General features: G+C 61.9%; 200 protein-coding genes, 4 tRNA genes, 1 other RNA gene and 1 pseudogene (1 of these 206 running past the window's edge). 107 read left to right on the plus strand and 99 right to left on the minus strand.

The features are described from left to right. Window positions 1–234: 234 nt before the first annotated feature. The gene (locus FHS81_RS01425; RefSeq protein ID WP_183750252.1) at window positions 235–1,605 is read left to right on the plus strand and encodes a glutamate--cysteine ligase; all 1,371 of its coding nucleotides are present in this window, start codon (window positions 235–237) and stop codon (window positions 1,603–1,605) included. Between the two features lie 7 nt (window positions 1,606–1,612). Here the strand turns inward: FHS81_RS01425 and radC are convergent, their stop codons facing one another. Both radC and map read right to left on the minus strand, forming a co-directional pair. Then, window positions 1,613–2,311 carry a RadC family protein gene (radC, locus tag FHS81_RS01430; protein ID WP_183750253.1) on the minus strand — a complete coding sequence of 233 codons (699 nt, stop codon included), beginning with the start codon at window positions 2,309–2,311 and terminating at the stop codon, window positions 1,613–1,615. A gap of 171 nt (window positions 2,312–2,482) precedes the next feature. Further along, on the minus strand, window positions 2,483–3,310 hold the full coding sequence (map, locus tag FHS81_RS01435; RefSeq protein WP_183750254.1) for a type I methionyl aminopeptidase: 828 nt from the start codon (window positions 3,308–3,310) through the stop codon (window positions 2,483–2,485). A gap of 165 nt (window positions 3,311–3,475) precedes the next feature. On the opposite strand from map, the gene FHS81_RS01440 reads away from it, so the two are divergent. Then, window positions 3,476–4,318: an FkbM family methyltransferase gene (locus FHS81_RS01440; protein WP_343052394.1), complete on the plus strand. Its 843-nt coding sequence runs from the start codon at window positions 3,476–3,478 to the stop codon at window positions 4,316–4,318. Here the strand turns inward: FHS81_RS01440 and sfsA are convergent. The 5 genes and pseudogenes from sfsA to FHS81_RS01465 all read right to left on the minus strand — a co-directional run bounded on the left by sfsA (window position 4,303) and on the right by FHS81_RS01465 (window position 10,157). Continuing rightward, window positions 4,303–5,055 (minus strand): DNA/RNA nuclease SfsA, encoded by a 753-nt coding sequence (gene sfsA, locus FHS81_RS01445; protein ID WP_183750256.1) that lies wholly within the window; start codon window positions 5,053–5,055, stop codon window positions 4,303–4,305. The two genes, FHS81_RS01440 and sfsA, sit on opposite strands and share 16 nt — an antisense overlap. Window positions 5,056–5,959: 904 nt before the next feature. After that, window positions 5,960–7,435 (minus strand): annotated as a pseudogene (locus FHS81_RS18850) (DEAD/DEAH box helicase); the annotation flags it as partial. A 216-nt stretch (window positions 7,436–7,651) separates the two neighbouring features. Continuing rightward, on the minus strand, window positions 7,652–8,479 hold the full coding sequence (gene trpC, locus FHS81_RS01455) for an indole-3-glycerol phosphate synthase TrpC (protein ID WP_183750258.1): 828 nt from the start codon (window positions 8,477–8,479) through the stop codon (window positions 7,652–7,654). Then, the gene (gene trpD, locus FHS81_RS01460) at window positions 8,476–9,501 is read right to left on the minus strand and encodes an anthranilate phosphoribosyltransferase (protein WP_183750259.1); all 1,026 of its coding nucleotides are present in this window, start codon (window positions 9,499–9,501) and stop codon (window positions 8,476–8,478) included. Before trpD ends, trpC begins: the two co-directional genes overlap by 4 nt. A 47-nt stretch (window positions 9,502–9,548) precedes the next feature. Beyond that, on the minus strand, window positions 9,549–10,157 hold the full coding sequence (locus tag FHS81_RS01465) for an anthranilate synthase component II (protein WP_183750735.1): 609 nt from the start codon (window positions 10,155–10,157) through the stop codon (window positions 9,549–9,551). 252 nt (window positions 10,158–10,409) lie between these two features. Here FHS81_RS01465 and FHS81_RS01470 point away from each other — a divergent pair, with 252 nt between their 5' ends. Beyond that, the gene (locus FHS81_RS01470) at window positions 10,410–10,631 is read left to right on the plus strand and encodes a hypothetical protein (protein ID WP_183750260.1); all 222 of its coding nucleotides are present in this window, start codon (window positions 10,410–10,412) and stop codon (window positions 10,629–10,631) included. A 72-nt stretch (window positions 10,632–10,703) separates the two neighbouring features. On the opposite strand, the gene FHS81_RS01475 is transcribed toward FHS81_RS01470, so the two are convergent. After that, window positions 10,704–11,225 (minus strand): DedA family protein, encoded by a 522-nt coding sequence (locus FHS81_RS01475; protein ID WP_183750261.1) that lies wholly within the window; start codon window positions 11,223–11,225, stop codon window positions 10,704–10,706. A gap of 141 nt (window positions 11,226–11,366) precedes the next feature. Here FHS81_RS01475 and pdxY point away from each other — a divergent pair, with 141 nt between their 5' ends. Next, window positions 11,367–12,215 (plus strand): pyridoxal kinase PdxY, encoded by an 849-nt coding sequence (gene pdxY, locus FHS81_RS01480; protein WP_183750736.1) that lies wholly within the window; start codon window positions 11,367–11,369, stop codon window positions 12,213–12,215. A gap of 101 nt (window positions 12,216–12,316) precedes the next feature. After that, on the plus strand, window positions 12,317–13,018 hold the full coding sequence (locus FHS81_RS18855; protein WP_183750262.1) for an NUDIX domain-containing protein: 702 nt from the start codon (window positions 12,317–12,319) through the stop codon (window positions 13,016–13,018). A gap of 6 nt (window positions 13,019–13,024) precedes the next feature. Here FHS81_RS18855 and FHS81_RS01490 read toward each other — a convergent pair whose 3' ends face one another. Both FHS81_RS01490 and FHS81_RS01495 read right to left on the minus strand, forming a co-directional pair. Continuing rightward, window positions 13,025–13,420, minus strand: a complete 396-nt coding sequence (locus FHS81_RS01490) for a hypothetical protein (protein WP_183750263.1) — start codon at window positions 13,418–13,420, stop codon at window positions 13,025–13,027. A 237-nt stretch (window positions 13,421–13,657) separates the two neighbouring features. After that, on the minus strand, window positions 13,658–13,945 hold the full coding sequence (locus tag FHS81_RS01495) for a hypothetical protein (RefSeq protein WP_183750264.1): 288 nt from the start codon (window positions 13,943–13,945) through the stop codon (window positions 13,658–13,660). Window positions 13,946–14,243: 298 nt separating this feature from the next. Between FHS81_RS01495 and cysS the strand changes: the two genes are divergently transcribed. Then, window positions 14,244–15,722: a cysteine--tRNA ligase gene (gene cysS / locus FHS81_RS01500; protein ID WP_183750265.1), complete on the plus strand. Its 1,479-nt coding sequence runs from the start codon at window positions 14,244–14,246 to the stop codon at window positions 15,720–15,722. Window positions 15,723–15,739: 17 nt separating this feature from the next. Here cysS and FHS81_RS01505 read toward each other — a convergent pair whose 3' ends face one another. Continuing rightward, window positions 15,740–16,348, minus strand: coding sequence for an LOG family protein (locus tag FHS81_RS01505; protein ID WP_183750737.1), 609 nt, complete (start codon window positions 16,346–16,348; stop codon window positions 15,740–15,742). A 238-nt stretch (window positions 16,349–16,586) separates the two neighbouring features. Here FHS81_RS01505 and FHS81_RS01510 point away from each other — a divergent pair, with 238 nt between their 5' ends. Both FHS81_RS01510 and FHS81_RS01515 read left to right on the plus strand, forming a co-directional pair. Further along, a complete protein-coding gene (locus FHS81_RS01510; protein WP_183750266.1) occupies window positions 16,587–17,792 on the plus strand; it encodes a LysM peptidoglycan-binding domain-containing protein in 1,206 nt (401 codons plus the stop codon). Between the two features lie 145 nt (window positions 17,793–17,937). Further along, window positions 17,938–19,422 (plus strand): AMP nucleosidase, encoded by a 1,485-nt coding sequence (locus tag FHS81_RS01515; protein ID WP_183750267.1) that lies wholly within the window; start codon window positions 17,938–17,940, stop codon window positions 19,420–19,422. A 6-nt stretch (window positions 19,423–19,428) separates the two neighbouring features. On the opposite strand, the gene FHS81_RS01520 is transcribed toward FHS81_RS01515, so the two are convergent. After that, the gene (locus tag FHS81_RS01520) at window positions 19,429–20,235 is read right to left on the minus strand and encodes an N-acetylmuramoyl-L-alanine amidase (RefSeq protein WP_183750268.1); all 807 of its coding nucleotides are present in this window, start codon (window positions 20,233–20,235) and stop codon (window positions 19,429–19,431) included. 136 nt (window positions 20,236–20,371) lie between these two features. After that, the gene (locus FHS81_RS01525; protein WP_183750269.1) at window positions 20,372–20,611 is read right to left on the minus strand and encodes a YMGG-like glycine zipper-containing protein; all 240 of its coding nucleotides are present in this window, start codon (window positions 20,609–20,611) and stop codon (window positions 20,372–20,374) included. 632 nt (window positions 20,612–21,243) lie between these two features. Here FHS81_RS01525 and FHS81_RS01530 point away from each other — a divergent pair. From FHS81_RS01530 to FHS81_RS01620, 19 genes are all read left to right on the plus strand, one after another. Next, window positions 21,244–22,083 carry a lytic transglycosylase domain-containing protein gene (locus tag FHS81_RS01530; RefSeq protein ID WP_246374369.1) on the plus strand — a complete coding sequence of 280 codons (840 nt, stop codon included), beginning with the start codon at window positions 21,244–21,246 and terminating at the stop codon, window positions 22,081–22,083. A 110-nt stretch (window positions 22,084–22,193) separates the two neighbouring features. Further along, window positions 22,194–22,598, plus strand: an RNA gene (rnpB, locus tag FHS81_RS01535) — RNase P RNA component class A. A gap of 294 nt (window positions 22,599–22,892) precedes the next feature. After that, window positions 22,893–23,366: a division/cell wall cluster transcriptional repressor MraZ gene (locus FHS81_RS01540; RefSeq protein WP_183750270.1), complete on the plus strand. Its 474-nt coding sequence runs from the start codon at window positions 22,893–22,895 to the stop codon at window positions 23,364–23,366. Further along, on the plus strand, window positions 23,363–24,403 hold the full coding sequence (rsmH, locus tag FHS81_RS01545) for a 16S rRNA (cytosine(1402)-N(4))-methyltransferase RsmH (RefSeq protein WP_183750271.1): 1,041 nt from the start codon (window positions 23,363–23,365) through the stop codon (window positions 24,401–24,403). The genes FHS81_RS01540 and rsmH overlap by 4 nt, the downstream gene beginning before the upstream one ends. Further along, window positions 24,403–24,786, plus strand: a complete 384-nt coding sequence (ftsL, locus tag FHS81_RS01550; RefSeq protein ID WP_246374370.1) for a cell division protein FtsL — start codon at window positions 24,403–24,405, stop codon at window positions 24,784–24,786. The genes rsmH and ftsL overlap by 1 nt, the downstream gene beginning before the upstream one ends. A gap of 70 nt (window positions 24,787–24,856) precedes the next feature. Beyond that, a complete protein-coding gene (locus FHS81_RS01555; protein WP_428982425.1) occupies window positions 24,857–26,668 on the plus strand; it encodes a peptidoglycan D,D-transpeptidase FtsI family protein in 1,812 nt (603 codons plus the stop codon). A gap of 51 nt (window positions 26,669–26,719) precedes the next feature. Beyond that, a complete protein-coding gene (locus FHS81_RS01560; protein ID WP_183750272.1) occupies window positions 26,720–28,198 on the plus strand; it encodes a UDP-N-acetylmuramoyl-L-alanyl-D-glutamate--2,6-diaminopimelate ligase in 1,479 nt (492 codons plus the stop codon). Beyond that, a complete protein-coding gene (locus FHS81_RS01565) occupies window positions 28,195–29,676 on the plus strand; it encodes a UDP-N-acetylmuramoylalanyl-D-glutamyl-2,6-diaminopimelate--D-alanyl-D-alanine ligase (RefSeq protein ID WP_183750273.1) in 1,482 nt (493 codons plus the stop codon). The genes FHS81_RS01560 and FHS81_RS01565 overlap by 4 nt, the downstream gene beginning before the upstream one ends. A gap of 44 nt (window positions 29,677–29,720) precedes the next feature. Then, entirely contained in the window at window positions 29,721–30,824 is a 1,104-nt protein-coding gene (mraY, locus tag FHS81_RS01570; protein WP_183750274.1) for a phospho-N-acetylmuramoyl-pentapeptide-transferase, read from the plus strand. A 1-nt stretch (window position 30,825) separates the two neighbouring features. Then, window positions 30,826–32,208 carry a UDP-N-acetylmuramoyl-L-alanine--D-glutamate ligase gene (murD, locus tag FHS81_RS01575; RefSeq protein WP_183750275.1) on the plus strand — a complete coding sequence of 461 codons (1,383 nt, stop codon included), beginning with the start codon at window positions 30,826–30,828 and terminating at the stop codon, window positions 32,206–32,208. Window positions 32,209–32,229: 21 nt separating this feature from the next. Then, window positions 32,230–33,378: an FtsW/RodA/SpoVE family cell cycle protein gene (locus tag FHS81_RS01580; RefSeq protein WP_183750276.1), complete on the plus strand. Its 1,149-nt coding sequence runs from the start codon at window positions 32,230–32,232 to the stop codon at window positions 33,376–33,378. Beyond that, window positions 33,371–34,504, plus strand: coding sequence for an undecaprenyldiphospho-muramoylpentapeptide beta-N-acetylglucosaminyltransferase (gene murG, locus FHS81_RS01585; RefSeq protein WP_210281491.1), 1,134 nt, complete (start codon window positions 33,371–33,373; stop codon window positions 34,502–34,504). The genes FHS81_RS01580 and murG overlap by 8 nt, the downstream gene beginning before the upstream one ends. Window positions 34,505–34,614: 110 nt before the next feature. Then, the gene (gene murC, locus FHS81_RS01590) at window positions 34,615–36,027 is read left to right on the plus strand and encodes a UDP-N-acetylmuramate--L-alanine ligase (protein WP_183750277.1); all 1,413 of its coding nucleotides are present in this window, start codon (window positions 34,615–34,617) and stop codon (window positions 36,025–36,027) included. Continuing rightward, window positions 36,024–36,953 (plus strand): UDP-N-acetylmuramate dehydrogenase, encoded by a 930-nt coding sequence (gene murB, locus FHS81_RS01595; RefSeq protein WP_183750278.1) that lies wholly within the window; start codon window positions 36,024–36,026, stop codon window positions 36,951–36,953. The genes murC and murB overlap by 4 nt, the downstream gene beginning before the upstream one ends. 340 nt (window positions 36,954–37,293) lie before the next feature. Beyond that, a complete protein-coding gene (locus FHS81_RS01600) occupies window positions 37,294–38,199 on the plus strand; it encodes a cell division protein FtsQ/DivIB (protein ID WP_246374375.1) in 906 nt (301 codons plus the stop codon). Further along, window positions 38,196–39,548 carry a cell division protein FtsA gene (gene ftsA / locus FHS81_RS01605; protein ID WP_183750279.1) on the plus strand — a complete coding sequence of 451 codons (1,353 nt, stop codon included), beginning with the start codon at window positions 38,196–38,198 and terminating at the stop codon, window positions 39,546–39,548. Before FHS81_RS01600 ends, ftsA begins: the two co-directional genes overlap by 4 nt. Before the next feature lie 89 nt (window positions 39,549–39,637). Next, a complete protein-coding gene (gene ftsZ, locus FHS81_RS01610; RefSeq protein ID WP_183750280.1) occupies window positions 39,638–41,371 on the plus strand; it encodes a cell division protein FtsZ in 1,734 nt (577 codons plus the stop codon). A 429-nt stretch (window positions 41,372–41,800) separates the two neighbouring features. Beyond that, entirely contained in the window at window positions 41,801–42,751 is a 951-nt protein-coding gene (gene lpxC / locus FHS81_RS01615; RefSeq protein ID WP_183750281.1) for a UDP-3-O-acyl-N-acetylglucosamine deacetylase, read from the plus strand. Between the two features lie 214 nt (window positions 42,752–42,965). Continuing rightward, window positions 42,966–43,904 carry an outer membrane protein assembly factor BamD gene (locus tag FHS81_RS01620; protein ID WP_246374376.1) on the plus strand — a complete coding sequence of 313 codons (939 nt, stop codon included), beginning with the start codon at window positions 42,966–42,968 and terminating at the stop codon, window positions 43,902–43,904. 153 nt (window positions 43,905–44,057) lie between these two features. Here the strand turns inward: FHS81_RS01620 and FHS81_RS01625 are convergent, their stop codons facing one another. The 4 genes from FHS81_RS01625 to FHS81_RS01640 form a co-directional block, all read right to left on the minus strand. After that, window positions 44,058–45,398 (minus strand): class I SAM-dependent RNA methyltransferase, encoded by a 1,341-nt coding sequence (locus FHS81_RS01625; RefSeq protein ID WP_183750282.1) that lies wholly within the window; start codon window positions 45,396–45,398, stop codon window positions 44,058–44,060. Then, complete coding sequence (locus FHS81_RS01630) at window positions 45,395–46,123, minus strand: TlyA family RNA methyltransferase (RefSeq protein ID WP_183750283.1); 729 nt, start codon at window positions 46,121–46,123, stop codon at window positions 45,395–45,397. Before FHS81_RS01630 ends, FHS81_RS01625 begins: the two co-directional genes overlap by 4 nt. Beyond that, window positions 46,124–48,067 (minus strand): 1-deoxy-D-xylulose-5-phosphate synthase, encoded by a 1,944-nt coding sequence (gene dxs / locus FHS81_RS01635; protein WP_183750744.1) that lies wholly within the window; start codon window positions 48,065–48,067, stop codon window positions 46,124–46,126. It abuts the gene before it with no gap. 202 nt (window positions 48,068–48,269) lie between these two features. Further along, a complete protein-coding gene (locus FHS81_RS01640) occupies window positions 48,270–48,533 on the minus strand; it encodes an exodeoxyribonuclease VII small subunit (RefSeq protein ID WP_183750284.1) in 264 nt (87 codons plus the stop codon). A 207-nt stretch (window positions 48,534–48,740) separates the two neighbouring features. On the opposite strand from FHS81_RS01640, the gene FHS81_RS01645 reads away from it, so the two are divergent. From FHS81_RS01645 to FHS81_RS01660, 4 genes are all read left to right on the plus strand, one after another. After that, window positions 48,741–49,463, plus strand: a complete 723-nt coding sequence (locus FHS81_RS01645; RefSeq protein WP_183750745.1) for an SDR family NAD(P)-dependent oxidoreductase — start codon at window positions 48,741–48,743, stop codon at window positions 49,461–49,463. Continuing rightward, window positions 49,460–49,924 carry a TIGR02301 family protein gene (locus tag FHS81_RS01650; RefSeq protein WP_246374377.1) on the plus strand — a complete coding sequence of 155 codons (465 nt, stop codon included), beginning with the start codon at window positions 49,460–49,462 and terminating at the stop codon, window positions 49,922–49,924. Before FHS81_RS01645 ends, FHS81_RS01650 begins: the two co-directional genes overlap by 4 nt. Window positions 49,925–50,044: 120 nt before the next feature. Continuing rightward, a complete protein-coding gene (mscL, locus tag FHS81_RS01655; protein WP_183750285.1) occupies window positions 50,045–50,485 on the plus strand; it encodes a large conductance mechanosensitive channel protein MscL in 441 nt (146 codons plus the stop codon). 304 nt (window positions 50,486–50,789) lie between these two features. After that, complete coding sequence (locus FHS81_RS01660; protein WP_183750286.1) at window positions 50,790–51,254, plus strand: hypothetical protein; 465 nt, start codon at window positions 50,790–50,792, stop codon at window positions 51,252–51,254. 25 nt (window positions 51,255–51,279) lie between these two features. Here FHS81_RS01660 and FHS81_RS01665 read toward each other — a convergent pair whose 3' ends face one another. The 10 genes from FHS81_RS01665 to FHS81_RS01710 form a co-directional block, all read right to left on the minus strand. Beyond that, a complete protein-coding gene (locus FHS81_RS01665; protein ID WP_183750287.1) occupies window positions 51,280–53,628 on the minus strand; it encodes a PAS domain-containing sensor histidine kinase in 2,349 nt (782 codons plus the stop codon). Between the two features lie 345 nt (window positions 53,629–53,973). Next, window positions 53,974–55,473 (minus strand): phosphomannomutase/phosphoglucomutase, encoded by a 1,500-nt coding sequence (locus FHS81_RS01670; RefSeq protein WP_183750288.1) that lies wholly within the window; start codon window positions 55,471–55,473, stop codon window positions 53,974–53,976. A 195-nt stretch (window positions 55,474–55,668) separates the two neighbouring features. Further along, a complete protein-coding gene (upp, locus tag FHS81_RS01675) occupies window positions 55,669–56,298 on the minus strand; it encodes a uracil phosphoribosyltransferase (RefSeq protein ID WP_183750289.1) in 630 nt (209 codons plus the stop codon). 57 nt (window positions 56,299–56,355) lie between these two features. Continuing rightward, a complete protein-coding gene (locus FHS81_RS01680; RefSeq protein ID WP_183750290.1) occupies window positions 56,356–57,993 on the minus strand; it encodes an ABC transporter ATP-binding protein in 1,638 nt (545 codons plus the stop codon). 12 nt (window positions 57,994–58,005) lie between these two features. Further along, window positions 58,006–59,121 (minus strand): ABC transporter permease, encoded by a 1,116-nt coding sequence (locus tag FHS81_RS01685; protein ID WP_183750747.1) that lies wholly within the window; start codon window positions 59,119–59,121, stop codon window positions 58,006–58,008. 43 nt (window positions 59,122–59,164) lie between these two features. Then, entirely contained in the window at window positions 59,165–60,259 is a 1,095-nt protein-coding gene (locus tag FHS81_RS01690; protein WP_183750291.1) for a microcin C ABC transporter permease YejB, read from the minus strand. Window positions 60,260–60,262: 3 nt separating this feature from the next. Then, window positions 60,263–62,161 (minus strand): extracellular solute-binding protein, encoded by a 1,899-nt coding sequence (locus tag FHS81_RS01695; protein WP_428982426.1) that lies wholly within the window; start codon window positions 62,159–62,161, stop codon window positions 60,263–60,265. A gap of 215 nt (window positions 62,162–62,376) precedes the next feature. Beyond that, window positions 62,377–63,168 (minus strand): ABC transporter permease, encoded by a 792-nt coding sequence (locus tag FHS81_RS01700; protein WP_183750292.1) that lies wholly within the window; start codon window positions 63,166–63,168, stop codon window positions 62,377–62,379. Then, window positions 63,165–64,142 (minus strand): ABC transporter permease subunit, encoded by a 978-nt coding sequence (locus tag FHS81_RS01705; protein WP_183750293.1) that lies wholly within the window; start codon window positions 64,140–64,142, stop codon window positions 63,165–63,167. Before FHS81_RS01705 ends, FHS81_RS01700 begins: the two co-directional genes overlap by 4 nt. A gap of 16 nt (window positions 64,143–64,158) precedes the next feature. Continuing rightward, on the minus strand, window positions 64,159–65,340 hold the full coding sequence (locus FHS81_RS01710; protein ID WP_183750294.1) for an ABC transporter ATP-binding protein: 1,182 nt from the start codon (window positions 65,338–65,340) through the stop codon (window positions 64,159–64,161). Between the two features lie 226 nt (window positions 65,341–65,566). Between FHS81_RS01710 and FHS81_RS01715 the strand changes: the two genes are divergently transcribed. Both FHS81_RS01715 and FHS81_RS01720 read left to right on the plus strand, forming a co-directional pair. Further along, complete coding sequence (locus tag FHS81_RS01715; protein WP_183750295.1) at window positions 65,567–66,961, plus strand: glutamine synthetase family protein; 1,395 nt, start codon at window positions 65,567–65,569, stop codon at window positions 66,959–66,961. An 83-nt stretch (window positions 66,962–67,044) separates the two neighbouring features. Further along, window positions 67,045–68,325, plus strand: coding sequence for an NAD(P)/FAD-dependent oxidoreductase (locus tag FHS81_RS01720; RefSeq protein ID WP_183750296.1), 1,281 nt, complete (start codon window positions 67,045–67,047; stop codon window positions 68,323–68,325). 5 nt (window positions 68,326–68,330) lie between these two features. Here the strand turns inward: FHS81_RS01720 and FHS81_RS01725 are convergent, their stop codons facing one another. Beyond that, window positions 68,331–68,945: a c-type cytochrome gene (locus FHS81_RS01725; RefSeq protein ID WP_183750297.1), complete on the minus strand. Its 615-nt coding sequence runs from the start codon at window positions 68,943–68,945 to the stop codon at window positions 68,331–68,333. Between the two features lie 237 nt (window positions 68,946–69,182). Here FHS81_RS01725 and FHS81_RS01730 point away from each other — a divergent pair, with 237 nt between their 5' ends. The 4 genes from FHS81_RS01730 (at window position 69,183) to ispH (ending at window position 73,316) form a co-directional block, all read left to right on the plus strand. After that, window positions 69,183–69,926, plus strand: a complete 744-nt coding sequence (locus tag FHS81_RS01730; RefSeq protein ID WP_183750298.1) for a 3-deoxy-manno-octulosonate cytidylyltransferase — start codon at window positions 69,183–69,185, stop codon at window positions 69,924–69,926. Further along, complete coding sequence (locus FHS81_RS01735) at window positions 69,923–70,828, plus strand: prephenate dehydratase (protein ID WP_183750299.1); 906 nt, start codon at window positions 69,923–69,925, stop codon at window positions 70,826–70,828. Before FHS81_RS01730 ends, FHS81_RS01735 begins: the two co-directional genes overlap by 4 nt. Window positions 70,829–70,995: 167 nt before the next feature. After that, entirely contained in the window at window positions 70,996–72,234 is a 1,239-nt protein-coding gene (locus FHS81_RS01740) for a GGDEF domain-containing protein (protein ID WP_183750300.1), read from the plus strand. An 83-nt stretch (window positions 72,235–72,317) separates the two neighbouring features. Next, window positions 72,318–73,316, plus strand: a complete 999-nt coding sequence (ispH, locus tag FHS81_RS01745; protein ID WP_183750301.1) for a 4-hydroxy-3-methylbut-2-enyl diphosphate reductase — start codon at window positions 72,318–72,320, stop codon at window positions 73,314–73,316. 108 nt (window positions 73,317–73,424) lie between these two features. Here ispH and metE read toward each other — a convergent pair whose 3' ends face one another. From metE to FHS81_RS01770, 5 genes are all read right to left on the minus strand, one after another. After that, window positions 73,425–75,779: a 5-methyltetrahydropteroyltriglutamate--homocysteine S-methyltransferase gene (metE, locus tag FHS81_RS01750; protein ID WP_183750302.1), complete on the minus strand. Its 2,355-nt coding sequence runs from the start codon at window positions 75,777–75,779 to the stop codon at window positions 73,425–73,427. 380 nt (window positions 75,780–76,159) lie between these two features. Beyond that, window positions 76,160–76,555, minus strand: coding sequence for an arsenate reductase ArsC (locus tag FHS81_RS01755; protein ID WP_281374400.1), 396 nt, complete (start codon window positions 76,553–76,555; stop codon window positions 76,160–76,162). A gap of 115 nt (window positions 76,556–76,670) precedes the next feature. Continuing rightward, on the minus strand, window positions 76,671–77,159 hold the full coding sequence (locus tag FHS81_RS01760) for a UPF0262 family protein (RefSeq protein ID WP_183750304.1): 489 nt from the start codon (window positions 77,157–77,159) through the stop codon (window positions 76,671–76,673). A gap of 35 nt (window positions 77,160–77,194) precedes the next feature. Further along, entirely contained in the window at window positions 77,195–78,487 is a 1,293-nt protein-coding gene (gene hisD / locus FHS81_RS01765; protein ID WP_183750305.1) for a histidinol dehydrogenase, read from the minus strand. Further along, on the minus strand, window positions 78,471–79,019 hold the full coding sequence (locus FHS81_RS01770; protein ID WP_183750306.1) for a DUF2948 family protein: 549 nt from the start codon (window positions 79,017–79,019) through the stop codon (window positions 78,471–78,473). Before FHS81_RS01770 ends, hisD begins: the two co-directional genes overlap by 17 nt. Before the next feature lie 361 nt (window positions 79,020–79,380). Between FHS81_RS01770 and FHS81_RS01775 the strand changes: the two genes are divergently transcribed. Next, window positions 79,381–79,806, plus strand: a complete 426-nt coding sequence (locus FHS81_RS01775) for a hypothetical protein (RefSeq protein ID WP_183750307.1) — start codon at window positions 79,381–79,383, stop codon at window positions 79,804–79,806. Window positions 79,807–79,838: 32 nt separating this feature from the next. Here FHS81_RS01775 and FHS81_RS01780 read toward each other — a convergent pair whose 3' ends face one another. After that, entirely contained in the window at window positions 79,839–80,372 is a 534-nt protein-coding gene (locus tag FHS81_RS01780) for a DUF721 domain-containing protein (RefSeq protein WP_183750308.1), read from the minus strand. A 120-nt stretch (window positions 80,373–80,492) separates the two neighbouring features. Here FHS81_RS01780 and mutY point away from each other — a divergent pair, with 120 nt between their 5' ends. Further along, complete coding sequence (gene mutY / locus FHS81_RS01785; RefSeq protein ID WP_183750309.1) at window positions 80,493–81,557, plus strand: A/G-specific adenine glycosylase; 1,065 nt, start codon at window positions 80,493–80,495, stop codon at window positions 81,555–81,557. A gap of 41 nt (window positions 81,558–81,598) precedes the next feature. On the opposite strand, the gene FHS81_RS01790 is transcribed toward mutY, so the two are convergent. The 7 genes from FHS81_RS01790 to FHS81_RS01820 all read right to left on the minus strand — a co-directional run bounded on the left by FHS81_RS01790 (window position 81,599) and on the right by FHS81_RS01820 (window position 90,963). After that, complete coding sequence (locus FHS81_RS01790; RefSeq protein ID WP_183750310.1) at window positions 81,599–82,771, minus strand: site-specific DNA-methyltransferase; 1,173 nt, start codon at window positions 82,769–82,771, stop codon at window positions 81,599–81,601. 250 nt (window positions 82,772–83,021) lie between these two features. Continuing rightward, window positions 83,022–83,462, minus strand: a complete 441-nt coding sequence (gene rnhA / locus FHS81_RS01795) for a ribonuclease HI (RefSeq protein ID WP_183750311.1) — start codon at window positions 83,460–83,462, stop codon at window positions 83,022–83,024. Window positions 83,463–83,478: 16 nt separating this feature from the next. Further along, a complete protein-coding gene (locus FHS81_RS01800; RefSeq protein ID WP_183750312.1) occupies window positions 83,479–84,441 on the minus strand; it encodes a homoserine kinase in 963 nt (320 codons plus the stop codon). 89 nt (window positions 84,442–84,530) lie between these two features. After that, a complete protein-coding gene (locus FHS81_RS01805; RefSeq protein WP_183750313.1) occupies window positions 84,531–85,370 on the minus strand; it encodes an aminotransferase class IV in 840 nt (279 codons plus the stop codon). Next, window positions 85,367–86,782, minus strand: a complete 1,416-nt coding sequence (pabB, locus tag FHS81_RS01810; RefSeq protein ID WP_183750314.1) for an aminodeoxychorismate synthase component I — start codon at window positions 86,780–86,782, stop codon at window positions 85,367–85,369. Before pabB ends, FHS81_RS01805 begins: the two co-directional genes overlap by 4 nt. Before the next feature lie 4 nt (window positions 86,783–86,786). Further along, entirely contained in the window at window positions 86,787–87,938 is a 1,152-nt protein-coding gene (locus tag FHS81_RS01815) for a ribonucleotide-diphosphate reductase subunit beta (protein ID WP_183750315.1), read from the minus strand. A gap of 25 nt (window positions 87,939–87,963) precedes the next feature. Next, a complete protein-coding gene (locus FHS81_RS01820) occupies window positions 87,964–90,963 on the minus strand; it encodes a ribonucleoside-diphosphate reductase subunit alpha (RefSeq protein ID WP_183750316.1) in 3,000 nt (999 codons plus the stop codon). Window positions 90,964–91,852: 889 nt separating this feature from the next. On the opposite strand from FHS81_RS01820, the gene FHS81_RS01825 reads away from it, so the two are divergent. Together FHS81_RS01825 and FHS81_RS01830 are read left to right on the plus strand one after the other, a co-directional pair. After that, window positions 91,853–92,632: a phosphodiester glycosidase family protein gene (locus FHS81_RS01825; protein WP_183750749.1), complete on the plus strand. Its 780-nt coding sequence runs from the start codon at window positions 91,853–91,855 to the stop codon at window positions 92,630–92,632. Between the two features lie 567 nt (window positions 92,633–93,199). After that, on the plus strand, window positions 93,200–93,874 hold the full coding sequence (locus FHS81_RS01830) for a response regulator transcription factor (RefSeq protein WP_183750317.1): 675 nt from the start codon (window positions 93,200–93,202) through the stop codon (window positions 93,872–93,874). Between the two features lie 293 nt (window positions 93,875–94,167). Here the strand turns inward: FHS81_RS01830 and FHS81_RS01835 are convergent. Further along, window positions 94,168–94,243 (minus strand) — tRNA-Thr (locus tag FHS81_RS01835). Window positions 94,244–94,829: 586 nt separating this feature from the next. Between FHS81_RS01835 and FHS81_RS01840 the strand changes: the two genes are divergently transcribed. The 3 genes from FHS81_RS01840 (at window position 94,830) to FHS81_RS01850 (ending at window position 96,753) form a co-directional block, all read left to right on the plus strand. Further along, the gene (locus tag FHS81_RS01840) at window positions 94,830–95,039 is read left to right on the plus strand and encodes a cold-shock protein (protein ID WP_183750318.1); all 210 of its coding nucleotides are present in this window, start codon (window positions 94,830–94,832) and stop codon (window positions 95,037–95,039) included. A gap of 245 nt (window positions 95,040–95,284) precedes the next feature. Further along, entirely contained in the window at window positions 95,285–95,563 is a 279-nt protein-coding gene (gene infA / locus FHS81_RS01845; protein ID WP_183750319.1) for a translation initiation factor IF-1, read from the plus strand. 245 nt (window positions 95,564–95,808) lie between these two features. After that, a complete protein-coding gene (locus FHS81_RS01850) occupies window positions 95,809–96,753 on the plus strand; it encodes a 2-hydroxyacid dehydrogenase (protein ID WP_183750320.1) in 945 nt (314 codons plus the stop codon). A 46-nt stretch (window positions 96,754–96,799) separates the two neighbouring features. Here the strand turns inward: FHS81_RS01850 and FHS81_RS01855 are convergent, their stop codons facing one another. From FHS81_RS01855 to FHS81_RS01865, 3 genes are all read right to left on the minus strand, one after another. Beyond that, window positions 96,800–97,453 (minus strand): trimeric intracellular cation channel family protein, encoded by a 654-nt coding sequence (locus FHS81_RS01855; protein ID WP_183750321.1) that lies wholly within the window; start codon window positions 97,451–97,453, stop codon window positions 96,800–96,802. A gap of 154 nt (window positions 97,454–97,607) precedes the next feature. Then, window positions 97,608–98,588, minus strand: a complete 981-nt coding sequence (locus FHS81_RS01860; RefSeq protein ID WP_183750322.1) for a glutathione S-transferase family protein — start codon at window positions 98,586–98,588, stop codon at window positions 97,608–97,610. A 122-nt stretch (window positions 98,589–98,710) separates the two neighbouring features. Beyond that, complete coding sequence (locus FHS81_RS01865) at window positions 98,711–99,220, minus strand: winged helix-turn-helix transcriptional regulator (RefSeq protein WP_183750323.1); 510 nt, start codon at window positions 99,218–99,220, stop codon at window positions 98,711–98,713. Between the two features lie 103 nt (window positions 99,221–99,323). On the opposite strand from FHS81_RS01865, the gene FHS81_RS01870 reads away from it, so the two are divergent. Further along, window positions 99,324–100,172: an SDR family oxidoreductase gene (locus tag FHS81_RS01870; protein ID WP_183750324.1), complete on the plus strand. Its 849-nt coding sequence runs from the start codon at window positions 99,324–99,326 to the stop codon at window positions 100,170–100,172. A gap of 136 nt (window positions 100,173–100,308) precedes the next feature. After that, complete coding sequence (locus FHS81_RS01875) at window positions 100,309–101,289, plus strand: VOC family protein (protein ID WP_183750325.1); 981 nt, start codon at window positions 100,309–100,311, stop codon at window positions 101,287–101,289. Between the two features lie 12 nt (window positions 101,290–101,301). On the opposite strand, the gene FHS81_RS01880 is transcribed toward FHS81_RS01875, so the two are convergent. Next, on the minus strand, window positions 101,302–102,228 hold the full coding sequence (locus tag FHS81_RS01880; RefSeq protein WP_183750326.1) for a cation diffusion facilitator family transporter: 927 nt from the start codon (window positions 102,226–102,228) through the stop codon (window positions 101,302–101,304). Window positions 102,229–102,652: 424 nt separating this feature from the next. Here FHS81_RS01880 and FHS81_RS01885 point away from each other — a divergent pair, with 424 nt between their 5' ends. Together FHS81_RS01885 and FHS81_RS01890 are read left to right on the plus strand one after the other, a co-directional pair. After that, a complete protein-coding gene (locus FHS81_RS01885; RefSeq protein ID WP_210281492.1) occupies window positions 102,653–104,023 on the plus strand; it encodes an NAD(P)/FAD-dependent oxidoreductase in 1,371 nt (456 codons plus the stop codon). 120 nt (window positions 104,024–104,143) lie between these two features. Next, window positions 104,144–106,315 (plus strand): malate synthase G, encoded by a 2,172-nt coding sequence (locus tag FHS81_RS01890; RefSeq protein ID WP_183750327.1) that lies wholly within the window; start codon window positions 104,144–104,146, stop codon window positions 106,313–106,315. Window positions 106,316–106,456: 141 nt separating this feature from the next. On the opposite strand, the gene FHS81_RS01895 is transcribed toward FHS81_RS01890, so the two are convergent. After that, window positions 106,457–108,112: an acyl-CoA synthetase gene (locus FHS81_RS01895; RefSeq protein WP_183750328.1), complete on the minus strand. Its 1,656-nt coding sequence runs from the start codon at window positions 108,110–108,112 to the stop codon at window positions 106,457–106,459. Window positions 108,113–108,449: 337 nt separating this feature from the next. Continuing rightward, window positions 108,450–108,854, minus strand: coding sequence for an acyl-CoA thioesterase (locus FHS81_RS01900; RefSeq protein ID WP_246374380.1), 405 nt, complete (start codon window positions 108,852–108,854; stop codon window positions 108,450–108,452). A 372-nt stretch (window positions 108,855–109,226) separates the two neighbouring features. Between FHS81_RS01900 and FHS81_RS01905 the strand changes: the two genes are divergently transcribed. The 5 genes from FHS81_RS01905 to FHS81_RS01925 all read left to right on the plus strand — a co-directional run bounded on the left by FHS81_RS01905 (window position 109,227) and on the right by FHS81_RS01925 (window position 113,826). After that, a complete protein-coding gene (locus FHS81_RS01905; RefSeq protein ID WP_183750329.1) occupies window positions 109,227–110,117 on the plus strand; it encodes a LysR substrate-binding domain-containing protein in 891 nt (296 codons plus the stop codon). Between the two features lie 122 nt (window positions 110,118–110,239). Then, window positions 110,240–110,956 (plus strand): acyloxyacyl hydrolase, encoded by a 717-nt coding sequence (locus FHS81_RS01910; RefSeq protein WP_183750330.1) that lies wholly within the window; start codon window positions 110,240–110,242, stop codon window positions 110,954–110,956. 243 nt (window positions 110,957–111,199) lie between these two features. After that, entirely contained in the window at window positions 111,200–111,625 is a 426-nt protein-coding gene (locus FHS81_RS01915; protein WP_183750331.1) for a PAS domain-containing protein, read from the plus strand. 19 nt (window positions 111,626–111,644) lie between these two features. Continuing rightward, window positions 111,645–113,219 (plus strand): flavodoxin domain-containing protein, encoded by a 1,575-nt coding sequence (locus FHS81_RS01920; protein WP_183750332.1) that lies wholly within the window; start codon window positions 111,645–111,647, stop codon window positions 113,217–113,219. Between the two features lie 166 nt (window positions 113,220–113,385). Beyond that, window positions 113,386–113,826 (plus strand): Rrf2 family transcriptional regulator, encoded by a 441-nt coding sequence (locus FHS81_RS01925; RefSeq protein WP_183750333.1) that lies wholly within the window; start codon window positions 113,386–113,388, stop codon window positions 113,824–113,826. 79 nt (window positions 113,827–113,905) lie between these two features. On the opposite strand, the gene aztD is transcribed toward FHS81_RS01925, so the two are convergent. After that, a complete protein-coding gene (aztD, locus tag FHS81_RS01930; RefSeq protein ID WP_428982418.1) occupies window positions 113,906–115,144 on the minus strand; it encodes a zinc metallochaperone AztD in 1,239 nt (412 codons plus the stop codon). 139 nt (window positions 115,145–115,283) lie between these two features. Then, the gene (locus tag FHS81_RS01935; RefSeq protein WP_210281493.1) at window positions 115,284–116,024 is read right to left on the minus strand and encodes a hypothetical protein; all 741 of its coding nucleotides are present in this window, start codon (window positions 116,022–116,024) and stop codon (window positions 115,284–115,286) included. A 155-nt stretch (window positions 116,025–116,179) separates the two neighbouring features. Here FHS81_RS01935 and FHS81_RS01940 point away from each other — a divergent pair, with 155 nt between their 5' ends. Beyond that, the gene (locus tag FHS81_RS01940) at window positions 116,180–116,509 is read left to right on the plus strand and encodes a helix-turn-helix domain-containing protein (RefSeq protein ID WP_183750335.1); all 330 of its coding nucleotides are present in this window, start codon (window positions 116,180–116,182) and stop codon (window positions 116,507–116,509) included. A 101-nt stretch (window positions 116,510–116,610) separates the two neighbouring features. On the opposite strand, the gene FHS81_RS01945 is transcribed toward FHS81_RS01940, so the two are convergent. After that, a tRNA-Gly gene (locus tag FHS81_RS01945) sits at window positions 116,611–116,685 on the minus strand. Between the two features lie 565 nt (window positions 116,686–117,250). Here FHS81_RS01945 and mgtE point away from each other — a divergent pair. Further along, window positions 117,251–118,627 (plus strand): magnesium transporter, encoded by a 1,377-nt coding sequence (gene mgtE, locus FHS81_RS01950; protein WP_183750336.1) that lies wholly within the window; start codon window positions 117,251–117,253, stop codon window positions 118,625–118,627. A gap of 264 nt (window positions 118,628–118,891) precedes the next feature. Here mgtE and FHS81_RS01955 read toward each other — a convergent pair whose 3' ends face one another. Then, the gene (locus tag FHS81_RS01955; protein ID WP_183750753.1) at window positions 118,892–120,226 is read right to left on the minus strand and encodes a sigma-54-dependent transcriptional regulator; all 1,335 of its coding nucleotides are present in this window, start codon (window positions 120,224–120,226) and stop codon (window positions 118,892–118,894) included. Between the two features lie 71 nt (window positions 120,227–120,297). Next, complete coding sequence (locus FHS81_RS01960; RefSeq protein ID WP_183750337.1) at window positions 120,298–122,265, minus strand: sensor histidine kinase; 1,968 nt, start codon at window positions 122,263–122,265, stop codon at window positions 120,298–120,300. Between the two features lie 256 nt (window positions 122,266–122,521). On the opposite strand from FHS81_RS01960, the gene FHS81_RS01965 reads away from it, so the two are divergent. Both FHS81_RS01965 and FHS81_RS01970 read left to right on the plus strand, forming a co-directional pair. After that, entirely contained in the window at window positions 122,522–123,877 is a 1,356-nt protein-coding gene (locus FHS81_RS01965; protein ID WP_343052397.1) for a dicarboxylate/amino acid:cation symporter, read from the plus strand. Window positions 123,878–124,135: 258 nt separating this feature from the next. After that, window positions 124,136–125,329, plus strand: a complete 1,194-nt coding sequence (locus FHS81_RS01970) for a M20 aminoacylase family protein (RefSeq protein ID WP_183750339.1) — start codon at window positions 124,136–124,138, stop codon at window positions 125,327–125,329. A gap of 127 nt (window positions 125,330–125,456) precedes the next feature. Here the strand turns inward: FHS81_RS01970 and FHS81_RS01975 are convergent, their stop codons facing one another. Further along, complete coding sequence (locus FHS81_RS01975; protein ID WP_183750340.1) at window positions 125,457–125,969, minus strand: DUF3060 domain-containing protein; 513 nt, start codon at window positions 125,967–125,969, stop codon at window positions 125,457–125,459. 81 nt (window positions 125,970–126,050) lie between these two features. Between FHS81_RS01975 and FHS81_RS01980 the strand changes: the two genes are divergently transcribed. From FHS81_RS01980 to FHS81_RS01995, 4 genes are all read left to right on the plus strand, one after another. Further along, a complete protein-coding gene (locus tag FHS81_RS01980) occupies window positions 126,051–126,257 on the plus strand; it encodes a hypothetical protein (RefSeq protein WP_183750341.1) in 207 nt (68 codons plus the stop codon). Window positions 126,258–126,417: 160 nt separating this feature from the next. Beyond that, complete coding sequence (locus tag FHS81_RS01985) at window positions 126,418–127,305, plus strand: MurR/RpiR family transcriptional regulator (RefSeq protein WP_183750342.1); 888 nt, start codon at window positions 126,418–126,420, stop codon at window positions 127,303–127,305. Window positions 127,306–127,563: 258 nt separating this feature from the next. After that, window positions 127,564–129,192: a benzoylformate decarboxylase gene (mdlC, locus tag FHS81_RS01990; protein ID WP_183750343.1), complete on the plus strand. Its 1,629-nt coding sequence runs from the start codon at window positions 127,564–127,566 to the stop codon at window positions 129,190–129,192. Between the two features lie 241 nt (window positions 129,193–129,433). Then, complete coding sequence (locus tag FHS81_RS01995; protein WP_183750344.1) at window positions 129,434–130,408, plus strand: AEC family transporter; 975 nt, start codon at window positions 129,434–129,436, stop codon at window positions 130,406–130,408. A gap of 57 nt (window positions 130,409–130,465) precedes the next feature. On the opposite strand, the gene FHS81_RS02000 is transcribed toward FHS81_RS01995, so the two are convergent. The 13 genes from FHS81_RS02000 to FHS81_RS02060 form a co-directional block, all read right to left on the minus strand. After that, entirely contained in the window at window positions 130,466–131,320 is an 855-nt protein-coding gene (locus FHS81_RS02000) for a hypothetical protein (RefSeq protein ID WP_183750345.1), read from the minus strand. Between the two features lie 141 nt (window positions 131,321–131,461). Further along, entirely contained in the window at window positions 131,462–132,565 is a 1,104-nt protein-coding gene (locus FHS81_RS02005) for a linear amide C-N hydrolase (RefSeq protein WP_183750754.1), read from the minus strand. Window positions 132,566–132,915: 350 nt separating this feature from the next. Further along, entirely contained in the window at window positions 132,916–134,478 is a 1,563-nt protein-coding gene (locus FHS81_RS02010) for a TolC family protein (protein ID WP_246374385.1), read from the minus strand. Then, window positions 134,475–136,409, minus strand: coding sequence for an FUSC family protein (locus FHS81_RS02015; RefSeq protein WP_183750346.1), 1,935 nt, complete (start codon window positions 136,407–136,409; stop codon window positions 134,475–134,477). The genes FHS81_RS02010 and FHS81_RS02015 overlap by 4 nt, the downstream gene beginning before the upstream one ends. Further along, window positions 136,393–137,445, minus strand: a complete 1,053-nt coding sequence (gene mdtN, locus FHS81_RS02020; RefSeq protein WP_343052398.1) for a multidrug transporter subunit MdtN — start codon at window positions 137,443–137,445, stop codon at window positions 136,393–136,395. Before mdtN ends, FHS81_RS02015 begins: the two co-directional genes overlap by 17 nt. A gap of 3 nt (window positions 137,446–137,448) precedes the next feature. Then, window positions 137,449–137,754, minus strand: a complete 306-nt coding sequence (locus FHS81_RS02025) for a YtcA family lipoprotein (RefSeq protein WP_246374387.1) — start codon at window positions 137,752–137,754, stop codon at window positions 137,449–137,451. Window positions 137,755–137,837: 83 nt separating this feature from the next. Then, a complete protein-coding gene (locus tag FHS81_RS02030; protein WP_246374389.1) occupies window positions 137,838–138,632 on the minus strand; it encodes a DUF481 domain-containing protein in 795 nt (264 codons plus the stop codon). Window positions 138,633–138,720: 88 nt separating this feature from the next. Then, window positions 138,721–140,166: a metal-dependent hydrolase family protein gene (locus tag FHS81_RS02035; protein ID WP_183750347.1), complete on the minus strand. Its 1,446-nt coding sequence runs from the start codon at window positions 140,164–140,166 to the stop codon at window positions 138,721–138,723. A 197-nt stretch (window positions 140,167–140,363) separates the two neighbouring features. Then, window positions 140,364–141,752, minus strand: a complete 1,389-nt coding sequence (gene clcA, locus FHS81_RS02040) for a H(+)/Cl(-) exchange transporter ClcA (RefSeq protein ID WP_183750348.1) — start codon at window positions 141,750–141,752, stop codon at window positions 140,364–140,366. A gap of 79 nt (window positions 141,753–141,831) precedes the next feature. Beyond that, window positions 141,832–143,505 (minus strand): aspartate-alanine antiporter, encoded by a 1,674-nt coding sequence (gene aspT, locus FHS81_RS02045; RefSeq protein WP_246374397.1) that lies wholly within the window; start codon window positions 143,503–143,505, stop codon window positions 141,832–141,834. A gap of 345 nt (window positions 143,506–143,850) precedes the next feature. Beyond that, complete coding sequence (locus FHS81_RS02050) at window positions 143,851–144,051, minus strand: hypothetical protein (RefSeq protein ID WP_183750350.1); 201 nt, start codon at window positions 144,049–144,051, stop codon at window positions 143,851–143,853. 80 nt (window positions 144,052–144,131) lie between these two features. Then, a complete protein-coding gene (locus tag FHS81_RS02055) occupies window positions 144,132–144,590 on the minus strand; it encodes a hypothetical protein (RefSeq protein WP_183750351.1) in 459 nt (152 codons plus the stop codon). 65 nt (window positions 144,591–144,655) lie between these two features. Beyond that, a complete protein-coding gene (locus FHS81_RS02060; RefSeq protein ID WP_183750352.1) occupies window positions 144,656–146,125 on the minus strand; it encodes an alkaline phosphatase in 1,470 nt (489 codons plus the stop codon). A 201-nt stretch (window positions 146,126–146,326) separates the two neighbouring features. On the opposite strand from FHS81_RS02060, the gene zigA reads away from it, so the two are divergent. Then, window positions 146,327–147,547 carry a zinc metallochaperone GTPase ZigA gene (gene zigA / locus FHS81_RS02065; RefSeq protein WP_183750353.1) on the plus strand — a complete coding sequence of 407 codons (1,221 nt, stop codon included), beginning with the start codon at window positions 146,327–146,329 and terminating at the stop codon, window positions 147,545–147,547. Between the two features lie 74 nt (window positions 147,548–147,621). Here zigA and FHS81_RS02070 read toward each other — a convergent pair whose 3' ends face one another. The 3 genes from FHS81_RS02070 to FHS81_RS02080 form a co-directional block, all read right to left on the minus strand. Continuing rightward, window positions 147,622–148,122, minus strand: a complete 501-nt coding sequence (locus FHS81_RS02070; RefSeq protein ID WP_183750354.1) for a GNAT family N-acetyltransferase — start codon at window positions 148,120–148,122, stop codon at window positions 147,622–147,624. Between the two features lie 312 nt (window positions 148,123–148,434). After that, a tRNA-Ser gene (locus FHS81_RS02075) sits at window positions 148,435–148,524 on the minus strand. A gap of 325 nt (window positions 148,525–148,849) precedes the next feature. Continuing rightward, window positions 148,850–149,914: a cell wall hydrolase gene (locus tag FHS81_RS02080; protein WP_183750355.1), complete on the minus strand. Its 1,065-nt coding sequence runs from the start codon at window positions 149,912–149,914 to the stop codon at window positions 148,850–148,852. A 217-nt stretch (window positions 149,915–150,131) separates the two neighbouring features. Here FHS81_RS02080 and FHS81_RS02085 point away from each other — a divergent pair, with 217 nt between their 5' ends. Together FHS81_RS02085 and FHS81_RS02090 are read left to right on the plus strand one after the other, a co-directional pair. Beyond that, a complete protein-coding gene (locus FHS81_RS02085; RefSeq protein ID WP_183750356.1) occupies window positions 150,132–152,498 on the plus strand; it encodes a Tex family protein in 2,367 nt (788 codons plus the stop codon). A gap of 122 nt (window positions 152,499–152,620) precedes the next feature. Then, complete coding sequence (locus FHS81_RS02090) at window positions 152,621–154,117, plus strand: alpha/beta hydrolase (RefSeq protein ID WP_183750357.1); 1,497 nt, start codon at window positions 152,621–152,623, stop codon at window positions 154,115–154,117. A gap of 10 nt (window positions 154,118–154,127) precedes the next feature. On the opposite strand, the gene FHS81_RS02095 is transcribed toward FHS81_RS02090, so the two are convergent. From FHS81_RS02095 to fliF, 6 genes are read right to left on the minus strand one after another with little or no spacing between them, the layout of a single operon-like run. Next, entirely contained in the window at window positions 154,128–154,805 is a 678-nt protein-coding gene (locus FHS81_RS02095) for a transglycosylase SLT domain-containing protein (RefSeq protein WP_183750358.1), read from the minus strand. Further along, a complete protein-coding gene (gene fliK, locus FHS81_RS02100) occupies window positions 154,780–156,525 on the minus strand; it encodes a flagellar hook-length control protein FliK (RefSeq protein WP_183750359.1) in 1,746 nt (581 codons plus the stop codon). The genes FHS81_RS02095 and fliK overlap by 26 nt, the downstream gene beginning before the upstream one ends. Continuing rightward, window positions 156,522–157,844: a chemotaxis protein MotC gene (locus tag FHS81_RS02105; RefSeq protein WP_183750360.1), complete on the minus strand. Its 1,323-nt coding sequence runs from the start codon at window positions 157,842–157,844 to the stop codon at window positions 156,522–156,524. The genes fliK and FHS81_RS02105 overlap by 4 nt, the downstream gene beginning before the upstream one ends. Beyond that, entirely contained in the window at window positions 157,841–159,034 is a 1,194-nt protein-coding gene (locus tag FHS81_RS02110) for a flagellar motor protein MotB (RefSeq protein ID WP_183750361.1), read from the minus strand. Before FHS81_RS02110 ends, FHS81_RS02105 begins: the two co-directional genes overlap by 4 nt. A 36-nt stretch (window positions 159,035–159,070) precedes the next feature. Then, window positions 159,071–159,862: a hypothetical protein gene (locus FHS81_RS02115; protein WP_183750362.1), complete on the minus strand. Its 792-nt coding sequence runs from the start codon at window positions 159,860–159,862 to the stop codon at window positions 159,071–159,073. Next, on the minus strand, window positions 159,859–161,535 hold the full coding sequence (fliF, locus tag FHS81_RS02120; RefSeq protein ID WP_183750363.1) for a flagellar basal-body MS-ring/collar protein FliF: 1,677 nt from the start codon (window positions 161,533–161,535) through the stop codon (window positions 159,859–159,861). The genes FHS81_RS02115 and fliF overlap by 4 nt, the downstream gene beginning before the upstream one ends. A 289-nt stretch (window positions 161,536–161,824) precedes the next feature. Here fliF and FHS81_RS02125 point away from each other — a divergent pair, with 289 nt between their 5' ends. Next, complete coding sequence (locus FHS81_RS02125) at window positions 161,825–162,439, plus strand: tetratricopeptide repeat protein (protein WP_183750364.1); 615 nt, start codon at window positions 161,825–161,827, stop codon at window positions 162,437–162,439. A 61-nt stretch (window positions 162,440–162,500) separates the two neighbouring features. On the opposite strand, the gene FHS81_RS02130 is transcribed toward FHS81_RS02125, so the two are convergent. Both FHS81_RS02130 and FHS81_RS02135 read right to left on the minus strand, forming a co-directional pair. Next, a complete protein-coding gene (locus tag FHS81_RS02130) occupies window positions 162,501–164,456 on the minus strand; it encodes a propionyl-CoA synthetase (protein WP_183750365.1) in 1,956 nt (651 codons plus the stop codon). 287 nt (window positions 164,457–164,743) lie between these two features. Beyond that, complete coding sequence (locus FHS81_RS02135) at window positions 164,744–164,932, minus strand: YdcH family protein (RefSeq protein WP_183750366.1); 189 nt, start codon at window positions 164,930–164,932, stop codon at window positions 164,744–164,746. A gap of 454 nt (window positions 164,933–165,386) precedes the next feature. Here FHS81_RS02135 and FHS81_RS02140 point away from each other — a divergent pair, with 454 nt between their 5' ends. Together FHS81_RS02140 and FHS81_RS02145 are read left to right on the plus strand one after the other, a co-directional pair. Next, the gene (locus tag FHS81_RS02140; protein ID WP_428982419.1) at window positions 165,387–165,575 is read left to right on the plus strand and encodes a YdcH family protein; all 189 of its coding nucleotides are present in this window, start codon (window positions 165,387–165,389) and stop codon (window positions 165,573–165,575) included. Window positions 165,576–165,666: 91 nt separating this feature from the next. After that, the gene (locus FHS81_RS02145) at window positions 165,667–166,350 is read left to right on the plus strand and encodes an alpha/beta hydrolase (RefSeq protein WP_183750368.1); all 684 of its coding nucleotides are present in this window, start codon (window positions 165,667–165,669) and stop codon (window positions 166,348–166,350) included. 55 nt (window positions 166,351–166,405) lie between these two features. Here the strand turns inward: FHS81_RS02145 and FHS81_RS02150 are convergent, their stop codons facing one another. Further along, window positions 166,406–166,729, minus strand: a complete 324-nt coding sequence (locus tag FHS81_RS02150; protein WP_183750369.1) for a DUF1476 domain-containing protein — start codon at window positions 166,727–166,729, stop codon at window positions 166,406–166,408. 472 nt (window positions 166,730–167,201) lie between these two features. Between FHS81_RS02150 and purC the strand changes: the two genes are divergently transcribed. The 6 genes from purC (at window position 167,202) to grxD (ending at window position 172,167) form a co-directional block, all read left to right on the plus strand. Next, on the plus strand, window positions 167,202–167,999 hold the full coding sequence (gene purC, locus FHS81_RS02155; RefSeq protein ID WP_183750370.1) for a phosphoribosylaminoimidazolesuccinocarboxamide synthase: 798 nt from the start codon (window positions 167,202–167,204) through the stop codon (window positions 167,997–167,999). Window positions 168,000–168,187: 188 nt separating this feature from the next. Beyond that, on the plus strand, window positions 168,188–168,433 hold the full coding sequence (purS, locus tag FHS81_RS02160; RefSeq protein WP_183750759.1) for a phosphoribosylformylglycinamidine synthase subunit PurS: 246 nt from the start codon (window positions 168,188–168,190) through the stop codon (window positions 168,431–168,433). 2 nt (window positions 168,434–168,435) lie between these two features. After that, the gene (purQ, locus tag FHS81_RS02165; protein ID WP_183750371.1) at window positions 168,436–169,119 is read left to right on the plus strand and encodes a phosphoribosylformylglycinamidine synthase subunit PurQ; all 684 of its coding nucleotides are present in this window, start codon (window positions 168,436–168,438) and stop codon (window positions 169,117–169,119) included. A 78-nt stretch (window positions 169,120–169,197) separates the two neighbouring features. Continuing rightward, window positions 169,198–171,411, plus strand: coding sequence for a phosphoribosylformylglycinamidine synthase subunit PurL (purL, locus tag FHS81_RS02170; RefSeq protein ID WP_183750372.1), 2,214 nt, complete (start codon window positions 169,198–169,200; stop codon window positions 171,409–171,411). Between the two features lie 33 nt (window positions 171,412–171,444). Next, window positions 171,445–171,681, plus strand: coding sequence for a BolA/IbaG family iron-sulfur metabolism protein (locus FHS81_RS02175; RefSeq protein ID WP_183750373.1), 237 nt, complete (start codon window positions 171,445–171,447; stop codon window positions 171,679–171,681). Window positions 171,682–171,831: 150 nt separating this feature from the next. Next, the gene (grxD, locus tag FHS81_RS02180; protein ID WP_183750374.1) at window positions 171,832–172,167 is read left to right on the plus strand and encodes a Grx4 family monothiol glutaredoxin; all 336 of its coding nucleotides are present in this window, start codon (window positions 171,832–171,834) and stop codon (window positions 172,165–172,167) included. A 21-nt stretch (window positions 172,168–172,188) separates the two neighbouring features. Here the strand turns inward: grxD and tlpA are convergent, their stop codons facing one another. Continuing rightward, complete coding sequence (gene tlpA, locus FHS81_RS02185) at window positions 172,189–172,821, minus strand: thiol:disulfide interchange protein TlpA (protein ID WP_183750375.1); 633 nt, start codon at window positions 172,819–172,821, stop codon at window positions 172,189–172,191. Between the two features lie 424 nt (window positions 172,822–173,245). Between tlpA and FHS81_RS02190 the strand changes: the two genes are divergently transcribed. Both FHS81_RS02190 and lysA read left to right on the plus strand, forming a co-directional pair. Beyond that, window positions 173,246–173,497 carry a hypothetical protein gene (locus FHS81_RS02190; RefSeq protein WP_183750376.1) on the plus strand — a complete coding sequence of 84 codons (252 nt, stop codon included), beginning with the start codon at window positions 173,246–173,248 and terminating at the stop codon, window positions 173,495–173,497. 22 nt (window positions 173,498–173,519) lie between these two features. Beyond that, complete coding sequence (gene lysA, locus FHS81_RS02195; RefSeq protein ID WP_183750377.1) at window positions 173,520–174,791, plus strand: diaminopimelate decarboxylase; 1,272 nt, start codon at window positions 173,520–173,522, stop codon at window positions 174,789–174,791. Between the two features lie 21 nt (window positions 174,792–174,812). On the opposite strand, the gene hemF is transcribed toward lysA, so the two are convergent. Further along, entirely contained in the window at window positions 174,813–175,712 is a 900-nt protein-coding gene (hemF, locus tag FHS81_RS02200; protein ID WP_428982420.1) for an oxygen-dependent coproporphyrinogen oxidase, read from the minus strand. Window positions 175,713–175,958: 246 nt separating this feature from the next. Here hemF and FHS81_RS02205 point away from each other — a divergent pair, with 246 nt between their 5' ends. From FHS81_RS02205 to FHS81_RS02235, 7 genes are all read left to right on the plus strand, one after another. Next, window positions 175,959–177,815 (plus strand): ABC transporter ATP-binding protein, encoded by a 1,857-nt coding sequence (locus tag FHS81_RS02205; RefSeq protein ID WP_183750378.1) that lies wholly within the window; start codon window positions 175,959–175,961, stop codon window positions 177,813–177,815. After that, on the plus strand, window positions 177,812–178,321 hold the full coding sequence (locus FHS81_RS02210; RefSeq protein WP_246374400.1) for a tRNA (cytidine(34)-2'-O)-methyltransferase: 510 nt from the start codon (window positions 177,812–177,814) through the stop codon (window positions 178,319–178,321). Before FHS81_RS02205 ends, FHS81_RS02210 begins: the two co-directional genes overlap by 4 nt. An 84-nt stretch (window positions 178,322–178,405) precedes the next feature. After that, entirely contained in the window at window positions 178,406–180,880 is a 2,475-nt protein-coding gene (locus FHS81_RS02215) for a TIGR02302 family protein (RefSeq protein WP_183750379.1), read from the plus strand. A gap of 75 nt (window positions 180,881–180,955) precedes the next feature. After that, a complete protein-coding gene (locus FHS81_RS02220) occupies window positions 180,956–181,147 on the plus strand; it encodes a twin transmembrane helix small protein (protein ID WP_183750380.1) in 192 nt (63 codons plus the stop codon). Between the two features lie 444 nt (window positions 181,148–181,591). Further along, window positions 181,592–182,338, plus strand: coding sequence for an electron transfer flavoprotein subunit beta/FixA family protein (locus tag FHS81_RS02225; RefSeq protein ID WP_183750381.1), 747 nt, complete (start codon window positions 181,592–181,594; stop codon window positions 182,336–182,338). A 2-nt stretch (window positions 182,339–182,340) separates the two neighbouring features. Continuing rightward, window positions 182,341–183,273 carry an electron transfer flavoprotein subunit alpha/FixB family protein gene (locus FHS81_RS02230; protein WP_183750382.1) on the plus strand — a complete coding sequence of 311 codons (933 nt, stop codon included), beginning with the start codon at window positions 182,341–182,343 and terminating at the stop codon, window positions 183,271–183,273. A 168-nt stretch (window positions 183,274–183,441) separates the two neighbouring features. Beyond that, complete coding sequence (locus FHS81_RS02235; protein WP_183750383.1) at window positions 183,442–184,323, plus strand: 3-hydroxybutyryl-CoA dehydrogenase; 882 nt, start codon at window positions 183,442–183,444, stop codon at window positions 184,321–184,323. A 79-nt stretch (window positions 184,324–184,402) separates the two neighbouring features. Here FHS81_RS02235 and FHS81_RS02240 read toward each other — a convergent pair whose 3' ends face one another. The 3 genes from FHS81_RS02240 to FHS81_RS02250 all read right to left on the minus strand — a co-directional run bounded on the left by FHS81_RS02240 (window position 184,403) and on the right by FHS81_RS02250 (window position 187,380). Next, window positions 184,403–185,305, minus strand: a complete 903-nt coding sequence (locus FHS81_RS02240) for a DUF6456 domain-containing protein (RefSeq protein ID WP_183750384.1) — start codon at window positions 185,303–185,305, stop codon at window positions 184,403–184,405. Further along, window positions 185,302–185,547: a hypothetical protein gene (locus FHS81_RS18860; protein ID WP_246374402.1), complete on the minus strand. Its 246-nt coding sequence runs from the start codon at window positions 185,545–185,547 to the stop codon at window positions 185,302–185,304. The genes FHS81_RS02240 and FHS81_RS18860 overlap by 4 nt, the downstream gene beginning before the upstream one ends. A 444-nt stretch (window positions 185,548–185,991) precedes the next feature. Then, window positions 185,992–187,380, minus strand: coding sequence for a hypothetical protein (locus tag FHS81_RS02250; RefSeq protein ID WP_183750386.1), 1,389 nt, complete (start codon window positions 187,378–187,380; stop codon window positions 185,992–185,994). 814 nt (window positions 187,381–188,194) lie between these two features. Between FHS81_RS02250 and FHS81_RS02255 the strand changes: the two genes are divergently transcribed. Then, complete coding sequence (locus FHS81_RS02255; protein WP_183750387.1) at window positions 188,195–188,791, plus strand: Fe-Mn family superoxide dismutase; 597 nt, start codon at window positions 188,195–188,197, stop codon at window positions 188,789–188,791. Window positions 188,792–188,900: 109 nt separating this feature from the next. On the opposite strand, the gene FHS81_RS02260 is transcribed toward FHS81_RS02255, so the two are convergent. Then, window positions 188,901–190,778, minus strand: a complete 1,878-nt coding sequence (locus tag FHS81_RS02260) for an ABC-F family ATP-binding cassette domain-containing protein (RefSeq protein ID WP_183750388.1) — start codon at window positions 190,776–190,778, stop codon at window positions 188,901–188,903. Window positions 190,779–191,558: 780 nt separating this feature from the next. Between FHS81_RS02260 and FHS81_RS02265 the strand changes: the two genes are divergently transcribed. The 3 genes from FHS81_RS02265 (at window position 191,559) to pssA (ending at window position 194,432) form a co-directional block, all read left to right on the plus strand. Continuing rightward, on the plus strand, window positions 191,559–192,245 hold the full coding sequence (locus tag FHS81_RS02265) for a Crp/Fnr family transcriptional regulator (protein ID WP_183750389.1): 687 nt from the start codon (window positions 191,559–191,561) through the stop codon (window positions 192,243–192,245). A gap of 572 nt (window positions 192,246–192,817) precedes the next feature. Then, on the plus strand, window positions 192,818–193,516 hold the full coding sequence (locus FHS81_RS02270) for a phosphatidylserine decarboxylase (protein ID WP_183750390.1): 699 nt from the start codon (window positions 192,818–192,820) through the stop codon (window positions 193,514–193,516). A 52-nt stretch (window positions 193,517–193,568) separates the two neighbouring features. Then, window positions 193,569–194,432 (plus strand): CDP-diacylglycerol--serine O-phosphatidyltransferase, encoded by an 864-nt coding sequence (pssA, locus tag FHS81_RS02275; RefSeq protein WP_183750391.1) that lies wholly within the window; start codon window positions 193,569–193,571, stop codon window positions 194,430–194,432. Between the two features lie 60 nt (window positions 194,433–194,492). On the opposite strand, the gene FHS81_RS02280 is transcribed toward pssA, so the two are convergent. Then, window positions 194,493–194,882: a hypothetical protein gene (locus FHS81_RS02280; RefSeq protein ID WP_183750392.1), complete on the minus strand. Its 390-nt coding sequence runs from the start codon at window positions 194,880–194,882 to the stop codon at window positions 194,493–194,495. 361 nt (window positions 194,883–195,243) lie between these two features. On the opposite strand from FHS81_RS02280, the gene FHS81_RS02285 reads away from it, so the two are divergent. From FHS81_RS02285 to FHS81_RS02305, 5 genes are all read left to right on the plus strand, one after another. Further along, on the plus strand, window positions 195,244–195,924 hold the full coding sequence (locus FHS81_RS02285) for a Maf-like protein (protein ID WP_183750762.1): 681 nt from the start codon (window positions 195,244–195,246) through the stop codon (window positions 195,922–195,924). Between the two features lie 11 nt (window positions 195,925–195,935). Continuing rightward, window positions 195,936–196,157 carry a DNA gyrase inhibitor YacG gene (locus tag FHS81_RS02290; protein WP_183750393.1) on the plus strand — a complete coding sequence of 74 codons (222 nt, stop codon included), beginning with the start codon at window positions 195,936–195,938 and terminating at the stop codon, window positions 196,155–196,157. 150 nt (window positions 196,158–196,307) lie between these two features. Then, window positions 196,308–196,383: transfer RNA gene (locus tag FHS81_RS02295), tRNA-Phe, on the plus strand. Window positions 196,384–196,703: 320 nt separating this feature from the next. Next, complete coding sequence (locus FHS81_RS02300) at window positions 196,704–197,027, plus strand: hypothetical protein (RefSeq protein WP_183750394.1); 324 nt, start codon at window positions 196,704–196,706, stop codon at window positions 197,025–197,027. A gap of 10 nt (window positions 197,028–197,037) precedes the next feature. Continuing rightward, window positions 197,038–197,493 carry a hypothetical protein gene (locus FHS81_RS02305; RefSeq protein WP_183750395.1) on the plus strand — a complete coding sequence of 152 codons (456 nt, stop codon included), beginning with the start codon at window positions 197,038–197,040 and terminating at the stop codon, window positions 197,491–197,493. 128 nt (window positions 197,494–197,621) lie between these two features. Here the strand turns inward: FHS81_RS02305 and FHS81_RS02310 are convergent, their stop codons facing one another. Continuing rightward, entirely contained in the window at window positions 197,622–198,299 is a 678-nt protein-coding gene (locus FHS81_RS02310) for a hypothetical protein (protein ID WP_183750396.1), read from the minus strand. Window positions 198,300–198,587: 288 nt separating this feature from the next. Here FHS81_RS02310 and tpiA point away from each other — a divergent pair, with 288 nt between their 5' ends. The 5 genes from tpiA to kdsA all read left to right on the plus strand — a co-directional run bounded on the left by tpiA (window position 198,588) and on the right by kdsA (window position 203,477). Continuing rightward, the gene (gene tpiA, locus FHS81_RS02315; RefSeq protein ID WP_183750397.1) at window positions 198,588–199,349 is read left to right on the plus strand and encodes a triose-phosphate isomerase; all 762 of its coding nucleotides are present in this window, start codon (window positions 198,588–198,590) and stop codon (window positions 199,347–199,349) included. Between the two features lie 381 nt (window positions 199,350–199,730). Beyond that, a complete protein-coding gene (gene secG, locus FHS81_RS02320; RefSeq protein ID WP_183750398.1) occupies window positions 199,731–200,141 on the plus strand; it encodes a preprotein translocase subunit SecG in 411 nt (136 codons plus the stop codon). Between the two features lie 187 nt (window positions 200,142–200,328). Beyond that, complete coding sequence (gene pyrG, locus FHS81_RS02325) at window positions 200,329–201,957, plus strand: CTP synthase (RefSeq protein ID WP_183750399.1); 1,629 nt, start codon at window positions 200,329–200,331, stop codon at window positions 201,955–201,957. Window positions 201,958–202,186: 229 nt separating this feature from the next. Beyond that, window positions 202,187–202,588, plus strand: a complete 402-nt coding sequence (locus FHS81_RS02330; protein WP_183750400.1) for a DUF350 domain-containing protein — start codon at window positions 202,187–202,189, stop codon at window positions 202,586–202,588. A 31-nt stretch (window positions 202,589–202,619) separates the two neighbouring features. Further along, entirely contained in the window at window positions 202,620–203,477 is an 858-nt protein-coding gene (kdsA, locus tag FHS81_RS02335; protein WP_183750401.1) for a 3-deoxy-8-phosphooctulonate synthase, read from the plus strand. 107 nt (window positions 203,478–203,584) lie between these two features. On the opposite strand, the gene FHS81_RS02340 is transcribed toward kdsA, so the two are convergent. From FHS81_RS02340 to FHS81_RS02355, 4 genes are all read right to left on the minus strand, one after another. Further along, window positions 203,585–204,517 (minus strand): 50S ribosomal protein L11 methyltransferase, encoded by a 933-nt coding sequence (locus tag FHS81_RS02340; protein WP_183750763.1) that lies wholly within the window; start codon window positions 204,515–204,517, stop codon window positions 203,585–203,587. Between the two features lie 59 nt (window positions 204,518–204,576). After that, window positions 204,577–206,952, minus strand: a complete 2,376-nt coding sequence (locus tag FHS81_RS02345; protein WP_183750402.1) for a UvrD-helicase domain-containing protein — start codon at window positions 206,950–206,952, stop codon at window positions 204,577–204,579. 75 nt (window positions 206,953–207,027) lie between these two features. Next, the gene (locus tag FHS81_RS18645; protein WP_210281496.1) at window positions 207,028–207,420 is read right to left on the minus strand and encodes a hypothetical protein; all 393 of its coding nucleotides are present in this window, start codon (window positions 207,418–207,420) and stop codon (window positions 207,028–207,030) included. An 87-nt stretch (window positions 207,421–207,507) separates the two neighbouring features. Further along, a complete protein-coding gene (locus FHS81_RS02355; RefSeq protein WP_183750404.1) occupies window positions 207,508–208,311 on the minus strand; it encodes a hypothetical protein in 804 nt (267 codons plus the stop codon). Window positions 208,312–208,784: 473 nt separating this feature from the next. On the opposite strand from FHS81_RS02355, the gene dnaK reads away from it, so the two are divergent. From dnaK to FHS81_RS02395, 8 genes are all read left to right on the plus strand, one after another. Next, window positions 208,785–210,704, plus strand: coding sequence for a molecular chaperone DnaK (dnaK, locus tag FHS81_RS02360; protein WP_183750405.1), 1,920 nt, complete (start codon window positions 208,785–208,787; stop codon window positions 210,702–210,704). A 123-nt stretch (window positions 210,705–210,827) separates the two neighbouring features. After that, window positions 210,828–211,967, plus strand: coding sequence for a molecular chaperone DnaJ (gene dnaJ / locus FHS81_RS02365; RefSeq protein ID WP_183750406.1), 1,140 nt, complete (start codon window positions 210,828–210,830; stop codon window positions 211,965–211,967). Between the two features lie 327 nt (window positions 211,968–212,294). Continuing rightward, entirely contained in the window at window positions 212,295–212,855 is a 561-nt protein-coding gene (locus tag FHS81_RS02370; RefSeq protein WP_183750407.1) for a class I SAM-dependent methyltransferase, read from the plus strand. Next, a complete protein-coding gene (pyrF, locus tag FHS81_RS02375) occupies window positions 212,851–213,564 on the plus strand; it encodes an orotidine-5'-phosphate decarboxylase (protein WP_343052408.1) in 714 nt (237 codons plus the stop codon). The genes FHS81_RS02370 and pyrF overlap by 5 nt, the downstream gene beginning before the upstream one ends. A 47-nt stretch (window positions 213,565–213,611) precedes the next feature. Then, entirely contained in the window at window positions 213,612–213,902 is a 291-nt protein-coding gene (locus tag FHS81_RS02380; RefSeq protein ID WP_183750409.1) for a DUF1330 domain-containing protein, read from the plus strand. A 35-nt stretch (window positions 213,903–213,937) separates the two neighbouring features. After that, window positions 213,938–214,753 (plus strand): 4-hydroxy-tetrahydrodipicolinate reductase, encoded by an 816-nt coding sequence (gene dapB, locus FHS81_RS02385; protein WP_183750410.1) that lies wholly within the window; start codon window positions 213,938–213,940, stop codon window positions 214,751–214,753. A gap of 47 nt (window positions 214,754–214,800) precedes the next feature. Next, window positions 214,801–215,421 (plus strand): 2,3-bisphosphoglycerate-dependent phosphoglycerate mutase, encoded by a 621-nt coding sequence (locus FHS81_RS02390; RefSeq protein ID WP_183750411.1) that lies wholly within the window; start codon window positions 214,801–214,803, stop codon window positions 215,419–215,421. A 20-nt stretch (window positions 215,422–215,441) separates the two neighbouring features. Then, on the plus strand, window positions 215,442–216,539 hold the full coding sequence (locus tag FHS81_RS02395) for a hypothetical protein (RefSeq protein WP_183750412.1): 1,098 nt from the start codon (window positions 215,442–215,444) through the stop codon (window positions 216,537–216,539). A gap of 228 nt (window positions 216,540–216,767) precedes the next feature. Here the strand turns inward: FHS81_RS02395 and grpE are convergent, their stop codons facing one another. From grpE to erpA, 8 genes are all read right to left on the minus strand, one after another. Continuing rightward, window positions 216,768–217,367: a nucleotide exchange factor GrpE gene (gene grpE / locus FHS81_RS02400; RefSeq protein WP_183750413.1), complete on the minus strand. Its 600-nt coding sequence runs from the start codon at window positions 217,365–217,367 to the stop codon at window positions 216,768–216,770. A gap of 181 nt (window positions 217,368–217,548) precedes the next feature. Then, window positions 217,549–220,341 (minus strand): [protein-PII] uridylyltransferase, encoded by a 2,793-nt coding sequence (locus tag FHS81_RS02405; RefSeq protein ID WP_183750414.1) that lies wholly within the window; start codon window positions 220,339–220,341, stop codon window positions 217,549–217,551. Window positions 220,342–220,403: 62 nt separating this feature from the next. After that, window positions 220,404–222,827, minus strand: a complete 2,424-nt coding sequence (pheT, locus tag FHS81_RS02410) for a phenylalanine--tRNA ligase subunit beta (protein WP_183750415.1) — start codon at window positions 222,825–222,827, stop codon at window positions 220,404–220,406. Window positions 222,828–222,857: 30 nt separating this feature from the next. Further along, window positions 222,858–223,940, minus strand: a complete 1,083-nt coding sequence (gene pheS / locus FHS81_RS02415; RefSeq protein WP_183750416.1) for a phenylalanine--tRNA ligase subunit alpha — start codon at window positions 223,938–223,940, stop codon at window positions 222,858–222,860. Between the two features lie 173 nt (window positions 223,941–224,113). After that, window positions 224,114–224,479, minus strand: coding sequence for a 50S ribosomal protein L20 (gene rplT, locus FHS81_RS02420; RefSeq protein ID WP_183750417.1), 366 nt, complete (start codon window positions 224,477–224,479; stop codon window positions 224,114–224,116). A gap of 45 nt (window positions 224,480–224,524) precedes the next feature. Further along, entirely contained in the window at window positions 224,525–224,725 is a 201-nt protein-coding gene (gene rpmI, locus FHS81_RS02425) for a 50S ribosomal protein L35 (protein WP_183750418.1), read from the minus strand. 238 nt (window positions 224,726–224,963) lie between these two features. After that, window positions 224,964–225,674 carry a glyoxalase superfamily protein gene (locus FHS81_RS02430; RefSeq protein WP_183750419.1) on the minus strand — a complete coding sequence of 237 codons (711 nt, stop codon included), beginning with the start codon at window positions 225,672–225,674 and terminating at the stop codon, window positions 224,964–224,966. A gap of 222 nt (window positions 225,675–225,896) precedes the next feature. Beyond that, a complete protein-coding gene (gene erpA, locus FHS81_RS02435; RefSeq protein WP_183750420.1) occupies window positions 225,897–226,250 on the minus strand; it encodes an iron-sulfur cluster insertion protein ErpA in 354 nt (117 codons plus the stop codon). A 123-nt stretch (window positions 226,251–226,373) separates the two neighbouring features. On the opposite strand from erpA, the gene FHS81_RS02440 reads away from it, so the two are divergent. The 3 genes from FHS81_RS02440 to FHS81_RS02450 form a co-directional block, all read left to right on the plus strand. Next, window positions 226,374–227,636 (plus strand): deoxyguanosinetriphosphate triphosphohydrolase, encoded by a 1,263-nt coding sequence (locus tag FHS81_RS02440; protein WP_183750421.1) that lies wholly within the window; start codon window positions 226,374–226,376, stop codon window positions 227,634–227,636. Window positions 227,637–227,863: 227 nt separating this feature from the next. Beyond that, the gene (gene argS / locus FHS81_RS02445) at window positions 227,864–229,627 is read left to right on the plus strand and encodes an arginine--tRNA ligase (RefSeq protein WP_183750422.1); all 1,764 of its coding nucleotides are present in this window, start codon (window positions 227,864–227,866) and stop codon (window positions 229,625–229,627) included. Between the two features lie 129 nt (window positions 229,628–229,756). Continuing rightward, a protein-coding gene (locus tag FHS81_RS02450) for an SPOR domain-containing protein (RefSeq protein ID WP_183750423.1) crosses the window boundary here: on the plus strand, window positions 229,757–230,686 show its 5' portion. 789 nt of this gene lie beyond the right edge of the window; the window shows 930 of its 1,719 coding nt (coding positions 1–930); its start codon is at window positions 229,757–229,759; its stop codon lies off the right edge, out of view.

Below are 230,686 nucleotides of genomic sequence, written 5' to 3' on the forward strand. Positions count from 1 at the left end.
TTGACACCGCTGCCGCTGTTTATTCCTGTGCATGTCCGGATCTAGCGCACCCAGATGCCGCATCTTGCGCGGAAAGTCTTGAGGCGGTTCGTTCTCAGGCAGATGCACACACTGTGTGCGTTGACACGTGCGCGTTCTTGCGCGCATGTTGCGCAATACTGCCGATGAGATTATGCAGTGTATTCGTTTTTCTGGCCGCACGCTAGTGCCGCCGTGCTGTCGAGGTGATGCCGCATGGCGCGCGATTCATCCGATCCGACGCCGATCGGATCGCATCGGGAACTGGTGGATCATCTCGCGCGCGGCTGCCGTCCCGCGCATGAATGGCGCCTCGGCACGGAACACGAGAAAATCCCTTTCTACCGCAGCAACCACGCACCTGTGCCTTATGCAGGCGACAGCGGTATTCGCGCCCTTCTCGAAGGGCTTGCCGCGCGCACCGGCTGGCAGACCATTACTGAAGAGGGCCTGCCCATTGGTCTCTTCGACGATGTCGGCGGGGGAGCTGTGTCGCTGGAACCCGGCGGCCAGTTCGAGTTGTCCGGGGCGCCGCTGCGCTCAGTTCATGAAACGCGCGACGAACTTTTCCGCCATTTGACGGATGTAAAGGCCGTTGCCGAGTCGCTGGGCATCGGCTTTCTCACGCTGGGTGAGAGCCCGCTGTGGACGCGGGCGCAGACGCCTGTCATGCCCAAGGGGCGCTACCGCATCATGATGGACTACATGCCGCGCGTCGGGCAGCTGGGTCTGGACATGATGTTCCGCACCACGACCGTTCAGGTCAATCTGGATTTCTCCAGCGAGGCGGACATGGTGAAGAAGCTGCGCGTCAGCCTTGCCCTGCAGCCGCTGGCAACTGCATTGTTTGCCAACTCGCCTTTCACCGATGGGCGTCCGAACGGCTTGCTTTCCGCGCGCTCGGAAATATGGCGCGACACCGATGCCGACCGCACGGGCATGCTGGCCTTCGCTTTCGAGGACGGCATGGGCTTCGAGCGCTATGTCGACTGGGTGCTTGATGTACCGACCTACTTCGTCAAGCGCGGCGATAGATATCACGATGTCGCGGGCCGCTCGTTCCGCGACCTGCTGGATGGTCGTATGCCGGGGCTTGAGGGCGAACGCGCCACGCTTTCGGACTGGTCGAATCACCTGTCCACCGTCTTCCCGGAAGTCCGGCTGAAGCAGTTTCTGGAAATGCGCGGCGCAGATGCCGGACCTGCGCCCATGCTGCTGGCGCTGCCGGCATTCTGGGTTGGGCTGCTGTACGACAGCAATGCACTTGATGCTGCGTGGGATCTCGTCCGCGACTGGACCGAAGCCGATCGCCAGTCGCTGCGTGATGCCGTGCCGCGCGAGGGCCTGGCGGCAACGATTCGCGGGCGGCCATTGCGCGAGCTGGGGCGGGAGGTGCTGGCGCTGGCAAGAGCGGGGCTTTCCGCCCGTGCGCTTATTGATAACGCCGGTGACAACGAGAGCCGCTATCTCGACCCGCTCGATATCATCGTTGCAAGCGGGCGCACTCAGGCCGAGGACTTGCTGGCCCTGTGGAACGGGCGCTGGGACCATTCGGTCGAGCCGGCTTTCGAGGAATGCGTATTCTGACGCAGCGCTATATGACGCCGAGGCCGCGCAGGCTGGCGTGTCCCTTGCGACCGACGATGACGTGATCGTGCACCTCGATGCCGAACGGCGTCGCGATGTCGACGATCTCCCGCGTCATGCGAATATCCGCCGATGACGGCGCCGGGTCGCCGGACGGATGATTGTGGACCAATATCATCGCGCTGGCAGATAGCTCCAGAGCCCGCTTCACCACCTCGCGCGGGTAGACGGGCGTGTGGTCGATCGTGCCGGTTTGCTGTACTTCGTCGGCAATGAGTTGGTTGCGCTTGTCCAGAAACAGTACGCGGAAGTGTTCCTTGTCGGCGAAGGCCATGCTCGCACGGCAGTAGTCGAGCACGGACGTCCATGAGTCCAGCACCGACCGCCCCGCGATGGCTCCGCGCGTCATACGGACGGCGGCAGCTTCGATCAGCTTGATATCGGCTATCACGCCCGCGCCAATGCCATCCACTTCTGCCAGCAAGGTTTCCGGCGCGGCGATCACTTCCGCGAAACTGCCGAAGCGACGGATCAAGTCCTTTGCCAGCGGCTTGACATCGCGCCGGGGAATGGCGCGGAAGAGCACCAGCTCCAGCAGTTCGTAATCGGCCAGGGCTTCCGCGCCGGCTTCGCGAAAGCGTGCGCGCAGCCTTTCGCGGTGACCGTGATAATGCGGGGCGTCGTCGGATTTGTCTTGTCCGGTCATGGGATCATGCTCCGATCCACCATCCGCACCGCCCACTGCATCCGCACCATCGATGTCATTGTCCCATCAGGTCGTATCCCCGCTCCAACGGAGCCGGGATGTTCGCCGCATTCTTGATTGAAAGTGGATTCCGGAAGCCGTGCTCCAGCCGTCCATGAGGGCGGCCGGAGGTCAGCCTTCCGTGGAAAACGGCGGATGGTACAGGCCGGCGGGGGAGAACGTGAAGACCTCGCAGCCGTCTTCGGTCACGCCGAGGGTGTGCTCGAACTGGGCGGTGAGGGAGCGATCTCGCGTCACGGCGGTCCAACCGTCCGCCAGCACTTTCACATGCGGGCGACCGAGGTTGATCATGGGCTCGATGGTGAAAATCATGCCGGGTTGCAGCGGCGTGCCTTCCCCGCGACGCCCGTAATGCAACACGCTCGGGGCCTCGTGGAACGAGCGGCCAACGCCATGGCCGCAGAAATCGCGCACCACGGAGCAGCGTTCCCCCTCGGCATATTCCTGAATGGCTGCGCCGATGTCGCCCAACGTCGCGCCAGGTTTCACCGCGGCGATGCCACGCATCAGGCACTCGTACGTGACCTCGACGAGCCGTTGGGCCTTGCGTGATACTTCGCCGACGAAATACATGCGATTCGAGTCGCCGTACCAACCGTCCACGACGAATGTGACGTCAACGTTGACGATATCGCCTTCCTTCAACGGCTTGTCGTTGGGCTGGCCGTGGCAGACCACATGATTGATGGAGGTGCAGCAAGAATAACGGTAGCCGCGATAAAGCAGCGTCGCCGCCAGATAGCCGCGCTCTTCCCCATAATTGAACACGAACGCGTCGATTTCCGCCGTTGTCACGCCCGGCCGAATGATATCGTTGAGCTTGTCGAGACAATCCGCAGCTGCCTGGCCGGCCTTGCGCATGGCATCGAAGGCGTCCGGCCCGTAGATGATGATGTCGTGAGACCGGCGCGAAACCGTGGCAGCATCGAATTCGTTCATGAGAAAACCGTCAAGACTCCCTAAAAGCAGGACTACCAATTTAAGCCAGACTGCTCAGCATGCAAGCTTTATGACGATACGACTATCGACGATTCACTTATGCATGCAGGACAGGACTGGCGTCCGCGCGCCGGGGCGTGTAATGATTCTGATATGGTGACAGACGTGATTGCCCAAGCCCTGCCTGCGGAAGTGGCGCCCTTCGGCGCACACGCACCCTCGCGCTTTGTGCGTGCGGCGCTGTCGCTGACTGGCAAGTTACCTGATACATGGTCAGGCCGGCGTGTGGCTTTCTTCTTGCGCAACCTTGTGCTGCGCAGTCTCGCCGGAAAGCCGCTGGACATCGAGGCGCTTGGCGCGAAAATGCGTATCAAGCCGTACAATAATATTTCCGAAAAGAAGGTGCTGTTCACGCCGCAATATTTCGATGCGGAGGAACTCGCCATCCTGCGCCGTTACATCACCGATGATTTTGTCTTTATCGATGTTGGCGCAAACGCAGGGTTCTATGCGCTGCACGCGGCGGCGCATGCACGTGGCCGGGCGCGTATCGTTGCTGTCGAACCGCAGCCCGAGATCTTCGACCGGCTGGTATGGAACATCGGCGTCAACCGTTTCGGCACCGTCAAAGCCATTGCATGTGCTCTTGCAGACCGTGCCGGCGAGGTGACACTGTTTCTTGATCCCGCGAACATCGGGCAGGCCAGCATCAGGATCGTCGGCTCCGCCAACGCGCCCACCTTGCGCGTGCCGGCCAAGACCATGCTGGATATCATCCGCGAAGAACGCTTCAACCACGTTGATGCCGTCAAGCTCGACGTGCAGGGGGCGGAGGATCTCATTCTTGAGCCGTTCCTCGCCACGGCTCCGACAGCGTTGCTGCCGCGTCTTGTCATTCTGGAAAACAGCGAAAGCCGCTGGCAGACGGATCTGCACGCACTGCTGAGAAGCCACGGTTACAGCGAGATTACGCGCACACGCCTCAATGCGGTTTACGCGCTGGCGTGACCGACAACGGGCACCGCGCCTGCAATCGTAATGCTGGCAGCGTCCGAGTCATTACCTGGGTTCACCCGGCACGTGTAGGCAATACTCTCGACACCGCGCGCTGCGGCGCGTGCATGGGCGGCGGCATAGGCGGGATCGATGTCGGCAGCGAGACCGAACGTTTCCGCCGGCATCTGGATGACGAACAGCATGACTGCCCGTCCTCCGCCTTCGACGACATCCCCGAGTTCCTCAAGATGCCGCGCACCACGTGCCGTAACCGAATCGGGAAACTCCGCCAGCCCCGGGCGGCGCATGAGATGAACGTTCTTCACCTCTACGTAGCAGGGCGGGCGATCCGACGCTTCGAGTAGAAGATCGACCCGGCTCGCCGTGCCATAGCGGCCATCGCCATAACGCACCTCTCTCCGCAGCGAGGTGTAGCCTGCCAGTTCCGGAATAGCGCCAAGATCGATGGCTTCTGCGGCGATCGTGTTGGGATGGGCGGTGTTGATGCCGACAATGTGCGAAACGCCGCCAAAATCAGCCTCGACCATCTCCCACGATAGCGGCAGTTTGCGCTTCTTGTTGGCCGAACGAGACAGCCAGACGCGATTGCCGGGAGCGGTCAATCCGAGCATCGCACCCGGATTGGCACAATGGGCGGTAACGATCTCACCGCCCAGTTCGATATCCGCCAGAAACCGTTTGTAGCGGCGAACAAGCCATCCTTCGATCAGCGGTTCGGCAAATCGCATGCTGCGGAACCGCTAATCAAGTGTCGGACGATTGCACGTCGGCCAACGACAAATTCTCATCAGTCGCTGGTTCGGTTTCAGCTGGCGTCGCCTTCTTGCGCGTTGTCCTGCGCGGTGCGGGCTTCTCAGCCGTTTCCGTTTCAGCCGTCTCGGCTTTCTTGCGAGGAGCGCGTTTGCGAACAGGCTTTGCGGGCTCCTCACTGGAAACCGTAGTCTCTGCGGGCACTACCTCGGCAGCCGAAGTATCCACAGCATCCGCCGTAGCCTTGGCTGTTTTGGTGGTTGCCCGTGTCGACCGCTTTCTGGCAGGCTTCGGCGTTTCCGCTGCGGCGGGGGCGTCAGTTGTTGCGGAAGCGGTATCAGCCTCCGCCGCGACTTCCGTTTTCTTGCTCCGACGCCGAACCGGCTTGGCTGGGGCAGCCTCCGGCTCCACGGCAGGCTGCGCAGCTTCATTCGAAGCGGGCTGTTCAGACGTTGCTTCCTCAGAAACGACTTCCTTGGGCGCAGCTTTCTTGCGAGAGCGGCGAGCCGGCTTCTTGGGCGCTTCCTCTGCGATCACGGAAGCGCCCTGTACCTCCGCAGGTGCCGACACTTCGGCTTCTACATGCGGCGCAGGCTCTGATGTGGCGGCGACATCGTCAACCGCAGCGGCCACGGCTTCCGGCGCGTGAGAAGTCGTTACCGCAGCAGCCTCATCCGCAGGTGCGGCAGCGTCAGCGGGGGTTGCGATTTCGACGGTCCGCTTCTTGCGCTTGCGCCTGCGGTTCTGGTCGCGCTTGCTGGACTGATCGGCTTCCGGTTGGTCATCCGCCGCACGCTTGCTGGCGGCGTCTTTCGTCGGCACGGCCTCGTTTACAACCTCGATGTCGTGATCCTCGTCCTCCTCGATATTGTCGGAGAACGGCTTAATCACGACCTTCTTCAGCAGAAACGCCGGGATGTGATCGCCAAATCCAATAACGGCTGAATCGTCATCGTATCGCGGACGGCTGTGGACCGGGTTGTCACCGGCGCGGACGGGCTGATAGCGCGCCGGCTCCTGCCGGACAGGCTCCTGCCGCACGGGCTGGGCGCGAGGCGTCTTGCTCGTGTTGCTACGCGCTTCTTCCGCGCGCGGCTCCCGCTTTTCGGGGCGGGGGGCCTCACGGCGGCTGCGGTCGCGCCTGTCACGGCTCTCGCCGCGCGCTCCGCCACGACCGCGTTCGCGGCGCGACTCAGACGTGCCGGCTTCGGGCTGCTCGGCCAAAAGCTCTTCCAGCGTCTTGCCTTCCCATTGAATGCTCTTGCCGGTCAGGGCTTCTATGGCCGCCAGCGCCTTCGTATCGTCGGTCGTGACGATCGACGCGGCATATCCCGAGCGCCCCGCCCGTCCCGTGCGGCCGATGCGGTGGACGTAATCCTCGGCGTGGAAGGGCACGTCGAAGTTGAAAACGTGGCTGACTTCCGGAATGTCGAGACCGCGCGCGGCCACGTCACTGGCGACGAGCAGGGACGCGCCGCCGTTGCGGAAGTTATCGAGCGCCTGCATGCGCGAGCGCTGGTCCATGTCACCATGCAGCGCCACGGCGTTGAAGCCGTGCTTCTCCAGCGAGCGATGCAGCAGGGCGACGTCCCGCTTGCGGTTGCAGAAGATGATAGCGTTCTGCAAATCCTCGGCACCGCGAATGAGCCGGCGCAGAACCTCGCGCTTGGCGTAGGCTTCGGCACCTGACGCAACCAGACGCTGCGTGATGGTGCTGGCGGTCGAGGACGGGCGCGCGACTTCCACCTTGACCGGATTGCTCAGGAACGCTTCCGTGAGCTGCTGGATCTCGGGCGGCATCGTCGCGGAAAAGAACAGGGTCTGGCGCGTGAACGGCACCATCTTGCAGATACGCTCGATGTCCGGAATGAAGCCCATGTCGAGCATGCGGTCGGCCTCGTCGATGACGAGGATCTCGATGCCGGTGAGCAGCAGCTTGCCGCGTTCGAAATGGTCCAGAAGACGGCCGGGCGTGGCGATGAGCACGTCGGCGCCGCGTGTGATCTTCGCGTCCTGATCAGCGAAGGAAACGCCGCCGATCAGCAGCGCGACCGAAAGCTTCTGGTTGACGCCGAGCCGGGTGAAGTTTTCCTCGACCTGCGCGGCGAGTTCTCGCGTCGGTTCCAGAATGAGCGTGCGCGGCATGCGCGCGCGGGCGCGGCCGGTTTCCAGCCGGTTGAGCATCGGCAGCGTGAACGCGGCCGTCTTGCCGGTGCCGGTCTGGGCGATGCCCAGAATGTCACGGCCCGCCAGCGCGGGCGGAATGGCTTGCGCCTGAATGGGTGTGGGTGAAGTGTATCCCGCGGCGGAGACCGCTTCCAACACCTTTTCGCTCAGACCGAGTTCCGAAAACGACATTGTATTCCGTTAAACAGGCGCCGGGGACGGAAGCATCATCCCGCACAGCGGCGCAGGGCGTGTCAGCCCGACCGAAGATGGGGAACACCCCGCATCCTTCCGCGGACCATAAAAGTTTCCGCTTTATTGTCAACGAATACGCCGGCCTGCGTCCACGTTCCGCGGGCCCCGGATCGATTTTCCTGATAGCTGATGAATTTCGATCACGCTTTGCCGTCACGCCCGGGTGGTTGCGGCCTCGCCGAACAGCAGGGCGCGGGTTGCGGCCTCCACGTCGTCGTGTCGCATCAGGCTCTCACCCACGAGGAACGTATCGATGCCGGATGCTTGCAGCCGCACGATGTCCGCGTGGGCGAAGATGCCGCTTTCGCCGACGACGATTCTATCATCCGGCACCTGCTGCGCCAGCGTCTCGCTGACTTCCAGCGAGGTTTCGAAAGTCCGCAGATTGCGGTTGTTGATGCCCACGAGCGGGGTGTCGAGCGCAAGGGCGCGTTCAAGCTCTTGCGCATCGTGCACCTCGACCAGCACGTCGATGCCAAGGTCGCGGGCCGTCGCTGCAAGCAGTGCGGCTGTTGCGTCGTCGACAGCGGCGAGAATGATCAGGATGCAGTCCGCGCCCCAGGCGCGTGCTTCGAAGACCTGATAGGGCTCGTAGAGAAAGTCCTTGCGCAGGACCGGCAGGCTGCAAGCCTCGCGCGCTGCTGTCAGATAGGCCGGCTCCCCCTGAAACGAGGGCGCGTCAGTGAGGACAGAGAGGCACGTCGCACCGCCAGCCGCGTAGGCGCGGGCGAGGGCAGGCGGGTCGAAATCCGCCCGGATCAGCCCCTTGGAGGGACTGGCTTTCTTGATTTCAGCGATCAGCGCCGGCCGCCCGTCTTCCAGGTGGCGCGCGATGGCGGCGGTGAAGCCGCGTGGCGCGGGGGCTGCGGCGGCACGGCGCTCGATCTCCGCCTGCGGCACGGCTTCCCGGGCGGCGGCGATTTCGGCGCGTTTATAATGCTCGATCCGGGCGAGGATGTCGCTCTTGTTGCTGTCGCTCATGCCGACGCTCCGTCATTGGTGATGGCGACGAGTTTCTCCAGCGTGGCGCGGGCTTTGCCCGAATCGATGACGTTTTCAGCGATTCGCGCACCTTCGGCGATGGTGGTGGCCTGCTCGGCCACAACCAGCGCGGCTGCCGCGTTGAGAACGGCGATGTCGCGATAAGGCGTCTTTTCGCCGGCCAGCACGTCGCGCAACGCCTGCGCGTTGTGGGCCGGATCGCCGCCGCGCAGATCCTCCTGCGTTGCCGGTGCAAGACCGGCCTCTTCGGCATTGAGGGTAAAACTGCGGATCTCGCCATTCTCCAGCGCCACGACATCCGACGGGGCGGCGGTGGAGAGTTCATCCAGACCGTCACGGCCATGAACGAGCCAGACGCGGTCCGCGCCCAGCTTGCGCAGCACCTCCGCCAGGGGGTGCAGCAGGGACGAGGAATAGACGCCAAGCACCTGCCGGCGTGCGCCAGCCGGGTTCGACAGCGGGCCGATGATATTGAACAGCGTGCGCGTGCCAAGCTCCACCCGCACCGGGGCCACATGGCGCATGGACGCGTGATGGTTGGGCGCGAACATGAAGCCCACTCCGGCCTCGCGAATGGCGCGGGCGATGTTGGCGGGGTCGGCGCTGAGGTTGACGCCGAGCGCCGTCAGCACATCCGCCGCGCCGGATTTCGATGACGCTGCCCGGCCGCCGTGCTTCGCGACGGGAACGCCGGCGGCGGCGGTGAGAATGGCTGCCAATGTTGATACGTTGTAGCTACCCGAGTTGTCGCCACCGGTGCCGACGATATCGACTGCATCGACGGGTGCTTCTACCGGCAGCATGCGTGCGCGCAGCGCCTCGACCGCGCCGGTGATTTCCTCGATGCTCTCGCCGCGCACCCTCAAAGCCATCAGGAAAGCGCCGCTCTGGGCCGGCGTCACTTCGCCCGACAGCAGCGTGTCGAACGCCGCGCGCGCCTCTTCCCGGCTCAGGGAGGCGCCGGTGGCGACCTTGGCGATGAAGGGCTTGAAAGCATCCATGTCACAAATTCCCGATGGGTGGCCGCTCCGATGCGGCGGAGCGGCGGTCAGGCCGGTTGCGGTTGGCGATGGGTGGCGTTCCAGCGCGCAGCGAGTTCCAGAAAGTTGCGCACGATCGTCGCACCATGCTCCGACAGGATGCTCTCCGGGTGGAACTGCACGCCGTGGACGGGCAGTTCACGGTGAGAAAGCGCCATGATGAGCCCGTCCGCCTCGGCGGTGACGGACAACGTGTCGGGCAGAGAGTCGCGCTCGACGATCAGCGAGTGATAGCGCGTGGCCTGGAACGGCCCGTTGATGCCACGGAAAAGCCCGTCGCCGCTGTGGCGCACCTCAGACAGCTTGCCGTGCATGGGCTTGGGAGCGCGGGCGACATGGCCGCCGTAAACCTGCCCCATGGCCTGCATGCCAAGGCAAACGCCGAACAGCGGAATGTCCTTGCCGAGCTTTTCGATGACATCGAGGCAGATGCCGGCTTCGTTCGGCGTGCACGGGCCGGGCGACAGCACGATGGCGTCTGGCGCGGCGGCGCGCAATTCGTCGGCGGTGATTGCGTCGTTACGGTGCACGGAAACGTCCGCGCCGGCAGAGCCGATGAGATGAACCAGATTCCAGGTGAAAGAATCGTAGTTATCGATGAGCACGATGCGCGGCATGAGCGATTTTTCCCGTTTCGCCCGCAGGTCACGCTGGGATCGACCGATGATCGGCCCACGCGGGCGGAGAAAGTCTGTTACCGCCGTGCGCGCGGCCGGGTCAAGCAATACCTGCATCACTCACGGGCAGCGACTCGCGACGCGCAAAATACGCAGGCACTCGCTTTGAGGAAAAAATGCTGTAAATTCCGTGCCGGACATCATGTCTCGGGATTCGCGGCGCGATCCGTCGCCGGCAGTCGGGGAGTTACCATGAAGAAAAATGCAACGGCGCTGGTTATCGCCATCCTGAGTGCCGCCGCGCTTGCGGGCTGTGCCAAGAAGTTGCCGCCCGGTGTGCTCGATGGCGGTCGTCACGTGCCGCCGCCGCCATCCGAGGAACACCGCGTCACGTCGCGCGTCACGGCGGAACCTGCGGCCCCCGTCGCGCCCGCCCCGACTGCGGCACGGCTCAGCGCACCCGCCGCGCGCTGAACGCAACGCGAGTTGCGATATCATATGACGTTGACGGCAGCCGTTCCGGATTTCACCGGAGCGGCTGACTGATTATATGACGAAGTGCCGCAGAACGGTTGCGACCGGCGCAAGCAGAATGAACGCCCACAACAATGCGGAGCCGATGTTGGCGAGCTGGAAGGGCGCTTGACGCATGCCGAAAATGCCGGCAATGAGCGGCACCACGGCACGCAGGGGGCCGAAGAAACGGCCGATCACGACACTCCAGACGCCGAATCGCAGAAAAAACGCATGGCCGCGCTCCACCATTCGCGGGTGTCGCGATAGCGGCCAGACGCGGGTGGCGCCTTCCTTGAAATAGCGCCCGACCCAATAGGACACGGCATCGCCCGCTGCCGCGCCTGCCGCCGCAGCCGCCCATACGGGCAGGAACTCGATGCCGGAAACGCCGATCAGCGCGCCGATGCCGATCAGGATTGCCCAGCCCGGCACCAGCAGCGACAGGAACGCGAAGGACTCGGCGAAAGCCACAACGAACACCACCGGCGCAGCCCATGCGGCGTTGTCACGCGCGAACGCGATCGTCGCGTCGATGAAATCGGCTACCGTCATGGGTGCGCCGTGTCGGTCATCGGGCGCATGGCTGTTGAAAGCGGGGATTGCGAAGCGCTGTCCATGGGCTTAAAAACGTCCTCCTGTTCTTCCGGCGTTGTCGCCATCATCGCGCGTCTCCACAAGGGGATTCCACTCACAATGAACGTGCTCTCCATTCAGTCCCATGTCGCTTATGGCCATGTCGGAAATGCGGCGGCGGTTTTTCCAATGCAGCGGCTCGGTGTGGAGGCCTGGCCGATTCATACGGTGCAGTTCTCCAACCACACGGGCTACGGCTCGTGGAAGGGGCGTGTTTTCGACGGTCACTCCATTGAAGACCTGGTGGACGGCATCGCGGAGCGGGGCGTGCTGCCGCGATGCGACGGTGTGCTGTCCGGCTATATGGGGTCGGCGGATATTGGCGCGGCCATCCTCTCCACCGTGCAGCGGGTGCGGGCGGCCAATCCGGACGCGATCTATTGCTGCGATCCGGTCATCGGCGATGTCGATCGCGGCGTCTTCGTGCGGCCGGGCATTCCGGAGTTCATGCGCGACCATGCCGTGCCGGCGGCGGATGTCATCACCCCCAACCATTACGAGCTGGAAAACCTCACCGGACGCGCCATCCATTCGCTTGATGCGGCGCGGGACGCCATTGCAGCGATTCATGACCGGGGGCCGCGCGTCGTGTTGGTGACGTCGTTCCTCTCCACGGAGACGCCGGAGGGCAGCATCGACCTGATCGCCTCCGAGAACGGGCAACTCTACAGGGTACGCACGCCGCGCCTGCCCATCACCATCAACGGCGGCGGCGATGCTACTGCCGCGCTGTTCTTCGTGCATTATCTCAAGAGCCGCTCTGCTGCGGTCGCGCTGGAAGAAGCTGCCGCATCCATCCACGGGCTGCTGCGCCGCACGGTCGAACGGGGTGAGACGGAAATCGCGCTGATCGCTGCGCAGGACGAGATTGTCTCACCGTCGCAGCGTTTTCCGGTGGTGGCCGTCTGAAAAGGCGATGCGCCGAAACAGGCCCGCGTCAGCGCGGCGGTGTAACGTGAGAGGGAAAGGCGGCCCGGCTTCGCGGGCCGATTGTCCGGGCGGAGGCCAGAGTGCAGATCGTTCCCGTGCGGCGCGTCGACGCCACATTCCATCCCGGCCCGTGGCCTTGGGCCGAGCAGAACCGCGGCCTGATCGACGAGAACTGGCGGCGAAGAAGGGCTGAGAAGCCCGCGCTTTTCAACGGCATCGTTTTGGTGAACACACATCTGGCGTTCACGGGCGATCTGCTTGAAGTACGGCTGCGCCAGACTGATTATGCCAGCTTCCTGACGATGATCGATCTCGGATTTCCCGATGCAGGCGTCGGCAACTGTTTCGGTGGCGCGGTGCTGCGCGCAGGTGACGGAACGATCCTGCTGGGAGAAATGGGCGCGCATACGGCCAACGCGGGACGGGCCTACTTTCCCGGTGGCACCCTCGACATGACCGATGTGCGTCCGGACGGGCAGGTCGATGTCGATGCCTCCATCCGGCGCGAGTTGCTGGAGGAAACGGGCCTCGGGGAGGCGGATGTCGTTTTCGCGGAGGATTTTATCGCCGTGCTCGACGGCGGGCGAACGGCGCTGTTGAAAGAGGCACGCTCACCCTTGTCGGCGGAGGCTCTGCGCGATCGTATAAACGCCTTCATTGCCGCCGAGGCGGAGCCGGAACTGGCCGGTGTCCGCCTCGTGCGGTCGCTGGATGATGTCGATCCGGCTGTCATGCCCGCTTATGTCACGGGCTATCTGCGTCAGGTCGCATATGCGGCCTGATGGCGATCAGGTCGGGTAGCCGAACTGGCGCTTGGTGGCATTGAGCGAGGCGATGGCCGCACCCGAGTTACCGGCGGTGCACGTGGCGGCAGAGCTGGCGATCTGCGGTGCGATCCGGTCGTAAACCGACTGGCTCAGGAAGCCCGTGCGCACGTCGCGGTCGATCAGGTTGCGGTACGCGATGATCGGTGCGCCGCAGGCATGCTTAGACAGCGCAGCCTTGTCGAGCGGAGCGGCATAGACGGTGCCGTCTGCAGCCTGAATCGGGGCGTTCTGCGAGGTGTTGCACGCGGCAAGGCCAAGTGCGGCACCGGCGGCCATGGCCATCGCAGCTGCTTGCCGGCTGTGGAAAACGTTGAGCGTGCTGGGCAGAATGGCGCGGATGGTCGAGGATAGCTTCACGAAAATCTCCCGGACGACGATGGACGTTGGCGCCAGTCTGTAACACCAGCGAGCCAACATGATGGCGAACCAACTGCAAGGCCTGCTATGCGGCCAGGCCTTGCATGGTGTCAGGTCATGCGCGCTTTGCAGCGTCATGCGTATGACAGACATGACATACTTCAGCCGCCGCGAGATCGCCAGACCGAAAGCTGCCAGCCTTTGAACGAGTGATCACTTGTCCGTTGGCCGGGCGGGTCAGTTATCGCAGGTGACTGCGATTTCCTCGTTCATTGTGCGTCCGCCTTCCGCGACCATGACGCGCAGGTCCGAGGCGTGGTGATAGCCCTGAGCCGCGCACCAGGCGTTGGCCATCTGCAACGAGCATTCGTCACCGCGCGTCAGGCATTCCGCCACGCCATAGCCGTCACGAGCCGAGATCAGGAATGTGGGTTTATCGTTCGTGGTTGCATCGGTGGCACGCGCGCCGGAAGCGGCGAGAACGAGCAGCGAGGCAAACCCGAGGACGGGTAGCGAGCGAATCATGGGCATCTGTCGCATTGGAGAATGAGGGGCCGGGGCGCTGCGGGAGCGCCGCTTTCGCAGCGCCTTCCATGCCGGCATACTGACGGGCGAGGATGAAGAAAGTTTGAATGCTGCGCGCGGAATACGGCGGAAACACGGCGTCGCTGCTGTCGTTCCGCCGCCGCTCTTGACGTGCTCGTGCATGGAAGGCAAATAACCTTGTGCAATGAATGCCGGGACATATGTTCCGTTGCCGGAATACATCAGGCTGTGCGCGATCTGTGGCCGGGAACGCCCGGCGCAAACTGGGGAACGATGGATGACGCGCCAACCGGCCAGGCCATTCGGGTTGAAACTCTACAACACGCTCAATCGCGTCAGGGAAGATTTCGTTCCCGTCGATCCCGCCGCCGTGCGGATGTATGTGTGCGGGCCGACGGTGTACGACTATGCGCACATCGGCAACGCGCGACCCGTGATCATTTTTGATCTGCTGTTTCGCCTGCTGCGCCACATCTACGGCGATAACGCCGTCACATATGTCCGCAATTTCACCGACGTCGATGACAAGATTAATGCCCGTGCTGCGCGGGACTACCCCGATCTGCCGCTGAACGAGGCGATTCGGCGTGTCACCGGCGCGACGGAGGCACAGTACCGGCAGGATACGGCGGCGCTGGGCGTGCTGTCGCCAACCGTCGAGCCGCGCGCCACCGAGCATATCGCCGAAATGCGCGACCTCATCGAACGGCTGATCGCACGCGGCTTTGCTTATGTTGCGCAGGATCACGTGCTGTTTTCCGTGCCGGCCATGGAAGCGGCATCGCGGGAGCCGGGGCGCGGCCTGCCCCGCTATGGCGCGCTGGCGCGCCGCTCGCTCGATGACATGCTGGCCGGAGCGCGTGTCGATGTCGCGCCCTATAAACGCGACGCGATGGATTTCGTGCTGTGGAAACCATCCGCGGAGCATGAACCTGCATGGGAAAGCCCGGGCGGCATCGCCCAACCTGGGCGGCCGGGATGGCACATCGAATGCTCGGCCATGAGCTGGCGGCACCTTATCGAGAATTTCGCCGGCCGGGTGCGCTGCGAAGATCCTGCCGACACTGGTGTTTTCGACATCCATGCCGGCGGCATCGATCTGGTGTTCCCCCACCACGAAAATGAGATCGCCCAGACCTGCTGCGCCCTCGACACGCAGCGCATGGCCAATTACTGGATGCATAACGGTCTGTTGCAGGTGGAAGGCGAGAAGATGTCGAAATCGCTCGGCAACTTCATCACCATCTACGACCTGCTGGAGAAGGATGTGTTCGGCGGTCGCGCCTGGCCGGGAGCGGTGCTGCGTTTCGCCATGTTGCGCACGCACTATCGCCAGCCGATCGACTGGACGGTCAAGGGGCTGGAGGAAAGCGCCGCCGTGCTTGGTGGCTGGGCCTCGGTACTGGCGGATGTCGAGGCGGCGGATGAGCCGCCGTTGGAACTGCTGGAGGCGCTGGCGGACGATCTCAACACGCCCAAAGCCATCAGCGTACTGCACGGCCTCAAATCCTCCGGCAGGCTTGCTGACCTCAAGGCCGGTGTGGCGCTGATGGGGATCGACCTTGCGCAGCTTTCGAAGCCCGTGCGGCAGGATACGCCCGAAGCCGGGGTGATTGAGCAAGCCATCGCTGCCCGCAAGGAGGCGCGCGCCCGCAAGGATTGGGCCGAGGCGGACCGCATCCGCAACTCGTTGGCCGATCAGGGAATTACCCTGATCGATAATAAAGACGGTACGACAGGCTGGGTGGCTTCGTAAGCCGGATCGATCGGCGCTCAGAAGCGTTCGGCGATGACCGCTGCTTCCGGCTCTTCTTCGAGGCCGGCAGCGCGGCGCGCGGCAGTGTCGAGCATCGGGATGATGTCATCGGCCTTCTCCGCCACCAGATAGGTGACGTTGAGGCCGGGGCGGATGAACCCGGACAGATTCATGTGCGCGAACAGCGACAGCAGTGGACGCCAGAAGCCGTTTGTATCCAGAATCAGGATCGGCTTCTTGTGCCGGCCAAGCTGGGACCACGTGAGCTGTTCAACCAGCTCTTCCAGCGTGCCGATGCCGCCCGGCAGGGCGACGAACGCATCGGCGCGCTCGAACATCAGCCGTTTGCGGGTGTGCATATCAGGCACGATCACCGTTTCCTGAACGTCCTTCAGCAGGCTCTCGCGCTGCTTCAGAAAGTCCGGAATGATGCCCGTGACCTCGCCGCCCGCTTCAAGTACGGCACGGGCCGTCGCGCCCATGAGGCCGATGCTGCCGCCGCCGTAAATCAACCGGATACCGGATTTCGCCATGGCCGTACCGAGTGCAACGGCTTCCTCGGTGAAAACCGGGTCGCTGCCATTGGCCGAGCCGCAATAGACACATATGGATCGAATCATCGTCATGCGCAGAGATTTGAACCGCCACTGTGACCAGGTCAAGACGTCATGGAGCGCTGCGCGCAATTCCATCACTGAATTGAATGCGCCATGAACGATGTCAGCGCCCAGCCGCCGAGAGTGTTATTAACGGCACAATAAAGGTTTTTCCGACAATGCTTGCGCCCCGGCGCGACAAATATCGGGCCGGAGTATATAATCTGGAACATTATATATGGATGTCATGCGTGAGAGGCGACCGGAAATGACTGCGTCGAAGGGGGCACAACTGGCGGTTATTGCCGCCGGCGCCGTTTTGCTGGTAGGCGCAGTCCTCGTCTTCGGTATTCCGTCAACCAGGGTTGGGACAGATCTGGACGGGCAGGATACGTCCACGTCCACGTCAACGCCTGCGGCTGTTGATCAACCAGCCATGCCTGAGCGCTCTGCCGCGATGTCTTCTTCCCGACTGCCTGTGGAGCAACCGTCCGCTCCGGCCAGTCCCGAGCAAGTTGAGGCTGCCCCGCCCGCGTTCGATGTCGTCCGCGTCGGTCCTTCCGGCGATTCGGTCATTGCCGGACGTGCAGCGCCGGGTAAGACGCTGGAACTGCTTGTTAACGGGCAGGTGCACGACAAGGTCGAGGTAGCAAATTCCGGCGCGTTCGCCCTGACGCCGCCGACCTTGCAGGCCGGCGATCATCAACTGACTTTGCGCGAAGTCGACAAGGATGGCGGGAGCACGCTGTCGCGCCAGTCCGTCACTGTTGTCCTCTCCCCTGATCGCGCGTCTCCGCCAGTCGTCGCGCTGACCGAGCCGGACAAGCCGACCGCGCTGTTGTCGAGCGGCGGCGTGGTCGCCCGCCAACTGAACGGAGAACGGGAAGCCGATGTCCTCGCCGCAACTCCCGCTGACGGGCCGGATGCCGCAACTCTGGCTGCCGGCAAGGCGGTGCAAAAGGTTGCCATTGAGAGCGTCGAGGCCGAAGCCGGGCGCATTTACACATCCGGCCACGCTCCTGCTGGGTCTGCCGTGCGGCTTTATCTCAACGATTCCTTCATGGCCGAGGGCAAGGCGTCCGATAGCGGCGCGTTGTCGTTCAGGATCGATTCGGGCGTGCCGCCCGGCGATTACCGCGTAAGGCTTGATGAGGTCGCGCCGGAGGATGGCAAGGTGCGTTCGAGGGCCGAGGTGGCGTTCTCGATGCCTGCGACACCGGCGGACGGCACGCAGCCTGAAACCGCACGCCGCGATGGTGTCAGTGATGATGCGCAGATTGTCGTGCCTGAAATCCATACGGTGCGCGTTGAGCACGGTGACAGCCTCTGGGCCATCAGCCGGCGGATTTATGGAGAAGGGCTGCGTTATACAGTCATCTATGACGCGAATCAGACGCAGATCCGCAATCCTGACCGCATTTATCCGGGGCAGGTGTTCGTACTGCCACTGCAGGATGCGAGCGCCGCGCGCTAACGCGAGGCATGTTCAAGCCGATTCATGACATTGGCGGAGCGGCTGCCGGCAGGCGCGAGATGAGACTCATTTAAACCACGACGTCATGCTCTGGTTTGCATGGCAAGATCGTTGGCGGAAGACGGTTGAACAGGGAGAGTGGCGAATGGCCACCATCGGCGGCGAAACGGATGCGGGTTTCGCGATTTGCACAACTGCTGACGAGGCTGTCGACAGGCTGGCCGCGCTGCATGACGCGGCGCTGACTGCCGAGCGGCAGGCTCTCGATCTGTTCATGCGTGAAGGCGTTGCTCCCGATGCCCGGGCGCGTGCGGAATTCTGCTATCCGGAGTTGCGCGTGATCTATGAGCCGGACGGTTCGATCCCGATCAGCGCGCGCGCCTATGCCCGGTTTCAGCGTCCCGGCGTTTATGCCACGACCATCACCCAACCCGAGGCCTTCAGGAGCTATCTGACCGACCAGCTTCATCACCTGATGCACGATTTCGGCGCCCGCGTTCTGGTTGGCCGGGGGCAGCAGGAGATTCCTTATCCCTATGTGGTGGAGCGGGGCGACGAGCTGGCGGCGGCTGGTGGTACGGCAGCCGGAATCGCCACGCATTTTCCCGCTCCCAACCTGACCGAAATCGGTGACGAAGTTGCGGACGGTTTGTGGGAGCAGGATGCGGCGCGGCCCTTGCCACTGTCGCTTTTCGATGCCGCGCGGGTGGATTTTTCATTGCGCCGGCTCGTGCACTACACCGGCACCGACTGGCGGCATGTGCAGCCGTGGATATTGCTGACCAACTATCATCGTTATGTCGATCAGTTCATCCGCATCGGGCTGGAGCTTCTGCGGGAGAGCGACCGCTATATCCGCCTCGTGTTGCCGGGCAACACCATCATCGCGCGCGGCACGCCCGAGGATGAGGCGATTGCCCTGGCTGCCGGTGTGGCGTGGCATCGTTTCCAGATGCCCGCCTACCATCTGGTGGCCGAGGACGGACATGGCACGACGCTGATCAACATCGGCGTCGGGCCTTCGAACGCCAAGAATATCACCGACCATCTCGCGGTGCTGAGGCCGCACTGCTGGTTGATGATCGGGCATTGCGGCGGCTTGCGCCAGTCGCAGATGATCGGCGATTACGTGTTGGCGCACGCCTATCTGCGGCAGGACAACATCCTTGACCGCGCGGTTCCGCCGGAGATTCCGCTGCCGGCGCTGGCAGAGGTGCAGGTGGCGATGCAGGAAGCCGCCGCAACCATCACCGGCGACAAGGGTGACGCGCTGAAGAAGCGGCTGCGCACCGGCACGGTCGTAACCTATGACGACCGCAATTGGGAACTGCGCTGGTCGCAGGAGAGGCGGCTGATCAACCTGTCGCGCGCCATCGCGGCAGATATGGAGAGCGGCACCATCGCGGCGCAGGGCTATCGGCTGCGGGTTCCCTATGGCACGCTGCTGTGTGTGTCGGATAAGCCGCTGCACGGCGAGATCAAGCTTCCCGGCGCGGCGAACGCTTTCTACGAGCGTGCGGTGGGGCAGCACCTGCGCATCGGGCTGGCGACGCTCGATCTGCTGCGTAGCCAGCAGGATGCCTTGCACTCGCGCAAGTTACGCAGCTTCGACGAACCGCCGTTCCGCTGAGATGCGCTACGGGCGCGCTGCGATCAGATCGCGCAGCGTGATGATGGTGGAGGCGTCGGCAATGCCGTCGACGCGCTCCGGCCGAAAATGGCGCTGGAAGGCGCGCACCACCGCTTCGGTTTCCGGATTGTAGACGCCGTCGACGTCGAGATCATAGCCGTAAAGTGCCAGCATGGCCTGAAGCGCCTCAATGGGCTGGCCCCGTTCTCCGGGAGACAGGAAGCGGCCGCCGCGCAGCGGTGCGGGCTCCACCCAGTGCCCCACGCCGGCCCGCGCCAGATCCGCCCACGGAAACGCTTCTCCCGGATCGCGCTTGCGCAATGGCGCCACGTCGGAATGAGCAAGCACCCGGTCGGCACGGATGTTCCAGCGGGTAGCGATGTCCCGCGCCAGAGCGGTGACTGCCTCGATCTGTTCCTGCGGGAATGGCTGCATGGCCGGAGATGCGCCGGGTTCGCGCGCATGGCCGGGGTGGGCAATCTCGATGCCGATGGAGGCGGAGTTGATGTCGCGCTCGCCATTCCATGCCGATTCGCCAGCATGCCACGCACGGCGCGATTCGGGCACGAGTTGAAGCACCCGGCCATTCTCGAACACGAAATAATGCGCCGATACCTGCGAGGTGGCATCGCAAAGCCGTTGCAGCGCCTCAGTGTCGCTGGCCATATCCGTGTAATGCAACAGCAGGATATCGGGACGGCGACTCACCGGATTGTCGGTGTCGGCATCCGGGCCGCCCCGTCGTTCGCCGTGGTTGGGCGATGGAAAAACCTTGCTGGCGACGGGGCTGTCAGGCGTGAGGCGAGTCGTCATGTCGGCGGACCGTCATCTGATGCGGGAATGTTCGTATACCCGCCCGGTTCCGCGTCCGCAAATGCCCACTCATCTCCTGATGCTTGCGGGCGTCAGAGGTCGTCAACTCCACGCTAGCAACTCAACGCCCGCCAGCTCAACGTCGTGGAGCCGTGGTGTGACCGATGATGGCGCCACTTGCCGCGCCAATTGCGCCGCCGGCCAGCGCGCCACCCGCCCGGCCGGTGGCCACGCCGCCGACGACAGCGCCTGTTGCGCCGCCAATGGCAGCGCCGCCGATGGCGCGATCACGCGGGTTGGTGGTGTTGCATGCAGCCAATGAAAGCGCCAGCGCGGCGGTTGCGACAGCCAGACTCGCGATCCGGATTCCGTTCATGATAGCCACCTCAATTCTTGACAACATCCTTTCCGCAGTATCGCAGGGCGCGAGAAAAGCGGAAAATGTTCCCGATTGAAGCCTAATTCGACATGGCTGGCTGACGATATGCGAATGGTCAATTTTTCGCCTTATAGGTAATTCTTATCTTGCGCAAAAAATCCAAGAATAAAAAGCTTAATGAATTATTAGGGTGATGTTTTTGCGATGTCGTATACCTATAAAGATATATTCGAATACGCATAAATATATTTCGTCAGAAGTTTGCCCCATTTGCCCTGTGAAACTGCGATCACCAGAGGCCGGGGGGCCTGTGAAGACTGAGGTGAAACCCGCAAAATCCGGTTTCACCTTACGCCATTTTCAGACATCTCGTCGCAGATATTTGATGCGGTGGGGGAGTCTTTTGTCGTCGTGACAAAGCTGCTGACAAACCTTGTGCATGTCCTCGGCGCAGTCTTCGTGGTGGTTGAAATATAGTCGTGCCGGTAAAGCCTGAACAGCTTCCGGTGGGGCCCCAATGCCGGCATTGCCGTCGATGGTTCTGAAACGGGCGCGTTTGTGCGCGCACCGGGTGAAGAACTGTTGTCAAGGTCTTGCCGCCGAGGAGCAACAGGTTGAAAAGTTCAAGGATGATCGCGCTGGCCGCTGCCATGGCCGGCTCACTGGTTTCCGTATCTGCTCATGCGTCCGACAGCGACGATGCTTATCGGTTCTTCGCCCGCGAGCGGGAGAGGGCCGTCGCCCAGACGGAGGCGTCCCCGGACAAACCCGCCAATGTCGCCGTAAAAGACACGAAGGATGGCAAGCGCGCCAAGGCCGCCAACGCCAAGGCCGCCAACGCTGCTGCTAAAGCAAAAGATGTGGCGTCAGCGCCTGCCCAGCAGAAGGAAACCCGGTCATCGAAGCGGACCGTTCTGGCTAAACCGGCTGAGGTTCAACCGGAAGCGGCGTCAACAGGGAAGGTTGCGGTCCAGTCCGGGCGCACGGTTGTCGCCCGCGAACAGGCCGGCGGCAAGCCTCTCGGCTACCACAGCAATTCTCGCGAACGCGTCCGTGAGTTGATCGCAAAGCACGCGACCGCCAACGGCATTCCGTTCGCTCTGGGCGACGCCGTGGTGCGCGTCGAAAGTCGTTACCAGCCGCATGTCACCAATCGCGGCGCGCTCGGTCTGATGCAGATCAAGCATGCCACAGCCCGTGGTGTCGGTTATGGCGGTTCGGCCCGGGGTCTGATGGACCCGGAAACCAATATCAAATACGGCATGAAGTATCTGGCCCAGGCTTACAGGCTTGCCAACGGCGACACCTGCGGCACGGTGATGCGCTATCAGAGCGGCCACTACGCCAAGCGGATCAACCGCGCCAATCTGGCCTATTGCTCCAAGGTCCGCACCATCATGGCGAGCCTGGACACGAAGCTTGCCATGGCCGAGCCCGCCGACCGCAAGCGCAAGACGCAGGTTCAGTAACGCAGGTTCAGTGACGCAGCTTCAGGAATCCGGCTGCTGATGCAATTAGGCTGGGGTGAATTTGACGGCGCACTTGACCCGGACGCCCCGCGACCTTATCCCACAAACGGTCAGTTGGCCGGACGGCCGCTGCTCGCAAGGCTCGCGCCTTCGGGTGGAGGAAAGTCCGGGCTCCACGGAAACACGGTGCCGGATAACGTCCGGCGGGGGCGACCTCAGGGAAAGTGCCACAGAAAGCAAACCGCCCCGGATGCGTTCGGGGTAAGGGTGAAAGGGTGCGGTAAGAGCGCACCGCGCGGCCGGCAACGGTCGCGGCAGGGTAAACCCCACCGGGAGCAAAACCGAATAGGGACGACAGACCCCGGGCTTCGGCTGCGGGGTCAGGCGCGTTTCCGCGCCGGTCGTCCGGGTTGGTTGCTAGAGGCGGTTGGCAACAGCCGTCCCAGATGAATGGCCGTCACGTGGCCCCGCGAGGGGCCGCCATACAGAACCCGGCTTACAGGCTGGCTGACATCGAAAGCTGCGGCGGGCGCAAACCCGCCGCAGCTTTATTTTTTGCGGATCACGCCAAAATGAACGCGTTCTGAACGATTCATTAACGCTAACGCGCTTTTGATGGAACCGGAAGCAGCGGCCATGGTGGCTGCGATTCCGTTGACGGCCATATTGTCCCATGATATCCCAAATTATCCCATCTCTGGCGGGTCTCGCCCGGTCTGCGTGCCGGAGGGACGGGCGCAGCGCAGCGGTCCCACATCGCTGCGGCAGGGAAGGGAAAACCGGTCGAAATATCGGCGTCTCGGGGTGCGATGGATCGCTTCGTTTCCAACTTCACGAACCGGCTGGACGCCAAGGGGCGGGTGTCGATACCCGCGCCGTTCCGGGCGGTTCTGGCACGGGACGGGTTCGACGGTCTTTACGTGCATCCGGCGCTGGACTCGGCGGCGCTGGACGCGGGTGGCAACGCCCTGCTGCGGGAAATCGACGCGCTGCTGTCGCGGCTGACGCCGTATTCGGACGAGCGGGACTTTCTGTCGACGGCGCTGCTCGGCACGAGCGAGATTTTGAAGGTGGACGGCGAGGGCCGGGTGCTGCTGACGGAGGGACTGAAGGTCCATGCCGGGCTGGCGGATGCGGTGACCTTCGTTGGTCTTGGGCACAAGTTTCAGCTCTGGGAGCCTTCGGCCTTCCGGGAGCATCTGGCGCAGGCGCGCGAGCGCGTGCGGGTTTTGAAGCGCTCACTAGGAGAGGCGGGCATGGTTTCGGAGGCACGGGAACGATGACGGGTCGCGACGACGGCCCGGCCGGCGTCGCAGGCGGACCGGCCCGTCATGTTCCCGTGCTTCTGGATGAGGTCATCGCCTCGCTCCAGCCGCATGCGGACGGCGTTTATCTCGATGGCACCTTTGGCGCCGGCGGCTATACGGCGGCCATTCTGGCCCACGCCGGCACACGGGTAATCGGCCTTGACCGCGATCCTTCCGCGATTGCGGGCGGTGCGCCGCTCGTAGCCGCCTCGCAGGGCCGTCTCACGCTGGTCGAAACGGTGTTCGGCGAGATGGAAGACGCGATCCGCGCGCAGGGACTTGATGCTGTCGATGGCGTTGTTCTCGACATCGGCGTGTCCTCCATGCAGATCGATGAAGCGGATCGTGGTTTCTCGCTGCGTTTCGACGGGCCGCTCGACATGCGCATGGAGCAGGCCGGCGAAAGTGCGGCCGATGTGGTGAACACGGCTGACGAGAGCCTGCTGGCGGACATCATTTACAATTTCGGCGAGGAACGCCGCTCGCGGTTCGTGGCACGGGCCATCGTGGAGCGGCGTGCGCAGGCGCCGATCACCACAACGGCGGAACTGGCCGATATCGTGGCTGGCGTCGTGTGGGCAGAGCCGCACGGGCCGCATCCGGCCACACGGACGTTTCAGGCGCTGCGCATTTACGTCAACGACGAGCTGGGCGAATTGAGCCGCGCGCTGCACGCGGCCGAACGCATCCTCCGCCCCGGCGGGCGGCTGGTGGTGGTGACGTTCCACTCGCTGGAAGATCGCATCGTCAAGCAGTTTCTGGCCCGGCGCTCGGCGCGTTCGGGCGGGGGCTCGCGCCATATGCCTGAAGAGTTGATGGAAGCGCCGACCTTCCGGCTGGTGTCGCGCGGGGTTGTCGCGCCGACCGAAGCCGAATGTGCCCGCAACTCGCGGGCGCGCTCGGCCAAGTTGCGGGCGGCGGAGCGCACGGACGCCCCGGTGCGCGAGGTGGATGAATCGGTGATGTCGCTGGCTGCCCTGCCGGAGCGGCGCACGCGCAGGAGGGGTCGCTGATGCTGGTGCGTCTGTTGCATGTGCTGGCGGTGGTCGCGTTGCTCGGCTCGGCCGGCTACGCTTATTCCATCAAGTACGAATCCATTTTCTACGCCGAAAAGCTGTCGAAGCTGAAGGCGCAGATCCAGCGCGAGAAGGACGCCATCGCCGCATCGCGCGCCGACTGGCAGTTCCACGTCCGCCCGGACCGCATCGCCGTGTTGGCTGACCAGTATCTGGATCTTCAGTCGCTCAAGATCGAGCAGATCGTGCGGGTCAAGGATCTGCCCGAGCGGCAGGCCAAGGTCGATGCCATCGGCGCGAAGCTGGAAGCGCTGGGCCTTTCCGCGCCGACGAATACGCCGGCTGCCGGCACGGGCCGCTCGGCGACGGCGACACCTTGAGAACGAAGCGTCATACAGGCGAGGGCCTGCCGGTGGGGGCAATCCGGAACGGGAGTGGCAGATGGGCGAGATGAACAGCGATAACGCAAACATGCCGGACAATGCGACCGGGACGGTGCTGCCGGATTATGCGCCGATGCCGGAGCAGGATGCCGCGCAGCGGTTGTCGCGCCGCACCCGTTTGTGGATGTTCGCGCGCGATCTGTTTCGCTTGCGGGCGGATCGTTCCGGCCAGCGCGTGGTGTTGGTCGGGCTGTTCTTCGTCGTGCTGTTCGGCACGCTCATCGGGCGCCTGTCGTGGATGGCGATGCATCCCAAGCTGCCGGGCGAGCTGCGCGGCGGCAACACCGTGGCCGCGGCGCGGCCGGATATCATCGACCGCAACGGCATCGTGCTGGCGACCGACATCAAAACGGTGTCGGTGTTCGCGGAACCCCGTAACATCATCGATGCCGACGAGGCAACCGAGCTGCTCACAGCCGTACTGCCGGATCTGGATGCCCGCGATCTGCGCGAGAAGCTGAGCACGAACAGAGGGTTCGTCTGGGTCAAGCGCCAGATCACGCCGCGCCAGCAGGAAGAGGTGCATCGGCTGGGCATTCCCGGTGTCGGGTTCGTGCCCGAGAACAAGCGCGTTTACCCCAACGGCCCCGTGGGCGCGCACATATTGGGCTTTTCCAACGTCGACAACGAAGGCATCGCCGGCATCGAGAAGTATATGGACAACCAGGGCCTGAAGGCGCTGGCGGGCTATGGCTTCGCGCGTTCCGCCGACGATCTGGAGCCGGTCCAGCTCTCGCTCGACCTGCGCGCCACGGCAGCCGCCCGTGACGAGTTGGTCAAGGGCATGGCGCACTTCAAGGCCAAGGCTGCGGCCTCGCTCATTCTCGATGTGAATACCGGCGAGGTCGTGTCGCTGGTGTCGCTGCCGGACTACGATCCAAACAATCCGGTCGACGCCCTCAAGGAAGACCGCATCAACCGCATGATCGTGGGCGTCTTCGAAATGGGCTCCACCTTCAAAGCGCTGACACTGGCGATGGGGCTGGATTCGGGCAAGGCGAACATCAACTCCATTTATGACGCACGCGGCGGCCTGCGCTATGGCCGTTTCACGATCAAGGACTACAAGGGCAAGAACCGCCCGCTGAATGTGCCGGAGATCTTCGTTTACTCGTCGAACATTGGCACAGCGCGCATCGCACTTCAGCAGGGCGTGCCGGCGCACAGGGCCTTCCTCAAGAAGATGGGCCAGCTCGATCGTATGCGCACAGAGATGCCGGAAAGCTCTGCGCCGTTGTTGCCGCCAAACTGGGGTGAGTTGAACACCATCACCATTTCCTACGGTCACGGTCTCGCGGTTGCGCCGATGCAGGCGGCATCGGCTGTGGGCGCGCTGGTGAATGGCGGGCAGCTCATCAATCCGACATTCCTCAAGCGCTCCGAGGAAGAAGCCAGAGCGGTCGCGCCGCAGGTGATCAAGCCTGAAACCAGCGAGGCCATGCGCTTCGTGATGCGCCTCAATGCCGAGCGCGGCTCCGCAGGCAAGGCAAACGCCTACGTGCCAGGCTACTTCATCGGCGGCAAGACGGGAACCGCCGACAAGGTCATCAATGGCCGCTATGCCAAGAACAAGAACTTCACCACCTTCATGACCATCATGCCGGCGGATAACCCGAAGTATCTGTTCCTGACCGTTTACGATGAGCCGCAGGGTCTGCCGGAAACCTACGGCTTCGCCACCGCTGGCTGGAACGCCGGCGTGACCACGGGCAAGATCATGGCGCGCACCGCGCCCCTGCTCGGCCTGCCGCCGAACTTCGATCCTCCGGCCAATCCGTTCCCCACCATGGCGCGCCTGGGCGCATGGGGAACCAGATAAGGTGGGGAACACGGTGATGCACCCTGCAAGAGCGAACGGAATATGGCCGTCATGACGACTTCCTCGCCGGAATCGCAGCCCGTTGCCTTGTCCAGCCTGCTGCCGGAAGCCGGCGCGAGCGATGTCGCCGTTACGGGTTTACAGCTCGACTCGCGGCGCGTCGAAGCGGGCGACGTGTTCTTCGCCGTTCCGGGGAACAAGCTCGACGGCCGCGCCTTCGCGCTGGATGCCGCGCGGCGCGGTGCTGCCGCCATTGTCGGTGAGGGTGAGCGCCCGGTCGATCTGCCAGAAGCAACTGCATGGGTGACGGTAGCGAATGTCCGCGCGGCCGTTGCGCACGCGGCGGCACGGTTTTATCCCCGCCAGCCCGCAAAAGTGCTGGCGGTGACGGGCACGAGCGGCAAGAGTTCAGTCGCGGATTTCACCCGGCAGATTTTCCTTGTCCTCGGCCAGTCTGCCGCGAGTCTGGGCACCATCGGCGTCGTTGCGCCGTCTGGTGCGGTTTATGGTTCGCTCACCACGCCGGATAGCATCAGCCTGCACCGCACGCTGGATGAACTGGCGGGCGAGGGCGTCACGCATCTGGTGCTGGAAGCTTCCTCGCATGGTCTCGACCAGCATCGCCTTGATGGCGTGCGTTTTGCCGCTGGCGCATTCACCAATCTGGGGCGGGATCATCTGGACTATCACCCGGACGTCGAAGCTTACCTCGCGGCTAAGCTGCGTCTGTTCTCCGCGCTGCTGCCGCAGGGTGCGCCGGTTGTTATCAACGCCGATTCACCGGAGGCTGCCCGCGTTGCCACGGTCGCACAGGCGCGTGGCCTGCCTTTGATCGGCGTCGGGGTTTCAGGCGCGGATGTCAGGCTGGAAAGCGTGGTGCGCGAGGGCTTCGGTCAGCGGCTGCGCATCGGGCATGAGGGGCGAACATACGATGTCACCCTGCCGCTTGCGGGTGATTTTCAGGCATCGAATGCCTTGGTTGCCGCTGGACTGGCACTTGCAGCCGGCGAGGTGCCCGAGCGCGTCTTCAAAGCGCTTGAAGGGCTAACTGGCGTCAAGGGTCGGCTTGAGCGGGTGGCGGAAGTCAACGGCGGGCTGATCGTGGTGGATTACGCTCACAAGCCGGATGCGCTGGCTTCGGTTCTCGATACGCTACGTGGTTACGCCACGGGCCGGCTGGTTGTTGTTTTCGGCGCCGGTGGCGACCGTGATCGCGGCAAGCGTCCGCTGATGGGTGCAATCGCGGCGGAAAAAGCCGATATCGCCATCGTCACCGACGACAACCCGCGTTCGGAAGAGCCTGCGGCCATCCGTGCGGAGGTGCTGGCTGGCGCGCGCGGCGCGGCACAGATCGTGGAGATCGGCGACCGTTCGGCGGCCATTCATCACGCCGTCCGGTTGCTGGGGGCGGGGGACGTGCTCGTGGTGGCGGGCAAGGGCCATGAAACAGGCCAGATCGTCGGCCAGACCACGCTTCCCTTTTCCGATCATGACACGGTGCTCGCCGCCGTCGCGGAGCTGACATCATGACGACACCGGCCTCGGACACCGTTTCTCCGCACGCCCCGCAACCCGTGGGCCGCCCGGCGGAGGCTTTGTGGTCCCCGCTCGATCTTCTTCCCGCGCTGAATGCCCGCGTCGTCAACGCGTTGCCGGAGCGCGTGACAGGCATTTCCATCGATACGCGCACGCTGATGCCCGGAGACCTGTTCTTTGCGATCCGGGGAGATAACAGCGACGGCCACGCCTATGTGTCACAGGCGCTGGCCAAGGGCGCAGCCGCGGCGGTGATCGACGAAGCGCACGCCGCCTCGCGGGTCAACGACGGGCCGCTTTACATCGTCCGGGATGTGCTTGAATCGCTGGAAAGCCTGGGCAAAGCGGCCCGGGCGCGTACACGGGGCAAGATCGTCGCGGTCACGGGCTCCGTTGGCAAGACCAGCACCAAGGAGGCCCTGCGGCTGGCGTTGGAAGGGCAGGGGCTGACGCATGCCTCCGTTGCTTCCTACAACAATCACTGGGGCGTGCCGCTGTCGCTGGCACGCATGCCGCGACGGGCGCGCTTCGGCATTTTCGAGGTTGGCATGAATGCGCCGGACGAAATCCGGCCCCTGACGCGCCTCGTGCGTCCGCATGTTGCCATCGTGACCACGGTGGGGCAGTCGCATCTCGAACGCTTCCCATCCGTGGATGCCATCGCGGACGCCAAGGGCGAGGTATTCGCGGGGCTGGAGCCCGGCGGCGTCGCCGTGCTCAACCGGGACAACGAGCACTTCGAACGGCTGAAAGCCCATGCGCAGGCATCCCATGCGGGGCGAATCATCACCTTCGGTCTGCATCCGGAAGCCGATATCCACGCGGTCAAGATTGTGGCCATGCCGGAATTGTCGGTTGTCGAGGCGCAGGTGTTCGGCACGCCGGTCGTGTATCGCCTGGGCTCTCCGGGCCGGCACGTGGCGCTCAACAGCTTGGCCGTTCTGGCGGCCGTACATGCAGTCGGGGCCGATCTGGCATTGGCGGCGTTGGCGCTCGGCAACCTGACGCCGCCTGTCGGGCGGGGTGAGCGCGTGCGGCTGAGCGCGCCCGGCGGCGAGTTTTTGCTGATCGACGAGAGTTACAACGCCAACCCGACATCGATGAAGGCGGCGCTCGACACGTTGGGCCAGGCGGCGGCGGGGCTGCGCGGGCGGCGCATCGCTGTGCTGGCGGACATGCTGGAACTTGGCCCTGACAGCGATGCCATGCATGCCCGGCTGAATGAGCCGATTGTGGAAAACGACATCGATCTCGTCTTCGCCGCCGGCCCCGGCATGCATCATCTGTGGCGTGCGCTTGCGCCGGAGGTGCGCGGGGCGTATGCCGAAACCGCGCAAGGGCTTGAGGAGCAGGTGCTGCGCGCTGTCCGGGCTGGCGATGCGGTGATGGTGAAGGGATCGAACGGCACAAGGGTCTCGCGCATTGTCGCCGCGATCCGGAGCCGTTTCCCGGCTGTTGGCGTGGAAGCGTGATTCTGCCCCGATAATTCCTTTGGCTATCCGGAGACGAGAAGAGCATGTTCATCTGGCTTGCGGAACTGAGCGCTTCGTTGCCCGCGCTCAACGTGTTCCGCTACATCACGTTCCGCACGGGCGCGGCCACGGCGACCGCCATGTTCTTCGTGTTCCTGTTCGGGCCGTCCATCATCGCATCGCTGCGGATGCGGCAGGGCAAGGGCCAGCCTATCCGCACGGACGGGCCGCAGTCCCATCTCGCCAAAAAGGGCACGCCGACCATGGGCGGGCTGATGATCCTGTCCGGCGTGCTGGTGTCCGCGCTGCTATGGGCCAACCTGTCGAACGCGTATGTGTGGATCGTGCTGTTCGTGACGCTGGGCTTTGGCGCCATCGGCTTTTATGACGATTACCTCAAGGTCACGAAGCAGTCCCACAAGGGATTTTCCGGCCGCATGCGCCTCTCGATAGAGGGCTTGATCGGCCTTGCCGCGACCGTTGCCATCATTCTCGTCAGCCGTGAAGAGCTGCCGCCCGCGCGCGAGTTGCTGTCGACTTCGGTCGCCATTCCCTTCTTCAAGGATCTCTTGATCGATCTCGGCTGGTTCTTTGCGGTGTTCGGAGCCTTCGTCATCGTGGGCGCGGGCAATGCCGTGAACCTCACGGACGGGTTGGACGGCCTTGCCATCGTGCCGGTGATGATCGCCGCGGCAACCTTCGGCTTCATCGCCTATCTGGTCGGCAACGCTATTTTCGCCAACTATCTGCAGATCAACTTCATACCCGGCGTCGGCGAACTGGCGGTGCTGTGCGGCGCACTCATCGGCGCGGGTATCGGGTTTCTGTGGTTCAACGCGCCGCCGGCGCAGATCTTCATGGGCGACACCGGCTCACTGGCGCTTGGCGGCATGCTGGGAGCCATCGCGGTCGCGGTGAAGCATGAGATCGTGCTCGCCATCGTCGGCGGTCTGTTCGTGCTGGAGGCGCTGTCGGTGATCGTGCAGGTGGCGTCGTTCAAGCTCACCGGCAAGCGGGTGTTCAAGATGGCGCCCATCCATCACCATTTCGAGCAATTGGGCTGGACGGAGCCGCAGGTCGTGATCCGCTTCTGGATCATTGCCGTGGTGCTGGCGCTCGTCGGCCTGTCCACGCTGAAGCTGAGATAAAATGACACCTGTCACATCCTTTTCGGGTCAACGCGTTTTCGTTTTCGGCCTCGGCGGCTCCGGCCTCGCCACGGCGCTGGCGCTCATCGCCGGCGGGGCGCACGTCACCGCCTGGGACGATGGCGAGAAAGGGCGCGAGGCTGCCCATGCAGCGGGGGTGCCGGTCGCGGATCTGCGGGAGCAGGACTGGCACGGCGTGGATGCATTGGTGCTGTCACCCGGTGTTCCGCTGACGCATCCCGAACCGCATTGGTCGGTGTATCTGGCGCGTGCCGCCGGTGTCGAGATCATCGGCGACATCGAGCTTTTCGTCCGCGAGCGGCGATCCATCGCGCCGGACGCGCCGTTCATCGCCATCACCGGCACAAACGGCAAATCCACGACCACGGTGCTCATCGCCCACATCCTGCGCGAAGCGGGATATGACGTGCAGCTGGGCGGCAATATCGGCACCGCGATTCTGTCGCTGGAGCCGCCGTCGCCTGCGCGTGTGCACGTTGTGGAATGCTCGTCGTTCCAGATCGATCTCACGCCCACGCTCGACCCGACGGTGGGCATTCACCTGAACCTGACACCCGATCACATCGACCGCCACGGTTCGATGGAGCTGTACGCAGCCATCAAGGAGCGGCTCGTTGCGGCCTCCGGCACGGCCATCATCGGGGTCGATGATGGCTGGTCGGCGGCAATCGCGGAGCGCGTTGCGGCAGCTGGAAGGCATGTCGTGCCGGTCAGCGTGCGGCAAACTCTGGCAACGGGATTTTCCGTCCTCGGTGACAAGATCCTGCGCGATGGCGTGGCCGTTGCCGATCTGGCCGGCATCGGTTCGCTGCGCGGCCGTCATAATGCGCAGAACGCCGCGGCGGCTTTCGCGGCGGTCACGGCGATCGGTGTCAGCGATGCGGATGCCGCGCGCGGGCTGGCGACGTTTCCCGGCCTCGCGCACCGCATGGAGGCCGTGGGGCGCGCGGGTAACGTGTTGTTCGTCAACGACTCAAAGGCCACCAACGCCGATGCCGCGGCGAAGGCGCTGGGGTCGTTCGACCGTATTTTCTGGATTGTCGGCGGCCGGCCCAAGGAAGGCGGCATCGCGTCGTTAACGGAATATTTTCCAAAAATCATTCATGCTTATCTCATCGGTGAATCGAGTCCGGATTTCGCCCGCACCCTTGACGGGGTCGTGCCCTACACCCTGAGCGGCACGCTCGATCAGGCGGTTGTCGAGGCGGCGCGGGCGGCCGGTGGCGATGGCGCGGGCGAGGCGGTGGTGCTGCTCTCTCCGGCTTGCGCCTCCTACGACCAGTTCCCGAATTTCGAGGTGCGCGGCAATCGCTTTCGCGAGGCCGTTCAGGCATTGCCACAGGTTCAGACGGACTTGCGGTAAGGCCCTTTTGAGGGATTGACGATGGCATCGCGCGCGGAACGCACTTATGCGGGTGAATGGCTGTGGACGGTCGACCGCGTTACGCTGGTCGCCATCGGCGTGCTGATGGTCGCGGGTCTCGTGTTCCTGATGGGCGGCGGCCCGCCGGTCGCCGAGCGGCTTGGCCTGCCGGATTTTCACTTCGTCAACCGGCAGATCTTCTACCTCATTCCGAGCATTTTCATTCTGATCGGCGTTTCCATGCTGCCGCCGCGCTACGTGCGCCGGCTGGCGTTGCTGACTTATGCCGGCGGCATGGTGCTGATCCTGCTGGCGCTGTATATGGGGCCTGAGGTGAAGGGCTCGCGGCGCTGGTTCATGTTGGGCGGGCTCACGCTCCAGCCGTCGGAGTTCGTGAAACCTGCCTTCGTGGTGTTGACGGCATGGCTTTTTGCCGAGGGCAATCGCCGCAAGGACATGCCCGGCACCTGGCTTGCGGTGCTGATGCTGCCGCTCACCATCATCCCGCTGATCCTTCAGCCGGATATCGGTCAGACGATGCTGGTGACGATCGTGTGGGCGTGCCTGTTCTTCACGGCGGGGCTGCATCTGTTCTGGGTGCTGGGCCTTGGCGGTTTTGCTCTTCTGGGCCTTGTAGCGGCATATGAGTTCATCGGTCACGTTCGGGCGCGTATCGAGCGCTTCCTCGATCCGTCATCCGGCGACAGTTTCCAGGTCAGCACGGCGCTGGATGCGTTCGCGCAGGGAAGCTGGATCGGCAAGGGCCCGGGCGAGGGCACCGTGAAGCGCATTCTGCCGGACGCCCATACCGACTTCATCTTTGCCGCCACGGCGGAGGAGTTCGGCATCGGCGTCTGCATCGCGCTGGTGCTGCTGTTTGCCCTCATCGTGCTGCGCACCCTGTCTCTGGCGCGCCGCAACGACGATCCGTTCTGCAGGTTGGCCGCCACCGGGCTGGTGACGCTGTTCGGCGTGCAGGCGTGCATCAACATGATGGTGAACGTGCATCTCCTGCCCGCCAAGGGCATGACGCTGCCCTTTGTTTCCTACGGTGGTTCATCGCTATGGTCGCTGGCGCTCGCCATGGGCTTCCTGATCGCGCTCACCCGCAAGCGTCCGCGCGCGGCAATCCTTGACCGTGGCATTCCGGCGGATGGTTATAATGGTTGAAGTGTCGGGTAAAGCTCCGCTCGTGATTATCGCCGCCGGCGGCACAGGTGGTCACCTGTTTCCGGCGGAGGCGCTGGCGGGGGCGCTGCGCGCGCGTGGTGTGCGCGTCGTGCTGGCCACCGATACCCGTGCGGCGCGCTTTGCCGAGCGTTTTCCGGCTGACGACATCATTGAGTTTCCGGCAGCGACGCCGTCGAACCGTTCGCCGCTGGCAGCGGTCAAGGCGATGATGACTTTGGGGCGCGGATTTTTCTCCGCCTTCGGCGCTATCAAGGAGCGTGGGCCGGCTGTGGTTGTGGGATTTGGCGGTTATCCAACCGTGCCGCCGTTGCTTGCTGCGGCTTTCCAGCGTCTGCCGGTTGTCATTCATGAGCAGAATGCTGTTCTGGGGCGCGCGAACCTGCTGCTGAGTCACTGGACCACGTTGATCGCCACCGGCTTTCCGCAAGTCGGCAAGCTGCCCAAGGGTGCGCAGCAGCGGGTCGTGCATGTCGGCAACCCGGTGCGGCCCGCCGTGATCGAGGCGGCGCGGGTGCCGTTCCAGCCGCTGTATGAAAATGGTGTTTTGCATCTGGTCGTCACTGGCGGCAGTCAGGGCGCACGGGTTATGAGCGACATCGTGCCGGCAGCCGTCGAATTGCTGCCGGATCATCTGCGTCAGCGTCTGGCTATCGTGCAGCAGGCGCGGCAGGAAGATTTGCAGCGGGTGCGGGAAATCTATGCCCGCCTTGGTGTCGCGGCGGAGGTCGATGCGTTCTTCGCCGATCTCCCGGCGCGGATGGCTGCGGCCCAGCTCGTCATTGGCCGCGCGGGGGCTTCCACAGTGGCGGAACTGGCGGTGATTGGCCGGCCGTCCATTCTGGTGCCGCTGCCTGGTTCGCTGGATCAGGATCAGGCGGCCAATGCCGCCGTGCTGGCGCGTGCCAGCGCCACGACCGCCGTGGCACAGACGGAATTCACGTCGCAGTGGCTGGCGGACACGCTGAAGGAAGTTTTCGGCGATCCGGCATCGTTGACCCGCGCCGCCGCAGCGGCGCACACTGTCGGCTATCCAGATGCCGCAGAGCGGCTGGCGGATCAGATAATCGGCATCGTGAGCGGCGCAAAACCTGCCGCGATTTCTTGAATGCGACGTCCGAAGCGGGCAAAAGCCTGGCAGGACGTCGTTGCCCAAGACTTTGTTACCAAAGACCTTGTTATATTGTGTGATGACATCGAAAGTGAAGGAAGCGGTTCATGAAGCTGCCGCGCGAGCTTGGCCCCATTCATTTCATCGGCATCGGGGGCATCGGCATGTCGGGCATTGCCGAGGTGCTGCTCAATCTCGGCTATACGGTGCAGGGGTCTGACGCCAGCGACAATGCCAACGTCAAACGCCTGCGCGAGAAGGGCGCGAGCGTGTTTGTCGGGCACGATCCCGCCAACCTCGGCGAGGCCGGGGTCGTGGTGGTGTCGACGGCGATCAAGCGCGACAACCCCGAGCTTGCTGAAGCACGCCTGCGCCGCCTGCCGGTGGTGCGCCGCGCCGAGATGCTGGCGGAGCTGATGCGCCTCAAGACATGCGTCGCCATCGCCGGCACCCACGGCAAGACGACGACGACCTCGCTGGTTGCGACCCTGCTCGATGGCGGCGGCTTCGATCCCACCGTGATTAACGGTGGCATCATCAACGCCTATGGCACCAATGCCCGCCTCGGGGGCGGCGACTGGATGGTGGTGGAGGCTGACGAATCGGACGGCACCTTCCTCAAGTTGCCGGCAGACGTGGCCGTGGTTACAAACATCGACCCCGAGCATCTCGACCATTTCGGCACGTATGACGCGGTGAAAAAAGCCTTCCGGGATTTCATCGAGAACCTGCCGTTCTACGGCTTTGCGGTGATGTGCATCGATCATCCGGTGGTGCAGGATCTCGTCGGCACCATCGAGGACCGGCGCGTCGTCACCTATGGCCAGAACCCGCAGGCGGATGTGCGCCTGCTGGATCTCGACCTTTCCGGCGGGCGCAGCCGCTTCACGGTGCTGATCCGCGACCGGCAATCCAATACGGCCACCGTCATCGACGATCTGGTGCTGCCCATGCCCGGTCTGCACAATGCGCTGAACGCCACGGCGGCCATCGCGGTGGCGTTCGAGCTTGGTATGAAGCCCGATGCCATTGTCAGTGCGCTGGGCGGTTTCGGCGGCGTCAAGCGACGCTTCACCCGCACGGGCGACTGGAACGACGTCGCGATCTTCGACGATTACGGCCACCATCCGGTGGAAATTGCCGCCGTGCTGCGGGCGGCGCGCGCTTCCACGACGGGCCGCGTTGTGGCCGTGGTGCAGCCGCACCGCTATACCCGCGTGCAGTCGCTGTTCAACGATTTCTGCACCTGCTTCAACGATGCGGACACCGTGTTTGTCGCGCCGGTCTACGCGGCAGGCGAAACGCCTATCGAGGGGGCATCGCGGGATGATCTGGTCGCCGGCATCCGTGCGCGCGGCCACCGCGATGTCTTTGCCATCGACGGCCAGGAGGGGCTCGCGGCGCGCGTGCGCGAAGCCGTGTCGCCGGGCGATTACGTGATATTGCTGGGGGCCGGCAACATCACCGGCTGGGCTTATGCGCTGCCGGACGAATTGGCCGCGCTGGACGAGGCGTCATGAGCTTCGATGACATCACCGCGCCGCTGGAGGATATCGGGCTGCGCGGCGCGCTGGTGGAAGATGCGCCGCTTGCACCGTTGACGTGGTTTCGGACCGGCGGGCCGGCGCAATTGCTGTTCACGCCAGCCGATGCCGATGATCTGGCGCTGTTCCTGCGCCATCTTCCGGTGGAAGTTCCCGTGCTGGTCATCGGTCTTGGGTCCAACATGCTGGTGCGCGACGGCGGCGTGCCGGGCGCAGTCATCAGGCTGGGCAAGGGTTTTGGCGGCATTGCGATTGAGGACGGGCACCGGGTGCGCGCCGGGGCGGCCGCTGCGGATGTAAAGGTGGCGCGTGCGGCGGCGGAAGCCGGCATCGACGGGCTGGCCTTCCTGCGCGGTATTCCCGGCACCGTCGGCGGCGCGCTGCGGATGAACGGCGGCGCCTATGGCGGCGATGTCGCGCAAGTGCTGGTCGAGGCGCAAGCCGTGGACCGCGCCGGTAACCGCGTGACGCTGACGCACGCCGATATGGGCTTCACCTATCGCCACACGGCGGTACCCGACGATCTCATTTTCGTGGAAGCGCTGTTTGCCGGCACGCCCGGCGAACCGGCCGAGATTCTCGCGCGCATGAACGCCATCACCGAAGCCCGGTCCACGACACAGCCGGTCAACACCCGCACGGGCGGCTCCACCTTCACCAACCCTCCCGGTGGCAAGGCGTGGGAACTGGTGGACGCTGCCGGTTGCCGGGGGCTGCAAATCGGCGCGGCGCAGGTGTCGGAGCTGCATTGCAACTTCCTTCTCAACCTCGGCGGCGCAACGGCGGCGGATATCGAGGCGCTGGGCGAAGAAGTGCGGCGGCGTGTGCGCGAACACTTCGGCATCGAGCTTCAATGGGAAATCCGCCGCGTCGGCATTCCGCTGTCGGCGGATGAATCTTAACGACCCCGGCCGTAAACGTTAATCGGGCCGCCGGAACGACTGTTGAAGACGGATGTGGGCAACTTTATGCCCAATGAAGGCGGGTAATCAGATAAGAGCCTGATTTATAAGCATTTTCATGCGAAGGTGCGTTTTATCCTCTGTCGGCCGCCCGCATTAAAAATGCGTTCGCAGGCAGGTGCGGCGCTCCGTTTAAACCAAATATTTACCAAAAATACGGAAGAGTCGTTGTTAACGGTGAGTGCTGCTTCGCGGCCCCGATTGGGGCGTGGCGCGGCATGATGTCACCGGAGCTTAACCCTGTGCCGAAATGGCGGGGTTTCATTCTCGGGCTTTATCGATGGCTGGTCGCAAGTTTTTTTCGCGGAGACGGACGGAGGCGCCACGCGTCACCGCCGGAGATCGCCGCGCGCTGCGCCTGACGCCGTTCGACCGGGCGGCGCGCTATATGCCGCGCGGCACGGGGTCCGGCCTGATGCTGGCGCTTTTCGCCACGGTGGCGACCTATGGCGCGCTGCGCGGGGGACATCTGGACGAGTTCCGCGCCACCTATGGGGAACCCTATGACGCCGTTGCCCGCCTCTTCGGGCTCGGCATCGACGAGGTGCACATTTCCGGCATCGTGGAGCTGCGCGAGAGCGAGGTTCTGGCGGCTGCGGGCGTCGGCCCGTTGCGTTCGCTGGCCTTCCTCGATGCCAGCGAAGTGCGCAAGCGGCTGGAATCCGTTCCGATGATCCGTCAGGCTTCGGTGAGCAAGCTTTATCCCGATGCGCTGTCGATCGGCATTGTCGAGCGCGAGCCGCAGGCGTTGTGGCAGCGCAACGGCGAGGTTTTCGTGATCGCCGGAGACGGCACCGTTATCGACCTGATGACCGATCCGCGTTTTGCCCGCCTGCCGTTCGTGGCGGGTGAGGGCGCGAACATGCGGGCCGAAGAATACATCGACATCGTCAAAGCCGCGGGACCGCTGGCGCAGCGCATTCGCGCCGGCATTCTCGTCTCCGGCAGACGCTGGGACATCAAATTCGACAACGACCTCATCGTCCGCCTGCCCGAGATCGAGCCGGTGGCGGCCATGACGCGTCTTGTCGATCTGGAGCGCCGCGAGACGCTGCTGAACAAGGACCTCATCGCCATCGACATGCGTCAGAACGATCGCATGTCCCTGCGGCTGAGCGAGGAAGGCGCGGCGGCCATGATCGAGGCCCGCAAGAAAACCGGCAAGCGGAAGGCACCAGAAACATGAGCTCCTCCGGCAATCGCGTTACACCGGGCCTGACGCCCCGGATGCGCCCGCTGTCGGCGCGCAAGAGCGCTACGCTGTCGGTGCTCGACGTCGGTACGAACAAGATCGTCTGCCTCATCGCCCAGCTCAACCCGGTCAGCGAGACCGAAGTGCTGCGCGGGCGCACCCATCTGGCGCGGGTTCTGGGTATCGGCCACCAGCGTTCCATGGGTGTGAAGGGCGGCATCGTCGTCGATCTCGAAGCGGCTGAGCGCGCCATCCGGCAGGCGGTGGACGCCGCCGAGCGCATGGCCAAGGTTGAGCTGCAATCGGTCATCGTCAACCTTACTGGCGGGCGGCTGGCATCGCAGCGCTTTGCGGCGCATGTCGCGGTGCGCGGCGGTGCGGTCACCACCGGCGATGTCGGACGTGTGCTCGATGCTGCGTCCGCTCACGCAACCCGCCCGGGGCGGGCGGTGCTGCATGCGCTGCCGACCGGCTTCTCGCTGGATGGCCAACGTGGCCTGCTAGACCCGGCCGGGATGATCGGCGAGAAGCTCGGCGTCGACATGCATGTGGTCAACTCCGACGCGGGCGCTGTGCGCAACCTGATGCTGGCGGTGGAGCGTTGCCACCTCGATATCGAGGCGGTGGTTTCGACGCCCTACGCATCCGGCCTTTCGGCACTCGTCGATGACGAGGCGGAAATGGGCGCGGTGCTGATCGACCTTGGCGGTGGCACCACCAGCATGGGCGTTTTCGCCGGCGGCCATCTGGTGCACGCGGACGCGTTCGCGGTCGGCGGCCACCATGTCACCATGGATATCGCGCGCGGCCTGTCCACGCGCGTTTCGGCGGCCGAAAGGCTGAAGACGCTCTACGGGGCTGCGATTTCCTCGCCCTCCGACGAGCGGGAGATCATTTCGGTGCCGCAGGTCGATGACAGCGAGCAGGATGTGCCCAACAACGTGCCCAAATCGCATCTGGTGCACATCATCAAGCCGCGTGTTGAGGAAATTCTTGAACTGGCGCGCGGGCGTCTGCGTGAAGCGGGCTTCGCGGCCGAGGCTGGCCGGCGGGTGATCCTGACCGGCGGTGCAAGCCAGTTGACGGGAATTCCCGAACTTGCCCGGCGTATTCTCGTCGGTGAAAAGGGAACGGGACAAGTGCGTATAGGCAGGCCGCTTGGAATCAAGGGACTGCCGGAGAAGGCGAAGGGGCCTGCGTTTTCGGCTTCCGTCGGCCTGCTGGTCTATCCGCAGATGGCGCATGTGGAGCACTTCGAACCGCGCTCCTCGGGCTACGGCCTGCGGACGGGCACGGACGGATACTTCACCCGCGTCGGGCGCTGGATTCGCGACAGTTTTTGAGAGTGGGCGGCGGTGCGGCGGCCGCCTCGTCTTGAATTTTTAGAGGGGCGCGCAGCCGGGCGCCGATTGATGAGAAGAGGCCAAGGAACATGGCGATCAACCTGCAAGCTCCGGATATCCGGGAACTGAAGCCCCACATCACGGTTTTCGGCGTCGGCGGAGCCGGCGGCAACGCTGTGAACAACATGATCGAATCCGGCCTGCAAGGGGTCGAGTTCGTCTGCGCCAACACTGACGCACAGGCTCTCGCCAGCTCGCGGTCCGAGCGTGTGATCCAGATGGGCACCCAGGTCACAGAGGGTCTGGGCGCTGGCTCGCAGCCGGATATCGGCCGCGCCGCGGCGGAAGAGGTGATCGAAGAGATCCGCGATAACCTGTCCGGCGCGCACATGGTGTTCATCACCGCCGGCATGGGTGGCGGCACCGGCACGGGCGCCGCGCCTGTCATCGCGCAGGCCGCGCGCGAGATGGGCATTCTCACCGTTGGCGTCGTCACCAAGCCCTTCCAGTTTGAAGGCGTGCGCCGCATGCGCATGGCCGAATCCGGCATTCTGGAGCTTCAGAAGGCGGTCGACACGCTGATCGTTATTCCGAACCAGAACCTGTTCCGCGTCGCCAACGAAAAGACCACGTTCGCCGACGCCTTCTCGCTGGCCGACCAGGTGCTGTACTCCGGCGTTGCCTGCATCACCGATCTGATGGTGAAGGAAGGTCTCATCAACCTCGACTTCGCCGACGTGCGCTCGATCATGCGCGGCATGGGCAAGGCCATGATGGGCACGGGCGAGGCCTCTGGCGAGAAGCGCGCGCTGACCGCCGCCGAGGCCGCCATCGCCAACCCGCTGCTGGACGACGTGTCGATGAAGGGCGCGCGCGGCCTGCTGATTTCGATCACGGGCGGCAACGACCTCACGCTCTACGAAGTCGACGAAGCCGCGACCCGTATCCGCGAGGAAGTCGACGCAGACGCGAACATCATTCTTGGCGCGACGTTCGATCCGGCGCTTGAAGGCATCATTCGCGTTTCGGTCGTCGCAACCGGCATCGAACCGCTTGTGGCCGGCAGCACGCAGGATGTGACCGCGACCGAGCAGCGCATCGCAGAAGTTGCCGAGCGCCTGCGTTCGGAAGCACGCCTGAGGGCAACCCAGGGCGGTGTTGCACCCGCACAGGCTGCAGCGACGATTGCAGCGCCGGTGCACACACAGGCTCCCGCCGCCGCTGCCACGGCAGCATCCTACACGGCCATGCCGCAGCATGCTCCGGTCGCGCAGCACGCTCCCGTGGCACAGGCTGCTCCGGCTGTCGGGCGGCATGACGTTGTGTTCGAGCAGGCCGCGCCGCGCGCGCCGGTTGCACCCGCGCCAGCGGTGGAAGCCGCACGTGCGCCGGTGCAGCATGAGCCGGTGCCCGAGCACTTTCTGCCGCCGCGTGCCGAGCAGACCGTGCGTCCGGCTCGCATGCCGCGCATCGACGAACTGCCCCTGCCGGCGCAGAACCAGATCCGCGCCAGCCGCGGAGAGGCTCCCCAGCAGGAAAGCACGCACGACCCGCGTCACCGTCCGTCGCTGCTTCAGCGTCTCGCTTCGGTAGGCCTTGGTCGCCGCGAAGATGCACCCCAGCCCGCGCCGCAACAGCGCGCTCCGGAGCCTCGTCCGCAGCAGCAGGCACCCGCCGCGCAGCATCAGCATCCGTCGCAGGCTCCGGCTTTCCGGCAGCCCGCACCGGAGCAACAGGCACAGCGCCCAGTGGCACACCGCAATGCAACAATTGATGACGAACAGCTTGAGATTCCTGCATTTCTCCGTCGTCAGGCGAATTGAACACAGCAGCGCGTTCACACTTTTCAGAGTTATGCACAACGGGGCCGAAAGGCCCCGTTGTCATATCTGGCTCAAAACCGCATGCATGCTGTCATTGAGATGGCGCATCAGCTCAAAAAATGCCGAATCGTGCGCAGATATCATCAATGCGTCATATCCGACAGTAATCCTGACGGGCGTGCCGTATATGGTTAACGGCGTCTAATTAATTGATTTAAAAAGTGTTTATGCATTTTTGTGCATTGTAACACACGGTAAAAAAGAGTGATTGGCAAGGATGTGGCGAGCCAACTAGGTTGGCATCAACAAATGAATCGGCAACTTGGCCTTTGGCGCTTTCGGGAGCCTTGCCGCCCGCCGATTTCAGGGCGCATCGATCAGGATCGGATCGATGCCGCCGCGTGGTACGCGATCCGGGAATGAATATCGATGAAACCCAGCAGGCAAACGACGTTACGCAAGGCCGTTACGCTCACTGGCGTAGGCGTGCACTCCGGTCAGCCTGCAAGGCTCGTTCTTCATCCCGCCGCCGCCAACCATGGCATCGTTTTTCTTCGTACCGGCCTTTCCAACGGCCGTGAGCGCCTGATTGACGCCCGCTACATCCATGTCAGCACAACTGAGCTTTGCACCGTCCTCGGCGATAAGGACAGTGGTTCGGTCTCAACGGTAGAGCATCTGATGGCCGCTCTCGTGGGCCTTGGTGTCGACAACGTTCTGGCCGAGATCGACAGCCCCGAAATGCCGATCCTCGACGGCAGCTCTGCCTGCTTCGTCGATGCCATCATGAGCGTCGGCCTCGCGGTGCAGGAGGCTTCTCGTCGCTACATCAAGGTGCTGCGTCCCGTGCGAATCGAGCATGGCCGCGGTTTCTCGGAATTGCGCCCGCTGGAGCGTGGCTACAGGCTGGATGTGGAAATCGACTTCGATTCGCAGGTCATCGGCCGTCAGCGCAAGGTTATGGACCTCGATCCGGAAACCTTCCGTACCGAGATCAGCCGCGCCCGCACTTTCGGTTTTCTCCGCGACCTCGAAAAGCTGCGCAAGATGGGGCTGGCTGGCGGCTCGTCGCTCGACAATTCGGTCGCCATTGCAGATGACGGCATCGTCAATCCGGGCGGTCTGCGTTATGCGGACGAATTTGTCCGCCACAAGATGCTCGATGCTGTCGGCGATCTGGCTCTTGCCGGCTATGCCTTGCAGGGCGAATATCGCTCCTACTGCGCTGGCCATCGCATGAACGTGGCGGTATTGCAGTCGCTGTTCAGCGACAGGGCGAATTATGCCATTGTCGATGCCATGGCTCCGCGTCGTGAATTTGCTTATGCCGAAATCGGCGCCGGCGTTGCGGTTCCCGCCTACGCTCCTGATCTGAGCTGATAATCGGTCCCGGCGCGCGGGGCATGCCGGAAGGTGGTTGCCGCTGTTCGGAAAATGTTTTAGACAATGCCACAAGGTGACCGATCCACTTCGATATTGTGATCTGTCTCTTCCGGTGCAACAACCCGCTTTGCCTGTTGGGCGTGTTTGGGTTAAACAGCTTGTGGTTGGGGGTAATGTCGTCCCTCGCGCCATCTGAGAGGACTGACGAGGGATGCGTTTTCCTTCCATGCTGTATTCCACCAGAGTTTTTGCGCAACCGCTTTCCGCAAACACCAGGGCAGGCTTCAAGCGAATTGCTACGGCGCGCTGGCCGCGCGTTGCGCTTGTTGCCCTGAGCCTCGGCGGTGTGGCCGGTTGCGACACGCTCAAGTCTGTGAACCCTTTCTCCAAGGGTGACACCTACAAGCCCGAGATCGTGCCGGTGACACCGGCCGAGCAGCTTTATAACGATGGCCTGTCGCGTCTTGCCTCGAATGATTTCGAAGGCGCTCACAAGACATTCGACACCATCAACAGGCAGAATCCCGGTTCGCAGTGGGCGCAGAAGTCGCTCATCATGCAGACCTACGCCGCATATGAGGGCGGGCGGTATGATGATTCGGCCAATAGCGCCACGCGTTATGTGTCGCTGTATCCCAATTCTCAGGATGCCGCCTACGCCCAGTACCTGCTCGCAATGTCGTATTACAAGCAAGTGCCGGACGTGACCCGCGATCAGGCGTCCACGCAGCGTGCAATCGTTGCATTCGATACGCTCATTCAGCGCTATCCCAAGTCCGAATACGCGACCGACGCCAAGTTCAAGTTGCAGGTCGTGCGTGATCAGCTTGCCGGCCACGAAATGGAAGTTGGGCGCTTCTATCTGAAGCGGCGGAATTACACTGCGGCAATCAACCGTTTCCGCACCGTCGTCTCGCAATACCAGAATACCCGCGCCACGGAAGAGGCGCTCATGCGCCTGACCGAAGCTTATGCCGCGCTTGGTGTGTTTAACGAGGCGCAGACGGCAGCGGCTGTGCTGGGGCACAACTTCCCGGATAGCCAGTGGTACAAGGACGCCTACACGCTCCTCGCCAGCCGGGGGCTTGAGCCGCGTGAAGATACAGGCTCCTGGATCAGCAAGCTGTTCAGCGGCGGCCAGTTCAGGTAAGCAGCAAAAAACAAACAAACGGCTCCCGTTCCTATCCGGACGGGAGCCGTTTTATTTTGCGTGACGCACTGTGATTCAAGCCTAGCGATTGTAATGGCTGATATTGAGTCTGGCCGGCCTTTTTGAATACGGCCTGACGCCATCAATAATATTTCATACTCTGGATGAACGCTTGATGCCGGGGCGGAAAAACACGCCGACGGTTTCGACGTGCGCCGAATACCGGAACTGATCCACCGGCGTTATACGGATTGGTGTATAGCCGCCGTCGATGAGGATTTTCGTATCGCGCGCAAATGTCCCGGCATCGCACGAGACGGCAATGACGAGCGGCACAGTCGAGCGTGCCAGCTCGTGAGCCTGCGCCTCCGCCCCCGCACGCGGCGGGTCGAACACAACGGCGTCGTAGGTTTTCAGTTCTGATGGCAACAGCGGGCGGCGGAAGAGATCACGTGTTTCGGTCGTGATTCGGCGCAGGCCCGGCGTCGCCCGAAAGGCGCGGTCGAGCGCGGCCAAAGCCGGAGCCGCGCTTTCAACGGCGTGCACTTCGGCAATCTCCGTCAGACGCAGCGCAAAAGGGCCACACCCGGCAAACAGGTCGGCCACCCGCCGGATGCGGCGCGGGGCTTCGACACAAGCCTCCAGCACGAGCCGCGCCAGCGTGTCCTCGCCCAGCGTGGTCGCCTGCAAAAAGCCGCCCGCCGGCAGAACAACATGCCCCTTGCCCATAGGGACACTCGGTGCACGCCGCTCCACAATACGATCACCGTGAATGGACAGCCGAGCGAGATCAAGGCGCTCCGCAGCCTGTGTCAAGGTGCGGCGAATGCCTTCGCCCGCCTGTCCGTAACCGCGAACGTCGACATCGAGACCACCGGAGGTGGCGGTGATCTGAACATCCAGTGGCTTGCCTTTGGGTAGCAGCAGGCGGGCAACATCCAGTGCAACCTGGGGTGCGCGGTCGAGAGCGGGATCGAGAACAGGGCAATGATCGATGGAAATCAGGTTATGGCTTCGCGCGGCCATGAAGCCGACGGCATCGACGCCATCCTTGCGGCGTGCGTGGAAGGTAACCCGTCTGCGCCCGCTGCCGTGCGCATCCACGAGGGGACCAATGTCGATATCGAGCCGTGCCCGCGATAACGCGGTGACAACGCTGTCCCGTTTCCAGTCACGATAGGTTGGCTCGGCCATATGCTGCGCGGAGCAGCCGCCACAACGGGTGAAAAGTGCGCAATCGGGTGCACGCCTGTCCGGTGAGGGGGTATCGATCGCGATGAGGTTGGCGCGCGCTTCCACCCGGCCATGGGAGGAGCGCGCAGCGCGGCCTTCCACCGGATCAGGAGCGGGCAAGCCAACGCTCACGGTTTCTCCGGGCAATGCATAAGGCACGTAAACCGGGCCATCCGGCGTATCGGCAATACCGTCGCCGCGCGCGCCGAGCCGGTCGATGGTGAGGCGCATGTCCGTCACGGCAGAGGAAAGTCCGTTCATACGCGCCGCGCTCCCAACAGAAACTCGCGATTGCCGTCGCCACCAGTAATCGGGGAGGGGACAAGGCCTGCTATGGCAAAGCCCAGATCCTCGACATGCGCGCGGATATCGCTGCACACCATCGTATGCACCGCTTCATCACGCACGATCCCCTTATGCAGATGCTGTCGGCCTGCCTCAAATTGCGGTTTGATGAGCGCAACGAGCGTCGCGCCAGGGGCCAATAAAGGCGTGACGGGCGGCAGAACGAGTTTGAGCGAAATAAAGCTGACGTCGATCACGAGGATATCGAAGGGGCCTATGCCGAGTTCGGGCAGCCGCCGTGCGTCCGTGCCTTCCAGCATGGTGACGCGCGCATCGCCGGCAATCAGCGGATGCAACTGGCCATGGCCGACGTCCACCGCGTGAACGTGCGCTGCGCCATGCGTGAGCAGGACATGGGCGAAGCCGCCAGTCGATGCGCCGATATCGAGCGCACGGGCGCCGGCTGGATCAATTGCGAAGGCATCAAGCGCTGCGGCCAGCTTCACCCCGCCGCGTGACACCCATGGATGCGGCGCTTGCGCGGTAATCGCGGCATCGGCGAAAATCGTCTGGGAGGCTTTGCGCAATTGCACGCCGTCCACGATCACGCCGCCCGCTTCGATCGCGGCCTGCGCCTGCGCGCGGCTGGTGAAGAACCCACGTTCCACCAGCACGATGTCGGCTCTGCGTTTGTCAGACATTCAGGCTCTGAGCGCTGCCGTCGCCGCAGTCCCGAGCGCCGCAAAGACGGTATCGACGATGCCCGCTGCATCCAGTCCCGCCATGGCATACATCCTGTCGGGCTTGTCATGCTCGATGAATGCATCGGGAAGCGTCATAGTGCGCACCTTCAGACCATGATCGAGCAATCCTTCATGCGCCAAGGCATGCAGTACGAAAGCGCCGAAGCCGCCTTGCGAACCTTCCTCGATGGTGATGAGGCATTCGTGCTGCCGCGCCAACTGGCGAATCAAATCGAGATCAAGCGGTTTGGCAAAACGTGCGTCCGCAACAGTCGTTGACAGGCCGCGTGCTTCGAGATGGTCGGCGGCCTTGAGCGCTTCCGCCAGCCGCGTGCCGAGCGAAAGAAGCGCAACGCGGGAACCTTCACGCACGATACGGCCCTTGCCGATGGGCAGAACCTCCCCCCGCGGGGGCAATTCGACGCCTACACCCTCGCCGCGAGGGTAGCGCAGCGCGATCGGGCCATCATTGTGTGCCCTCGCGGTTGCGATCATATGCACGAGTTCCGCCTCGTCGCTGGCGGCCATCAGCACCATGTTCGGCAGGCAGCCGAGATAGGCGATGTCGAACGATCCGGCGTGCGTCGGTCCGTCGGCTCCCACAAGCCCGGCGCGGTCAATCGCGAACCGCACAGGCAGGTTCTGGATCGCCACGTCGTGCACGACCTGATCGTAAGCGCGCTGGAGGAACGTGGAATAAATAGCGCAAAAAGGCTTGTAGCCCTCCGACGCCAAACCGGCAGCGAATGTCACCGCGTGTTGCTCGGCGATGCCGACATCGAATGTGCGCTTGGGAAAGGCTTCTCCAAACAGGTCGAGCCCCGTGCCGGACGGCATGGCGGCGGTGACCGCAACTATCTTGTCGTCGTCCTGCGCCTCGCGGATGAGCGTGTCTGCAAACACGCGCGTATAGGAGGGCGCGTTGGCCTTCGGCTTTGCCTGCGTACCGGTGACGACATCGAAGGTGCTGACGCCGTGATATTTATCGGCAGCAGCCTCAGCGGGGGCGTAGCCTTTGCCCTTTTGCGTCACGACATGCAGCAGGATGGGGCCGTTCTGGGCGGTGCGGGCGTTGCGCAGCACCGGCAAAAGGTGGTCGAGGTTGTGGCCGTCCACAGGGCCGACGTAATAGAAGCCGAGTTCTTCGAACAGCGTGCCGCCGGCCCAGAAGCCACGCGCATATTCCTCCGCGCGCTGTGCCTTTTCATAGAAAAAGCGCGGCAGGCGGCTGGCGATCTGCTTGCCGGTTTCGCGCAGCGAGCGGTACGTGCCGCTGGATACGATCCGTGCCAGATGCGCCGACAGCGCCCCGGTGGGCGGGGCAATGGACATGTCGTTGTCGTTGAGAATCACAATCAGCCGCGAACCGAGCGCACCGGCGTTGTTCATGGCTTCATAGGCCATCCCGGCCGACATCGCGCCATCGCCGATGATGCAGACGACGTGATTATCCCCCTCCGCCAGATCGCGCGCCGCGGCCATGCCAAGGCCGGCCGAAATCGAGGTCGAGGAATGGCCCGCGCCGAACGGATCGTGTTCGCTTTCCTCACGCTTGGTGAAGCCGGACAAGCCGCCGCCCTTGCGTAAAGTGCGGATACGGTCGCGCCGCCCGGTCAGAATCTTGTGCGGATAAGCCTGATGCCCGACATCCCAGATCAGCCGGTCGCGGGGAGTGTCGAAAACATAGTGCAGCGCCGCTGTCAGTTCGACCACGCCGAGACCGGCGCCGAGGTGCCCGCCGGTTACGGAGACGGCATCGATCATTTCCGCGCGCAACTCATCCACAAGTTGTGGCAGTGCCGTTTCAGGCAGGGCGCGGAGATCTTCCGGCGTCGGAACAGTGTCGAGCAGCGGCGTGGAAACGGGCAATGAAAACACCTCGGGAGAACGCGGAGACACCATATATGGAAGCGCGCCGCCTTCAGTTTGCACAAATTCAACGCATAAGCCTTTGGCCTGCGTTCGTCAAAGGTTAGAGCATCATCGATCCTGAGGAAATCAGGCTCCAGGAGCCAATCTCATATCAAGATGCCGATCTCATATTATTATGGCCATTTGCGTTCGATCCAGCAGGAAGATCTGAACGCAAGAAGCTTGTCAGCGGCTATTCCTCGATGTCGAGCGGGGTTGCGGAGGCCTCTCCCGATGCCGATACGGCGATTCTTTCGATGCGTGCTTCAGCCTTTTTCAGCAAGGCGTCACAATGCTTCTTGAGTTGTTCGCCACGCTCGAAGATCGCAATCGATTCCTCAAGCGGCACGTCCCCGCGCTCAAGGCGGGAAACGATCTGTTCAAGCTCCGCCAGTGCCTGCTCAAAGGGCAGGCCATCGAGGGAGCCGGTTGCGGGAGTTTCGAGCGCTTTCGTCATGAGTGCCGTTATCGCGCCGCGCGGCCATAATTACAAGGGTGGAATGCTCGTCTCCATGCGCCCTCGGGAGTGGACCGGACGCCAATCCCGGCGTAGGGTGACTTTTGCTGTGCATGCACAGCAGCGCGAGCAAGCTGCCATGCGCAAATGCACTGAACATGCCGAGAGTTAACCGTGAGCCACAAGACAAACACCCGCCGTCGTATCATGTTGCTCACCGGGGCCAGCCGGGGCATCGGCCACGCCACCGTCAAACGCTTTTCAGCGGCCGGATGGCGCGTCATCACCAGTTCGCGCCATGCTTTTCCGGAAGTCTGCCCGTGGGAAATGGGGCCAGAGGACCATATTCAGGTCGACCTCGGAGACGTCGATTCGACGCGCGCCGCCATTGCCGAAATGAAGCGGCGTCTCGCTGACGAAGGCGGTGTGCTTGACGCACTGGTCAACAATGCCGGTATTTCGCCCAAAGGCGAGGGCGGCCAGCGCCTCAACACGCTCGACACGCCCATTGAAGACTGGCTGCGGGTTTTTCAGGTGAATTTCTTTTCTTCCGCCTTGCTCGCGCGCGGGCTCGTCGAAGAATTGACCCGCGCGGGCGGTTCGGTCGTGAATGTCACCTCCATCGCGGGGTCGCGTGTGCATCCTTATGCGGGGTCCGCCTACGCCACATCCAAAGCCGCGTTGGCCGCGCTGACGCGCGAAATGGCAGCGGATTTTGGCCCGCTGGGGGTGCGCGTCAATGCCATTTCGCCGGGTGAAATCGATACGTCCATTCTGTCGCCGGGCACGGAGCGCATGGCCGAGGCCTTCCCGCTGCGCCGCCTCGGCACCCCGGATGAAGTCGCCAAGGCCATCTATTTTCTGTGCACGGAAGCGTCGTCTTATGTGACGGGCGCGGAGTTGCACATCAACGGCGGGCAGCACGTTTGAGTGCGCTGTTGTTTTCGGCCTTGAGCCGTTTACGCCGCCTCGCGTCGTTGCTGCGCGTGGGCGCGCTGTCGTGCGCGATGCTGGCGCTGTCCATCCCTGTTGCGGGGATCGCGCCTGCCATCGCGCAGGAGGAAGCTGCGCCTGTACTTCGGCAGCCCCCTCCAGGGTATGAGAAAGAGTTGCTGCGGTTGTCGGAGGTGCTGGGTTCCCTGGCTTTCCTGCGCACGCTTTGCAACGCTGGTGACGCTCAACAGTGGCGCGAGCGCATGGCTGCACTGATGGAGAGCGAAGCGCGCGATGCCGAGGGGCGGGCGCGCATTGCCGGAGCGTTCAATCAGGGATATCGCGCTTTTTCAGTGACTTACCGCACCTGCACGCCAGCGGCGCGCGAAGCCATCACGCGCTATCTGGCCGAGGGCGAACGCCTGACGCGGGCCATTGCGCAACGCTTTGGCGGGTAAAGCGTTGTGGAGCGTCCCGCCCGCCGTGCATGACCACGCGGCGTTATCAATTGTTGATATTTCAGCGCTATCGCTACGGTATTCAGTTCTTTGTCGGACAGCAAGTAAAGGAGAACGCCAATGTTGAAGGAATTCCGGGAGTTCGCTCTCAAGGGCAATGTTGTGGACCTCGCCATCGGCGTGATCATCGGTGCGGCCTTCAGCAGAATTGTCGAGTCGATTGTCGGTGACGTGTTCATGCCGCTTATCGCCGCCATCACCCGTGGCGGCGTGGATTTCTCCAACTACTTCCTGCCGCTTTCCGGCGATGTGACGGCCACATCCCTCGATGCAGCTCGTTCGCAGGGCGCAGTGCTCGCCTACGGCAGCTTCATCACGCAGGCCATTAACTTCCTCATCGTCGCGTGGGTGCTGTTTCTCGTGGTCAAGGCCATCAACGAACTGAAGCGTCAGGCCGAGCGCAATGCCCCGCCGCCGCCCGCGCCGCAGGACCCGGCAGATGTAAAGTTGCTTCAGGAAATTCGCGACCTTCTTGCCCAACAGCGTGGTCCGTCTGCCTGAGTGCTCATCGCTACCGCTGCCTTGGTATTTGCATCTCGCACGCTCTGCCTTCAATTCAATTGATCGGCCTGAACGCAGGGCGTGCTATTCAACAAAGTGTTTTCAAGCAAAGAGCATATCGCTTTGCGCGGTGAAAGCGCGTATGGTCAAGGCTTGACGGCGCTTCAGTGATTATTTTCGGGGCCGTGGCCTTCATAGCGCGGCTTGATCAGGTGCATCGCGCGTGGTCTGCCACGCGCATAGCTGTCGAGATCTTATCAAGCGACATGTAACGGGGGCGACTGTGAGACGAATTGCTGTATTGATGGCGGCATTGCTGCCAACCATGGCTTTCGCCGCCGAGGATAATGCTCCGGCTGCCGGTGCGACAGCAGCCCAGTCTCAGTCTGAAAGTTCGTCTTCCGACAACGTGCGGATGTTTTCTCCCGAATGGCGCGAGCAGAAAATCCTTGATCGAGAGGAAAATCTGCGCGCGCTCGATGAAGAGCAGCGGCGTTTCGACAGGTGGGAGAAAAATGCGCGGAAGGCAGTCGGAGGCATTTGCGCCGATTGTCTTGGCGGGGGTAGCGGCGGCACGATGACCATTCCGGCCGATGCTATACCGAACATCCCGTCCAATACCGGCTTTGACGAAACCAGCGCTTATTATGCAGCGCCGCCCGCACCACAGGTTGTTGGCGCGCCTTCGGCTGTCGTGACCGCGCCTGCACGTGCGCCTGTCGGCAGTGCGGGTGCTCCGCTGGATATCCGTTCACCCGCTGCGCGCTGAAGGTCGCCGCTTTTACCTGAAAACTCTATGCTGCCTGGCGGCGTTCGGCATCCGCTGCGGGCAGCCCGATCATCACCACGGTACCGTTGCCGACGCTGGAGCGGATGCGCAGTGCGCCGCCATGCAACTCGGCCAGTGAGCGGGCGATGGCGAGGCCCAGCCCCGATCCCTTGTAGCTGCGCGCAAATTCGGTCTCGACCTGCTCGAATGGCCGGCCGAGTTTTTTGAGTGCCTCGGCGGGGATGCCGATGCCGGTGTCTTCCACGTAAAGATGAATGTTCGCTCCCGATACCCGCGCGCGCAAGGTGACGCGGCCATCTTCGGGCGTGAACTTGACGGCGTTGCGCAGGACGTGGCCCAGAATTTGACTGAGAGCTTTCGGGTCGGCGTTGATGGCGGCATCGGGCAGGGTCTCGACGCTCAGCGTCAGCCGCTTCAGTTCGGCATCGCGGGCGATGGCGCGCGCTGCCTCGCGCATCACGCTGTCGACCTCCAGCGCTTCCGGTTGCAGATTGATACGCCCGGCTTCGATGCGCGACATGTCCAGAATATCGCTGATCACGCCAAGCAGGTATCTGCCACTCTGTTTGATGTCGCGGCAATATTCGTTGTACTTGTCGTTGCCCAGGTCGCCGAAAATGCCGCTTTCCATCAGCTCCGAGAAGCCGATGATCGCGTTCAGCGGTGTGCGCAGTTCGTGGCTCATGTTGGCGAGGAACTCGGCCTTGGCGCGGTTGGCGGTCTCGGCTTCGGCTTTTTGTTCCAGATATCGCTCTGCCAGATCCGCAAGCTGGCGGGCCTGCGTTTCGAGCTTCTGGCGCGAGCGTTTGAGATCCGCGACGGTGGCGATCAGCCGCCGTTCGGATTCCATCAGCTTTTCCTCGTGGTTCTTGAGGGCGGTGATATCCGTACCGACCGAGACATAACCGCCGTCGCGGGTGCGGCGCTCGTTGATCTGCAACCATCGCCCGTCGGTCAACTGGGCCTCGAAGGTGCGCGCGCCGCTGCCCCGCCCGTTTGCAAGGCGGGTCTGATCCATCAGCTCGGTCTTGACGGGCGGCAGCGTACCAAGCCGCATCAGGTCTTCATAGAGCGTGCCCGGTGCTGCCGCATCGGCGGAGAGACCATGCAGGCGCTGGAATTTCGAATTGCAGGTCACGAGGCGGTTGTTGGCATCCCAGAGCACGAATGCTTCGGAGATGGTTTCCACGGCTTCGCGCAAGCGCATATCGGCTGTGGCGGTCAGTTCGGCGAGGCGGCGCTGCTCCGTGATGTCGACGGCGATGCCGACGAGATGCGGGCCATCGCCCCTGTCCTCGACGACCTGCGCGCGGGCCTTGATCCACACCCACTTGCCGGCGGCGTTCATGATGCGGAAATCGTGGTCGATGCTGGTGGCGCGGTTGCTGGCGATCATATCCGCCATGGTATAAAGGTCCGCGTCGTCGGGGTGGACGAGCTTGTTCATCTCGCCGAAGGACATGAACTCGTCCCGTCGCTCATAGCCCAGAATGTCGTACATTGAGTCGGACCAGTAGAGCCGCCCGCGCGCAATGTCCCAATCCCACAATCCGCAGCGCCCGCGATCAAGAGCGGCGTCAACGCGTTCGCGTACCTTGTCGCATACTTCCTCGGCGGTACGCGCACGGCGCGTTTGCATGAAATAGGCCGCCGTCATCGCCAGCAGCACGAAGGCCGCGGCGGCAAGCATCGTCGATTGGCTGATGATGTCCGCGCGCCAGTCGGCCAGTGCATCCACCTCGGTCTGGAAAACGGCTACCTGGCCGCCGCCCGGCAGATTGCGTACCGTGGCGAGCGCCTGTTGGCCGTCTGGTAACTGGATATGCAAGACGCCGGCGCGGTCGGCGAAAGTGGTCAGTGGCTGGCGCGCGCCCAGGATCTTGCCAAGCTTGAGACCCTCGAAATCACTGATACTGGCGGCGGCGATGCTGCCGGACTGGTCGGTCACGGCCAGCAGCCGGCCATTGATGAGCGAACCGGCTGTTACTAAACGTTCGATGATGTCGCGTGCCGTTTTGGCCACGATGTACGCCTGGGCATTGCCTGCGTGTGCGGCTTCTCCGCCGGGGGAGCGCACTGCGAGCTGAAGGGCGATGTCGGCGGCCGCCAGCGAAGCGACAAGGTCGACCTCTTTCGTGGCGCTGGACATGGCCTGGTTGCGGCTGTTGATGCCGTGCACGATCGCACCGGCAAGCAAGGCGACAAGGAAGAACACGAGCAGAACCGGCACCGCCAGCCGCAGCCATGGCTCCATCGCCGCAAAATCATAATGGCTGAGGCGACCGCTGGATCGTGTCACCCCTAGCACCGTGCCCGCGCGCACGGGCACGCTCGCCGCTTCCGCGCGCGCCATGCAAGCCCCCTTCGGAGTCCCAAACGTCTGATACTAACGCGCCGGCGAGACCGCCGACCACCGGCAGCGTCCGGCGGCAAAGCCGCTGTTTCCGCTGTCCGGACAGTTCCGGAATCCGAAAAGGCCGCTCCGATGACGGGCCGGCCTCATGAAACCGTTACGATACGCATGATCCGCAAGACGTGCCGCATCTTTCCGAATCACAGCTATGAGAATCCGAAATCACATTTTTGTCCAGATGGTTTATGAAAGGTTTACGCAGAAAGATGTGGCATATTATTCGCCACATATGAAAAAAGGGCGCGGAAGCTTTTCCGCGCCCTTGAATATCCCAATGGAATTGAATCAGAAAGTCTGATTGTAAGCGCCCACTTCCGGATTCTCGCGCAGGATATCATCCACAGCCTTGAACATTTCGCGGGTGCGAGCCTCGGATACCGGGCTTTCAATCACGACCACCAGTTCCGGTTTGTTGGAGGATGCACGCACGAGGCCCCAGGTGCCGTCTTCGGCCACCACGCGCACACCGTTCACCGTCACGAGATCGCGGATGGCCTGCCCGGCAACCTGTCCGCCCTGCGCCTGCAAATCCTTGAAGCGCTGAGTGACACGTTCGACCACGTCATACTTGATCTCGTCCGCGCAGTGCGGCGACATCGTCGGCGTGCCCCATGTCTGCGGCAGGTCGCTGTAAAGGTCGGCCATGGACTTGGCGGGGTTGCGGTCCAGCATGTCGAGCACGGCGATGGCGGTGACGAGACCGTCATCATAGCCGCGTCCGACAGGCGCGTTGAAGAAGAAGTGGCCGGACTTCTCGAAACCGGCGAGGGCGTTCAGCTCCTTCACGCGGCGCTTGATGTAGCTGTGGCCGGTCTTCCAGTAATCGGCTTTCACGCCATTGGCGCGCAGCACCGGATCGGTGTCGAACAGCCCGGTGGACTTGACGTCGACAACGAAGGTCGCGCCGGGGTGCAGCGCCGACAGATCGCGCGCCAGCATCACGCCGATCTTGTCGGCGAAAATCTCGTTGCCGTTGTTGTCGACCACGCCGCAGCGGTCGCCGTCGCCATCAAAGCCAAGACCGACATCCGCACCGGATTCGCGCACGGCGTCAGCGATGGCGTGCAGCATCTTGAGGTCTTCAGGATTGGGGTTGTAGCGCGGGAAGGTGTGGTCGAGGTTGGTATCCAGCGGCACCACCTCCACACCGATGCCTTCCAGCACCTGCGGCGCGAACGCCGCTGCCGTGCCGTTGCCGCATGCGGCTACGACCTTCAGCTTGCGGGTCAGTTTCGGGCGGTTGGTGAGATCGTTGATGTAGCGCTGGCCGAAACCCTCGATGAACTCATAGCTGCCGCCGGACCGTGTCTCGAACTTCGCGTTCAGCACGATGTCCTTCAGGCGGCTCATCTCGTCCGGGCCGAAGGTGAGGGGGCGGGCCGCGCCCATTTTCACGCCGGTCCAGCCGTTGTCGTTATGCGAGGCGGTGACCATCGCGACGGCGGGCACGTCGAGATCGAACTGGGCGAAATACGCCATCGGCGACAGGGCCAGGCCGATATCCTTCACCTTGACGCCCGCGGCCATCAGGCCGGCGATCAGGGCATATTTGATGGATGACGAATAGCCGCGGAAATCATGTCCAGTGACGATTTCCGGCTTCGTGCCGAGTTCGTGCAGCAGTTGCCCAAGGCCCAGGCCAAGCGCCTGCACGCCCATCAGGTTGATTTCTTTCTCGAACAACCAGCGTGCATCATACTCGCGGAAGCCTGTCGGCTTCACCAGCGGCAGAGTCTCATACTCGTAGGTGTTCGGGGTGAGCTGGGGCAGGGGCTTGGGAAACATGGTGATCCTTGACGGCTCGTGAAAGCTGGGCTCAGGTTGCATGATCGGCATACAATGGCAAGCCCGGCCAGAATGGGCGTACAGTCAGACACGTTTTTCATGACGTATGTTTGGCTGGCGCCCTGAATTTTGTATTTTTACCGCAGCTTGTATCCAATTCGACAGCTCGGCTTGAATGTAAACTGCTCTATTCTGTTAACGCGTTCCGTACATCCGGTCTCCCGCGTCGCCCAGACCGGGAACGATATAGCTGTGATCGTTAAGGCCCTCGTCGATGGCAGCCGTCCAGATCCGCACTTCGGGATGCGCCTTCCGCAGCCGGTCGATGCCTTCCGGCGCGGCCAGCAGGCAAAGGAAACGCAGATCGCGCGCGCCGCGCTGTTTCAGCAGATCGATAGCCGCGATGGCCGAATTGGCCGTGGCCAGCATCGGGTCAATGACGACGACGAGCCTGTCCGCCACATCCGTCGGAGCTTTGAAATAATACTCGACGGCTTCCAGCGTATCCGGATCGCGGTAGAGGCCGATGTGCGCCACCCGTGCCGAGGGTACGAGGTCGAGCATCGCGTCGAGAAAGCCCACGCCCGCCCGCAAAATTGGTGCGAACACGAGCTTTTTGCCGGCCAGCATCGGGGAGCGCATGGTCGCCAGCGGCGTTTCAATATCCACAAGTTCCGTGGGCAGGTCGCGCGTCACCTCGTAGCACAGCAGGATGCCGATTTCGTGCAGAAGCTGCCGGAACCCCTTGGTGGAGCGCGTCTTGTCGCGCATCAGGGTGAGTTTGTGCTGCACCAGCGGATGATCGACAAGCGTGACGCCGTCCATGAAGCCCCCTCGGTCCCTCTGTTGCCTGACGCTGAATATACCTTTTTGCGTCACCTGTCAGGGGGAATGAGGTGCCTGTTCGGCATTGCCGCGTGCGGATGTGGAAAATGCGGCCTTGAACAGCGTCCGCGTATACTCGGTCTGCGGATTGGCGAACAGGTTCGCAGCCGGCCCTTGCTCCACCACTTTGCCGTGCTGCATCACGATCACGGTGTTGGACAGCGCCCGCACCACGCGCAGGTCATGGCTGATGAAGAGATAGGCCAGTTTGCGGGTGCGCTGCAATTCGCGCAGCAGATCGACGATCTGGGCCTGCACCGACATGTCGAGCGCCGAAGTCGGCTCGTCCAGCACGATGAAGCGCGGCTCCAGCACCATGGCCCGCGCGATGGCGATGCGCTGGCGCTGACCGCCGGAAAATTCATGCGGGTAGCGATCCATGCTGGCCGGGTCCAGTCCGACATCGGCGAGTGCCTGCGCCACACGCTGCCGTTTTTCGTCTTGCGACAGGCGTTTCTGTTGCACGCCAAGCCCTTCGGCGACGATCTCCGCCACTGAAAGGCGGGGCGACAGCGAGCCGTAGGGGTCCTGGAACACAACCTGCATGGACCGGCGCAGCGGCTTCATCGCGTTGCGTTTCAGGCCGTCGATGTGCTGGCCGAGAAACACGATCGGGCCTTCCGATCGGATGAGGCGCAGCAGAGCGAGGCCAAGGGTGGTCTTGCCGGAACCGGACTCGCCCACGATGCCAACCGTCTCGCCCTCGCGCACGCTCAGGGACACGCCGTCAACCGCCTTGACGTGGCCCGTGACCTTGCGAAACAGCCCCTGCCGGATGGGAAACCACACCCGCATCGGCCCGGCTTCCAGCACCACTGGCGCATCTGCGGCCACTGGTTGCGGCTGGCCTTTGGGCTCCGCCGCGAGCAGCTTTTGCGTGTAGGCGTGCTGCGGGTGATCGAACACCTGCGCCACCGGCCCGGTCTCGACGATCTCGCCGCCGGTCATCACACACACGCGGTCGGCGATCTTGCGCACGATGCCCAGATCGTGGGTGATGAACAGCATCGACATGTTGAGCCGGGCTTTCAGCTCGGCCAACAGTTCGAGAATCTGTGCCTGCACGGTGACATCGAGCGCGGTTGTCGGTTCGTCCGCGATCAGCAGGTCGGGCTCGTTGGCGAGCGCCATGGCGATCATCACGCGTTGGCGCTGGCCGCCGGAAAGCTGGTGGGGATATGCGTCAAGGCGCTTTGCGGCATCGCGGATGCCGACAAGCTCCAGCAGCTCCAGCGTTCGCTGCCGCGCCGCCTGCCCGGTGATGCCCTTGTGCAGGGCGAGGATCTCGCCAATCTGGCGGGAAATGACCTGCAATGGGTTCAGCGAGGTCATCGGCTCCTGAAAGACCATGGTGATGTCGTTGCCGCGCACCTTGCGGAGCTCTTCAGGCGTGGCGCGCAGCAGATCGCGGCCCTTGAACAGCACTTCGCCGGAGGGATGCGACGCGGCCGGATAGTTCAGCAGCCGGAGGACAGACAGTGCCGTGACCGATTTGCCGGAGCCGGATTCGCCTACCAGCGCCAGCGTCTCGCCGGGCGCCAGATCGAAGGACACGCCCTTGACGGCCCTGACGTCGCGCCCGTCCTGCCGGAAATCGACCGCGAGGTTCTTCACGGAGAGAAGCGGTGTGTTCATGCCGTTCTCACCTCAGTTGAACGTCTTGCGCGGATCGAAGGCATCGCGCACGGCCTCGCCGATGAAGATCAGCAGCGACAGCATCAGCGCGATGACGATGAAGCCCGTCAACCCCAGCCACGGCGCTTGCAGGTTGGCCTTGCCCTGCGCCAGCAACTCTCCGAGGGACGGGGAGCCGGGCGGCAGGCCGAAGCCGAGGAAGTCCAGCGAGGTGAGCGTCGTGATCGAGCCGTTGAGCACGAACGGCAGGAAGGTGAGCGTCGCCACCATCGCGTTGGGCAACAGATGGCGGAACATGATGGTGGCGTCCGACAGGCCAAGGGCGCGGGCCGCATTGACGTATTCGAAGTTGCGCGCACGCAGGAATTCCGCCCGCACCACGCCCACCAGCGCCACCCATGAGAACAGCAGCAAGATGCCCAGCAGCACGAAGAAACCCGGCGTGATGAGCGATGAGACGATGATGAGCAGGTAGAGCGAGGGAATCGAGTTCCAGATTTCGATCACCCGTTGCAGCACGAGGTCTGTCCAGCCGCCGAAATAACCCTGAATTGCTCCGGTGAAGATGCCGATCACGGACGAGATGCCCGCCAGCGTCAGCCCGAACAACACGGAGAGGCGGAAGCCGTAGATGAGCCGTGCCAGCACGTCGCGGCCCTGATCGTCGGTGCCGAGCCAGTTCCACTCGATGTTGGCGCAGGAGCCGCCGCATTGTTCGTTGGTCAGCATCCATGTCGGCGGTGCGGGCGCGGGTACCGGCATGGCGAGGTTGTGCGTGTTGTAGGAAAAGCGGATCGGCGGCCAGATGGCCCAGCCGTTGGCGTTAATCTCGTCGGCGATGAACGGGTCGCGATAATCCGTGCGGGCGAGGAAGCCGCCGAACTTCTCTTCCGGGTAGTCCTTGAAGATCGGAAACAGCAACTCGCCCTTGTAGGAGGCGATGATCGGCCGGTCATTGGCGATGAACTCGGCGTTCAGCGTGACGAAGAACAGCGCCAGAAAAATCCACAGCGACCAGTAGCCGCGCTTGTGGGCGCGGAAATTGCGCCACCGACGCTGGTTCAGCGGCGACAGGCGCAAAAACCCCTTCGCGGGCAGCAGCGGCGCGGCCGGCGTCAGGTTGAGCATCGGGCCGGTGAGGTCTTCTCTCGTCTCGGACGTCGGCTGCATCTCAGACCTCCCGCGTCTCGAAGTCGATGCGCGGATCGATCCACGTGTACATCAGGTCGGACAGCAGGTTCACCACCAGCCCCATAAGGGAGAAGATGAACAGCGTCGCGAACACCACCGGATAATCGCGGTTGACGATGGACTCGAACGACAGCAGGCCCAGCCCGTCGAGTGAGAAGATGGTTTCGATCAGCAGCGAGCCGGCGAAAAACGCGCCGATGAAGGCGCCCGGAAAACCGGCGATGACGATGAGCATGGCGTTGCGGAAAACATGGCCGTAAAGCACCTGCCGCTCCGTCAGGCCCTTCATGCGGGCGGTGAGGACGTATTGCTTGCGGATTTCATCGAGGAAGGAGTTTTTCGTCAGCAGCGTCGATGTCGCGAATGCGCCGATGGCCATCGACAAAACAGGCAGGGTGATGTGCCACAGGTAATCAAGGATCTTGCCCGGCAGCGACAGGTCTGAGAAGTTCTCCGACGTGAGGCCACGCAACGGGAATATCTGCCAGAACGAGCCGCCAGCGAAAAACACGATGAGCAGGATGGCGAACAGGAAAGAGGGAATGGCGTAGCCGATGATGACGATGCCGGATGTCCACACGTCGAAGCGCGAGCCGTCGCGCACGGCCTTGGCGATGCCCAGCGGAATGGATATCGCGTAGGAAATCAGCGTCATCCATAGCCCGAGAGAAATGGAGACCGGCAGCTTCTCGCCGATGAGCTGCAAAACCGGAATATCGCGAAAATAGCTCTTGCCGAAATCGAACGTCGCGTAGTCGGTAATCATCTTGATGAAGCGTTCGTGAGCCGGTTTGTCGAAGCCGAACTGCTTTTCGAGATCCGCGATGAAGGCGGGGTCGAGTCCCTGCGCGCCGCGATAGCGCGAACCGCCGCCGTCACCGCCCCCCAGACTGCCGGGGTCGCCGCCTCCGCCGCCGATGCGTGATGCCACGCCGCCGTCCGCGCCCTGTAGCTGCGCGATGATCCGCTCCACCGGGCCACCCGGTGCGAACTGGATGATGACGAACGAGATCAGCATGATCCCCAAGATCGTCGGCACCATCAGCGCCAGACGGCGGACGATATAGGCAAACACCCTTTAGCCCCTCCAGCCGATGCGTTTCGCCTTGTCAGCGTCGAACCACCATGTTCCCGGCGCGCCGGAGCTGTAGCGCGGGCTGGTGTCCGGGCGGGAGAAGACATCCCAGAAGGCATACCATTCATCGGCGCGGAACCACATCGGCACCCAGTAGCGCCCCGCGCGCAATACGCGATCCAGTGCCTTTGCCGCGACGGTGATTTCCTCGCGCGTTCTGGTGTTGGCCACACGTTCGATGAGAGCGTCGACGGCCGGGTTTGTGATGCCGGCGAGGTTCATGCCACCGGGCGTGCGGCCCGCTTCCGAACCGTAGAACACGCGCAGTTCCGGCCCCGGCGTGAGGCTGCCGCGCCGCGCGACGCTCACGACGTCGAAGTCGTAATTCTTCAGCCGCTCCTGATACTGCGACGGATCGACAATCCGCGACGTTGCCTTGATGCCGAGCCGCCCAAGCGCTGCCTGGAACGGCTGGATATGCGGCTGAAGCCTTGCGCTGGCGTCGAGGAACTCGATCTCGAACGGCTTGCCGTCCGGCCCGCGCAGCACGTTGCCTTCACGCTTGTAGCCAGCCTCGGTCAGCAACTGGAAAGCCCGGCGAAGCTGGTTGCGATCATTGCCTGAACCATCCGACACCGGCGGCACGAATGGTTCGCCAAAAACCTCGTCGGGCACCTGTCCGCGGAAAGGCTCCAGCAGGGCCAGTTCCTCCGGTGAGGGCAGACCTTCGGCCTTCAGGGGTGTGTGCTCGAAGAACGATGTCGTGCGCTCGTAGGCGTCGTGCATGATCTTGGCGTTCGTCCACTCGAAATCGAACGCCAGCCCGATGGCTTCACGCACGCGCGGATCGGCGAACTTGTCGCGGCGCGTGTTGAAGTACCAGCCCTGAATGTTGGGCGCGGCGGCGGTCTCGATTTTCTCGCGCTTCACGCGGCCGTCGCGGAAGGCGGCGAAGTCATAGCCGTTGGCCCACAGGCTGGCAGTGTATTCTTCGTGAAAGTTGATGAGGCCGGATTTGAACGCCTCGAACATCACCTGCTCATCGCGAAAATATTCGTAGCGGATCTTGTCGAAATTGTTCTGGCCCACGTTGACGTTGAGATCGCGCGCCCAATAATCGCCCACACGGTCGAACTCGATGAAGCGGCCCACCTCGAAGCGGCCCACCTTGTAGGCGCCCGAACCCAGCGGCGCGTCCAGCGTGGACGCGGCAAAGTCACGTCCGTCCCACCAGGCCTTGGAGAAGATCGGCAGCGAGGCGATCAGCAGATGCAGGTCGCGGCCGCGGCTCTCCGACAGGGTGAATGTGACGACATCGTCGCCTTCGGCAACTGCCTTTTCCGCCTCCGCGAGCAGCGCGCGATAGGAGGGGTGGCCCTTTTCCTTGAGGATATTGAAGGAGAAGACGACATCGTCGGCGGTGATTGGCGTGCCGTCATGAAAGCGCGCTTCGGGGCGCAGGCGGAAGCTGTAGGTCCGGCGGTCGGGGCTGACCGACACCGATTCCGCCACGAGGCCGTAAAGTGCGTCCGGCTCGTCACCGGAGCCGGCCATCAGGCTATCGAAGGTCATGCTCATGCCGGCCGCCGCATCGCCTTGCAGCACATAAGCATTGAGGGTGTTGAACGTGTCGAAGCTGCCTTGCGTCACCCGCATCGTGACCTTGCCGCCCTTCGGCGCATCCGGGTTGACGTAGGGAAAGTGCGGGAAATTCTTCGGCAATTGCAGATCGTCGAAGGCCGAAAGGCCGTGGGACTCGAACGCCTCGCCGGGCGGGGGCGGCTCTTCCTGCGCCAGCGCTACACCCGGCAGCAGGTGGGCGGCGAGCGTCACGCCGATGAGTCCGCCGGCAAGGCCGAACAGATCGCGGCGGGTGGCCAGAAGAGATGAACGGCGCAGCACCTCCGGCGAAACGGAGGGCGGCGACGGCGTGCGAGAACGGCGGACCAAAGGCGGGCTCCCGGTTGGCGCTACTGAACGAATCAAACCCCGTCAGTGTAGCAACCAGAAAAGCCCATGCCTCGTTAACATTTCGTCAGCCAAATGCAGCCAACTGCCGATACGCACACCGTTTCACCGGAATGTTACCAGCGCGATAACGTTATCGCCCAAGAACGTTATCGCGCAGGTATCAGTGCGCGCTTGCTGAGCAGCGAAGATGTCACCACCGCCACCGTGACCACCAGCAGGATCAGCGACGACAGCGCGTTGATCTCCGGTGACAGCCCGCGCCGCGCCTTGTTGAAGATCTCGATGGGCAGCGTGGATGTGCCGGGGCCGGTGACGAAGCTGGCGATCACCACGTCATCGAGCGACAGGGTGAAGGCCAGCAGAAAACCGGCCAGCACGGAAGGCGCGATCAGCGGCAGGGTGATGGTGAAAAAGGTGCGCAGCGGCGGGCAGCCGAGATCCTGCGCCGCTTCTTCCAGCGTCCTGTCGAAGGCCACCAGCCGCGACTGCACCACCACGGCGACGTAGCACATGGTGAAGCTGGTGTGCGCCAGCGTCACGGTCCAGAAGCCGCGCTCCGCGTTGATCGACACGAAGAACAGCAGCAGCGACAGGCCGGTGACGACTTCCGGCATCACCATGGGGGCATAGACCATGCCGGTGAACAGCGGCCGCCCCCAGAAGCGGGTGTAGCGCACCAGCGCCAGCGCGGCCAGGGTGCCGAAGAAGGTGGCGATGGCCGCCGAGAACAGCGCGATGCCCAGCGAGTTGCGCAGCGCGGTCAGCAGCACCTTGTCGTTCCACAGCTCGACATACCAGCGGGTCGAGAACCCGCCCCATACGTTGAGCAGCCGCGAATCGTTGAACGAGTAAACCACCAGCACCAGCAGCGGCAGGTAGAGGAAGGCGAACCCGAAGGTCAGCGCCGTGGTGTCGAATAAAGTCCAGCGGCGCGTCATCGGGACTTCTCCAGCCGGCGGGTTTCGAGTTCGCGGAAGATCATGACAGGTCCGATAACGATGATGAGCAGCACCACCGCCACGGCGGAAGCCAGCGGCCAGTCGCGGTTCCTGAAGAACTCGTCGGACAGCGTCTTGCCGATCATCAGCGAGTCCGGCCCGCCGAGCAACTCGGGAATGACGTATTCACCAACGATGGGGATGAAGCACAGCAACGCCCCTGCGGCGATGCCCGGCAATGCCAGTGGCACCGTGACCTGCCAGAACGCCCGCCACGGCGGACAGCCCAGATCCTGCGCCGCTTCGAGCAGCGTCCAGTCCAGCTTGTCGAGCGTGGCATAGAGCGGCAGCACCATGAAGGGCAGGTACGAATAGACCACGCCGATGAAGATAGCGGTATCGGTATTGAGGATCTGCAACGGCTGATCGATCACCCCGATGCCCTGCAGCACCATGTTGAGCAGACCCTCGGGCTTGAGAATGCCGATCCATGCGTAGACGCGGATGAGGAAGCTGGTCCAGAACGGCAGGATGACCATCATCAACAGCAGCGGCTTGTGCTTTTCAGGCGCTTTGGCCATGGCATAGGCCATGGGGAAGCCGACGAGCAGCAGCAGGATGGTGGAGATCGCCGCGATGCGCAGCGAGGACAATGCCGACGCGGCATAAAGCCAGTCATCGGTCAGCAGCGTGAAGTTTTCAAAGTTGAACTGGCTGAGCGCGTCCAGCAGGCCGTTCAGCCCCTCGGACCAGTCGATCACCGGCACGTAGGGCGGCTGCGCCGTCGCCGGTTCGGACAGCGACATCTTGAAGACGATGATGAACGGCGTCAGGAAGAAGATCAGCAGCCAGATGAATGGCAGCGCCGGAACGAGCGCGCGCACGAGGCGCGTGCCCGGTCCCGCCTTTGCGGAGGCAACGATTTGCGTCGATGGGGAATCGGGCGGGCTGTCGCTCGCGGGGATATGGCTCATTGTCGTATCCCCGTTGTCAGTGGGTCAGCAACACGCCAGCCTCGGACGCGAAGGTGATGTGCACCTTGTCGTCCCAGGTCAGCGGCTGCTCCACGAAGCGGCGGGAATTGGCGCGCGACACGCGCACGATCTGGCCGCTGGCGAGTTGCACGAGATAGATGGTCCAGTCGCCGAGATAGCCGATGTCCCAGATATCGCCGGACAGAACGTTCGGTGTGTCGGTGGGCAGGTCGCGGTGCAGCACCAGCTTTTCCGGACGCAGGGCAACCGCCACCTCCTGCCCGACGCTGACCGGCTCGTTCTGCAGGTCGATCAACAGCGTGCCGGCCCCGTCGCTGCGCGTGACGCGCACCTGATGCTCGCCGACCTCGGCGATCTTGCCCTCGATGATGTTCACATCGCCGATGAACTCCGCCACGTAGCGGCTCGCCGGCTGTTCGTAGACCTGGCCGGGAGGGGCGATCTGCTTGATGGTGCCCTTGTCCATCACGGCGACGCGGTCGGCCATCACCATGGCTTCTTCCTGATCGTGAGTGACGACGAGGAAGGTCATGCCGAGATTGACCTGTAGATCCATCAGCTCGAACTGGGTTTCCGAGCGCAGTTTTTTGTCGAGCGCGCCCAGCGGCTCGTCGAGCAGCAGCACCTTGGGTCGCTTGATGAGCGCGCGCGCCAGCGCCACGCGCTGACGCTGGCCGCCGGAGAGCTGGTCCGGCTTGCGGCGGGCGAAGGGCGTGAGCTGCACGAGGCGCAGCGTCTCCGCCACGCGGTCGGCGATTTCGTTTTTCGGCACGCCGTCCTGCACCAGACCGAACGCGATGTTCTTTTCCACATTCATATGCGGGAAAAGGGCGTAGGACTGGAACATCATGTTCACTGGCCGGCGATAGGGCGGGATGCCGCTCACCACCTGATCGCCGAGCAGAATGCGCCCCGCGGTCGGCTCCTCGAAGCCCGCGAGCATGCGCATGAGGGTGGTCTTGCCGCAACCGGATGGACCGAGGAGGCAAAAGAACTCGCGCTCATAAATGTTGAGCGTCAGATTATTGACGGCTACAAAATCGCTGTACTGTTTCGTGACAGCTTCATAGCGGATCAACGGCTTTGCCGCGGGGTCGAGCCACGGGGCGAAATCCCGGCGTACCGCACCGATCGCGAGCGAATCACGTTTGCGCGCATCCGTTCGAACATTCGTCATCGGTGTGCCAGCCCTTGCATGTTGCGGGCGATGGCCGACAAGAGCCGGTCGCCTCCGTGGACAATTTGCGGCAAGGTAGCCGTAGAGGCTTTCCGCCACAAGCGACTTGCGATTGCATCTTCTATTCACACGATTATGCGATTTGATGTCAGATGATTGACAGATTCGTTGCCAGGGCGATTACTGCTGCGCGGCGGATGTAGCGTACAAGCAGATCGGGTGAGGTATGACGAGGAAGAAAACAGCGCAGAAGCCCAGCCGGAGGCTGCGCGGCGCGGCGAATCTCGAAGAGGCCCGCGATTTTGTTGCACAGCGGGGCATCGAGGAACTGGAGTGCTTCGTCGCCAATCAGGCCGGGGTGGCGCGCGGCAAGGTGATGCCGGCGGAGAAGTTTCTCGGCAACCCCACCATGAGCCTGCCGGGCGCGATCTTCTACCAGACCATCGCCGGCGATTATCCCGAGGATGTGCTGTTGCAGGAAATGCCGGCAGACGGCGATCTCGTTCTGCGGCCCGATTTCTCCACGCTCGCCGCCGTGCCATGGGCGCCCGACCCGACGGCGCAGATCATTCTCGATGCCTTCCACCGCGACGGCCGCCCGCTGGAAAACGCCCCCCGGCAGGTTTTGAAGCGCGTGCTGGAGTTCTACCGCCGCAGCGGTTGGGAACCCATCGTTGCGCCGGAGATCGAGTTCTACCTCGTCAAGCGCAACACCGATCCCGACTATCCGCTGGAGCCGCCGATCGGCCGTTCCGGGCGGGCGGAAATCGGCCGGCAGGCTTATTCCATCTCGGCGGTGAACGAGTTCGACGATCTGTTCGAGGATATCTACGACTATTCCGAGGCGCAGGGCCTCGCCATCGACGCGCTCATCCACGAGGAAGGCGCGGGGCAGATGGAGATCAACCTGCGCCACGGCCATCCGCTGGATCTGGCCGATCAGGTTTTTCTGTTCAAGCGCACCATCCGCGAGGCTGCGCTTCAGCACGATATGTACGCCACGTTCATGGCCAAGCCCATTGCCCGCCAGCCGGGCTCGGCCATGCATATCCACACGTCCGTCGTCAACATGCAGACGGGGCGAAACCTGTTCTCCAACGAGGACGGCTCGCCGTCTCCGGAGTTTTTCTCGTTCATTGCCGGCTTGCAGACCTATCTGCCGGCGGCGATGTCCATGCTTGCGCCTTACGTCAATTCCTACCGCCGGCTGACGCGCAATTCCACCGCGCCGATCAACCTGCGCTGGGGCTATGACAATCGCACCACGGGCTTGCGCATTCCGCCATCCGATCCGGCTGCGCGGCGGGTGGAGAACCGGGTGCCGTCTTCCGATGCCAATCCCTATCTCGCCATCGCCGCGACATTGGCCTGCGGTTATCTCGGCATCGAGGGCGGATTACAGCCGGGCGAGCCGGTGACCGGGTCGGCCTACAACCTCGATTACGATCTGCCGCGCGGCATTCTGGAGGCGGTGATCGAACTGGGTGAATGCGAACCGTTGATCGAGGTGCTCGGCGAACATTTCGTCAAGACCTACTCGGCGGTGAAGCGCACCGAGTTCGAGACGTTCATGCAGGTCATCAGCCCGTGGGAGCGGGAATATCTGTTGCTGAACGTCTAAAATAACGTCTGACATTCTTCGGCCGAATCCATTATTGACACTCTCCTTCGCTCTGTCCCTCTCGCATTTCGGATCGACGGCCGATGGCGCCTTCCTTGCTTACGAATCTCTATGGCGCTGTTCCGGACACGGCAGCGCCACGGCCTGCGGTTGCGGGTGACGATACCGCCGATGTCTGCATCGTCGGGGCCGGGTTTACCGGCCTTGGCGCGGCGCTGACACTCGCCCGCGCGGGCGTCGGCGTGCGCGTCGTCGAAGCGCTGGCCGTCGGCGGCGGGGCCTCCGGCGTCAACGGCGGCCAGGTGCATCCGGGCCAGCGGCGCGATCAGGCGTGGCTCGAATCGCACGTCGGGACAGAGCGCGCCCGCGCGTTGTGGGACATTGCGGAAGAAGCGCGTATCTGGCTTCAAACCGTGATCGCCGATGACGCCATTGCCTGCGATTTCCGGCCGGGTCTGTTGTCCATCGCCCATCGCCCGCGTCATTTCCGCATGCTGGCGGAAGATGCCGAGCATCTGGCCCGCATCTACGGCGTTGACGGGCTTGAGGTGCTGGAGGGCGCCGCCATCGAGAAGTACACCCACATGCGGGGGGCGCATGGCGGCGTGTTCAATCCTCACGGCGGGCAGCTTGACCCGTTGGCGCTGACGCGCGGGCTGGCGCGCGCCGCGGAGGCCCATGGCGCGCGCATTCACGAACGCTCACGCGTGCGGCAGGTGGTTGCCGATGGCGATGACTGGCGTGTGGTGACGAACGGCGGCACAGTGCGGGCGCGGTCGGTGCTGCTCACCGGCGATGGATCGCTGGGGGATCTGTCGCCCCTGACGGCCTCGCATGTCATGCCGCTGGTGAACTTCATGATCGCGACCGCGCCGCTCGAAACAGGGCTGGCCGATTCGGTCCTTTCCGAGCCGATTGCTGCGTCGGATACGCGGTTCGTGGTCAATTATTTTCGCCGCACCGATGACAACCGCATCATCTTCGGCGGCGGCGAGAGCTATGGCGATAATCTGCCGGACGATTTCGAGCGCAGGGTGCGCGAGCGCATGTTGGGCCTCTATCCCCAGCTCCGCGATGCCCCCATCACCCACGGCTGGGGCGGCAGGCTTGGCATCACGATGACGCGGCTGCCTTTTGTGCGCCGGCCCGACAACGGTTTTTACATCGCTTCCGGGTTTTCAGGGCAAGGCGTGATGCTGGGGCCGTACACCGGGCGCATCGTCGCAGAAGCTATGCTGGGCGATGACAGCCGTTTCAGACAACTGGCTTCGCTGCCTGTGCCCCCGCTGCCGGGCGGGCGCTGGCTGCGTCGGCCGTTGCTGACGGCGGCGATGATCGGCTTTGGCCTGCTGGATCGCCTGTAAGATGCTCAGGGCGCGGGCGTATCGTCTGACGCCGGCAGCGGCACGGGCGACGGCGAGAGCGTGCGCAGATAGGCGATGATGTCGGCGCGTTCAGTTGGCTTCGCCAGCCCGGCGAACGACATTGTCGTGCCGGGGATGTACTTTTTCGGGTTGGTGATGAACCTGTCGAGTTCCTCATAGGTCCATGTGGCCCCGGTCCCGGCATGCGCTCTCATCGCGGTGGAATAGCCGAACTTCTCGCTGGCTCCGACCGGGCGATCGATGATGTCGTAGAGGCCCGGGCCGGCGCGCGAGCTTCCGCCGGGGACGAAGTTGTGGCACGCCCGGCATTTGATGGCCGCGCGCGCCCCGCGCGCCGGATCGGCCCGCGCCAGCAGGGTTGCAAGCGTCAGTTCTTCATCCTGCAAGGGTGCGGGCGGTGCATTGACCGCAGGCTGCGCAACCGTTGTTGCAGGTGCGGCAGGGGCGACGGGTGCGGCCACGGTGTTCGATAGCGTGCTGTCGTCATCGCCGGAAGACGGCCCGTCCAGAACGGCGTTCGAGATGATGCCGGCGCCTGTCACGACGAGGAGGGTGCTCAGCACGACCGCCGCAATTCTGTTCAGGTCGAATCGATTCATCCCGATATGGCCTCACCCCATCAAAACAGGCGTTCCGATTTCGCGCCTGTCGCCCGCCATCAAAGTTGCGGCTGAACTAACTATTTTACCGGGATGGTTGCAACTTTTGCGAACGGCAAATTATTCATGCCCTCTGGCCCCGTCTCGCTGATCATGCCGCTTGATTATGAAGCACTATTGGGTGTTTGTGAGCATCAGAAGGCAGCGAAATTCCTTCCGCTGCGACAAAGGTGCTCGATGCGTTCCCCTGTCGTTGTCATTCCCGCCCGTCTCGCCGCCACCCGCCTGCCACGCAAACCGTTGGCCGATATAGGCGGCGTGCCGATGATCGTTCATGTCCTGCGGCGGGCGCAGCAGGCAGATGTGGGGCCGGTCATCGTCGCGACCGATTCGGACGAGATCGCTGACGCGGTTACCTCCGCCGGTGGACGGGCGGTGCGCACGCGTGCCGATCATCCCTCCGGTTCCGACCGAATCGCCGAAGCGGTGGCTGCCATTGACCCGCAAGGCGTTCACGATGTCGTGGTCAACGTGCAGGGCGATCTGCCGACCATCGATCCGCGCGTGATCGCTTCCGCGCTCGATCCGCTGGCGGATGAAGCCGTCGATATCGCGACCCTTGCCGCCATCATCACGCGGGAGGAGGAGCGCACCGCGCCCAGCGTCGTCAAGGTGGTGGGCAGCCCGCTGGCCGAACGGCGATTGCGGGCGCTCTACTTCACCCGCGCCACCGCCCCCTGGGGGGAGGGGCCATTGTTTCATCATATCGGGCTTTATGCCTATCGCCGCTCGGCGCTGGAGCGTTTCATCTCCCTGCCGCCGTCGACGCTTGAGCAGCGGGAGAAACTGGAACAGCTTCGCGCACTCGAAAACGGCATGCGCATCGATGTTGCCATCGTCGACGACATGCCGCTGGGTGTCGACACGCCCGACGACCTCGCCCGTGCCCGCGCCACTCTTGAAGGGAAGACATCCGCATGATCAGTTCGTTCGACCGCAACCCGGAAGCTCTTCCCACGCCGAAAGTGATTTCTTATCAGGGCGAGCCGGGCGCGAACTCGCATATCGCCGCTCACGAGGTGTTTCCGGATTGGGAGCCGCTTCCGTGTGCCACGTTCGAGGATGCGCTGGCGGCGATTACATCCGGACAGGCGGGACTTGGCATGATCCCGATCGAAAATTCGATCGCCGGTCGCGTCGCCGACATTCATCATCTGCTGCCCGCTTCCGGCCTGCACATCGTTGGCGAGCACTTCCTCCCCATCCGCTTCCAGCTTCTGGCGCCGCAAGGCGCGACCCGTGATACCCTGACGACAGTGCATAGCCATGTTCATGCGCTGGGGCAGTGCCGCCGGATCATCCGGGAGCTGGGTCTGAAAGCGGTGGTGGCGCAGGACACGGCCGGCGCAGCCCGGCAGGTGGCCGAATGGAACGATCCGACCCAGGCCGCGCTCGCGCCACAACTGGCCGCGGACATTTATGGCCTGGTCAATCTGGGGCGCGATGTCGAAGACGAAAGCAACAACACGACCCGCTTTGTGCTGCTGTCGCGGGAAGCGCAGTGGGTGCCCGCCGGAAGCGAGCCGGTCGTGACCAGTTTCATGTTCCGCGTGCGCAACGTGCCGGCGGCTCTTTACAAGGCTCTCGGCGGTTTTGCGACAAATGGCATCAACCTTACCAAGCTTGAAAGCTATATGTTGGGCGGGCGGTTCCTCGCGACGCAATTCTATGCCGAGGTGGATGGCCATCCCGATGACCGCTCGCTGAAACTGGCGCTGGAGGAACTGGCGTTTTTTTCCCGGGAGGTCAGGATTCTCGGTGTTTATCCCGCGCATCCATTTCGAGGAACCCAGACAAAGGACACAGTGGACTACGACATCTGAACCACGGTTTGTCTGAGCGTTTGGTGTGGAAAAAAGATGTGCTCGTGACGGTACTGTCACTCCTTTGCGACAAATAATGCAGGTGTGTGTCATGCTCCGGCAATGCACGTCCTTTTCAACTGGTTCAGGCAGGATATACTCGCTCCTGCGGTCAGGGTTCCAGTGCAATGCAGTTGGATGAAGCCACATTGCGGATCGTCGCGATCCTTTTCAGTCTGCTCATCGGCGGGCTCCTGCTGTTTTCGTGGAACAGCAATCGCGTCAACCGCGAGCTTCTCGTCCTTGGTTCCAGTTTCGGCTCGGCGGCGGTTGGCATCGTTCTCATCGGCATTGCCAGCCTCGGGCAATCCGTCATCTATCTCTATACGGGCGTAACGTTGCTTTTCTTTGCCTATGGCGGGGGATGGCAAACGATGCGCATTTTCGAGCGGCGGCCGGTGAAGCCATGGCTGGCCGGGCTCGGGGGGATTTTCTGGCTTGCTCTCAGCCTCATCGATCCCGAACACGGCCCCTTGATCACAGCTCTGGCAGTGGCGGTCGTTCCTGCATCCTATACGGCGCTGATGGGGTTTGAGCTGTGGCGCGGTCGCGGCGAGTATCTGCCGTCGCGCTTCGCCTTGTGCATGGTCGTGGGTCTCGATTCCGTGCTTCTCGTCATGCGCGGCGTGTTCATCATGATTGCCGCCAGCGAGGCGCACAGGTGGACGGAAACGCAACTGACGATGACGCTGTCGCTGCTGATCGTGCTCGTCAACGTGGCAGTCGGTTATCTCATGCTGTCGCTGATCAAGGAGCGGCTTGAGACGGAGCAGCGGGCGCAGACGTTGATCGACCCGCTCACGGGCCTTGGCAACCGCCGGGCGCTGCATTTGCACGCCGAGCGAATCCTGCGCCGGCAGGCGACGTCCGGGCAATCGGTGTGCGTCGCGATCATCGATCTCGATCATTTCAAGAAGATCAACGATACCTTCGGTCACTTCATGGGCGACAGCGTGTTGCGCACCTTCGCGGAACGGGCGACGTTGAAGCTGCGCCCGGTGGATTACCTTTTCCGGGTCGGCGGCGAGGAGTTTCTGTGCATTCTTCAGGCTGCCGAGGAGCGCGATGCCGTTGGCGTCATGGAGCGTATTCGCCGGTCCATGAAAAGCTACCGGATAGGCGAGGGCACAGAGGCGCGCGGCGTGACGCTGAGCGCCGGCATCGCGTCGTCGCGGCGGGTGGGATACGATCTTGAAGACCTGACGCGCGCCGCAGACGCCGCTCTTTACAAGGCGAAACGCGATGGCCGCAACCGTGTCTGCGTCTATACCGGCGATGATACCCGGCTGGCGGCTGACGTGGAAGGCCGTGCCTGGGCCGAGCCTCGGCCACAGGCAGGGCCATTGTCGGGACCGCAGCTGACTTGACAGACGCGCCCAATAATCCCACACATCGCCTTCCGCCCGGTTTTCACCGGGCCAGCGTGCCGTATCAGTGGGAAGTGTGATCGATGCCCGTCGCCAGCCTCTCGTCGATCGAGACCTCCAGCGCCAACAAGCCGCCGCTGGAGGTGCTGATTTGCGCTCCGCGCGGTTTCTGCGCCGGTGTGGTCCGCGCGATCGATGCCGTCGAAAAGGCGTTGCGGATTTACGGCCCGCCCGTCTACGTCCGGCATGAGATCGTTCACAACAAATACGTGGTCGAAAGCCTTCGCCGCAAGGGCGCGATCTTTGTCGACGAACTCGATGAAATTCCCGATACGCAGGCACCGGTGATCTTTTCCGCGCATGGCGTACCCAAATCCGTGCCGTCCGAGGCCGTGCAGCGGCGCTTTTTCGCTATCGACGCGACGTGCCCGCTGGTTACGAAGGTGCACCGCGAGGCCGAGATTCATCACAAGCGAGGCCGCCATGTCGTGCTGATCGGTCATGCCGGTCATCCCGAGGTGGTGGGCACCATGGGGCAGTTGCCCGCTGGTGCGATCACGCTGATCGAGACCGTCGCGGATGTCGAGACGCTCGCCCCGCCTGCCGATGTCGAACTGGCCTATGTCACGCAGACGACCTTGTCCGTTGACGATACCGCTGGCGTCGTCGCTGCCCTGCAGCAGCGGTTTCCGCAAATCGTATCGCCACACAAGCAGGATATCTGTTACGCCACCACCAACAGGCAGGAGGCGGTGAAGCGCGTCGCGCCGCAGGTGGATGCGATGATCGTGGTGGGGTCGCCGAACTCATCCAACTCCCAGCGCCTGCGTGAGGTCGCCGAACGGGCCGGATGTCCGATATCGCGCCTCGTGCTGCGCGCCGAGGATATCGACTGGTCGTTGTTCGGCAACATCCGCTCGCTCGGGCTGACTGCTGGAGCTTCCGCGCCTGAAGTTCTCGTGGAAGAGATCATCGATGCCTTCGCGGAGCGCTACAACGTGACCGTGGAATCGGTCTCCACGGCGGACGAGAGCGTATTCTTCCCGCTGCCCCGCGAATTGCGGGATCAGGCAGCTGAATAGCAGAGGCTGAAACGCCCATCCTCATTCAACTTGCAACTTTTTAGATTTTGGCCGCCGGGTTCGACCGGCGGCCTTGTCATGTCTGGCGGTCTTACTTGGTAGGCGATTTTACTTGGCAGGCGCGTGTTCGCGCAGCAGCTTTGCGGCCTTGACGAGGTTGACCAGCGCCGGGCGCACCTCTTCCCACTTACGGGTTTTGAGGCCGCAATCAGGGTTGACCCAGATCTGCGCTGGCGTCAGGCGCTCCCTGGCCTTGACCAGCAGTTCTTCCATCTCGTCCGTTGACGGCACGCGCGGCGAGTGGATGTCATAAACGCCCGGTCCGATTTCGTTCGGGTAATGATAGTCGACGAAGGCGTCGAGCAATTCCATCTTCGAGCGCGACGTCTCGATGGAGATCACGTCTGCATCCAGCGCACCGATGGCGTCGATGATGTCGTTGAACTCCGAGTAACACATGTGCGTGTGGATCTGCGTCTCGTCGCGCACGCCGGAAGCGGACAGACGGAAGCTGTCGACAGCCCATTCCAGATAGGCCGGCCAGTCGGCCTTGCGCAGCGGCAGGCCTTCGCGAATGGCCGGTTCGTCGATCTGGATCACGCGGATACCGGCGGCCTCAAGGTCGGTCACCTCGTCGCGCAGCGCCAGCGCGATCTGGCGGGTCACGGTTGCGCGCGGCAGATCATCACGCACGAACGACCATTGCAGCATCGTCACCGGGCCAGTCAGCATGCCCTTCATCGGGCGGGAGGTCAGCGACTGGGCATAGGCCGCCCACTCCACGGACATCGGCCTTGGGCGGGATACGTCGCCGAAGATGATCGGCGGACGCACGCAGCGCGACCCGTAGCTCTGCACCCAGCCGTTGCGGGTAAAGGCATAGCCGTCCAGCAGTTCGCCGAAATATTGCACCATGTCGTTGCGCTCGAACTCGCCGTGCACCAGCACATCGAGGCCGATTTCCTCCTGCCAATGCACGGCATTCTCGGTTTCCTTGCGCAGGAAAGCCTCATAGCCGGCATCGTCCAGCTCGCCGCGCGTATGGGCGGCGCGGGCCTTGCGGACTTCGCTGGTCTGCGGAAACGAACCGATGGTTGTGGTGGGAAACAGCGGCAGGTTCAGCGCTTCGTGCTGGGCCTTGCTGCGTTCGCTGAACGGGTGCTGGCGGTTGCTATCCTCGGGCTTCACTGCGGCGAGGCGCGCGGCGACCTGCGGATTGTGAATCCGCGCGGAAGCCTTGCGCGAGGCGGCGGCAGCGGCCGAGGCGGCCAGCTCATCCTTCACGGAATCACGGCCCTGCGACAGCGCGCGGCCGAGAATGACCAGTTCCTCGAGCTTCTGCGTCGCGAATGCCAGCCAGCTCTTCAGCTCGTCGTCAAGGCCCGTCTCGTGGGCAAGGTCATAGGGCACGTGCAGCAGCGAGGACGAGGTTGAGATGATCAGGTGATCGGTGCCGCGCTTGGCCGCGACCGGCTCGATGCGGTCGAGGATCACAGGCAGGTTTGCGCGCCACACGTTGCGGCCGTCAATGACGCCCAGCGACAGCACGAGGCCGGCCGGAGCCTTCGCCAGCACGGTGTCCAGCTCTTCCGGAGCGCGGGCGAGGTCAAGATGAAGGCCAGCGACCGGCAGTTCCAGCGCCGTGGCAAGGTTGTCGCCATAGGCGTTGAAATAGCTGGTGAGCTGAATTTTGATGCCAGGCACTGCCCGCGCGAAGAACTCGAACGCCGAAGTCAGGGCGGTGCGGGTGGCGTCGTCGATATCCAGCGCGAGCACGGGCTCGTCGATCTGCACCCAGTCGGCGCCAAGCGCTGCAAGGCGGCGCAGGATTTCGGCATAGACCGGCAGCAGGCCGGGCAACAGGCTGACGGGATCGAAGCCTTCATCGCGGCTCTTGCCAAGCTTCAGGAAGGTCACGGGACCGACGAGCACGGGGCGGGTGTGATAGCCGAGCGCCTTGGCTTCGCTGAACTCGTCGACGACCTTCGTGGAGGCCAACTCGAACTTCTGGTCGCGCGTGAATTCCGGCACGAGGTAGTGATAGTTCGTGTCGAACCACTTGGTCATTTCCAGCGCGGGCAGACCCTCACCGGCTGCCGGATCGGTATGGACATGGCCGGCGGCGCAGGTCGTCTGCTGCCCCTGCGTACCGCGTGCGAGGGCGAAATAGGTGTCGAGAGAAACCGGCCCGCCCGTCCAGCCATAGGCGGCGGGGATGGCGCCAACCGTGACGGCGGTGTCCAGCACCTGATCGTAGAACGAAAAGTCGTTCGACGGGATGATCGAGACGCCCGCCGCCCGCTGACGCTCCCAGCCCGCGGCGCGCAGGTCCGCCGCGATCTTGAGCAGTTCATCCTGACTGATTTTGCCGGACCAGTAGTTTTCCAGCGCCACCTTCAGTTCGCGGCGAGGACCAATGCGAGGAGCGCCAAGCGCGCCAACGGAAACAGGAGAAGATGACATCGGCTGAACCCATCGTTTGGGAGGCAAAAGGCCTGGCAGACGCATGCGGGCCGTTCAGGGGGCGAGCCCCTGCGAATCACCACGCTCAGCGGCCACCGGGAACTCCGCCCGAGGACTTTGCTATGTCGTTGCTGGGGCTCCCGGCTTACGGGTCAACGCACGCCCCCGCCCGCGCGATGGATCATCGGCGACAGAATCTGGGCGGGTGTCCGCTGCTCACAAAGTCCGGGTGCAACCCGGGATTCCCTTCCGGCTTCGGGCCAGGAAGGTATGCCTTCACAGGCCGCGAATAACCACGACCGCGCCACTATGGCAGATAAAGCTGAATGGTCAAGTCTGCATATAAAGATATGTTTATGTCATTGTATCTTTGTGCAGGTCTATGGGCTGAAGCGTTCCTTGATCCGCTCGGCGAGGTCATCACGCACGCTTCTGTAGGCATCCATGCGCTGATCGCGTGAGCCCTGAACGGCGGTGGGATCGAAGGTGGGCCAATATTCCACATCGACGGCAAGGGCGCGGGTCAGCTCCATGGCCCGATGATGGGCCTCCGGGGAAAGCGTGACGATGAGGTCGAAGCCGGCGTCCTCCAGCTCCTGCACCGTCCTCGGCTTGTGATTGCTGACGTCGATACCGATTTCGTCCATCACGGCTGTAGTGAAGGGATCAAGCTCCTCCGGGCGCACCCCTGCCGAGGCGACATAGAGCGAGCGGCCGAAGTAATGACGTGTCAGCGCCTCGGCCATGGGCGAGCGCACGGCATTGAGCGCGCACATGAACAGCACGGACTGCGTGCGCCGCGATGAGGATGGCTTGGTGCGCGAAGCGTCCGGCGCCGCGTCTGGCGCTATCGCCCCCGCATCGTGCCGCGGCCCCGGCTCAACCTGCATCTCAGCCCTTCCATTGCAGGGCGAAGAGCAGGGTGAACATACGTCTGGCCGTGTCGAAATCGACGTCTATTTTCCCCGCGAGCCGTTCGCGCAGCAACTCGGAAGCCTCATCGTGCAGGCCGCGCCGGCCCATATCGATGGCCTCGATCTGGGAGGGCGTCGCCGTGCGGATGGCGGCATAATAGCTTTCGCAGATCAGGTCGTAATCCTTGATCACGCGGCGGAAGGGGCTCAGCGACAGGAAGTGCGCCACCACCGGCGTTTCATCGGCCAGCCGGATGTCGAGCAGCAGCTTCCTCTCGACCAGCGACAGGTGCAGCACATAAGGACCGCCTTCATGGTTGGACACCGTGAAGGAGTTTTCCTCCAGGATATCCCAGATGGCGACGGCCCGCTCGTGTTCCTGATCCGGATTGCCGCGTCCCAGCGACGCTTCGTCAAGCGTCACACTCACGAGACGTTTGCGGTTGTCATCGTCAGTGCTGGTCACGACCCTGCCTTTCGGTTCATGGGCTTGCCAATAAACTAGATGTTCAGACGAATGCTGACCGAACGGGCGTGCGCCTGCAACCCCTCCGTTTCGCCAAGAGTAACCGCCGCCGGCCCGATGGCCCGCAACGCCTCGACGGAGCAGCGCAAAATCGATGTGCGCTTGAGAAAGTCGAGAACGCCCAATCCCGATGCAAAGCGCGCCGAACGCGCCGTCGGCAGCACGTGATTAGGCCCGCCGACGTAATCGCCGATAGCCTCCGGCGTATATTGGCCAAGGAAAATCGCGCCGGCATTCCGAACCTGAGCGGCCAGGGCATCGGCCTGCGGCGATTCGATTTCAAGATGTTCCGGCGCGATGCGGTCAACGAGCGGGATAGCTGCTTCGAGCGACGGCGTCAGGATGATCGCGCCAAAATCATCCCAGCTCTTGCGCGCGATGTCCTGCCTGGGCAGCGTCAGCAGCTGGCCCTCCACAGCCGTTGCGACGGCATCCGCCAGTGCTTCGCTGTTGGTGATGAGGATCGACTGGGCAGCGGTGTCGTGCTCTGCCTGCGCCAGAAGATCGGCAGCGACCCATTCCGGATTGGCCTCGCCATCGGCCAGAATCAATACCTCTGATGGACCGGCGATCATGTCGATTCCGACAAGCCCGAACACACGCCGTTTTGCCGCCGCCACGTAGGCGTTGCCTGGCCCGACGATCTTGGCGACGGGCGCGATGGTCGCCGTGCCATGCGCGAGTGCCGCCACAGCCTGCGCGCCGCCGACACGGTAGATTTCATCCACGCCTGCAATATGCGCGGCTGCCAGCACCAGCGGATTGATCACGCCGCCCGGCGTTGGCACCACCATCACGATGCGCGGCACACCGGCGACACGCGCCGGAACGGCGTTCATCAGCACGGATGACGGATAGCTGGCCGTGCCGCCCGGCACATAAAGGCCAACTGATTCGATCGCCGTCCAGCGCCAGCCTGCCGTCACGCCGGCCTCATCGGTGAAGCTTTCATCCTGCGGCTTCTGCCGCACGTGATAAGCCTCGATGCGCGCCTTCGCCAGTTTCAGCGCCTCAAGCGCCTCTTGCGGCGCGGCTGCGACGGCCGCCTCGATTTCCGCTGGCGATATTCGCAGGGTTTCCGGCGTCAGGGTCTGGTTGTCGAAGCGGGCAGTGTAATCGATCAGGGCTTCGTCGCCGCGCGCAGCCACGTCGGCGATGATGTCGCGCACGATGGCGTCGACATCTTCCGACACCTCGCGCTTGGCCGAGAGCAAGGCCCTGAATGCCGTTTCGAAATCATCCGCCCGCGCGTCAAGCCTTACCGGCATCGTCACCCTCCACCTGCCCGTGGGACGGTCGTGCTTCCACGTTCCACACCGGGCCAAGGTCTTTCAGTTGCGCCTCCACGCACTCGACGTCAAGCAGGATTGCCGCGCCGCCTGCGAATTCAAGCAGGATTGCGCCGGAGGGTTTTTCATTTTCCACGAAATAGATAGCGAGCAGGGTGTGCAGCGCATCCGGCGCCTGTCCCAGATGGCGGTGGCGCACCGCACGCACCTGCTCGAAATGCAGAGCGGTCAGCCGCCGTTGCGGAGCGGCCTTGGCGTCGCGCTCCCAGTCAAAGCGCTGGGCTGCCAGCACGAAGCGCCGCTCGGCCGGGAAATAATGCAGATCGGCTCGCCGCACGAACGCATCCTGAAGATGGGCGGAGATGACATCGAGATCGTGCTCATCGAGTGCGAGCAGACGCAGAAGCTGGTTGCCCTGCTGCTGCCGCTCCGCCTCCGTCTTTGCGGGGGCGTGTTCCGTGTGGCCGGTTCCGGCAGGGGAGGTCTGGCGGGGAACGGTTTTCTCGGGCATCGCTCTGTTTCCATTTCTCAACGCTTACGATGTATCGGGCGCGCAAGCTACAGGCAAGCTTGCATCGCCTTTGATAACGGATGCCGCTGCTTGCTGCCCCCGGCCCCGTGGCGGTTCGCGCTGAAGGGAATTCGTGGAATTGAATGCAAGTGGCAGTAAAACACAGAATAAAGAGCGCCATAAGCCGGCTCCGCCCCGGAAACGTCATAATACAGGCGGAACGTGCCATCGGAACCGGCTGACGGGCAGAAACGTTGCAAGCTCATGCACGGCGGGTATAAACGGCCCGGCAGGGCTTTTCGCCAATCGGTAACCTGAGTCTGTCATCGTAGGCGCATCGGGGTTGCCAGAGGGGGATCCATTGAAACATCGTTCCGTGTTCTTCACACTTGCGGCAGCTTTTGCCGTTCTATTTTTCGCCGGGGCCGCGGAGGCCCAGTATTACGACGGCGGGCGGGGCGATCCCCGGTGGGATGACAGGCCGCCCCCGGGCTGGCGTCAGGGGCCGCCGCCGCCGCGTGATGACGGCTGGGGTCCCCCGCCGGATCGCCGTGGCCCGCCTCCGCCTCGTGGTGGATGGGGTCCGCCGCCTCCTCCGCCCCAGCAGGGTTGGGGTGGTCCGCCGCCTCAGCAGGGTTGGGGACCGGGTCCGCAGCGCGGCCCACAGCGTGGCGGTGGAATATGCGTCACCTCGCGCGGGCCTTGCCCGGCCGGCCCGCTGCGTAGCGGCATGCCTTGCCAGTGCGACATTCCCGGCTTCGGCACCAAGCGCGGCGTGGTGCAGTAATATGAGCGGCCGCCCTCCGGCGGCCGTTTTTCTTATGATGCACGTGTGCTCATGATGGATGCGCCGAGACGGAGCAACGCCTCGCGCAGCGGATCGTGGGCAATGTCACCCACGGCATCCGCGACGCGCCGCTCCTGCTCCGGGTCGAGTTTTCTCTCGGGCAGGGGCTGTCTTGTCTGGCGACGGATCGGCCCCTGACGCAGCCCCAGCTGACCAACACAGCGCCAGCCGAAATGCGTGTTGACGCGTTCAATCACCACGGGCGCCATGTGCTGCAATTCGATGGCGAAGGCGCTCGACACGCGCACCACGAGCGTCGACATCTGTTGCTGTGCCGCGTTCTGGGCAACGCTCTTTGCCGCGCCGTTGGCTCGTTTCGGCCAGATGATGCGCATCGGCTCGGTATGGCGAGCCAGTCGCTCACCGACAATTTCCGGCCACGCCATAATCACATCCGACGCGGCGAAGCCCTGCGCGGCCAGCGCCGGTTCGATGCATCGGTCGATAAATTCCGCCAACGGCCTTGGCCGGACGGAGCGACGGACGGTGAAGGAGCGTTGATTCATGACATCGTCATTCGTTTCGACAAGCAGACGTCGGGTTTTCGCATTTCAACGAAACATGGAAATGGTCTAGAACCGTGCCATGGTAGCTTCCTCCGACATTTTTTCCAGCGATTCGGCACGATGACGGTGACCGATACGACAGCGTCAGCCGACACCCTGCTGGAGTGGTATGATCGTCATCGCCGATCGCTGCCGTGGCGGGCGCCTCCCGGCAAGCGAACGGACCCTTACCGGGTGTGGTTGTCTGAAATTATGCTCCAGCAAACCACCGTTCAGGCGGTGAAGGGCTATTTCGAGCGTTTTCTTCTTCGTTTTCCGGATGTCGAAACCCTTGCCGCCGCGCCGGTCGAGGCGGTGATGCAGGCATGGGCGGGGCTTGGTTACTATTCGCGCGCGCGCAATCTGCATGCCTGCGCACAGGTGGTGACCTCACAGCACGGCGGGCATTTCCCGGCCGATGAGACTGCGTTGCTCGCTTTGCCGGGAATCGGCGCCTACACGGCTGGCGCGGTGGGCGCTATCGCGTTCGACCTGCCGGCAGTCGCCGTCGATGGCAACGTCGAGCGCGTGTTGTCACGGCTGGTTGCGCTCGAAGAGCCGCTTCCACGTGCCAAATCCACGATTCGCAAGATTGCGCTGTCGCTCTTGCCGCCAAAGCGGTCGGGCGATTTCGCGCAGGCCCTGATGGATCTCGGTGCGACCATCTGCACGCCCCGCAAGCCTGCCTGTGCCTTATGCCCGTGGTCGCCGCCGTGCCGGTCGCGGCGCGAGGGAACCGCGGAGACATTTCCGCGCAAGGAGGCGAAGAAGCAGGGCGCGTTGCGCAGGGGCGCGGCATTCGTCGTGTTGCGCGGCGATGATCATGTGCTGCTGCGGGATCGCCCGCCGCGCGGTCTGCTCGGCGGCATGGCCGAACCGCCGGGAACGGAATGGTCGGCGGGCTTCGATCCCGATGCCGCCACGGCGGCGGCGCCCCTCGATGCCTCGTGGCGGCGGCTGGGCGGCAACGTGCGCCACGTCTTCACGCATTTCCCGCTTGAACTGACGGTCTATCGCGCCGAGGTGCCTGCGGGCACGCCCGCACCTGCCGGGAGCCGTTGGCAGGCCCGTGCTCTTTTAGGGCAAGAGGCGCTGCCGACCGTCATGCGCAAGGTGTTGGCGCACGCTGATATCGAAGGCATCTGACGTGCGAGACGAGTAGGGCAAGTTGCCGTCGAATATAGAATTCAGGGCGCTGCATGCCTTGCTCTGTAATCGTCGCGCAGCGAATCGATGGCGATGAGGCCATTGTTGCGGCGCGCGTGCCAGAAGCTCCAGCCGTTGCATGAGGGGTGCCCCTGCACCAGTGCGCCTACCTTGTGAATTGAACCCACAACAGGCCCCACGGTGAGGGTGCCATCGGCGCGGACGATGGCACGGTGTTTTTCGCGCGCATCGACGAGTTCCTCACCGGCGGCAATCATGCCGGCTTCCAGCAGCGACAGGAACGGAATACGCGGTTCCGTGCGGCGCGCCGGGGCGGCGGCCACGGCATCGGCATCCAGCGGAACGACGTTGTCGATTCGCTCCTGCGCGGCCTGCGCATAGACCGGGTCGCGCTCCAGCCCGATGAACCGCCGACCCAGCCGCTTGGCGACCGCGCCGGTGGTGCCGCTGCCGAAAAACGGATCGAGGATGATATCGCCGGGATTGGAGGCGGCCAGCAATGCGCGTGCGACCAGCGCCTCGGGCTTTTGCGTGGGGTGAACCTTGCGGCCCTGTGCGTCCTTCAGCCGTTCCTCGCCGGTGCACAGCGGGAAGTACCAGTCGGACCGCATCTGCGTGTCTTCGTTACCGGCCTTCAGCGCTTCATAATGGAAGGTATAGCCGCGTGCATCTGCCGAGCGGGAGGCCCAGATCAGCGTTTCATGCGCGTTGGTGAAGCGCCGCCCGCGGAAGTTCGGCATCGGGTTGGCCTTGCGCCAGACGATGTCGTTAAGAATCCAGAAACCCAGATCCTGCACGGCGCTGCCCACGCGGAAGATGTTGTGATACGACCCAATGACGAACAAGGTGGCCGTTTTCTTCATCACCCGGCGGCATTCGGCGAGCCACGCGCGGGTGAAGGCGTCGTACTCGGCGAAGCTGTCGAAACGGTCCCACTCGTCGTTGACCGCGTCGACGTGGCTGTTATCCGGCCGCGTGAGCGCGTTCTCCAACTGGAGGTTATAAGGAGGATCGGCGAATATCATATCGACGCTTTGCGACGGAAGCCGCCGCAGCGATTCGATGCAATCGCCGAGAACAATCTGATCGATGGGGAGCAGATGCTCCACCCGCACTGCGGGGGTCTGCCGACCGGTACGCGATACCTTGATCCGGGGCAGAACACCTGCAGCTGCGGTACGCGGGATACTCATGACGCCTACCCGTTACGCGACTGACAGGGTGACTATGAGCGTCAGGAGTAAAGAGGAAGTTGAAGCGCGACACGCTCTAAGCGTTTGCGGAGTCTGGGATTCCTTCCGGACTCGTCATTTCGGGCACCCTGCCGGGCCGTGCGGGCGCATAACCCTTGCGCAGCAACGGTTTTGTGCGCGTTATCAATTTGTTAGCCATAAATTATGGTTACCGGCCAGCGGGCTGTGAATAACCCGCCAATAGCGCTTTTCAGGGCTTGTAGGGGGCCATTCCCGCGCGCGCCAATGCGTCGACACGCTCGTTTTCCGGGTGGCCGGCGTGGCCTTTCACCCAATGCCAGTTAACATCGTGCCGGCTGGCCGCTTCATCGAGGCGGCGCCACAGATCATCGTTCTTCACCGGCTTGCGGTCGGCGGTCTTCCAGCCGCGCTGTTTCCAGTTGGCGAGCCACGACGTGATGCCGGAACGCACGTATTGCGAATCCGTATAAAGATCCACGGTGCATGGGCGCTTGAGCGCATCCAGCGCTGAAATCGCCGCCAGCAGCTCCATGCGGTTGTTGGTGGTCTGCTCCTCGCCGCCGGACAATTCCTTTTCAACGCCGCGGAACATCAGCAGCGCACCCCAGCCGCCGGGGCCGGGATTGCCCGAGCAGGCCCCGTCTGTGTAGATCGTTACCTTCTCACTCATCAGACCAGTCCGCTCATCAGGCGCGCCCGTAGTCGGCGGCGGTGGCGGCGTGGCGGTGGAAGCCCAGCTTGCGATCGTATTCCAGCGGATCAAGCGGCTTCACCAGCGCGCCGGGGGGCACGTTGAGCCAGTCCACCAGCCGGGTCAGCAGGAAGCGTAGCCCCGCGCCACGCGCCAGCACCGGCAGTGCCTCGACCTCCGCGGGGGTGAGGGGACGCACGGCTTCGTAAGCGCCGATCATCGCCCGGCCCTTGGTGATGTTGAAGGAGCCGTCGGTTTCAAAGCACCACGCGTTGAGGCAGATGGCGAGATCGTAAGCCAGCGCGTCGTTGCAGGCGAAATAGAAATCGATCAGCCCGGACAGCCTGTCCCCAAGGAAGAACACGTTGTTTGGGAACAGATCCGCATGAATGACGCCGGAGGGCAGATCGTGCGGCCATGCCTGTTCCAGCCTGGCGAAGTCATCGGCGATTCGCGAGGCGAGGCCGGGGCTGACGCTGTCTGCCCGCTCGCGCGATTGCTCGATGAGCGGCCGCCAGCCATCGAGAGACAGCGCATTGGCGCGGCGCAGTTCAAAATCGGCCCCCGCGGCATGGAATTGTGCCAGCGCCTTGCCCAACTCCGCGCAGTGGCCAACGCCGGGCCGGTTGACGGACATGCCGGAGAGGAACGTGACCATTGCGGCAGGGCGCCCTGCCAGCCGCTGCAATGTGTTGCCCTCCCGGTCATGCACGGGCTGCGGGCAGGTGATTCCGCGCGCTGACAGGTGTTCCATCAGACCGATGAAGAAGGGCAGATCAGCCTCGTTGACCCGCTTTTCGTACAGCGTGAGGATGAAGAAGGCGCGGTCCGTTTGCAGCAGGAAGTTGGAATTCTCGACACCCTCGGCGATGCCCTTGGCCGATTGCAGCCGCCCGATGTCATAGCGATCGACGAAAGCGGACAATTCCGCATCGGAAACATCGGTATAAACGGCCATGGTCCAATCTCACAGTTTCGGTGCGGCGGCGTGTAACGCCGGATATGTCTGCCGGATGCAGCGTCTCCGGCAGCTTCCAATGTCATGATTCAGATGAAATGCAAACCGCCATCGTCACCGCGCGGTTCTGCGAGGGGGTATTGGCCGAACAGCGCTTCGGCCAGTCTGTCACTTACTGGGTGTGCGGCGGGAAGCGGCGTGCCATCCAGCGCCGCCACGGGGCGGATGCCGAGGCTCGATGTCAGGAATATTTCGCTCGCCTGCCTGATGTCGTCGGCAGTCAGCGTCGCTTCGCGGCCTTCGATTTCCAGAACGCGGGCGCGGGTGATGCCGGGCAGCGCGCCATCGCCGGGGAGCGGGGTCAGCAATTCGCCATTGATCACGGCAAAAACGTTTCCTGCGGTGGCTTCGCTGATGCGCTCGCGCGTATCCAGCAGCAGCGCATCGTCCGCCCCCGTGCGCGCCGCCTCCTGCCGGGCGATGATGTTGTCAAGACAATTGATGCTCTTGATGCCGGCGACGGGCGAAAAAGCGTTCCGGCGCGTGCGGCTGGCAATGATGATTCGTGCCGGCGGCAATGGGCCGGCGGCGGGAAACGCGGTGATCAGCGTGGTGGCTTCGGATTTTTGTGGCGGCGCGATACCACGCGGGCCGCTGCCGCGCGTGATGGTGATTCGCAATGAACCGGCATCCAGGGCGTTGGCCGCGATGGTTTCCGCGATTGCCGCTGGCAGGTTCGCATCGTGGCGCAGGGCGATGACGCGCAGTCCATAGGTGAGGCGTGCCAGATGGCGCTCCAGCCATTGCGCTTCACCATTATATACGCGAATCGTCTCATAGATGCCGTCGCCGAGCAGGAAGCCGCGGTCGCAAACGGGAACCGCAGCCCCGGAAACGGGAATCAATTGGCCATTCAGCCAGCAGATCATGGTGATTCTCCCGCCACAGCCTGCAAGAGTGGCCGCATCTTCAACAGCGCCTCATCATATTCGGATGCCGGCACGGAATCGGCGACGATGCCGCCGCCGGCCTGCGCGATCAGTGTATCGTGGCGGCGCACGAGTGTACGAATGGCGATCGAGCTATCCATCGCTCCGTCAAACCCGATCCACACCACGGAGCCGAAACACACACCGCGCTGGTGTGTCTCCAGTTCGGCGATGATCTCCATCGCGCGGATTTTCGGCGCGCCGGTGATGGAGCCGCCTGGGAAACAGGCGCGCAGCACATCGACCGCATCGCGGCCCTGTTCAAGCTGTCCGGTGACGGCAGAAACCAGGTGGTGCACGGAAGCAAACGTCTCCACCTGCATCAGCGCCGGCGCGCGCACGCTGCCCAACTTGCAGATGCGGCCAAGATCGTTGCGCATCAGATCCACAATCATCAGATTTTCGGCGCGATCCTTGATGCTGGCGGCAAGCGTCGCTGCCAGATCCGTGTCGCGTACCGGATCGGGGTCTCGCCGGATGGTGCCTTTAATCGGGCGTGTATCGACGTTGCCGGAGGCATCGAGCGCCAGAAACCGCTCGGGCGAGGCGGATATCACGCTCATATCCGATCCGCAGGCAAGATAGGCGGCGAAGGGCGCGGGGCTGATGGACCGCAGCCGCCGGTAGAGCATGAAATCGTCGATGTCCGGCTGGCGGGCGGCAAGGCGGCGCTGGGTGATGTTGGCCTGAAAGATGTCGCCAGCGTGAATGTAGTCGATGACGCGCTGCACTGAAGCTTCTTCCTGCGCCCGTGTCCGCTCCGCGCGCCATTGGCCACGCGGTTGCCAGTCTATGGCGGGGAGGGGCGCGGCGGCGCGCAGCCGTTGCAGGATATGGGCCTCGCGCTCGCGGGCACAGCTCTCACGGATAGCCTCGTTGGCTTCGGGCTGGCCGGTGCTGATGAGGAAACTCGCTTGCCGGGCGTGGTCGAAAGCGATCACACAGTCGTAAAGGCCAATCACCATTTCCGGCACGCCATGGAGATCGTCGGCAAGCACAGGGAATCTATCCGCGTGGCGGCCCATTTCATAGGCCAGGTAACCGACCGCTCCACCGGCAAAAGGCACTGGCGCGTGCCCGGTGTCGATGCGGCTGGCGGTGAGTTGGTTTTGCAGCACAGCGAACGGATCGCCCGGCACCGGTTGGCCATCGATGCGCACGCCGTCCGCGTCCGCGGCGATCACACGATAGGGCTCGACTGCAATGTAGGAAAAGCGGCTACGCGAATCGCTGCCGCTTGCATGCGTCGACATGCCTGTGGCCGCGCTGTCGAGCAGCGCGGCCACAGGATCATTTGCGAAGGGGCGAAAAGCCTCCAGCGGGTCACGCCAGGGCAGGGGCGTTATCCGCAACGGATCAGTCCCAGCTCAGGGCGCCGCCGTTCTGGTACTCGATGACACGGGTCTCGAAGAAGTTCTTCTCCTTCTTGAGGTCCATGGCTTCGGACATCCACGGGAACGGGTTTTCGGCCGGACCGAACACCGGAGCCAGCCCAAGCTGGGCGCAGCGGCGGTTGGCGATGAAGTGCATGTACTGCTCGCACAACGCGGCATTGAGCCCCAGGAACCCGCGCGGCATGGTATCGCGCCCATAAGCGGCTTCCAGCTCAGCGGCTTCCGCCAGCATGATGCGCACTTCCTTCTGGAAGGCGTCGGTCCAGATATGCGGATTTTCCGCCCTGATCTGGTTGATGACGTCGATGCCGAAGTTGAGGTGGATCGATTCGTCGCGCAGGATGTACTGATACTGCTCGGCAATGCCGACCATCTTGTTGCGACGGCCCAGCGACAGGATCTGCGCGAAGCCGGTGTAGAACCACATGCCCTCGAACACGACATAGAATGCGATAAGATCGCGCACGAACGCCTGATCCTTCTCCGGCGTGCCGGTGGTGAAGGACGGATCGTCGAGGTGCTGGGTGTACTTCAGCGCCCACGCCGCCTTGTCGGTGATGGACGGCACCTCGCGGTACATGTTGAACAGCTCGCCCTCATCGAGGCCAAGGCTTTCCACGATGTACTGGAAGGTATGCGTATGCACCGCCTCCTCGAATGCCTGACGCAGCAGATACTGCCGGCATTCCGGGTTGGTCAGGTGGCGATAGATCGCCAGCACGATGTTGTTGGCCACAAGGCTCTCGGACGCCGCGAAGAAGCCCAGATTGCGCTTGATCGCGTGACGCTCGTCAGCCGTGAGGCCGTTTGGCGCCTTCCACAGCGCGATGTCGGCCTGCATCGAGACTTCGGTCGGCATCCAGTGGTTGTTACAACCGGCGAGGTACTTCTCCCACGCCCAGTGATACTTGAGCGGCAGGAGCTGGTTGACGTCCGCACGGCAGTTGATCATCGCCTTGTCGTCAACCGTAACGCGCCCGGCGTTGCGGTCGATTTCACCCAGGCCAGTCGCCTCAACAGCCAGATTCTCAGCGCCGGCAGCGTCCAGTCCGGCGGCAACGGCAGCTTCCGCCTTTTTCTTGGCAACGACTTCGGGGTCGGACCAGTCGAGCATGTTCTTGTTCCTTCTTGATCGGCGGTTACTGGCAGGCTTCGCACTCGGGATCGTCAATCGAGCAAGCCTTGCCGGCCGTGATGCTGTCCAGACGGATGTCGTCGGCGCGGGCTGGCGCCACAACCTGAGCCACGGGTATCGGCGCTGCCTGAGACTGCACTACTTGAGACTGCGCCACCGGAGACTGCGCCACCGGAGACGGCGCGGCCGCAGCAGCTGACTGCGTCACCGACACGGCATTGAGCTTACCATCGGTACCCTTGAGCGTCGACTTTTCCACGTGGGTCGCGGAGGTGGATCGCAGGTAGTAGGTGGTCTTCAGCCCCTTTCGCCATGCCAGCCGGTAAAGCTCGTCCAGCTTCTTGCCCGACGGATTGGCGATGTAGAGGTTGAGCGACTGCGCCTGATCGATCCACTTCTGGCGCCGCGAGGCGGCCTCGATCAACCACGACGAGTCGATCTCGAACGCAGTGGCGTAAAGCGCCTTCAGATCCTCCGGCACGCGGTCGATCTGGCCGAGCGAGCCGTCGAAGTACTTCAGATCCGACACCATCACCTCGTCCCACAGGCCGCGCGCCTTCAGATCGCGCACGAGCTGGGCGTTCACCACGGTAAAATCGCCCGACATGTTCGATTTCACGTACAGGTTCTGGTAAGCGGGCTCGATGGACTGGGCCACGCCGCAGATGTTGGAAATCGTGGCGGTGGGCGCAATCGCCATGGTGTTGGAGTTGCGCAGGCCGACCGTCTTCACCTGCTCGCGCAGGCCATCCCAGTCCAGCGTCGAGGAGCGGTCCATGTCGAGCGTGCCGCCACGGGCATCATCGAGGATCTGGATCGAGTCGAGCGGCAGGATGCCCTTCGACCACAGCGACCCTTCGAACGATGCATAGCGACCGCGCTCGGCGGCAAGATCCGAGGAAGCCTTGATCGCGTGGAAGCTGATCGCCTCCATGCTCTCGTCCGCAAAACGAACCGCCTCATCGCTCTCATAAGGAATGCGCAACGCCTGCAGCGCATCCTGGAAGCCCATCAGGCCAAGGCCGACCGGGCGATGGCGCAGGTTGGAATAGCGTGCCTCCGGGATGGTGTAGAAGTTGATGTCGATCACGTTGTCGAGCATGCGCATGGCGGTCTTGATGGTGCGCGCCAGATGCTCATGGTCGAGGCCGTTGTCCCCGATGTGGTTCAGCAGGTTGACCGAGCCGAGGTTACACACGGCCACTTCCTTGTCGGAGGTGTTGAGCGTGATCTCCGTGCACAGGTTCGACGAATGCACCACGCCCGCGTGCTGCTGCGGCGAGCGCAGGTTGCACGGGTCCTTGAACGTTACCCACGGGTGCCCAGTCTCGAACAGCATGGTCAGCATCTTGCGCCACAGGTCCAGCGCCCGAACGCTGCGGAACACCGCGATCTCGCCGGCAGCTGCCTTGGCCTCATACTTCTCGTAAGCTGCTTTGAAAGCAGGGCCGAAGAGATCGTGCAGATCCGGCGTCTCGTTGGGTGAGAACAGCGTCCACTGGCCGTCTTCCGCCACGCGCTCCATGAACAGGTCGGGAATCCAGTTCGACGTGTTCATGTCGTGGGTGCGGCGGCGATCATCGCCGGTGTTCTTGCGCAGGTCGAGGAATTCCTCGATGTCGACGTGCCACGTTTCCAGATAGGCGCAGACTGCGCCCTTGCGCTTGCCGCCCTGGTTGACGGCGATGGCGGTGTCATTCGCCACCTTCAGGAACGGCACGACACCCTGCGACTGGCCATTGGTGCCCTTGATGTGCGCACCGAGGCCACGCACCTGCGTCCAGTCATTGCCGAGGCCGCCGGAGTACTTGGCCAGCAGGGCGTTATCCTTGATGGCCTTGAAAATGCCGTCGAGGTCGTCCGACACCGTGGTCAGGAAGCACGACGAGAGCTGCGGCCGCAGGGTGCCGGAGTTGAACAGCGTCGGCGTCGAGGCCATGAAGTCGAACGAGGACAGCAGGTTGTAGAACTCGATGGCCTTGTCTTCACGGTCGATCTCACGCAGGGCCAGCCCCATGGCGACGCGCATGAAGAACGCCTGCGGCAGCTCGAAACGCGTGCCGTGATCGTGCAGGAAGTAACGGTCATAAAGCGTCTGCAGGCCCAGGAACTGGAACTGGCGGTCGCGCTCCGACTTCAGCGCCGCGCCAAGCCGATCAAGGTCAAAGCGGCCAAGCTCAGGGTCAATCAGCTCCGCCGCGATGCCCTTGGCGATGAAGCCGGGGAAGTAGGCTGCATAATGATCCCGCGTCGCGGCTTCGGAAGCCTCGCGCGCGTTGCCCAATACGTAGGTCAGCGCTTCCCGGCGCAGCTTGTCGAGCAGCAGGCGGGCGCTGACATAGGCATAGTTCGGCTCGGTCTCCACCAGCGTGCGCGCGGCCATGATCTGGGCCAGCGACAGCTCGTCCGAGGAAATGCCGTCATAAAGGTTGCGCCGCGTCTCGCTGAGGATGGCTTCCGCCGAGGTGCCGTCGAGGCCGCTGCATGCATCGGCGATGACACGGGCCAGACGCGCCTCGTCGAGCGGTGACAGGCTGCCGTCGCTGCCGCGCACGTTAAGCGTCACGACCGGCGTGCCGGCCAGCTTCGCCTTTTCGGCGCGCTCGCGGGCGCGTTCCTCGCGGTAAAGCACGTAGGCGCGCGCCACCTTATGATGGCCGCCACGCATCAGCGCCAGTTCCACCTGGTCCTGAACGTCTTCAATATGAAGAGCGCGTTCGCCATCAACCCGGCGCGTCAGCGCGCCGACCACCTGCTCGGTCAGCTCCTGCACGATCTCGTGCACGCGGCGCGAGGCCGCTGCCTGCGTCCCCTCGACGGCGAGGAACGCCTTGGTCACGGCAACCGAAATCTTGGACGAATCGAACGGAGACAGCGATCCGTTGCGGCGGATAACGGAAAACGCCAGCGCACCGGCAGCCGCAGGCTGGGCCGCGCGTGCCGCGCCGGAGGAAGCCGCGCCAGCGAGCGGTGAAGTGGCGGGGTGATCGGGAGACAGAGACATCGGCCAGTTCCTGCTAGGTAATTTCAAATCAGGGTTTCAATCGGACAGATGGATTCGCAGCAGGCGGACGCGTTCAGCCATCACCCAACGCGGAGGCCCACGCTGCGCGCGGTCCATTCATCGCCCCGGTTTCAAGCCCCACACGCGCCACGGTCAGACGCCGCTACGCAAAACCCATGCATAAGTTTGAGCACGCACATAAAACCGGCCTGCATGAATTCCCCGGGAGAGACGCAATGTTCCGGGAAAAGACGGGCAGGCAAAAACAAAAATCCGATACCCATGCGGAACGGGGATCGGTTCGCCGTGGCCGAACGACCCGGCCTCAAAAATGCGCGCTACCAATCATCCGGCGCGCGCCGAATCACAGACAGATGACCCCGGAACCGAAACGTGAGGCTTTTCAGCGACGTTTCCTGCATTGCCCCGTGTCCCGCTCTGCGACCCTATCGACACTAGATATAGTGGATAAAGCCTCACGGTACGTCAAGTTGTAGTATGATGCGGGTCGCCGTTATCCCCTGCCGAGCGGGGCCCTGTGGAAGACGGCCAATGCAAAAAGGCGCGAAGTGACAGCCTCTGGAACCTGTTGCCCCTATTGGCTGTTCAGCCTGAAGCGAACGTTTTCGCGGCTGCATCCGCGGGGCGAATTGCGGCTCCTCTGGATTCCGGATATTGGCAGCGTTTCCAGATTCCACGGTATCTGTTGGATATCACGATAGCGGGTTGGGAGTCAGCGACGATGCGGAGAAAGGGGCATGAGCCTGTGAATAGCGGGAGTCCTGAGGGAAACAACCTGATGATACAGGCAGGTGTGGGTCGGCAAGTGGGTCCACAAGCGCGTGGGCATGGCATGGGACGGCCGATTTGGCGGTACGCCATCCCGGCGATGGCAGCCATCTGCGCTCTCGCGTTCCAGTTCTATCCAGGGGCCGGTTCAGCTGCTTCCGCAGCGAAGGGAGACGGGATCTGCCGCGATGTCGTGTTTGCCGGCGTGCAGCATGTCGTGTGTGAGATATCGCCCTTGCAGCAGCAGCACGGTCTACGGATCGACCTGCACTGGAAGGATGGCGAAACTGCTTTCGGCTCGCTCGGTGCGGTGGAGCGTCATCTGACGCAGCAGGGAAGGACGCCGCTGCTCACGATGAATGCGGGCATGTACGAAGCCGATCTCTCCCCGGTCGGACTGTTCATTGCCGGCGGGCGGACGCTGCATCCGCTCAATACCCGCTCTGGAAGCGGCAACTTCTATATGAAACCCAATGGCGTTTTCTTCATCAGCGGCCGCAAGGCGGGCATCATGGAAACGCGCGCCTTCGCCCGGTCCGGCCGCAAGACCGATCTCGCCACCCAATCCGGGCCGCTGCTGGTGATGGGAGGCAAAATTCATCCCCGTTTTCAGGCTGACGGTGATTCCCGGAAAATCCGCAACGGTGTCGGTGTCCGCAAAGATGGAACGGTCGTGTTCGCCATCTCCCGCCAAGGCATCAGCTTCGGTCAGTTCGCGCGTTTGTTCCTCTATACGTTGCACTGCCCGGATGCGCTTTATCTGGATGGATCCGTGTCACAGCTATCGCAGAATGGCGCAGCCGCGCGCGAGGGTTTGGGGCAGGCCGAAACGATCCTGCGAAAACCGCTCGGGCCAATCCTCAGCGTATCCATCAAGTAAAAATCCCGCCTGTCACCCCGATAACGGACTGTCTCATAGATGACGGAGCTGTGCTCCGAATATGAATTTTCTGTCGTAATCGGCCCACTGCCATTTAGTTTCGTTTGGGCCTTTTTGCCGAAACAGCTTCCTGAGCAGGCATTGAACGGGATATGCACACCTTTTTCTGCAAGAGTCGCAATGAGAACGATTAGCTTGTGCACCGTTTTCTAACATTGTAGCCAGCAAAAATAAGAAATATTCGCCAAAGATTTGCGTCTATAAGCTGACAAAATGAAAGCGCCGTTTGCCAGGAAAATATAATTATCCGTTAAAACCGGCAGGGACATGAACAGATTGACTAAAGAAATAATCATGTGGAAAACAAAAAAATTCATTAAAAAATATATTTTCCTAGTAAAAATAAATTTTTTCTCTTAAAATCATCTGTTAATTGGTTATAAAATACAAATTTATTACTAATCATAAATATATTGATTAAAAAATTATTATCAGTTATGTGTTTATGCATAATAATACTTCATTGTTATTTCGCCAACAATATTTTATCGTGGTTTGGGTGCTGGTATGTACGTTGTTGTTGACGAGCGGGAAATGGTGACGGACGGCTATGTTGCCGGCTTTGGCCGGGAAGGTCTTCCTTCTCTTGGCTTTAACGGCATCGACTTTAGAGAGTGGCTGACGACAACTTCCGATACTGATCTTGGGTGTATTCAAGGCTTTCTTCTCGGGGACTTCGATGAGCGTACGTCCTGCGCCGATATGATCAAGATTCATTGCCGCGCACCAATTATTGCTTTGAACGAAACACGTTCTCTGGAACAAACATTGCAGCTTTTTACGAGTGGTATTGATGACGTTGTTCGCAAGCCAGTGCATGTTCGGGAAATTCTGGCCCGTGTCGATGCAATCTGGCGACGCATCAACGTTCGAATTGAGGCTGAAGCTGTTCCTCAGAGGGGTATTCAGGTCTTTTTTGATGGCCGGGACCCGGAAATAGACGGCGAGAAATTTGTTTTACCTCGCCGGGAGCGTCATATTCTTGAATATCTCGTTCGCAATAAAGGGCGGCGGGTCAGCAAGGCTCAGATATTTAACGCGATTTATGGAATTTTTAATGAGAATGTTGAAGAGAATGTTGTCGAAGGTCATATGAGTAAATTACGTAAAAAATTACGTGCCCATCTTGGCAGAGATCCTATAGAAGCCAAGAGGTACCTCGGATATACTTACGTTGGTTAATGTCTATAAAATTGGATAGTATCGGAAGCTGCTAAGCTGGTATGGCCGCAGAATGGAAATTTTCTTCCATTCTGCGGCCGCATCGCGTTGTGTTTTCAAAACAGCATCGCACAATATACCTGCGGCCCGATTATCACTGAATGCGCGAGCCCTGCTCTGCAAGAGCATTGCTCATGTGCAGCATATGCATTCTTGGCTATATCCAGATAGCATTCAGAATAAGCAGCCGCAAAGAAGTAGTATTATCAGAAAATCGAAGGATTTTTTCTGGCGTCTTCTCGCATCAATAGAAGTGGTGCCGCTTAGGTGACTCGAACACCTGACCCCATCATTACGAATGATGTGCTCTACCAACTGAGCTAAAGCGGCTAAGCTGACCAGAAAACGAACAGCAAGCTGAATCGCACCGCGACCGACCGTTTCCTTCGCTGCATGTGCTTTTACCGTTCTTGCCGGAGAGGTCAAGCGGGAAATGAGATTTTCACAGCTATAACACGTCATCGGCTATGACAGTCAGCGAGGGTGCACAATTTCTCGTGGTCGATGGGGCGATACGGGGTGCTGGGGGTGCCGCTGCAAATCCCGGTTGGCGATTCAATTTAGTCGAGGTGAGACGCTCGACGAGAATCAGCGCGGATGGTGTTTGTTGCGATGGAGAGGGGCGGTGCGATCCGTGCGATGTGCATATTTCCGGTGCATCGCTGCCTTTCGAGAGGGTTATTCTGGCGTCATTTCTGGCTTATGCCTTCAAAGCGCTGGACATTTGCGTCATTTACGCGTGAAAGGCTTGCCAAGTGCGCTGCGTAAAATTACGCTGGCACATCGACTTTGGCTAGATGCCTGGGCCGTAGCCTGAGTTATGCCGGGCAGCTGTTCAGCAAAGCTCCAAGATTCGACTAACCGGGTGGGCGCGAGCGCTTCACCCAACGTATATGTTTTTGTAAGGATTGATAACATGGTTACCGGCACCGTGAAGTGGTACAATGAACAGAAGGGCTATGGCTTCATTCAGCCCGACGCCGGCGGCAAGGACGTTTTCGTTCACGTGACGGCCGTTCAGCGCGCCGGCCTGAACTCCCTGGCTGATGGCCAGAAGATCAGCTACGAATTGGAAACCGATCGTCGCACCGGACGCGAATCGGCAGTCAACCTGCAAGTGCAGTGACACGCATCAAACGCACCTGAGTTCATTTGACGTGCTTTTTCAGGCGGGGCGTTGTTGCTTCGCCTGAAATACATTATATCAGATGCCGATGGCGTGTTTCCGGTCAGGTCCGGACAGGCCGGTGGAGTCCGCGCCGCTGCGCGGCCATGGTAAACAATGTCCACGCGTGACGATCCGGAGGCAGCCGCCAATGTGGCCTGCTCTTTACGATCGCACAGAGCGCTCGGCCAACAGAAGGTATGTTGATGGCTAAAGAAGAAGTAATGGAATTCGAAGGTCTCGTGACCGAAATTCTGCCTGATGCCCGTTACAGGGTGCAGCTCGACACGGGGCATTCCATTGTCGCCTATACGGCTGGCAAGATGAAGAAGCACCGTATCAAGACGCTCGCTGGCGATCGCGTGACCGTCGAGATGTCGCCGTATGACCTTGAAAAGGGACGGCTGATTTTCCGGCATCGCGAACAGCACGCTGGCCCGCGCCCGGCCGGATCCTCCGCTCGTCCCCAGTTCCGCCGTCGTTGATCCGGCATTGGGCTGCGGCAGCCGCCGCTGGCCCAGCCTGTCGCTGGTTGTCACGGATAAGCCCTGATGAGTCTCATCGGGGCTTTTGGCGTTTGGCCTGACTGATTTTTGTTGAAGCGTTATCAATCGGTGGCATCTTGGCCAAATGCGCTTTTGTCTTTGGTTAAGTGCGTGGCCGCAATCCCGCTTGCAGTTGGTGGCTGTTCTTGTCAGCATGCATCCTGCGACAGTTGCGGGAGATAACGATGAGTGTGTTGCTGGCCTTGCACGATTGGCCTATCGAGATATGGCGCGAGCGGTTTGCCGCGCTGCTGCCGGATATGGACATTGTCGCGCTTGGCGAGCCTTTTGATCGGCGCAGCGTTCATTATGCCGTCGCCTGGGGGCATCCGCCGCGCAGCCTCAGCGGGTTGCCCAATCTGGCCGCTATCCTTTCGCCGGGGGCGGGGGTGGACCACCTGTTTCGCGATCCTGATCTGCCTGCCGTGCCGGTATTCCGCATCATCGACACTGACCTGACGACACGGATGAGCGAATACGTCGTCCTTCACTGCCTGCTGCATCTGCGCGGCTTGCTGCGCGATCAGGCCAATCAGCGTCTGCACCGTTGGGAGACGGATTATCTTCAGCCCGCGGCGGGAGATGTGCGGGTCGGGCTTTTGGGCTTTGGTGTGCTCGGTCAGGATGCTGCTAGGAAACTGGCGGCTGTCGGTTTCGATGTTGCGGGCTGGTCGTATGGCGGCAAAGAGGTTGAGGGCTTCCGGGTGTATGCCGGTGCGGCGCAATTGCCGGCCTTTCTGGCGCGGACAGACATTCTCGTCTCCCTGCTGCCGCTGACCGATGAAACCCGGGGTATCCTGAACCGCAAACTTCTAAGCGGACTGGCGCGCGACGGCAGACTGGGTCGGCCTGCGCTGATCAATGCCGGCAGGGGTGGCTTGCAGAACGAGGCGGATATTCTTGAGCTTTTGGGCGACGGGACGCTCGGCGCGGCGTCGCTCGATGTTTTCGAAACCGAACCGCTGCCTGTGGACTCGCCATTGTGGGATCATCCGTCTGTCGTCATCACCCCTCATAACGCTGCAGTGAGCAATCCGGATGCGATCGCCCGGCGCATCGCCGACCAGATCATTGCCATTGAGGCGGGAGAAGTGCCCGAAGGTCTGGTCGACCGATCACGCGGGTATTAAGGCCGTCCGATCAGACGGGTTTATCTGCAGCCATTAAAACCACGGTTCAATGCAAGTCATGGGTGTAGATGAATTTCGGCATGCTCCAGCCGAAACGGAGCGCCAGCAGGCGCAGGGCGAGACCTGCGCTCATTGAGGTCGCCAGCACGAGGTTATACGGCAGGCCGGCCATTTCGCCGCCGACGTAGAGTAAGCCTGTCAGGATCGATACTGTCGCATACAGTTCGGCGCGGAACAGCAGCGGCACGTCGTTGCATAAGACGTCGCGGAGCACACCGCCCATGCAGCCTGTGAGCATGCCGGACACGATCACCACGATGAATGGCAGGTCGAGGCCGATGGCGACTTTGCAGCCGATGACGGTGAACACGACGAGACCGACTGCATCGAGGAACAGAAACATATGCCGCAGATGATGCACGTAGCGGGCAATCGCAATCGTGGCCAGCGCGGCTCCGCCGGTGATCAGCAGGTAGTTGGGGTGTGCGACCCATGAAAGAGGATAGTGGCCGAGGACGACATCCCGAACCGACCCGCCGCCAAGCGCCGTGACGCAACCCAGCATGTAGACGCCGACCCAATCCATCTGGCGTCTTCCCGCAGCCAGAGCAGCGGTCATCGCCTCGGCCGTAATTGCGGTGAGGTAAAGAATATGCAGAACGTCATCCGGTTCCGGGCTGGTAATCAAGTCAAGGTCCATTCAGTTCTCTCCGCACCGGACGGCTTCGTTTATTTGATTTTTACATGTGTATTGCATTAAGTATTAGTATTATAACAAATAATGTCGCGGCATAGTGGTCTGAGTTGTGAAGCGGCGCCCGGTAAACATAGTGTTTTCAGTCCGGATGTTATTGCTACGCCTTAAGATGGTCGGCTACCGGGTCCAATCCGGGTAAATTCGGTCCCACGGGCACGATGCCGTTGGGGTTGAGCGCGCGAATGGAATAATATCCGTGCTTGATGTGATTGATATTGACGGTCTCCCGGACGCCCGGAACGTCGAGCACGCGCAGAAGATAGGCGGTGAGGGCCGGATAATCCGCCAGACGGCGCAGATTGCATTTGAACAGCCCGTAATAGGCGGCGTCGAAACGCACGAGCGTCACGAATGCGCGGATATCCGTCTCGGTGAAATGTTCGCCGAAAAGAAATGGTCCGCCAGCCGCAAGCCGTTTTTCCAGATCATCGAGGGCGTTGAAAACGTCAAGGAAAGCCTCCTCATAAGCGCCCTGCCTGGTGGCAAAACCTGCGCGATATACGCCGTTGTTGAGGCGCGGGTAGATGCTGTCGTTGAGCGCGTCGATCTCTGCGCGCAACGCCTGCGGATAGAGATCGAAGGCAGAGCTTGCGAGATCGCCGAAGCCTGTATTGAACATCCGCACGATGTCGGCGGACTCGTTGTTGACGATGGTCTTCCGTTCCTTGTCCCAGAGCACCGGCACGGTGGCGCGGCCGGTATAGGTGGGGTCGGCCAGCGTGTAGATCTCGTGGATATACGTCGCGTCGTTCAGCGTGTCGCGATTGGCTCCGGGGTAGTCACCGAAGCGCCAGCCTTGCTCGGTCAGTTCCGGCTCGACGACACTGACTGAGATGATGTCCGAAAGGCCTTTCAGCGTCCGGGCGATCAGCGTGCGCGAGGCCCAGGGGCACGTCAGCGCGACATAGAGGTGATAGCGCCCCGCTTCGGCGCGGAAACCGGCTTCACCCGTGGGGCCGGCACTGCCATCCGGCGTGATCCAGTTGCGGAAGCCGGAAACCTGCCGAACGAAACCGCCTTTTTCATCGGACTTCTGGACCGGCTGCCAGTCTTGCGTCCATTTTCCGTTTACCAGCATTGGTTTGCCCTCGCTATCGGCGGTTCGTCGGTCATCGGCGGCAGGATACAGCAGTTTGTGTCCAGGTCGATGCGCCGGGTTGAACGCGCGCTGTGGAGAAATAGCATGCCGCTATGCCGGTTTTATGAGGCCTCTGCATCCGTGGATGGCGGAGTTGTTCCATCCGGCCAGCTTTGGGAGATGCGCGGCAGGTTCATTTCAATCCAGTCGGCCAATACGCGCACCTTGTCCGCCACCTCCGCGCCAAGGGGCGTCAGGCTGTATTCGACATGCGGTGGCACAACGGGATAAGCGCGGCGCGCGACGAAGCCGTCGGCCTCAAGCCCTTGCAGGGTCTGGGCCAGCATGCGCTCGCTGACGCCGCCGATGCTGCGGCGCAATTCGCTGAAACGATAGGTGCCCGACTGAAGCGCAATCAGAACCAGCACGCCCCAACGGCTGGTCACACGCCGCAGCACGGCGCGTGACGGGCAGGCCGTTGCCAGCACATCTCCGCGTCTGAGCTTGTCGGATAACCCCAGCAGCGGTTCGCCTTCGTGACCCGGCTCCAGGTTGTTCGGCTCCAGGTTGTTCGGTTCAAAGTTATGCGGCTCCAAGTTGTCCCGCTGCGCGGTTGCCCGAGGAGGAATCATCCATGCTTACCTTTTTGTGTGTACTTACGAAGCGTTCGCATGATGGGTATATTGCATTTGCCACATATGGAAACAACCCGTCAGAGAACCAAAGGAAAGCAGCATGACTATTGCCGTCACCGGAGCCACCGGCCAGCTTGGCCGCCTCGTTATCGCGGGCCTGAGGGACAGGCTTCCATCGGCGTCCATCGTCGCGCTGGTTCGTAACCCGGCCAAGGGAGCCGATTTGGGCGTCGACGTGCGTCTGGCCGATTACGAGCGGCCGGAGACGCTTGAGAAGGCACTTGTGGGAGTGGACAAGCTGCTGATCATCTCGTCCAACGAGATCGGCAAGCGCGCTGCCCAGCATCGGAATGTCATCGATGCCGCCCGGAAGGCGGGGGTGAAGGAAATCGTCTACACCAGCCTGCTGCATGCCGATACGTCGCCGCTGAGCCTGGCGTCCGAACATGTTGCGACCGAAGAGGCGCTGGCGGAATCCGGCGTTCCTCACGTTATCCTGCGCAATGGGTGGTATACCGAGAACTACACCGGCTCCGTGCCGGTTGCGGTCAAGGTGGGCGCGCTCTCCGGCAGTGCGGGCGAAGGCCGGATCGCGTCGGCGACACGGGCGGATCTCGCGGAGGCGGCGGTTGCCGTTCTGACGGGCGAGGGGCACGCCGGCAAGGTCTATGAGCTGGCAGGCGACGAAGCTTATACGCTGGCCGATCTTGCTGCCGAAATCTCGCGCCAGACCGGCAAGGACATCCCCTGCAACAATCTTTCGGAAGCAGACTATGCGGCTGTTCTGAAAAGCGCCGGGCTTCCAGAGCCGTTGGCCCTTGCGATTGCATCGTGGGATGCCGGGGCCGCAGAGGGCGCGCTGTTCGATGACGGTCGACAGCTTTCGGCCTTGATCGGTCGCCCGACCACGTCGCTGAAGGATGCTGTCGCGTCGGCATTGCGGACCTGATACGGCCCTTGCCGTCACGCTGATGTGAGGTGTCTGCGCGTCCAATTGGTGGTCTTTCCGTTTTTCAGCGGAAAGACCATGCGGGCCGCAGCGCCAGCGTGATGCTGGGATGTGATGTTGGAAAGGTTATCGGTTTATGGGTTCGATCGTCACTCGCAGAGCGCTTTTAAGGCTGGCTGGTGCGGCTTCGGTAACGGCGGCGATGGCCGGGGCCGTGCGCGCGGAAGGCGGCGGCAGCGTCTTTACGCCGGGGCCGGGTTTCGCCAACAGCACGCCCATCAGCGTGGCCGCAGCGGCGCTGCGCGTGCGTCGGCGCGATACGGTTGCCGCATTCTACCGCGAGGCTATCGGCCTTGCGTTATTAGAGGAAGGGCCGGGGTATTCGGTGCTCGGCGTTCCGGGGGTGCCGTTGTTGACGCTTGTCGATGCGGGCGATGCGTTTTTCGAGCCGCCGACACAGGCCGGGCTGTTTCACATCGCGTTCCTGATGCCGGATCGCCGGAGCCTTGCGGAATGGCTGGTGCATGCCGCGCATACACGCGTGCCGCTATCCGGTTTCGCCGATCACAATGTGAGCGAGGCGGTGTATCTGAACGATCCCGAGGGCAATGGCATCGAGGTGTATGCCGACCGCCCGGCCAGCGAATGGCAGTGGAATGGCGATGTCGTCACCATGGGCACGCACCCGCTGGATATCGACGGCATTCTCGATCTCACGACGCCCGAGCGGGATATCTACACCGGCGCACCTGCGGGGCTGCGCATCGGACACATTCATCTGCGCGTCGGCGCCATTGCGGAGGGCCGGCGGTTCTATGAGCAGGGGCTGGGCCTTGCTTCCACACGGGGGCAGCGGGCCGATGCGGCGTTCCTGTCGTCGGGCGGCTATCATCATCATGTGGCGCTGAACATCTGGAACAGCGCCGGCGCGGGGCTGCGCGATCCACGCAGCACGGGGCTCGACTGGTTCTCGCTCCGGGTTGGCGGACGCGCTATCGCCGAGGCGCAGTCCGAAAGGTTATCCGCCAGCGGGGCCGTGGTGACGGTGAGGGACGATGGTATCGAGGCCATTGACCCATGGGGCATACGGGTGCGCCTGCTGGCGGCTTCGGCATGACAATGCGGCGGTTTATTCCGCCCATTCGAGGTCAGTGGTGAAGACGATGGTCAGCCAGCGATCGGGGCTCTCCTCGCCAAGCGCCTCGCCGATCTCGTCGCGCATGGCGTCCCATTCCTCCAGCCGCCGCGCCGGGCCGTTGGGCGGAACGATGAAGAAAAGTTCGATCTGTTTGCCGCGTCCAACGCGTGCGACATAAGCCCGATAGGACGAGAAGCCGAAGCGCTTCACCATCTCCCGCGCCACGGTGTCGACTTCCAGCTTCAGGTCGCGCGGTGTCACCAGCAGGATATCGGCCAGTGCCTGCCGCACCGTGGCGATGGGAACGGGGATGATGATGAGGCACATCAGCGCCAGCACGGCCGGGTCGATGTAGGGCGATATCCACTCGTGGCGCGTGCCCTGAATGATATAACCCGCGCCGAAAGCGAACAGCAGCGCGCACGTCAGCCCGGCGGGCATCACCCACGCGCGCCCGTCCAGCGCCACCAGATCCGATCCCACAGACCTGTTGGCCCGGCGCACGTAAATCGCCATGCTCACCTCGCACACCAGCGAAATCGTCGCATAGATAATGGCGTAATCGAAGGATAGCGGCCTGCCGCCGTTGAGGAAGCTGTCGATGGACGTGATGAGCGCATAGGTGGCCGCCGCCATCAGCAGCACGCCGTTGAGGCCCAGCACCATCGGCTCCAGGTGCCAGAAACCCATGGTGAAGCGCTCGTCGAGCTTGCGCGATGTCGGGCCGCTGGCTTGGGACAACGCGATGAGACGCGCCACCAGCAGCGCGAGAATGGTCATCACCGCATCGGTCAGCGTGTAGATGCCGTCGAAGATGATGGATGTCGAACCCGCCAGCAGACCGAACGCCACGCCGATGCCTGCGAGAATGACGGTGACGACGATGGAAACGCGCAGGATATATTGTTCGCGGTTCATGAAGGCCGGCCAGAGGGGATGAGGCCATGTCCACGTTTCGTTGAAACGCGAAAACAGTCCAGGGTTCTGATTGTTGGGCGCATTCCTGTTGAATTGCACCGGCAGACTGCTGATGCGCCCCGTTGATGTCAAGCCGTGGCTTGTAAGCCCCGATGTTGCCGGTTCTTCAAAACTCGGTTCTCCATCGTTGTTTTGTAAAAAATTTGCGATATGCAATGACTGTCATCATCGCAACATAAAAGCATATAGATTTGAAATAGTTTAATGTTTGAGGAATTTGTTACGAAGGCGCGAAGATTGTGCTCTTATAGCCGCGATTCTAGTGCAGGGTGGTGCCTGCTTCGTAATAATTACTTTAAATCGCTGCTATAAATTTCCATGCCAGTCAGGCAGTCTTCATTGGCTCAAAACAAGGAGTTCGCCGATGCCCGCATCGGAAGTGATTTCTGATCGTCACCATGTCGTTGTCGTTGGTGCGGGTTTCGGTGGTCTGGAGGTGGTGCATCGCCTGCGCCATGCGCCCGTGCGCATCACGATGCTGGATCGCCGCAACCACCATCTGTTCCAGCCGCTGCTCTATCAGGTGGCGACCGCCTCGCTGACGACGTCCGAAATCGCATGGCCGATCCGTGGTCTGCTGCGGGCGCGTCCCGAGGTCACGACGCTGCTCGCATCCGTTGCCGGGGTGGATAAGGACGCACGGCAAGTGGTGCTCGATGACGGATCGACAGTGCCATATGACACGCTGGTGCTCGCCACCGGCGCGCGTCACGCCTATTTCGGCCATGACGACTGGGAACCCTTCGCACCCGGCCTCAAGGGGCTTGAAGATGCCACGACCCTGCGGCGGCGCATTCTGCTGGCCTTCGAGAAGGCGGAGCGCGAGACCGATCCGGCCCGCCGCGCCGCTCTGCTGAACTTCGTCATCATCGGCGCGGGGCCGACCGGCGTTGAACTGGCCGGCGCCATCGCCGAACTGGCGCGCGTCACGATGGTCAAGGATTTCCGCAACATCGACACCCGTCAGGCGCGGGTTGTGCTGATCGAGGCCGGTCCGCGCGTGCTGCCTGCATTCACCGAAGACCTGTCCGAATATGCCAAAAAGGCGCTCGAAAATCTGGGCGTGGAGGTTTCCGTCGGCCACCCGGTGACGGACTGCAATGCCGAGGGCGTGACCTACGGTGGCAATACGCTGGAGGCGAGCACCATCATCTGGGCAGCCGGGGTGCAGGCATCTCCGGCGGCGCAGTGGGTTGGCGCGTCAGCCGACCGTGCCGGGCGCGCGCAGGTGGAACCGGACCTCACGGTGCCCGGCCACCCGGAAATATTCGTGATCGGCGACACGGCGTCCGTGGTCGGCGCGGATGGCAAGCCGGTTCCCGGCATCGCGCCCGCGGCCAAGCAGCAGGGCCAATACGTGGCGGAAACCATCAGCCGCCGGCTGGAAGGCAAGGCGAGCGCGGGACCATTCCGCTACCATCATCAGGGCAACCTCGCCACCATCGGCAAGCGACTCGCGGTCATCGACTTTGGAAAGATCAAGCTGCGAGGCGCGCTGGCGTGGTGGATCTGGGGCATCGCCCACATCTACTTCCTCATCGGCGTGCGGAACCGGCTGAACGTGGCCATAAGCTGGCTGTGGATCTATCTGCGCGCGCAAAGCGGTTCGCGGCTGATCACGCAGGGAAGCGCTGCGATCGCGCCGCAGCGCCCGTCTGCGCCACCAGCGCCTGCGCCAGCATCACCAGCGCCTGAGCCGCTGCCACCGCCGCCGCTGCCGCCATCCGCGCAATAGCGCGGGGCATTGTTTCGTCTGCTGCACAAGTCATTTGACGTTTGTCCCGCTTGATCTTCTCCGCGTCTGGGGAACATATCATGGCAGGCAGGCATCATATGCGATAACGGGGAGGATCTGATGGCCAGGATTGATCGGCACGGTTTGGCAGTGGACGAGAAGCTGCACGATTTCATCGTCAATGAAGCGCTACCCGGCACGGGGATCGACGAGGAACAGTTTTTCTCGTCGCTGTCGGCCATCGTGCATGACCTCACGCCCCGCAACCAGGAATTGCTGGCAAAGCGCGACGCGTTTCAGGCCCAGCTCGACGAGTGGTACCGCGCGAATGGCGCGCCTTCCGACCAGGCAGCCTATGAGGCTTTCCTGCGCGAAATCGGCTATCTGCTGCCCGAGGGGCCGGACTTCACGGTTTCCACGGAGAATGTCGACGCTGAAATCGCGCATATCGCAGGTCCGCAGCTTGTCGTGCCGGTGTCGAACGCGCGTTACGCGCTGAACGCCGCCAATGCCCGCTGGGGTTCGCTGTATGACGCGCTTTATGGCACCGATGCGATTCCCGAGACCAATGGCGCGGAAAAGGGGCAGGGCTACAACCCCACGCGCGGCGCGAAGGTGATTGCATGGGTGCGTGAGTTCCTCGACGAATCCGTGCCGCTGGCTGGCGCAAGCTGGAAAGACGCGACCTCGTTTACGGTCGCGTCGGGCGTGCTGGCTGTCACGCTGCGCGATGATGCCGCGACGGCGCTTGCCGATCCGGAGCAGTTCGCTGGTTATCTCGGCGAGCCCGTGTCGCCGACCCGCCTTCTGCTGCGCAAGAACGGCCTGCACATCGAGATCCTGATCGACGCGACTACGGCTATCGGCAAGGACGATCCGGCGCATATCTCGGATGTGTGGCTGGAATCGGCGATCACCACGATCATGGACTGCGAGGACTCTGTCGCCGCCGTCGATGCCGAGGATAAGGTCGGCGTGTATCGCAATCTGCTTGGCCTGCTGAAGGGCGACCTGACGGAAGAGGTCAGCAAGGGCGGCAAGACGTTCACGCGCAAGCTGAACGCGGACACCGATTATACCGCACCCGACGGCTCGCACTTCCTGCTGAACCGCCGCTCGCTGATTCTGGTGCGCAACGTCGGCCACCTGATGACCAACCCTGCCATTCTGGATCAGGATGGCCGCGAGATTCAGGAAGGCATCCTCGATGCCTTCGTGACGGCGCTGATCGCCCTGCATGATATCGGTGAAGAGGGACGGCGGCAGAATTCCCGCGCCGGGTCGTTCTACGTGGTAAAGCCCAAGATGCACGGGCCGGAGGAAGTCGCGTTCGCGACGCAGCTCTTCACGCGCGTCGAGCAGGCGTTGGGGCTGCCGGCCAACACCATCAAGGTCGGCATCATGGACGAAGAACGCCGCACCACTATCAACCTCAAGGAAGCGATCCGCCAGGCGCGTGAGCGCGTCGTGTTCATCAACACCGGCTTCCTCGACCGCACCGGCGACGAGATTCACACCTCGATGGAAGCCGGCCCGATGATCCGCAAGGGCGACATGAAGCAGGCCGCCTGGATCGGCGCTTACGAAAACTGGAACGTGGACATCGGCCTCGAATGCGGCCTCTCCGGCCACGCGCAGATCGGCAAGGGCATGTGGGCCATGCCGGACCTGATGGCCGCTATGCTGGAACAGAAGATCGCTCACCCGAAGGCTGGCGCGAACACCGCGTGGGTTCCGTCGCCTACAGCGGCAACCCTGCACGCCACGCATTATCACAAGGTCAATGTCGCGGAGGTGCAGGAAACGCTCCGTCACCGCCCGCGCGCCAAGCTCTCCGACATCCTGTCGGTGCCGGTCGCCACGCGTCCTAACTGGACGCCGGAGGAAATCCAGCACGAACTCGACAATAACGCACAGGGCATCCTCGGCTACGTGGTGCGCTGGGTCGATCAGGGCGTCGGCTGCTCCAAGGTGCCGGACATCAACAACGTCGGCCTCATGGAAGACCGCGCCACCCTGCGCATTTCGGCGCAGCACATCGCCAACTGGCTGCATCACGGCGTGATCACGCGGGATCAGGTGCTGGAGACCTTCCGGCGCATGGCGGCGGTTGTGGACGGGCAAAATGCCGGCGATCCGCTCTATCGCCCCATGGCCAAGGACTTCGACGGCTCCGTCGCATTCCAGGCTGCGCTCGATCTGGTCCTGAAAGGTCGCGAACAGCCGAACGGCTACACCGAGCCGGTGCTGCATGCGCGTCGCCTGGAATTGAAGGCGAAGCTTGCCGGATAAGCCGTTATCGCGGCTGTTCTATCGGGGAAACGCCATAAACCCATAAGGGCAAAACGAAAGGCCGGTGAGGATGCTCACCGGCCTTTCCATTGATGGTAGCCGCAACAAACCCGCTGGCTCGCTGCCAGCGGGTATCGTTTATCAGAGCGTCTTCGCGATTTCGCGCAGGCGGAATTTCTGGATCTTGCCGGTCGAGGTTTGCGGCAATTCCGTAAAGATGACGGTGCGCGGGCACTTGAAGTGCGCCAGATGCTGGCGGGCGTGCGCGATCAGTTCTTCTTCCGTCACCGTGCTGCCGGGCTTGAGGTCGACATAGGCCACCGGCGTTTCGCCCCATTTTTCATCGGGCTTGGCCACAACGGCGCAGGCCGCCACGGCGGGATGGCGATAGAAGGCTTCTTCAACCTCGATAGAGGAAATGTTCTCGCCGCCGGAGATGATGATATCTTTCGAGCGGTCACGAAGCTGGATGTAGCCGTCCGGATACAACACGCCAAGATCGCCGGAATGGAACCATCCGCCGGCAAAGGCCTCCTGTGTCGCTTCCGGATTCTTGAGATAGCCCTTCATGACGATGTTGCCGCGGAACACGACCTCGCCGATGGTGTCGCCGTCCGCAGGCACTTTTTCCAGCGTGATCGGATCGACGACGGCGATCTCATCCAGTGCGGAGTTGCGCACGCCCTGACGTGCCTTCTTCGCGGCGCGGGCGTCGCTGTCCAGATCATCCCACTCGGGTTGCCATTCGTTCACGACGGAAGGACCATAGGTTTCGGTGAGGCCATAGAGATGGGTCACCGCGAAACCTGCCTCCGCCATGCCGGCCAGCACGGATTCCGGCGGCGGGGCAGCGGCGGTGTTGAACGTCACCGTCTGGGGGAAGGTGCGCTTGTCGACGGCGGGCGCATTCAACAGCGCCGACATCACGATGGGCGCGCCGCACAGATGCGTGACGCCGTGATCGGCGATGGCGGCATAAATGCCCTTCGGCCGCACCCAGCGCAGGCAAACGTGGGTGCCGGCGGTCAGCGCCAGCGTCCAGGTGAAGCACCAGCCGTTGCAATGGAACATCGGCAGCGTCCACAGATACACCGGCTTGCGGCCAAGATTCGCCTGCACCGTGTTGGCATAAGCCATCAGTGCCGCCCCGCGATGGTGGTAGACCGCGCCTTTGGGGTTGCCGGTGGTGCCGGAAGTGTAGTTGAGGGCGATGGCGTTCCACTCGTCATCCGGGCGCGACCAGGCGAAGGTCTCGTCGCCCGACGTGACCAACTCCTCGTAATCCAGCGTGCCGATGCGTTCGCGCTTGGGGGAGGGCGCATCGTCGCCATATTCAGGATCGTCGAAGTCGATAACCAGCGGCTTCACCGTGGCGAGTTCGAGCGCTTCCTTGATGACATGGGAGAACTCGCGGTCGACGATCAGAACTTTCGTTTCCGCGTGGTCGAGCTGAAAAGCGATGACGGCAGCATCGAGGCGGGTATTGATGGTGTGCAAGACGGCCTTGACCATGGGCACGCCGAAATGCGCCTCCAGCATCGGCGGCGTGTTGGAGAGCATCACCGATACGGTGTCGCCCTTGCCAACTCCCTGCTGCGCCAGCGCCGAGGCCAGCTTCAGGGAGCGGTGCCAAAACTCCCGATAGGTCCAGCGGGACGCGCCATGAATGATCGCGACCTGCGACGGAAACACCGTCGCGGCCCTTTCCAGATAGGTGAGCGGCGTTAGCGGCTGATAGTTAGCCGGGTTCTTGTCAAGGCCGGTCTCATACGGATTGGTCGTTTGCGAGTTGGGCATTTGTTTCCTCCAGAATTATATGCGGCGATTATGCACAGTCGCGGGCATGCGTCATCACACCGAAAGTTGAATTCCGGTTGTTTTTGCTTGCCCGATTCAGGAGTTGCACACAGGTTGAATGCCGGATTGGGTATTCCGGTTTTTTTGATTTTCCGCAAATTCCAAATGCCAGCGGCTTTATATAAGGTATCGGTGCCTTTATATTATGCAGCAACTTGCGCTCAATTCGATGGAGCCGATCGAGCGCAAACTGCTTGAGGCTTTTGCTTTGTTATTGCCGGGCATCCGAAGCAATCAGATTGTATTCCGATCAGTGAATGCGTCACCTGCAACGGTATCAGGTTGCGGGTTTTTCCGGCAGAATCGGGCAGGGCCTGTCGTTTGCGTCGACGGCGACCATAACAAACTCGGCGTCGGCCACCACTTCGAAAAGCTTGCTGAAACCGCGGTGAATCCACGCCTCAAGCTTGAGCGTCACCGAGGTATGCCCCACTTTCTCGATTGACGTATAGATGCTTAACGTGTCGCCGATCTTCACCGGCTTTCTGAACCGCACGTTGTTGACCGCAACCGTCACTGTCCGAATGTCGGTCAACTCATTGGTGCGTGCCGCCGCGGCAAGATCCATGCGGGCCATGATCCACCCGCCGAATATATCGCCTGCGGCATTGGAATCGGCCGGCATGGCGATCGTGCGCAGCATCAGCTTCATATCGTCGGAAGGTGCGGAGGTATCTGTCATGATGGAGTCCTTTCGTTTTCATCGTCCTGCGCGCATCAGCATTCTGATTTCATGGGCCGAATGCAAAGATCGTTGCGGATCGTATTCAAGACGAGGTATGCCTGGCATCAATGCAATTCTTCAGCAAAGAGTCGAATGCTGTCTTGCGCCTATCATAAAATATAATTGCTTAATATTATGTCGTTTGTATAAATATAAATCATTCAAAAATAAATATATTTCAATTTATTCATTTTTGCGATTAATAGGTTTCAGGTGTTTGTTGATACTGGTCGTGGTATGTCCAAGGCGCATTGAATTTCGTATTCATCCTGTTATCGTCCGCGCTTACATACGGGCGTCGATCGTTGGCGCAATAACAGGGCTGTCGATATGCTGGTCGATACGGATGAACTTCGAGCGTTTGAAACTGTTGCCGCCCGGCGCAGTTTCAGTATGGCATCCGCGGATCTCGGGTGCTCCCAGTCGACGATCAGCCAGCGCATCGCGAGGCTTGAGAAGCGGGTGAACCGCAAGCTTATCCGGCGCACGACACGCAGGGTCAGCCTCACGGCGGATGGGGAGGCGATGCTCATCTATGCGCGCGCCATCCTGTCCATCAACGAGGATGCCCGGCAGTCCCTGGTTCGCCCATCCATGCAGGGCACCTTGAAGCTCGGCGTCGAGGATGAGTTCGCGACGACCCGGTTGCCGCGTGTGCTTGGGCTGTTTCGCGAACAGTTTCCGGAATTCGGCTTGCGGCTGATTACCGGCCGCAATGAGCATCTTTATGACACTTTGCGCGCCCACGAGGTTGACGTCGTGCTGGGCAAAAGTCACGGTAGCCATTCCAACGGCGAGGTGCTCTGGCAGGAGGAACTGGTCTGGATGGCTGGTCCCGTGACGATATCTCCCTCGGAGCCGCTGCCGCTCATCTCTTATCTCAATCCAAGCATTACGCGAGGCGTGGCAGAAGCGGCACTGATGTCGGCGCACAGGGACTGGGTCACCATTGCTGAAAGCAGCAATCTGCTCGGTCTTATTGCTGGCGCACAGGCCGGTTTCGGCATCATTGCAACAGGCCGCAGTTTTCTTGTTCCGGGGCTGCGGGAAATCGCGGACGAAGCGGGGTTGCCGGCACTCGGGTCGCTCCACTATGTCATCGAAGGGCGTTCCAGCGGGGACAACCCTTCCGTCAACGCTTTTATCGCTGCCCTGAAGGGGATGGCAAGGCAAGTGTCTGCTGGCGCGGCATATTCGTTACCCTTCGACATCGCGGAATAATTGTAACATTTGCATGCAAGCGCTTCTTGCGATCATGGCATGGCATTTGGCCGTGCCATTTTATGATTCCAGCTTATGATCCTGGCCACAGTCATTTTATTGTCAATAGTTGACATCAGGTGATGTCCTTTGTTAACGATAAAAAACTGTGCTCGCTCGGGATATTTGCAATGAAATTCGGCCGTTTACTTTTGGCGAATATGCCTACTGTTGTATTCGCGGCCGCTGGGTTTTTGTCGGCGACAGGTGGGGCGGCGGCTTTCGATCTGTCTTCCACGCGCGCGGCGCCGGAGGGCAATGAGCAGAGTCAGTTTTCTGACTCTTCCAGCCTACAGGCTGCGCCGCAGCGAACAGGGTTTTTCGTTGATTTTGTCCCCGTCAACGAAGCTCGCATCGGGCTGAACGCGCACAATCCCACAGGCGTTGAAAGCGGTGTCGATTTGAAGGGTGAGGCGCTGTCCTCGCCTATTTTCAAGACTAATGAAACCAGCCGCTATCGCTGGTTCATTCCCCGGCTCAATCTCGGCGGCTCCCTCAATACCGAGGACGGAACGTCTTACGTCTATTCAGGTCTGGTCTGGACAATCCCGCTGACCGAACGCTTTTTTGTCGAAGGCCAGTTCGGCTTCGCCGCACATAACGGCAAGTTCGGGAACCGCAACTACGATAATCTCGGTGACTGTAACTGGAGCTTTCGCGAGGGCGCATCCGTTGGTGTGAAGCTCGATGAGCATTGGTCCGTGCTGGCGGGAATCGAACATCTGTCGCAAGCCGGTCTGTGCAGCGGCGGCAATGCTGGTCTCACCAACTATGGTGTAAAGTTGAGCTACGCCTTCTGATCTTCTCCTGTGGCGAACATGCTCTTGAGCGTGCCGCCATGTCGCTTTGCCCCATGCGTCAAATAACCACGGGCTGTGACGGTGAATTGCGCCGGGCGGCGCTTGCGCTGGCAGTCTGGTGCCGAATAAGATGCATCAGGAATGAATATTAGAGCCAGACCTTTGATTCATCCCTGTTTTCTGGGCTGTCCGCGTCAGGGCGGCGGCTTTTGGCATCTGCCATAACTTCTGGGAAGAAACACCATGAGCACATCCCTCGACACCACCCGGCTGCTGGCTGCTCTCGAAAACGTCGCTGTGATCTCCACGACTGACCTGCAGGGCAACATCACCTATGCGAACGACCTGTTCTGCAAGCTGACGGGTTATGCGCGCGAGGAGCTGATCGGCCAGCCCCACAGCATCGTCCGCCATCCGGCGGTGCCGAAGGCTGTCTACAAGGACATGTGGGACACCATCAAGGCTGGCGATATCTGGACCGGCATCATTCCCAATGTCGGCAAGGGCGGCGGCGTGTATGTCGTCGATACCACCGTACAGCCGCTGCGCGATGCCGCAGGCAATATCGACAGCTACATCAGTATCCGCCGTGTCATCAATGACCTGATGCAGAATTTCGAGGCCGTTGAGTTCTCGAAGGAAACCTTTGACGAATACTACGCCAATTAAAATATATAAAGTACACATCATGACATCCATCGCCGATCGTGTGATCATCGGTTACGGGTCCGAGTCCGGCAATGCCAGGGGGCTGGCGCAACGGTTGGGTGCGGCCCCCGCGTTGCAAGCCTTCGCGCCAGTCGTGCTGCCGCTGAATGACGTGCGGCACGATGAGCTTGGCAACCGTGACCTGCTGGTGATCATTTCAAGCTCGTTTGGCGATGGTGAGCCGCCAGCCAACGCCGAAGATTTCATGGTCCGGATACAGCAGACAAACGATCTGTCCGGTCTGCGCCATGCGATCTTCGGTCTTGGCGATACCGCTTATCCGAGCTTCTGCGGCTTTACAAAAAGCCTTTGCGCGGCACTGGCAGAGCGCCATGCGACCGCAGTCATCAACCGTGTCGATGCGGATGTGACTTTTGAAGCGTTCTTCGACCGCTGGGTGCCTGTGCTGCATCGTGTGTTGCAGGGCGATGAGCAGGCGGGGCGCGATCTGCATCTTCAGGTTGTCGCCTACGACGAAAACTCAGCCTTCGCCGCGCCGGTCGTCGAGCGCCGCCAGCTTAATCTCGACAAGCCTGGGGCGTGGCACATCCGCTTCGACATAACCGGCAGCGGCATGGCGTATCGCGCGGGTGACAATCTGTATGTCGTGCCCGAAAACGACACGGAGCTGCTGGCGGCGATTGCCGGCTGGTATAACGATCCGGATGTCGTGGATCTGCTTCGGCGCAGGGAATTGCGTCAGATCGGCAAATCGGTGTTGCGGGAGTTGGCGCGTCTTTCGGGTAATGATCGCCTCAAGGACATGCTCAAGATCAGCCGAAAGAAGGAGCTGGACGGCTACCTCCGTGGCGCTGATGTGCTGGATCTGCTGCGGGATTTCTGTACGCCGCAATCCGTGGAATCTGCCGCGCTGGCAAATCTGCTGCCTGCCTGCCTCCCGCGCGCTTACTCTATTGCGTCTGTGGGGGGCGATTTCGTCGATCTGTGCGTGCGCGAGGTTATCCATGAGCGCGGAGGCCGCATGCGGCGCGGCACCGCTACCGGCTGGTTGCTTGGCGACAGCGACAGCATCCGGGTGTTTTGCCGGTCTAACCCCGGTTTCCACCTGCCTGCGGATTCATCCGCTCCGCTGGTTTTGGTCGGTACCGGCACAGGCATCGCCCCCTTGATGGGGCTGTTGCGCGAAGTGCAGGCCGATGGAAAGCGCCGTGAGACCTGCCTCATTTTTGGCGAGAAGAGCAGCGAGCGAGATTTTCTGTATCGCGATGAACTCGCCGCTCTCCGCGCGGATGGCGTGCTGACGCATCTGTTGCCGGCATTTTCCCGCGATGGTCCTGAGAAATATTACGTACAACACGCCATTGCGCAGCATGGCGGCCAACTGCATGCGATGTTGGAGCAGGGCGCACATGTTTATCTCTGCGGCAACAAGCAGCACCTCGAACAAGCGGTAACGCAAGCGCTGGATGCAATCGCTATGCGCAATGGCGTGCAAGGGGAGGGCGTCGAGCCGGGAGGCGAGCCTCTCGCTGATGTCGTTCCGCTCAGTCAGGTGCTCATGCGTTCGGGACGTTTCCATCGCGAGCTTTACTGACGTTTTCGCGGGGGAGCGCTGAAACCGTTGCCGCACTTGAGGTAAATCCGGGCTGGCATCACCCCGACGCCGTGATTATCATGAGTCTCGATTCCAGAAGGCGGCTCAAGGTCGACGGCTGATGCTGTCGCGTGACCTGGCACAGCATGGACAGTGAGACGCGCCGATGCGGTTGACGAACTTTTCAGATTATTCCTTGCGCATGCTGCTGTATGCCGCGACGTGTCGCGATCGACTGATCACGATTGAGGAGACCGCTGATCTGTACGGCATATCGCGCCACCACCTGATGAAAGTCGCCAATCAGCTGACCCAGGCGGGTTTTCTCAAGGCCATTCGCGGCCGACACGGCGGGTTGGAGCTGGCACGTGACGCGGCGGAGATCCGCTTGGGCGATGTATTGCGGGCGACCGAACCGGATTTCGCGTTGGTGGAGTGCTTTGCGCCGGTCAAGCCAAATGGCTCTGTGTGCCGGATTTCCGCCAGTTGCCGTCTGCGCGGCGTTCTCGCCGAGGCGCTACAGGCTTTTATGGAAACGATGGATCGTTACACGCTGGCGGATGTTCTATTGTCGCCAGACGATTTTGGCTTGCAGCCCGCAGCTTGATGCCACAATGTCGCTTTTCGGTCGTCCGGGCAAAACGCTGTGCATTTTGCCCGGAAAGCTTTTCAGACCATTGCCCGGTTTAATGCGAGACGCCGGAGCCGCCGACAGCCACGATGGAGAAGGGCTGGCCTTCCACGGCAATCGTGCGTGTTTCCTTCAATGTCGCGGGGTCGAGAACGCGCACTACTGAATGACGCGGGTCCGTGATGGCGATCTGGCCATCAACCGTTGTCAGCCTTGGGCGAGGATCGCGCCAGTGACCGTCCTTGCTATAGGGCTCGGTGACCTTCGCTTTACGCGCAATCTTCCCGTCGATCACGTCAAGCACGTGCAGGTCGCCGTCCTCGGTCAGAATATAAGCGTTGCGCAGGTTCACGGGATCGAGAATAAAATCTACCCGCCGTGTCGGAAGCTCGACCAGACGGTACGGCTCATCGCTGTCGGGATCGATTAGTACAACCTTGTCGTCACCGTAGTTGCCGAGGAAGAACTTCAGCGATTTACCGCCCAGAATCGTTCCCACCTTGCCCTTCGGCAGGTTCTCTGGATAGGCCAGCAACTTCAGCTCCGGACCGTTTTTATCTCCCGGACCGGCGACCAGCACGCCTTCCTTGCAGCCGAATGCGACAAGACGCGCCGAAGTGGCCTCTCCGTGCAGATCCGTGCAAGTCGCGATGTCGCCAACCTGATTGCCGTCCTTGTCGAGCACCCGCACGCCCAGGCGAGGCGGCAAGGCATCCGGCTTGACCTCGGCCTTGGTATCCGGAACGGACACCAGCACGAACTGGCCTAGCGTTGCCGCGACACCATGATGGGGTGCTGTCGTATCGATGGAGCGGACTTGAACCTTGCCATCCAGCAACGCGTCTTCATCGATAATTTCGGCCTTACCGCCGCGGTCATAGAAAAGCACGAGGTGCCCGGATTGCGGCACGACATGGAAAGGCCGCTTCCCCTCGAAAGTTACGGGCAGCAGGGATGGGTCGGTGATCTCGATATCACGGTGATCGCCATGATCCGCAAGGTGAATGCCACTTCCAATGACATGCACGATGTCGGCATCCGGCTGTGCTGCGAACACCGTGCGGCCGGAAGCGCTTGCCGTAAGAGCAGCATGGCCCTTGACGTCGTAACGACCCAACTCCTTGCCGCTTTCGAAATCGATCACGCGAACCACAGGTTGTGTATGATCCGCGACAACCAGTCGCCATGCTTCCTTGTTGTCATGGTCCTCATGGGCCGATACCGCCGGTGAAACCAGCAGGACACCGGCCGCAACGGCAGCGCTTAGATGTCTGCGAACGTTTTTCATATGCATTTGCTCTGGTCCCTCAATCGCCCGACAGGCAGCCGGGAGCACGGCATTATTGCCAAGAAACTGGATCGTCAAGAAAATAGAAACGTTATTACATATCATTTTGTAGTGACAAGTCATATCATCGGGTGGGCAGGGGTTGTCAATCCCCGAATGGTGAAGCAGTATTGATCCGCTCCCCGCGTATGAAAGAATGGTGCCATCGGCTACAGGCTTCGGTCGCGGCCAACGCAAGGTTCCCTGGGCTATCCGGGTGAATAACAAGAAGAAACGCGACTTGAGCGGTAGTAAAGACCCACATATCCGTGCCCGGAGCGATAGAACGAAGGTGCGCGACGCGTGCGGCAACGAATGGCCTGGGATGCTGGCGAATAGGGAAATGCTGGCAGATCAGCGCTGATTTGCCGCCTGCATAAAAAGCGGCGATCTCATCAAGAAAGATATAGCGTCGTGTGGATTTCGGGCTCATGGACCCGGATCGGATCTTGATGCCGTTATCCGGGTCGAAAAATACAATGTCGGTGGCAGCAAACTGCGTTTGGCATTGACTCATGTAATGGGCACGTTCGTCGGGTGTCTGAGGCAGCGGGTCGGAATGGAACAAAGCGTCCGGCAACACACAACTGGTCTTGATGGAGTTTACATTGCGTCGTTTCGGCTTTTCCGCAATGTGGGCCAACGTATCAAAAAGATCCGGATCATAATGTCTGTAACGCTCGCGCTGCTCCAGATAGTCGAACTGGTTATCGTGAGAGCCATCATCTGATTCGGTGAGCATCCAGCAAATGCCGAGCTGGTTTGCGCCGCCCGCCGATAACGCGCGCAACAGGGCATATTTCCGATAATCGTTAATGTTGCCGACGTGTTGATCTTTCAAGTTCATTCCCCATGACGGTGAGCGAGCGCGAAAAGAAATTCGCAATGTGAAGCCGACTCTCATACATTATAGGATATATATTACGATTTTTTGGAAAATCGCAACATAAGGTCCTTCGCATAAAGGTCGCCACCGCCGACTGTCTTAGGCGGAGGTGCGGCGTGTCACTTACGGTCGTTTTCGGGTCAAATCTTCGCCACCATCGGAAAGCGAGGCATCTGACTCAGGATGCTCTTGCCGAGATGGTCGGGCTTTCGTCGGAGATGATCAGCAAGATAGAGCGCGGCATCGCTGCGCCGTCATTCTCCACGGTGGAGAAACTGTCTGATGTGCTTCAGGTGCCGGAGGTTGCGTTCTTCGGCATCGGCATGGTCGTGACGAGCGATGGCGCTCGTACGCGACAACTTGCGAAAATCCAGACACAGCTATCGCGGATGAATGAGGATCAACTGGTGCGCGCCAGCAAGATGCTGAGTGCGCTGATAGATTGAATATACTGACAACTGCGCCCTGCGACTTCAGCCAAGCCATTCAGCCAAGCCCAAAACGACGAAAGCCGCGGTTTCCCGCGGCTTTCGTCGTTAAAACAATTTGGAGCGGGCGAAGGGATTCGAACCCTCGACCCCAACCTTGGCAAGGTTGTGCTCTACCCCTGAGCTACACCCGCATCCACTGTCCGCGAGACGCTAACGCCGCCGCCGATGGGTGGGTTATTGCTTGAAACTTTGCCGAGTGCAAGTCCCAAATTTGCGGCTGTGGAAAAGTGCCTCGGCTAAACGTTTTGTGGTCAGATAACAATATGATTTAAAATGGTTTTTTATGCATCTGGTTTCGTTTGAGCCGGCCCGTTGTCATTCTACGGTCGGCGAATCGCGTAGTAAGCGGTGTTTTTTCCATGTTCCGGGTTGCAGGGAATCGCTGTCGCTTTCTTTTTCGTGCCCTTCGTCGGTTCATGATGGCGTCAATCAGCCTGGCGGGGGAGGGGGATGGCGGAATGGAAATCGCCAAGCTTCCTATGTGATGTTTCTTCCAGTTTCCGCCCTGTCGCAATGTCCGTTATTTACCGCCGCCAGATATCGCTCGAAAAGCGATACCAACAGAAATGTAGCCACTTCAGGTATGCAAGCAGGCGAAGGTGTTTTCACTTTCAATGAGCTGAAACAATAACGTGTAATAGTGGCTGTCACCATCTTAACACGCTGGAGAAAGACAGTCATATGCCCCCCGAGAAAATGCCAGATCTGGCAGAGGCCGAACTTTTTGGTCAATCCGGTTCCCAAATTCCGCACGAGCTGAAGAATCAGCATGTCGCGGATATCGTCGACTACCTGAACAAGCAGTCTCTCGCTGTTCTCGTCGATACCATTTCGCGCATGCCGGAGCCTTGGGCGGTGGAGCTGCTCGATTTTCCGGCGTTCGAGGAGGCTTCCGAGGTTATTGCGGCGCTGCCTACCGCGCGGGCGGCCGGGCTTCTGGAAGGCATGTCCGCTGATAGGGCGGCAGACGTGCTGCGCTGGATTCCCGAGCCTCAACATTCCACGATTCAGGGGGCGCTGTCCGAGGAGACGCGCAAGTCGCTCGAAACATTGCTGTCGTATCCCGAGGGAACGGCCGCCAGCTTGATGACGACTGAATACCTGTCCGCGCCGGCGGACTGGACCGTGCGGCAGACGCTCGACCATATCCGCGAGGTCGAGGACAGCCGCGAGACCGTTTATGCGGTTTTCGTTCTCGATCCAACGAGCCACCGGCTCTTGCAGACGGTGCGTCTGCGCAAGCTGATCTCTGCCGATCTTGATGCCACGATCCTCTCGCTCACCGAGGGCAAGCCCGCGCCTATCGTGGCCTCGCCCTTGTCCACCCGCGAGGAGGTGGCCCGGTTGATTTCCCGCTACGATTTGCTCGCGGTGCCGGTCGTGGATAGCACCGGGCATATGCTGGGCATCGTCACGGTGGATGACGCGATCGACGCGATCCTGGAAGAATCCACCGAGGACACCCAGAGAATGGGCGGCATGGAGGCTCTTGACGAGCCTTATATGAAGGCCAGCTTCTTCGATATGTTCAAGAAGCGTGCTGGCTGGCTTGGCGTGCTGTTCCTCAGTGAAATGTTCACGGCCAGCGCCATGCAGCATTACTCCGACGAACTGGAGCAAGCCATTGTGCTGGCGCTCTTCATCCCGCTTGTCATGAGTTCGGGCGGTAACTCCGGATCGCAGGCCACGTCGCTGATCATTCGTGCTCTGGCGCTTCAGGAAGTGAGGCTACGTGACTGGTTCCGCGTGGCGCTGCGGGAGTTCCCCGCTGGTCTGGCGCTGGGCGCGTTTCTCGGTCTCATCGGCATCATCCGTATCGCGACATGGCAGCTTGCCGGCATCTACGACTATGGTGAACACTGGAAGCTGATCGCCATGGCTATCGGCGCGTCCCTTGTGGGCATCGTGACATTCGGGTCGATGGTCGGTTCCATGCTGCCGTTTATCCTGAAACGGCTTGGGTTCGATCCGGCCAGCGCCTCGGCGCCTTTCGTCGCGACCTTCGTCGACGTTACGGGTATCGTGATCTACTTCTCGATTGCGTATGTCTTCCTCAAGGGCACCTTGCTCTGACCGAGATGTCGCGCAAATTGCGGTAAACTATGGAATTGAAAGCGCTTGTTCTGATGGCGTCAGAACAAGCGCTTTATCGTTTCAATCTACGATAAAAGTATTCTTCAAGTGTTATGCTGCATACAGATGTGATCATGTCACCGGCAGTGGGTTATCTGCTGTTCCATATGTGTATGGCGATATAAAATACTGCGCCTGTGATGAAGGCGATCAGTAATTCCATTCACAATCCCCGTTTGCCAGTGGCGGACATAGTGCCTGTACTCACGTAAAATCGCTGCGCACGAGCCCGTGCCGCTGAAGTTTGTCGTAAAATGTCTTGCGGGGTATCCCAAGCGCCTCAATCGCGGCCTTTGCGTTGCCTTTGTTGTCTTGCAGCGCCCTGCGAATGAGTTCGGCTTCGTATGATTCCATCTGCTGTGGCAGCGTGGCCTTCTCGTCATGTTCTATTGGCGTTTGCCATGCATTGATTTCGAGCAGGCCAAGGGCATGGCGTTCGGCCATATGGGCGAGTTCACGCACGTTGCCAGGCCAGTCATGGGCATGGAGAAACTGCAACAGTTCTGGTTTGACGTCTGGTGTATCAATCCCGAAGCGTGCTGCGGCCTTGACCAGAAAGTGCATGAACAGCAGCGGGATATCATCCCGCCGCTCGCGAAGCGGTGGAATGGTGAGGCTGACGACGTTCAGCCGGAAGAACAGATCCTCCCGGAAGTCGCCTCTCACCGCCGGGTTGCCCAGGTCGATCTTGGCAGCGGCCACCACGCGCAGGTCGAGTTGGCGACTCTCATTGCCGCCGATGGGCACGATTTCGCGTTTTTCCAGCACGCGCAAAAGCTTGGCTTGCGCCGCCAGTGGCATGCTCTCGATTTCATCCAGAAACAGTGTTCCGCCGCTGGAATACTCGATGTGGCCGATCCGCTTTTTGAGCGCGCCAGTGAATGCACCGGCCTCATGGCCGAAAAGCTCGCTTTCGATGACGTTTTCCGGCAACGCGCCGCAGTTGAGCGCCACAAAGCGGTTGTCGCGGCGCCGGCTCCAACGGTGCAGCAGTTCGGCCACCACCTCCTTGCCGCTGCCGGTTTCGCCCGCAACGAGCACGTCGACATCCGCCACGGCAATCTGACGCAACGTCTGTCGCAGCCGCTCCATGGCGGGGGTCTGGCCGATCAGCGGCACATCGTCATCGCCGGCCTGGGCGGCGGCTATGCGCAGACGGCGATTCTCAAGCACGAGCCGGCGCTTTTCGCAGGCGCGCTGAACGCTTTGCACCAGGCGATCGGCAGGGTAGGGCTTGGGGATGAAATCATAGACGCCCTTGTGCAGGGCATCCACCGCCATTTCGATGTCACCGTGGCCGGTGATGAGGATGACCGGAATATCCTTGTCGATGGCGTGCAGCCGCCGGAAAAGCTGGAAGCCGTCCATGCCGGGCATTCTCACATCGCTCACCACTGCGCCGGTGAACGCGTCATTCACCGTTGACAGCAATTCGGCGCCGGTGCTGAACATGCGGACGTTGAACCCGGCCAGTTCCAGCGTCTGGGCGTTCGCCTTGCGCACCTCGATATCGTCATCGACAAAGGCGACGTCGATCATATCGCCTTCAGTGGAGGTCTGCGCCTGTGCCGGTACCCTGTCGTGCATCGTCTGCTGCTCGCTGCTCGTCGTCATGGCCGGTCTGTCCGTTCGTTGGCGGTGAGGGGCATGTCGCCGGCACCCCCTGTGCGCCTGAGCTGAATGATGAAACGTGTGCCCCGCACGGGGTCTGATTCCACGTCGAGAGAGCCGCCGAACGCGGTGACGATATCGTTGCAGATGACGTGCCCCAGCCCAAGCCCGCCGAGTTTCGTGGTGGTGAAGGGCGTGAACAGCCGCTGCATCACCTCGTCCGGTATGCCGGGGCCGTTGTCGGCGACGGTCAGCAGCACGGTGTCTCCTTCCGCCCGCCAGTCAAGTTCGAGACGGCTGTCCGGGCGGCCCTCCATGGCCTCCATGGCGTTCTGCATCAGGTTGACGATCACCTGCTCCAGCCGCACGCGATTGCCGATCACCACCAGATCCTCCGGCGGCATGTTGCAGACGAGGCTGACGCCTTGTTGCCGCAGCCGATTATTGAGCAGCAGTAACGCGCCCTCGATGGAGCGGGCGACGACGGTGGCCTCAAGCCCGCCTGTGCGCTTGCGTGCGAATGCGCGCAGATCTTCTATGATTGTGCTGATGCGCTCGGTCAAAGAGGCGATGGTGGCGAGGTTATCCGCTACGGCTATAGGCTTGTTTCGTTGCAGCAGCACGCGGGCGTTGTCGGCATAGCTGCGGATGGCGGCCATCGGCTGATTGATGTCGTGGGCGATACCGGCGGATACCTGCCCCAGAATCGCAAGCCGGTTGGCCTGTGCAAGCTCCTCGCGGACTTCCTGAAGGCGGCTGACGGCCTTCTGACGTTGCATCACCTCAGATTGCAGCCGCTCGTTGGCGGCGCTCAGATCGTGCGTGCGGTCGCGGACGCGCCGCTCCAGCTCAAGTCTGCGGGCCTCGTTGCGCGCCACCCGGCGCTGGTTGCTGTTGCGTCTGTGGATGAGCCATCCGGCAAGCGCCAGAAGGGGTGCTGCAATGGCGATTGCGGCGATGCGCCCCTCGCGCGTGGCTGCGGCGACTTCCTGCTCGCTGGGCGTCAGGAGATGCATCGTCCAGCGGGTGGAGGGAATAGGGGCGCTGGTTCTGACGAACGACGACTGCCGGGTGGCGTCCGGCGGCAGAACGGACACGATGTCCGGCGTCCCGGCGGGCACGGCCGGAAACACGGGCACGCCCGTCAATGGCGCGTCGCCGAATTGCAGGCTGTCACGGATCGCGCCCTTCGCGTTCTCCGGAATGCTTGTGATGGTGCTGAATCGCCATTCCGGAAAGCGCGAGACGACGATGACGCCGCGGGCGTCGCTGGCGTAAGAGATGTCGCGGTTGTCGCGCCAATCGTTCTCCACCTGATCGAACTGCACCTTTACCACCATGACGCCGAGCGGGCCATCCGGACCTTCGATGCGGCGCGTGATGTAAAGGCCGGGCATCTTGCTGGAGGCGCCCAGAGCGTAATATTCCGCCGATCCGTTGGCCAGTGCGTCGAGAAAATAGGGGCGGAAGGCATAATCGTTGCCGATGAAGCTGATCGGCGTGCGCCAGTTGCTGGCTGCCAGCGTCACGCCGTTCTTGTCGAGCAGATAGATGACGGATGCGCTCGTGCCTTCCGCAAGGCTTTCGAATTTACGGTTGAGCGTATCCGTTTCCTCATGGGTGAGGTCGCCGCGTTCCCGCTGCTCCAGAGCGGCGCGCACGTCGGCGTCCTGAGACAGCACGAACGGCACGGAGCGTTGCTTTTCCAGCACCGTGCGCAGCAGCGCCGTATTGAGCGCCACCGTGTGCCGCGCGCGCTCGTTGATCTCCGCGTAACTGCGCTTGCGGCCTTGCCCGGAGCCGATGGCCAGCGCCGCCACGACGACCGCCGCCGCCACGACGGCGTAAACCGCCCAGATCACCGTGAAGCGCGAGCGCGGCAAACCGCACAGCGCCAGTATCGACGCCGCCCGCGCGGTCGCCCGGCGGTGCATGCGATGAAAACGGCTTTGGCGGGGCGGGTTCATGGGTGCAATGCGGCGACTCTGTGTGGAAATCCGGACAGCGTGAGGATCATTCAGAGCGGATTATCGCACGATTGGCAAGGCATTCGAGATGGTTACAAAAAATACCAATAATTATCAGCCCGTTATTGAGCTTTTCAAAACTGGCACACTCCTTGCGTAAGGGCGATCAACGATGCGGAGCGCTGTTTCCGCTCCGGCCGGGCGGGCTCGCTCTCCCGGCACGTTGAAGTCAGAACATAATAACAGGAGGAAAGCTGTGGGCCCTATTCCAGTTTCAGCGCCGGACGGGCGGAAATCCAAAGTTCCGCTGTACTCTCATCTTTATGTGCAGGTTCTTGCCGCAATCGCCATTGGTATTGCGCTTGGCCATTTCTTTCCGGAACTCGGCGCAGGCTTGAAGCCGCTCGGGGATGCGTTCATCAAGCTCGTCAAGATGATTATCGCGCCGGTCATCTTCCTTACCGTCTCCACCGGCATCGCCGGCATGTCCGACCTGCAGAAGGTGGGCCGTGTCGCCGGCAAGGCGATGCTTTACTTCCTGACCTTCTCGACGCTGGCGCTGATCATCGGCCTTGTCGTGGCCAACGTGGTGCAGCCGGGCGCTGGCATGCACATCGATCCGGCGACGCTCGATGCTGGCGCGGTTTCCACCTATGCCGAGAAGGCGCATGAGCAGAGCCTCGTCGCGTTCCTGCTGGCCATTATCCCGTCGACCATCGTCGGTGCGTTCGCGTCCGGGGATATCCTGCAGGTGCTGTTCTTCTCCGTGCTGTTCGGCATCGCGCTGGGCATGGTGGGCGAGAAGGGGCTGCCGGTCTACAACTTCCTGCATGCTCTGACGCTGCCGATCTTCCGCCTCGTTTCGATCCTGATGCGCGCCGCGCCCATCGGTGCGCTCGGTGCGATGGCCTTCACCATCGGCAAATACGGCATCGAGTCCGTGGCCAATCTGGCGCTGCTCGTCGGTACGTTCTATCTCACCTCGCTGTTGTTCGTCGTCGTCGTTCTCGGGGCAGTGGCGCGTTACAACGGCTTCTCCATTCTGGCGCTGGCACGTTACATCCGTGAAGAGCTGCTGCTCGTTCTCGGCACCAGCTCGTCCGAAGCCGCTTTGCCGACATTGATGGAAAAGCTGGAGCGGGCAGGGTGCACGCGCTCGGTCGTGGGTCTGGTGATCCCGACCGGCTACTCGTTCAACCTCGACGGCACGAACATCTACATGACGTTGGCGGCGCTGTTCATCGCGCAGGCCATGGATATTCCGCTGTCGCTTGGCGATCAGGTGCTGCTGCTGCTTGTGGCGATGCTGAGTTCCAAGGGCGCAGCCGGCATCACCGGCGCAGGCTTCATCACCCTGGCCGCGACACTTTCGGTCGTGCCGGCGGTTCCCGTGGCGGGCATGGCGCTCATCCTGGGTATCGACCGCTTCATGTCCGAGTGCCGCGCGCTGACCAACCTTGTCGGCAACGCTGTCGCCTGCATCGTCGTCGCGCGCTGGGAGAAGGAGCTGGATCACGAGCGCCTTGCCGCCGCATTGGGAGGCAACCCGCTGCCCTTGCCGGTGGTTGCAGAACAGCCCGCGGTGGAGCCCGTGCAGAAGCCTGCCGTGTGAGTTTTTTCCCGTCCGGCAGTGTGGGCCTGACCGAGTAATCTTCAATAATATCGACAGGCGCGGATCGTATCCGCGCCTGTCGTCGTTATGACTGTATGTTCTGCCGTATGAAACCAGCTTCTTGATGGGAGACAAACAGATCATGGGCGCAAATCGCCGCCGTCACCGGCGCTTCATCTTCTTCGTGGCACCCCTTTATCTTTCACCCTCACATGGCATCCTTGCCAGTGCGGGCCGAACGACAGGGGGACAGCGCATATGAGCGGGGCATCGGCCAGACCGGCGGCTGGCAACAACGATCAGGTCGAACGGCGCATCCTTGATACCATCGATGAATTCATCGAGCTGCGGCGGGATCTGCATGCCCACCCGGAGCTGGCATTTGAAGAAGAGCGCACGTCGGGCATTGTTGCGGGGCTGCTGGAGTCCTGGGGCTACAAGGTCACGACCGGCATCGGCGGCACAGGCGTTGTCGGCACGCTGAAACGCGGGGAGGGGGAGCGCAAACTCGCGATCCGCGCCGATATGGATGCGCTGCCCATCAAGGAAGCGACGGGGCTGCCCTATGCCAGCCGCAAGCCCGGCATCATGCATGCCTGTGGGCACGACGGGCACACGGCGGTCTTGCTGGCGGCAGCGCGCTATCTGGCGCTGAATGGCCACTTCTCCGGCACGTTGAACCTGATTTTTCAGCCCGCCGAGGAAGTCGGCAAGGGCGCGCAGACCATGGTGCAGGACGGTGTATTCAAGCGCTTTCCCACCGATGCAATCTTTGGTCTGCATAACTGGCCGGGCGTCGCGGAAGGGCAATTCGGCTTCGTCGAGGGGCCGGCTATGGCATCCATCGACTACGCCGATATTACGGTGCAGGGCAGCGGCGGCCACGGCGCGTCGCCCCATCTGACGGTTGATCCGATTGTCGCGAGCGCATCCATCATCATGGCGCTGCAGAGCGTGGTGGCGCGCAATGTCGATCCGCTTGGCACGGCGGTTGTTACGGTGGGGGCCATTCACGGCGGGCAGGCGGCCAACGTCATTCCCGAGAGCGTGGAGCTGGCGCTGACGATACGCAGCTACGATGAAGAGATCCGTGCGCAGGTGCGTGAGCGGATTATCGCACTGGCGCAGACGCAGGCCGCATCTTTCGGGGCCACGGCAGAGGTCGATTATCGCGACGGCTATCCGGCTGTGGTCAACCACGCAGCCGAGACGGCGTTCGCACGCGCCGTGGCGGTGGACAGTTTCGGCGCAGCGCGTGTCGAGAAGGACTTCGCCCCCCGGACTGCGAGCGAGGACTTCGCCAACTTCCTGCTGGAGAAGCCGGGTAGCTACCTGTTTGTCGGCAATGGCAACAGCGCGCCGCTGCACAGCGCGAAGTATAATTTCAACGATGCAATCATCGCCCCTGCGGCGATTTACTGGGCGCGATTGGCCCAAGCCTATCTCTCCTAGAGGCCTATCTCCTCCGAATAGTCGCAGCTCACGCGACACGCCGTTGGGCGATGACCTCGTATTTTGAATAGACGCATTCCGGTGGGCAGTGCTCACCGGGATGCGTCATTCACAACCTATCGGTTATTCAACGATTAACGCGGGTCACCTGATTATTGCGGCCTTCCGTGCTCACGACAGGCTCGGGAACGCCAGTCGCGGCGCTCCACTCGACCCGGTTGCTGTCACCCTCGACATCGATTTCGATGCTGCTGAGAACCGTGATGCGGGCGTGATTTTCGCTGCCGGAGATGTCCAGTTCGCCGGATTCATCCTCGCCGTCAATGGCAACTTCAACCTTGTTGCGACGGCCTTCGATATCCACGCTGTTGGCCTCGCCGCCGCGAACGGTGGACTCGGCACCCTCGATATCGAGATCGTCGACATCCTCGAACGTCACGGTATGGCGATTGCCCTTCACGTCGATGGAGCGGCACTCGCCCGTGATGGAGACGCGATTCCCCGCGCCGAATATATCCACGTCGTGGCCGTCGCAGCGCACGGTCTGCGTCAGGTTGTCACCCCTGACCACCAGTTCCCGCGCGGCGAGTGCGCTCGTCGAGGCCAGCAGGCAGCCGGTAATGACAAGTCTGAACAGCATCGGTGAATCCTCCGGTTGTTGAATCAAGCATCTTATACCGCACCCCGGCAGTAATGAAACCGGGCGCAATATGGTTTCAGGATGTCGCGCAAACACCTCGCAAGCCATTATGAGCCGGCGAATATGCGCAAAATCATCGGTTATGAAATGCCGGCACAGCCGTCGCGGTTTCATCAATTGCCATCACAAACGGGTCATTCCCCGGCGGTGGGTCAGCGCAGGTATATGGCCAAAAAGAAATTGCCGTTACATGAGATCGATACACATGTTGATTGTTTTTTCTTTTGAATAAATGATGCGTTACTTATGGGCATACAGCATAAATTATAAATTTTATTGAGAGTGTGTTGTTGGGGGCGTAATAGTTTGGTATCCGGGAATGATTGTCGGGCAGTGATGACTTGCCCGTTAGCAGGTTGGTGAATGTTTGTCGTGTTCGGAATTTTTCATGTCTCAGCAGCCCGGTTTCATTGAACGTGTACGCGCCGCTTTAGGGGATCTTCATCCAGCCGAGCGCCGGCTGGCAGAATTCCTGCTCGACTTCCCTGGAGAACTTGCAAGTTACGATGCGCAGGAACTTGCCCGGCTGTCGTCGGTTTCGAAGGCCACGGTGTCGCGATTCGTTCGCCGGCTTGGTTTCGACAATTACGATCAGGCCCGCCGTGCTGCCCGCGAAGAGAGCAATGCCAGCTCGCGGCTTTATCAAGCCCATAGCAATGGCAACGACGGGATGGATCAGGCCGGTCAGATCGAGGAAGAACGGGCCAATCTGGAGTGGACGTTCCAGCAGAATCCGCCCGAAGAACTGGATGGTCTTGCCCGCCGCCTGCTTGAGGCGCGGAAAGTATGGGTCATCGGCGAGCGTATCGGCCACAGTTTCGCGAGCTATCTTGCGTGGCAGTTGCGGCCTTTCGTGCGCGACATCGTTGTCGCCCCACAGAGCGGCGAAACCCTTGGCGAGCATATCGCGGCGATGGGGGATGGCGATTGCGTCGTGATGTTTGCGCTGCGTCGCTGCGTTGCCGGTAGCAAGGCGGTGATCGGGGCCATCCGGGAGACGGGAGCGGCAATCGCGCTGATCACCGATGAAAGTGCCTCGGTCCGCCAGCAGACGGATTGGCACCTTCAGTGCCGCACCAGAACATCCGCGACCTTGCTCAACCATGCATCGGTGCTGGCGATCTGCCATCAGATCGTGACGCGCGTCAGCATGTATGGCCACGTGGGGGCCGGCGAGCAGCAGCGGCGGATCGACGCAATCAACGAGGCCATCGGAGCACTTCAGGAGCAACGCCCCCTCATATTCGTGCCCGATGCCAGTCGGCCTGACAGCTGAGGTCGGGGAAGAATTGGCGCGTTTGCACTTGAGCGGGCTCTTGCCGGCCTCATGCTTTTAGCGTTTGGGAGCGCATCTCGACCTGGATGCTGAAATACAATCGATAAATCATATGAGATTAAATTTATTAATTTCGTAATATAGATATTAATGTCAAGTGGAGTTTTCATTATATGATCGAAAAAATCGCGTTATTAATTGTCATATATCGGGCATAAAGACATGTAATCGTTAGTGTCTGAGTTCATGGAGGCTTGTATGACTGAAAAGACCATCCGCGATGTCACGTTCCAGCTCCTGCGCGATCTGGGAATAACGAAGATATTCGGTAATCCCGGTTCGACGGAAGAAACCTTCCTGAAGAATTTTCCGGAAGATTTCACCTATATCCAGACGCTGCAGGAAGCGTCCGCCGTTGGTGCGGCCGATGGTTATGCGCAGGCAACGCGGCGTCCCGCGCTGGTCAACGTGCACACCGCCGCTGGCCTCAGCAATGCCATGAGCAACATCCTCACGGCGTCGATGAACAAGACTCCGCTCATCATCACCGCCGGCAACCAGACCCGTGAGATGCTGCTGCTGGAGCCGTGGCTCACCAACGTTCAGCCCTCCCGCCTGCCGGAGCCGTGGGTGAAATGGGCTTACGAGCCTGTCCGCGCCGAGGACGTGCCCGCCGCCTTTGCCCGCGCCTATGCCGCGGCGCTGCAGCCGCCCGCAGGGCCGGTGTTCCTCTCCATCCCGCTGGATGACTGGGACAAGCCGGCAACCGGACCCGCCGTCGTGCGTTCGGTCGCAACGCGCATCGGCCCCGATCCGGCACGTATCGCGGAGTTCGCCGACGCGCTGTCCGGCGCGAAGAAGCTCGCGCTGATCTATGGTTCGTCGATTGCACGTGGCCGGGCCTGGCAGCAGGCGATCGCGCTGGCGGAAAAGCTGAATGCCGATGTCTACGCGGCTCCGGCTTCCGAGCGCCCGCCGTTCCCCGAGACGCACCCGCTTTACGTCGGCGGCCTGCCGTTCGCCAAGGGCCCGTTGTCGAAAAAGCTGGAAGGTTATGACGTTGCTATCGTCATTGGCGCTCCGGTGTTCCGCTACTATCCGTATGTCGCCGGTGAATACCTGCCGGAAGGGCTGCATCTTCTCCACATCACCGACGATCCGGCGGAAGCCGCGCGCGCCCCGGTTGGTGACAGCCTGCTTTCGGACGCCGTGCTCGCGGTGGAGGAACTGACCCGGCTCGTGAAGTCGCGTCCCGCATCCAGCGACAGCGTCGCCAAGCAGGCTCACCGGCTGGCGCCCCATCCTGCAGCGCCCGCGCCGCAGGCCGGCAGCGTGCTTTCCGCGCTCCAGCTCTTCGAGACTTTGCGCGCCGCCGCGCCGGCCGATACCGTACTGGTGGAAGAATCGCCGTCGAACCTTGGCGAGTTGCACACCGCATGGCCGATCGACCGCGAGGATTCCTTCTACACCTTCGCCAGCGGCAGCCTCGGCTGGAACCTGCCGGCAGCGGTTGGACTCGCGCTTGCCGAGCGGGAGCTGGGCACCAATCGTCCCGTGCTGGCCATCATCGGCGATGGCTCGTTGCAGTACTCCATCCAGGGCCTGTGGACGGCGGCGCAGCACAATCTGCCGATCCTGTTCGTAGTGCCGCGCAACGGCGAGTATGCGATTTTGAAGTCCTTCGCCCTGCTTGAGGAAACGCCCGGCGTGCCCGGCCTCGATCTGCCCGGTCTGGATATCGTTTCGCTCGCCAAGGGCTATGGTGTGACAGCGTTCCGCCTCGAAACCGAAGAAGAAATCAGCAAGGCCGTTGCGGAGGCATTCGCGCGTTCGGGACCGACTGTTCTCGAAGTGCCGGTCGTGCCGACCATTCCGCCGCTGCTCTGAACGCAGGTTGCGGTAAAATATAAAGTATAGAGCGACAGACGTTTTTCCGGCCGGATGGAGACATTCGGCCGGCAGGGCGTGTCCAACAATCAAACCCTGAGCATGGCCATTGCTTCAGGGCAATCTGCGTTGTGGCATTACTGCCGAACCGGACGCAGATTGCCTTGAGACATCGGTTTTTGCGTTTCTTTGTCCCGGAATGACTTCCAACGGCAAACGCCGGAAGCACGGAGGGCGTATTGTGCTGGAAACTATCGTAACGGCCCTGTTGCCGATTATCGTCACCTTGATGCTTGGTTTCTTTGCCGGCTGGAAACATAATTTCACCCAGCAACAAGCCGGTGTCCTCAACAGCATGGTCATGCTTTATGCGCTGCCCCTGCTGCTGTTTGCGGGGATATTGAGCACGCCGCTGGCGGAAGTCACCGGCAATATCGCGCTGTTCGTCTGGACGGCGATCGGCATGATCGGCGGCCTCGTCATCGTTTTTGCGGTTTCGATGTTCGTCTTCCGGTCATCGTCCGGCGTCGCGGCCTTGCGGGCTATCGCCATTGCCGGTCCCGCGGTTCCGTTCGTCGGCACGCCGGTACTCGGTGTGCTGTTTCCCGGCGATGCCGATCTCGTCATCGCGGTCAGCAGCCTGTTGATGAATCTCGTGCAGGTGCCGCTGGCGCTGATCTTCCTCGTTGGTGCAAGCCAAACCGCTGGCAGCCCTGTAACTGCCGGCGCTGCAACTGCAAAACCCGCGACCAGCGGCCTCGCGACTGCGCTGCACGCTGTGGTGAACGCGGTGCGTCAGCCGGTGGTGTGGGCGCCGGTGCTGGCGTTCGTGCTGCTGCTTGTCGGCCTCGACATGCCGCATTACCTCAAGGGCTCGTTCACGCTGCTGGGTCAGGCAACGGGCGGCGTGGCGCTGTTCGCGGTGGGTATCGTGCTGTTCTCGCAGAAGGTCAGCGTATCCATCCCCGTGGTCATCAACGTTGCGGCGAAGAATATCGTGCTGCCGGCCATCATCCTGCTGGGCATGCGCGCGTTCGGAATATCCGCCACCGAAACCTCGCTGGTGGTGGTGACATTGGCTATTCCCACGGCCTCGATCGCCGTGATCTTTGCGGTGCAGTACGCAACCGCTCAGAAGGAAATGGCCTCGACGCTGTTCTGGAGCACCATTCTCTCGGTTATCACGATGGGCGGCTTCATCTGGATCACCGGCTAAAGTGCCTTGAACGCAAACGGCCTGAAACGGCGCATCCACCGATGCGCCGTTTTTGCGTCAGGTCAGGTCGCTCTCGCGTATCGATAGCAATGCACCGATAAAGAAACACAGGGCGCCGATAAGCAGGTTGATGGTCGATGCCATCGTCACCCACGACGGAGTCGTGCCATCCGGCACGTAGGCGAGGATGGATGACACCATGAACGTAACACAGCCGACGAGGTTGATGAACACGATCCACCACGAGAGATCCTTCGGCTCCCAGCTCCAGTAGCGATGCCCGCATTCGATGAAGGCAAGATAGCCGGAAGCAAGAAAGAGCACCGAACCGACCATGCCCGGTGTCCACACAGCCAGATCCTGCGCCACCCAGTTGGCTGACGTAACCAGCGGATCGAACGTGTTGAAATTGAACGCAATCGTGCCGAGGAACTGGGTGAACGTGCTGAGCCAGCCGGCGTTGCGTGGATGCCACCCGATGAATGAAATATGCGGCGGGGCTGTTGGCTGGGCCGCGACGTTGAACGAGCCCGCATTCGCAGCCTGAAAGTGCTGCAGGTAACCCGCCGTCGTGAACGGGATCGACCCGGCGAAGAAGACGACGTTGGTCCAGAACGCGGACGGCTGCCACGGCGATGCCGGGATGAGGCTCATCACGCAGCCCAGCATGAAGAGGAAAGACCCGAGCGCGAATGTTGCGCCAACGGTCTGGTTATAAAACTTGCTGCGCCAGAACGGCTGCTGCGTATCGCCAAGTGCACGCGCCGCAAGGTTCAGGCCTTTGCGGTGCTGGCGCGACAGCCACAGAATGTGCTGGCCAGCGAGCGTATAGCTGCGAAACGTGATGAAGGGCCACGGCCCTCCGACCTTGATGGGAAGCAGCTCTTTCAGGTAGGGCAGGTTGATAATCATGCAGGCTCCTGCCTCGCAGGAGAGCCGGTGGAGCGGTTGATGTCAAACAACCCGCTCCGCCTCAAGACTCTCCGCCGACGGTGTATCCCACCGTCTGGAGCGTTTCCGCGTTTCAATGGAAACGCGGAGACCTCATTCATGTCAGGCTTTCAGCGCGGCAGTGGCGTCAGCCGTGGTGCCATTCAGATCCTGTAGGGACACGAATGACGGTGCGGTGTTCGATGCCAGTGCGCCCAGATCGATGGCGGCGTAGTTCAGGCTGCCGTAGCCGCGAACATGGAACAGCTTCCGATCCAGGTCGGACAAGCTCGTCCAGCTCGTGAACTCGGTTGCATATGGCGTCGAGGTGTCGGCTTGCAGGCCTTTGACTTCCAGATTCGCGGTCTCGCTTTCCGGATAGTCGATGGACACGCCGCGCGCGCGGTCGAAGTTGTTCATGATGTGCCCGACCGTCAGGATGGCGAGGTCCGGCGTTGCCGCTTTTTCGGTGAAATGGGCGTAATAGACAGCGCGCACGAAGCGGCCTACCGAGGTGTTCGATGCAGGCAGGCCCTGCGTGGCGATGCCGGAATCCGGCTGCGACGCGTTGTAGGAGCCGAACGTGGCCGTCGACTTATCGACATTGCTCAGGAACGTGTAGTTGTTGAGGTTGGTCAGATGCCAGTCGAACCGCGGACCGTTGGTCATGACGCCGACAGGGTTATCGTAAAGCCTCATCTGGCCGTTATCGAATTCGATCACCAGCGCCGCGCCGCTCTGGTCATGGGCGACGTAATGGAACGGCGAAACAACCCCGCCGAGGATCGCGAGCGGCTGAAGCAGCACAGGCTGCTGTTCGAGCGCGGTCTTCACAGCGGCGACGGAGTCGAACTGGCTGAGAACCCAGCTTCCGAGATCGGAAGCGGAAAGCACGGCTTTGGTCGCTTCGACAGCAGTCTGCTGGCCCGCCGCAGCCGGATAGGACAGCAGGCTGAAGGTCAGCCCCTTGTCGTTCAGCCCTTCCAGCACCTTAAGATCGCCAATGCCCACCGGCGCGTCGGCCGTGGGCAGACGGTCCGTCATGGTGATGGCGACGAACGCGTGCTGCGCCTCGTAATCCAGCGCGGCGTTCGTGTTGGTCTTGGACGAGAACTTGAACCCGGCCGGAATGTGCGCAACCTGATAAGGCAGGCTGACGGTCAATTCGAGGGTGCGGCCGAAATAGGGCTTCCCGGCGGCGTCCTTGTAAATGAGTGAGGTACACATATCGGCAATTCTCCGCGTGCTGGTGTCTGATGAGGGACGCGCTGCCGCGCCGGTATCCTCAATGGGTGTGGGTGTCTCCCGCTCCCGCCAGCCGGCGGCATTGCAAGACCCGGACATGAAGAACGGCATCAATTGAAAGCCGCCCGAAAGTTGGTTCGTTATTTCGTCCGACATGTCGAAACGCAGATTTCCTGCCGGAAAAGAAATATCATAAAGCAGAGGAGAGCATATCATTATGCCATTGCAACAACAAGCAAAGCAAATGGGACAAATTCCCTCAGTAACAAGAACATCAGGATGCCGGACATTTTGATGAATTCAAAAAGCCCGACGTAAACTTTTATTCAGCTTCATCTCCCGGCAATGCCGACGGCAGCTTCCTGCGATGTCATGCTGCCGAGCATGAACGCCAGATTGGCCGCCGCCACGAGCGATGCCGCGTAAGCATCCGACTGCGCCTGCCGGGCCGTCAGAAGGCCGGTGTCGGCGGCGGTCGCGACCGTGATGTCGCCCACACCGGCGCTATAGGATTCCAGTGCCGCGTCGTAGGTGACGGCTGCCGCCGACGCCAGCGCCGAGGCGGCGCGATAGGAGGCGAGGGCCGAACGCAGCGTGTTGACGCTGACGACAATCTCGCGCGCGGCGTCGTTCAGCGTCTGGTGATGCGTTGTCTGCGCCACCTGCGCCACGGACTGGGCATTCTTCAATTGTGCCGCGCGCAGCCCGCCATCGAACAGCGGCATGGTTGCGCCAATCATGAAGCCCGATGCCGATGCCTGCTGCCCGAGGGTGGGCAGGCCGGACGCGCTGAGGTGTGTGCTGCCATCCGCCGCCACGGCGCCCAGGAAAACCTTGGGCATGAACTCTGCTTCCGCTGCCTTGATGCCGGACTGGCTGGCTTTCGCCGCCGCAAGGCTTGCCAGCACATCCGGTCGCCGCGCCAGAGCGGCCGAAATCAGGCGCTCCGTCGGTGCGCCGACATCCGCCGGCAACTTGCGGCCGGTGATCGGTTTGATGCGGATGGTCGTCGTCGGCGGAATACCGGCCGAAGCCAACAGCGCCTGATATGCATCCTGCGCCTGTCCTTCGGCCTGCACCATGCCGAACCGCGCCTGCGCGACGGCCTGCCGTGCCTGCGCAAGCTCAACCGTGTTGCCGATGCCCTTCTGAACGCGCGCATCGGCGGCGGCGAGGATTTTCTGGCTGTTGGCGAGGTTCTGCCGGCTGATGCTGACACGGTTCTGCGCCGCGCCGTAAACGTAATACGTGCGCGTCACATCGAAGATGATCTTCTGGTGGATGCCGTTGAACAAAATGTTCGCCGCCGTCGAATTGTGCTTCGCGGCTTCATGCAATGCGCTGCGCTGGCCGAAATCGAACACCAGCCATTGCAGCGCAATTTGCGGAGATACGCCGCTGATCGTCGTCGTTTCGGTATCGCGCCCCAGGATCGGCACGGGCAGAGCATTGTTCACCCATTGCTTGCCACCGATGACGTTCGCGGTAATCAACGGCAGATAGGTCGCCTCCACCATGCCTGCGGCCAGCGCTGCCTGCCGTGCCGTTTGCCATGCAACCTGCGTCGTCGGGTTATGGCTCTGGGCGATGTCGATCAGCTCCGCGAGGCCGTAGGCGCGCGTTGTGTTGATGTCGGACGAGGCCTTCAACGCCGTGACGGAAGGGTCCGCGGGAACGGAAAAGTCAGGGCTGCTACCCGCATAGGCGCTTGCGCCGGCCTGCGCTTCACTGGTGCGGGGCTTCCATGGTTGCGACGGATCCGCAGGTGCGTTCTCCAGCATCGCGGAAGTGCATCCTGCCAGCAGACCGGCGACGGCAACCGTTGCGGCGAAAGTCGACGGCGCTTTCTTGCCGTGCCTCGTGTAGCGCAGGCTGGAGGTGAGCCGTTGCATCATGCCTGCACTCCTGCCGCGAGCCGTTCGATCCGCGTTACGCGAGAGCCGATGTCACCGCTGGTATCCGTCTCCGTTGCGGGGGAAACGCCGGGGTGCCGCGCGCCGGACTGGATGAGCGTTGCCACCTGCCGCAGCCGCTCGGGAATGGCATCGGCATCTTGGGTATCGACACCTTCAGCATGGGCCGGCTGATCCGAAAACATCAAGGTGCGTGACAAGGCGCGCATTTCATCCGTCAGGGCTTCGAGTTCCACAACACGCGCTCTGTCGGGGCGCTGGGAGGCCGGCTCGAAGGGCAGCAGCAGGAGTTGCTCCCGGGCTTGCCCGGCTTGCGTTTCGACGATTTCCGCTTCCGCCAGCGCATCGATGCGTTGCTGGGCAGGCATGGCGGCCATCCGCGACAGCGCCAGTAGCGCATCGGACAGGTGAGAGCGCACGGCGGTTGCCGCGCTCTTGGGCCAGAAGCTGGTGAAGTAAATGTAGACCACGAGGTTGCCGAGCAGGATACCCACGATGCGATCCCAGCCGGAACTCATGCTGTAACTTGGGCTGAAGCCGTTCAGAATGGTGAGGAGGAAGGCCAAACCGATCTGCACGCCGCCATAGGAAATGATCTCGCTGCCGGTGGACACCCACGCCGCGACGAGGATGGCCAGAAACACCAGCACCATCAGGCCGCCCACGGATTCAAGGTGCGGAATGATGAACAGGATGGAGCCAAAGCCCATGGCCGCGCCGATGAGGCAGCCGCAGATGCGCTGCGTCAGCTTGTGCACGGTTTCCGCCGTGGTGCCCAGCGCCGCGACGTAGCAGGTGATCATGGCCGTATGGATGCCCTGCCATCCGATGAGGGAGTAGATCAGGTAGCAGGTGACCGCCGCCGCCGTGGTTTTCAGGGCATAGAGCTGATAATCCGGGTTCGTCAGCGCATCGGGCGCAAAGAACGGCTGCTTCAGCGGCTGCGCGCCGCTACCGCCGTTATCACGCACGAAACCGGACAGGGACGCATAGATCGTGTCCAGCGCGGTGGAGCCGGTCGCGCCATTCTGCGCTACGCCTTCCGTCTGCACGCCTTGCGGCCGTTTGCCCGCGCGCACTGCCTCCGCCCCGGCGCGGCAGGCGTTGGCCAGTTTCTCCCGCACATCCGCAGCCAGCCCGACCGGCTGCGCCGCAACGGCCAGCATCAGGCGATAACTGTTCATGGCCGCGCCCAGCAGCCAGGTCACCGTGGCGCCTGGAGCGGTGTTGAAAAGTCGTGCCAACATGGCCTGCTGGCCGGTATCGGCATTGCCCTCGCCCAGCGGATCGCGCAGCGAACCGCCGTCGCCGCTCTCAAGCGACTTTGCGGATGCATCGAGCCTGTCAGCGACGGTGTCCCGCATCAGCCTGTTCGGCGAGGTGCCGAAGATCAGATAGAACACGATCATCAGCGCCATCGGCATGCAGGCCATCTGCCAGGCGTAGATCAGCGCGCGGGTCACGATTTCGCCTGCCGGCACGTCATCGACGAGGGTCAGGATGAAGGCCACCACCAGCGCGACGATCGAGCCCTGTTCGCCAAGCTGCGATGCCGCGCCGAGAAACACGAAGGCGAACGATATACCGGCGATCACGGCAATGCGCAGCAGGGCGGATTCCGCCGTCCATTCGATCAGCGAACCAATGGTCAGCACGACGATGCTGGACAGCACGATCACGCCCAGCGCCTGCCCTACGCACTGGGCGGCGTTCGGGCGCGCGAGAAAGATGATCAGATAGCAGCCGATGGCGGATTCCGGCACGTGATACATCATGGCGACGCCCGCCGCGAGCGCGCACATCAGCGCGACCCGCCATGTCAGCGCGAAGCGCCCGGGCGTGCGCACGAACAGATCGTGCCAGACCTTCTGCCCTATGGCCCCCCAGGGCCCCGGATCAGCAGCGCGTTCCATGATGCACAGTCACCGTGATGGACGCGCCGGCGCGCATCAGGTTTTCCGGCGGATCGAGCAGACGTATCCGCACCGGGAAGCGCTGGGCGACGCGCACCCAGTCGAGATTCTTCGGCACCAGCGGCATGATGCGCGGCAGGTTGATGACATCTTCGGACGCCACGCCCCAGCCGATGCTTTCAACGACACCGCGCACAGGCGTCGCGGGGTCGGCAAGAACGTAAACCGACGCGCAATCCCCCACCGAGATCGAGGGGATGCGCGTTTCCACAAAGTTCGCTGATGCATACCAGGCGCCGGTGTCGATCAATGAAAACAGCGATTGCCCCGTGATGGCATAAGCGCCCACGGTGGGCACCGTTCCCGCCACCCGGCCGGAGAAGGGGGCGCGAATGACGGCATCCGCAAGCGCCCGCTCGGCGATGGCAAGCGCCGCCTTGCGCGCCTCGACAAGCGCCGTTGCGGCAGCGGCATTGCTGACGAGTGCGTTTGCCGCCTCAAGCTGATGCCGCGCCTGCCGCAGGCTCACCTCGGCGTCGTGTTTGAGCGTGGCGGCATCATCCACCTGCTGCGCACTGACGTAACCCTTGGGCCGCAAGGCCTGCAGCCGCTCCAGCGTATGCGTGGCAAGTTGCAGGTTGACCTCGGCGCGTTTCACCTGCTCCTGCGCGATAACGGCATTGGAGCGTTCGGCGGATACCGTGCGCTCGCTGTCCGCCAGCGCGGCTTCGGCGATTTTCAGGTCAGCGGCGGTCTGCTCCACTACCAGCCGGAAGGGCAGGGGATCAAGCTCGGCCAGCACCTGGCCTTTTTCCACGTAGCCGTTTTCCTCCACGCCGACCTTGACGATGCGTCCGGGGAGGGCAAAAGCGACGTTGACGACATTGGCGGTGATCACCGCATCCTGCGACAGCGGATTCATGTCGGCGTTATGCACGTAACGCCAGCCGAAATAGACGGCGGAAACCACGGCGGCGATGGCGATGACCACGGCGATGGTGCGCATCACCGGCGAGGGCTTGTGGGTAATATCCACGCCTTATCTCCCGAAGCCGATGATGGACGCGATAAAGCCGAGAGAGGCGGCGATGCAGACATAGATGAGCAGCCGGAACGGCATGGCGTCGTCGATGCCAGCGGCGACGAAGACGATCCGCACCAGCACGGCCCCGACGATGCCCGCCAGCGTGCAGGCCAGCCATGAGGGGAAATAGGCGCCGAAAAACTCGATCGAGGGGCTGGAAGTTGCAACGCAGCCCCCCAGCCCGATAGCCAGGGGCGCCAGCGCGGCAACCATAAACGCAGATATGCGGCCTGCCAGCCCCACGCGTGGCTTGATCCTCATTCGCGTCCTACCCCGCGCCTCACCCTGTTGAAAGAACTGGTTAACAGAGGCTTGTGACAAACGCAACGCCCGGAAGATCAGTATCAAAAGCGATATGTCATGCCGACAACAGGGCCTGAAAATGTCGTTTCGAAAACGTGGCCGGAGGAATTATAATCTACCGAAAGTGCCTTGTATCCGATGGAGCCGGAAATATTGTCGGTGAAGGCGTAGTTGACTGTCGCCAGAACCTGCCACGTCAATTGCGAGCCGGCATCGAAGCCGCCGATATCTGCCTGCCCCAGGAGCGACAACTTGTCGGTGAGGTGGACAAAGGCCCGTGCGCCGATCAGCGGATCAACCCAGCCGAAGTCCTCTCCATAGGAGATGGAGAAGCCATCATATTTGACCGTGGCCGTATTCGACAGCCGCCACCAGCGCCCGCCAGCCATCAGGTCGAGAGAGGCTTTGGGGGTGTCGTAAACGCGGTATCCGGCCTGAAGCGTGGCGGAAAACATGGTGCTGTCCACGCCCGCGCTCAATCCCGGCGTCGGCCCGATGCGCGGCAGCGCCCCGATCGAGCGCGCATCGTCGGTGTCGACATACATCGCGTCGACGGAGAGCACGAATCGGTCGTATCGCGCCCAGAAATTGACGAAGCCGCCGAACTTCAGATCGTCCATCACATCGTTGAAGGACTTGTTCACCTTGATGGATGGCCCGCGGCGAAAGGGCGATATGTCGCCGCGCAGGCCGGTCGCCCATGCATAGGGCGATATCTGCACCGTCCAGCGCGAGGCGGTGTCAGCGGAGGCGGGCTGTTGCGCCCGAGCAGCACCCGTGCCGGAAATCATGGCAAGAGCAATGATGAAAACCAGTGAGGCAATATGATTTTTCATGACCTAAATACTTTCTATTCGAATATGCTTAGCCAAGTATTTTATATTTAAGCATTTTATATTTAAGTATTTTCTACTCAGGTGCTTCCTAGACGAGCGTGTTCTTGAATATGGTGCCCGCCTTCATGATGAGGTTCATGCGGTTGTCCGGATCGCCGATGATGCTGATGTCTTCCAGCGGGTTGCCATCCACCACGAGCAGGTCGGCATGGGCGTCTTCGGCAACGACGCCGAGCTTGCCGGGATAGGGGTTGCGCTCGCCCGACAGTGCAAGCAGTTCGCCGTTCTGGCTCGTCACGAGGCGCAACACGTCGATGTTCGGCATCCAGCGCCCCAGCTTGGCGATCTGCCGACCCTGCGAGCGCGTGCCGGCGGGATTGAACAGAATGTCCGTGCCGATGGCAGTCTTGACGTTGAACCGCCGGAAAAGCTCGAACGACCGGATGGTGCCCTCCGAGATTTCCCTTTGCTGCGCCTGTTGCAGTGGCGTGGCCTTGGGATTCGAGTCCTCGTCGGCGAGGAATGGTTGCAGGCTCCACCATGCGCCGGCATCCGCCATGCGCTTCACCGCCTCTTCGTCGGCAAGCTGTCCATGCTCGATGCTGCGAACACCGCAGGCCAGAGCACGCTCGATGCCGGCGGAGGTGTAGACGTGCGCGCAAACATACGTGCCCCAGTCGTTTGCCGCGTCGACAGCGGCCTTGATCTCTGGAGCCGTGAACTGGATGGAGTCGAGCGGATCGTACATCGATGACACGCCGCCGCCGACCATCACCTTGATCTGGCTGGCGCCCAGCAGCAATTGCTCGCGCGTGCGCTTGAGCACCTCCGGTATGCCGTCAGCGATGATCGTGACGCCTTCCTTCTCTGCCGGGCTGAGGGGAGACATCGGCGTGCTCGGAATCTGGTTGCGGAAGCGGAAGTCGCCGTGACCGGCGGTTTGCGAAATCATCGCCCCGGAAGGATAGATGCGCGGCCCCGGGAAGCGGTCTTCGTCGATGGCCTTTTTCAGCGCGAAAGCAGGGCCGCCGGCGTCCCGCACGCTGGTAAAACCGCGCAGCAGGGTGCGTCCGGCTTCCTGGGTGGCCAGCAGGTGGATGTAGGGGGCATCCGCCGTCATCGCGAGCGCCTGCGGCACCGCCGCCATGAACGTGTGCCAGTGCGCATCGATAAGGCCAGGCATTACCACCTTGCCGGTGCAATCGATGACCTGCGCATTCTCAACGGCTTGCCCGCGCGGCACCAGAGCCTTGATGCGCCCGGCCTCGACGACGATGTCGCGGCCGTCGATGAGGTCGGCGGCAACGCCGTCGAAAATACGGGCGTTGGCCAGAACGATCGGCTTGGGGGCTTCAGCGGCGGCAGGCAGGGCTCGCCCCAGCGCGCCAACGGCGAACGCACCCGCCAGCCCCTTGAGAACTGTGCGCCGGGACAGCGCCTCTTCCACCGTGCAGGTGATGCGCCGCATCTGCGGGCTGTGGCAAAGGCACCCGGCGCCCAGATGCCAGTTGGAGGGTTGCTGGCCGTTCGTCATGATACTTCTCTTGTTCAGGCCCGGCATGGGCCGCATGTCATGGAGGATTCATGCCACGTCGCACTTGTATTATTTTGTACGCATGGCATGTCCGGCAAAAGACAGACGGGATGAGACAGGCTTGACGGGATCATTCGGGCACGCCGGTTATGACGGTGTATCGGTGCATTCTCGCACGCCGACCTTGCCCGAGCGTTTCAACGTTGATCCCATCCGCCGATGCGTTGGCCCGTCTGTGGTTGTTCGATGGGAGCGGGCGGGGTTTCCCCCGCCTGCCGCAGCGTGCGTTCCAGCAGCACTTCATAGATCGGGCGTCCGCCGAGCCAATCCGCGACGATGTTGGCCACCATCGCGGTAATCAGCGTGGGCAGAAGCACGTCGTAGGAGCCTGTCAGCTCCGCGATCAGCACCACGCCGACGAGCGGCGCGCGGATCGTGGACGCAAAAAGACCGCCCATCGCCGCAACGCCCAGCGCCATCACCGCGCCGGGAGGCAACGGCAGCGCAGCCTCCAGAATGAGGCCGTAAAGCAGCCCCATCGCCGTCGCCAGCGCGAGGATCGGCGCGAAGATGCCGCCGGGAACGCCGGTGGAGTAGCTGATCATCGTCATTACGAAGCGGATGAGCACGATCACCGCCACGCTCGTCAGCGCCAGATTGGCTGTCGCCATGGACACCACCAGCGTTTCACCGCCCTTGGTCGCATCCGGATTCAGCACCAGCAGGATGCCGACGGCAAAGCCCGCCAGCGCCGGGAAGATATAGAAGGAGCTGCGGTTGCCGAGCGCGCGGGCGAAATCCATGGATCGCACGAGGCAGCTGTTGAACACAACGCCCGCCACGCCGAGAACGACGCCAAGCCCGACGAAGGCCGGCAGCAAGCCCAGAGGCGTCACCGGCACGTCGATAGCCATGAAAGGCCGCACGCCGGCAAGCTCCTGCGTCACGATGCCGCTCATGACGCAGGCGAACATCACGCCGGTATAGGTCTTGAGCGAGTATGGAAACTGCCGCCGGGTTTCCTCGATCACGAACAGGATCGACGCCAGCGGCGCGCTGAAGGCCGCCGCAAGGCCCGCCGCGCCGCCTGCTGCCAGGAGGGCGTAGCCATCCTTGGTCGGCAGCTTCAGCCATTGCGATGCTGCCTGTGCGATCGATGCGCCAAGATGAATGGTCGGTCCCTCGCGGCCAAGCACCAGCCCGGACGAGAGCGACAAAAAGCCGCCGACGAATTTGACCGGCAGGATGCGCCGCCAGCGGACCTGCCGCAGTCCCACCATCGCGCCTTCGATTTCCTGCACGCCAGAACCGCTAGCCTCCGGTGCGAAGTTGCGCACCAGCCAAACCGACGCAAGCACCATGAGGGCCGAAATGCAGCCGGTCAGCAGCAGGAGCCCGCCGTCCCCGATGGCAACGCCGGCCTGGTCTAGTCCGGACTTCAGGAGCGTTGGCCAGGCCAGCGCCTCGTTGACGCCAAGATGAAGCGCTGTGCCGACAACCCCCGCCAGCGCCCCCACGACGATGGCGGCGAGGAAGAACAGGGCGTCGCTTCGCCGGTTTGGCGAGGTCTCGTTATCGGCACTCAACGGCGGTCTCCCGTGGGCTGGCGGGTCGTGTTGTGCGGGTCCGCGATGCAGGCCCGTCCCTGTATAGTCGGCATTCCCGTCATTGCAGCAACAGCACGATCACGATGCCGCCAATGGTCAGGAGCGTGTTGGACACCGCATAGGGCACCGTATAACCAAGCGCCGGCACCTTGCTGTGGGCCTGGCTCGCTATCATGCCCAGCGACGGCGTGGAAATGCACGCCCCGGCACAACACCCAAGCACCAGCGCATCGTCGAAACGGAAGATATACTTGCCGATGAGAAGCGCGATGATAATGGGAATGGTCGTCACCGCCATGCCCCACAGGAACAGGCTCAAGCCCATCTGCTGGACGCCGGCGACGAAACTCGGCCCGGAGGTGATGCCGATCACGGCAATGAATATGTTGAGGCCGACCACGTTCATGAACCACGTCACCTGTGGCGGAACGTTGCCGAAGGCGGGGTAGACGAAGCGCTGCCACCCTGCGGCGATGCCTGCGATAAGCACACCGCCGGCCATCGACAAGGTGAGCGGCACGCCGGCCACTGTCACGATCGGGATGCCGATCAGCGCGCCCAACGCAATGGCGAGGAATATTGCCGTGACATCGGTCTCGGTGGTGGAAAAGTCCGCCCGCCCGATGACGCCCAGCACCGCGCGAATGCGCTGCGGACGGCCAATCACGGTGAGAACGTCGCCGCGATGGATCTGCGTTTGCGGCAGCACAGGAATATCCGTGCCCGATGCGCCCCGGCGAATACGGACGAGGAAGAGGCCGTGGGTCAGCGGGTCGTGGGCAAGATCCGACAGCGTTTTGCCGTCATAGGCGCGCTTGGTCACGACGACATCCGTGCCACCTGCGGGCACGTCGAGCATCTCGGGATCTTCGACCTCCTCCGAGCCGCGCGAGAACAGCATGCCGAGGGTTCCCCGCGCACCGGCGACGCTGACGGTATCCCCGGCCTGCAACACGGTGTCCTCATGCGCGTCGATCATCTGGTCGGCGCGGCGGATGCGGTCGAAGAACACCCGGGAGTGGGGCAGGCTGTCCTCCACCTGCGCGACGGTCTTGCCCACCTGCGGGGCGTTATCCGAGAGGTGATAGGCGCGGATGATGAAGTGGTGCCACGAGGTATCGGCAGGATCGCCTAACCCGCCCAGGCGGGTTTCGTAACTGCGGCAGGCCGATGGCAGATCGATGCGCAACAGCCGCGGCCCGATCTGGCAGATGATAAAGATCGACCCGACGGTGCCATAGATGTACGTCATGGCGAAAGCGGTCGACAGAGCCCCGACCATGGACCGCGTCTGCTCAAGCGAAAGGCCTAGTCCCTGAATCGTATTGGTGGAGAGGCCGAGCGCGGCGGAAACCGTGGAGGCGCCCGCAAACAGGCCCGAGCCATAGCCCGCATCATAACCTGCCACCCGAGCGACGATATAAGCGGTGGCCACGAAAACCACGCTGACAACCGTTGCGAAAAGCGCCTGCTTGGCACCATCCTGCGCTAACGCGCGCACGAATTGCGGCCCGACGCCGTAACCCACGGCGAACAGGAACAGCAGGAAGAACACCATCGCAAGATCGTGCGACACAGCAATATCAAGTTGGCCGACGAGAATGCCAACCAGCAATGTCGTCGTCACGGAACCGAGGCTGAAGCCGCGATATTCGATTTTTCCGAGCGGATATCCAATAGCCACCGTCAGAAAGACGGCAATTTCCGGATTGCTCCGAAGCGTTGTCAGCATCCAATGCAACATGGACTTGTCTCTCGCAATATCGACTCAGGTCGGCGCCGACCATAGAGGACGAAAATCGCAAATAAAAGTCATGCTCCGCATTGACTGCTTTCAAGCCGGTGTTTTCCCGTATCCTTTGGAAGATCTTCCGATTTTTGCTATAGATCATGCGTATGAACGGATACTGTTTTTCGCTGATCAATACGCAGGAAACCAATGTTTCCTATGCGACGACACCGATGCCGTCGATGCAGCCGCCGCTCATGTTTCGGCGCAACAGCCTGCGTCCGGGGCGGTCTTATCGCGCCGAACGCAGGGTGGGTCGCAATCGGTAATCAGGAGAGGCTGTCCCGGTCAGATCCAGGACAGCAGTTCCTTCGTTTCCACGATCTCGAACTGTTCGTCGCCGACCTTCTCGACCTTGCGGCCGTCGGAAAGGGCATGGGACACCTGCTTCGTGCCGGTGTCATCGACGGTATGAGTCTCGACAACCGTATAGACGACCCCGGTGTCGCCACGGGCGCGCAGGGTCTTGGTGCGGGCGTTTTCGCTCATGAACTTGGCTCCTGAAACTGGTTCCGACACTTTTGGCCGGGCAGGATGGGGCAGGCACGATGCGGCATGTGCCGCCACCCTCACTTGAGAGTGATCGGGCCGATGGGTGCGACATTCGGCAATGTCAGCATGATATCGCCAGCATCGGCGGGCGGCGCGTCGAACTGCGCCTTCCAGTCGCCGACGCGCGGGTTCTTGTCGGGATTGTAGTTGAACTTCAGCTTCAGCTCAGCCGGTGCGGCAACCTTGCCATCGGTGCGATGAAGCGGAAAGCGCTGATCGCCCGCCGACAGGTAAATGACGTTGTCGATGGCGCCGTCATCAAGCTTTTCATAGATCGTCTCGCCCGAGTAACCGGGATAGTCGGTTTCGAAGCGCAGCTCGATCGATACGACGTCGCCTTGCCGGACAGCCTTGCGAACCGTGGCCCAGGCCTTGTCGCTCTGCGTGATCGGCTTCGCGTTATCCAGCGCGAATGCGGGCGTGCAGACCGTGGCAAGCGCCAGAGCGGCGGCGAGAATACGACTATGCTGGAACATCACCAGCCTCCGTTGGTTGCGAAGGGCCGCACGGCAGCCCTTCGCGGATCATGGATGACAGCTGCTTAGTTCTTGGCGTTTTCGCTCTTGGCTTCTTCGTTCTTGGCGTCTTCCTGAATGCCGAAGGCATCCAGCGCACCGCGGAAGATGTCGGTGTTGTCGATGAACACGCGGCTTTCCTCGGGGACGTTGTAGATCGCGAGGCCATCGTCCTTCTTGGCGATCTTCGTGAAGTAATCGGCGCCTGCGCCGTGGGCATAAACCGGCACCAGCTCGCGGGTGTGGTTGTCAGTGTTCCAACGCACCAGCGGCAGTGCGCCTGCACCCTGATTGATGATCGGGCTGTAGGCGACCGTGTTGGAATCCGGACCCTGCAGCAGACCGTTGCCGTGGTCGGTGGTGACGATCACCAGCGTTTCATCCCACGAGCTGTTCTTCTCAACCCACTCCACCACGGTTTCGACGGCTTCGTTGAAATCGATCTGCTCTTCGATCAGGCGCGGCAAGTTGTTAGCGTGTGCGGCCCAGTCGACAGCGCCGCCCTCGACCATAAGGAAGAAGCCCTTGTCGTTCTTTTCAAGAACGTTCAGCGCGGCCTTCGTCATCGTCGGCAGGCTGGGGGTGTTGTCCAGCAGGTTGCCAGCCGTGACGCCCGGGCGGTTGAACTGCAGCGTCGCGATGTTCTGCGCCGTGCCGATCACCTTGGACTTGCCACCGAGGTCATGCTCGCCGGCAGCCAGCTTCTCGAAGTCTTCCTTGGTTTCGATATGGGCGTAGTCGGTCTGGCCGCCGGTCAGGCGCTCCCAGGTTTCCTTGCCGCCAACGAAACGGAAGTCCTTGTCCGTGGGGTTCTCGATACGCGTGCCGTCGCCCTTGAAATAGGGGTGGCCGGTGCCGAACACGACAGTCGCGAGGCCGCTGTCGACAACTTCCTTGCCGAGTGCGGCATAATCGTTGCGGCTGCGGTTGTGCCCAAGGAAGCCGGCGGGGGTTGCGTGCGTCCACTCGACCGAGGTGATGACGCCCAGCGAACGGCCGGAATCGACCACGTATTCGCCGATGTGCTTCAGCTGGGTGTCGTCGTTGGACCAGTTGATGGCGTTGTTGTAGGTCTTGGTGCCGGATGCAAGCGCGGTTGCAGCGGCGGCGCTGTCCGTGAAGTCGGCGCGCGTGTAGTCATAACCGGCAAAGAAGCCGGGGTACGAGCCGAGGTTACCCTCGAATACCGTATCGACCTTCGCGTCGTCCCACAGCTTGGCAGGATCGAAGGTGACGGAGCCTTCGTTGGTTTTCGTGGGCTCGTTGGATGTATTCAGCGGATAGGTCGACGAGAAAATCTGCACGTCGAAGTCGTCGTACGCTTCATGACCAAGCGCACCGTGACGGAAGAAGCTTCCGGCACGCCACGTTTCAATGCCAGCGCCATCGGTAATCAGCAGAATGACGTTCTTGGCCTTGGGTGCCTGCGCGAAAGCTGGCGATACCATGGCCGATGCAAAGCAAAGGCCAACAGCTATTTTCCTGAGAAGGGTCATGACAGGTCTCCGTTAGCGGAAATAAACGGGTTTATTGTCCCCTGCGGGGTGTATCAAAATAACATTGCATTTGAGAGACGGGGCAGGTGTGAAGGCCACTAATCGCGGTGTATTTCTCAGCCCTGAAGCCAGGCGTTGACAGGCCGGAGCACCCTTTGCTAGAAATTGAAACATTATAACATAGCAATTAAGGTTCGTATTATGTCCCATGTGCCGTCCGACAGCCGTCTCCCCGTCACCGTGCTCTCGGGGTTCCTTGGCGCGGGCAAGACCACGCTTCTCAATCACGTGCTGAACAACCGCGAGGGCAAAAAGGTCGCGGTCATCGTCAATGACATGAGCGAAGTCAATATCGACGCTGATCTGGTGCGTGACGGCGGAGCCAATCTCTCCCGCACGGATGAGAAGCTCGTCGAAATGACCAACGGCTGCATTTGCTGCACTCTTCGCGACGACCTTCTCGTCGAAGTGCGCCGCCTGAGCGAGGAGGGGCGTTTCGACTATCTCCTCATCGAGGGCACTGGCATCGCCGAGCCATTGCCGATTGCGGCGACGTTTTCCTTCCGGGATGAAAACGACGACAGCCTGTCAGACATCGCCCGCCTTGACACCATGGTCACGGTCGTCGATGCAGTTAATCTGCTGCGGGATTACACCTCCACCGACTTTCTGAGCGACAGGGGCGAAACGGCCGGCGAAGACGACAACCGCACGCTTGTCGATCTGCATGTCGAGCAGATCGAGTTCGCGGATGTGGTCGTCATCAACAAGAAGTCGGATGTGCCGCCAGAGCAATTGGATCTGGTGCGCAAGGTCGTCATGTCCCTGAACGGCGATGCACGGATTATAGAAGTCGATATCGGGCAGGTGAAGCTCAGCGACATTCTCGATACTGGCCTTTTCAGCGAGGAAAAAGCGCAAGAGCATCCGCTTTGGGTGAAAGAGCTTTACGGATTCAAGGATCACGTACCCGAAACGGAAGAATACGGCATCCAGAGCTTTATCTATAGAGCGCGGCGGCCTTTCCACCCCGAAAAGTTCAACGCCTTCATCAACACGACTTGGCCGGGCCTCATCCGCGCCAAAGGACATTTCTGGCTAGCAACACGCCCCGATTGGGTTGGCGACTTTTCACTGGCCGGCGCATTGGCGCGGGTGTCTCTGATGGGGCGCTGGTGGGCGGCCATCCCGCGCGCCCGCTGGCCCGCCGACGAAGAGTGGCAGGCCGTGATCAAACGGCACTGGAACGATATATGGGGCGACCGTCGGCAGGAAATGGTGTTCATCGGCACGTCCATGGATGAAGCCGCCATCCGCGCCGAACTTGATCGCTGCCTGGTCGCCGACGAGGAAGGCCCCTTCAACGCCGAAGCCTTCAGCAACCTGCCCGACCCATTCCCCCGCTGGGCAACGCAGGGATAAACACAGAGCTGCGGCGGTTGAACCGAAGCAGGTCAACTTGCATCCTGAGTGATATGGAGAAGCACAGCTCCATATCACTCGCTTTCGCCGACGCCGAATGCCGGATGATGACGCACCTTCCCATGTGGCTCGGCATCGTCAAAGGGCAGAACCTGAACCACCTCTGGCGGAAGCCCGGCCAATTCAACCCCGGGAAGTGCCCGGTACCCAAATCGGCCATAATAGGCAGGATCGCCCGCCAGCACCGCCCCTCTGCTGACCGCCCGCAGGCGGCCAAGCGCCTCTGCCATCAAAGCGCTGCCGACTCCCTGACGATGTCTGGCCGGTAAAACGGCAAGCGGACCGATCAGGCTCCAGCCGCTCTGTGTCCCGATCGATGCAGGAGAGGCAGCCAGATAGCCGATGACCTCCCCCTCATCCTCGGCCACGAGCGACAGGCTGAGCGCATCTTGCTCCCGCAATTTCTCGACAATATCCGCCTCTGTTCCAGTCGATTGTGGAAGCACCAAAAACGCTTCGGTGATGATGCGCCCAATCACCGGAATGTCTCGGGGAGTTTCGTTGCGGATCAACATGTAAGATGTACCTCTCTGCTTGAAGAGTTGACCACGAGCAGCGCAACTCCTCTATCGGAAGCATAGCAAGTTCCGCCACCCAAGATTCGGCCAATGCAGAGTCAGGCACGAAGAATGCACATAGGCACGTAATAATAAGGAGATGTCTGATACATAGCCGGTTAAAAGCTCAGGCTATGACGAGGAGCGCGGCGTGATCGTCTCCGCAGTGTCAATTTCAGTCTTGCACTGGGGAAATAGGAAAGGGATCCGTTGCAGATTTGCAGCCGGTAATGAGGAGGAAAGATTGAAGTTCTCAATTCTATACTGAAATGGCGGAGAGAGAGGGATTCGAACCCTCGATACGGTTGCCCGTATACACGCGTTCCAGGCGTGCGCCTTCAACCACTCGGCCACCTCTCCAGATCGCTGTCGTTATGGCAGATGCTCTTGATTAGAGTTTCTGCATCCAAAAACGGCCAGCGATATCAATGCGATGATTCTGCTCGAATCGAATGAGCGCTCAACACATTGTCAGTCGCGGAAGATTTCCTGCGACCAGCGGCTTCTAGCTTAGAATCAGCCGCTGTGGCAAGGGCTGTTTTGGATCATTTCACACTCTCCTCAGAAAAAGTTTCTCGGCTGAGGATATTGGCGCCCTATGATGATCGATTGCCGATAAATACGTTCTCTGACAATCGACCGCTTCCGCCAACCACTTCCGCAAGGATCAAAGCTCGCGCATCTATCAACGCTCGATGGAGCGGTATGACAGCCTCGTCGGCGGTTCCGGGATAAAGCCTCCGGCTGTTGATTGAGCGGTCGCGAACGGCAGCGACAGATTGATGCTCTTGGCAGCCGGGGCGGTTGCTGCTTGTGCGGAGACTACAGACTGAGAGGTGGCCGGAGCATCCTGCGAGGCAAGGGCCAGCGCCCTCGGAACAGGCATGGGCACGGCCGGTGCTTGCGCTGCAACCGTGGTGGCAGGTGCCGCCGGCTGGTTTGTCTGCGTCGTCTCGGTCACCTGTTGCTCGGTCACAGGTTGTTCGGCGACACGCTGATCGGCAACTGGGGCAGCGGCTACCGTAACAGCTGCTTCAGGTGCGGTCGCGGTTGGCTGGCTGTCGATGGAGGCGATCAGCGTATCCTGGGTTACGCGGGGAGCGTTGCGACCGACCTTGGTATAAAAAATGTTGCCGCCTGCAACATGCAGGTACCGCATGTTCGGATATTTATAGCGCCGCGTTGCGACGTGGAAGAACATGGAATCGCCAATGCCGGTATGGCGTTTGCCGGCGATGATCTCGTCGGCCACGGCTTCGGCGTGATGACGGTCCCGGGCGGAAAGGGGGCGCGATAGCACGCCGCGTGCGAACTGGTTTTTCTGGCCGACGACGCCGCAAATCGTGCTCGGATAGCTTGGCGAGTTGACCCGGTTCAGCACGACGGTACCAACGGCGAGAAGACCCTCACGGCTGGCGCGTTGGGATTCGAAATACATCGCCCGAACAAGGCAATCGCGCTCGCTGTTGCTGGCGACGAAAGACCGGCGCCGGGGTTCCGAGGCGGTTCCGGTGAACTTCGCCGCGGCGTCGGCGACGATGCTTCGGCTAAGGCCGGATGCGTCCTGCGCAACGGCTTTGTCATTGCCGTGGCTCGATTTAGCAACTGAACGTGTCGCGGATTTGTGAGCGGTCTTCGTGTGTGAAGGCGATTTCGCCTTTGTATTGCCGGTGGCCTGCGTCGTATTGTCGGCAACAGCCAACGAACGCTCGGGAGAGTAACTGCACCCGCCAAGAACGAGTGCTGTCAATACTGTGGTAACGGCCAGCGAGGGACGGCAACGTCGGGCGAAAATCATGCAGCAGCCTCTACGTATTCCGCCGCGACTTGAGCGACATAATATCTGTTAGCGAATGGGGAATGCACTGGCAACCCCCCGGCAACTGTTTTAACGGTTGCGGGAGAATAGGGATGGCTGGCAAAAGAAATGGTCGGGAACACGATTCCTGCTCTTTCCGGTAGGGTAAATGACTTCGATTACACAGAAAATTGCTGCCGAACTTGGCGTCAAGAACCAGCAGGTGGATGCGGCGGTGGCGCTGCTCGACGAAGGGGCGACGGTTCCATTTGTCGCGCGTTATCGAAAGGAAGTGACGGGCGGCCTCGATGATGCCCAGTTGCGCACGCTGGAAGAGCGGCTTCGCTACCTGCGCGAACTGGAAGAGCGGCGCGCCACGGTGCTCGCCAGCATCGAAGAGCAGGGCAAGCTCACGGACGATCTGAGGGCGCGTATTCTGGAGGCGGATTCAAAGGCGCGCATCGAAGACATTTATCTGCCGTTCAAGCCCAAGCGCCGCACCAAGGCACAGATCGCGCGCGAGGCCGGGCTGGGGCCGCTGGCTGAAGCACTGTTTTCCGACCCCTCCATCGCGCCCGATGAGCGTGCGGCGGCCTTCGTGGACGAAGACAAGGGCGTGGCTTCCGTTCAGGCGGCGCTGGAAGGCGCGCGTGCTATTCTGGTGGAGCGGTTCTCGGAAGATGCTGACCTCATCGGCGGATTGCGCGAAGAGATGTGGAAGCAGGGCCATCTCGCGTCCACGGTGCGTGACGGCAAGCAGACCGAAGGCGCCAAGTTCGCGGATTATTTCGATTTCAGCGAGCCGTTCGCCAAGCTGCCGTCCCACCGCATTCTGGCGCTGTTTCGCGGCGAAAAGGAAGAGGTGCTCAACCTGTCTTTCGAGCCGGAGCCGATGACCGTTTCCGCGACGGCGACCAGCGGGCCGGGGCCTTATGAGCTGCGGATCGGGCATCGCTTCGGTATCGCCGATCGCGGCCGGCCAGGTGACGCGTGGCTGCGGGATTGCGTGCGCTGGGCCTGGCGGACGCGTATTCTGGTATCGTTGGGGCTGGATATGCGCGCCCGCCTGTGGCAGCAGGCCGAAGACGAGGGTGTGCGGGTTTTCGCCGGCAATTTGCGCGATCTGCTGCTTGCCGCGCCGGCCGGCATACGCCCCACCATGGGGCTCGATCCCGGGTTCCGCACGGGCGTCAAGGTGGCGGTCGTTGATGGCACGGGCAAGGTGGTCGATACGGCGACCATCTATCCGCACGAACCGCAACGCCGCTGGGATGAGGCGCTGGCAACGCTGGCTGTGCTGGCTGCCCGGCATAAAGTGGAACTGATCGCCATCGGCAACGGCACCGCCTCACGCGAGACGGACAGGCTGGCGGCGGATCTCATTCGGCAGCACCCGCAGTCGGGCCTGACGAAGATCGTGGTGTCGGAGGCGGGCGCGTCGGTCTATTCCGCTTCCGCCTATGCATCGCAGGAGTTGCCGGAACTGGATGTCACGCTGCGCGGGGCAGTTTCCATTGCCCGTCGCTTGCAGGATCCGCTGGCGGAGTTGGTGAAGATCGATCCCAAATCCATCGGCGTCGGCCAATATCAGCACGATCTTTCCGAGACGAAGCTGTCGCACTCGCTCGACGCTGTGGTTGAAGACTGCGTGAACGGCGTGGGCGTGGATGTGAACACGGCATCCGTGCCGCTACTGGCGCGGGTGTCCGGCGTCGGTGAGGGGCTGGCGCGTAACATCGTGGCGCATCGGGATGAGAACGGCGCGTTCTCCAATCGTGCTGCGCTGAAAAAGGTCGCGCGCCTCGGCCCCAAGGCATTCGAGCTGTGTGCCGGGTTTTTGCGCATTCGCGGCGGGGATGATCCGCTCGATGCCTCCGGCGTGCATCCCGAAGCCTATCCCGTTGTGCGGCGTATTCTGGCCACGACGAAGAGCGATATCCGCACCCTGATCGGTGACACGGCGACGCTGCGCGGGCTCGATCCCGCCCATTTTACCGATGACAGGTTCGGCGTGCCGACGGTGACGGACATCCTGCGCGAGCTGGAAAAACCGGGGCGCGATCCGCGTCCCGCCTTCAAGACCGCGACCTTCAAGGAGGGTGTCGAGAAAATCGGCGATCTCCAGCCGGGCATGGTCATGGAAGGGGTGGTCACCAATGTCGCGGCCTTCGGGGCGTTCGTTGACATCGGCGTGCATCAGGACGGGCTGGTTCATATTTCGGCCATGGCCAACAGCTTCGTCAAAGATCCGCGCGATGTCGCCAAGCCGGGCGATGTGGTGCGGGTGAAGGTGCTGGAGGTGGATGCCGCGCGCAAGCGTATCGCGCTTACCATGCGTCTTGACGATGCGCCCGGCGCGACCCGTGACGCCAGTCAGCCGCGCGGCCAGCGGCGGGATGACCGGCGTGAGCAACCGCGCACCCAGCGCCCGGCAGGGGGCGGACGCGGTGAGCCGGCATCCGGCTCGGCGTTGGCCGAGGCATTGCGCCGGGCCGGTCTGTCGTCTGACAACAAAGGCCGGAACGGCAAAAACTAAAGCGTTTTCAAGCAAAGTGGATACCGCTTTGTGTGAAGAAAACGCGTCAAACCAAAAAGATAGAGCCTTTCGGCGTTTCAACGAAATGCCGGAAGGCTCTAAATCGGTCAAGCGAGGGCGCGATGCTATCTTTCATCCATCGTCAGATCAGGCGCATCCTCACCTTGCTGCTGGTGGTGTTCATCATCGCGTTTCTCGTGCGCGGATGGGATATGCGGCGTAGCCCGCCGCTTGAACTCTGGCACACGACCGAGCTGGCGGACATGTCGGCAGCCGATATCGACCGTGCGCGGTGGGACGAGTATCTGCAGGCGGAAGCCGCATTATTCGACAAGGTCGCCAGCGAAGTGGTCGCGGCGACACGGCCGCGTGAGCGCACGCATTTCAACCGTTACTCCCCGACGAGCCCGGTTTATCCGGGAGGGTTCGAGAAAGACTGGAACCGCTCCTTCGTGCTCCTGCCGGATGGTGAGCCTGTCGGGGCCGTGGTGTTGTTGCACGGGCTGACAGACGCGCCCTACAGCCTGCGCCATGTGGGTGCGTTCTACCGTGACCGGGGTTTCGCGGTCGTGGGCATCCGGCTGCCCGGGCATGGCACAGTGCCGGGATCGTTGCAGGTGACGCGCATTCCGCAATGGCAGGCTGCCGTCAGGCTGGCGGTGCGTGAGGCGCGGCGACTGGCCGGCGATGACGCGCCGTTGCATATGGTCGGTTATTCCAACGGCGGCGCGCTGGCGCTCGATTACGCGGTTACGGCGGCGTCCGGTGGCGAGTTGGCGCGGCCCGATCAGCTGGTGCTGCTGTCGCCCATGGTGGGGATCACGCCGGCTGCGCGCTTTACCTGGCTCGCCGGGGTGCCGGCCATCATCCCGGCGTTCGGCCAATCCGCGTGGCTGACGATTTTGCCGGAGTTCAACCCCTTCAAATATAACTCGATGCCCGTGGCGGCGGGGCAGCAGTCTTTCGACATGACACAGATCGTGAAGAACGGGCTGCGGAAGCTGGATGAGGAAGGGCGGATGGGCGAACTGCCGCCGATACTGACTTTCCAGTCCGTGTTCGATTTTACCGTCAGTACGCCGGATGTGATCCGGGAGTTATATGCGCGCTTGCCGGCGAACGGCTCCGAACTGGTGCTGCTGGATGCCGATCTCAATATCGACAATCGCTTCGGCGAGCTGGTGAACATGGATGCGCGCGCCGAGGTGCTGGCGCTTCTGCCTCCCGCGCCCCGTTTGTTCCGCACCGTGCTGGTCACCAATCGCACGGATCGCACCAGCGATGTCATCGCGCGTATTACCGAAGCGGGGGTGAGCGAAAGCACGGATGCGGAAACCGGCCTCAGTTATCCGCCGGATGTCTATTCGCTATCGCACGTCGGGGTTCCGTTCCCGCTGACGGACGGTCTTTATGGTTTGACGCCGGATCCGGATGACGATTTCGGTATTCGCACCAGCGTCGTGAATACTATCGGCGAGGTCAATACTTTTGTGCTGACCGTGGACCCGATCCTGCGCATGACATCACGCATGCAGTCCAACCCGTTCTTTCCGCTGATCATCGAGCGGATCGGCGCGGTGATAGAGCCTTCCCGCGAGCCTGCCAGGGAACCTTCCTGAGCGAAGGGCATCAGGGCTGGCCGCAGAACCTTTTTGCTTTCGGCGTCCAGCTGCCAAACCCCGTGGCCACCATGTTGGTGATGACGCGGCAGATATAGCGTTTTTGCGCCGGGTTGTTGTTGGGGCCGGCGTGATAGCGCGCCACGGCCATCGTCCACGTTCCTTCCCGCCGGTGCAGATCCTTGAGAAAACGCGCTGCATAGTTCACGTTCGCGCGCGGGTTGAGCATTTCCGACAGCGACGAGAATTTCTCGCGGTGGTAGTGATGGTTGATCTGCATGCAGCCGAGGTCGATGAGCTTGACGCCGCGTGCGCGTTCCTCGTTCAGGCGGCGCATGGCATCCGGTTTGTTGCGGGCAAAATATGCTTTTCCGGCGATGTTCATGGCGTAAGGTTGCAGCGATCCGCGCCTGCCGGTCTCTGTGAGACCGACCGCATAAAGGATATTGACCGGCACGTTGAACGTGCGGGCAGCGCGGATCATTTCGCGTTCACAGACATTTTGCGTCGCGGCTGCAAGATGCACCGCTCCCTCCGCTGCCGCAGGTGCGGCCACGCCGGAGAGGGTGCAAGCCAGCGCCAGCAGCGGCAAGAGGTGCGGCCGGAAGCGGCGCGCCGAGCTTTCCGTCCGGTCAGGTGCCTCGGTCTGTTCGAGCCGCGCTTTAAAGATAGATCGCCTGTGGCTCATCGGGGGTTTGAACAGTGGGATCGATGTTGATGGTGGCTGTGTCTTCATTGTCCGATCTGCTGCCTGCGCTTCGACCGGCTTCGCCCTGATCGCGTTGTCGGTCAAAACCGCCGGGTGCGCTGCCATTTTCCTGACCGTTAAATCCGTGCGCCGAGGGCTGGCCGTTGTTGTTGCCGGCATTTGACGGTGCGCCGTTCTGGAGTGCTGGCTGGTGACGGGAAAATTCGATGGAGGCGATTTCAGCGGTGTAGCCGGCGCGGCGCAGGGAATCGAGCAGCCCATCGCGATCGCGTTGCAGGATCTCGACCGATTGCGCCTTGTCAGCGGTGAGGCGCAGTTCAAGCACGCCGCCGACGATGCGCATCCGCGCGGTGACAAGGCCAAGCTCTTCCGGCTGCAACTGGATGCGCAGAATGCGAACCGGGCCGCTATTCTCCGCCGCCGGGTTGGCGACTTGCGCCGCCAGCTGCTGAGCGGGCGTCGCGGCTGTCGTCAGATCCCGCGCCTGGGCGATGATCTGATTGGCAATCCGGACCAGCGTTCCTGCGTCGGCGGATGAAGCATCGGCGACAATGCCCTGTGCTCCCGTCCCCGTCGTTGCCGATTGCTGCGTGATCGTCGAAGTATCGTCCCTTGCGCCGTGGAGGCTGCGGGTTGCTGCCAACGTACCGGGGCGGCGCTCGGTCGAGCCCTGCTTGTCATCGCCGGACATCGGCCCCAGCCGGGTATTGTCTGCTGCGTTATCCGGTCCGGCGGGTTCATCCGCCTCATCGCTGAAGGGGCTGGCCTGGACGGTGGTCGCATCCGGGGTAACTGGCTTTGTGCGCGTAACGCTGTGCGTGGTTGCGGCCTGTGCCGCAATGCTATGCTCTACCGCGGTTGCTGCTTGTGCTACAGTGCTATGCTCTACCGTGGCCGCACCCGGAGTGGCCGGTTTTACGGGCGTGGTGCTCTGCGTGGTTGTGGCCTGTGCCGTGGTGTTGCGGTTCTCCGGTCGGGTTGCAGTGCTCTGGGTTGCTTCAACGTTTGCGGTTGCCGTTCTGACCGGCGGGAGCACTTCATCGAGCGGTTGTGCGGCAGCGGCTTTCGCATCGATGGACGCTATCGCCGGTATGGCCGTTTCCCGAGCGGGGACGTTGACAGGCGCGAAATGCGTCTCGCGGCCGATGACGACGATGCGGGTGGTTTGCTGGCTCTGACCGGCTTGGGCTCCGGCCTCTTGCGCTGCCAGCATTTGTGGCGATGCATCGCGTCGCAGCGGTGCCGACTGGCGCGTTTGCGTAGGCTCCTGCGCCTCCGGCGTGCTGCCGATGGACTGCCCCAGAAGACGTGTCAGGTTGTCTTCCGGCCGGTCTTCGGCTTGCTGTTCCGGCATGTTCTTGCGTGATGGCTCTTCAGTCGCGTTTGCTTCGTCCGGCTGCGTTGAAGCGGTGTCGCCGCCGATGTCGTCTGCCGCCTCTGGCTCGTCCAGCGTCTGCCGTGCGACCACGCTTTCAAGGCGCGTGCGCGCGTTGGCGATCCGGTTTTTCATCGCGCGTGGCTCGTCCGGCGCATCGGGATCGGCTTGTTTTTCGGAGCCGGCTTTCCTGTCGTCCGGATCGCGTGCGACGGTTTCGTAGATGAGCGAGAACGCGCCGTCATCGCCGGTGGCCGCGGCGCCGCCTCTCGTGGTCGAGGATATCGCGCCGCCGCTGGTGGGGGTGATGTCGATGGCGCTCATGACCCCATCCCCTCCTTGATCAGTTCATCGCTTTTGCCGAGCAAATCCTTCACCCGCGACGCCGTGGTATCCAGCGCCGATTTTTCTGCGAAGACGCTTTCGACTATGGCCGCCGGCAAAGGCTTGTCGCTTGCGGGCGGAGGCGAGGCGGACGATTGATCCGTAGGCATGACCGGCATCTGGCGAATGCGGGTGGTGATGTAGAGCGCCGAGTCCAGAAGTCCCGTGTCGTCCGTGGGCAGGCGCTGCCTATCGATGGAGGCGAGAATGGTCTGGCCGTCGAGGAACTCTTTCTCGTCCAGAATGATGGCAGATCCGTAATAAAGCCGTGCCTGTTCCATCATGCTGCTGTTGCCGGGCGCAAGCTCCATGGCGCGCTTGGCGGCAAGGCTGGCCATACGCGTCTTGCCTTGGGTGACCGCCTGCCGCGCCAGACGCAGGTTGATGTCGATGCGGTTCGGCACGTCCAGGGCTTCCAGCAGATCCGTGAGCCAGGCTTCCTGCTCCGGCGTGCCGGACATGTTCATCCGCAACAGCGTGGAGGAAAATCGCTGGTGGAAATCCTTGGCGTAAACGGATGATGGATAGCGCCGCAGGTAATGCTTCGTCAGTTGCTTGAACTTGTCGTTGAGTTCGAGCTGGCCGGTCAGGAAGATCTCGCGGCGCAACGCGCCTTCGTCGACGAGCGTGCCGGGCATCAGCAGCCGCGCCATGTCGAGCAGCTTGACCGCGCGATCGGGATTGGTCCTGGCATAAAGGGCGGACTGGACCAGCGCGATGCGCCCGTCGATGCCGGGGCTGAGGGTCGAGGCGTCCATGTCGCCAAGGTGCTTGCGGGCTGTTTCCTCATCGCCCATGATATAGGCGGCGACGCCGTCGAGAATGGCGGGGTCTATCGCCGGACGAGGATCGAGAGCGACGAGCTTGCGCAGGATCGCGGGCGATCCGCCGCTGAGAGCGAAAGCAATCGCGGCGCGGGCGTTTCTGGGTTCCTGCCAGGCTTCATCCGGCGCGGACAGCAGCGCGGCGTTTGTTTTCGACAGCAGCGGCCCCTGCATGGACAGCGCCATGCGCGAACCGTGCGCGGTGCGGTCCTGCACAGCTTGCAGGGTGCGCACCAGTTGATAAGGCTCGCGTGCCTCCGCCGTTCCGACCGCCGGCAACTCCGTATCGGCATTAGTGGTTTCGGCGGCAGCGGGGGTGATCATCCACAGCATCCCGCATGCTGCGAGCGCGACCAGAGGCCATCGTGGGGCCGTGCGCAGGGCCGTCGTGGTGCGGGCGTTTTCCCTTGTGGGCGTGGGCAGGATGTCGCTCATCTGCTCTGCTCCCTGAGCAATATTTCTATACGGCGGTTCTCGGCCGCCCGTGGGTCGTTGGTGTTCTGCGGCAGCCGTGCGGCATAGCCTTCGATGTGTTCGATCCGGTTTTCATCCAGCCCGCCGCGGATCAGCATGTATGAGGCCATGTGCGCGCGCGCCGACGACAGCCGCCAGTTGTCGTAGTTGGCGGACCTGAACGGCACGGCGTCGGTGTGGCCGCGTATCACCACGGTTCCGGGGTGCTCTTCCAGCATCTTGCCGATGCGGGCGAGCGCACGCACGACTTCCGGTTTCGGCTCGGCGGAGCCGCTGGCGAACATGCTGTATGCCTCGGCGTCGGAAAGCCGGATCAGGATGCCTTCGCTGGTGCGTTCCACGGCGATGCCTGGCGCGGCGGAGGGGAGTGTTTCCTGCTTCAGCGCCTCATCGACATCATGCTTGAGTTCCGCCACCTCATTGGCCTGCTTCTGGGCTTCAGCGTCGGCTGCGGCGTCGGGCGCGATAGCCTTCTGCGGATCGGATGGCCTGGTGGCCTCCATTATCGTCTTGTCAGCCGGTGGCGTGTTATCGTTCTGCGTGCCGGCCTGTTGCTGTCCCGCCTCCAGCGGCATGTCGGGTGTGCCTTCGGGGGCCATGCGCCAGTAGGCGGGATCGAAGGGATCACGCACATCGTTGCTGGCGGCGGCTTCATCCTGCGATCTCGCCTGCATGGCTGCCTGTGCGGCGGTCTGCGCGGTCTGCCTCTCGGGCGGCGTCTTGTCGTCGGCCAGTTTGGCGAGGATCGCGTAAGGGTCCTGAAACAGCGCGCTTTCCTGATAACGCGGTTTGCTGATGTGGCCGGAGTCGCCGGACGGTCTGGTGCTGTCTCCGGAGCTATAGATGTTCTGTTGCTCCTGATTGTGCGCCTTATCCCCCTTGGGGCCGTTCTCGGGCGGAATCTCCTGCGGATCGTCCACGCCCTTGCGCGACACCGTCATGTCCGTCAACTTGACGGGGTTGAAATAGTTGGCGACGGCGGTGCGTTGCTCCTGATCCGTGATGTTGAGCAGCCACATGATCAGGAAGAACGCCATCAGCGCGGTCATGAAGTCGGCATAGGCGATTTTCCAGATGCCGTGAGAACCGTGATCCTCCGGCGCATGGTTGCGGCGCTGGATAAGAATCAGTTCACGCTCGATCTTGTCCATTGTGCACACTCGTTTCAGGCGTTGCGGACTTCCGGATCATTGGGTGGCGAGGGCGCTTTCGATGCGCTGGTTCCATGCGGCGAGCTGCGTCACGCAGACGGTATCCCCCGCCACCACGCGCACATCGGGCGACGAGCTGGCGCTGAACATGATCTGCCGGCCGGAGACAGGTGCATGCGCGGCAACGGCGTCGCGTATCCGGTCGATCAGATCAGCGGGGCCTGAGACGTCGATACGCGCCGCATCGGTTTCGCCCAGCAGCGAAAGCACGAGCTTGCGCAGTTCCCCGAGTGCCTGCTCCCGGATGGTGGATTGCAGGAACGGCGTGAAGATCGTCATCACCGATTGCGACAGGCGCTCTTCCATGTCGGTCATCGCGGTGGCGATCTGCTCCGCCAGCCGGGAAGCTTCCGTCTCGACCCATTCGGCCCGCTCCTTGAGCCGTTGTTCGGCGTGCGCATTGCGTTCAGCCGCGAGCGCTGCGGCAAGGGCTGCGCTTGCCTTGGCGGCTTCCTCCGCGCGCACCTTGTCCGCCTCTTCCTTGATCAGCGCATCGATGTCGACCGGCGCGGATGCAGGCAGGATTGGTGTAACGAATTCGCCATCGTCGACCAGTTTGATGTGGCGAACGACCGATTTGAGCGACGCTCCGGCGGCTCTGGGGCGGACCTCCTTGTCCTGCCCGTCGAGGGATGGAGCGGTTGTCTCGCCGGGCGCGAACGGATTGGCGACTCTGGCCGCCAGCGCTTCCGGTGAGTGGTCCTCGATGGTTTTCGGTGTGTCGGCCGGGCCGAAATCCGGCAGGCAAGAGGCGAGGGACATGTTCATGCGGCCACACTTTCACGTTTGAGCCATTCGCGCAGAATGGCGGCTGCGCGTTCCTCGTCCTGCGACATGACGTGTTCGAGGCGCCGTTGCAGGGTGACGGGGGCGTTGATATCGAAATCTTCGAGCAGCGCCTGTTCGCCTGCGCCTGCCTGGCCGCCACTGCCGGGCAAGGCTCCTGCCGCACCGGCAGCCTGCTCGTCCGGCAGCAGCGCTTCTGCGCCGGGATTGTCTTCAAGCGCGAGCATGGTTTCGGCGGCGGCTTCGTCGCCGGGGCGGGACAGGATGGCGTTCACCGCCGGGCGCAGGCCAAACCAGATCAGCAGCAGTGACACCACCAGAATGGTGACGGCGTTGATGACGTTGCCCATCTGGCGCAACAGCAGTTCCGTGATGGAGAGCGGCGGCACGGGTTCCAGAGCGCCGCCGTCCTCGGGGAAGTCCACCGCGAGCACCTTGATGGTGTCGCCGCGATCTTCCGCATAACCGGCGGCGGAACGCGTCAGTGCCTCGATTTCCGCGACCTGCTTGTCGATGGCCTCCGGTGTCGCGTTATCGCCGATGAGCTGGGCGATGCGCGCCCGGTTGATGAGAACCGCCACGGACATGTTCTCGACCGAATAGCCGTCACGCACGGTCTGCACGGTCTTTGTCGAAATCTCGTAGTTCGTGATTTCTTCGCGGCGGTTGGCTTCGGATGTTGACGACTGGCTGCCCGCCGCGTTCGGCGCCTGCTGCGGAATGTTCTGCTGCACGGTCGTAGGCTGCTGCTGGTCGGCATTCTGCGACGCTTCGGATTCGCGCACCGCGCGGGTCGAGCGTTCAACCCGGGACTCAGGATCGTAGGTCGTTTCCTGCGTGCTGGTCTTGTCGGTGTTGAGGCGAACGGCGATGCTCACCTCGAAGTTGCTCACACCGAGGAACGGAGCCAGCGAGCGCCTGACGTTTTCCTGCAGATCGCGGGCGATGGCCTTTTCCAGCGCATTGGCCTGGCCGTTGATCGCGCCGGTGCGGCTGTCTCCGGATGCAATCAACACGCCATCCGTATTGAGAACCGAAACGCGCTCCACCGTCATGCCCGGAATGGCCGAGGCGACGAGCTGGCGAATGGCCTGGGCGGAACTGGTGTCGTCCGCCGGTTCGGTGCGGATCACCACCGACGCGGAAGGCGGTTGCTGATCACGGCGGAAGGAGCCGCGGTCCGGCAGCACGATGTGAACGCGCGCCGCCTTCACGCCGTTGATAGACTGGATCGTGCGGGCGATCTCGCCCTCCAGCGCACGCACGCGGGTCACTTCCTGCATGAAGGAGGTCAGGCCGAGCGACCCGAGTTCGTTGAACAGTTCGTAGCCAGAACTCGTGCTTTGCGGCAGGCCCTTGCTGGCCAGCAGCATGCGCGCGTTGGCGGTGTTGCCGTGCGACACGTAAACGCTGGTGCCATCGGGGCTGACGTCAAAGGGCACATTGCCGTCGCGCAGCGCCCCGCCGATCCGCGCCACGTCGTCACGGTTCAGGCCCGTGTACAGAACTTCCATCTCCGGCCGGCTCAGGTAATAGGCGCCCAAGGCCACTCCGAGAAACACGGTAAGCCCCACCACAGCGAGAGCAGCAAGACGCCGCGCACCGAGATCCCGGATGTTGTCCCAAAGTTTCTCTGCTTGCTCGCGGCCGGTCATCGTCAATCCATCTGAACGACAGGTAAGGACAGTGCGGCGGATACCCCGCGCCCGGATTGTCGATCCGGCGGGTGTCCGCCATTTCGGAATTGGCCAGAAGCCATGCTCCGAACATGCCGTGCACTCTGGCATTTCAAACTTGTCTGGGGATTGCCTGCGCTTTTGGCCCGCATCGCCGCATACACGTCACGCTATCGGCCACGTCACGCTTTCAGCGATGCGCAGAACGATGATGCCTCGACGGCAAATTTGGCGTGCCAAATGCCCTTGATGCAGGTATCGTCATGGCATGATGTTGCAGTCGAACAAGCATGTATTCCGCCGCGTGGCGCTGCCGGTTCTGATACTGGCGGCGGCGGTTCTGTGTCTTCCTGCGCCGTACACGGGGCAGGGGGGTGGCATGGCATTGGCGGCGTCCGCCACCGGCGATGCTCCCGACAGTCTTTATGAGAGGCTGGCCGCGGCGCAGAATGAAGCCGAAGCCCGTGACGCCGAGCGGGCAATTACGCGGGTGTGGCTGCGCTCCGGCAGCCCCACGGCGGATTTGCTTGCCACCCGCGCGCATACCGCGTTGGCTATGGAAGATGCGGCACTGGCCATCGAACTGCTGGACCGGGCAATTGCGCTCGCCCCTGACTGGATGGAAGCCTACGCACGCCGCGGGCAGATCTTCGCCGCTATCGGCGATGATGAGCGGGCGGTGGCGGATTTCAATCAGGTGCTGGCGCAGAACCAACGCCATTTCGTGGTGCTGACGACCCTTGCCGCCATTCTCGACCGTAGCGGCCTGCGAAAAGGCGCCCTGACGCTTTACGATAAGGCGCTGGCGATCAATCCGCAGATGGACGATGCCCGCAAGGTACGCGACCGCCTGAAAATCCTTGTCGAGGGGCGGCCTCTTTGACACCTGTCAGGAGTGGCGTTCAGGCTGTTCTGCCAGCCTGAACGCAATTCGCCAACTCCTATTACAGGCCGTAGCTTTTCAGCGCCTCGGCGATTTCATCCAGCGAGTTCGGGTCCTCGATGGTTGCGGGCAGCGACCACGGTTGGTGATCCGCGATTTTCTTCATGGTGCCACGCAGGATCTTGCCGGACCGTGTCTTGGGTAGGCGGCCGACGGTGATCGCGAGGCGGAAAGCCGCCACCGGGCCAATCTGCTCACGCACCCGTGCAACGAGCTGCTTTTCGATATCCGCCGGATTATCGGTGACGCCGCTCTTCAGCACGACAAAGCCGCAAGGCACCTCGCCCTTGAGCGCATCGGCTATGCCGATGACGGCGCATTCCGCCACAGCCGGGTGGCTGGCGAGCACTTCCTCCATACCGCCCGTCGACAGGCGATGTCCCGCGACGTTGATGATATCGTCGGTGCGGCCCATGATGAAGATGTAGCCGTCCTTGTCCTTGAAACCGGCGTCCGATGTTTTGTAAGCGCCCGGAAACTCGTCGAGGTAGCCGCTTCGGAAGCGTTCATCGTTCTTCCACAGCGTCGGCAGGCAGCCGGGCGGCAGCGGCAGCTTGATGATGATCGAGCCCATCGTGTCGGCGGGCACCTCTTTATTCCCCTCGTCGACGATGCGCACATCATATCCCGGCATCGGTACGGTCGATGATCCTGTCTTGATCGGCAGGATGCCAAGGCCCACAGGGTTGCCGGCAATCGCCCAGCCTGTTTCGGTCTGCCACCAGTGATCCACCACCGGAATGTTCAAGGTCTGCTGTGCCCAGTTCACGGTGTCGGGGTCGGCGCGCTCGCCGGCCAGAAAAAGCGTCCGCAGGCGGGATAGATCATACCGCGGCAACAGCTTGCTGTCCGGGTCTTCCTTGCGGATAGCGCGCAGGGCGGTCGGCGCGGTGAACAGCGCCGTGACCTTGTATTCCTCGCACACGCGCCAGAAGGCCCCGGCGTCCGGCGTGCCGACAGGCTTGCCCTCATAGATGAGCGTTGCCGGGCCATACACCAGCGGACCGTAAACGATGTAGCTGTGTCCCACGACCCACCCGATATCGGATGCCGCCCAGAACGTTTCGCCGGGGTTGATGTCGTAGAGATTCCGCAGCGTCCACGCCAGCGCGACCAGATAACCGCCGGTATCGCGCACCACGCCCTTGGGCTTGCCGGTGGTGCCGGAGGTGTACAGAATGTAAAGCGGATCGGTTGCTTGCACCGGCACGGGTGGAACGACGCGTCCGGCATCGCGCGCCTTGTCGACAACCTCCTGCCAGTCGTAATCGCGGCCCTCGACAAGATCGGCCGTGACCTGCGGACGCTGAAGAACAAGCGTCGCCGCGTCGGACCCGGACAGGCGCAAAGCCTCATCGAGCAGGGGCTTGTACGCAATCACGCGCGATGGTTCGATGCCGCAGGATGCTGTCAGAACGAGTTTGGGTTCGGTGTCCTCAATGCGCGTCGCCAGCTCCGGCGCAGCAAATCCGCCGAACACCACGGAATGGATGGCCCCGAGCCGCGCCACCGCCAGCATGCCGATCACCGCTTCCGGAATCATCGGCATATAAATGACGACCCGGTCACCCTTGCCGACGCCAAGATCGGCGATGACCGCCGCCAGCGCCTGCACTTCGGATAGCAGCTCGTTATAGGAAATGGTGCGCTTCGTATCCGCCACCGGGCTGTCGTAGATGATGGCCGGTTGCTCGCCGCGCCCCGCTTCCACGTGCCTGTCCACGGCGTTGTAACTGGCGTTCAGAACCCCGTCCGGAAACCAGCGGCCATAAACACCCGCGTCTGCGTCAAAAATCGTTTCCGGCTGCTGCACCCAGCTTATATTGTCAGCCGCCCGGCGCCAGAATCCCTCCGGATCGGCACGCCAGTCCTCATAAACCGTGTGATAGCTGGAAGACGCAGGTGCCGCGTCTCGATGATCCTGCGTTGTGGGCTGGTTGATGTCTGGTCCCGTCATGGCGCTTCCCCGTTTGTCTCTTCTGAAGGCCAGGTTCTTTTTTGACCCGGCTCTTCGGAGGCTTGGTTATTGCGCCAAAATTAGAAGCATGAAAATTATCGCGCAAGACCTGAGGCCTTACGACTTTCGTTGATCGACGGGTGTCCTGCGCAATATTACGAAACTTTCAGCGCATTACGGCATAGTGACAATGTATTGCTTCATCGCCAACACCCCTGCCGCCGCGATTGGAACATCACGGCGGAAAGGGCTCTTCGCATAGGAAGGTGATCAACTATTGCAAAATATCAGTTGAGTTCTCTGGGAGATTTATTTTGCGCCAACCGTTCCATTTCATCCTTGAGATGAAGTTTTCGCCGCTTGAGCTGCGCTACTTCCTCACTATTGACGGATGGTCTGGCGAGATGCGTCTTTATTTCTTTTTCAAGGGCCTCGCGTCGACGTTTCAGTTCAACGATATGACCTTCAATTGACATCGATATACCTCCATTTTGAGGGCCGACGTTGCAATACTGACACAAAAAGCCGTGCCGTCAAATCCTAATCCGACGAAAGACGTAGAAAAATTTGTCGCATGCGCCAGTCTGCAATGCTCACGTATCGGCTATGTTATTGCGGACACGCAATTTTCCGTGCTCCCGGCAGGCATCGACGAGGCGGGCGACTGCTATCGTTAAGAGAAAGCTTGCGACGGAGTTGTCTCGGCGGCATAGTGCAGCGAACTTGTGCCGGGCTGTTGTGATGGCGTCCGAGGCAAAACATCTTTTGCGCGCCGTAGCGAGTGTTTGCCTCCCCGGAGGCTGATCTCTTGCGCGGTCCATTTTGGATGGTGCCCGGATCCTCGCATCAAGTCCGTTGGTTTTTGTGCCTCTCCTGTACTTCCTACGGTCCTGAAGTGTGATGGAACGCGATCTCGACGCTGAACAGACGATGGCTCTCGTTGCTGAACTTGCACGCTTGCGGCAGGAGCACGGCGAACTCGATTCGCAGGTGGCCGCTCTGGAGGCGCAGGGCGGCGGCATCCAGCTTCAGTTACAGCGGCTGAAAAAGCGCAAGCTCGCGCTCAAGGACCGCATTGCCTACATCGACGATCGCTTGACCCCCGATATCATTGCCTGATTGAAACGGGACGTTCCGGCGGGTAGAGTCCGCTGCGACACGATTGGCGTGGGCTGTACAGGCCGCACGATTTTTTCTCGCGGGAGTTCCGATGGCGACTATCGACGGACCACGTTTGCTGCCTCGTTCCGGAAAAGTGCGCCGGCTCGTCGTGTTTTTGCATGGCTATGGCGCCAACGGCGACGATCTTATCGAGATCGGCCGCGAGTGGCAGGCATGGCTGCCCGACACGGCCTTCGTCGCGCCGCATGCGCCGGAGCCTTGTCCGGCATCCGGTTTCGGCAAGCAGTGGTTCTCGTTGACGTTCCGCGATCCCGGGGAGCGCTGGCGCGGTGTCAATCACGCCGGACCGGGGCTGGACGCCTTTCTGGATGCCGAACTGGCGCGCCATGGCCTTGGGCCGGAGCATCTGGCGCTGGTCGGCTTCAGCCAGGGCACGATGATGGCGCTGCATGTCGGCCTGCGGCGCAAGGTGCCGCCTGCGGCTGTCGTGGGCTATTCGGGAATTTTGGTCACGCCGCCGGCCGGCGTAACGGATGAGGCGATCCCGCCCTCCGTCAGTGCCCCGCCGATCCTGCTTGTGCATGGCGAGGCGGACGAGGTCATTCCTGTCGACGGGCTGTTCTACAGCGCAGCCACCCTTGCCGAGGCGCAAGTCGCCACGCAATGGCATCTGTCGCTGAGAGTGGGACACGGCATCGACCGCGAGGGCCTGCGCCACGGCGGGCTCTTCCTCGCGTCATCCTTCGGGCTGCCTTATCCGGTTGCCGGATAACGACAAAAGGCCGGGCTCAAGGCCCGGCCGGATCTGTCTACATGCTAACGGGCGATCAGACGCCGCTGCGCACTTCGGCTGCGGCGCGCACGAGCAGCTCATCCATTTCGCGGCGGATCTGGTGGTCGGACTGATCGACGCCGGCTGCATCGAAATCGGCGCGGACCTTGCGGAACACGTCCTCGTCGCCCGGCTCTTCGAAGTCCGAGAGAATGACGGAGCGGGCATATTCTTCCGCCTGCGCGCCGGTCTTGCCGAGCTTTTCTGCGGCCCACAGGCCGAGAAGCTTGTTGCGGCGGGCTACGGCCTTAAAGCGAAGCTCCGCATCGACTGCGAACTTGGCTTCTTCAGCTTTCTGACGATCATGAAACGAAGACATCGGACGTGCTCCCCATGCTGATACAGCTTGAACCTGTGATTTCGATATAATGCCCGCATGGTGCCAAGGCTAGTGCCGATCTTGGCCGATAATCACCATCCGTAGTCAAAAATCGGCTCATCCTGAAAAATGAGCGGCAAAGTACTGGTGCCCCCACCACGCCGGGGCACGCAACCACGGTATGCCGCTGGCGCATATGACGACACGGCCGATTCTTGCGGATTTGCACAGGAAATGCCGCGCTTGCGATCCGGCATTATACGTTATATGCATGCACTTTGCACCCATCTGACAAGGATGGCCGGCAGCCGGCGCCGATATCGCGCGGGGCAAATCGGCACTCGTTGTGCTTTGGTGCATGATCGGATAGGTTGGACGCAAGGTGAAGCGGCGTCGTTTCGTTGAACTGCGGATGTCGTCGTCTCGCCCGTTCGAGCCGCGGATCGTTCAGTAACGGAGCCACGGCACCCTGATGGATTTTCTCAAGACACGGTATACGCCGATGAATCGCCGCCGTCGTATTTACGAGGGTAAGGCCAAGGTTCTCTATGAAGGACCGGAGCCCGGAACCCTGATTCAGCATTTCAAGGACGACGCGACCGCTTTCAATGCCAAAAAGCATGAAGTGATCGATGGCAAGGGAGTGCTGAACAATCGCATTTCCGAGTACGTCTTCCAGAACCTCAACGACATCGGCGTGCCGACGCATTTTATCAAGCGTCTCAACATGCGCGAGCAGCTCATCCGCGAGGTTGAGATCATTCCGCTCGAAGTCGTGGTGCGCAACGTTGCCGCCGGTTCCCTGTCGACGCGGCTCGGCATCGAGGAGGGAACGCAGCTTCCCCGGTCGATCATCGAGTTCTATTACAAGAACGACGCGCTCAACGACCCGATGGTGTCGGAAGAGCATATCACTGCCTTCGGCTGGGCAACGCCCCAGGAGCTTGACGACATCATGGCGCTCGCCATCCGCGTCAACGACTTCCTCACCGGGCTGTTCCTCGGCATCGGCATCCGGCTCGTCGATTTCAAGATGGAAACCGGCCGCCTGTGGGAAGGCGATCTCATGCGCATCGTCGTTGCCGATGAGATTTCACCTGATTCGTGCCGGCTGTGGGACGTGAAGTCCAACGACAAGCTGGACAAGGACCGTTTCCGCCGCGACATGGGCGGCCTTGTCGAGGCCTATTCGGAAGTGGCCCGCCGCCTCGGCATCCTTGGCGAAAGCGAAAACCCGGTTCGGGGCGAGACGCCGCGTCTGGTGGAGTAGCGTTCGCAGCAATGCCCGGTTGCGCAGGGTGTGGTGTCGCCATGCACACGTCGCCGGTTGCGAACGGGCTGGAGATTCTCTAAAGCGGGGGCTTGCAGCCCCCGTTTGCATTGTTATCTGACAAGCATTATCGGCATGCAGGGCGCAACGCAGCCGGAGGGAGTAGCGGCGTGACGAATCCGACCAAAATCAGGGCCCGTGTAACGGTTACCCTCAAGAATGGCGTCCTCGACCCGCAGGGCAAGGCCATCGAATCGGCGCTGACATCGCTCGGCGTCGAGGGTGTGGAAGGCGTGCGGCAGGGCAAGCTGTTCGATATCGAACTCGCCCCCGCCGAAGCGGAGCGTGCGCGCGAGCTGCTGACCGCTGCGTGCGAAAAGCTTCTGGCCAACACGGTGATCGAGAATTACCGCATCGAGCTGGTGGAGGGCTGAGCATGAAAGCGGCCGTCATCGTTTTTCCCGGCTCCAACCGCGAGGGTGACGTGGCGCGCGCGCTGAAGCAGGCGGGCGCCGACGTGACCACCGTCTGGCATGCCGACACCGAATTGCCCCCCGGCACGGATCTCGCCGTTCTTCCCGGCGGCTTTTCCTATGGCGACTATCTGCGTTGCGGCGCAATCGCCGGTCGTGCATCGGTGATGGATGCCGTGCGGGCGCATGCGGCCCGGGGCGGATTGGTGCTTGGCATCTGCAACGGGTTCCAGATTCTGTGCGAATCGGGGTTGTTGCCCGGTGTGCTGATGCGCAACGCCGGCTTGCATTTCATTTGCCGGCGCCAGTTCCTGCGTGTCGAGCGCAACGATACCGCCTTCACCCGCGCTTATGCGGCAGGGCAGGCGATCGACGTCGCGATTGCGCATGGCGAGGGCAACTATGTTGCCGATGAAGAGACGCTCGCCAGACTCGAAGGCGACGGGCGCGTTGCATTCCGCTACGCCGACCGGGACGGCGCGGTGACGCCGGCGGCGAATCCGAACGGGTCGCTGAACAACATCGCCGGTATTTATTCCGAGAAACTCAACGTGCTCGGCCTCATGCCGCATCCGGAAAACCTGATCGACGATCTCGTCGGCGGCACGGACGGGCGCGGACTGTTCCAGAGCCTGCTGGCGGCGTGACGTTCTTCGCCGCCCGCTGTTTTTCCTCAGACTGTTCGTTTCGCCGCGCTTGCGACGGCGCTACCCGGTGAGCCTCCGATGACCGTAAAAGAACCAGCCATTACCCCGGAACTCGTGGCCAGCCATGGTCTGACGCCGGATGAATACGAGCGGTTCAAAGCGCTCATCGGCCGCGAACCGACCTTTACCGAACTTGGCATCGTCTCGGCGATGTGGAACGAGCACTGCTCGTACAAATCCTCGCGCATTCACCTGAAGGGCTTGCCGACAAAAGCCCCGTGGGTGATTCAGGGGCCGGGCGAAAATGCCGGCGTGATCGACATTGGCGATGGCCTTGCCTGCGTTTTCAAAATGGAAAGCCATAACCATCCGTCATTCATCGAGCCTTATCAGGGTGCGACGACAGGGGTTGGCGGCATCCTGCGCGACGTATTCACCATGGGCGCGCGTCCAGTCGCGGCGCTGAATTCCCTGCGTTTCGGCGCGCCCGAGCACCCGCGCACGCGGCATCTGGTGTCCGGCGTTGTGGCGGGTATCGGTGGTTACGGGAATTCGTTCGGCGTGCCTACGGTCGCCGGTTCCGTCGGATTTCATACGCGTTACGACGGCAATATCCTCGTCAACGCCATGGCTGTGGGTATTGCGCGCACGGACGGCATTTTCTATTCGGCGGCGACGGGCGTCGGCAATCCGATTGTCTACCTCGGCTCCAAGACCGGCCGCGATGGCATCCACGGTGCCACCATGGCCTCGGCTGAGTTTGACGAGAATTCCGAGGAAAAACGCCCCACGGTGCAGGTTGGCGACCCCTTTGCCGAAAAGCTGCTGCTGGAAGCCTGCCTCGAACTCATGCAGACGGGCTCCGTCATCGCCATTCAGGATATGGGCGCGGCTGGTCTGACATGTTCGGCGGTCGAGATGGGGGCCAAGGGCGGCCTTGGCGTGGAGCTTGATCTCGACGCTGTTCCTTGCCGCGAAGAAGGCATGACGGCCTATGAGATGATGCTCTCCGAGAGCCAGGAGCGCATGCTGATGGTGCTCGATCCTGCGCGTCAGGCGGAAGCGGAAGCGATTTTTCGCAAGTGGGGTCTGGATTTCGCCGTCGTCGGCCACACCACGGATACGTTGCGTTTCGTCGTGCGGCACCAGGGCGAGGTGAAGGCGGATCTGCCAATTCGCGAGCTTGGCGACGAAGCCCCGCTTTACGACCGCCCGTGGAACGAGCCTGTCCGTCCAGCCGTGCTCGATCCCACAACCGTTGCTGCTCCGGTGTCCAACACTGAGGCATTGATCAGGCTTGTCGGATCGCCGGATCTCGCCTCGAAGCGCTGGGTCTGGGAACAATACGACCATCTTATTCTTGGCAACACCGTGCAGACGCCGGGCGGTGACGCCGCCATCGTGCGCATCGAGGATGGCCCCAAGGGGCTGGCGCTGACCACGGACGTAACGCCGCGCTATTGTGAGGCGGACCCCGTCGAGGGTGGCCGGCAGGCCGTGGCAGAGACGTGGCGCAATATCACCGCGGTCGGCGGCAAGCCGCTGGCGGTGACGGATAATCTCAACTTCGGCAATCCCGAGCGGCCGGATATCATGGGCCAGTTCGTCGGCTGCCTGCGCGGCATTTCGGAAGCCTGCGTGGCACTGGATTTCCCCATCGTTTCGGGCAATGTCTCGCTCTATAACGAGACTCAGGGCCGCGCGATCCTTCCGACGCCTACCATCGGCGGTGTCGGGCTGGTGGATGACGTGACCGTGCATGCCACGCTTGCGTTCAAGCGCGCCGGAGATGTTGTCCTGCTCGTCGGCGAGACGGCGGGGTGGCTTGGCCAGTCGGTCTATCTGCGCGACGTTGCCGGTCGTGAGGAGGGCGCACCGCCGCCTGTCGATCTCGCAGCAGAGCGCCGCAACGGCGACTTCGTTCGCGGGCTGATTCACGGTGGACGCGTAAGCGCCGTGCATGATCTCTCCGATGGTGGCTTGCTGGTGGGACTGGCTGAAATGGCGCTGGCGTCTGGTATCGGCGCGACGCTTGATCCCGCACCCGCCGAATTGCCCTCGCATGCCTTCTGGTTCGGGGAGGATCAGGCGCGTTATATTGTGACAGCAACGGCGGATGAGGCTGATGCCATTGTCGCTCAGGCGCGCGAGGCCGGCGTGCCATTGCGCCGCATCGGCGCGACGGGCGGCGATGCGTTGCGTCTTGGCGCAGACGAGGCCATATCGATTGAGGATCTGCGCCGCGCGCATGAATCGTGGCTGCCGGACTATATGGCCGCCGCGGCTTCTTGAAACGACAATCTGACGGACGAAAGGTCTACCGACATGGCAATGGAAGCATCCGAGATTGAGGCTCTGATCAAGGCAGCTATCCCTGATGCAGTTGTCGAAATCCGCGATCTTGCGGGCGATGGCGACCACTACGCCGCGACCGTGACATCGGCGACGTTCGCGGGCAAGACGCGTGTGCAGCAGCACCAGATCGTCTATGCAGCGTTGCAGGGCCGCATGGGCGGCGAGCTGCATGCCCTTGCGCTGACGACCGTCGCGACGCAAGATTGAGCATTGGCCCCGGATTCTTTCTGTGTTTCACTGACGCACGAGAAGAATCTCATGATTTAACTTGCAGCGAAATCCTGTCGGTCGGGCGCATGTCTGATTGCGGGACGCTCTCAACGTTGCCGGGCGACAGGTGCCCGAAAGGATTCGATCATGTCTGACGCGCTTGCATTCATCGACAACGAGGTGAAGTCCAACGATGTCGTGCTCTTCATGAAAGGCACGCCGGATTTCCCCATGTGCGGTTTTTCCGGGCAGGTGGTGAAGATTCTCGACTATGTCGGCGTCGACTACAAAGCCGTCAACGTGCTTGAGAGCGACGAACTGCGCCAGGGCATCAAGGACTACGCCAACTGGCCGACGATCCCGCAGCTCTATATCAAGAGCGAGTTCGTCGGCGGTGCGGATATCGTCCGCGAGCTGTTCCAGGAAGGCGAATTGCAGAAAATCCTGACGGATAACGGCATCGCCACTTCCGCGGCGGAATAAGATAACTCTGGCGGCTGAGGTTCAGCCGCCAATGGCCGCACGCACGAGATTGACCGCATCGTCGGATGCCCATTCGGCTGCCCCCGCCAGATGGCCCAATGAGCATCCGTCAGGACCGATGAGAAGCGTGGTCGGCATGCCAAATGCTTTGCCGTCCGAGCGCAATGTCTGGAAAATTTTGGCCGTAGGGTCGCTATAGGCGGCAAGTCGGCTGATGTTGTTATCCGCCAGCCATTGCGTGGCTTTTTCCGGTTCGCGCGTGTCGATATTAACGGCAACAACCTCAAAATCGTCGCTGCCGAGTTTGTCCTGCAAGGCATCGAGCGCGGGCATTTCCTGACGGCAGGGCACGCACCACGTCGCCCACAGGTTGAGCAGCACGGTCCGGCCGCGAAAATCCGCCAATGTCAGCGGTTTGCCATCGGGAGACAGGAAGGCCAGCTCAGACAACGCCGCGGGGCGGTTTTCAATCTGCACTGCCGCAACCTCGCCAGCGGCCAGCGGTTTGAGGCGCTGAAGCAGCTCCGGCGAGGCCGTGCAGGCTGCCGTCTTTTCCGGTCCCCGTTTCCAACCGTATTCATAGGCAATGCCGCCTCCCACGATCACGAGGGCAGCGAGGCTGATGGCGGCAAGGCGGCGGGGATGGAGAGACATGATCGATCCTGAATGGCATGCAAGATGGCCTGACGTTGTGGCGGAATCAGGCCATGGGTTTTTACTTCTAGGGTTTATCGCAATCAGCGTTCAATGCGACCGAGCGACCTGAACGCAAACGGTTCTGGCATGAGGTGCAGGATAGGCGATTGCGCGCCGATCTCAACCGGGGGATACTGCGGCCTGCGGTTGCTGTATAGCCGGGGCGGTGGCCAAACGCGTTTTGTGCAAGCGCATTTTCTATAAGCGAGATTTTGTGTGATCGAGGGTTAGAAATGTCGTGGCAATTCGTTATAAAGCGGCTTGACGCTTCACGGTGATGTTCAACCGCTTTAATCCTCGCAGCCTATTGCAGATTTGGGCGGGATGCGCGCCACTGTTTTCCGGAACGGTTCCGGCGCCCGCGATTTTTGGAGACCCGGCCTTGTCGTTTTCCAGTTCACAATCCCGTCAGCGCCCGTCACGTGCGCTTCTTCGCCTTGCGCTGGTCGCGGGTGTCTGCCTGCTTGCCGCGGCTTGCGGCCGTCGCGGCGCGCTGGAATATCCCGTCGATCCGAATGATCCGCGCGTGGTCGAATCGGGTGTCCGCGTTCACTCCACGGGGCGGGACGGCGAGAAGGTGATCCGCAACTACGTGACCCCGGACCGCAAGTTCGTGCTCGATCCGCTGCTTTGATCCGCAGCGAGCCGGTGACATCATGCATCATTTTTCTTATCGCGACGGGCTTCTGCACGCCGAAGACGTCGATCTGACGGCGCTTGCCGGCCAGGTCGGAACACCCTTTTACTGTTACTCATCCGCGACCATCGAACGCCACTACCGGGTGTTTTCGGAGGCGTTCGCCGATGTGCCGTCGCTGGTTTGCTTCGCGGTGAAGGCCAACTCCAACCAGGCCGTGATCGCCACACTGGCCCGGCAGGGCGCGGGCGTTGATATCGTTTCCGAGGGTGAGCTGCGGCGCGCGCTGGCGGCCGGCGTGCCGGGCGAACGCATTGTTTTCTCCGGCGTTGCGAAGACGCGCACGGAAATGGCGGCGGCGCTGAAGGCGGGCATCCTGTGCTTCAACGTCGAATCGGAGCCCGAACTGGAGGCGCTGTCGGAGGTTGCGGTGTCGCTCGGCGTCAAGGCGCCTGTGTCGGTGCGCGTCAATCCGGATGTCGATGCGCGCACGCACGCCAAGATTTCCACCGGCAAATCGGAGAACAAGTTCGGCATTCCGCTGTCGCGCGCGCGTGAGGTGTATGCACGGGCGGCGGCGTTGCCGGGCATCGCGATCACCGGCGTCGATATGCATATCGGCAGTCAGATCACCGAGCTTGCGCCTTTCGACAACGCCACTGCGCTGCTCGCGGAACTCGCCCGCGATCTTCTCGCGCAAGGCCACAAGCTGGATCATATCGATCTGGGCGGGGGGCTCGGCATTCCCTACCATGAGGATGCGGAGCCGCCGCCGTTGCCATCAGCCTATGCGGAGATCGTCAAGAGCCACACGGCCGGGCTGGGGCTGAAGCTGGTTTTCGAAGTTGGCCGCATGATCGTCGGCAACGCCGGCATTCTGGTAACGCAGGTCATCTACGTGAAGCACGGTGAGGGGCGCACCTTCGTCATCGTGGACGCAGGCATGAACGATCTCATCCGCCCGACGCTTTACGAGGCGTATCACGCAGTGCAGCCCGTGCAACAGCCGGCACCAGACGCACCGCGTATCGTCGCGGATGTCGTTGGCCCGGTATGCGAAAGCGGTGACTACCTCGCTCTGCAGCGCTCGCTGCCGGATGTGCGGGCGGGGGATCTGCTGGCGGTGATGACGGCCGGCGCCTATGGCGCGGCGCAGTCCAGCACTTACAACAGCCGCCTGCTGATTCCCGAAGTGCTGGTCAACGGCGCGAATGCCGCACTGGTGCGCCCGCGCCCGACCTATGACGACCTCATCGGGCTGGATCGCGTGCCGAACTGGCTGCCGGCCTGAACTCTTTCGGCAAGCTGGCCGTTAAGGCCAGCGGGCTCTTGGCGGCAGCGATGACAGGATGGACCTGACATTGCCGCCGGTCTTGAGGCCGAAAATTGTGCCACGGTCATGCAGCAGGTTGAACTCGGCATAGCGTCCGCGCCGCACTTCCTGCTCGAAGACATCTGCCTCCGTCCATGGTTTGGCGACATTGGCGCGTACGATCACCGGATAAACCGCCTGAAAGGCTTCGCCGACTGCGCGGGTGAAGGCGAAGTCGGCTTCGGGGTCGCCGGACCAATGGCGATCATAGAAGATGCCGCCGATGCCGCGTGGCTCGCCGCGATGGGGCAGGTGAAAATAGCTGTCGCACCATTCCTTGTACGTGTCGTAGGGCGCGACGGCTGCGTGCGCCGCGCACGCGCTGCGCATGGCGGCGTGGAAGGCCATGCTGTCCGGATCGCTTTGCGTGCGACGGCGATCCAGCACGGGTGTCAGGTCGCCGCCGCCGCCGAACCATGCCTTTGTCGTCACCACCATGCGGGTGTTCATGTGCGCGGTCGGCACATTGGGGTTCCATGGATGGGCGATGAGCGAAATGCCGGAGGCCCAGAAGCGTGGATCTTCCGACGCTCCCGGAATCTGGTCGCGGAACTCGGGCGAGAACGTGCCGAACACGGTCGAAACATGCACGCCGACTTTTTCAAAGACGCGGCCCGTCATCATGGACATCATCCCGCCGCCGCCGGGTTCGCCGTCCGGGCCAATGCGGTCCCACAGCTCGCAGACGAAACGGCCGGGCCTGTCCGCGCCACGAAAGAAAGGGCCTGTGGCTTCATCCTCCAGTCGCTCGTAATCCGCAAGGATGCGATCACGCAACGTGGAAAACCATGTGCTGGCGCGTGCCTTGAGGTCGTCCAGATTGTCGGGCAAAGCCATCATGCGGTCTCCAGCCTGAGTGTGCGGTCAAAAGAGGGTGCAGGGTTAAATAGCGTGCGCTTTGGCACTTCAATGAACGAGCAATGAGCCAAGCGCATAGGCCCGATGCGTGCCAGCGTCAATCGGGCACTCAAATTACTGGAAAATACACTATATGCATCGTGCGCGGCAGGTTCGCTGCGCCGCCATACCAAAGGCAGCCTTATCAAGGCGGTTGCGCCAAACGGGAAGCCCCGACAGGAGAATTGGATGTTCCGCTGGTTCGAGACGCGCATCGACCCGTTCAGGGAAACGCCCGTAGCCCGGCCGCCCGAGACGCTTCTCGCCTTCTATTGGCATTACGTGCGCCAGATCTGGCCGGTGTTCGCCGCGCTCGTCGTTTCGGGCGGCATTACGGCTGTGCTGGAGGTGATGATGTTCCGCTATATCGGCGAGATCATCGACATCGTCGGCAAAACCACGCCGGACAAGGTGTTTGCCGAATATGGCCCCACCTTTCTGATGATGGCGTTCGTTGTGTTGGTGGCGCGTCCGGTCAGCTCCGTGCTGCATGACATGATCACCCGCCAGACGTTGCTGCCTGCCTTTCCCGCGCTGGTGCGCTGGCAGGGGCACCGCTACCTCATGCGCCAAAGCCTTGAGTTCTTCCAGAACGATTTTGCCGGACGGCTGGCCACGCGGGTCATCCAGACTGGCATGGCGCTGCGCGAATCGGTGGTGGAAGTCTTCGGCTCGCTGTGGTTCGTCATCATCTATGCCGGCGGCGCGGTTGTGCTGTTCGCGGATGCGGACGTGTGGCTGGCGGTGCCATTGATGGTGTGGATCGTGCTTTATATCATCACGCTGGCGTGGTTCGTGCCGCGTATCCGCGAGAGCGCCAAGGCCATGTCTCATGCGCGCTCGACGCTGACGGGCCGGGTGGTGGACGGTTACACCAACATCAGCACCGTCAAGCTGTTCGCGCACGCCGAGCGCGAGGACACCTACATTCGCGAATCCATCGCCGACAACGTGGCAGCAACGCAGGCGCAGACGCGGCTGGTGACGTTGATGTCCGCCACGATCACGACGCTGAACTGCTTCCTGATCGGCGCAACCGCCGGGCTGGCGGTGTGGTTGTGGAGCCTTGGCAGCGTCACGGTCGGCGCGATTGCGCTGTCCACCGGGCTGGCGATCCGCATTTACAACATGTCCGGCTGGATCATGTGGGTCGTTACCGGCATCTTCGAAAACGTCGGTGTGGTGCAGGAGGGCATGGAAACGTTGTCGCGTGCCCATGCCGTCGTCGACAAACCGGGCGCGAAGCCGCTGCGTGTGACGCAGGGCGCGGTGGATTTCGACCACGTCAATTTCCACTATGGTCGCAAATCCGGCGTGATCGACAATCTCACGCTGAACATTGCGCCGGGCGAGCGGGTGGGGCTTGTCGGGCGCTCGGGCGCGGGCAAGTCCACGCTGGTCAACCTGCTGCTGCGTTTTTACGATTTGCAGGGCGGGCGCATTCTCATCGACGGGCAGAATATCGCCGACGTGACGCAGGAAAGCCTGCGCGCGGCCATCGGCATGGTGACGCAGGATACCTCGTTGCTGCACCGCTCGGTGCGCGACAACATCCGCTATGGCAAGCCTGAAGCCACGGAAGAGGAAATCTGGGCCGCCGCCCGGCAGGTGCATGCGGACAGTTTCATCCCCGGTCTCGTCGATCCGGCGGGCCGAACAGGGATGGACGCCCATGTCGGCGAGCGCGGCGTCAAGCTTTCGGGCGGTCAGCGTCAGCGCATCGCGATTGCGCGGGTGCTGCTGAAAAACGCTCCCATTCTCGTGTTGGACGAGGCAACCTCCGCGCTCGACTCGGAAGTCGAAGCCGCTATTCAGGAGGAGCTGGATACCATCATGGCGGGCAAGACGGTGATCGCCATTGCCCACCGGCTGTCCACCATCGCGCAGATGGACCGCCTCGTGGTGCTGGAAAAAGGCGTCATCGTCGAAACCGGCTCCCATGACGAGTTGCTGGATCGTGGCGGCATTTACGCCGGGTTGTGGCGGCGTCAGTCCGGCGGTTTCCTCGGCGGGCGGGAGCAGCGGTTGCCGCTGGTTGGCGAATGAGTGGTGCCGTGCCCTTGCTGCGGTTGGCGCTCTACCAGCCGGATATTCCGCAGAACACCGGCACGATGCTGCGCATGTGCGCCTGTTTCGGAGTTGCGGCGGAAATCATCGAGCCGGCAGGCTTTCCGGTTTCGGACAGGGCGTTCCGGCGCGCGGGCATGGATTATCTCGATGAAGTCATGATCAACCGGCACGATTCGTGGCGGCGGTTCGAGGAATGGCGGCAGGCGGCGGGCAATCCACGCCTCGTGCTGACCACAACGCGGGGTGCGATCCCCCATGTGGATTTTCGCTTTCAGCCCGGTGACATCGTGATGGTGGGGCGCGAATCGGCAGGGGTGCCCGAGGATGTGCATGCCGCCGCCGACGCGCGAATCGTCGTGCCGATTCGTCCGGGTTTGCGCTCCATCAACGTTGCCGTGACGGCGGCGATGGTCGTCGGCGAAGGCCTCAGGCAGCTTCAGGGGTTTACAGTGCCCGGCGCGCCTGCTGTTGTGAACGGCTGAATTGCCTTCCGGGGCGTGCGATGACGCTTTTGACATGCTAACGTCAGGGCGAATGGTGACCATGACGATGCAAGGACAGACCACGTGAGCGGTGCAGGCCGGGAGCAGACGGCGCGTGAGCGGAACGCGAGCGTGCAGCTGGAGGAAAAGGTGCGCCTCGCGCGCCTCTCCCTGTATCTGGAAAAGCTGTGGCCGCGCCTGTGGCTGCCTCTTGGTGTGGCGGGTGTGTTCGTCATCCTGTCGTGGCTGGGGTTCTGGGCGCTGTTGCCCGCAACGGGCCGCATGGTGGGCACGCTGCTGTTCGCCGCCGCTCTGGTTGCAGCGTTCGTGCCGGCCATCGCCAGACGCTACCCCCGGCGGCAGGATGCGTTACGGGTGCTGGATGCAAGCGCCGGTAGCGAGCGCCTGCCGGATCCGGCCAGCCTGCTGGACGATTCGCAGGCCATGGGGGTGGACGATCCCGCAAGCCGGGCATTGTGGACGCTGCATCGTCGCCGTGCCGAGCTTGCGGTCGAGCGCCTGCGCGCACCCGCACCCCGGCCCGAAACGGCCTCCTACGATTATTATGGCCTTCGCGGTGCGCTGATCGTGGCACTGGTGGCTGCGGCTTTCATCGCTGGCGACGAACGCGGCAGGCGTTTCGCGCTGGCCTTCGACTGGCAGTCCCAATCCGCGCCGGATCAGGTGGCAATGCGGGTGGACGGATGGATCGATCCGCCCGTCTACACACGCCTGCCGCCAATCATGCTCGATCTGGCGAAGACCGGCACGCGTGATGTCTCCGCGCCGGTTGGCAGTGTGCTCGTGCTGCGTTTCTCCGGCCCTGGCGGGGGAAGGCTTGCGGACGCGGTCGAGGTTTCGGAAGGTCTGCAACCGCTTGCCACTGCCGCGCCGGGTGAGGGCGTCGTCGAAAAACGGTTTCAGGTTGTCGGCTCCGCTACGGTCAGTGTGGATTCCAACGGCGGCAGGGCCTCGCTGACGGTCTCCGCCACGCCGGATGCGCCGCCGGTCATCGCCTTCGCCAACAAGCCGGAAGCCACGCGCCGGGGCGGGCTCACCATCGTTTATCGCGCGAGGGATGATTACGGTGTCACGCAGGCGCAGGGTGTTGTGTCGCTGAAGGGCGACGTGGGCGATCCCGTGCTCGTGCCGCCGCCGACCATCACGCTGCCGGTGCCGCGCGGAGATGGCACGCAGGATATGACCACAACTGCCGATCTTGCCGCGCATCCATGGGCCGGGGCGGACGTGCTGCTGACCCTTGTCGCGCGTGATGGCGCAGGTCAGGAAGGGCGCAGCGAGACGCTGGAAATCACGCTGCCGCAGCGTCCGTTCACCAATCCGCTGGCGCGTGCGCTTGTGGAGCAGCGGCGTAATCTGGTGTTCCGTCCGCATGACTGGCGCGACGTGCGTATGGCATTGCGGGCGCTGAAAATCGCGCCGGAGCTGTTCACTCCCGACGCAGGTGTCTACCTCGGGTTGGTGACGGCTGAAAAGCTGCTGTCGGCGGCGCGGTCACAGGAAGATCTGGTCGCAACGACGGAATTTCTCTGGAATATGGCCGTTGCCATTGAAGACGGCGACTCCTCGGAGACGGAGCGGGCGTTGCGCGCGGCCCGCGAAGCGCTGCAGGCGGCGATCGACGCGAATGCGTCGCCGGAGGAAATCGCCCGCCTGACCAAGGAACTGCGGGACGCTCTCAATCGACATCTGTCTGAAATGGCGCGCAATCAGGCACGCAATGGCGACAGGCCGATGCAGAACAGCGGTCAGCCGACGCGCACGATTACGCCTGAGGAACTTGCGGCGATGATAGACCGCATGGAGCGGCTGGCCCAGCAAGGCGATATGGCTGGCGCGCAGCGGCTGATGGAGCAATTGCGCGACATCTTCGATAACATGCAGACGGCACAAGCCGGTGAAGGTGGCGGCGGGGAATCGCCGGCCAGCGCGGCGGGAAGGGCCTTGCGCTCGCTCGACAACATGATCCGCAACCAGCAGCGCCTGCGCGATGAAACATTCCGGCAGAACAACGAGTTGGCGGAAGGTGGCGGCCCCGGTCAGGGTGGCGAGGCAGGCAACCGCGAGGATCTGCCCGGCCGCCAGCAGGCATTGCGGCGGCAGCTGGAACGTTTGCAGCAGGGATTGACCCAGCAGGGGCTTTCAGGTGAGCCGGGCTTCGACGCGGCTGAACGCGCCATGCGCGATGCCGAGGAACGGCTGGCCGAAGGCGACGGCGAGGGAGCCGTGGATGCGCAGGGCCGAGCGCTTCAGGCGCTTTTGAACGGCGCGCAGGGCCTCGCCGGGCAAATGCGGCAAGCGCAACAGGGCGAAGGCGGGGAAGGGCAGGAAAGCACCCAGGGCTCCAGTGGGCGCGACCCGCTAGGACGCACACCGGGCCGCAGCCTCTCGGATGGCGATACGCAGGTGCCTGGCTCCGACGAATCATCCATCGTCCGTGCGCGCCGCATCCTGGAGGAACTGCGTCGGCGTCTCGGCGACCCAACAAGGCCGGGCGAGGAACGCGATTATCTGGAGCGCCTGTTGCGCCGCGAATGATACGAAGCGAATGACAGAGTCATCCTGTATGCGGGATATGGCATATATGCGGGCTACGGCAACACGGCAGGTTTCATGGGTGAGCCCGGTCATCTGATCGTGGCAGCCGCAGTGTGTGCGGTTGCGATCGTCCTGGTCTGCGGGCTGGTCAATATGTCGCGTGGTGGGTGTCCGCACCGCTCCCGCCGGCTGATGCTATGGCGCATCGCGCTCCAACTCATCGCGGTGGCGGCGCTGCTTGCCGTGGTGCTGGCAGGCTCGAAATAATCACGATTCGCAGATCGCGTTTTTGAGCGGATGGAATCATCCAGTCAGTCGGTTTCGCCTCAAGCTCAGGCCCCCAACCGCATATCGGCACTGACGGCCTTGCCGGGCGGCGGAACTTCGCCACGAAAAGCCATACACGAAAAGTCATGAACGAAAGACCATGCATGAAGGCGTTGGGAGATTGACAACGTCGATCATGCATCGTTACGGTCGCGTAGCCGTATCTAACGCTTGTTAGGCTGCTGAATGGCATGATCGGCGAGCGAAGGGGAAGAAAAATCGGTCGTGACGTCTTTCAGACCCCTGACGATCGCGCTAAAATAAAAATAGGATGATTTGATAATAATTCCAAAAACATAGAGACTGGTATCAAGTCCCCGTGTGCCAAGTACGGCAAGTCGAGTTAGGGTAAGCCAAGTCTGAAATGCGCCAAGGAGATCTTCAATGAAAGTGCTGGTGCCCGTGAAGCGGGTGGTGGATCACAACGTCAAGATCCGGGTGAAGCCGGATGGAACCGGCGTCGATCTGGCCAACGTCAAGCAATCGATCAATCCTTTCGATGAGATTGCCGTCGAGGAGGCTCTTCGCCTCAAGGAGGCCGGCAAGGTCACCGAGGTGATCGTAGTCTCCATTGGCCCGGCGCAGTCAACGGAGACGTTGCGTTCCGGCCTCGCCATTGGCGCCGACCGCGGCATTCTTGTGAAGGCTGAAGGTAAGGTCGAGCCGCTGGCGGTCGCCAAGCTTCTGGCGAAGATCGTCGAGCAGGAAAAGCCCGATCTCGTCATTCTCGGCAAGCAGGCCATCGACGACGACTCCAACCAGACCGGCCAGATCCTCGCGGCGCTTCTGGGCTGGGGGCAGGGCACCTTCGCCTCGAAGGTGGAACTCGGCGCGGATTCCGTAGATGTCTCGCGCGAGGTTGACGGCGGTATCCAGACCGTGTCGCTGAAGCTGCCGGCCATCGTCACAACGGACCTTCGTCTCAACGAGCCGCGCTATGCTTCGCTGCCCAATATCATGAAGGCGAAGAAGAAGCCCATCGCGGAAACCACGCCCGAGGCGCTTGGCGTCGATGTCACGCCGCGCCTCAAGGTGATCAAGACCAGCGAACCGGCGCAGCGCAAGGCCGGAGTGAAGGTGGCCAATGCCGCCGAGCTGGTGTCGAAGCTCAAGGAAGCGGGAGTTCTCTGATCATGACGACATTGCTGATTGCCGATCACGACAACGCCACGCTTAAAGACGGCACCGCCAAGGCTCTGACGGCGGCTCGCGAACTCGGTGCGCCGGTGCATGTGCTGGTTGCCGGGCACGATGCCCGCGCCGTTGCCGATGCGGCGGCAAAGCTCGAAGGCGTCGAGAAGGTTCTCCTCGCCGATGACGCGATCTACGCTAACGCCCTCGCGGAGCCGCTCGCGGCGCTCGTCGTCGGCCTGGCGGACGGCTACACCGCTATCGTCGCGCCGTCGTCCTCCAGCGGCAAGAATGTGCTGCCCCGCATCTCCGCACTGCTGGATGTGACGCAGGTTTCGGATGTTACCAAGGTGATCGCGCCCGATACGTTCGAGCATCCGATCTATGCCGGCAACGCTATCGAAACCGTGCAGACAACTGACCCGAAGCGCATTCTCACCATCCGCACGGCGGCTTTCAAGCCGGCAGGCGAGGGTGGCTCCGCGCCCGTGGAAGCAGTGAGTGCTGTTGCCGATCCGGCGCTGTCGCAGTTCAAGGGCGAGGAGCTGGCGAAGTCCGAGCGTCCCGAGCTGACGGCCGCGAAGGTCATCGTATCGGGTGGCCGCGCGCTTGGCTCTTCGGAGCAGTTCGACGCCGTTATCGCCCCGCTGGCGGACAAGCTTGGCGCGGCCATCGGCGCGAGCCGTGCGGCAGTGGACGCCGGCTATGCGCCCAACGATCTCCAGGTGGGCCAGACCGGCAAGGTCGTCGCGCCGGATCTTTACGTCGCCGTGGGCATTTCCGGCGCCATCCAGCATCTGGCCGGCATGAAGGACAGCAAGGTGATCGTGGCCATCAACAAGGATGAGGAAGCGCCGATCTTCCAGGTTGCCGACTATGGCCTTGTGGGCGATCTCTTCATCGTCGTGCCGGAGTTCGAGAAGGCTCTGGGCTGACGCTTGTGCACAAGATGAATTCTTCAGACGGGTTTTCATCCGTCTGAAGAAAATACGTCAAAATTGACCTGTAAGGTGCGCAGCGGCCAGAGGGGGTAAGGGACGACTGGTTCCAGCGCCCGATGTCTGCAGCTTTACCATTTACCAACGTTGGAACGGACGGACGACATGTCGATTGAAATTCGCAAGGTGGGCGTCATCGGGGCTGGTCAGATGGGCGGCGGCATCGCGCAGGTCGCCGCCGCGTCGGGCTATGACGTGGCGCTCAACGACATCAGCGAGGAGCGCATCAACGCCGGTCTCGCCACCATCAACGGCAATCTGTCGCGGCAGGTGTCGAAGGGCCATCTCACCGAGGAAGATCGTGAGAAGATCCTGTCGCGCATTGCTCCGGCCGTTACTTACGAGCATTTCCACGACAGCGACATCGTCATCGAGGCCGCCGTCGAGAACGAGGAAATCAAGCGCAAGATCTTTCAGGCGCTGTGCCCGGCGCTGAAGCCTTCCGCGATCATCGGCACCAACACGTCCTCCATCTCGGTCACCCGGCTGGCATCCACCACGGATCGCCCGGAGCAGTTCATCGGCATCCACTTCATGAATCCCGTGCCGGTGATGCAGCTCGTCGAGGTCATTCGCGGCATCGCCACTTCCGAGGAATCCTATCAGGCCACCCGCGAGCTGGTTGAGCGTCTCGGCAAGAGCATCACCGTGGCCGAGGACTTCCCGGGCTTCATCGTCAACCGCATTCTGCTGCCGATGATCAACGAGGCCATCTACACGCTTTATGAAGGCGTAGGTTCGGTCGAGTCCATCGACACCGCCATGCGTCTTGGCGCCAACCATCCGATGGGCCCGCTTCAGCTTGCGGACTTCATCGGCCTCGACACCTGCCTGTCGATCATGCAGGTGCTCTACGAGGGATTGGCTGACTCCAAGTATCGTCCCTGCCCGCTGCTGGTGAAGTATGTCGAGGCTGGCTGGCTCGGCCGCAAGACGCGCCGCGGTTTCTACGATTACCGTGGTGAGAAGCCGGTTCCGACCCGCTAAAGCGCCAGATATTCTGATATTCAGAGAAAGTAAAATCCGGCCGCGAGGCCGGATTTTTCATTACCCTCCGGAGGTTCAATTAACCGGCTTTCCAGCTTCGGATATGCCGTGCATTGTCCTCCCCGCGCGCCACATTGGCGATGCCATAGTGGGCCGCAAGGCGTTGCAGCGCGAGCTTGAGCACAACTTTGCCCGAGCGCGGTGGCCAACGGCGCTCCCGCTCGACATCCTCAATCCGCTTGAGAAAACCGCAGACGTCGAGAAGAATGCCGGCATAATCGCCGTCGACCGCGTCGAGCGCCCTGTCGAGACGCTGACGTGCGGCGACCATGGCATCTGTCGCAGCGGCTGGGCCGCCATTGCCACCGCCCACAGGCGACCATCGGCTGGTGACGCGCGGCATGATCCCCGCCATGGTCATGTCCCGACGCAGCCGTTCGCCCGCTTCGAAACATGTCGCGTCGATAAAGGGTTCCCCATCGCGATCCCGCCGCCTGTGGAGCCATGCAAGAGGGCTTTCCGCCTCATTGATCCGCACGGTGCTCGCGCCGCATCGCCCATGCAGAACCGCTTCGCCAACTGCTCTTCCGGGGTGTCCTGCGCGAGACCGGCTTGCCTTGGCGGTCGCTGTTTTGGGGCTGGTTACCTTGGGCGAGTTGCTGCAGGCGGCGGGAATGAAAGGCATGTGCTCGTCCGTTCTTGCCGGCAGTTTGTGCGCGGCCTGCCGTCCGGCCTCGGTTAATACGAATGCCCCCTGTCCGTCTGCGCGCAATAGTCCGCGCTCGATGAGCAGGCTTGCCGCTGCTGGAGATACGGTGCCCCGACCAAGCGATATACCCTTCCGCATGCGAGACAACACAATGTCATCCGCAGCAGGGGAGGTGGCTATTGCTCTGCTTTCCGGCTGCATCAGATGATGCAGAAGCCGCGTTGCGTCGGCGATGGTTTCCCGCATGGAAAGGCGGGCGTTGCTGCACGTCATGGCCTGTCTCCCATTGCTGAAATGGCGCGCGCGTTTTCCAGAACGGCGGCGACCTTGAGGCGCAAACCATAATCCAGACATGCGAGGATCATATCGAAGACGGGATCGGTCTCCCGGCGATCCTCAACCCGCTGGCAGGCGTGGCGGATTGTGGAGCGGTGACGTCCGAAAAGGCGACCCGTGGCAGCATCCGGCAGTCCGAAGCCAGCCGCTGCCAGATGAATGGCAGTGGCGCGTGCCATGGCGATTGGGGCACAACGCCGCTGCGCACTTCGGATGTCCGTTACCGGGGCTGTGAAAGCCGAAGCCGCGACGGCTTCGCACTGGCGACAGATCATCGCCTCGTAAAGCAAGCGACTCCCGCCGCCTTGAACGCATTGGTTCCAGGACATCAAAGCCTCCATGGCCTATTTATGAAAAAATTCGCAACGAAGCGCGGTACGCAACGCAAATAGGATTATCATCCTATGAAAAGAAAGCCAACCTGAAAAGAAAGTTACCTGACAGATCTATTCACGTTTTGGCGGATAAATCGCGAAAATCCGGTCAGTCTTCGGTCTGCATGTCTAAAAAATACTTAGTCATCAAAATAAAAATGCGCCGACCCTGGGGTCGACGCATGAGATTTAAAGGCATGAAACGCTGCCCGTAGATATAATCGGGTGATCGATACTCTTCGATGTTTATCAGATAGTCGGCTTTTCTTCAGGCACAGGTGCGTTTGCCGCCGGGTCTTCAGTTGGCGCGCGATGAACGCGCTCACCTGCGAGCGCCGGCTCCTCGCCGGAGGAAATATAGGCTTTCAGCTTATCCAGGGACGCAAAGCGGAAAATGCCGTCCGGCGTTTCGGACTCGATTGTACCGTCATCGTACATCACGAACAGATTGGGGCCGGACCGATAGGAGCCTACTACGGCGGGCGACGCATTGGCCGTGCTCGCTGTATCCTTGCTGCGGGCCGCATCTATCGTATCGGGCTTGCGTTCCGGTGCGGATGGCGGCAGAGGAGCGGGCTTTTTCGTGGCCTCATTAGCGGAGATGCGCGCGTCCGGCACAATTGGCTCGTTGGTTTGTTTCGGTGCGGCCTCATCATCGCCGGTGTCGAGATCACGGCCGATAGATGGCTCTTTACGCGCCTTCTTGTCACTCTGACCGTTGGAGGTATCCACCTTGGGCGTGATGTTCTCAGGCTGTTCACGTTCGGGCGTATCCGCGAGCGCGAGGCGGCTGCGGGCAAGGTCCGCGGCTGTCGGCTCGGAAGTGTCTTCCGTCGGCAAATCCGGCACGGGCTCGACTGGCGCGGCAGGCTCCTGAGCCGTCTTGTCGTTACGCCCAAGACGCGACCAGAACGATTTCGACAGCTTGCCGGGTTCCGACAGCTTCGCAGGCTCCGGCGGTGTTATAGATGGTTCGATGGCCTGCCTGCTTGCCGGACGGTCGAAGCCTCGCGCGGAAGAAAGATCATCCGGCGAACTATCTGAATTCACCTTGTCCGGGGTGTTGTGCAGGGAAATTTGTATTTTCAGTGCGGAAGGCACCTCCGGCCCGGTATCGTCCTTGATTGCGGGTTCTTCGCGCGGACCGGGCTGAGGTATATCGGGCTGGGGTATATGAAGCGCGGGGCGAGTGTCCCCCGCCGCTTTCGTGCTCTGTTTCTCGGGCGTGTGAGAGGCAATGACGCTTTCCCTGGCGGGGAAAGCGAATGGCGTGAGAGATGGTGGTTCAGGCCGTTCCGGCTCGTCGAATCCGCTGGAGAGTTCGTGGTCGACACGCGGGCGCTGTGTCAGCGACACTCCGGCCGTGTCCGGTGCCCGCTGCCCATGGTCGCTGTCGGCATAGACATGCTGAACGGGCAACGTTTCCGACCAGGTGTCGACAAGCCGCTCTGGAAGGCGACGCACTTCCCGTATGAGCATGGCGATGCCAAGCAGGGTGACGCCGCCGGTGGCGACGACGCTGCCGGCGATCACCATGGACCAGCCCCGCTCAAGGACGATCATGCCGGAACCGAGAAACACGGCGCTGAGGCCGCTGCCGATCAGCAGGCAGGCGAGTACGATGCTGAGAAAAATCATACGACTGGCACTCTCGCAAAAAACATGGCCGGTGAGTCGAAGGCAGACATCGCCCATGGGCTGCCCGTCTCCGCGCACCTGCAATCCGATCGCATCCCCACCCTCAAAGGCCGGCCACGGGAATGGCAGGTCACTTCAGGAGCAGCCACGAACGCTCCCGTATCAGGATCGTCCGCTGGACGCGACAATGCATGGAGCATTTACCGAACAGCGTTGTTGTTTGGTAAACTATCGACGGGAATCTGCCTAAATCAAGGCAATGGCTCTGCTTCTTGTCCAAAAACCGGATCAATGGCCTTATATGCTGACATCAGGATCGGCCTGCATTCCGGTTGGTCAAGCGAATGGCGTCAATCGACTGTACAAGGCATGACACGGAGCGCGGCGTCTGATTCTGCCTGAATATTCAACATCGAAAGATCAGTATACAGCCTCTCGTGCGTATTGCGGGAACCCGATCCCGGCCGTGGCCGTTACGTCTCCGGCACCGCGCATCCAGCGGATGTCTCCTGAGCGCCCGGCGCACGTGCCGGTACGCTCTCCCGCAATTTCGTTCGGGACCGAGGATGTTCGGCGAATCGAGCCTCGCCAACACTGTCTCGCCCGAATAATAAAGCTTCAATGTCCATAGACCCGCTATAAAAAATGGCCTAAAACTGTTTTACAAAGGTGGAAGCTGCCATAAACAAGGCGATTTTTGCCTTCGTTGTCAGTCATTGCCACAATTGGTAAGGTAGCAGCCGCTGAGGATATGAGAGTCGTTGTTTCGATTGTCATGCCGCACATCGCAAAACCAATTTCCGAGGAGCCTGCCGTGACTTTTACGCTTCCCGATCTTCCCTATGCCTACGATGCGCTTCAGCCCTACGTGTCGCGTGAAACGCTCGAATACCACCACGACAAGCATCATAAGGCTTATGTCGATACCGGTAACAAGCTTCTGGAAGGCACCGATCTGGCGGGCAAGTCGCTCGAGGAGATCGTCAAGGCTTCCTATGGCACCAATCAGGCGCTGTTCAACAATGCCGGTCAGCACTACAACCACCTGCACTTCTGGCACTGGCTGAAGCCCAATGGCGGCGGCGCTATCCCCGGTGAGCTTGAGAAGAAGATCATCGAGGATCTGGGTTCGGTCGAGAAGGCCAAGGAAGACTTCATCCAGGCCGGCATCACCCAGTTCGGCTCCGGCTGGGCATGGCTCGCCGTCAAGGATGGCAAGATCGTCGTCCAGAAGACCCCCAACGGCGAAAATCCGCTCGTGCACGGCGCGACCCCGATTCTCGGCGTCGACGTGTGGGAGCACTCCTACTACATCGACTACCGCAACCGCCGCCCCGACTACCTGAAGGCCGTTGTCGAAAATCTGGTGAACTGGGAATACGTCGCCGAGCTTTACAGCAAGGCTGTCTGATATCGCTGATCGACACCGTTCCAGTACAACTTGGGTGGTGTCGCGGTCAGTCTGATGGTTAGAGGCCCGGGGCGTTGCTTCCGGGCTTTTTTCTTTGCGCGGCAAAATATCAGGAGGCCGATTCCATCTCCGATGAGACGGTGAGCCATTCCTCTTCGGCCAGTGCGAGGGCCGTTGCCGCTTCGGATCGCATCCGCGCCAGCTCGGCGGCTTTTTCCGGATTTTTGCTGAACGTATCGGGGGCGGCGAGGGCGGCGTCGATTTTCGCGATACCGTCGCTGAGCTTTTCGATGCGGGCTTCGAGTGTCTCGATGCGTTTACGCAATGGAGCGAGCGCAGTGCGCGTCCGGGCGGCCGCGCGCCTGCGGTCTGCCTTTTCCCCGCCCGATGGTGCAGTCGCTCCGGCATCACGCGTCGATGCGGTGTCCCCCGAAAGAACGAGTTTTCGATAATCGTCCATATCGCCGTCGTAGGGCTTCACCGAGCCTTTCGACACCAGCCACAATCTGTCTGCACAGGCTTCGATCAGGAAGCGATCATGGCTGATGAGCACCACGGCGCCAGTGTAGTCATTGATCGCTTCAATCAACGCCTGCCGGCTGTCGATATCCAGATGGTTGGTCGGCTCGTCGAGAATAATGAGGTTTGGGGCATTGAATGCAGCCAATCCCAGAAGGAGACGCGCCTTTTCACCGCCGGACAATTGGGCCACGGGCGTATCTGCCTTGGTGACAGGAAAGCCGAGGCTGGCCGCCCGTGATCGCTGCTGCGCTTCGGTTGCTTCCGGCATCAGCGCGGCGACATGCTGCAAGGGAGTCGCCGCCGGGTTCAATTCTTCAAGCTGATGCTGCGCAAAATAGGCTACGCGCAGCTTGGCCGCACGGGTGACCCCGCCTTTCATGGGCTCCATCCTGCCTGACAATAACTTGGCGAATGTTGATTTACCGTTGCCGTTGGAACCGAGAAGGGCAATGCGGTCATCCGGGGACAGCGTGAGGTTGATCCGGTCCAGCACGATGCGCTCGCCATATCCGACCGCAGCATTCTCCATCGCGATGATCGGCGGCGACAATGGCTTTTCCGGACCGGGGAGATGGAAGGGAATCGATTCTTCCTGCGTGATTGCCGCGATAGGCTCCATCTTTTCGAGCCGCTTGAGACGCGATTGCGCTTGCTTGGCCTTGGTGGCTTTGGCGCGGAAACGGTCGACGAAGCTTTGGAGGTGTTTGCGCTCCACTTCCTGCTTGACCCTGGCCTTGGCTACAAGCGCCATTTTCTCCCGCCGCTGACGGTCAAAAGACGTGAAACCACCACGATAAATCGTCAGCTTGCCGCGATCGAGATGCAGGATGTGATCCACGCAGGCGTCAAGCAATTCGCGATCGTGGCTGATGATCAGCGCCGTGTGAGGATAACGGGCAAGATAATCGTACAGCCAGAGAGTGCCTTCGAGGTCGAGATAGTTCGTTGGCTCATCGAGCAGCAGAAGATCCGGTTCCGTGAACAGCACGGCGGCGAGAGCAACCCGCATGCGCCAGCCACCGGAAAACGACGAACAGGGCCGTGCCTGCGCCTCGGCGTCAAAGCCAAGGCCGTGCAGAATGCTCGCCGCCCGTGCCGGGGCGGAATGCGCGTCGATGTCCACCAGCCGTGTTTCGATTTCCGCCCGACGCAGGTTGTCGGTGGTTTTTTCAGCTTCGGTGATCAGGGCGGCGCGCTCCTTGTCGGCTGCCAGCACCACGTCGAGCAGCGATTCGGGGCCGCCCGGCGCTTCCTGCGCCACCGCGCCGATGCGCTGTCCGCGAGGCAGCGAAGCCGTGCCGCTTTCGGATGCAAGCTCGCCCAGCAAAAGCTTGAAAAGTGTGGTTTTTCCCGCGCCATTCCGGCCGACAAGGCCGACACGCGAACCATCGGGAATCACTGCATCCGCGTGATCGAGAATAAGGCGGTCACCCAGCCGGTAGGTAAGGTCATTGATCTGAAGCATGGTCCGCCGACCATATCAGCCGCAGCAAATGCGGAAAGTCTGTGCGCTGAAATTATCGAAAAAATATCGACTGCTGCCGTTGCCTTGCATCATATGATGCATCAGGGAATCGGAAAGAACGCGTGGGATAGAAATCCAGATCCGGTGCATGGCGAACCCTATGAAAAATGTGGACATAGCAAGATCATTTATAGTATGAATAGCGAACATATAACGCGATTCTGACAGGTATGCAAAAATATAAAGCAATTATCGCAACGAGATAGGTGCACTTGTGGACAATAAGGAAAATGCAGGCGATAAGTCCCTTATTCTGCCGCGATAATCCACTAACGCTGCGTTGCGTTCCGGAGTTGGAACACCTGTGGGAGACCTGTGCCGATTATTGGAATGTTCCGTTGACAGGCTGGAATTGTGACAAATACGCAACGGTGCTGGAGGCTGACTGAGTTATTTTGTCTCACATCCGTCGACGCGAAATTTCCCGTATAAGACGGCAAGTTACGTCCGGGCCAATCCCTGAAAATATACGTTTATGGCTGTGGAAGGCAGATACTGAAGCGCGATTGCCGATTCTGTCGAATGGTTTGACGCTCTGGCTTCACCGACTCGTGATTTCTGCTGAAAGTCGACATTTTTGTTTTTGTCCGCATAAAATGGCGCAGTAGCACATTATATGCGGAGTGGAGACGTCTCTTCCCGATCAGGGCAGGATAGTTCTGCTCATGTGTATCGCAAGCGGTTTTTCATAAGGAAGCCGCCCAGTTTTGGAGTGCCGGAATGGGTGATCTCGGTCGCGTGCCGTTTTTTCAGGATGCCGGGATCGACTTCGCATTGTTTGCGCCGCGTTTGCACTGGCGCCGCTTTGTGACGGGCGAAGTGCTTATAGATTATGAGGAAAAATCCACCGACGTCTATTTTCTCGTCGCCGGAGAAGTGCGCGTTCTGGTGCGCACACAGGCGGGACGCGAAATTATCCTCGACGATATGCGCGCCGGGCAGTTTTTTGGCGAACTTGCGGCCATCGACGGTGTGGGGCGGTCAGCGAATGTCGCGGCTTTGACGCAGGGCGAAGTATGTGTTGTGCCGGCTCATGTTTTTCGTGACATCGTTCTGTCGTCGCCGGTCGTGACGGAGCGGTTATTGCGCCTTCTGGCGCAGCGCGTACGCGAGCTTAATGCGCGGCTGACGGAGCATGCCATACTGGACCTGCGCCACAGGCTCTATGCGGAGTTGTTGCGTTTATCCGTACCACGCAATGGGCATCCGGGCGAACTGGTGATTTCGCCGCCGCCCTATCATCATGTTCTCGCCGCCAGAATCGGCTGCCGCCGGGAGCAGGTCACACGCGAGTTTACGACGCTGTCGCGGGATGGCATCGTTGAGCGCACGCGGGGGGCGCTGGTTCTTCGCCAGCCGGAGGTGTTGCGGGACAGGGTGAGCAACGCCATGCGGGAAGTAGGGTGATCCCGGTCGGCCCGAGTAACATAGTACATATGGCCATGTGTCCGTCCGACGTTATGCAGCAGTTGCGCGAGGTCATGTCACGAGCCTTGATTTAGCCGGACAAGAAAACGTCGCGCTGCGATGTGTGTGTTCGCGTGTCGTGTTGTCTGCGCTACTTTTATGTCCGGCTACGCAATTTTCCCGCAAGCAATATATGGTGTGACAGACAGGTGCGCCACCTTCGAGCGAATCGGAGTGCATCCAGATCATTTCGGCATTTCATTGAAACGCAGAAATGCTCTATCACATTGATTTTACGCGTTTTCAAGCAAAGCACATACCGCTTTACTTGGAAACGCTTCAGCAGACGGTTTATTGCATGGCGGCCTGAACTCGATCCTGCGGATCGACTTGACAGCAAGCCGTTCTATAGCTTTTCAGTTTTCCGCTGGAAGTCTGAAATCTATAAGTGTGGAATCGATGCGCTTTATCCACGCAGGGCGGTATTCGTTTTGCTTGAAAGCGGTTTAGAGAGTATGTTCTGGCGGGCCGATGCGGTTCGTTGTGCCATCCGGAGCCGAGGTCTTTAAAGTATGTCAGTTTACGATTCCATCAGGCAGGGGCTCACGCCTATCCATAAGGAGGGGTATCCCTTCATCGCCATCTCGGCGGTCGCCTCGCTCGTTCTCGGGCAGCTTTGGTCGCCGCTGGGCTGGATAGGGCTCATTATCACGCTCTGGATCTGCTACTTTTTTCGCGATCCTGAACGTCACACGCCGGTTAGGCCCGGGCTGGTGATCGCCCCGGCTGACGGGCGGGTCAGTGCGATCGGCGAAGTTTTGCCGCCCCCGGAACTGGGACTGGGCGAAGCGCCGCTGATGCGGGTGTCGATCTTCATGAGCGTGTTCGACTGCCATGTGAATCGCAGCCCGGTAGACGGCATTGTCGAGCGCGTCGTGTACACGCCAGGTATTTTTATCAACGCGGATCTCGACAAGGCAAGTGAAGACAATGAGCGCAATGGCCTTGTCATTCTGTCGGGCGAGACGCGCATCGGTGTGGTTCAGATCGCCGGCCTCATCGCGCGGCGTATCGTGTGTTTCGTCAGCGAGGCCGATACCTTGCAAGCGGGCGAGCGTTTTGGTCTGATCCGTTTCGGCTCCCGGCTGGATATCTATCTGCCGCCGGAGGTGCAGCCGCTCGTGGGCCTCGGACAGCGAACCGTGGCCGGTGAGACGGTGCTGGCGGATCTGTTTGCCGAGCAGACTCCGCGTGTCTTCCGGGCGGCTTGAGGTGGCTGGTTTCGGTTTTCCGGCGGCCGCTGTTCATGTATGACTTGCACGCATGAGTGATCTCTTTCCGCCTTTCGTTCCGGACCCGGATGAGCCGCGCCGCCGCTTTCGTCCCATTCCGCTCCGACTTCTCGTTCCCAATGTCATCACGCTGCTGGCTCTTTGCCTGGGCCTGACGGCTATCAGGATGGCCATTGAGGGCAGGCTTGAACTCGCCATGTTGTCCATCCTGCTGGCCGCCGTGCTGGACGGGGCTGATGGCCGCGTGGCGCGTCTGCTCAAGGGTACGTCGCGCTTCGGTGCGGAGCTTGATTCGCTGTCGGATTTCGTCAATTTTGGCGTCGCGCCCGCGCTCTTGCTCTACGTGTTCATTCTGGATGAGATGAAGTCGCTGGGGTGGATCGCGGCGATCATCTACGCCATAGCCGCCGCTCTGCGTCTGGCGCGTTTCAATGTGATGCTGGACGATCCCGGCCGGCCCGAGTGGCAAAAGAACTATTTCGTCGGCATGGCCGCGCCCGCCGGCGCACTGACCGTGCTGCTGCCGGTTTATCTGCATTTCATCGTCTGGCCTGTCGGGGAACTCGCTGCGCCTGTCGTCGCGATTTATACGGTGGCTATCGGGCTTTTGATGGTGAGCCGCATCCCGACATATTCCGGGAAAACGCTCGGCCAGCGCATCGCGCGCGATATGGTGCTGCCGCTGTTCGTGGTGGTGGTGCTGCTGTCGGCGCTGTTGGTGAGTTTCCCGTTTCACGTGCTGGCGCTCGCCACCATCGCTTATCTCGTATCGCTGCCTTTCGGCGCTATGCGCTATCGCGCACGGGAGAAGGCGGAAAAAGCCTCCTTGGCAGCACGGAAATCCTCACCGGCAGCAGTGGACGCCGCACCCGCGGAAGATGCGCGGGATCCGTAAAACGGAGCCCGGCATCGTTGCCCCCGCCGCTTCCGGGACGGGCTTGCCTGCCACGGGAGCTTATTTGCCCTTCAACCGCTGCGCTGTCAGGCGGCGGGCATTTGCCTTGACGCGCCGGCGGGCGGGTGCGGAGCTTGTGTCGGCTATGTGCATGATTTTCTGCGGCAGCTCTTTCGCCTGCACGCGACCAAATGCCATGTCGATCCACAACCGCTGCCATGCCTGCGTCGCGACAAGCCCGGCCTCCATGGCGACGGCGGCCTTTTCTGTGAACGCGCGGCGTGTTTCGGCGCTCATCTTGTGCGTAGGGTCCATGGTGTCGTAGACGAACTCCGGCCATCGGATGGCGATGGTCATGGCCGTCGCCTGCGCCGTTTCGGTTGCGTCCGCAAGCCGCTTGTTGGTGAGCGGGGAGGGAATATGCTTCGAGAAGGGGTGCTTGGCTGACATGATGTTTCCACATCTAAAAACGGAGTTGCTTTATCGCTTATCGATAGGACGTGTCCGCATCACGACAATCGACGATAACCGTTTCACCAATTCATTTCGCCCTGTGCGGTTCCATGATAAGCCCTCACGGTGAAATGGCGGCTCGTTTTCGCTTGTGGATCGCGGGATGTTCCGATGGAATCAAAACAAACGTTTCAGATTCTATATTCTACCGCAACTTGCGTTCAACTCGATGGATCGACTTGAACGCAAACTGCTCTAACGTTTTGTGAAAAGGTTTTTGGGAGAAGGTTTGTTGAGCAATATCGGGAACCGGCCGGATGAAGCAGCCGTGCGTGACATTGTGACCGAAAGTGCGCCGGTGGAGCAAGCTGGCAGGCCAGCGGTTGAAGTGCGCGAGCGCGAAAGCTGGCGGCCTGAGCTTGTTCTGGCCTCAGCTTCCCCGCGCCGGTTGGCATTGCTTGAGCAAATCGGCATCGTTCCCGATTTGCTGCTGCCTGCCGACATTGATGAAACGCCCAGGCGGGGCGAGAAACCGCGCGATTACGCCCGCCGTGTCGCCTGCGCCAAGGCTGCGGCGGTTCGCGAACTGCTCAAGACGCGGCGCAAGGAGGGCGATGCGATTTCCGGCTCCTTCATCGTGGCGGCCGATACGGTTGTCGCGGTCGGGCGGCGCATCCTGCCGAAAGCCGAGGTTGCGGAAGAAGCGACGGATTGTCTGCGTCTGCTTTCCGGTCGTACCCATCGTGTGTACACGGCACTGGCGATCGTCTCGCCGAAAGGGCGGGAGCGGGATCGCGTAATCGAGACGCGGCTGCGCTTCAAGGCGCTGTCGCGGGCGGAGGTCGATGGCTATATCGCCAGCGGTGAGTGGCGCGGCAAGGCTGGCGGCTATGCCATTCAGGGGCTGGCCGGCTCTTTTGTGGTCAAGCTGGTTGGATCGTATTCCGGCGTTGTCGGGCTGCCGCTCTATGAAACTGCGGCGTTGCTGGCCGGTGAGGGGTACCCCGTCCACCGTCAGTGGCTGAACCTTGAACTGTAAGGCTCCGCATCATGCCCGATACCGTCAATGATCCAGAGGCCGTCAACGACAATGAGAGCGTCAGCTCGCCAGCAGGTGGTAAGTGCCCGATTTGCGGCAAACCGACCGAGTTGCGCTGGCGTCCCTTCTGCTCGCGCCGTTGTGCCGATGTCGATCTGCATCGGTGGTTTTCCGGCAGCTACGCCATTCCCGCCTCGGACGGTGATACACGCGATAACGATGACGATATATAAAGCCTACCCGCATCTCTTTTCGCCGGGTCAATCATCGCCGCCCTGTGGACAAATTCACCTTTATGGTGCCGGAGAGGCTGGACATCGAAAAATGTTGTCTCTATAACAACCGAATGACGCGGGGCGTTTAAAACGCTTCCAACGCAGAATGCCCAGATAGCTCAGTTGGTAGAGCATGCGACTGAAAATCGCAGTGTCGCTGGTTCGATTCCGGCTCTGGGCACCACTTTTCCCCATTTATATACGATAAGTCATTTTAGCAGCCGGTGCGTTGGCTGTGTGCAGGTTGCATATCCTTGCCTGACGTCCTGAAAACATAATTGTTCAAGCCTATCCGCTACATACCGGGACTGAGTATCTGGACTCTGCAAATGCGATGTCCGCTGGCTTGTGTATACTTCCAGCCAACCTGACGTTCCGTGCGGGGGTTGACCCGGATGTCGAAATGGCGTCAACGTCCCTTCCGGATTTGGTACGAAAGGGGACTGGTGGATGAGAGGTTTCCGGACACGTTGTCTGACATCTGCAGTTGTCATCGCAGGTGTTATGTCAGTTTATGCGGCTCCGGCTGCGGCTCACAACAATGTTGGCGCGGCAATTGCGGCGGGAGTTCTTGGTCTGGCTGTGGGGGCGGCAGTTGCCGCTGACAGCGGGCCGCGCGATCACGTCATTTATGGTCCGCCTCCGCCGCCGTTTGCTCCGCCGCCTCCCGGTTTCGATGGCCCGCCGCCACCACCGGCTTATGGTCCGCCTCCGCCGCCCTTCTTCCCGGAACGGGGGATTGCATGCTATCCGGCGCAGCAGGCCTGCTATCAGGATGGCCGGGGCTTTTCCCCGTGGTGGACGGCACGCATCTATGGCGATCGGTAAGGGGATGACGATGCTCAGCAAAAACTCTATTGCCGCAGCTCTTGGTCTTGCTTTCGCACTGTGTGCGGGCGCAGCCCACGCGCAAGCCCCCGCCACGGCCGACGAAAACAGCAGCCGTTTGCACGCCGCGTGGGAGGACGTTCTCGAATCAGAGGGCAAGCTGCTTGACGAGCGCCAGTTCGCTAAATTGACGCAGCTGGCCTATCAGGCTGCCGCTGTCCGCGTCTGTGATGCCCATAAGCTTGATAATGCTGCGGTTGCGGCGACGCTGAATGACGTGCTGTCGGTGTCGGATAAAAATCTGTCAGCCGAACAGGTTGAAGAGCGGAAAGCCGCTATTCTGATTTCTTTCGGCGCGCGTTATGGGCTTTTCATTGCCGAAGCTCACACCGACAAGACGGTGTTTTGCGAAGATGCTGGCAAGTTCAAGGACAAGCCGGAAGGCGCGCCTGTCTATCTCAAGTAGATAAGGCGCTGTATTTGGCTTTTCATCAATTTATTCCGGCGCGATATCGGTGCGCCGGAATGCATCCATGATGTTAGTTCAATCCCGCTTTGGGAAAGCCGGTGCTCACATCGCCATGTGATATTTCGTTACTTTTGTTGCACCCAGTGCGGCAAAACGAATTTGAAATCATAGCCGGGAAATGCAGCTGGAGAAATGCGTTTTGCTTCCGCGAGCCCTTGCTCAAGATGTCGCACAGCCGCGTCGCATGCATCATAAAGCTTGTCGGTATATTGTTGCAGCAATACAGCGTCTGCCTCGTCGTAAAGGCTCCGGTCCAGATGCCTGCGGTCGTTCTTCAGCTCCGTGATGCCGGCTTTTTCGAGGCGGGGTTGAATATGCGACATGAAAAATGAGCGTCTGGCTTCCGCGACCTGATAGAGCATGTCGATGCTGTCATCCGACGCGATGAACAGAAAAGCGAGTCCTGCACAGTCTTCATGGCCCCTTAGCATGTGCGATACCCAGTTGAAGTCGATACGAGTACTCATGATGAGCTTGGCTGACATCGGTGGCAGCAGCAAGTGACGATCCTCATCGTCACGGAGGCCATCGAGTGAGTTGGTCTGAAGGTGGGATACGAGTGTCAACTGCCGACAAAGCACGAATATTGCTGCTTGCAAGCCATCGGCATCCTGATCCCGTTGTTTTTCGGCATCGCGCCTGCGCTCCAGGGCAAAGGCAACCTTTGCACCCATGAAAGCGGCTATCAGCGTGCTGAAAACGCCCGCACTCAGTTCCAGTGCCCACACCACGTCAGCGTTCAAGGCTCGTCCCTTCCGTTCCGGTGATATCGCTGTATTTTTGGGATAACTGACAAGCTGTAAAGAATTTCCACAGGCAGGCAGGCTCCTGCGGCTACCAGCTTGCACGGGGCCGGCTCAGGTTTGATGACGAGCAGTGTCGCCACACCATCATTATGTTTGGCATATAGGCGGTCTTTCCTGTTGATCTTGCCTGTTGGTCTTGGATCGTGATGCAGGTAAGGTTCTTCACCTGCGTTAGTTTCCTCGATAAGGTGGGGTGGAAGAATCCTTGCTTGAATGAGGAATAGCATGCCGCAGGCGCGACCGCGCCCGCTTGTAGCGGGCAACTGGAAGATGAACGGCCTCAAGCTGTCGGCACGCGTATTTGCGTCGATCGCTCAGGGTTACGATGCGGCCCTGCGCAAGAAGCTCGACATCCTGGTATGCCCGCCAGCGACGCTGACAGTCACCTTCGGCGTTGTGGCGGTCGGATCCGGGGTTGCCGTCGGTGGGCAGGATTGTCACGTGGAGGCCGCAGGGGCGCATACCGGCGATATCTCCGCGGTTCAGCTTGCCGATGCCGGCGCGACATATGTCATCGTTGGTCATTCGGAGCGACGCGCGGATCATGGTGAGACGGATGCCGTTGTGCGCGCCAAGGCGCTTGCCGCGCGGGAGGCCTGCCTGACGCCGGTCGTCTGCGTTGGGGAGACCCGCGCCCAGCGCGAGAGCGGCGATGCGCTGGCTATCGTGCGCGCGCAACTCGCCGGTTCCCTGCCGGAAACTGCCGACCGGCATGATCTCGTGGTGGCCTACGAGCCCGTCTGGGCGATTGGCACCGGCCTCACAGCCATGCCTCCGCAGGTGGCCGAGGTCCATGCGGCAATCCGGGATGTGCTGACGGCGCGGTATGGCGACGAGGGCGCGGCGATTCGGATTCTTTATGGCGGGTCGGTGAAGCCGGACAATGCCTTCGATCTGCTATCGGTCGCGAATGTCGACGGGGCGCTGGTGGGCGGTGCGAGCCTTGACGCCGCTGATTTTCTCGCGATTGCGGAGTATTATCGCTGATCCGCGCACCGCGCAGGGGAGGGGCGGAAAAATTGCCTGTCTCGCTGCGTCGCCCTGGTTGAGAGGGCCAGAGTGTAACAGGTTGGATTCGGGCCATTTTTTCCGATGATATGGTAGCGGATTTGTCGTGGAACGTTTTATCAACGCACTTTGCGACTTGACGACGTTTATGTTACAGCATGGTCCCGACGTTCGGGCGCTGGCCTTTCTTGGGGTTTCCGAGCTTTTCTTGGATTCTTCCCTTGGCGTTGACAGGCGGCGGCTTTTCGAGTCTTCTCCTGTCCAAATGACCGAATGCTTCCCCCATGCCCGGGCGGCCTCAGCCGTGACCGGGTTTCCGGGTTGTGACCGGCTATCGTTCTGACCGGCTTGGATTATGATATGCAAAGCGTTTTGATCGTCGTTCATCTTATTATCGTACTGGCGCTCGTTGTCGTGGTGCTGTTGCAGCGCTCCGAAGGGGGAGCGCTCGGCATGGGCGGCGGTGGCAGTGGCGGCGGCTTCATGACCGGGCGCGGACAGGCGAATGTCCTCACGCGCACCACGGCGATTCTCGCGGGTCTTTTCTTCATCACCAGCCTTGCATTGACGATCCTTGCGAACCAGCAATCCGGGCCTCGTTCGATTTTCGATGGTGCCACGGTGCCAGGTGCGGCGACACCCGGCGGCGCGCCGTCCGGCGATAGCGGTTTCGAGCGTTTGCAGCAGTTGCAGGAGAGCGAAGCCCCGCAGGTGCCGTCTCCCGCAGCGCCGCCCGCGCCGACCGGGCCTCAGGTTCCTAACGCGGAATAAGCCGGCGGGGCGTTATGCGGAAAGTTGTCTGGGGAGGGGCGGTGGCCGTTTTCCCGGACATGCTCCAGGAGGGCCGGGGGTTCCGGCCCTTTCTCTTTGGATTGGGCGGAATTTTCGCCGCAATCGGCGTGACAAAGGCAAGTCGTTGCGCCTATCAATGACATGACGGGAGGGGATGAGAATCTCCATGGCGCGGTACGTATTCATCACTGGCGGCGTTGTTTCTTCTCTTGGCAAGGGGCTTGCCTCTGCCGCGCTCGGCGCTCTATTGCAGGCGCGTGGCTATCGCGTGAGGCTGCGCAAGCTCGATCCGTATCTCAACGTCGATCCGGGTACGATGAGCCCGTATCAGCACGGGGAAGTCTTCGTAACCGACGACGGCGCCGAGACCGATCTCGACCTTGGCCATTATGAGCGCTTTACCGGTCGGCCATGCACCCGCGAAGATAACGTCACCACCGGCAGGCTCTATCTTGACATTCTCACCAGTGAGCGGCGCGGCGAGTATCTGGGGGCGACCATTCAGGTCATTCCCCACGTCACCAACGCTATCAAGGACTTCGTCCTCGCCGGCAATGACGATACCGATTTTGTGCTCGTCGAGATCGGTGGCACGGTCGGCGATATCGAGAGTTTGCCCTTCCTTGAGGCCATTCGCCAGCTTGGCCAGGAACTGCCGCGCAACCACGCCGTCTTCCTTCACCTGACGCTGCTGCCTTATATTCCGGCGGCCGGGGAGTTGAAGACCAAACCGACGCAGCACTCGGTCGCGGAGCTTCGTTCCATTGGTATCCAGCCTCATATCCTGCTGTGCCGCACCGACAGGGCGATCCCTGTGGAGGAGCGGCGCAAGCTGTCGCTGTTCTGCAACGTGCGTGAAAGCGCGGTAATCGAGGCGCGCGATGTCGCATCGATTTATGATGTGCCGATCGCCTACCACAATGAGGGCCTTGATAACGAGGTTCTCGATGCTTTCGGCATCGAAGGCTCTCCCCAGCCGGATATCGACCGTTGGGTGAGAATCGCCGAGCGGGTGAAGAACCCTGAAGGCGAGGTCACGATCGCCATCGTCGGCAAATATACCGGCCTCAAGGATGCCTATAAGTCGCTGATCGAATCGCTGATCCATGGCGGCATCGATAACCGCGTGAAGGTCAACCTCGACTGGATCGAAAGCGAGATCTTCGAGCGCGAGGACCCCACGCCGTTTCTGGAGCACGTTAACGGCATTCTGGTGCCCGGCGGTTTCGGGCTGCGCGGCGCGGAAGGCAAGATCAAGGCCGTGACTTTCGCCCGTGAGCATAACGTGCCGTATCTTGGCATCTGCTTCGGCATGCAGATGGCGGTGATCGAGACGGCGCGCACGCTGGCCGGCATTGCCCATGCCAATTCCACGGAATTCGGCCCGGCTGAAGAGCCGGTCGTCGGCCTGTTGACCGAGTGGGCGAAGGGCGATGCGCTTGAAACCCGCATGGCAGACGGTGATCTTGGCGGGACGATGCGATTGGGAGCCTATAAGGCCATTCTCGATGAGGGCAGCCGTGTTGCGGAAATCTATGGCGCTCGCGAGATTTCGGAGCGTCATCGGCATCGCTATGAGGTGAACCTGGCTTATCGCGAACGGCTTGAAGCGGCCGGGCTGCGTTTTTCGGGTATGTCGCCGGATGGGCTGTTGCCGGAGATCGTCGAGCGGGCAGATCACCCGTGGTTCGTCGGTGTGCAGTTCCATCCGGAGTTGAAGTCGCGGCCGTTCGATCCCCACCCGCTGTTCAGCAGCTTCATCGCGGCGGCAGTCAAGCAGAGCCGTCTGGTGTAGAGCCTGTTTGCGGTCGTGCCGCTTCATCGAATTGAGTGCGAGTTGCGGCATTATAGGAAATAGAAGTGCGTTCCGGTCAGGTGGAACCATCTGATCGACAAGAGTTCGCTCTCAATCAAAAGTTTGCTGAACGCGCGATTGTGTTGACGTTCGGCATTTTTCCGGGTCGCGAAAGCGGCAGACAGAGGTGCCCGTTCGGGTGCCGGCATCAAGTGATGGTGATAGGAAAATGGTCACGACACTGGCTCAATTCATCGATTTTCTGATCGATTTCATTATCGCCACGCTCCTCATCGGGCTTTATCTGCTGATTTACACTTTCGCGACGGCGCATAACGAATTCACGCTCATCCGCCGCAATGTCATTTCGGCTGCCTTGTCGCTCGGCCTGAGCCTTGTCGGTTTTGCCGTGCCGCTGTCGAGCGCCATCGTCAACACCAACACGCTGGTCGATCTGGTGTTCTGGGGCATCATCGCTATTGTGGTGCAGATCCTTGCCTATGGCTTTGCCCGCATTGTCATCCCGGATCTTACACGGCGCATCGCGGATGGCGAGATCGGTGCAGCGACATTTCTGGGCGCGGTATCGCTGGCAGCTGGTATCGCCAACTCTGCCTGCATGACGATCTAGGGCTTGACGGCTCGCGCTGAAAGGAACGGCCATGGCGGACGAAATTGTGCAAACGGTCGTAACCGTGGGCGAGGGGGCTGGTGCTGTCCGGTTCGGCAACGCGTTGCCGCTCGCCCTTATCGCCGGTCCGTGCCAGCTCGAAAGCCGTGAACATGCGCTGGAGACGGCAGCCGCGATCAAGGAGATCGCAGAGCGTGTCGGCATCGGCGTCGTGTTCAAGACGTCGTTCGACAAGGCAAACCGCACGTCCATCAACGCGGCGCGCGGCGTCGGCCTTGAAGAGGCGCTGCCGGTGTTCGCGGAAATTCGCGAGAGACTTGGGCTGCCCGTGCTGACGGACGTGCATCTGCCCGATCAATGCGCCGCCGTTGCCGAGGCGGTGGACGTGTTGCAGATCCCCGCTTTCCTGTGCCGGCAGACGGATTTGCTCGTTGCTGCGGCAGCGACGGGCCGGGCGGTCAATGTCAAAAAGGGCCAGTTTCTGGCTCCGTGGGACATGCGCCATGTTGCGGCGAAGATCAGGCAAAGCGGCAATCAGGATGTGCTGCTGACGGAGCGCGGAGCCTCCTTCGGCTATAACACCCTCGTCAGCGATATGCGTTCACTGCCTATCATGGCCGAAACCACGGGTGCGCCGGTGATTTTCGACGCGACTCACTCCGTGCAGCAGCCGGGCGGACAGGGGGCTTCGTCGGGCGGCGAACGGCGGTTCGTTCCCGTGCTGGCCCGCGCAGCTGTCGCTGTTGGCGTGGCGAGCGTATTCATCGAGACGCACGAGAACCCGGATGCCGCACCATCTGACGGGCCGAATATGGTGCCTCTCAACCAGCTGGAAGCGTTGCTGCGGCAATTGTTGGCGATCGACGCGCTGGTGAAGGGACGGGACTGAGCGTCCTGCGCCTGCCAGCCGCACTTTCGCTCAGAAATATCCGTCGAGCTGGGATGCAACTCGACGGGATGATCTGGAGTGGCAGATGCGCCGGAGCGGCACGTGTCTCAGGCGTTCTGCAATGATTTGCGCGGGCGCGGTGCGACGCCGCCGCGCTTCAGCACCAGCGTTGCCCAGCCTTCACGATCTGTCCTGCGGCTGAGGCGCAGTCCCTGTGCTGCATAGGCTGACAGAACGCCGGGCACGTCGCGCGCCAGAAGGCCGGATAGGACCAAAGTGCCCGGCCCGCTCAACACGCCCGCGATAGCCGGGGCGAGTTGGCGAAGCGGTTTTGCAAGAATGTTGGCGAAGACCAGATCGAACCGGCGGGAGCGGTCTGCCAGCGCATGACGCACACCCGGAGCGGCGTAATAGCGGATGTGGTTGGCCGCGCCGTTGAGGCGGGCATTGTCGCGCGCAACCTCAACCGCGACGGGGTCGATGTCGCCCGCAATCGTCTCCTGCCGCAACGCCCGCGCTGCCGCAAGAGCCAGAATGCCGGTGCCTGTGCCGACATCGAGAACCCGCAATGGCCGGCGGCGGCGCAACTCGTCGACCAGCGCCAGCAGGCAGCCCAGCGTGGTGCCGTGGTGTCCGGTGCCGAAAGCCAGCGCCGCATCGATCTCGATGGCGATGTCGTTGGTCTTGACGGTATGCCTGTCGTGGCTGCCGTGCACGAGGAAGCGCCCGGCGCGCACCGGCTTCAGGCCGTCAAGGCTGGATTTGACCCAGTCCTTCTGCGCGAGCGCGGAAAAGACAATCCCGTCAGCCTTGTCCCCGATGACGATGCGCAGCAGATCCCGCACGGCATCTTCATCCGGCGAATGGGCGAAGTAAGCCTCGACGTGCCAGACGCCTTCCTCGGTTTCAAACGCGGCCACTGCCGTTTCAACCGGATCAAAAATTTCTCCGAGGACATCCGCCATGGCGCGGGCGGCGTTTTCGTCAGTATCGAAACGCAGCACGTGGGTAGGGTTGGGCGGCAACATGCCCTCGTACATCGGCATTAAGGTTTACCTTGGATCTGAACAGAAATTGCAAGCAAGCGGATGGGTTGGCTTTACGCCGGTTTCACGAAGCTGTCGACCACGGTTTTACGGCCGGCTTTATCGAACTCGATGGCAAGTTTGTTGCCCTCGCAGCTTTCGACCGTACCGGGACCGAACTTCTGGTGGAAGACACGGTCGCCCGGTTTGAACGTCGATGATGGCCCGCTCGACCGGGCGACGATCTCGCCCTCAATCACGCGGTTGCCGCCGCGCCGCCCGCCGGGTGACGTTGCATGTCCGGTGTTCGGCGTGTTCTGCCGCGCCCGCGTCCAGCCCGGCGTGTCATAGGTGGAGCCGAAGGAACCGGCAGCCTGATCGAAACGGTTGCGGGCATAGCCGCCGTAGGAATAGGCCGCCGGTGCTTCCGTCACCTCGACATGCGCTTCCGGCAATTCATCGATGAAACGTGAGGGAGCGGTGGCATTCCACAGCCCGTGGATGCGCCGATTCGAGGCGAACATGATCCGCGCCGATTTACGCGCCCGCGTGATGCCGACATAGGCGAGGCGGCGCTCTTCTTCCAGCCCGGCGCGGCCCTGCTCATCGAGCGCGCGCTGGTTGGGAAACAGGCCCTCCTCCCAGCCGGGCAGAAATACGGTATCGAACTCAAGCCCCTTGGCAGCATGCAGAGTCATGATGGACACGCGGGCGTCCGAATCGCTTTCGGCGGCTTCCATCACCAGCGAGACGTGTTCGAGGAAGCTCGGCAGATCGGGAAATTCTTCCAGCGAGCGCACAAGCTCCTTCAGATTTTCCAGTCGCCCGGCGGCATCAGGCGAACGGTCCGCCTGCCACATGGCGGTGTAGCCCGATTCCTCCAGCACGGTTTCGGCGAGTTCGGTGTGCGGCAGGGTTTCCAGTTGCCGGGACCACCGATCGAAGTTGGCGATGAGGTCGCGCAGCGTTGTGCGCTGCCGGGGCTTCAGTTCCTCGGTTTCCAGCAGGGCGCGGGTGGCCTGCATCAGCGGCACGCCAGCATGGCGGGCATAGGCATGCATGGTCTGCAGGGTCGCATCGCCAAGGCCACGCTTGGGCGTGTTGAAAATGCGCTCGAAGGCGAGATCATCCGCCTGCGACACGACACAGCGCAGATAGGCCATCGCATCGCGAATTTCGAGCCGTTCATAGAAGCGCGGGCCGCCTATGACGCGGTAGGGAAGACCAAGCTGGACGAATCGGTCTTCGACCTCGCGCATCTGGGCTGAAATGCGCACGAGCACGGCAACCTGCGACAGGTCATCGCCGCGCGATTGCGCATTCTCGATGGCCTCGCCAATCTGGCGGGCCTCCTCCTCCGAATCCCACGCCCCGGTGATGGTGACGCGCTGGCCGGGATCGTCCTCGGTGCGCAGGGTCTTGCCCAACCGGCCTTCGTTGTGGGCGATGAGGTGCGAGGCAGTGGCGAGGATGTGCGCCGTCGAACGATAGTTACGCTCCAGCCGCACAACGCCAGCGCCCGGAAAATCGTGCTCGAAGCGCAGGATGTTATCGACCTCCGCGCCGCGCCAGCCGTAGATGGACTGGTCGTCGTCACCTACACAACAGATGTTGTGCCGCCCCTGCGCCAGCAGACGCAGCCAGAGATACTGGGCGACGTTGGTGTCCTGATACTCATCGACCAATATATAACGGAATCGCTGCTGGTAGTTGGCCAGCACATCCGGGTTCTCGCGGAACAGACGAATGGTTTCAACGAGCAGGTCGCCGAAGTCGGCGGCATTGAGAACCTTCAGCCGCTCCTGATACATCTTGTAAAGCTCTGCCGCACGGCCCTGGGCGAAGCTGTGCGCCTCGCCGGCGGACACGCGGTCGGGCGTGATGGCGCGGTTTTTCCAGCTATCGATAACGTTGGCGAGCTGGCGGGCCGGCCAGCGCTTGTCGTCGATGTTCTCGGCCCGCAAAATCTGCTTCAGCAGACGAATCTGGTCGTCGGTGTCCAGAATCGTGAAATCGCTGCGTAAGCCGACAAGCTCGGCGTGACGGCGCAGAATTTTCGTGCCGATGGAGTGGAAAGTCCCCAGCCAGGGCATGCCTTCGGCCACGGAGCCAACCAGCCGGCCAATGCGCTCTTTCATCTCGCGCGCGGCCTTGTTGGTGAAGGTCACGGCCAGAATCTGCGACGGGAACGCCGTGCCGGTGGCGATGATATGCGCGATGCGCGTCGTCAACACCCGCGTTTTGCCCGTGCCCGCGCCGGCCAGCACAAGCAACGGCCCCTCGATGGTCTCGACCGCGCGCCGCTGTTCCGGGTTGAGACCGGTCAGATACGAATCAGCCGGCCGCGCGGCCTGTCGTGCCCGCTCGCTTAAGGAAAGAGGCGAACTGGCAGGAGCGGAATCGGCAGAGGGCGAATCGTTATAAGGCGGATCGAAATGGGAATGAGGCACGGACTTGAAGCGCTTTCGGTTCCAGAGCGCCGGATGGTCTGATGGAATCAGAACAAGCGCTCTAAATTCTGTATGTTACCGCAACCTGGGTCCAGTGCGACGGACCGGCTTGAACGGAAATGGCTTTATGCCGTCATGATCGTTCTCGCGCACCATGGAGCAACGCACTATATACTGCACAGGAACACACAACGCCAATGGCGCGTTTCCCTGCCGCCAGCGGGCATGATCAGGAGAAGCATGACGATGAATGCAGCGGCCATCAAGCCCCGGCAAGCCGGAAAACGATATCTGGTGCCTGCAATAGCCTTTTGCATGGCATTTGCCATGGGCGGCGTGGCGTTGGCGCAGACAAACAGGCAGCAGTTCGAGCTTCGCGACAGCAGCCGTCAGATTCAGCAGCAGCTCGATAATCAGCAACGGTCGCAGCAGCAGCAGTTCCAGTATAACCAGCTTCGTGACCAGCAATTGCGCCAGCAGCAGTTTCCGCCGATGCCGGCGCCGTCTATCGGCATTCAGTCGCCGCGGCACTAGCGGTGTTCTGCGGGCGGGGCTCTAGCGGTTGCGGGGTGGGCGCTCCGGCGTTTGTTCGTAGCGTTGCTTGAGGTGCTCCACCCGGGCGGAGGTCAGTTCAGCCGCGCAGAAGCCGTGTTGATCCTCGCCAACGTAGCTGCGGCATGTCGTGGTGCGCTCGGATGAAAAGGCTGCCTGCTCGGCCGCCACCTGACGCTGATCCTCGCCGGACAAGCGGCGCAACAATTTGCGGCTGGTGTCGCGCATTTCGTTTTCCGCCCGTCCGCGCTGCCGTTCGATGGCGGCTGTCCGGCCCATCAGGTCTTCCGCCGTCGGCCCCCAGACACCATCCGGCGACAGGCGGCAATCTGCCCGCACGAAGGCGCACTCGCCATCCGGAATCGAGATTCGGACTGAATTCGGCAGCAACTCCACCACCAGCGGGCACACGGGCGATTGCAGGCGGTATCGGGTCGTTCTGTACCGTTCCTCGATACGCAGCATCGGGGCGGGGCTATCTGCGCCAAGGTCGATAGCGCATGTTTCGCCGGGAGAAGAAATGACGCGGCCCGTGGCCGTAATATGCAGACCGAGCGTACCGGGGAGTTGCCCGATTATTTCGAGTTCGCCCTGTGTACCCGGCGCGCTGCCGTGATGATAATGCTTGGCGTCCTTTATGCCGCGCGGCAAGGTTGAAGCCTGTGTGCTCTCGCCCCGTGGGCGCTGCGGCGCGCGGCGTGTGGCATCGGGCGGCACCTCCGCCGCCGGCGGCACAGCGCCGGGCAGAACCAGAGGGCCGGATACCTGCGCTTTTGCCTCCGCTATCAAGACCATAGAAGCAATCATCAGTATCAACGATGGCATTATCAGGGACGGCATCATGGACATCGCGGCAGTGCCTCGGTTGGATAGTCGCGTGTGTTCGACTGTGAGAGTAGCGCCGTTGGATAAACACATACTAAATACGCATAACAAGTTTTCGGACAATCCGCGGCTGGTTTTCGCTTTTGCGCCTGTCTGATAAAGGAATTTGTTGCATTGAGATGCCCGCAGCACTTGCGAAGTGAAGCTTGAGTGTCCACCTGAGGGACAGGCGACGAGGCCTCGCCCTGTGGGGATGCCCCACACCCTCCGGTGTCTGCACGGCTTTTCGTCCGGCAGGCTTGCGGGATGGGCAAGGCGGGCCTATATACGCCGCCGACACGCAAATTATACATGCGGACCCTTTCCGGGTTCGCCAATGCCAGTTTCCAGTAAGCCATTAACCGGATCGCTTCGGGGTCCGGCGCGGCGGTCTGCTTGAACATTGAGGGATCTCCATGGGTAAGGTTATCGGTATCGATCTGGGCACCACCAACTCCTGCGTCGCCATCATCGATGGCTCGACGCCGAAAGTTATCGAGAACGCGGAAGGCTCGCGCACGACGCCCTCCATCGTTGCATTCACGGACGACGGCGAGCGCCTCGTCGGCCAGCCTGCCAAGCGCCAGGCGGTGACGAATCCCGACCGCACGTTCTTCGCTATCAAGCGCCTGATCGGCCGCAGCTTCGACGATCCGCTGACGCAGAAGGATATGGGTCTTGTTCCCTACAAGATCGTGCGCGGCCCGAACGGCGACGCCTGGGTCAAGGCCGGCGACAAGGAATACTCGCCTTCGCAGATTTCCGGCTTCATCCTTCAGAAAATGAAGGAAACGGCTGAGGCACACCTCGGCCAGCCGGTGACGCAGGCGGTGATCACCGTTCCCGCGTACTTCAACGACGCCCAGCGTCAGGCCACCAAGGATGCCGGCAAGATCGCCGGTCTTGAAGTGCTGCGCATCATCAACGAGCCGACCGCGGCCGCTCTTGCCTATGGTCTGGACAAGAAGGCAGCCGGCACGATCGCTGTTTATGACCTTGGCGGCGGTACGTTCGACGTGTCGATTCTCGAAATCGGCGACGGCGTTTTCGAGGTGAAGTCGACGAACGGTGACACGTTCCTCGGCGGTGAGGATTTCGACAACCGTCTGGTCGAGTATCTGGCTGACGAATTCAAGCGCGAGCAGGGCATTGACCTGCGCAAGGACAAGCTCGCTCTCCAGCGCCTCAAGGAAGCAGCCGAGAAGGCCAAGATCGAGCTGTCGTCCGCGCAGCAGACCGAGATCAACCTGCCGTACATCACGGCGGATGCATCTGGCCCGAAGCACCTCGCGCTGAAGCTGACCCGCGCCAAGTTCGAATCGCTGGTTGAGGATCTGATCGAGCGCACGATTGAGCCTTGCCGCAAGGCGCTCAAGGACGCTGGCCTCCAGCCCGGCAGCATCGATGAGGTCGTGTTGGTCGGTGGCATGACGCGCGTGCCGAAGGTGCAGGAAGTCGTCAAGCAGTTCTTTGGCAAAGAGCCGCACAAGGGCGTGAACCCTGACGAAGTCGTTGCTATCGGCGCTGCTGTTCAGGCTGGTGTTCTGCAGGGCGACGTCAAGGACGTGCTGCTGCTCGACGTAACGCCGCTGTCGCTTGGCATCGAGACGCTCGGTGGCGTGTTCACGCGTCTCATCGACCGCAACACGACGATTCCGACGAAGAAGAGCCAGGTGTTCTCCACCGCCGACGACAACCAGACGGCGGTCACCATCCGGGTCTTCCAGGGCGAGCGTGAAATGGCAGCCGACAACAAGCTGCTGGGCCAGTTCGATCTGATCGGCATCCCGCCCGCACCGCGCGGCGTGCCGCAGGTTGAGGTTGCGTTCGACATCGACGCCAACGGCATCGTCAACGTTTCGGCCAAGGACAAGGCGACCAACAAGGAACAGACGATCCGCATCCAGGCGTCTGGCGGTCTGTCCGACGCCGACATCGAGAAGATGGTCAAGGACGCCGAATCGCATGCTGCCGACGACAAGAAGCGTCGTGAACTGGTCGAGGCACGGAACAATGCCGAGGGCTTGATCCACTCGACGCAGAAGTCTGTCGACGAGCATGGCGACAAGGTCGGCGCTGCCGAAAAGACCGCTATCGAAACGGCCATCACCGATCTGCGCACCGCGCTGGAAGGCGAGGATGCCGAGGCCATCAAGGCCCGCACCAATGATCTTCTTCAGGCTTCGTTGAAGCTTGGTGAGGCCATCTACAAGGCCAGCCAGGGCGACGAAGCCGGTCAGGCCGGCGAGGGCGAGGCGAAGGCCGATGGCCAGACCGAAGACGTGATCGACGCTGACTTCCAGGAAGTCGACGAGAACGGCAAAAAGAAGAACTGATCCAGTCAGGCCCCGGCGGCAGCGCCGGGGCCTGCTTCTTTTCAAGGCTGGCATCAGCGCGGGTATTTGAACGAGATCGTCGGGCGGTTTGGACCGCCCGGATTTTCGTAGGGCAGAATCTGTATGGGCAAACGGGATTTTTACGAAGTACTCGGGATCACACGCACCGCGTCTGAGACGGAGATCAAGGTTGCGTTCCGTAAGCTTGCGATGCAGTGCCACCCGGATAGAAACCCGGGCAATGTCTCTGCCGAAATCCAGTTCAGGGAAATCAACGAAGCATACGAAGTGCTGAAAGACCCGCAGAAGCGGGGCGCTTACGACAGGTATGGCCATGCCGCTTTCGAGCAGGGCGGGGCAGGCGGACCGGGCTTCGGCAACGATTTTTCCGATTTCATGACCGATATCTTCGATACGTTCTTCGGAGATACGCGTGGTGGCGCCCGCCAGCGCGGCGCCGGTGGGCGCGAACGCGGCGCGGATATGCGCTACAACCTCGAGATCACGCTTGAGGAAGCCTTTACCGGCAAGAACCAAACCATCGAAATTCCTGTATCCATCGTCTGCGAAGCGTGCTCGGGTAGCGGCGCCAAGGCCGGCTCGCGGCCTCGTCAGTGCCCGACATGTGGCGGGGCGGGGCGGGTGCGTGCGCAGCAGGGTTTCTTCGCGATCGAGCGCACTTGCCCCACCTGTCAGGGCCGTGGGCAAATCATCGAAGATCCGTGCGATGTCTGCTCCGGAAGTGGCCGCACCACGAGCAATCGCTCCCTGTCGATCAACATCCCGCCGGGTGTCGAGGATGGCACGCGCATTCGCCTGACCGGCGAGGGCGAGGCCGGGTTGAGAGGGGGGCCGGCAGGTGACCTCTATATTTTCCTGTCCGTGCGCCCGCATGAGCTTTACCAGCGTGATGGGGCCGATCTGTTTTGCCGCGTGCCGGTGTCCATGGTGACGGCGGCGCTCGGCGGGGAGTTCGACGTGCCGACGCTGGCGGGACAGGAAGTGCGTGTGCAGGTGCCGGCAGGAACGCAAACCGGCAAGCAGTTCCGTCTGCGCGGCAAGGGCATGCCTGTTCTGCGGACACGCGATTTCGGCGATCTCTACATTCAGGTGGTGGTGGAAACGCCGCAGAATCTCACGCGCCGCCAGAAGGAATTGCTGGCTGAGTTCGATCAGGAATCGTCACGCGATACGCATCCAGAGAGCGCCGGTTTCTTTTCCCGCGTGAAGGAATTTTTCGACGGGCTCGGCGGCAACAGCTGACATGTCCGGCTTGGTCTGCAATCTGGCGGATGACAATCAGGAACGATAACAGTCGAGAATGATTCTTGCGTCGGCTTGTCTTGTAGCGTTAATCTTTTTGGTGACAGAAAAACAGGCCGGTTACATGCTTGACCGGCCTGCGTTATGGTCGACTGGTACCCGCATCGATGCAGTGCGCGCTTCAGGTGGTTGAGCCTGAGCCACGTTGGTAGCTGTCCGGGCACCCTTACCGCGAAGAAGGCTTATACTGTGTCCGAACACCCTGCTCCCCGCTTTCCAGGTTCCAGTGCTTCAACAGTCGACGGGGCATCCTCGAAGCGCCGCGCTATGCGCGACGATGCGCGGTTTCTCAAGTCATGGGTTGAAAAGCCTCTGATCACCGGCGCGGTGACACCTTCCGGCCGTGCATTGGCGCGTACGATGGCGGCTTATGTTGACCCGTCTCGCACCGGCCCTGTCGTTGAGCTTGGCCCGGGCACTGGCCCGGTGACCGAAGCGCTGCTCAAGCGCGGTCTCGCGCCGGACAGGCTTGTACTGGTCGAGTTCAATCCGGATTTCTGCAAGCTGCTGCGCCTGCGTTTTCCCGGCGTCACAGTGATTCAGGGCGATGCCTACGGGCTCGGCGAGACGCTGCGGGGCGTCATTCAGGAACCGGCCGCAGGCGTGGTATCCAGCCTGCCGCTGTTCACGCGGCCGCTGCCCCAGCGCATGGGCCTGCTTGAAGATGCATTCTCGCTGATGCACGCGGGCGCGCCTTTCGTGCAGTTTACCTATGCGGTCGTGCCGCCGATTCCGAAAGAGAGCGGCGAATATACGGCTGAACGCTCTGGTCGCGTGTGGTGGAACCTGCCTCCGGCACGCGTATGGGTTTATCGCCGTGGCAATTGATGGCCGTTCCCCGATATCTGCGCGCGACCGGCTGATTGTCGCGCTCGATGTGCCGGATGTCGCGCGCGCCCGGGCGCTGGTGACGGAACTGGGCGATGCGGTGTCCTTCTACAAGCTGGGTATGGAGATCGTCTATGGTGGCGGTCTCGATCTGGCGCGTGCGCTCGTCGATGAGGGCAAAAAGGTTTTCCTCGATCTGAAACTGCATGACATTGGTACCACCGTGGAGCGGGCGACGGCACAGGTGGCGCGGATCGGTGTGACTTTCCTGACTGTTCATGCTTACCCCCAGACTTTGGCTGCTGCCGTGGCCGGCAAGGCCGGCTCCGATCTTGCGATTCTCGGGGTGACGGTGATGACATCCTACGACAATGCCGATCTGGCGGCGGCGGGGTATCACGCAGGCGTGCAGGAAACCGTCGAACGGCGGGCGCTCCAAACGCGCGACGCCGGGGCGGAGGGGCTGATTCTGTCGGCTGCCGAAGCCGCGTCTGTGCGGGCGCTGGTCGGGCCGGAGCTTTTGCTCGTGACGCCCGGCATTCGCCCTGCCGGCGGCAGCGCCGATGATCAGAAGCGCATTTTCACGCCCGGCGATGCCATTCGCGCCGGGGCGAATTATCTCGTTGTCGGCAGGCCGGTGACGGCTGCAAGTCATCCCCGGCAGGCGGCGGAAAGTATTGTCGAGGATATCGCCGCTGCTGTGCCGTGAGTGGCTGCGAGCGACGAAATCCGCAGGAGTATTGACAGGAGAAGACGATGGCAAAAGGCTATCTCATTGCCCGTATCAATGTCACCGATCCCGAGCAGTTCGCGCAATATGCAAAGCTCGCTGCTGTCGCCAGCGCAAAGTATGGCGCGCGGCCGCTCGCGCGCGGCGGGCGTTATGAGACGCTGGAAGGCGAGGAACGGGCACGCAATGTGATCCTCGAATTCGAGTCGTTTGAACAGGCGCATACTTATTACCATTCAGAAGATTACAAGGCGGCGCGTGCGGTGCGCGAAGGAGCGGCGGTGGCCGATTTCGTCCTTGTCGAAGGTGTTGACTGAACGTGACGTCGCACAGTGCGGATGCGGGAACAGCAATGAGTGATTTGCGGCTTGTCGTCGTGGGTGCGGGCGGGCGCATGGGGCGCATGCTGATGCGTGCCGTTACCGAAGCATCCGGCGTGACGCTGTCAGCCGCACTCGAACGCCCCGGCGCGCCTGTGCTTGGCGAGGATGCCGGATTGCTGGCGGGCGTCGGCGCTCTCGGTGTATCCATCACCGATGACGTTGATGCCGCATTCGCTGGTGCGGATGGTGTGCTTGACTTCACCGTGCCTAAAGCGACGGTTGCCTTCGCGCAGGCAGCAGCGCGGGCGGGCATTACGCATGTGATCGGCACCACGGGCCTCTCCGATGAGGACAATGCCCTCATTGACGATGCCGCGCGCCAGACCGTGATCGTGCGCTCCGGCAATATGAGCCTTGGTGTCAACCTGCTTGCGGCGCTGGTGCGCCGGGCGGCCAGCACGCTCGATATGGAATTTGATATCGAGATCGTGGAGATGCATCATAAGCATAAGGTGGATGCGCCGTCTGGAACTGCCCTGCTTCTCGGCGAGGCTGCTGCTGCGGGCCGCGGGATCTATTTGAAGGATCACGCGCAGAAAGTGCGCGACGGGCATACCGGGCCGCGCCGGGCCGGGGATATCGGCTTTGCAACCCTGCGTGGTGGCTCTGTCGTCGGCGACCATACGGTTATTTTCGCGGGCGCAGGCGAGCGCATCGAGCTGTCGCATAAGGCCGAAGATCGCGGTATCTTCGCGCGCGGCGCGGTGCGGGCGGCGCTCTGGGGCAGGGGACGGGCACCCGGCCTTTACTCAATGGCGGATGTGCTTGGCATCCGGGATATATGACCGCTCGGGCAAACGCGCCCGGATTCGTATTTTTCAAGGAGATTATCATGTCGCGCCTTCTTGTGCTGGTTCGTCACGGCCAGAGCGAGTGGAACCTCAAGAACCTGTTCACCGGCTGGAAAGACCCGGATCTGACGGAAGTCGGCGTGAGCGAGGCGCGTGCGGCGGGCCAGCGCCTGAAGGCTGAAGGCATCCACTTCAACCGTGCTTTCACATCCGGGCTGACGCGTGCGCAGCGCACGCTGGCGCTCATTCAGGAAGAGATTGGCCAGACGGATTTGCCGGTGGTGCGCGAGCAAGCGCTGAACGAGCGTCATTATGGTGACCTCGCCGGCCTCAACAAGGACGACGCCCGCCAGCGTTGGGGCGAGGAACAGGTGCACATCTGGCGCCGGTCTTATGACGTGCCGCCGCCCGGCGGCGAGAGCCTGAAGGATACGGTTGCCCGCGTTCTGCCATATTACGTGCGCAACATCCTGCCGGCTGTGCTGCGTGAGGAAAGCGTGCTCGTAACGGCCCACGGCAATTCGCTGCGGGCGCTGCTGCTGGTGCTGGACGGGTTGACGCCCGAAACCATTCCCGGCGTGGAACTCGCGACCGGCGAGCCAATCGTTTACCGTCTCAATGCTGACAGCACGGTGGCATCGAAGAAAATCCTGTCCGCGTGACAGGTAAGAGGAGGATTGCGGTGGGTATCACGAAGAAAATCACGTTGCTGACCTTCGCTTCAACCCTCGCATTCGCCAGCGGGCTCTTTTTACGGCCGGAAGCGGGGTTCATCCGATTGCCGGCCGCTATCGCCAACGAGCAGACTCCCGAACAGCCGCAGCGGGTGTTTCCGCAGGGGTTGGGCTTTGGATTGGTGCCGCCGCCAGACATGCAACTGTCGCAGCGGTTCCCCGGTTTCGAGGATGAGGCGCGCGAAACGGCCATCATGATGACCGAGTTGCCGCCCGATCTGTTTCCCTCCCTCGAAAAGAATCTGCGTGAGCCGGAGCAGGAGCCCGAAGGCTTCAAGCTCATCAGCCGCGAAGCCTGGCCCGTGAATGGCGGCAAGGGCGTGTTGGTGGTGGCGTCGCAGTTGCATGAGGGCGAAACCATCTACAAGTGGGTGCTGCTGCGCGGCACACCTGCTAGCGTTGCGGTTGTCACGTTCCAGATATCGTCTGATGCGCGCGACCACTATACCGATGATGTGGTGCGTGCCACGTTGCGCTCCGTCGGTGACCGCGATCATGCGCAGATCGTCGCGGATGTGCAGACACTTCCGTTCATCATTGACGAAACGCTCGATGACGCCACCGCAGAAGACCGCACGGGATTTCGTATTGCGCGCGTCATTCCCGGCAACTCCGCCATGCTGACAGATGGCCCCAAGGATCTCGTACAGGGAGCGGAACAGCCGATTGTGCTCGTGGGTGGCGGCAAGGCCGCAATCTTGGGCCGGCTTGAGCAGGATCGTTTCGCCCGGCAGGCATTTTCCAGCCTTAGCGGCGTGCGGGGCATGCAGGTGAGACGGGCCGAAGGCGTGACGCGCGATGGCGTCGACTGGCACGAAATCGAGGGCGAGGGGCAGGATGCGGCGTCAGGCGTCAAGGTACGCGTGACCCAGGCGGTTCGCTTCGACCGTTCGGACTTTATCCGTTTCGTGCTGGTGGCACGCGACAATGCTTACGATGATGCGGCGCGCTTTCTCGACCGTCTCCGCGATACGGTAGCGATACGAACGGATGCGGCCAAGGATGAAACGCCAACCGCCGATAAGCCGTCGAGCGAGGGCGGCTAGAGCATTTCGGCATTTCGTTGAAACACAGAAATGCTCTATCTTATTGGTTTTACGCGTTTTCAAGCAGAGCGGTGTCCACTCTGCTTGAAAACGCTTTAAGGCAGCCTACGTTACAGGAAACTTTAGCCGATAAAAAAAGTCCCGCGTGAGCGGGACTTTCTGTTTGGAGCGTAATTGCGTTCAACAATCTGCGTTCAAGTCGGTGGATCGCCTTGAACGCGAATAGCGCTAGATGATCGGCGTGTCATCGTCCAAAAGCGGCGCTGCCTTGGGGCCGCCTTTGGATACGCCGACGAGAGCAGGGCGCAGCACGCGGCCGCCGATGGAGAAGCCAGTCTGGACGACCTGCAGAACGGTGCCGTTCGGAACGGACGCGTCGGGCAATTCGAACATGGCCTGATGCAGGTTCGGGTCGAACTTCTCGCCCAGCGGAGAAATCTCCTTCACGCCGTGGCGAGCCAGCGTTTTCACAAGCTCACGGTCCGTCAGGTCGATGCCATCGGCGAAAGCCTTGAGCGGGCCTTCCGACGCGCGCTGATCGGCGGGAATCGTTTCCAGCGCGCGGCGGATGTTGTCCGAAACGCTCAGGACATCACGCGCGAAGGAGGAAATAGCGTAGGCCCTGGCGTCCGCGACTTCCTTTTCCGTGCGGCGACGCAGGTTTTCCATCTCGGCCAGGGTACGCAGCAGCTTGTCCTTGATGTCCGCCTTCTCGGCTTCGAGTTGCGCAACCAGAGCGCTGTCGTTCGTCTGGTCCGGGGCGGCTCCGGTTTCAGGCGCGCCTTCGGCGGCCGTTGTCTCGGCAGGTTGGTTGATGTTCTGGGTCATGATCCATCGATGCGAGTGTGACAGGAGCTGGCGCTCCGGGCTGGGAACCCACCTGTGCGGATCCCGCGGACCGAAACGCGGCGAAGCTTTCGATTCCCGCATAGCGGAAATGCCTCGCGACCATATCAGCCTTCAGCACAGTAAAATCAAGGGCAGACGGGCTTTTGAGGCGCATTCCCCGTCAGGCGCCGGTGGCGACGGTTTTGACGGTCCGGGGCGCTGGGCCTGAGAACACACCCGCTATCGCGCTGCGTATGGCCGCCTGCCGCATCGGCTGGGTGATCTTCGCACCTGTGAGATCGGTGACATAAAAGGCATCGACGGCCTTTTCACCAAACGTGGCTATGTGCGCCGAGGCGATGTTGAGGTTGAGTTTGCCGAGCGTCGTCGTCAGGTCATAAAGCAGGCCGGGGCGGTCAAGGCCGGAAATCTCCAGAACCGTGTATTGGTGCGACAGGCTGTTGTCGATGACAAGCTCTGTCGGGACGTTGAACGTGCGCCGGGCTGTTTTGGGGCGCTTTCGATCAACGAGATCGGCGATCTTCAGTTTTCCCTTGAGAGCATTCTCAATGGTCGCGGCGATTTTCTCGCCGCGGCGGATTTCATCGTCATCCTCCTCGAAAGCGCGAGTCAGGAACAGGTCGTCGATGGCGAGGCCGTCCGTGGTGGTGAAGATCTGCGCATCGGCGATATTGGCGCCGGAGGAGGCGCACGCGCCGGTCAAGATTGCGAGCAGGCGCGGATGGTCTGGCGCGAACACCGTCAGCTCCGTCACGCCGCGAAACTTATCCGTGGCAATGGCTGTCGCCACCGTTTCGCCATCGGACTCGGCCGCGCGGATGAAGGCTGCGTGCTTCACCTTTCTCGCCATATCCGCCTTGAGCCAATAGGCCGGATAGTGACGCACCTTGTAGGTGTCGAAGGTCACGTCGTCCCACTCGGGCATCGCCTTGCGCAGCTCAGCCTGCGCATGCGCAACGCGTTGGCTGCCGGAAACGGCGGAATGGCCGCCAGTCATGAGGCGCGGCTCGGTTTCGAAATAAAGCGTGCGCAGCAGCTCGCCCTTCCAGCCATTCCAGACACCCGGGCCAACGGCTTTGGTGTCGCAAACCGTGAGGATGAGCAGCAGTTTCAGCCGTTCCAGCGTCTGCACCGTTGCCGCGAAGCCCCGGATGGTTTCCGGGTCGGCGAGATCGCGGCTCTGGGCGATATTGGACATGACCAGATGATTTTCGATCAGCCAGGCCACGGTTTCGGTCTCGGCAGGGTCCAACCCCAGGCGCGGCCCAAGATGACGCGCAACCCGCGCACCGGCAATGGAGTGATCTTCCGGCCGCCCCTTGGCGATATCGTGCAGGAACGCTGCGACGTACAGCGCCCGCCGGTGCTGAAGCGTGGTGACGATGCTGTGCGCCAAGGGATGCGCCTGCGCCAGCTCGCCGCTATCGATTTGCGCCAGCACGCCGACCGTGCGGATGAGATGCTCGTCCACCGTGAAGTGATGGTACATGTTGAACTGCATCAGCGCGACGATGCGCCCGAAATCCGGAATGAAGCGGCCCAGGACGCCGCATTCGTTCATCAGCCGCAAGACGGTTTCGGGAGCGTTGCGCGAGGTGAGGATGTCGATGAACAGACTGTTTGCTTCCGGCGATTCACGCAGCGGGCGGTCGATCAGCCGCAGGGATCTGCGGGCGAGGCGCATCGCATCGGGGTGGATCGCGAGGGCGTTCTTGTCCGCCAGCCGGAACAGGCGGATGAGGTTGACCGGATCGTTGATGAAGACATCGCCATCGGCAATGTTGATGCGGTTGTTGTCCAGCTTGAAACCCGGCGCACCGAGGCGCTGGCGGTAGGGCCGCACCAGACCGCGAACGAAGCGGTTGAGCATGGGCACCGGCTTGTCGTGGCGCTCCTCCAGGGCGGCGCAGACGATGGCCGTGAGGCCGCCGACATCCTTCGCGACGAGGAAATAACGCCGCATGAAACGCTCGACGGACGACATGCCATCCCGCCCGGCATAGCCGATACGCTCGCACACTGCGGGTTGATAATCGAAGGACAGCCGCTCTTCCGCCCGCCCCGCAACGAAATGCAGATGACACCGCACGCGCCAGAGGAATTCGGTACAGCGACGGAACATCGCCGCTTCCGCACTGTCGAACAAGCCAACCCGGATCATGGCGTCCGGCGTGCGCACGCGGTAGACGTATTGCGCCAGCCACAGCAGCGTGTTGAGATCGCGCTGGCCGCCTTTGCCTTCCTTGACGTTGGGCTCCACCACGTAACGTGAGGTGCCAGAGCGGGTGATGCGGGCGTCGCGCTCGGCCAGCTTCGCGGTGACGAATTCAGCCTCGGTGCCGGCCACGACTTCCGTCTGGTAGCGCGTCAGCAACTCGTTGAACAGCCGTCGTTCGCCGACGAGAAAGCGGGCTTCGAGCAGCGCGGTGCGGATCGTCATATCGCCGCGCGCTTCATGAAGCGATTCGTTGACCGAGCGCGTGGCGTGGCCGATCTTGAGCTTGAGATCCCAGAGGATGTAGAGCACGGTTTCGACGACGCTCTCGCTCCACGCGGTTGCCTTGTAGGGCAGCACGAACAGCACATCGACATCGGAATGCGGGGCCATCGTGCCCCGGCCATAACCGCCCACGGCCACGACGGCCAGATGCTCGCCCATCGACGGGTTGGCAACGGGGTGGAAATGCTTCACCGCATAACTGTAGGCCGCCCGCACGACGGCATCGGTGAGGCGTGATAGCCGGCGCGCGCAGGCGAGGCCGTTCTGATCCTGCATCAGCGCCGCATCGGCTTCGTCGCGGCCCTCCTGCAACGTGCGGCGCAGCAGGTCGACAAGTGCGGCGCGCAGGGCCTGCAAATCGTTGCGATGATTATCTTCAAGGGCCCGCAGCGCCGGTGCAAGCCGGTTGACGGCCGGAAGATCGAGAGGATGGGCGGGCTGCGGTGTATTCATGGCAAATTCCGTTGAGGGGCGGGCGTTACCCGCCCCCACAGATGATTTGCCGCATCATACAATCAAGCGCGCAGGATCGCGCCTGTTTTCTTGACGACGGCATCGACGATGCGTGTGGACACCGTTTCGATTTCCGCGTCGGTCAACGTTTTGCCGGCCGGCTGCAGTGTGACGGCGACAGCCACCGATTTCTTGCCCGCTTCCACGCCGGGGCCTTCGTAGATATCGAAGACCGTGACGTCGGACAGCAGTGCGCGATCGGCGCTCTGTACGGCCCGCAGGATATCTCCGGCCGGAACCGCCACATCCACTACGAAGGCGAAGTCGCGGCTGAGCGGCTGGAACTCGGACAGCGCCAGCTTCGGACGCGCCTTTGTCGGGCGCTCCTTGGGAACGGGAAGGGCATCGAGTGTGATCTCGATGGCGACGAGCGGACCCTTCACATCCAGCGCCTGCAGGATTTTGGGATGCAACTCGCCGAACGCGCCGATGATATTCTTCGGCCCGAATTGCAACGTGGCCGAACGCCCGGGATGATACCACGCCGGACCGCCGGGGACGATCTGAACACCGGCAGTGGCGATTCCAAGCGCCGTCAGCAATGCAAAGGCATCTGCTTTCGCATCGAACACATCGACGTTCTTCGCCGGATTGCGCCAGTCGCGGCCAGCACCTTCCGCCCGTGCGGTGCCACGCCGTAGCGCGACGGCGCTCGTGGTCTGACCCTCCGGGGTGTCATCGGCAAACACCTGCCCGACTTCGAAGAGAGCCACGTCGCCATAGCCACGGTCGGCGTTGCGCTGCGCGGCACGGATCAGGCCCGGCAGCAGGTTCGGACGCATGTCCGACAGATCCGCCGCGATCGGGTTGGCCAACGCGAGCCGCGGATCGCCGCCGCCGAATGCCTCCGCATCGGCTTTTGCCACGAAGGACCACGTCACCGCCTCCACCAATCCGCGCGATGCCAGCAAGCGGCGAGCGGTGCGGGTGCGTTTTTGCAGCAATGTCAGCACGGGGCGGGTGATGCCCGCCTCGATACGCGGCAGCGGCGTGGATGTGACGTTATCGATACCGGTGATGCGCAGCACTTCCTCGACGAGATCGGCCTTGCCTTCGACATCCGGACGCCACGACGGCGGTGTCACGGTTGCGCTGTCGCCATCGCCATCGACGGTGAAGCCGAGCACCTCAAGCGTGCGCCGCGCATCGTCTGCCGGAATATCGAGGCCCGTCAGGCGCTTGATCTCGCTCCACGGCAGGGTGATGGTGCGGGTCGTATCGGGAATTGCGCCCGCCAGCGTCACCTCGGACGGCTTACCGCCCGCCAGATCCAGCACGAGCCGGGTGGCAAGCTCGATCCCCGGAAGCGTGAAAGCCGGATCAACGCCGCGCTCGAAGCGGTAGCGCGCATCGGTAATGATGCCAAGTTCCCTGCCGGTGCGGGCAATGGTGAGTTCATCCCACAGCGCCGACTCGATCAAAACGTCCGTGGTGGTTTCGTCGCAGCCCGAATGCTCGCCGCCCATGATGCCGCCCAGCGACTCGGGGCCGTTGTCGTCGGCGATGACGATGTGGTTTCCACCCAGCTTGTACGTCTTGCCGTCGAGCGCGAGCAGTTCCTCACCTGCACGCGCGCGGCGCACCACAAGGTTGCCCTTGACTTTCGCGGCGTCGAAAACATGCAGCGGGCGGCCTCGGTCGAAAGTGACGTAGTTGGTGATGTCGACGAGGATGTTGATCGGCCTAAGCCCGATGGCCGTCAGGCGCTTTTGCAGCCATTCCGGCGACGGGCCGTTTTTCACGCCGCGCACCAGCCGCAGCGCAAACACCGGGTTGAGGAACGCGTCGTCAGCCGCGAAATCGCGGATCACTTCCACCGGATTGGCGAAGGCGCCGGAAATGGGAGCGATGTCGCCATCCTTCAGCCGGCCAAGGCCTGCCGCCGCCAGATCGCGGGCAATGCCGGCAACGCCGAGCGCATCCGGACGGTTCGGCGTGACGGCGATCTCGATGACCGGGTCGTCCAGCCCGGCCCACACGGCATAGGGCTGCCCCACCGGCGCATCGGCGGGCAATTCGAAAATGCCGTCGCTGTCGCCCGGGAGGTCGAGTTCCTCCGGCGAGCACATCATGCCTTTGCTCTCGACGCCGCGAATGGAGCCGACGGCAATGGTGATGTCCTTGCCCGGAATATAAGTGCCGGGCGCGGCGAAAACCGTTTTCAGCCCCGCGCGCGCGTTGGCCGCGCCGCAGACGACCTGGACGGGTGTGCCATCGCCGATATCGACGGAGCAAACGCGCAGCCGGTCGGCGTTGGGGTGCTGTTCGGCGGCGACGATATGCGCGATGCGGAACGCCGCGAGTTCCTTCGCCTTGTCCTCGACGCCCTCGACCTCAAGCCCGATGCGGTTCAGGGCATCCAGCACGTCCTGAAGCGAGGCATCCGTGTCGAGATGATCCTTCAGCCAGGAAAGAGTGAATTTCATTGCCGTTGCTTCTCGTTCACAGTGTCGGGATCAGTTGCTCAGGCCGCCGGCCAGCGACGGCAGGTCGAGCGGGCGGAAGCCATAGTGCGACAGCCAGCGCACATCGGCCTCGAAGAAGGGGCGCAGGTCCGGCATGCCGTATTTCAGCATGGCGATGCGGTCGATGCCCATGCCCCATGCAAAGCCCTGATACTCATCCGGATCGAGACCGACATGGCGCAGCACATTCGGATGCACCATGCCGCAGCCGAGAATCTCCAGCCAGTCGTCGCCCTCACCGAAGCGGATGTCACCGCCCTTGCGCGAGCACTGGATGTCCACCTCAGCGGAGGGTTCCGTGAATGGGAAGAAGGAGGGGCGGAAACGCATCTTGACGTTCGGTACCTCGAAGAACGCCTTGCAGAACTCTTCGAGAATCCATTTCAGATGGCCGAAGTTAGCGGAGCGGTCGATCACCAGCCCCTCGACCTGATGGAACATCGGCGTGTGCGTCTGATCCGAGTCGCAGCGGTAGGTGCGTCCGGGGCAGATAACACGGATCGGCGGCTTTTGCCCCTGCATGGTGCGCACCTGCACCGGGCTCGTGTGGGTACGCAGCAGCTTGCGCTCGCCGTTCTCGTCCGGGGAGAAGAAGAACGTGTCGTGCATCTCGCGCGCGGGATGCCCTTCCGGGAAGTTTAGCGCCGTGAAGTTGTAGAAGTCGGTTTCGACGTCCGGCCCCTCGGCGATGGCAAAGCCCAGATCGGCAAAAATAGCGGTGAGTTCGTCGATGACCTGGCTGATCGGGTGGATGCGGCCGCGCGTCTGGGCGCTTTCCTGCACCGGCAGCGTAACATCCGCACGCTCCTGCGCGAGGCGGGCGTTCAGCGCCTCTTCCGCCAGAACGGCCTTGCGTTCTGACAGGGCGGCCGCCACACGGTCACGCAGGCCGTTGATCAGCGGGCCTTGCACCTTGCGCTCGTCCGGCGTCAGGCTGCCGAGCGTCTTCAGCAGCTCCGAGACCGAGCCTTTCTTGCCAAGTGCGGCAACGCGCACGGCCTCCAGCGCAGCTTCATCGGCGGCGGCATGGATCGCTTCGAGCAGGGAATTTTCGAGAGTGGAATAATCGGACATCTGTTCCTCGGGGCGCCACTTTTGCGCAGGTTGCCTGCTTGTCGGCAATGACCGGGGAACCGTCAAGCCCTTCCGGCCAAATCGATACGTTTCGCGGCAGGCGTTGCCGTCACGCATGATCCCGGAAAGGGGAGGGCCGGACGCAAAGGCATCCAGCCCGAAGCATCTGCCAATCAGGCAGCAGCCGGAAGGGCTGCCTTTGCCTTCTCGACGATCGCCTTGAATGCATCCGGCTCGTGGATAGCGAGTTCGGACAGCACCTTGCGATCAATCTCAATGCCTGCCTTGCCGAGACCGTCAATAAATCGGCTGTAGGTCAGGTCGTGTTCACGCACTGCGGCATTGATGCGCTGGATCCACAGGCCGCGGAACGTGCGCTTCTTGTTCTTGCGGTCGCGGTAGTTGTACTGCAACGCGCGATCGACAGCGGCCTTGGCCGTGCGGATCGTATTCTTGCGACGGCCGTAAAAGCCCTTGGCGGCCTTCAGGACCTTCTTGTGCTTGGCGTGGGACGTAACGCCCCGTTTGACGCGGGCCATTGTGCTGGCTCCTCAGAATTACCGGGTGATTGACAGGGGGCTGATTCAGGCGTTGGGGAGGAAGTAACGCTTGACGTTCTTCGCATCGCCCTCGAACAGGATCATCGTGCCACGCTGATTGCGGATGAACTTCTTCGTCCGCTTGATCATGCCGTGGCGCTTGCCCGCCTGACCGGCGACGACCTTGCCGGAGCCGGTAACCTTGAAGCGCTTCTTGGCGCCCGATTTCGTCTTCAGTTTGGGCATTTTGCTTCCTTTCGTGATGCCGGACGCTGTCCGCCGCGGGCAATCTCTTGCCACATGCGGATGAATCCGGCCTGATGTTGCTCGAAAGCACACCAAACCGCCACGGCAGCCCTATCAGCCGGGCGATTCTGATGAAGCCGCGCTTATGGCAGATCAGTGACGATCACGCAAGGGGGGCGGTGTATCGCTTGCAAGCATACATCGCCCCGGCAGTGTTCGGCCCCGGCAATGTTCTGAATCAGCGGCGTGAAAAATCCAGATTGCTCGGTGACGGTGGATAACGATTGTTCAATGCCGTCAAAGGAGTATCCGCCGAAACAATTTCAAGCTGGAAAGTGCGCGCCCACACCTTCCCGTATCCCTTCAGGAAAAAGCCATAATGGATACTTTCCGCATCGTCCGGAACGTCAAGCACGATGTTGCGCATAACCCAGTTGCAGGTTCCTCTAAGCGCGCCGTCGGCAGTCCGATTCATCATGTTGTCGAAGCGCATGCCAAAATTGCCGGGACCATCTATCCGCAACCAGATCGTGCCTGCATCGGCCTCTTCCGTGCGGAGTTCAGCGCTCAGTCGTAGCCGATCACCTCTATAAGGAGCGGCATCGATGCTCTGCATCAAAACGGCTATCTTGCCGGTCAGCTTAGCGTCACCATCTCTTGGCACGAGGCTTTCGATGAGCGTGGCTTCCGGGATGGCAGGGTCCAACCCAAGCCGGTGCGTGCTGCCATTGACGACCGATCCGGTGATCGCCCAATCTTGGGGGATTGCAAGTTTTGTTTCGGAAGGACTGACATCGCCGATATGGGCGGCGAGGGTATTCCAGTCGTTGAGGCCAAATTGCCTTGCCACCATCTCAAGACATTCACCATGAGACAGCTGAAGGTTTCTGTTCGCCAAATCCTGACGCAGAGACTTTGCCATTGATTTTGCGTGAAGAAAACTACGCATGATCCTGATCCTCGCGGGCGATATCACAGGTCAGGGCTCGCGTTGCTGACGGAATCGCCTGTCAGAAAACAAGATCAAAAATCCAGGCGTGCTTTCACCATTCCCGATGCGGGTGCGAGCGGCAGGTTGCACGAAACCCGCACTAAAACTAATCTGGCGCCAGCCTGTGCGCAAGGTTGGTCCGCAGCAAAGCTGTGGAGCGCAGGGGACCGCTTTATACTATCAAATGGAAAACGACGTGCCGCAGCCGCATGACGCCGAGGCGTGGGGGTTGCTGATCTTGAATGACTGGCCGATGAGATCGTCGACGAAATCCAGCACCGAGCCTTCCATGTAGGGCAGGGAGATCGAGTCGACCAGCACGACTGCGCCGTCCTTCTCGATGACAAGGTCGTCATCGTTGCGGCTTCGTGTCACGTCAAACAGATACTGGAAGCCAGAGCAGCCGCCACCCTCGACGCTGACGCGCAGCATCGCGCCTTCCGGCTCTTTCGCCAGCACGCGCTTGATGCGCCGTGCGGCGCTGTCCGTCAGCGTCAGCACGGTGGAATCGGCGATTTCATTGGCGACAGTCATGGTGCAGCAATCCTGATTTGCGATAAACTGATTTTTCCCTTCGTGTAAGGTAATGCGCGGACTGCTTGGGTGCAATGGTTTGCAAACGGGCTCGGGTGTGCGGCGAGGGATGGCTGGGTTGCGATGACGGCAAAGGGGAACGGCGTGTTCGTGGATGGCGTGCTGGATGTGTTTCGGGGGCGGGTATCGGGAGAGCGCTGGCGCGCGCCGTGGGCAAGCGACCCGGTGGCATCCCGCGGCAGGCTCTATGATGAAGGCGCATCGCCCACGCGATCAGGCTTCCAGCGAGACCGCGACAGGGTGATCCACTCGGCCGCGTTCCGTCGGCTGAAACACAAGACGCAGGTTTTCGTCTATCATGAGGGCGACCATTATCGCACCCGCCTGACGCATACGATCGAGGTATCGCAGATCGCCCGCTCGCTCGCTCGTGCGCTTGGTCTTGACGAGGATCTGGCGGAGGCGCTGGCGTTGGCTCATGACCTCGGTCATACGCCCTTCGGCCACACGGGGGAGGATGCGCTCGATGCCTGCATGAAGGGCTTTGGCGGCTTCGATCACAACGCGCAGGCGCTGCGCATCGTGACGCGTCTCGAACGGCGCTACGCGGGCTTCGACGGGCTGAACCTGACATGGGAAACGCTGGAAGGGCTGGTGAAGCACAACGGCCCGCTGACGGATGCCTCAGGCGCGCCGTTCGGGCGTTATGCGGCCCACGGTGTCCCGGGCGCCATCCTCGAATACGATGCCGTGCACAACCTTGAACTGTCCACCTTCGCCAGCGGGGAGGCGCAGGTGGCCGCCATCGCGGATGACATTGCCTATGACGCTGCCGATATTGATGACGGTTTGCGCGCCGGGCTGTTCACGCTGGACGATCTACGCGCCATTCCGTTTATCGCCGGGCTCATCGACGAGGTTTATGCGCTTCATCCGGGGCTGGAGGCGTTCCGCGCCGCGCATGAGCTGATCCGCCGTGTCATCACGCGTTTCGTCGAGGATGTGATCCGGGAAAGCGAAAAGCGCCTCTCGGCGTTGCGGCCGAAAAGTGCGCAGGACATTCGCGACGCCAGCGATGCCGTGGTGGCGTTTTCGCCCGCGATTGCGCAGGCTGATCGCGATATCAAGGGCTTCCTCTTTACATATATGTATCGCCATCCGCGCGTGATGCATGTGCGTGCCGGCGCCGACCGCGTGGTGGCGGACCTGTTCGAGCGGTTCACCGGCGATCCGCGCCTTCTGCCGGAGGAGTGGCGGGAGGATCTGGACGTCAAGGACGAAGCGCGCCTGCGTCGGCGCGTGGCCGATTACATCGCAGGCATGACGGACAGCTACGCGCTCGACGCGCATCGGCGGTTATTTGACGATACGCCCGAATTGCGCTAGGCGCGTTGAGGCTGGGCAGTGCTGGCCTATGGCGATTTTCCGTGTTTCCGATGCGCATTGGCTGCGATCAGCCGCGCTTCGGTTTCCGAAAGCTGCCGCATTCGGCTGTGCCTGCCCTAATCGACGCGTATTTGCGGTGGACTATACAACTCGGAGCATGTTTTGATTCCGTCAAAATGGCGCTCCCAAAACTGTGCTCCGTGGCACTTTCCAATCAAAATGGCATCATGAATATCTTCAGCATCTACCACCAGCGGCTTCTCGACGTTATTGCGCAACTGATCGCTGAAGGGCGTCTGCCCGAGGGGCTGGATCTGTCGCGCGTGGTGGTGGAGCCTCCGCGCGATCCCGCTCACGGTGACCTCGCCACCAATGCCGCCATGGTGCTGGCCAAGCCGGCAGGCACCAACCCGCGCGCGCTGGCGGAGCTGATCGTCGGCGCGCTTCGCGGCGTGGAAGGTGTGGCAGAGGCCGAAGTCGCGGGGCCGGGATTTATCAATCTGCGGCTGAAAACGGAAGTTTTCCACCGCGTTCTCGCTGCCGTCCTTGCGGATGCGGAAGGTTTCGGGCGCGGCGCCCCCCGGCCAGAGCGGCCTGTGAACGTGGAATATGTTTCCGCCAACCCCACGGGGCCGATGCATGTCGGCCACGGTCGCGGCGCGGTGTTCGGCGATGCGCTGGCGCGGCTGCTGGATTTTGCCGGCCTCAGCGTCACGCGTGAATACTACATCAACGATGCCGGGGCGCAGGTCGATGTGCTGGCCCGGTCCGCCTATCTGCGCTACCGCGAGGCGTTGGGTGCGGACATTGGCGCGATTCCCGAAGGGCTTTATCCGGGCAATTATCTCGTGCCGGTGGGTGTCGAGCTGGCGCGCCGCTTCGGCCCGGCGTTGATCGACCTGCCGGAAGGCGACTGGCTGCCGCAGGTGCGTGATATCGCCATTGAGGCGATGATGGAGATGATCCGTGATGACCTCGCCGCGCTTGGCGTGAAGCACGATGTGTTCTTTTCCGAGCGCAAACTGCACGAGGACTGCGAAAATAGCGCCATCACCTTGACCATTAAGGAACTGGAGGCGCGCGGGTTCGTCTACACCGGCCGCCTGCCGCCGCCGAAGGGCCAGTTGCCGGAAGACTGGGAGGACCGCGAGCAGCTTCTGTTCCGTGCAACCGATGTTGGCGATGACATAGACCGCCCGCTAGTCAAGTCTGATGGCAGTTACACATATTTCGCCGCCGACGTGGCTTACCTGCGCGACAAGTATGGGCGCGGGTTCCGTGAGCTTATCTACGTTCTGGGGGCCGATCACGGCGGCTATGTCAAGCGGCTTGAGGCCGTTGGGCGCGCCATTGGCGGCGACGATGTGAAAGTGACGGCGCTGCTCGCCCAGCTCGTGAAGCTGATGCGCGACGGCGAGCCGGTGAAGATGTCCAAGCGCTCCGGCAGCTTCGTGACACTGCGTGAGGTGATCGACGAAGTCGGCCGCGATGCCGTGCGCTTCATGATGCTCTATCGCAAGAACGACGCCACGCTGGAGTTCGATCTGGCCAAGGTTGTGGAGCAATCCAAGGACAACCCGGTTTTCTACGTGCAATATGCCCATGCGCGCTGCGCGTCGATTTTCCGCCAGGCGCGGGAGTTGCTGCCGGATCTGGCGACCGATGCTGCGGCGCTTGCCGGTGCGCGGCATGTTGTGTTGGCTGATGAAGCTGAAATCGGTATCCTGAAGCTGGTGTCGCAATATCCGCGCGTCGTGGAGGCGGGAGCGCTCGCTTACGAGCCACACAGGGTTGCATTCTATCTCTACGAGTTGGCGGCGGCGTTCCACGGCCTCTGGAATCGCGGGAAGGATTCACCGCAATTACGGTTTGTTAATCAAACTGACAGAGAGTCGACATTGGCGAGGTTGGCACTTGTCGAGGCTGTTCGGTCGGTCCTGTCATCTGGATTGCACGTCCTCGGAGTCGCCGCGCCCGACGAGATGCGTTGAGAGTAACCGGTTTGACACTGTGGTCTGGTCAGTTGCGGGTTCTCTCCAGCGCGATGGTGATGTGCTTGCCTGGAATTTGCCCGTTACTTCAAGGGGCTCTGGCTTGCCTGAAAAATCGGACTGCGCCCCATGAGTTACAAGAGCAGAGCCCAGGTCATGCGTGATAGAGACGATCTCGAGGAGCAGCGTTGGCAGCCGGCTTCTTCCGGCAGCACCCTCGGCAACGATCCGCTGGCCGAGCTTGCCCGTATCGTCGGTCAGGGCGCAGCCGTGCCCCCGGCGGGGCAGGATACAGCCGCTCCCCGCGGCGGTGCGCCCGCCGGTCAGCAAGACTGGATGAACGAAATAGAACGTGCCTTCGGGCATGGTGCGCCGGGACGTGGGCAGCCGCAGGGCGCACAGCCCCCGGCGTCCACGCAGTACCCCGCGCAGGACGTGGCCCAAGGCGTGCCGGAATGGCTGCGCAGCCCTGCCGTGCCGCAAGGGGCGCAACAGGCGGAGGCACAGCCGCAATATTCCGAAGAAGCGCTGCAGGAATTTTCGCGTTCGCTGGATGAGGCCTCTCTTGGCCCGCAGGCGGATTACTATGCGCAGGATCCATACCGCTTGGCAGCCGCGGGCTCCGCAGGGTTCGCTGCTTCGGCTGATGCCCACGCACCGGCGCATCCTGGCTACGGTTCGCAAGCCGGTTACGACCCGCAGGTGGCCGGCGGGGCTGCACAAGACGCTGGATATCAGGGCGGCGGATACGACGCTTACGGTTATGCCGGTGACGGTTACGCCGCAGATGGCGGCTATGCCGAAGATGAGGCGCCGTATGATGATCGCCCGGCCCGCCGCCGGAAGGTAATCATCGCCGCTGCGGCGCTGGGCGTTGGCGCGCTGGTGGTTGCGGGGTTGTTCCTGTCCGGTGGCGGTGAAACCGTCAACGGTGAGCCACCCGTGTTTTCCGCCGATAGCGAGCCCGTCAAGGTGGAGCCTGAGACGCCCGGCGGGGCCGAGGTGCCCAACACCAACCGGGCGATTTACGAGCACACCAATCAGGCGCCCACCGGCGAG

It is taken from the genome of Pseudochelatococcus contaminans, from assembly GCF_014195635.1.
GTDB lineage: Bacteria > Pseudomonadota > Alphaproteobacteria > Rhizobiales > Beijerinckiaceae > Pseudochelatococcus > Pseudochelatococcus contaminans.

Bases quoted from the DNA above. Each gene is read 5' to 3' on its own strand.
- FHS81_RS01685 (WP_183750747.1), bottom strand. From the start codon at position 59,121: ATGCTCAACCTGACGCCGGCCGCGCCGCTGCTGCCCGCGAAGGGGTTT.
- murB (WP_183750278.1), top strand. From the start codon at position 36,024: ATGAGCTTCGATGACATCACCGCGCCGCTGGAGGATATCGGGCTGCGC.
- trpD (WP_183750259.1), bottom strand. From the start codon at position 9,501: ATGGATGCTTTCAAGCCCTTCATCGCCAAGGTCGCCACCGGCGCCTCC.
- rsmH (WP_183750271.1), top strand. From the start codon at position 23,363: ATGACGGGTCGCGACGACGGCCCGGCCGGCGTCGCAGGCGGACCGGCC.
- FHS81_RS01620 (WP_246374376.1), top strand. From the start codon at position 42,966: ATGCGTTTTCCTTCCATGCTGTATTCCACCAGAGTTTTTGCGCAACCG.
- FHS81_RS01770 (WP_183750306.1), bottom strand. From the start codon at position 79,019: ATGCCCGAGAAAACCGTTCCCCGCCAGACCTCCCCTGCCGGAACCGGC.
- upp (WP_183750289.1), bottom strand. From the start codon at position 56,298: ATGGACGGCGTCACGCTTGTCGATCATCCGCTGGTGCAGCACAAACTC.
- FHS81_RS18860 (WP_246374402.1), bottom strand. From the start codon at position 185,547: ATGGCACGCGCCACTGCCATTCATCTGGCAGCGGCTGGCTTCGGACTG.
- FHS81_RS02110 (WP_183750361.1), bottom strand. From the start codon at position 159,034: ATGGACAAGATCGAGCGTGAACTGATTCTTATCCAGCGCCGCAACCAT.
- FHS81_RS01920 (WP_183750332.1), top strand. From the start codon at position 111,645: ATGACATCCATCGCCGATCGTGTGATCATCGGTTACGGGTCCGAGTCC.
- FHS81_RS01805 (WP_183750313.1), bottom strand. From the start codon at position 85,370: ATGATCTGCTGGCTGAATGGCCAATTGATTCCCGTTTCCGGGGCTGCG.
- FHS81_RS01975 (WP_183750340.1), bottom strand. From the start codon at position 125,969: ATGCTGTTCAGACTTGTCATTACCGGCTGCCTGCTGGCCTCGACGAGC.
- FHS81_RS01840 (WP_183750318.1), top strand. From the start codon at position 94,830: ATGGTTACCGGCACCGTGAAGTGGTACAATGAACAGAAGGGCTATGGC.
- FHS81_RS01565 (WP_183750273.1), top strand. From the start codon at position 28,195: ATGACGACACCGGCCTCGGACACCGTTTCTCCGCACGCCCCGCAACCC.
- FHS81_RS02000 (WP_183750345.1), bottom strand. From the start codon at position 131,320: ATGATTATCAACCTGCCCTACCTGAAAGAGCTGCTTCCCATCAAGGTC.
- FHS81_RS01970 (WP_183750339.1), top strand. From the start codon at position 124,136: ATGAGCGGGGCATCGGCCAGACCGGCGGCTGGCAACAACGATCAGGTC.
- FHS81_RS01425 (WP_183750252.1), top strand. From the start codon at position 235: ATGGCGCGCGATTCATCCGATCCGACGCCGATCGGATCGCATCGGGAA.
- FHS81_RS02340 (WP_183750763.1), bottom strand. From the start codon at position 204,517: ATGTACGAGGGCATGTTGCCGCCCAACCCTACCCACGTGCTGCGTTTC.
- FHS81_RS01555 (WP_428982425.1), top strand. From the start codon at position 24,857: ATGAACAGCGATAACGCAAACATGCCGGACAATGCGACCGGGACGGTG.
- FHS81_RS02050 (WP_183750350.1), bottom strand. From the start codon at position 144,051: ATGAGCGAAAACGCCCGCACCAAGACCCTGCGCGCCCGTGGCGACACC.
- ispH (WP_183750301.1), top strand. From the start codon at position 72,318: ATGCCCGTCGCCAGCCTCTCGTCGATCGAGACCTCCAGCGCCAACAAG.
- mdlC (WP_183750343.1), top strand. From the start codon at position 127,564: ATGACTGAAAAGACCATCCGCGATGTCACGTTCCAGCTCCTGCGCGAT.
- FHS81_RS01715 (WP_183750295.1), top strand. From the start codon at position 65,567: ATGACGAGGAAGAAAACAGCGCAGAAGCCCAGCCGGAGGCTGCGCGGC.
- FHS81_RS01530 (WP_246374369.1), top strand. From the start codon at position 21,244: ATGATCGCGCTGGCCGCTGCCATGGCCGGCTCACTGGTTTCCGTATCT.
- FHS81_RS02130 (WP_183750365.1), bottom strand. From the start codon at position 164,456: ATGACGGGACCAGACATCAACCAGCCCACAACGCAGGATCATCGAGAC.
- murC (WP_183750277.1), top strand. From the start codon at position 34,615: ATGAAGCTGCCGCGCGAGCTTGGCCCCATTCATTTCATCGGCATCGGG.
- fliK (WP_183750359.1), bottom strand. From the start codon at position 156,525: ATGAGCGCCATCGACATCACCCCCACCAGCGGCGGCGCGATATCCTCG.
- FHS81_RS02250 (WP_183750386.1), bottom strand. From the start codon at position 187,380: ATGATTTTTCTCAGCATCGTACTCGCCTGCCTGCTGATCGGCAGCGGC.
- FHS81_RS01855 (WP_183750321.1), bottom strand. From the start codon at position 97,453: ATGGACCTTGACTTGATTACCAGCCCGGAACCGGATGACGTTCTGCAT.
- FHS81_RS01890 (WP_183750327.1), top strand. From the start codon at position 104,144: ATGGCCAGGATTGATCGGCACGGTTTGGCAGTGGACGAGAAGCTGCAC.
- rplT (WP_183750417.1), bottom strand. From the start codon at position 224,479: ATGGCCCGCGTCAAACGGGGCGTTACGTCCCACGCCAAGCACAAGAAG.
- FHS81_RS02260 (WP_183750388.1), bottom strand. From the start codon at position 190,778: ATGCTTCAGATCAATGACCTTACCTACCGGCTGGGTGACCGCCTTATT.
- FHS81_RS02145 (WP_183750368.1), top strand. From the start codon at position 165,667: ATGGCGACTATCGACGGACCACGTTTGCTGCCTCGTTCCGGAAAAGTG.
- FHS81_RS01600 (WP_246374375.1), top strand. From the start codon at position 37,294: ATGGCTGGTCGCAAGTTTTTTTCGCGGAGACGGACGGAGGCGCCACGC.
- FHS81_RS01755 (WP_281374400.1), bottom strand. From the start codon at position 76,555: ATGTGCGCGCTCAATGCCGTGCGCTCGCCCATGGCCGAGGCGCTGACA.
- FHS81_RS02220 (WP_183750380.1), top strand. From the start codon at position 180,956: ATGGGTGAGCCCGGTCATCTGATCGTGGCAGCCGCAGTGTGTGCGGTT.
- ftsL (WP_246374370.1), top strand. From the start codon at position 24,403: ATGCTGGTGCGTCTGTTGCATGTGCTGGCGGTGGTCGCGTTGCTCGGC.
- kdsA (WP_183750401.1), top strand. From the start codon at position 202,620: ATGGCGGACGAAATTGTGCAAACGGTCGTAACCGTGGGCGAGGGGGCT.
- FHS81_RS01905 (WP_183750329.1), top strand. From the start codon at position 109,227: ATGCTGGTCGATACGGATGAACTTCGAGCGTTTGAAACTGTTGCCGCC.
- FHS81_RS02115 (WP_183750362.1), bottom strand. From the start codon at position 159,862: ATGAACATGTCCCTCGCCTCTTGCCTGCCGGATTTCGGCCCGGCCGAC.
- dnaK (WP_183750405.1), top strand. From the start codon at position 208,785: ATGGGTAAGGTTATCGGTATCGATCTGGGCACCACCAACTCCTGCGTC.
- FHS81_RS02105 (WP_183750360.1), bottom strand. From the start codon at position 157,844: ATGAGCGACATCCTGCCCACGCCCACAAGGGAAAACGCCCGCACCACG.
- fliF (WP_183750363.1), bottom strand. From the start codon at position 161,535: ATGACCGGCCGCGAGCAAGCAGAGAAACTTTGGGACAACATCCGGGAT.
- FHS81_RS01830 (WP_183750317.1), top strand. From the start codon at position 93,200: ATGTACGTTGTTGTTGACGAGCGGGAAATGGTGACGGACGGCTATGTT.
- FHS81_RS01925 (WP_183750333.1), top strand. From the start codon at position 113,386: ATGCGGTTGACGAACTTTTCAGATTATTCCTTGCGCATGCTGCTGTAT.
- FHS81_RS01980 (WP_183750341.1), top strand. From the start codon at position 126,051: ATGTCGCGCAAACACCTCGCAAGCCATTATGAGCCGGCGAATATGCGC.
- FHS81_RS01505 (WP_183750737.1), bottom strand. From the start codon at position 16,348: ATGACGATGATTCGATCCATATGTGTCTATTGCGGCTCGGCCAATGGC.
- FHS81_RS01520 (WP_183750268.1), bottom strand. From the start codon at position 20,235: ATGACGACTCGCCTCACGCCTGACAGCCCCGTCGCCAGCAAGGTTTTT.
- FHS81_RS01680 (WP_183750290.1), bottom strand. From the start codon at position 57,993: ATGAACACACCGCTTCTCTCCGTGAAGAACCTCGCGGTCGATTTCCGG.
- FHS81_RS01825 (WP_183750749.1), top strand. From the start codon at position 91,853: ATGGCAGCCATCTGCGCTCTCGCGTTCCAGTTCTATCCAGGGGCCGGT.
- FHS81_RS01560 (WP_183750272.1), top strand. From the start codon at position 26,720: ATGACGACTTCCTCGCCGGAATCGCAGCCCGTTGCCTTGTCCAGCCTG.
- purL (WP_183750372.1), top strand. From the start codon at position 169,198: ATGACCGTAAAAGAACCAGCCATTACCCCGGAACTCGTGGCCAGCCAT.
- FHS81_RS02290 (WP_183750393.1), top strand. From the start codon at position 195,936: ATGCCCGATACCGTCAATGATCCAGAGGCCGTCAACGACAATGAGAGC.
- FHS81_RS01960 (WP_183750337.1), bottom strand. From the start codon at position 122,265: ATGAACCCGCCCCGCCAAAGCCGTTTTCATCGCATGCACCGCCGGGCG.
- rnhA (WP_183750311.1), bottom strand. From the start codon at position 83,462: ATGAGTGAGAAGGTAACGATCTACACAGACGGGGCCTGCTCGGGCAAT.
- trpC (WP_183750258.1), bottom strand. From the start codon at position 8,479: ATGAGCGACAGCAACAAGAGCGACATCCTCGCCCGGATCGAGCATTAT.
- erpA (WP_183750420.1), bottom strand. From the start codon at position 226,250: ATGACTGTCGCCAATGAAATCGCCGATTCCACCGTGCTGACGCTGACG.
- FHS81_RS02025 (WP_246374387.1), bottom strand. From the start codon at position 137,754: ATGAGGATCAAGCCACGCGTGGGGCTGGCAGGCCGCATATCTGCGTTT.
- FHS81_RS01730 (WP_183750298.1), top strand. From the start codon at position 69,183: ATGCGTTCCCCTGTCGTTGTCATTCCCGCCCGTCTCGCCGCCACCCGC.
- mraY (WP_183750274.1), top strand. From the start codon at position 29,721: ATGTTCATCTGGCTTGCGGAACTGAGCGCTTCGTTGCCCGCGCTCAAC.
- purC (WP_183750370.1), top strand. From the start codon at position 167,202: ATGGATTTTCTCAAGACACGGTATACGCCGATGAATCGCCGCCGTCGT.
- murD (WP_183750275.1), top strand. From the start codon at position 30,826: ATGACACCTGTCACATCCTTTTCGGGTCAACGCGTTTTCGTTTTCGGC.
- dapB (WP_183750410.1), top strand. From the start codon at position 213,938: ATGAGTGATTTGCGGCTTGTCGTCGTGGGTGCGGGCGGGCGCATGGGG.
- tpiA (WP_183750397.1), top strand. From the start codon at position 198,588: ATGCCGCAGGCGCGACCGCGCCCGCTTGTAGCGGGCAACTGGAAGATG.
- lysA (WP_183750377.1), top strand. From the start codon at position 173,520: ATGCATCATTTTTCTTATCGCGACGGGCTTCTGCACGCCGAAGACGTC.
- FHS81_RS02125 (WP_183750364.1), top strand. From the start codon at position 161,825: ATGATGTTGCAGTCGAACAAGCATGTATTCCGCCGCGTGGCGCTGCCG.
- FHS81_RS02380 (WP_183750409.1), top strand. From the start codon at position 213,612: ATGGCAAAAGGCTATCTCATTGCCCGTATCAATGTCACCGATCCCGAG.
- FHS81_RS01470 (WP_183750260.1), top strand. From the start codon at position 10,410: ATGAAGAAAAATGCAACGGCGCTGGTTATCGCCATCCTGAGTGCCGCC.
- ftsZ (WP_183750280.1), top strand. From the start codon at position 39,638: ATGGCGATCAACCTGCAAGCTCCGGATATCCGGGAACTGAAGCCCCAC.
- FHS81_RS02390 (WP_183750411.1), top strand. From the start codon at position 214,801: ATGTCGCGCCTTCTTGTGCTGGTTCGTCACGGCCAGAGCGAGTGGAAC.
- FHS81_RS01725 (WP_183750297.1), bottom strand. From the start codon at position 68,945: ATGAATCGATTCGACCTGAACAGAATTGCGGCGGTCGTGCTGAGCACC.
- hisD (WP_183750305.1), bottom strand. From the start codon at position 78,487: ATGCCGGTAAGGCTTGACGCGCGGGCGGATGATTTCGAAACGGCATTC.
- murG (WP_210281491.1), top strand. From the start codon at position 33,371: ATGGTTGAAGTGTCGGGTAAAGCTCCGCTCGTGATTATCGCCGCCGGC.
- FHS81_RS01465 (WP_183750735.1), bottom strand. From the start codon at position 10,157: ATGCCGCGCATCGTGCTCATCGATAACTACGATTCTTTCACCTGGAAT.
- FHS81_RS01495 (WP_183750264.1), bottom strand. From the start codon at position 13,945: ATGATTCGCTCGCTACCCGTCCTCGGGTTTGCCTCGCTGCTCGTTCTC.
- FHS81_RS02210 (WP_246374400.1), top strand. From the start codon at position 177,812: ATGAGTGGTGCCGTGCCCTTGCTGCGGTTGGCGCTCTACCAGCCGGAT.
- FHS81_RS02085 (WP_183750356.1), top strand. From the start codon at position 150,132: ATGACTTCGATTACACAGAAAATTGCTGCCGAACTTGGCGTCAAGAAC.
- FHS81_RS01780 (WP_183750308.1), bottom strand. From the start codon at position 80,372: ATGAATCAACGCTCCTTCACCGTCCGTCGCTCCGTCCGGCCAAGGCCG.
- map (WP_183750254.1), bottom strand. From the start codon at position 3,310: ATGAACGAATTCGATGCTGCCACGGTTTCGCGCCGGTCTCACGACATC.
- pheT (WP_183750415.1), bottom strand. From the start codon at position 222,827: ATGAAATTCACTCTTTCCTGGCTGAAGGATCATCTCGACACGGATGCC.
- mscL (WP_183750285.1), top strand. From the start codon at position 50,045: ATGTTGAAGGAATTCCGGGAGTTCGCTCTCAAGGGCAATGTTGTGGAC.
- FHS81_RS01700 (WP_183750292.1), bottom strand. From the start codon at position 63,168: ATGACGCGCCGCTGGACTTTATTCGACACCACGGCGCTGACCTTCGGG.
- FHS81_RS01660 (WP_183750286.1), top strand. From the start codon at position 50,790: ATGGCGGCATTGCTGCCAACCATGGCTTTCGCCGCCGAGGATAATGCT.
- pheS (WP_183750416.1), bottom strand. From the start codon at position 223,940: ATGTCCGATTATTCCACTCTCGAAAATTCCCTGCTCGAAGCGATCCAT.
- cysS (WP_183750265.1), top strand. From the start codon at position 14,244: ATGACGCGCCAACCGGCCAGGCCATTCGGGTTGAAACTCTACAACACG.
- FHS81_RS01475 (WP_183750261.1), bottom strand. From the start codon at position 11,225: ATGACGGTAGCCGATTTCATCGACGCGACGATCGCGTTCGCGCGTGAC.
- FHS81_RS02055 (WP_183750351.1), bottom strand. From the start codon at position 144,590: ATGTTCCAGCATAGTCGTATTCTCGCCGCCGCTCTGGCGCTTGCCACG.
- FHS81_RS01625 (WP_183750282.1), bottom strand. From the start codon at position 45,398: ATGAACGGACTTTCCTCTGCCGTGACGGACATGCGCCTCACCATCGAC.
- FHS81_RS02235 (WP_183750383.1), top strand. From the start codon at position 183,442: ATGTCGATTGAAATTCGCAAGGTGGGCGTCATCGGGGCTGGTCAGATG.
- FHS81_RS01540 (WP_183750270.1), top strand. From the start codon at position 22,893: ATGGATCGCTTCGTTTCCAACTTCACGAACCGGCTGGACGCCAAGGGG.
- FHS81_RS02280 (WP_183750392.1), bottom strand. From the start codon at position 194,882: ATGTCAGCCAAGCACCCCTTCTCGAAGCATATTCCCTCCCCGCTCACC.
- FHS81_RS01815 (WP_183750315.1), bottom strand. From the start codon at position 87,938: ATGCTCGACTGGTCCGACCCCGAAGTCGTTGCCAAGAAAAAGGCGGAA.
- pyrG (WP_183750399.1), top strand. From the start codon at position 200,329: ATGGCGCGGTACGTATTCATCACTGGCGGCGTTGTTTCTTCTCTTGGC.
- FHS81_RS02135 (WP_183750366.1), bottom strand. From the start codon at position 164,932: ATGTCAATTGAAGGTCATATCGTTGAACTGAAACGTCGACGCGAGGCC.
- FHS81_RS02240 (WP_183750384.1), bottom strand. From the start codon at position 185,305: ATGACGTGCAGCAACGCCCGCCTTTCCATGCGGGAAACCATCGCCGAC.
- FHS81_RS01645 (WP_183750745.1), top strand. From the start codon at position 48,741: ATGTTGCTCACCGGGGCCAGCCGGGGCATCGGCCACGCCACCGTCAAA.
- FHS81_RS01915 (WP_183750331.1), top strand. From the start codon at position 111,200: ATGAGCACATCCCTCGACACCACCCGGCTGCTGGCTGCTCTCGAAAAC.
- lpxC (WP_183750281.1), top strand. From the start codon at position 41,801: ATGAAACCCAGCAGGCAAACGACGTTACGCAAGGCCGTTACGCTCACT.
- FHS81_RS01865 (WP_183750323.1), bottom strand. From the start codon at position 99,220: ATGATTCCTCCTCGGGCAACCGCGCAGCGGGACAACTTGGAGCCGCAT.
- FHS81_RS02300 (WP_183750394.1), top strand. From the start codon at position 196,704: ATGTCAGTTTATGCGGCTCCGGCTGCGGCTCACAACAATGTTGGCGCG.
- grpE (WP_183750413.1), bottom strand. From the start codon at position 217,367: ATGACCCAGAACATCAACCAACCTGCCGAGACAACGGCCGCCGAAGGC.
- aztD (WP_428982418.1), bottom strand. From the start codon at position 115,144: ATGCATATGAAAAACGTTCGCAGACATCTAAGCGCTGCCGTTGCGGCC.
- FHS81_RS02090 (WP_183750357.1), top strand. From the start codon at position 152,621: ATGCTATCTTTCATCCATCGTCAGATCAGGCGCATCCTCACCTTGCTG.
- FHS81_RS02095 (WP_183750358.1), bottom strand. From the start codon at position 154,805: ATGAGCCACAGGCGATCTATCTTTAAAGCGCGGCTCGAACAGACCGAG.
- FHS81_RS01580 (WP_183750276.1), top strand. From the start codon at position 32,230: ATGGCATCGCGCGCGGAACGCACTTATGCGGGTGAATGGCTGTGGACG.
- FHS81_RS01510 (WP_183750266.1), top strand. From the start codon at position 16,587: ATGACTGCGTCGAAGGGGGCACAACTGGCGGTTATTGCCGCCGGCGCC.
- infA (WP_183750319.1), top strand. From the start codon at position 95,285: ATGGCTAAAGAAGAAGTAATGGAATTCGAAGGTCTCGTGACCGAAATT.
- FHS81_RS02005 (WP_183750754.1), bottom strand. From the start codon at position 132,565: ATGTGTACCTCACTCATTTACAAGGACGCCGCCGGGAAGCCCTATTTC.
- FHS81_RS02330 (WP_183750400.1), top strand. From the start codon at position 202,187: ATGGTCACGACACTGGCTCAATTCATCGATTTTCTGATCGATTTCATT.
- sfsA (WP_183750256.1), bottom strand. From the start codon at position 5,055: ATGCGATTTGCCGAACCGCTGATCGAAGGATGGCTTGTTCGCCGCTAC.
- FHS81_RS01525 (WP_183750269.1), bottom strand. From the start codon at position 20,611: ATGAACGGAATCCGGATCGCGAGTCTGGCTGTCGCAACCGCCGCGCTG.
- FHS81_RS01900 (WP_246374380.1), bottom strand. From the start codon at position 108,854: ATGACAGATACCTCCGCACCTTCCGACGATATGAAGCTGATGCTGCGC.
- FHS81_RS02305 (WP_183750395.1), top strand. From the start codon at position 197,038: ATGCTCAGCAAAAACTCTATTGCCGCAGCTCTTGGTCTTGCTTTCGCA.
- pdxY (WP_183750736.1), top strand. From the start codon at position 11,367: ATGAACGTGCTCTCCATTCAGTCCCATGTCGCTTATGGCCATGTCGGA.
- FHS81_RS02070 (WP_183750354.1), bottom strand. From the start codon at position 148,122: ATGTTGATCCGCAACGAAACTCCCCGAGACATTCCGGTGATTGGGCGC.
- tlpA (WP_183750375.1), bottom strand. From the start codon at position 172,821: ATGTCTCTCCATCCCCGCCGCCTTGCCGCCATCAGCCTCGCTGCCCTC.
- FHS81_RS01985 (WP_183750342.1), top strand. From the start codon at position 126,418: ATGTCTCAGCAGCCCGGTTTCATTGAACGTGTACGCGCCGCTTTAGGG.
- ftsA (WP_183750279.1), top strand. From the start codon at position 38,196: ATGAGCTCCTCCGGCAATCGCGTTACACCGGGCCTGACGCCCCGGATG.
- FHS81_RS01955 (WP_183750753.1), bottom strand. From the start codon at position 120,226: ATGATCGACGTCGCCTTTGTCGATGACGATATCGAGGTGCGCAAGGCG.
- FHS81_RS02265 (WP_183750389.1), top strand. From the start codon at position 191,559: ATGGGTGATCTCGGTCGCGTGCCGTTTTTTCAGGATGCCGGGATCGAC.
- FHS81_RS01800 (WP_183750312.1), bottom strand. From the start codon at position 84,441: ATGGCCGTTTATACCGATGTTTCCGATGCGGAATTGTCCGCTTTCGTC.
- FHS81_RS01860 (WP_183750322.1), bottom strand. From the start codon at position 98,588: ATGCTGGTAAACGGAAAATGGACGCAAGACTGGCAGCCGGTCCAGAAG.
- FHS81_RS01820 (WP_183750316.1), bottom strand. From the start codon at position 90,963: ATGTCTCTGTCTCCCGATCACCCCGCCACTTCACCGCTCGCTGGCGCG.
- FHS81_RS01705 (WP_183750293.1), bottom strand. From the start codon at position 64,142: ATGAGCCATATCCCCGCGAGCGACAGCCCGCCCGATTCCCCATCGACG.
- dnaJ (WP_183750406.1), top strand. From the start codon at position 210,828: ATGGGCAAACGGGATTTTTACGAAGTACTCGGGATCACACGCACCGCG.
- grxD (WP_183750374.1), top strand. From the start codon at position 171,832: ATGTCTGACGCGCTTGCATTCATCGACAACGAGGTGAAGTCCAACGAT.
- FHS81_RS01630 (WP_183750283.1), bottom strand. From the start codon at position 46,123: ATGTCTGACAAACGCAGAGCCGACATCGTGCTGGTGGAACGTGGGTTC.
- dxs (WP_183750744.1), bottom strand. From the start codon at position 48,067: ATGGTGTCTCCGCGTTCTCCCGAGGTGTTTTCATTGCCCGTTTCCACG.
- FHS81_RS02030 (WP_246374389.1), bottom strand. From the start codon at position 138,632: ATGAAAAATCATATTGCCTCACTGGTTTTCATCATTGCTCTTGCCATG.
- FHS81_RS01670 (WP_183750288.1), bottom strand. From the start codon at position 55,473: ATGTTTCCCAAGCCCCTGCCCCAGCTCACCCCGAACACCTACGAGTAT.
- FHS81_RS02230 (WP_183750382.1), top strand. From the start codon at position 182,341: ATGACGACATTGCTGATTGCCGATCACGACAACGCCACGCTTAAAGAC.
- FHS81_RS02205 (WP_183750378.1), top strand. From the start codon at position 175,959: ATGTTCCGCTGGTTCGAGACGCGCATCGACCCGTTCAGGGAAACGCCC.
- FHS81_RS01880 (WP_183750326.1), bottom strand. From the start codon at position 102,228: ATGAACCGCGAACAATATATCCTGCGCGTTTCCATCGTCGTCACCGTC.
- aspT (WP_246374397.1), bottom strand. From the start codon at position 143,505: ATGCTGACAACGCTTCGGAGCAATCCGGAAATTGCCGTCTTTCTGACG.
- FHS81_RS01850 (WP_183750320.1), top strand. From the start codon at position 95,809: ATGAGTGTGTTGCTGGCCTTGCACGATTGGCCTATCGAGATATGGCGC.
- FHS81_RS02405 (WP_183750414.1), bottom strand. From the start codon at position 220,341: ATGAATACACCGCAGCCCGCCCATCCTCTCGATCTTCCGGCCGTCAAC.
- FHS81_RS02430 (WP_183750419.1), bottom strand. From the start codon at position 225,674: ATGCGTAGTTTTCTTCACGCAAAATCAATGGCAAAGTCTCTGCGTCAG.
- argS (WP_183750422.1), top strand. From the start codon at position 227,864: ATGAATATCTTCAGCATCTACCACCAGCGGCTTCTCGACGTTATTGCG.
- FHS81_RS02225 (WP_183750381.1), top strand. From the start codon at position 181,592: ATGAAAGTGCTGGTGCCCGTGAAGCGGGTGGTGGATCACAACGTCAAG.
- FHS81_RS02015 (WP_183750346.1), bottom strand. From the start codon at position 136,409: ATGGAACGCGCTGCTGATCCGGGGCCCTGGGGGGCCATAGGGCAGAAG.
- secG (WP_183750398.1), top strand. From the start codon at position 199,731: ATGCAAAGCGTTTTGATCGTCGTTCATCTTATTATCGTACTGGCGCTC.
- FHS81_RS02010 (WP_246374385.1), bottom strand. From the start codon at position 134,478: ATGATGCAACGGCTCACCTCCAGCCTGCGCTACACGAGGCACGGCAAG.
- FHS81_RS02035 (WP_183750347.1), bottom strand. From the start codon at position 140,166: ATGACGAACGGCCAGCAACCCTCCAACTGGCATCTGGGCGCCGGGTGC.
- mgtE (WP_183750336.1), top strand. From the start codon at position 117,251: ATGCCAGATCTGGCAGAGGCCGAACTTTTTGGTCAATCCGGTTCCCAA.
- hemF (WP_428982420.1), bottom strand. From the start codon at position 175,712: ATGATGGCTTTGCCCGACAATCTGGACGACCTCAAGGCACGCGCCAGC.
- FHS81_RS02440 (WP_183750421.1), top strand. From the start codon at position 226,374: ATGACGGCAAAGGGGAACGGCGTGTTCGTGGATGGCGTGCTGGATGTG.
- FHS81_RS01870 (WP_183750324.1), top strand. From the start codon at position 99,324: ATGACTATTGCCGTCACCGGAGCCACCGGCCAGCTTGGCCGCCTCGTT.
- FHS81_RS02060 (WP_183750352.1), bottom strand. From the start codon at position 146,125: ATGACCCTTCTCAGGAAAATAGCTGTTGGCCTTTGCTTTGCATCGGCC.
- FHS81_RS01935 (WP_210281493.1), bottom strand. From the start codon at position 116,024: ATGAACTTGAAAGATCAACACGTCGGCAACATTAACGATTATCGGAAA.
- FHS81_RS01515 (WP_183750267.1), top strand. From the start codon at position 17,938: ATGGCCACCATCGGCGGCGAAACGGATGCGGGTTTCGCGATTTGCACA.
- pssA (WP_183750391.1), top strand. From the start codon at position 193,569: ATGAGTGATCTCTTTCCGCCTTTCGTTCCGGACCCGGATGAGCCGCGC.
- FHS81_RS01910 (WP_183750330.1), top strand. From the start codon at position 110,240: ATGTCCTTTGTTAACGATAAAAAACTGTGCTCGCTCGGGATATTTGCA.
- FHS81_RS02175 (WP_183750373.1), top strand. From the start codon at position 171,445: ATGGCAATGGAAGCATCCGAGATTGAGGCTCTGATCAAGGCAGCTATC.
- zigA (WP_183750353.1), top strand. From the start codon at position 146,327: ATGTCCCATGTGCCGTCCGACAGCCGTCTCCCCGTCACCGTGCTCTCG.
- FHS81_RS02140 (WP_428982419.1), top strand. From the start codon at position 165,387: ATGGCTCTCGTTGCTGAACTTGCACGCTTGCGGCAGGAGCACGGCGAA.
- FHS81_RS01895 (WP_183750328.1), bottom strand. From the start codon at position 108,112: ATGCCCAACTCGCAAACGACCAATCCGTATGAGACCGGCCTTGACAAG.
- FHS81_RS01665 (WP_183750287.1), bottom strand. From the start codon at position 53,628: ATGGCGCGCGCGGAAGCGGCGAGCGTGCCCGTGCGCGCGGGCACGGTG.
- FHS81_RS01710 (WP_183750294.1), bottom strand. From the start codon at position 65,340: ATGACGAATGTTCGAACGGATGCGCGCAAACGTGATTCGCTCGCGATC.
- FHS81_RS02355 (WP_183750404.1), bottom strand. From the start codon at position 208,311: ATGATTGCTTCTATGGTCTTGATAGCGGAGGCAAAAGCGCAGGTATCC.
- radC (WP_183750253.1), bottom strand. From the start codon at position 2,311: ATGACCGGACAAGACAAATCCGACGACGCCCCGCATTATCACGGTCAC.
- FHS81_RS01640 (WP_183750284.1), bottom strand. From the start codon at position 48,533: ATGACGAAAGCGCTCGAAACTCCCGCAACCGGCTCCCTCGATGGCCTG.
- FHS81_RS01720 (WP_183750296.1), top strand. From the start codon at position 67,045: ATGGCGCCTTCCTTGCTTACGAATCTCTATGGCGCTGTTCCGGACACG.
- metE (WP_183750302.1), bottom strand. From the start codon at position 75,779: ATGTCATCTTCTCCTGTTTCCGTTGGCGCGCTTGGCGCTCCTCGCATT.
- FHS81_RS01790 (WP_183750310.1), bottom strand. From the start codon at position 82,771: ATGAGTATCCCGCGTACCGCAGCTGCAGGTGTTCTGCCCCGGATCAAG.
- FHS81_RS01885 (WP_210281492.1), top strand. From the start codon at position 102,653: ATGCCCGCATCGGAAGTGATTTCTGATCGTCACCATGTCGTTGTCGTT.
- rpmI (WP_183750418.1), bottom strand. From the start codon at position 224,725: ATGCCCAAACTGAAGACGAAATCGGGCGCCAAGAAGCGCTTCAAGGTT.
- FHS81_RS01875 (WP_183750325.1), top strand. From the start codon at position 100,309: ATGGGTTCGATCGTCACTCGCAGAGCGCTTTTAAGGCTGGCTGGTGCG.
- FHS81_RS02370 (WP_183750407.1), top strand. From the start codon at position 212,295: ATGCGCGACGATGCGCGGTTTCTCAAGTCATGGGTTGAAAAGCCTCTG.
- FHS81_RS02270 (WP_183750390.1), top strand. From the start codon at position 192,818: ATGTCAGTTTACGATTCCATCAGGCAGGGGCTCACGCCTATCCATAAG.
- FHS81_RS01740 (WP_183750300.1), top strand. From the start codon at position 70,996: ATGCAGTTGGATGAAGCCACATTGCGGATCGTCGCGATCCTTTTCAGT.
- FHS81_RS02150 (WP_183750369.1), bottom strand. From the start codon at position 166,729: ATGTCTTCGTTTCATGATCGTCAGAAAGCTGAAGAAGCCAAGTTCGCA.
- purQ (WP_183750371.1), top strand. From the start codon at position 168,436: ATGAAAGCGGCCGTCATCGTTTTTCCCGGCTCCAACCGCGAGGGTGAC.
- mutY (WP_183750309.1), top strand. From the start codon at position 80,493: ATGACGGTGACCGATACGACAGCGTCAGCCGACACCCTGCTGGAGTGG.
- FHS81_RS01735 (WP_183750299.1), top strand. From the start codon at position 69,923: ATGATCAGTTCGTTCGACCGCAACCCGGAAGCTCTTCCCACGCCGAAA.